Annotated in this window: 194 protein-coding genes, 2 tRNA genes and 1 pseudogene; 118 read left to right on the top strand and 79 right to left on the bottom strand. The window is 66.7% G+C overall.

Features of this window, described 5'->3' with window-relative positions; genetic code table 11:
* Positions 1-2 precede the first annotated feature (2 nt).
* Positions 3-79 (bottom strand) — tRNA-Pro (locus tag IFS44_RS00985).
* Positions 80-353: 274 nt separating this feature from the next.
* On the opposite strand from IFS44_RS00985, the gene IFS44_RS00980 reads away from it, so the two are divergent.
* From IFS44_RS00980 to mazG, 7 genes are all read left to right on the top strand, one after another.
* Positions 354-1,340 (top strand): lytic murein transglycosylase, encoded by a 987-nt coding sequence (locus tag IFS44_RS00980; protein ID WP_244649794.1) that lies wholly within the window; start codon positions 354-356, stop codon positions 1,338-1,340.
* A gap of 166 nt (positions 1,341-1,506) precedes the next feature.
* Entirely contained in the window at positions 1,507-2,676 is a 1,170-nt protein-coding gene (locus IFS44_RS00975; protein ID WP_192097490.1) for a D-alanyl-D-alanine carboxypeptidase family protein, read from the top strand.
* 52 nt (positions 2,677-2,728) lie between these two features.
* Complete coding sequence (locus tag IFS44_RS00970; RefSeq protein ID WP_192097136.1) at positions 2,729-3,706, top strand: AAA family ATPase; 978 nt, start codon at positions 2,729-2,731, stop codon at positions 3,704-3,706.
* 54 nt (positions 3,707-3,760) lie between these two features.
* Positions 3,761-5,323, top strand: coding sequence for a methionine--tRNA ligase (gene metG / locus IFS44_RS00965; protein WP_192097135.1), 1,563 nt, complete (start codon positions 3,761-3,763; stop codon positions 5,321-5,323).
* Positions 5,323-6,129, top strand: coding sequence for a TatD family hydrolase (locus tag IFS44_RS00960; RefSeq protein ID WP_192097134.1), 807 nt, complete (start codon positions 5,323-5,325; stop codon positions 6,127-6,129). The genes metG and IFS44_RS00960 overlap by 1 nt, the downstream gene beginning before the upstream one ends.
* Positions 6,126-6,890, top strand: coding sequence for an MBL fold metallo-hydrolase (locus tag IFS44_RS00955; protein WP_192097133.1), 765 nt, complete (start codon positions 6,126-6,128; stop codon positions 6,888-6,890). Before IFS44_RS00960 ends, IFS44_RS00955 begins: the two co-directional genes overlap by 4 nt.
* Positions 6,891-7,019: 129 nt before the next feature.
* Positions 7,020-7,754, top strand: a complete 735-nt coding sequence (gene mazG, locus IFS44_RS00950; RefSeq protein ID WP_192097132.1) for a nucleoside triphosphate pyrophosphohydrolase — start codon at positions 7,020-7,022, stop codon at positions 7,752-7,754.
* Here mazG and hflX read toward each other — a convergent pair.
* The 7 genes from hflX to dusB all read right to left on the bottom strand — a co-directional run bounded on the left by hflX (position 7,735) and on the right by dusB (position 16,876).
* Positions 7,735-9,027, bottom strand: coding sequence for a GTPase HflX (hflX, locus tag IFS44_RS00945; protein WP_192097131.1), 1,293 nt, complete (start codon positions 9,025-9,027; stop codon positions 7,735-7,737). The genes mazG and hflX overlap by 20 nt on opposite strands.
* A gap of 24 nt (positions 9,028-9,051) precedes the next feature.
* Positions 9,052-9,627, bottom strand: a complete 576-nt coding sequence (gene hfq / locus IFS44_RS00940; RefSeq protein WP_261362599.1) for an RNA chaperone Hfq — start codon at positions 9,625-9,627, stop codon at positions 9,052-9,054.
* A 74-nt stretch (positions 9,628-9,701) separates the two neighbouring features.
* A complete protein-coding gene (gene ntrX / locus IFS44_RS00935) occupies positions 9,702-11,078 on the bottom strand; it encodes a nitrogen assimilation response regulator NtrX (RefSeq protein WP_031393368.1) in 1,377 nt (458 codons plus the stop codon).
* Positions 11,079-11,082: 4 nt separating this feature from the next.
* The gene (locus tag IFS44_RS00930; RefSeq protein WP_192097130.1) at positions 11,083-13,332 is read right to left on the bottom strand and encodes a sensor histidine kinase; all 2,250 of its coding nucleotides are present in this window, start codon (positions 13,330-13,332) and stop codon (positions 11,083-11,085) included.
* A 52-nt stretch (positions 13,333-13,384) separates the two neighbouring features.
* Entirely contained in the window at positions 13,385-14,830 is a 1,446-nt protein-coding gene (gene ntrC / locus IFS44_RS00925; RefSeq protein WP_192097129.1) for a nitrogen regulation protein NR(I), read from the bottom strand.
* Positions 14,827-15,891 carry a two-component system sensor histidine kinase NtrB gene (locus IFS44_RS00920; RefSeq protein WP_192071074.1) on the bottom strand — a complete coding sequence of 355 codons (1,065 nt, stop codon included), beginning with the start codon at positions 15,889-15,891 and terminating at the stop codon, positions 14,827-14,829. The genes ntrC and IFS44_RS00920 overlap by 4 nt, the downstream gene beginning before the upstream one ends.
* Positions 15,878-16,876, bottom strand: coding sequence for a tRNA dihydrouridine synthase DusB (dusB, locus tag IFS44_RS00915; protein ID WP_056676688.1), 999 nt, complete (start codon positions 16,874-16,876; stop codon positions 15,878-15,880). Before dusB ends, IFS44_RS00920 begins: the two co-directional genes overlap by 14 nt.
* 141 nt (positions 16,877-17,017) lie before the next feature.
* Between dusB and IFS44_RS00910 the strand changes: the two genes are divergently transcribed.
* Genes IFS44_RS00910 through IFS44_RS00900 form a run of 3 tightly spaced genes read left to right on the top strand, consistent with a single transcriptional unit; the run spans position 17,018 to position 19,247 of the window.
* Positions 17,018-18,205 (top strand): bifunctional 2-C-methyl-D-erythritol 4-phosphate cytidylyltransferase/2-C-methyl-D-erythritol 2,4-cyclodiphosphate synthase, encoded by a 1,188-nt coding sequence (locus IFS44_RS00910; protein ID WP_192097128.1) that lies wholly within the window; start codon positions 17,018-17,020, stop codon positions 18,203-18,205.
* On the top strand, positions 18,202-18,729 hold the full coding sequence (locus IFS44_RS00905) for a hypothetical protein (protein ID WP_192097127.1): 528 nt from the start codon (positions 18,202-18,204) through the stop codon (positions 18,727-18,729). The genes IFS44_RS00910 and IFS44_RS00905 overlap by 4 nt, the downstream gene beginning before the upstream one ends.
* Positions 18,729-19,247 (top strand): CinA family protein, encoded by a 519-nt coding sequence (locus IFS44_RS00900; protein WP_192097126.1) that lies wholly within the window; start codon positions 18,729-18,731, stop codon positions 19,245-19,247. Before IFS44_RS00905 ends, IFS44_RS00900 begins: the two co-directional genes overlap by 1 nt.
* Here the strand turns inward: IFS44_RS00900 and IFS44_RS00895 are convergent.
* The 5 genes from IFS44_RS00895 to aspS form a co-directional block, all read right to left on the bottom strand.
* Complete coding sequence (locus tag IFS44_RS00895) at positions 19,190-19,666, bottom strand: type II toxin-antitoxin system RatA family toxin (RefSeq protein ID WP_192097125.1); 477 nt, start codon at positions 19,664-19,666, stop codon at positions 19,190-19,192. The genes IFS44_RS00900 and IFS44_RS00895 overlap by 58 nt on opposite strands.
* Positions 19,666-20,589 (bottom strand): lipoyl synthase, encoded by a 924-nt coding sequence (lipA, locus tag IFS44_RS00890; protein WP_166747414.1) that lies wholly within the window; start codon positions 20,587-20,589, stop codon positions 19,666-19,668. Before lipA ends, IFS44_RS00895 begins: the two co-directional genes overlap by 1 nt.
* Before the next feature lie 152 nt (positions 20,590-20,741).
* A complete protein-coding gene (locus IFS44_RS00885) occupies positions 20,742-21,446 on the bottom strand; it encodes a PAS domain-containing protein (RefSeq protein ID WP_081874044.1) in 705 nt (234 codons plus the stop codon).
* A gap of 181 nt (positions 21,447-21,627) precedes the next feature.
* On the bottom strand, positions 21,628-22,401 hold the full coding sequence (locus IFS44_RS00880; protein ID WP_192097124.1) for a polyphosphate kinase 2 family protein: 774 nt from the start codon (positions 22,399-22,401) through the stop codon (positions 21,628-21,630).
* 74 nt (positions 22,402-22,475) lie between these two features.
* Complete coding sequence (gene aspS, locus IFS44_RS00875; protein ID WP_183936475.1) at positions 22,476-24,299, bottom strand: aspartate--tRNA ligase; 1,824 nt, start codon at positions 24,297-24,299, stop codon at positions 22,476-22,478.
* A 187-nt stretch (positions 24,300-24,486) separates the two neighbouring features.
* On the opposite strand from aspS, the gene rnd reads away from it, so the two are divergent.
* Together rnd and IFS44_RS00865 are read left to right on the top strand one after the other, a co-directional pair.
* On the top strand, positions 24,487-25,662 hold the full coding sequence (gene rnd, locus IFS44_RS00870) for a ribonuclease D (protein WP_031393380.1): 1,176 nt from the start codon (positions 24,487-24,489) through the stop codon (positions 25,660-25,662).
* Positions 25,659-25,964 (top strand): I78 family peptidase inhibitor, encoded by a 306-nt coding sequence (locus tag IFS44_RS00865; protein WP_244649792.1) that lies wholly within the window; start codon positions 25,659-25,661, stop codon positions 25,962-25,964. Before rnd ends, IFS44_RS00865 begins: the two co-directional genes overlap by 4 nt.
* 24 nt (positions 25,965-25,988) lie before the next feature.
* Here IFS44_RS00865 and IFS44_RS00860 read toward each other — a convergent pair whose 3' ends face one another.
* The 4 genes from IFS44_RS00860 to IFS44_RS00845 are packed head-to-tail and all read right to left on the bottom strand — an operon-like array spanning position 25,989 to position 31,578.
* Positions 25,989-27,500 carry a Ppx/GppA family phosphatase gene (locus IFS44_RS00860; RefSeq protein ID WP_192097123.1) on the bottom strand — a complete coding sequence of 504 codons (1,512 nt, stop codon included), beginning with the start codon at positions 27,498-27,500 and terminating at the stop codon, positions 25,989-25,991.
* Complete coding sequence (locus IFS44_RS00855; protein WP_192097122.1) at positions 27,497-29,662, bottom strand: RNA degradosome polyphosphate kinase; 2,166 nt, start codon at positions 29,660-29,662, stop codon at positions 27,497-27,499. The genes IFS44_RS00860 and IFS44_RS00855 overlap by 4 nt, the downstream gene beginning before the upstream one ends.
* Positions 29,663-29,677: 15 nt before the next feature.
* Complete coding sequence (locus IFS44_RS00850; RefSeq protein WP_031439007.1) at positions 29,678-30,322, bottom strand: DnaA ATPase domain-containing protein; 645 nt, start codon at positions 30,320-30,322, stop codon at positions 29,678-29,680.
* Between the two features lie 11 nt (positions 30,323-30,333).
* Positions 30,334-31,578: a heavy-metal-associated domain-containing protein gene (locus IFS44_RS00845; RefSeq protein WP_192097121.1), complete on the bottom strand. Its 1,245-nt coding sequence runs from the start codon at positions 31,576-31,578 to the stop codon at positions 30,334-30,336.
* Positions 31,579-31,642: 64 nt separating this feature from the next.
* Between IFS44_RS00845 and purM the strand changes: the two genes are divergently transcribed.
* From purM to IFS44_RS00830, 3 genes are read left to right on the top strand one after another with little or no spacing between them, the layout of a single operon-like run.
* Positions 31,643-32,746, top strand: coding sequence for a phosphoribosylformylglycinamidine cyclo-ligase (gene purM / locus IFS44_RS00840; RefSeq protein ID WP_192097120.1), 1,104 nt, complete (start codon positions 31,643-31,645; stop codon positions 32,744-32,746).
* The gene (purN, locus tag IFS44_RS00835; RefSeq protein WP_192097119.1) at positions 32,739-33,311 is read left to right on the top strand and encodes a phosphoribosylglycinamide formyltransferase; all 573 of its coding nucleotides are present in this window, start codon (positions 32,739-32,741) and stop codon (positions 33,309-33,311) included. The genes purM and purN overlap by 8 nt, the downstream gene beginning before the upstream one ends.
* Positions 33,312-33,336: 25 nt before the next feature.
* A complete protein-coding gene (locus IFS44_RS00830) occupies positions 33,337-33,939 on the top strand; it encodes a hypothetical protein (RefSeq protein ID WP_056676728.1) in 603 nt (200 codons plus the stop codon).
* Between the two features lie 24 nt (positions 33,940-33,963).
* Here IFS44_RS00830 and IFS44_RS00825 read toward each other — a convergent pair whose 3' ends face one another.
* The 4 genes from IFS44_RS00825 to IFS44_RS00810 form a co-directional block, all read right to left on the bottom strand.
* Positions 33,964-34,482: a GNAT family N-acetyltransferase gene (locus IFS44_RS00825; protein WP_192097118.1), complete on the bottom strand. Its 519-nt coding sequence runs from the start codon at positions 34,480-34,482 to the stop codon at positions 33,964-33,966.
* Positions 34,482-34,904, bottom strand: a complete 423-nt coding sequence (gene ndk / locus IFS44_RS00820; protein ID WP_031393391.1) for a nucleoside-diphosphate kinase — start codon at positions 34,902-34,904, stop codon at positions 34,482-34,484. The genes IFS44_RS00825 and ndk overlap by 1 nt, the downstream gene beginning before the upstream one ends.
* Positions 34,905-34,993: 89 nt before the next feature.
* Positions 34,994-35,431: a DNA polymerase III subunit chi gene (locus tag IFS44_RS00815; protein WP_192097117.1), complete on the bottom strand. Its 438-nt coding sequence runs from the start codon at positions 35,429-35,431 to the stop codon at positions 34,994-34,996.
* A gap of 83 nt (positions 35,432-35,514) precedes the next feature.
* The gene (locus IFS44_RS00810; RefSeq protein ID WP_192097116.1) at positions 35,515-36,993 is read right to left on the bottom strand and encodes a leucyl aminopeptidase; all 1,479 of its coding nucleotides are present in this window, start codon (positions 36,991-36,993) and stop codon (positions 35,515-35,517) included.
* Positions 36,994-37,214: 221 nt separating this feature from the next.
* Between IFS44_RS00810 and IFS44_RS00805 the strand changes: the two genes are divergently transcribed.
* The 4 genes from IFS44_RS00805 (at position 37,215) to rsmA (ending at position 42,806) form a co-directional block, all read left to right on the top strand.
* Positions 37,215-39,458 (top strand): LPS-assembly protein LptD, encoded by a 2,244-nt coding sequence (locus IFS44_RS00805; RefSeq protein WP_192097488.1) that lies wholly within the window; start codon positions 37,215-37,217, stop codon positions 39,456-39,458.
* Between the two features lie 138 nt (positions 39,459-39,596).
* Positions 39,597-40,940 (top strand): peptidylprolyl isomerase, encoded by a 1,344-nt coding sequence (locus IFS44_RS00800; protein ID WP_373929164.1) that lies wholly within the window; start codon positions 39,597-39,599, stop codon positions 40,938-40,940.
* Positions 40,941-40,947: 7 nt separating this feature from the next.
* Positions 40,948-41,958, top strand: a complete 1,011-nt coding sequence (pdxA, locus tag IFS44_RS00795; RefSeq protein ID WP_192097115.1) for a 4-hydroxythreonine-4-phosphate dehydrogenase PdxA — start codon at positions 40,948-40,950, stop codon at positions 41,956-41,958.
* A complete protein-coding gene (rsmA, locus tag IFS44_RS00790) occupies positions 41,955-42,806 on the top strand; it encodes a 16S rRNA (adenine(1518)-N(6)/adenine(1519)-N(6))-dimethyltransferase RsmA (RefSeq protein ID WP_056676736.1) in 852 nt (283 codons plus the stop codon). Before pdxA ends, rsmA begins: the two co-directional genes overlap by 4 nt.
* 11 nt (positions 42,807-42,817) lie before the next feature.
* Here rsmA and IFS44_RS00785 read toward each other — a convergent pair whose 3' ends face one another.
* The 3 genes from IFS44_RS00785 to guaB form a co-directional block, all read right to left on the bottom strand.
* Positions 42,818-43,318: a tetratricopeptide repeat protein gene (locus tag IFS44_RS00785; RefSeq protein ID WP_192097114.1), complete on the bottom strand. Its 501-nt coding sequence runs from the start codon at positions 43,316-43,318 to the stop codon at positions 42,818-42,820.
* A gap of 32 nt (positions 43,319-43,350) precedes the next feature.
* Positions 43,351-44,538, bottom strand: a complete 1,188-nt coding sequence (locus IFS44_RS00780; RefSeq protein WP_192097113.1) for an RsmB/NOP family class I SAM-dependent RNA methyltransferase — start codon at positions 44,536-44,538, stop codon at positions 43,351-43,353.
* A 173-nt stretch (positions 44,539-44,711) separates the two neighbouring features.
* On the bottom strand, positions 44,712-46,169 hold the full coding sequence (guaB, locus tag IFS44_RS00775; RefSeq protein WP_031393400.1) for an IMP dehydrogenase: 1,458 nt from the start codon (positions 46,167-46,169) through the stop codon (positions 44,712-44,714).
* Positions 46,170-46,289: 120 nt separating this feature from the next.
* Here guaB and IFS44_RS00770 point away from each other — a divergent pair, with 120 nt between their 5' ends.
* Positions 46,290-47,282, top strand: a complete 993-nt coding sequence (locus IFS44_RS00770) for an SPFH domain-containing protein (RefSeq protein ID WP_192097112.1) — start codon at positions 46,290-46,292, stop codon at positions 47,280-47,282.
* Positions 47,282-47,719, top strand: a complete 438-nt coding sequence (locus IFS44_RS00765) for an NfeD family protein (RefSeq protein WP_192097111.1) — start codon at positions 47,282-47,284, stop codon at positions 47,717-47,719. The genes IFS44_RS00770 and IFS44_RS00765 overlap by 1 nt, the downstream gene beginning before the upstream one ends.
* 112 nt (positions 47,720-47,831) lie before the next feature.
* Here the strand turns inward: IFS44_RS00765 and IFS44_RS00760 are convergent, their stop codons facing one another.
* The gene (locus IFS44_RS00760) at positions 47,832-49,442 is read right to left on the bottom strand and encodes a phosphoenolpyruvate carboxykinase (RefSeq protein WP_192097110.1); all 1,611 of its coding nucleotides are present in this window, start codon (positions 49,440-49,442) and stop codon (positions 47,832-47,834) included.
* Between the two features lie 202 nt (positions 49,443-49,644).
* On the opposite strand from IFS44_RS00760, the gene IFS44_RS00755 reads away from it, so the two are divergent.
* The 7 genes from IFS44_RS00755 to IFS44_RS00725 all read left to right on the top strand — a co-directional run bounded on the left by IFS44_RS00755 (position 49,645) and on the right by IFS44_RS00725 (position 54,889).
* Positions 49,645-50,352, top strand: coding sequence for a response regulator transcription factor (locus IFS44_RS00755; RefSeq protein WP_031393404.1), 708 nt, complete (start codon positions 49,645-49,647; stop codon positions 50,350-50,352).
* Position 50,353: 1 nt separating this feature from the next.
* Complete coding sequence (locus IFS44_RS00750) at positions 50,354-51,937, top strand: sensor histidine kinase (protein ID WP_244649790.1); 1,584 nt, start codon at positions 50,354-50,356, stop codon at positions 51,935-51,937.
* Positions 51,915-52,382 carry an HPr kinase/phosphorylase gene (locus tag IFS44_RS00745; protein WP_342366317.1) on the top strand — a complete coding sequence of 156 codons (468 nt, stop codon included), beginning with the start codon at positions 51,915-51,917 and terminating at the stop codon, positions 52,380-52,382. Before IFS44_RS00750 ends, IFS44_RS00745 begins: the two co-directional genes overlap by 23 nt.
* Positions 52,379-53,296, top strand: a complete 918-nt coding sequence (gene rapZ / locus IFS44_RS00740; protein ID WP_056676764.1) for an RNase adapter RapZ — start codon at positions 52,379-52,381, stop codon at positions 53,294-53,296. Before IFS44_RS00745 ends, rapZ begins: the two co-directional genes overlap by 4 nt.
* A 16-nt stretch (positions 53,297-53,312) precedes the next feature.
* Positions 53,313-53,720, top strand: coding sequence for a PTS sugar transporter subunit IIA (locus tag IFS44_RS00735; RefSeq protein ID WP_031393408.1), 408 nt, complete (start codon positions 53,313-53,315; stop codon positions 53,718-53,720).
* A complete protein-coding gene (locus tag IFS44_RS00730) occupies positions 53,717-53,992 on the top strand; it encodes an HPr family phosphocarrier protein (RefSeq protein ID WP_192097108.1) in 276 nt (91 codons plus the stop codon). The genes IFS44_RS00735 and IFS44_RS00730 overlap by 4 nt, the downstream gene beginning before the upstream one ends.
* A gap of 99 nt (positions 53,993-54,091) precedes the next feature.
* The gene (locus IFS44_RS00725) at positions 54,092-54,889 is read left to right on the top strand and encodes a TrmH family RNA methyltransferase (RefSeq protein ID WP_037528485.1); all 798 of its coding nucleotides are present in this window, start codon (positions 54,092-54,094) and stop codon (positions 54,887-54,889) included.
* A 9-nt stretch (positions 54,890-54,898) separates the two neighbouring features.
* Here the strand turns inward: IFS44_RS00725 and rmuC are convergent, their stop codons facing one another.
* From rmuC to recR, 3 genes are all read right to left on the bottom strand, one after another.
* Positions 54,899-56,362, bottom strand: coding sequence for a DNA recombination protein RmuC (gene rmuC, locus IFS44_RS00720; protein ID WP_192097107.1), 1,464 nt, complete (start codon positions 56,360-56,362; stop codon positions 54,899-54,901).
* Positions 56,363-56,829: 467 nt separating this feature from the next.
* The gene (gene def / locus IFS44_RS00715; protein ID WP_031438987.1) at positions 56,830-57,354 is read right to left on the bottom strand and encodes a peptide deformylase; all 525 of its coding nucleotides are present in this window, start codon (positions 57,352-57,354) and stop codon (positions 56,830-56,832) included.
* Between the two features lie 58 nt (positions 57,355-57,412).
* On the bottom strand, positions 57,413-58,009 hold the full coding sequence (gene recR, locus IFS44_RS00710) for a recombination mediator RecR (protein ID WP_031393413.1): 597 nt from the start codon (positions 58,007-58,009) through the stop codon (positions 57,413-57,415).
* A 52-nt stretch (positions 58,010-58,061) separates the two neighbouring features.
* Between recR and fmt the strand changes: the two genes are divergently transcribed.
* Together fmt and truA are read left to right on the top strand one after the other, a co-directional pair.
* Positions 58,062-58,988, top strand: coding sequence for a methionyl-tRNA formyltransferase (fmt, locus tag IFS44_RS00705; RefSeq protein ID WP_192097106.1), 927 nt, complete (start codon positions 58,062-58,064; stop codon positions 58,986-58,988).
* Positions 58,985-59,725, top strand: a complete 741-nt coding sequence (gene truA, locus IFS44_RS00700) for a tRNA pseudouridine(38-40) synthase TruA (protein ID WP_192097105.1) — start codon at positions 58,985-58,987, stop codon at positions 59,723-59,725. Before fmt ends, truA begins: the two co-directional genes overlap by 4 nt.
* 12 nt (positions 59,726-59,737) lie before the next feature.
* Here truA and IFS44_RS00695 read toward each other — a convergent pair whose 3' ends face one another.
* The 11 genes and pseudogenes from IFS44_RS00695 to dapA all read right to left on the bottom strand — a co-directional run bounded on the left by IFS44_RS00695 (position 59,738) and on the right by dapA (position 74,082).
* Entirely contained in the window at positions 59,738-60,934 is a 1,197-nt protein-coding gene (locus tag IFS44_RS00695) for a class I SAM-dependent RNA methyltransferase (RefSeq protein ID WP_192097104.1), read from the bottom strand.
* A complete protein-coding gene (locus IFS44_RS00690; protein ID WP_192097103.1) occupies positions 60,931-62,421 on the bottom strand; it encodes an NAD(P)H-hydrate dehydratase in 1,491 nt (496 codons plus the stop codon). The genes IFS44_RS00695 and IFS44_RS00690 overlap by 4 nt, the downstream gene beginning before the upstream one ends.
* Positions 62,418-62,693, bottom strand: a complete 276-nt coding sequence (locus tag IFS44_RS00685) for a hypothetical protein (RefSeq protein WP_244649787.1) — start codon at positions 62,691-62,693, stop codon at positions 62,418-62,420. The genes IFS44_RS00690 and IFS44_RS00685 overlap by 4 nt, the downstream gene beginning before the upstream one ends.
* A 106-nt stretch (positions 62,694-62,799) precedes the next feature.
* Complete coding sequence (gene ilvD / locus IFS44_RS00680) at positions 62,800-64,521, bottom strand: dihydroxy-acid dehydratase (protein ID WP_031440068.1); 1,722 nt, start codon at positions 64,519-64,521, stop codon at positions 62,800-62,802.
* A 116-nt stretch (positions 64,522-64,637) separates the two neighbouring features.
* Positions 64,638-64,988: a response regulator gene (locus IFS44_RS00675; RefSeq protein WP_031396103.1), complete on the bottom strand. Its 351-nt coding sequence runs from the start codon at positions 64,986-64,988 to the stop codon at positions 64,638-64,640.
* A gap of 48 nt (positions 64,989-65,036) precedes the next feature.
* Complete coding sequence (locus tag IFS44_RS00670) at positions 65,037-67,421, bottom strand: hybrid sensor histidine kinase/response regulator (RefSeq protein ID WP_056676793.1); 2,385 nt, start codon at positions 67,419-67,421, stop codon at positions 65,037-65,039.
* 80 nt (positions 67,422-67,501) lie between these two features.
* Positions 67,502-69,553: pseudogene (locus tag IFS44_RS00665) on the bottom strand (M13 family metallopeptidase).
* Positions 69,554-69,840: 287 nt separating this feature from the next.
* Positions 69,841-71,928, bottom strand: a complete 2,088-nt coding sequence (locus IFS44_RS00660; protein ID WP_192097101.1) for a M13 family metallopeptidase — start codon at positions 71,926-71,928, stop codon at positions 69,841-69,843.
* A gap of 92 nt (positions 71,929-72,020) precedes the next feature.
* On the bottom strand, positions 72,021-72,506 hold the full coding sequence (locus IFS44_RS00655) for a DUF2062 domain-containing protein (RefSeq protein WP_051916534.1): 486 nt from the start codon (positions 72,504-72,506) through the stop codon (positions 72,021-72,023).
* Between the two features lie 78 nt (positions 72,507-72,584).
* Complete coding sequence (smpB, locus tag IFS44_RS00650) at positions 72,585-73,067, bottom strand: SsrA-binding protein SmpB (RefSeq protein WP_031395420.1); 483 nt, start codon at positions 73,065-73,067, stop codon at positions 72,585-72,587.
* Positions 73,068-73,182: 115 nt separating this feature from the next.
* Complete coding sequence (gene dapA / locus IFS44_RS00645) at positions 73,183-74,082, bottom strand: 4-hydroxy-tetrahydrodipicolinate synthase (RefSeq protein WP_056676803.1); 900 nt, start codon at positions 74,080-74,082, stop codon at positions 73,183-73,185.
* A 79-nt stretch (positions 74,083-74,161) separates the two neighbouring features.
* Here dapA and IFS44_RS00640 point away from each other — a divergent pair, with 79 nt between their 5' ends.
* The 4 genes from IFS44_RS00640 to IFS44_RS00625 all read left to right on the top strand — a co-directional run bounded on the left by IFS44_RS00640 (position 74,162) and on the right by IFS44_RS00625 (position 77,872).
* Positions 74,162-76,165 (top strand): lytic transglycosylase domain-containing protein, encoded by a 2,004-nt coding sequence (locus tag IFS44_RS00640; protein ID WP_192097486.1) that lies wholly within the window; start codon positions 74,162-74,164, stop codon positions 76,163-76,165.
* Positions 76,166-76,184: 19 nt separating this feature from the next.
* Positions 76,185-76,661 (top strand): transcription elongation factor GreB, encoded by a 477-nt coding sequence (gene greB / locus IFS44_RS00635; RefSeq protein WP_192097100.1) that lies wholly within the window; start codon positions 76,185-76,187, stop codon positions 76,659-76,661.
* 97 nt (positions 76,662-76,758) lie between these two features.
* Positions 76,759-77,139, top strand: coding sequence for a DoxX family protein (locus IFS44_RS00630; protein WP_159510569.1), 381 nt, complete (start codon positions 76,759-76,761; stop codon positions 77,137-77,139).
* Between the two features lie 10 nt (positions 77,140-77,149).
* The gene (locus IFS44_RS00625) at positions 77,150-77,872 is read left to right on the top strand and encodes an NYN domain-containing protein (RefSeq protein ID WP_192097099.1); all 723 of its coding nucleotides are present in this window, start codon (positions 77,150-77,152) and stop codon (positions 77,870-77,872) included.
* 65 nt (positions 77,873-77,937) lie between these two features.
* On the opposite strand, the gene IFS44_RS00620 is transcribed toward IFS44_RS00625, so the two are convergent.
* From IFS44_RS00620 to ettA, 3 genes are all read right to left on the bottom strand, one after another.
* The gene (locus IFS44_RS00620; protein ID WP_192097098.1) at positions 77,938-78,699 is read right to left on the bottom strand and encodes a DUF3108 domain-containing protein; all 762 of its coding nucleotides are present in this window, start codon (positions 78,697-78,699) and stop codon (positions 77,938-77,940) included.
* A gap of 18 nt (positions 78,700-78,717) precedes the next feature.
* Positions 78,718-79,911, bottom strand: a complete 1,194-nt coding sequence (locus tag IFS44_RS00615) for a sensor histidine kinase (RefSeq protein ID WP_235188280.1) — start codon at positions 79,909-79,911, stop codon at positions 78,718-78,720.
* 289 nt (positions 79,912-80,200) lie between these two features.
* The gene (gene ettA / locus IFS44_RS00610; protein ID WP_031439507.1) at positions 80,201-81,880 is read right to left on the bottom strand and encodes an energy-dependent translational throttle protein EttA; all 1,680 of its coding nucleotides are present in this window, start codon (positions 81,878-81,880) and stop codon (positions 80,201-80,203) included.
* Between the two features lie 104 nt (positions 81,881-81,984).
* Here ettA and IFS44_RS00605 point away from each other — a divergent pair, with 104 nt between their 5' ends.
* The 6 genes from IFS44_RS00605 (at position 81,985) to IFS44_RS00580 (ending at position 88,038) form a co-directional block, all read left to right on the top strand.
* Entirely contained in the window at positions 81,985-83,385 is a 1,401-nt protein-coding gene (locus tag IFS44_RS00605) for a M20/M25/M40 family metallo-hydrolase (protein ID WP_192097097.1), read from the top strand.
* A 154-nt stretch (positions 83,386-83,539) separates the two neighbouring features.
* The gene (locus IFS44_RS00600) at positions 83,540-83,806 is read left to right on the top strand and encodes a hypothetical protein (RefSeq protein WP_031393308.1); all 267 of its coding nucleotides are present in this window, start codon (positions 83,540-83,542) and stop codon (positions 83,804-83,806) included.
* Between the two features lie 123 nt (positions 83,807-83,929).
* Positions 83,930-84,005, top strand: a tRNA-Ile gene (locus IFS44_RS00595).
* A gap of 859 nt (positions 84,006-84,864) precedes the next feature.
* Positions 84,865-85,416 carry an FxDxF family PEP-CTERM protein gene (locus IFS44_RS00590; RefSeq protein WP_192097096.1) on the top strand — a complete coding sequence of 184 codons (552 nt, stop codon included), beginning with the start codon at positions 84,865-84,867 and terminating at the stop codon, positions 85,414-85,416.
* A gap of 1,064 nt (positions 85,417-86,480) precedes the next feature.
* On the top strand, positions 86,481-86,849 hold the full coding sequence (locus IFS44_RS00585; RefSeq protein WP_192097095.1) for an HIRAN domain-containing protein: 369 nt from the start codon (positions 86,481-86,483) through the stop codon (positions 86,847-86,849).
* A gap of 928 nt (positions 86,850-87,777) precedes the next feature.
* Positions 87,778-88,038 carry a hypothetical protein gene (locus IFS44_RS00580; RefSeq protein ID WP_192097094.1) on the top strand — a complete coding sequence of 87 codons (261 nt, stop codon included), beginning with the start codon at positions 87,778-87,780 and terminating at the stop codon, positions 88,036-88,038.
* 132 nt (positions 88,039-88,170) lie between these two features.
* Here IFS44_RS00580 and IFS44_RS00575 read toward each other — a convergent pair whose 3' ends face one another.
* Together IFS44_RS00575 and IFS44_RS21865 are read right to left on the bottom strand one after the other, a co-directional pair.
* Positions 88,171-88,467 (bottom strand): hypothetical protein, encoded by a 297-nt coding sequence (locus tag IFS44_RS00575; RefSeq protein ID WP_192097093.1) that lies wholly within the window; start codon positions 88,465-88,467, stop codon positions 88,171-88,173.
* Between the two features lie 93 nt (positions 88,468-88,560).
* Positions 88,561-88,704, bottom strand: a complete 144-nt coding sequence (locus IFS44_RS21865) for a hypothetical protein (RefSeq protein WP_206757800.1) — start codon at positions 88,702-88,704, stop codon at positions 88,561-88,563.
* A 1,419-nt stretch (positions 88,705-90,123) separates the two neighbouring features.
* Here IFS44_RS21865 and IFS44_RS22045 point away from each other — a divergent pair.
* Complete coding sequence (locus tag IFS44_RS22045) at positions 90,124-90,783, top strand: PEPxxWA-CTERM sorting domain-containing protein (protein ID WP_244649785.1); 660 nt, start codon at positions 90,124-90,126, stop codon at positions 90,781-90,783.
* A 128-nt stretch (positions 90,784-90,911) separates the two neighbouring features.
* Here IFS44_RS22045 and IFS44_RS00565 read toward each other — a convergent pair whose 3' ends face one another.
* The 9 genes from IFS44_RS00565 to mdcA form a co-directional block, all read right to left on the bottom strand.
* The gene (locus IFS44_RS00565; RefSeq protein ID WP_192097092.1) at positions 90,912-91,238 is read right to left on the bottom strand and encodes a hypothetical protein; all 327 of its coding nucleotides are present in this window, start codon (positions 91,236-91,238) and stop codon (positions 90,912-90,914) included.
* Positions 91,239-91,302: 64 nt separating this feature from the next.
* A complete protein-coding gene (locus IFS44_RS00560) occupies positions 91,303-91,878 on the bottom strand; it encodes a GAF domain-containing protein (protein ID WP_192097091.1) in 576 nt (191 codons plus the stop codon).
* A 152-nt stretch (positions 91,879-92,030) separates the two neighbouring features.
* Positions 92,031-92,942, bottom strand: a complete 912-nt coding sequence (locus IFS44_RS00555) for an acyltransferase domain-containing protein (RefSeq protein ID WP_192097090.1) — start codon at positions 92,940-92,942, stop codon at positions 92,031-92,033.
* A complete protein-coding gene (gene mdcB, locus IFS44_RS00550; RefSeq protein WP_192097089.1) occupies positions 92,939-93,775 on the bottom strand; it encodes a triphosphoribosyl-dephospho-CoA synthase MdcB in 837 nt (278 codons plus the stop codon). The genes IFS44_RS00555 and mdcB overlap by 4 nt, the downstream gene beginning before the upstream one ends.
* The gene (mdcG, locus tag IFS44_RS00545; RefSeq protein ID WP_192097088.1) at positions 93,772-94,401 is read right to left on the bottom strand and encodes a malonate decarboxylase holo-[acyl-carrier-protein] synthase; all 630 of its coding nucleotides are present in this window, start codon (positions 94,399-94,401) and stop codon (positions 93,772-93,774) included. The genes mdcB and mdcG overlap by 4 nt, the downstream gene beginning before the upstream one ends.
* A complete protein-coding gene (locus IFS44_RS00540; protein WP_192097087.1) occupies positions 94,401-95,117 on the bottom strand; it encodes a biotin-independent malonate decarboxylase subunit gamma in 717 nt (238 codons plus the stop codon). The genes mdcG and IFS44_RS00540 overlap by 1 nt, the downstream gene beginning before the upstream one ends.
* Positions 95,104-96,063, bottom strand: coding sequence for a biotin-independent malonate decarboxylase subunit beta (locus IFS44_RS00535; protein WP_192097086.1), 960 nt, complete (start codon positions 96,061-96,063; stop codon positions 95,104-95,106). The genes IFS44_RS00540 and IFS44_RS00535 overlap by 14 nt, the downstream gene beginning before the upstream one ends.
* Positions 96,060-96,377 carry a malonate decarboxylase acyl carrier protein gene (gene mdcC, locus IFS44_RS00530; protein ID WP_159510555.1) on the bottom strand — a complete coding sequence of 106 codons (318 nt, stop codon included), beginning with the start codon at positions 96,375-96,377 and terminating at the stop codon, positions 96,060-96,062. The genes IFS44_RS00535 and mdcC overlap by 4 nt, the downstream gene beginning before the upstream one ends.
* 11 nt (positions 96,378-96,388) lie before the next feature.
* Entirely contained in the window at positions 96,389-98,035 is a 1,647-nt protein-coding gene (gene mdcA, locus IFS44_RS00525; RefSeq protein ID WP_192097085.1) for a malonate decarboxylase subunit alpha, read from the bottom strand.
* A gap of 165 nt (positions 98,036-98,200) precedes the next feature.
* On the opposite strand from mdcA, the gene madL reads away from it, so the two are divergent.
* From madL to IFS44_RS00455, 14 genes are all read left to right on the top strand, one after another.
* The gene (gene madL, locus IFS44_RS00520; RefSeq protein ID WP_159510553.1) at positions 98,201-98,644 is read left to right on the top strand and encodes a malonate transporter subunit MadL; all 444 of its coding nucleotides are present in this window, start codon (positions 98,201-98,203) and stop codon (positions 98,642-98,644) included.
* A gap of 11 nt (positions 98,645-98,655) precedes the next feature.
* Complete coding sequence (gene madM / locus IFS44_RS00515) at positions 98,656-99,420, top strand: malonate transporter subunit MadM (RefSeq protein WP_056022622.1); 765 nt, start codon at positions 98,656-98,658, stop codon at positions 99,418-99,420.
* 4 nt (positions 99,421-99,424) lie between these two features.
* Positions 99,425-100,114 carry an FCD domain-containing protein gene (locus tag IFS44_RS00510; protein WP_192097084.1) on the top strand — a complete coding sequence of 230 codons (690 nt, stop codon included), beginning with the start codon at positions 99,425-99,427 and terminating at the stop codon, positions 100,112-100,114.
* A 155-nt stretch (positions 100,115-100,269) separates the two neighbouring features.
* Positions 100,270-100,464: a hypothetical protein gene (locus tag IFS44_RS00505; RefSeq protein ID WP_192097083.1), complete on the top strand. Its 195-nt coding sequence runs from the start codon at positions 100,270-100,272 to the stop codon at positions 100,462-100,464.
* 94 nt (positions 100,465-100,558) lie between these two features.
* The gene (locus IFS44_RS00500) at positions 100,559-100,888 is read left to right on the top strand and encodes a hypothetical protein (RefSeq protein WP_031440051.1); all 330 of its coding nucleotides are present in this window, start codon (positions 100,559-100,561) and stop codon (positions 100,886-100,888) included.
* A 40-nt stretch (positions 100,889-100,928) separates the two neighbouring features.
* Complete coding sequence (locus IFS44_RS00495) at positions 100,929-101,294, top strand: CsbD family protein (RefSeq protein ID WP_192097082.1); 366 nt, start codon at positions 100,929-100,931, stop codon at positions 101,292-101,294.
* Between the two features lie 4 nt (positions 101,295-101,298).
* A complete protein-coding gene (locus IFS44_RS00490; RefSeq protein ID WP_192097081.1) occupies positions 101,299-102,831 on the top strand; it encodes a PAS domain S-box protein in 1,533 nt (510 codons plus the stop codon).
* Positions 102,828-103,040 carry a CsbD family protein gene (locus tag IFS44_RS00485; protein ID WP_192071007.1) on the top strand — a complete coding sequence of 71 codons (213 nt, stop codon included), beginning with the start codon at positions 102,828-102,830 and terminating at the stop codon, positions 103,038-103,040. Before IFS44_RS00490 ends, IFS44_RS00485 begins: the two co-directional genes overlap by 4 nt.
* Before the next feature lie 35 nt (positions 103,041-103,075).
* A complete protein-coding gene (locus IFS44_RS00480) occupies positions 103,076-103,954 on the top strand; it encodes a hypothetical protein (RefSeq protein WP_192097080.1) in 879 nt (292 codons plus the stop codon).
* Between the two features lie 242 nt (positions 103,955-104,196).
* Positions 104,197-111,696, top strand: a complete 7,500-nt coding sequence (locus tag IFS44_RS00475) for a BapA/Bap/LapF family large adhesin (RefSeq protein WP_192097079.1) — start codon at positions 104,197-104,199, stop codon at positions 111,694-111,696.
* Between the two features lie 114 nt (positions 111,697-111,810).
* The gene (locus IFS44_RS00470; protein WP_244649783.1) at positions 111,811-113,139 is read left to right on the top strand and encodes a TolC family protein; all 1,329 of its coding nucleotides are present in this window, start codon (positions 111,811-111,813) and stop codon (positions 113,137-113,139) included.
* Positions 113,136-115,298: a type I secretion system permease/ATPase gene (locus IFS44_RS00465; RefSeq protein WP_192097078.1), complete on the top strand. Its 2,163-nt coding sequence runs from the start codon at positions 113,136-113,138 to the stop codon at positions 115,296-115,298. The genes IFS44_RS00470 and IFS44_RS00465 overlap by 4 nt, the downstream gene beginning before the upstream one ends.
* A complete protein-coding gene (locus IFS44_RS00460; protein WP_192097077.1) occupies positions 115,295-116,482 on the top strand; it encodes an HlyD family type I secretion periplasmic adaptor subunit in 1,188 nt (395 codons plus the stop codon). The genes IFS44_RS00465 and IFS44_RS00460 overlap by 4 nt, the downstream gene beginning before the upstream one ends.
* Positions 116,479-116,937, top strand: a complete 459-nt coding sequence (locus IFS44_RS00455; RefSeq protein WP_056676870.1) for a MarR family transcriptional regulator — start codon at positions 116,479-116,481, stop codon at positions 116,935-116,937. The genes IFS44_RS00460 and IFS44_RS00455 overlap by 4 nt, the downstream gene beginning before the upstream one ends.
* An 11-nt stretch (positions 116,938-116,948) precedes the next feature.
* On the opposite strand, the gene IFS44_RS00450 is transcribed toward IFS44_RS00455, so the two are convergent.
* Positions 116,949-118,349, bottom strand: a complete 1,401-nt coding sequence (locus IFS44_RS00450; RefSeq protein ID WP_192097076.1) for a sensor histidine kinase — start codon at positions 118,347-118,349, stop codon at positions 116,949-116,951.
* Entirely contained in the window at positions 118,339-119,004 is a 666-nt protein-coding gene (locus IFS44_RS00445) for a response regulator transcription factor (RefSeq protein ID WP_192097075.1), read from the bottom strand. Before IFS44_RS00445 ends, IFS44_RS00450 begins: the two co-directional genes overlap by 11 nt.
* Before the next feature lie 113 nt (positions 119,005-119,117).
* Between IFS44_RS00445 and IFS44_RS00440 the strand changes: the two genes are divergently transcribed.
* The 5 genes from IFS44_RS00440 (at position 119,118) to IFS44_RS00420 (ending at position 124,295) form a co-directional block, all read left to right on the top strand.
* Positions 119,118-120,206 carry an ABC transporter substrate-binding protein gene (locus tag IFS44_RS00440; RefSeq protein WP_192097074.1) on the top strand — a complete coding sequence of 363 codons (1,089 nt, stop codon included), beginning with the start codon at positions 119,118-119,120 and terminating at the stop codon, positions 120,204-120,206.
* Complete coding sequence (locus tag IFS44_RS00435; protein ID WP_192097073.1) at positions 120,203-121,708, top strand: OprO/OprP family phosphate-selective porin; 1,506 nt, start codon at positions 120,203-120,205, stop codon at positions 121,706-121,708. Before IFS44_RS00440 ends, IFS44_RS00435 begins: the two co-directional genes overlap by 4 nt.
* Positions 121,709-121,771: 63 nt before the next feature.
* Complete coding sequence (locus IFS44_RS00430) at positions 121,772-123,073, top strand: CitMHS family transporter (RefSeq protein WP_056408458.1); 1,302 nt, start codon at positions 121,772-121,774, stop codon at positions 123,071-123,073.
* Positions 123,074-123,139: 66 nt separating this feature from the next.
* Positions 123,140-123,793, top strand: a complete 654-nt coding sequence (locus tag IFS44_RS00425) for an alpha/beta fold hydrolase (protein WP_031440721.1) — start codon at positions 123,140-123,142, stop codon at positions 123,791-123,793.
* 121 nt (positions 123,794-123,914) lie between these two features.
* Positions 123,915-124,295 carry a hypothetical protein gene (locus tag IFS44_RS00420; RefSeq protein ID WP_031394795.1) on the top strand — a complete coding sequence of 127 codons (381 nt, stop codon included), beginning with the start codon at positions 123,915-123,917 and terminating at the stop codon, positions 124,293-124,295.
* Positions 124,296-124,390: 95 nt separating this feature from the next.
* On the opposite strand, the gene IFS44_RS00415 is transcribed toward IFS44_RS00420, so the two are convergent.
* Positions 124,391-126,058 carry a glycoside hydrolase family 43 protein gene (locus IFS44_RS00415; RefSeq protein ID WP_192097072.1) on the bottom strand — a complete coding sequence of 556 codons (1,668 nt, stop codon included), beginning with the start codon at positions 126,056-126,058 and terminating at the stop codon, positions 124,391-124,393.
* Positions 126,059-126,168: 110 nt separating this feature from the next.
* Positions 126,169-129,315, bottom strand: a complete 3,147-nt coding sequence (locus IFS44_RS00410; protein ID WP_197977709.1) for a TonB-dependent receptor — start codon at positions 129,313-129,315, stop codon at positions 126,169-126,171.
* A gap of 563 nt (positions 129,316-129,878) precedes the next feature.
* On the opposite strand from IFS44_RS00410, the gene IFS44_RS00405 reads away from it, so the two are divergent.
* Both IFS44_RS00405 and IFS44_RS00400 read left to right on the top strand, forming a co-directional pair.
* Complete coding sequence (locus tag IFS44_RS00405) at positions 129,879-131,162, top strand: DEAD/DEAH box helicase (protein ID WP_031396629.1); 1,284 nt, start codon at positions 129,879-129,881, stop codon at positions 131,160-131,162.
* An 81-nt stretch (positions 131,163-131,243) separates the two neighbouring features.
* Positions 131,244-133,427: a penicillin acylase family protein gene (locus IFS44_RS00400; RefSeq protein WP_446740833.1), complete on the top strand. Its 2,184-nt coding sequence runs from the start codon at positions 131,244-131,246 to the stop codon at positions 133,425-133,427.
* Here IFS44_RS00400 and IFS44_RS00390 read toward each other — a convergent pair.
* Positions 133,424-136,066 (bottom strand): M1 family metallopeptidase, encoded by a 2,643-nt coding sequence (locus IFS44_RS00390; protein WP_244649857.1) that lies wholly within the window; start codon positions 136,064-136,066, stop codon positions 133,424-133,426. The genes IFS44_RS00400 and IFS44_RS00390 overlap by 4 nt on opposite strands.
* Before the next feature lie 11 nt (positions 136,067-136,077).
* Positions 136,078-137,889 carry a DUF885 domain-containing protein gene (locus IFS44_RS00385; protein WP_192097070.1) on the bottom strand — a complete coding sequence of 604 codons (1,812 nt, stop codon included), beginning with the start codon at positions 137,887-137,889 and terminating at the stop codon, positions 136,078-136,080.
* Between the two features lie 120 nt (positions 137,890-138,009).
* On the opposite strand from IFS44_RS00385, the gene IFS44_RS00380 reads away from it, so the two are divergent.
* The 8 genes from IFS44_RS00380 to IFS44_RS00345 all read left to right on the top strand — a co-directional run bounded on the left by IFS44_RS00380 (position 138,010) and on the right by IFS44_RS00345 (position 151,042).
* Positions 138,010-138,879, top strand: a complete 870-nt coding sequence (locus tag IFS44_RS00380; RefSeq protein ID WP_192097482.1) for an oxygenase MpaB family protein — start codon at positions 138,010-138,012, stop codon at positions 138,877-138,879.
* A 371-nt stretch (positions 138,880-139,250) separates the two neighbouring features.
* Positions 139,251-140,519 (top strand): efflux RND transporter periplasmic adaptor subunit, encoded by a 1,269-nt coding sequence (locus tag IFS44_RS00375; protein WP_192097069.1) that lies wholly within the window; start codon positions 139,251-139,253, stop codon positions 140,517-140,519.
* A 137-nt stretch (positions 140,520-140,656) separates the two neighbouring features.
* Complete coding sequence (locus IFS44_RS00370) at positions 140,657-143,836, top strand: efflux RND transporter permease subunit (protein ID WP_192097068.1); 3,180 nt, start codon at positions 140,657-140,659, stop codon at positions 143,834-143,836.
* A 10-nt stretch (positions 143,837-143,846) separates the two neighbouring features.
* Positions 143,847-145,259: an efflux transporter outer membrane subunit gene (locus IFS44_RS00365; RefSeq protein ID WP_192097067.1), complete on the top strand. Its 1,413-nt coding sequence runs from the start codon at positions 143,847-143,849 to the stop codon at positions 145,257-145,259.
* Positions 145,260-145,343: 84 nt separating this feature from the next.
* Positions 145,344-145,850 carry an RNA polymerase sigma factor gene (locus tag IFS44_RS00360; protein ID WP_192097066.1) on the top strand — a complete coding sequence of 169 codons (507 nt, stop codon included), beginning with the start codon at positions 145,344-145,346 and terminating at the stop codon, positions 145,848-145,850.
* A gap of 34 nt (positions 145,851-145,884) precedes the next feature.
* Complete coding sequence (locus tag IFS44_RS00355; RefSeq protein WP_192097481.1) at positions 145,885-146,784, top strand: FecR family protein; 900 nt, start codon at positions 145,885-145,887, stop codon at positions 146,782-146,784.
* Between the two features lie 89 nt (positions 146,785-146,873).
* The gene (locus tag IFS44_RS00350) at positions 146,874-149,774 is read left to right on the top strand and encodes a TonB-dependent receptor (protein ID WP_342366295.1); all 2,901 of its coding nucleotides are present in this window, start codon (positions 146,874-146,876) and stop codon (positions 149,772-149,774) included.
* Positions 149,774-151,042: a histidine-type phosphatase gene (locus IFS44_RS00345; RefSeq protein ID WP_192097064.1), complete on the top strand. Its 1,269-nt coding sequence runs from the start codon at positions 149,774-149,776 to the stop codon at positions 151,040-151,042. Before IFS44_RS00350 ends, IFS44_RS00345 begins: the two co-directional genes overlap by 1 nt.
* Before the next feature lie 13 nt (positions 151,043-151,055).
* Here the strand turns inward: IFS44_RS00345 and IFS44_RS00340 are convergent, their stop codons facing one another.
* A complete protein-coding gene (locus IFS44_RS00340; RefSeq protein ID WP_192097063.1) occupies positions 151,056-151,376 on the bottom strand; it encodes a hypothetical protein in 321 nt (106 codons plus the stop codon).
* 144 nt (positions 151,377-151,520) lie between these two features.
* On the opposite strand from IFS44_RS00340, the gene IFS44_RS00335 reads away from it, so the two are divergent.
* Entirely contained in the window at positions 151,521-152,333 is an 813-nt protein-coding gene (locus tag IFS44_RS00335; RefSeq protein ID WP_192097062.1) for an IclR family transcriptional regulator, read from the top strand.
* A 34-nt stretch (positions 152,334-152,367) separates the two neighbouring features.
* On the top strand, positions 152,368-152,721 hold the full coding sequence (locus tag IFS44_RS00330) for an L-rhamnose mutarotase (protein WP_416374986.1): 354 nt from the start codon (positions 152,368-152,370) through the stop codon (positions 152,719-152,721).
* 4 nt (positions 152,722-152,725) lie between these two features.
* Here IFS44_RS00330 and IFS44_RS00325 read toward each other — a convergent pair whose 3' ends face one another.
* Together IFS44_RS00325 and IFS44_RS00320 are read right to left on the bottom strand one after the other, a co-directional pair.
* Positions 152,726-153,502, bottom strand: coding sequence for an SDR family oxidoreductase (locus tag IFS44_RS00325; protein WP_192097061.1), 777 nt, complete (start codon positions 153,500-153,502; stop codon positions 152,726-152,728).
* Entirely contained in the window at positions 153,499-154,353 is an 855-nt protein-coding gene (locus IFS44_RS00320) for an amidohydrolase family protein (protein WP_192097060.1), read from the bottom strand. The genes IFS44_RS00325 and IFS44_RS00320 overlap by 4 nt, the downstream gene beginning before the upstream one ends.
* Before the next feature lie 148 nt (positions 154,354-154,501).
* Between IFS44_RS00320 and fucP the strand changes: the two genes are divergently transcribed.
* Genes fucP through lldD form a run of 5 tightly spaced genes read left to right on the top strand, consistent with a single transcriptional unit; the run spans position 154,502 to position 159,861 of the window.
* Positions 154,502-155,806 (top strand): L-fucose:H+ symporter permease, encoded by a 1,305-nt coding sequence (fucP, locus tag IFS44_RS00315; protein WP_192097480.1) that lies wholly within the window; start codon positions 154,502-154,504, stop codon positions 155,804-155,806.
* Positions 155,803-156,543, top strand: a complete 741-nt coding sequence (locus tag IFS44_RS00310; RefSeq protein WP_192097059.1) for an SDR family oxidoreductase — start codon at positions 155,803-155,805, stop codon at positions 156,541-156,543. Before fucP ends, IFS44_RS00310 begins: the two co-directional genes overlap by 4 nt.
* Before the next feature lie 42 nt (positions 156,544-156,585).
* Entirely contained in the window at positions 156,586-157,434 is an 849-nt protein-coding gene (locus IFS44_RS00305) for a fumarylacetoacetate hydrolase family protein (RefSeq protein WP_192097058.1), read from the top strand.
* The gene (locus IFS44_RS00300) at positions 157,431-158,720 is read left to right on the top strand and encodes an L-fuconate dehydratase (RefSeq protein WP_192097057.1); all 1,290 of its coding nucleotides are present in this window, start codon (positions 157,431-157,433) and stop codon (positions 158,718-158,720) included. The genes IFS44_RS00305 and IFS44_RS00300 overlap by 4 nt, the downstream gene beginning before the upstream one ends.
* Positions 158,721-158,727: 7 nt before the next feature.
* Positions 158,728-159,861 (top strand): FMN-dependent L-lactate dehydrogenase LldD, encoded by a 1,134-nt coding sequence (gene lldD, locus IFS44_RS00295; RefSeq protein ID WP_192097056.1) that lies wholly within the window; start codon positions 158,728-158,730, stop codon positions 159,859-159,861.
* A gap of 33 nt (positions 159,862-159,894) precedes the next feature.
* On the opposite strand, the gene IFS44_RS00290 is transcribed toward lldD, so the two are convergent.
* Both IFS44_RS00290 and IFS44_RS00285 read right to left on the bottom strand, forming a co-directional pair.
* Positions 159,895-160,530: a 2-dehydro-3-deoxy-6-phosphogalactonate aldolase gene (locus tag IFS44_RS00290; protein ID WP_192097055.1), complete on the bottom strand. Its 636-nt coding sequence runs from the start codon at positions 160,528-160,530 to the stop codon at positions 159,895-159,897.
* A complete protein-coding gene (locus IFS44_RS00285) occupies positions 160,527-161,426 on the bottom strand; it encodes a 2-dehydro-3-deoxygalactonokinase (RefSeq protein ID WP_192097054.1) in 900 nt (299 codons plus the stop codon). Before IFS44_RS00285 ends, IFS44_RS00290 begins: the two co-directional genes overlap by 4 nt.
* 258 nt (positions 161,427-161,684) lie before the next feature.
* Between IFS44_RS00285 and IFS44_RS00280 the strand changes: the two genes are divergently transcribed.
* A complete protein-coding gene (locus IFS44_RS00280) occupies positions 161,685-162,830 on the top strand; it encodes a cellulase family glycosylhydrolase (protein WP_192097053.1) in 1,146 nt (381 codons plus the stop codon).
* Between the two features lie 13 nt (positions 162,831-162,843).
* Here the strand turns inward: IFS44_RS00280 and IFS44_RS00275 are convergent, their stop codons facing one another.
* The 6 genes from IFS44_RS00275 to IFS44_RS00250 are packed head-to-tail and all read right to left on the bottom strand — an operon-like array spanning position 162,844 to position 171,095.
* Complete coding sequence (locus IFS44_RS00275) at positions 162,844-165,081, bottom strand: GH92 family glycosyl hydrolase (RefSeq protein ID WP_192097052.1); 2,238 nt, start codon at positions 165,079-165,081, stop codon at positions 162,844-162,846.
* Entirely contained in the window at positions 165,078-166,235 is a 1,158-nt protein-coding gene (locus IFS44_RS00270; protein WP_192097051.1) for a Gfo/Idh/MocA family protein, read from the bottom strand. Before IFS44_RS00270 ends, IFS44_RS00275 begins: the two co-directional genes overlap by 4 nt.
* A gap of 14 nt (positions 166,236-166,249) precedes the next feature.
* Positions 166,250-167,521: a Gfo/Idh/MocA family protein gene (locus IFS44_RS00265; RefSeq protein ID WP_192097050.1), complete on the bottom strand. Its 1,272-nt coding sequence runs from the start codon at positions 167,519-167,521 to the stop codon at positions 166,250-166,252.
* A complete protein-coding gene (locus IFS44_RS00260) occupies positions 167,518-168,372 on the bottom strand; it encodes an FAD:protein FMN transferase (protein WP_342366294.1) in 855 nt (284 codons plus the stop codon). The genes IFS44_RS00265 and IFS44_RS00260 overlap by 4 nt, the downstream gene beginning before the upstream one ends.
* A 1-nt stretch (position 168,373) precedes the next feature.
* The gene (locus IFS44_RS00255) at positions 168,374-169,684 is read right to left on the bottom strand and encodes a Gfo/Idh/MocA family protein (protein WP_192097049.1); all 1,311 of its coding nucleotides are present in this window, start codon (positions 169,682-169,684) and stop codon (positions 168,374-168,376) included.
* Positions 169,685-169,697: 13 nt separating this feature from the next.
* A complete protein-coding gene (locus IFS44_RS00250) occupies positions 169,698-171,095 on the bottom strand; it encodes a 3-keto-disaccharide hydrolase (RefSeq protein ID WP_192097048.1) in 1,398 nt (465 codons plus the stop codon).
* Positions 171,096-171,371: 276 nt separating this feature from the next.
* Between IFS44_RS00250 and IFS44_RS00245 the strand changes: the two genes are divergently transcribed.
* The 7 genes from IFS44_RS00245 (at position 171,372) to IFS44_RS00215 (ending at position 181,445) form a co-directional block, all read left to right on the top strand.
* Positions 171,372-172,118, top strand: a complete 747-nt coding sequence (locus IFS44_RS00245; RefSeq protein WP_031439703.1) for a FadR/GntR family transcriptional regulator — start codon at positions 171,372-171,374, stop codon at positions 172,116-172,118.
* Positions 172,119-172,330: 212 nt separating this feature from the next.
* On the top strand, positions 172,331-175,363 hold the full coding sequence (locus tag IFS44_RS00240; protein WP_244649781.1) for a TonB-dependent receptor: 3,033 nt from the start codon (positions 172,331-172,333) through the stop codon (positions 175,361-175,363).
* Between the two features lie 187 nt (positions 175,364-175,550).
* Complete coding sequence (locus tag IFS44_RS00235) at positions 175,551-175,994, top strand: VOC family protein (RefSeq protein WP_192097047.1); 444 nt, start codon at positions 175,551-175,553, stop codon at positions 175,992-175,994.
* Positions 175,995-176,181: 187 nt separating this feature from the next.
* Positions 176,182-176,712 (top strand): 2Fe-2S iron-sulfur cluster-binding protein, encoded by a 531-nt coding sequence (locus IFS44_RS00230; RefSeq protein ID WP_192097046.1) that lies wholly within the window; start codon positions 176,182-176,184, stop codon positions 176,710-176,712.
* Entirely contained in the window at positions 176,709-177,698 is a 990-nt protein-coding gene (locus IFS44_RS00225; RefSeq protein ID WP_192097045.1) for an FAD binding domain-containing protein, read from the top strand. The genes IFS44_RS00230 and IFS44_RS00225 overlap by 4 nt, the downstream gene beginning before the upstream one ends.
* Complete coding sequence (locus tag IFS44_RS00220; protein ID WP_192097044.1) at positions 177,695-180,037, top strand: xanthine dehydrogenase family protein molybdopterin-binding subunit; 2,343 nt, start codon at positions 177,695-177,697, stop codon at positions 180,035-180,037. Before IFS44_RS00225 ends, IFS44_RS00220 begins: the two co-directional genes overlap by 4 nt.
* 295 nt (positions 180,038-180,332) lie before the next feature.
* Positions 180,333-181,445 (top strand): alkene reductase, encoded by a 1,113-nt coding sequence (locus IFS44_RS00215; protein ID WP_192097043.1) that lies wholly within the window; start codon positions 180,333-180,335, stop codon positions 181,443-181,445.
* A 69-nt stretch (positions 181,446-181,514) separates the two neighbouring features.
* On the opposite strand, the gene IFS44_RS00210 is transcribed toward IFS44_RS00215, so the two are convergent.
* Together IFS44_RS00210 and IFS44_RS00205 are read right to left on the bottom strand one after the other, a co-directional pair.
* Entirely contained in the window at positions 181,515-182,174 is a 660-nt protein-coding gene (locus tag IFS44_RS00210) for a UPF0149 family protein (RefSeq protein ID WP_192097042.1), read from the bottom strand.
* Positions 182,171-182,368: a hypothetical protein gene (locus IFS44_RS00205; protein WP_043157026.1), complete on the bottom strand. Its 198-nt coding sequence runs from the start codon at positions 182,366-182,368 to the stop codon at positions 182,171-182,173. The genes IFS44_RS00210 and IFS44_RS00205 overlap by 4 nt, the downstream gene beginning before the upstream one ends.
* Positions 182,369-182,668: 300 nt before the next feature.
* On the opposite strand from IFS44_RS00205, the gene IFS44_RS00200 reads away from it, so the two are divergent.
* The 9 genes from IFS44_RS00200 (at position 182,669) to IFS44_RS00160 (ending at position 192,629) form a co-directional block, all read left to right on the top strand.
* Entirely contained in the window at positions 182,669-184,837 is a 2,169-nt protein-coding gene (locus IFS44_RS00200) for a methyl-accepting chemotaxis protein (protein WP_244649779.1), read from the top strand.
* A 202-nt stretch (positions 184,838-185,039) separates the two neighbouring features.
* On the top strand, positions 185,040-185,351 hold the full coding sequence (locus tag IFS44_RS00195; protein ID WP_081877578.1) for an STAS domain-containing protein: 312 nt from the start codon (positions 185,040-185,042) through the stop codon (positions 185,349-185,351).
* Positions 185,348-185,716: a response regulator gene (locus IFS44_RS00190; protein WP_031439694.1), complete on the top strand. Its 369-nt coding sequence runs from the start codon at positions 185,348-185,350 to the stop codon at positions 185,714-185,716. The genes IFS44_RS00195 and IFS44_RS00190 overlap by 4 nt, the downstream gene beginning before the upstream one ends.
* Complete coding sequence (locus IFS44_RS00185) at positions 185,713-187,725, top strand: chemotaxis protein CheW (RefSeq protein WP_192097041.1); 2,013 nt, start codon at positions 185,713-185,715, stop codon at positions 187,723-187,725. Before IFS44_RS00190 ends, IFS44_RS00185 begins: the two co-directional genes overlap by 4 nt.
* 2 nt (positions 187,726-187,727) lie before the next feature.
* Entirely contained in the window at positions 187,728-188,243 is a 516-nt protein-coding gene (locus IFS44_RS00180; protein WP_156363420.1) for a chemotaxis protein CheW, read from the top strand.
* A gap of 126 nt (positions 188,244-188,369) precedes the next feature.
* Entirely contained in the window at positions 188,370-188,846 is a 477-nt protein-coding gene (locus tag IFS44_RS00175) for a chemotaxis protein CheW (protein ID WP_031439691.1), read from the top strand.
* 91 nt (positions 188,847-188,937) lie between these two features.
* Positions 188,938-189,792: a CheR family methyltransferase gene (locus tag IFS44_RS00170; protein WP_446740835.1), complete on the top strand. Its 855-nt coding sequence runs from the start codon at positions 188,938-188,940 to the stop codon at positions 189,790-189,792.
* 3 nt (positions 189,793-189,795) lie between these two features.
* Positions 189,796-190,881, top strand: coding sequence for a protein-glutamate methylesterase/protein-glutamine glutaminase (locus IFS44_RS00165; RefSeq protein ID WP_192097039.1), 1,086 nt, complete (start codon positions 189,796-189,798; stop codon positions 190,879-190,881).
* Positions 190,882-190,892: 11 nt separating this feature from the next.
* The gene (locus tag IFS44_RS00160; RefSeq protein WP_192097038.1) at positions 190,893-192,629 is read left to right on the top strand and encodes a hypothetical protein; all 1,737 of its coding nucleotides are present in this window, start codon (positions 190,893-190,895) and stop codon (positions 192,627-192,629) included.
* A 28-nt stretch (positions 192,630-192,657) separates the two neighbouring features.
* On the opposite strand, the gene IFS44_RS22725 is transcribed toward IFS44_RS00160, so the two are convergent.
* The gene (locus IFS44_RS22725; protein WP_192097037.1) at positions 192,658-195,126 is read right to left on the bottom strand and encodes an alpha/beta fold hydrolase; all 2,469 of its coding nucleotides are present in this window, start codon (positions 195,124-195,126) and stop codon (positions 192,658-192,660) included.
* 64 nt (positions 195,127-195,190) lie between these two features.
* Between IFS44_RS22725 and IFS44_RS00150 the strand changes: the two genes are divergently transcribed.
* From IFS44_RS00150 to pelF, 13 genes are all read left to right on the top strand, one after another.
* Positions 195,191-195,826 carry a TetR/AcrR family transcriptional regulator gene (locus IFS44_RS00150; protein WP_192097036.1) on the top strand — a complete coding sequence of 212 codons (636 nt, stop codon included), beginning with the start codon at positions 195,191-195,193 and terminating at the stop codon, positions 195,824-195,826.
* Positions 195,827-196,014: 188 nt separating this feature from the next.
* Positions 196,015-196,296 carry a hypothetical protein gene (locus IFS44_RS00145; RefSeq protein WP_192097035.1) on the top strand — a complete coding sequence of 94 codons (282 nt, stop codon included), beginning with the start codon at positions 196,015-196,017 and terminating at the stop codon, positions 196,294-196,296.
* A gap of 111 nt (positions 196,297-196,407) precedes the next feature.
* Entirely contained in the window at positions 196,408-197,277 is an 870-nt protein-coding gene (locus tag IFS44_RS00140) for an alpha/beta hydrolase family esterase (RefSeq protein ID WP_192097034.1), read from the top strand.
* 222 nt (positions 197,278-197,499) lie between these two features.
* Positions 197,500-197,919 carry a hypothetical protein gene (locus IFS44_RS00135; protein ID WP_192097033.1) on the top strand — a complete coding sequence of 140 codons (420 nt, stop codon included), beginning with the start codon at positions 197,500-197,502 and terminating at the stop codon, positions 197,917-197,919.
* Between the two features lie 342 nt (positions 197,920-198,261).
* Positions 198,262-198,888 (top strand): energy transducer TonB, encoded by a 627-nt coding sequence (locus tag IFS44_RS00130; protein ID WP_056408565.1) that lies wholly within the window; start codon positions 198,262-198,264, stop codon positions 198,886-198,888.
* Between the two features lie 260 nt (positions 198,889-199,148).
* The gene (locus IFS44_RS00125) at positions 199,149-202,544 is read left to right on the top strand and encodes a M10 family metallopeptidase C-terminal domain-containing protein (protein WP_192097032.1); all 3,396 of its coding nucleotides are present in this window, start codon (positions 199,149-199,151) and stop codon (positions 202,542-202,544) included.
* A gap of 24 nt (positions 202,545-202,568) precedes the next feature.
* The gene (pelG, locus tag IFS44_RS00120; protein ID WP_192097031.1) at positions 202,569-203,966 is read left to right on the top strand and encodes an exopolysaccharide Pel transporter PelG; all 1,398 of its coding nucleotides are present in this window, start codon (positions 202,569-202,571) and stop codon (positions 203,964-203,966) included.
* Complete coding sequence (locus IFS44_RS00115; RefSeq protein WP_342366292.1) at positions 203,963-204,859, top strand: endo alpha-1,4 polygalactosaminidase; 897 nt, start codon at positions 203,963-203,965, stop codon at positions 204,857-204,859. Before pelG ends, IFS44_RS00115 begins: the two co-directional genes overlap by 4 nt.
* On the top strand, positions 204,856-206,577 hold the full coding sequence (locus IFS44_RS00110) for a tetratricopeptide repeat protein (protein WP_192097030.1): 1,722 nt from the start codon (positions 204,856-204,858) through the stop codon (positions 206,575-206,577). The genes IFS44_RS00115 and IFS44_RS00110 overlap by 4 nt, the downstream gene beginning before the upstream one ends.
* Positions 206,574-208,046 carry a hypothetical protein gene (locus IFS44_RS00105; protein WP_192097029.1) on the top strand — a complete coding sequence of 491 codons (1,473 nt, stop codon included), beginning with the start codon at positions 206,574-206,576 and terminating at the stop codon, positions 208,044-208,046. The genes IFS44_RS00110 and IFS44_RS00105 overlap by 4 nt, the downstream gene beginning before the upstream one ends.
* 47 nt (positions 208,047-208,093) lie before the next feature.
* The gene (locus IFS44_RS00100; protein ID WP_192097028.1) at positions 208,094-209,011 is read left to right on the top strand and encodes a hypothetical protein; all 918 of its coding nucleotides are present in this window, start codon (positions 208,094-208,096) and stop codon (positions 209,009-209,011) included.
* Complete coding sequence (locus IFS44_RS00095) at positions 209,008-209,922, top strand: hypothetical protein (RefSeq protein WP_192097027.1); 915 nt, start codon at positions 209,008-209,010, stop codon at positions 209,920-209,922. Before IFS44_RS00100 ends, IFS44_RS00095 begins: the two co-directional genes overlap by 4 nt.
* Entirely contained in the window at positions 209,898-211,430 is a 1,533-nt protein-coding gene (pelF, locus tag IFS44_RS00090; RefSeq protein WP_342366291.1) for a GT4 family glycosyltransferase PelF, read from the top strand. Before IFS44_RS00095 ends, pelF begins: the two co-directional genes overlap by 25 nt.
* A 24-nt stretch (positions 211,431-211,454) precedes the next feature.
* On the opposite strand, the gene IFS44_RS00085 is transcribed toward pelF, so the two are convergent.
* Genes IFS44_RS00085 through IFS44_RS00075 form a run of 3 tightly spaced genes read right to left on the bottom strand, consistent with a single transcriptional unit; the run spans position 211,455 to position 216,173 of the window.
* The gene (locus IFS44_RS00085; RefSeq protein WP_192097025.1) at positions 211,455-213,056 is read right to left on the bottom strand and encodes a TolC family outer membrane protein; all 1,602 of its coding nucleotides are present in this window, start codon (positions 213,054-213,056) and stop codon (positions 211,455-211,457) included.
* Positions 213,046-214,419 carry an HlyD family type I secretion periplasmic adaptor subunit gene (locus IFS44_RS00080; RefSeq protein ID WP_192097024.1) on the bottom strand — a complete coding sequence of 458 codons (1,374 nt, stop codon included), beginning with the start codon at positions 214,417-214,419 and terminating at the stop codon, positions 213,046-213,048. The genes IFS44_RS00085 and IFS44_RS00080 overlap by 11 nt, the downstream gene beginning before the upstream one ends.
* Positions 214,416-216,173, bottom strand: a complete 1,758-nt coding sequence (locus tag IFS44_RS00075) for a type I secretion system permease/ATPase (protein ID WP_192097023.1) — start codon at positions 216,171-216,173, stop codon at positions 214,416-214,418. Before IFS44_RS00075 ends, IFS44_RS00080 begins: the two co-directional genes overlap by 4 nt.
* 343 nt (positions 216,174-216,516) lie before the next feature.
* On the opposite strand from IFS44_RS00075, the gene IFS44_RS00070 reads away from it, so the two are divergent.
* The 6 genes from IFS44_RS00070 (at position 216,517) to IFS44_RS00045 (ending at position 223,750) form a co-directional block, all read left to right on the top strand.
* Positions 216,517-216,858, top strand: a complete 342-nt coding sequence (locus tag IFS44_RS00070; RefSeq protein WP_192097022.1) for a hypothetical protein — start codon at positions 216,517-216,519, stop codon at positions 216,856-216,858.
* Positions 216,859-217,046: 188 nt separating this feature from the next.
* Complete coding sequence (locus IFS44_RS00065; protein WP_235188309.1) at positions 217,047-217,568, top strand: RNA polymerase sigma factor; 522 nt, start codon at positions 217,047-217,049, stop codon at positions 217,566-217,568.
* Positions 217,565-218,545, top strand: a complete 981-nt coding sequence (locus IFS44_RS22040) for a FecR domain-containing protein (RefSeq protein WP_192097021.1) — start codon at positions 217,565-217,567, stop codon at positions 218,543-218,545. Before IFS44_RS00065 ends, IFS44_RS22040 begins: the two co-directional genes overlap by 4 nt.
* Positions 218,546-218,644: 99 nt before the next feature.
* Positions 218,645-221,341: a TonB-dependent receptor gene (locus IFS44_RS00055; RefSeq protein WP_244649777.1), complete on the top strand. Its 2,697-nt coding sequence runs from the start codon at positions 218,645-218,647 to the stop codon at positions 221,339-221,341.
* A 54-nt stretch (positions 221,342-221,395) separates the two neighbouring features.
* Positions 221,396-223,024: an alpha,alpha-trehalase TreF gene (treF, locus tag IFS44_RS00050; protein WP_244649775.1), complete on the top strand. Its 1,629-nt coding sequence runs from the start codon at positions 221,396-221,398 to the stop codon at positions 223,022-223,024.
* Positions 223,025-223,090: 66 nt separating this feature from the next.
* A complete protein-coding gene (locus IFS44_RS00045; protein ID WP_192097020.1) occupies positions 223,091-223,750 on the top strand; it encodes a nicotinamidase in 660 nt (219 codons plus the stop codon).
* Positions 223,751-223,823: 73 nt separating this feature from the next.
* On the opposite strand, the gene IFS44_RS00040 is transcribed toward IFS44_RS00045, so the two are convergent.
* Both IFS44_RS00040 and IFS44_RS00035 read right to left on the bottom strand, forming a co-directional pair.
* Complete coding sequence (locus IFS44_RS00040; RefSeq protein WP_192097019.1) at positions 223,824-224,837, bottom strand: SDR family oxidoreductase; 1,014 nt, start codon at positions 224,835-224,837, stop codon at positions 223,824-223,826.
* Between the two features lie 5 nt (positions 224,838-224,842).
* Positions 224,843-225,508 carry an HAD family hydrolase gene (locus IFS44_RS00035; RefSeq protein WP_192097018.1) on the bottom strand — a complete coding sequence of 222 codons (666 nt, stop codon included), beginning with the start codon at positions 225,506-225,508 and terminating at the stop codon, positions 224,843-224,845.
* A 516-nt stretch (positions 225,509-226,024) separates the two neighbouring features.
* On the opposite strand from IFS44_RS00035, the gene IFS44_RS00030 reads away from it, so the two are divergent.
* From IFS44_RS00030 to IFS44_RS00010, 5 genes are all read left to right on the top strand, one after another.
* Positions 226,025-227,197 (top strand): zinc-dependent alcohol dehydrogenase, encoded by a 1,173-nt coding sequence (locus IFS44_RS00030; RefSeq protein WP_031395504.1) that lies wholly within the window; start codon positions 226,025-226,027, stop codon positions 227,195-227,197.
* A 77-nt stretch (positions 227,198-227,274) separates the two neighbouring features.
* Complete coding sequence (locus tag IFS44_RS00025) at positions 227,275-227,739, top strand: hypothetical protein (protein ID WP_107933969.1); 465 nt, start codon at positions 227,275-227,277, stop codon at positions 227,737-227,739.
* An 83-nt stretch (positions 227,740-227,822) separates the two neighbouring features.
* The gene (locus IFS44_RS00020) at positions 227,823-228,326 is read left to right on the top strand and encodes a ferritin-like domain-containing protein (RefSeq protein WP_056677099.1); all 504 of its coding nucleotides are present in this window, start codon (positions 227,823-227,825) and stop codon (positions 228,324-228,326) included.
* 66 nt (positions 228,327-228,392) lie between these two features.
* Positions 228,393-228,671, top strand: coding sequence for a hypothetical protein (locus tag IFS44_RS00015; protein WP_056677111.1), 279 nt, complete (start codon positions 228,393-228,395; stop codon positions 228,669-228,671).
* A gap of 136 nt (positions 228,672-228,807) precedes the next feature.
* The gene (locus IFS44_RS00010) at positions 228,808-229,980 is read left to right on the top strand and encodes a winged helix-turn-helix domain-containing protein (RefSeq protein ID WP_107933972.1); all 1,173 of its coding nucleotides are present in this window, start codon (positions 228,808-228,810) and stop codon (positions 229,978-229,980) included.
* A 51-nt stretch (positions 229,981-230,031) separates the two neighbouring features.
* Here the strand turns inward: IFS44_RS00010 and IFS44_RS00005 are convergent.
* Positions 230,032-230,686 (bottom strand): Csu type fimbrial protein (locus tag IFS44_RS00005; protein WP_192097017.1); only part of this gene is annotated, 655 nt, incomplete at its 5' end.

Raw genomic sequence — 230,686 nt, 5'->3', positions numbered from 1 at the left:
CATGGTCGGGGAGACAGGATTCGAACCTGCGACCCCCTGGTCCCAAACCAGGTGCGCTACCAGCCTGCGCCACTCCCCGACGCCGCAGCCCTTAGCGGGTGCGGTTGACGAAAGGCAAGCAGCTTCGTGTCGGCGGGCAGGGAAAGTCGTCACTGAAGGACGGGGCCAGCACTCGAACGATAGCCTTGGCGGGGGAGGGAAGCATCGCGGCGGGCGGTCCACGCGTCGGTGCGAGCCGTGCTTGCGTCAGGGCGAGGTTCCGATGCGGACGCCCCTATGGCAGAGCGGTCGGCATGTGGGCAAAATCTATCCTATCGAGTGCGTTGCGACGTGGCGCTTTGACCATCGCGGCGATGACCGCGGTCACCACCCCCGCATGTGCGCAGGACGAGGCGGGGTTTCAGGCCTATCGCGCCCAGCTTCGCACGCAGGCGCTTGAGGCCGGAGTCACGGCGCGTACGGTGGACTCCGTCTTTCCCACGTTGACGCTGAACGAGCGTGTCATCGCGCTCGATCGTGCACAGCCGGGCGGCGGCACGAGCAGCGCCATTCCGGCCTTCGCGCCGTACAAGGCCCAGCATGTCGACGCGGCGCGGATCGGACGCGGTCGGGAAACCTATCGGGCGCAGCGGGGCAGGCTGCAGCGTATCGAGCGCGAAACAGGTGTGCCCGAATCGATCATGGTCGCGATCTGGGGGCATGAGACCAATTATGGCAGCTATACCGGAAACTTCGACATTCTGCGGTCGCTCGCGAGCCTCGCCTATGAGGGGCGTCGGCGATCGCTGTTCGCGGGTGAGTTCATTGCCGGGCTGAAGATCGTCGACCGGGGCATCTCGCGAGAACAGCTCAAGGGCAGTTGGGCAGGCGCGATGGGCAATCCACAGTTTCTGCCGTCCATCTATCTACGACTGGCCCGTGACGGGGATGGTGACGGCCGCGCGGATATCTGGAACAGTCCGGCCGATACGCTGGCGTCGATCGGCAATTATTTCACCAATGCCGGCTGGCGCAGTGGCCAACCCTGGGGCGTCGCGGTCTCCGTGCCACAGGGATTCGATCGGTCGCAGGTACGCAATCGGCTTGTATCGCCGCGGTGCCCGCGCGTGTTCGAACGGCACAGCGGGTGGCGAACGATCGCGGAGTGGCGGGGTCTGGGGGTGATGACGCAAGGCGCCTCGTGGCCGGCAGACCATGTCATGGCGACGCTGCTCGAACCCGACGGTCCAGGCGCCACGGCGTATCTGCTTACGAGCAATTACCGGGTGATCCTCGACTATAATTGCTCGAATTTTTATGCGCTGTCAGTGGGACTGCTGGCGGATGCAGTCGAGCGCTAACCGGCGTGCCCGATAGACTCAAAGCCAGGCGTGACGCGGTTGCCAAGCGCGGCTATGACTTCGATAAGGTCCCGGCGGCGCCGCGAGCCTGCCTCCCATCGTGTTCCTCTTTGACGTAACGGATATCATGACGAAGCTGCCCATGAACACGCTGCCCTTTACTCAAATGGTCCGGCGCCGCATCGCCGTCGCCCCGCTGGCAATGATCGCGCTGGCGACGCCGTCTATCGCCGCTGCGCCACAGTTCCAGACCAGCGCACCGATCGCCTATATGGAAGATCTGTCGTCGGGCGCGGTCCTGTTCGCACGCGATGCCGATCGCCGTATGCCGCCGGCGTCGATGGCAAAGATGATGACGGTCTATGTTGCGTTCGACATGCTCAAAAAGGGCGAACTGAAGCTCGATCACATGGTCACCGTTCGGCCGGAGACCTGGGCAAAATGGCACGGTCCGTCAGCGGGTTCGACGATGTTCCTGTCGGCGAACGAGAGCGTCAGCGTGGCCAATCTGCTGTATGGCATCGTGACATTGTCGGGCAATGACGCCTGCGTCGTTCTTGCGGAATCGATCTCGGGTTCGGAGCCCGCCTTTACCGAGCGCATGAACCGCGTCGCGGCACAGCTCGGCCTCAAGGACAGTCATTTCGGCACCTCGAACGGGTGGCCCGATAACGGCGTGACCTATGTCACGGCGCATGATCTGGCCAAGCTGGCATCGGCGACGATCACCAACCATCCCCAGCTCTACAAGCAATTCTATGCAAAGCGCGATTTCACCTGGGGCAAGACCATGGGCGGCAGCGCGATTACGCAGGCCAATCGCGATCCGCTGCTCGGCCGCGTCGCGGGCGCCGATGGCTTGAAGACCGGACATACCGAGGAAGCCGGATACGGATTCACCGGGTCGGCCGAGCAGAATGGTCGCCGTCTGGTATTGGTCGTCGCCGGCCTGAAGAGCTCGACAGAGCGCGCGAACGAGTCGGTACGGTTCATGGACTGGGGCTTCCGCGCGTGGCAGTCCAAGCCGATCGTCGCGAAGGGTCGAAAGGTCGAGGAGGCCAGCGTGCAGATGGGCGGCTCATCGAGCGTCGGCCTCATCGCGCCCAAGGCGCTGACCGTCACCGTACCGGCGGGGACATCGCCGAACCTGAACGCCAAGGTCGTCTATCAGGGGCCGGTCAAGGCGCCGATCAAGGCGGGCCAGCATATCGCGGATCTCGTCGTGTCGATGCCTGACGGGGTCGAGCAGCGCATGCCGCTGGTCGCGGAAAAGGACGTTGCCGAAGCCGGGTTCTTCGGGCGCGCTTGGTCTGGGCTGACCGGGCTGTTCGGTTGAGGCTTGGCGTGCCGGCGCGCGTGCGCACTGTTCGGGTGAGTCCGTCGCCGGCATGACCGAGATAATCGGCAATGCCGCGGCGCAGTCCGCTTTCGCCGCGGCGATGCACAGCGGCGCGCTTCACCATGCGTGGCTGTTCACCGGCCCGCAGGGCGTTGGCAAGGCAAGCTTCGCACGGCTGGCGGCGATGCGCATGCTAGCCGATGCGCGCGGCGGGTCGACCGAGCCGCGCGGGTTTGCCGTGCCGGCCGGCGACCCCACGCGCGCGCTGATCGAAGCGGGTTCGCACCCCGATTTCCGCCTGCTGACGCGTCTGCCCAAGGATCCTGACAAGCCCGACCAGGATCTGGCGCGCAGTATCACAATCGCGCAGGTCCGTACGCTCCAGCCGCTCTTTGCGACGACGCCATCGATGAGCCCGCGCCGGGTCGTCATGATCGACGCGATCGACGATCTGGAGCGCGGCGGCAGCAACGCGTTGCTCAAGAACCTTGAGGAACCACCCGCCGGCACGATATTCCTCTTGGTCAGCCACGCGCCGGGACGGTTGTTGCCGACGATCCGTTCGCGGTGCCGGGTCTTGCGGTTCGAGGCGCTGACGCCAGACGAGGTTGCAGAGACGCTGCGACAGGCGCAACCGGACCTCAACCACGACGAGATGACCGCGCTGGTGCGTGCGAGTGAGGGAGCGCCGGGCAGGGCGCTGCGTTATGCGGGTCTCGATATTGCAAGTCTCGACGAAGCGATTGCGCGGATCGCCGACGAAGGCGATCGCGATAACGGGCATCGGCTCCGGCTGGCGAAGTCCCTGGCTGGCAAGGCGTCGCAACCCCGGTACGAGGCATTTCTCGATCGCGTGCCGGTGTTCATCGCGCGTGCGGCGCGGGACCGGTCGGGCGTCCGGCTGAAGACCGCCCTCGACGCGCATGCCGCGGCCCGTGACCTGTCGGCCGCCGCCATCGGCCTGTCGCTCGATGCGCAGGCGACCGTCTTCGAGCTGGCGGGAATCCTCGCGACGCTGCGCACCTGACGAGCGGCCGACATGGGCTTCACCTCCTCGGGGGGATGCTCTAGGAGCGCCGACATGGCCGACCCTTACTACATCACCACCGCAATCCATTATCCCAATGGCCGACCGCATATCGGTCATGCCTATGAAATGGTTGCAGCCGACGCGATCGCCCGCTTTCAGCGCCAGGCGGGACGCGACGTGCTGTTCCAGACCGGTACCGACGAACACGGCCTGAAGATGGTTCAGGCCGCCCGCGACCGCGGCGTCCCCGTTCGCGAGTTCGCGGATGAAATGTCATCTTATTTCAGCGGGATGGCCGATCGTCTTGAGATCTCCTACGATCGATTTATCCGCACTGTCGATACCGATCATTACGCGGCGAGCCAAGCGATCTGGCAGGCGATGGCGGATGCCGGGGACCTTTATCTCGATCGCTATGAGGGCTGGTATTCGGTCCGCGATGAAGCCTTTTACGACGAGTCCGAACTGACGGGGGAGGGCGCCGATCGCCGGTCTCCGCAAGGCACGCCGGTCGAATGGACCGCCGAGGAGACCTGGTTTTTCCGGCTGTCGAAATACCAGCAGCCGCTGCTCGACCTCTACGCCGCGAACCCCGACTTCATCCGTCCCGAGAGCCGCCGCAACGAGGTGATGCGCTTCGTCGAGGGTGGCCTGTCCGACCTCTCGGTGTCGCGGACGAGCTTCGACTGGGGCGTGCCCGTGCCGGGAAGTCCGGGTCATGTCATGTATGTCTGGGTCGACGCGCTCACAAATTACCTTACGGGGACGGGCTATCCGAACACCGGGTCGGATGACGCAAATCTGGCGCGTTTCTGGCCGGCGGACCTTCACCTGATCGGCAAGGACATCGTTCGCTTCCATGCCGTGTTCTGGCCCGCTTTCCTGATGTCCGCGAACATCCCGCTGCCCAAGAGCGTCTTTGGCCACGGCTTTCTCCTGACCCGCGGCGAGAAGATGTCGAAGTCTGTTGGTAATGTCGTCGATCCGATGGTGCTGGCGGATGCGTTCGGCGTCGACGCCCTGCGCTATTTCTTCCTTCGGGACGTCAGCTTCGGTCAGGATGGGAGCTATTCGGCCGAGGCGATCGTGACGCGGGTCAACGCCGAGCTCGCGAACAGCTTCGGCAATCTGGCCCAGCGGACATTGTCGTTCATTGCCAAGAACCTGGACGGTGCATTGCCCATGGCGACTGCGATCGAACCGGCCGACGCGGCGCTGCTCGAAGACGTCACCGCGGCCTGCGCCGCGTTCAGGTCCGGCTTTGCGGAGCTCGCACTGTCGCACGCCATCGAGGCGTGGATGCGGGGCGTCTTTGCCTGCAACCAGTATATCGACGTGCAGGCGCCCTGGGCGTTGCGCAAGACCGACCCGGCACGGATGAACACGGTGCTGGCGACATTGGTGCGCGCAATCCGGATGCTCGCCATCACGATTCTTCCGGTCGTGCCGAGCGCAGCGGGCAAGGTCCTCGACCAGATCGGTGCAGAGGGCCGCGACCATGCCGCGCTTGACGATGACGGCTGGTATGACCGGCAGTCCGCGAGCGACTTCCGGATCGTCGCGCCGACCGGCGCGTTTCCACGGCTTGAGATGCCTGCGGAGACTGACGCCTGATGCTTGCAGACAGTCATTGCCACCTGAATTACCCCGGCTTGATCGAGGATCAGCAAGCGGTCCTCGATCGCGCGCGGGCGCGCGGTGTGACGGCGATGCTCAACATCTCGACGCGGGAGAGCGAATGGGATGCGGTGATCGCGACCGCGGACCGTGAGCTCGATGTCTGGGCTACGGTCGGCATTCATCCCAATGAAGCGGATGCCCATCCTGCGATCGACGCGACGCGTCTGGTCGAGCGCGCACGTCACCCGCGGGTCGTGGGCCTGGGCGAGACCGGGCTCGATTATTACCGCGAGACCTCCGACCGCGCGCGCCAGGCGCTGAGCTTCCGCGCGCATATCGCCGCGGCGCGTGAAACCGGCCTGCCGATTGTCGTGCATACCCGCGATGCCGAAGAGGATACCGCGGCGATCCTGTCGGACGAGATGGGGAAGGGGGCCTATGGCGGCGTCATCCACTGTTTCACAGCAAGCGCAGCATTTGCCGACAAGGCACTGGAACTTGGCTTCTATATATCTCTGTCGGGGATCGTCACGTTCAAGAACGCACGCGACCTTCAGGCGATCGCTGCGCGCTTGCCGATCGAACGGCTGCTGATCGAAACCGACGCGCCCTTTCTTGCGCCCGTGCCCAATCGGGGCAAGACGGGGGAGCCGGGCTTTGTCGCCGACACCGCGCAGTTCGTGGCCGACCTGCGCGGCGTCTCCGTCGGCGAGTTGTCTCAGCGGACCGCCGAAAACTTCCATACTTTGTTCGCCAAGACGCGGCCCGGCGATACGCCGGTTGTGGCGCATCGCGCGTGAAGATCACGATCCTCGGTTCGGGGACGTCGTCGGGCGTGCCCCGGATCGGCAATGACTGGGGTGCATGCGATCCCGCCGAGCCGCGCAACCGCCGCACCCGCGTCTCCGCGCTCGTCGAGCATGCCGACACCCGCATCCTGATCGATACAGGGCCAGACATGCGTGAGCAGTTGCTCGCGGCGAACGTCTCCGAGGTGGATGCGGTCATCTGGACGCATGATCACGCCGATCACTGCCACGGCATTGATGACCTCCGGCAGCTCTATCATGCGATGGGCAAGCCCGTGATCGGCTTTGCGCGGCCGGCCACGCTCGCCGCGCTTGAGGATCGCTTCACCTATGCGTTCCGGGGCCGCAGCGGTTATCCGTCGACGATCGCCGGGGCGGTCTTGCCGGACCGACTGACGATCGGCGCGATCGACATTCGTGTTACCGATCAGCCGCACGGATCGATCCACGCCGCTGGGCTGCGCTTCGAGGCCGATGGCAAGGCAATCGGTTATGCGACCGATTTCAACATCATGACTGACGATATGGCCGCGATGTATACGGGGCTGGACGTCTGGGTCGTCGATGCACTGCGCCGTCGTCCGCACCCGACGCATCCGCAACTCTCAGCCGTTTTGGGCTGGGTCGATGCGTTCAAGCCGCGGCGGACCGCGCTTGTCCATATGGACAACAGCATGGACTATGCAGCGTTAAGAGCCGAACTGCCTGACACAGTGGAGCCGGGCTTTGATGGGCAGATCCTCGAAGCCTGACACGTAAATATCTTAGTGCGTTTTACATAATGTATATTATCGGATCGGAGGTGGTTCGTTATTAAGCTTTTGATTTTGTCATAACATCGGCGATGTCCACGTCATTCTCACTTTATGCGGAGCGCCGCCATGATTGACCGCCTCACGACCATCATGGCGCGACTGCGCGATCCGGATACGGGATGCGAATGGGACCGTGTTCAAACATCGAAGACGATTGCCCGCTACACGATCGAAGAGGCCTATGAGGTCGTTGACGCGATCGAACGCGGCGATCTTGCCGATCTGAAGGACGAACTCGGCGACCTGCTGTTGCAGGTAGTGTTCCATGCCCGCATCGCAGAAGAAGCCGGCGCGTTCACCCTGCCCGACGTCATCGACGCGATCAGCGACAAGATGGAGCGCCGACACCCGCATGTCTTCGGTCCGGCGGAGACATCGCCCGGTTGGGAAACGATCAAGGCGACCGAACGCGCGAGCAAGCCTGACCAGAGTGCCCTCGCCGGCGTCGCCACCGCGCTGCCTTCGCTGGCGCGTGCCGACAAGCTGCAAAAACGTGCTGCGCGGGTTGGGTTCGACTGGCCCGATCCAACCGGTTCCCTGGCCAAGGTACACGAAGAACTCGACGAGATTGCGACAGCGACCGCCGACACACTGGCCGAAGAGGTCGGCGACCTTCTGTTCTCGGTGACCAATTATGCCCGCCACCTCGGTGTCGATCCCGAGGTGGCGTTACGCGCGGGCAATGCAAAGTTCGAAGCCCGGTTTCGCGCGATGGAACACATGGCCGGTCCCGGCTTCGAAGCCTTGTCGCTTGAGGAGAAGGAAGCGCTTTGGCAGGCCGTCAAACGTCGCGGCGGCTGAACCGGTCGTAATCGGTGTCGGACAGCCGTACGTCATAGGTGGTGGCCAGCCCGTCCGCGAGACTGCTGAGCACCTCGCCATGCGCGTGCAACCATGCCGCGCCTGCGCCGTCCGTCGCATCGAGCGTAATGTGATAGCGGCGATGCGCATCCGTCAGTTTGGCAGCGACCTGCTCGACGAGATGGTCCACCCCCTCCCCACTCAGCGCCGAGATCGCCACGACATCCTCGCGATGCGCAGCCTCCCCGGCAATCTCGTCATGGTCGGCAGGATCGAGCAGATCCAGCTTGTTCCAGACTTCGAACCGCGGGGTCATATCGTCGACGCCGATGTCCGCCAGCACCGCCTCGACATCGGCACGTTGCGCCTCAGTATCGGGATGCGCGATGTCACGCACATGGATCAGCAGATCGGCAGACACCACTTCCTCGAGCGTCGCCTTGAACGCCGCGACGAGCTGGGTCGGCAGGTCCGAGACAAACCCCACCGTGTCGGAGAGGATCGCCTTGTCGATACCGGGCAACCGGATTTGCCGAAGCGTCGGATCCAACGTCGCGAACAGCAGGTCTTCGGCCATGACGTCGGCACCGGTCAACCGATTGAACAGCGTCGACTTTCCGGCATTGGTATAGCCGACGAGCGCGATGACGGGCCAAGGGGCTCGTTGGCGTCGCTCCCGGTGCAGGCCGCGGGTACGGCTGACCTGTTCGAGTTCGCGCCGAAGCCGCGCCATCCGGTCACGGATGAGCCGGCGATCCGCCTCGATCTGGGTTTCACCGGGCCCTCCGAGAAAGCCGAACCCGCCGCGCTGACGCTCGAGATGGGTCCAGCTTCGGACTAGGCGGCCAGCCTGGTAGTCGAGATGCGCGAGCTCAACCTGCAGCCGCCCTTCGGCCGTCGCCGCGCGCTCTCCGAAAATTTCGAGGATAAGCCCGGTGCGATCGATGACCTTCGTCTCCAGCGCCTTTTCGAGATTGCGCTGCTGGATCGGGCTCAGGCTCGCATCGAACACGACGAGCCCCGCCTCCTCCATTCGCACCTGTGTCGCGAGGAGCTCGACCTGCCCGCTGCCGATCAACGTTGCAGGCTTAGCCTGGCGGACGCGATAGGCGATCCGCTCGACCACCTCCACGCCAATGGCGGCGGCAAGGCCCGCCGTCTCTTCGAGCCGTGCATCGACATCGCGGGTCGCATCGCCTTGGTCGGGCAAGACGACGATCGCTTTCGTGCCGCGGGCGAACTCGTCGCGGTCACGGTCAAAACCACTACTCATGCGCATTGCCCCAGGCCGTCATGATCATGCGTCGTCCACTGCATCCGTCTCGTCGCTGTCGTCGGGATCCTCGGCAAGGTTCAGGGGCCGCGCAGGCTGGATCGTCGACACCGCGTGCTTGTAGACGAGCTGCGCCATGCCTTCGCGCTGGAGCAGCATGCAGAACAGGTCGAAGCCGGCAATCTGGCCCTGGAGCATGACGCCGTTGATCAGGAACATGGTCACGCTGTCTTCCGACTTGCGGACCGCGTTCAGGAAAATTTCCTGCAAAAGCGGCTGCTTCTTCTGCGTTTCTGCGACGGCGTTCACGATCGCGGCGACGTCCATCGGTCCCGCGGGCATGATCGTCGAAATCGCGTGCTTGTAGATGAGCTGGGACTGACCGTCGCGACGTAGCAGCACCGAGAAGTTATCGAACCAGGTGACGATACCCTGGAGCTTGACGCCCTTGACGAGGAACATCGTGACGGGGGTCTTGGTGCGGCGCAGTGCGTTGAGGAACAGGTCCTGGAGCGAGCCAATTTTTTCGGCCAATGGGATAACCCTTGTTTTTGGCGGGACTTTGCCCGCGTGGCGCCGTTTCCCGGCGTCGGAGATCACCCGATTGCCGGGCGAGCGTCTAATCTATGTTCCCGGTACCGCTTCGTCCATAGGGGCGGGTGACAGATATGCGATCAATCGTCGCGCGTCTCGGTGATCCCAAGCAGCTTCAGCTTCCGGTGCAGCGCCGATCGCTCCATCCCGATAAAGCTCGCGGTGCGCGAGATGTTGCCGGAGAACCGACGGATCTGCACGCGCAGATACTCCCGTTCGAAGGTTTCACGCGCCTCGCGTAGCGGCGAGCCCATGATCGCGGTGCCCCCGGCGCTCCCCATGTCGCCCTGATCGCCCAGGACTTCGGCCGGCAGCAGGTCGAGATCGATCCGCCCCAGTCGGTCGCCCGGCGCGAGGATGATCGTCCGTTCAACCACGTTGCGAAGCTGACGAACATTTCCCGGCCAGTCGTAGGATTGCAGCGCAACCATCGCATCGGGCGCGATTTCCGGTGTCCGGACCCGGCGTTCTGCCGCATAATGCGCGATGAAATGCTGGACCAGCGCGGGAATGTCCTCGCGGCGATCCGCGAGCGGCGGGATAGCCACCGGCACGACGTTCAACCGGTAATAGAGGTCCTCGCGAAACCGACCCTCGGCGATCTCGTGGACGAGGTCGCGCGCCGTCGCGGACACCACACGCACATCGACCTTCACGACCCTGGTACCGCCGATCCGCGTAAAGCTCTGGTCGGTCAGGACCCGCAAGATCCGCGCTTGCGTCGTGATCGGCATGTCGGCGATCTCGTCGAGGAACAGCGTTCCGCCATGTGCCTGCTCGAGCAGCCCGGGACGGATCTTGTCCCCGCCCTCCTCCGCGCCGAACAACTCTTCGTCGACACGTTCAGGGGTCATCATCGCGGCGCTGACGATTACGAACGGCGCATCGGTGCGCAGGCTCCAGCCGTGCAGAAGGCGTGCAGCGACCTCCTTGCCGACCCCTGCCCCACCCATGATCAGCACGCGGCTGCCGGTCGCGGCGACGCGCTTGAGCGTTGCCCGGACGCCGTTGATCGCCCCCGAATTGCCGGTGAGATCGGTCTCGCGGCCGACCGTGGCCCGCAGCGAGGCGACCTCGCGGCGCAGCCGTTCGGTTTCGGTCGCGCGCGCCACCATGAGCAGCAGTCGCTCGGCTTCGAACGGTTTCTCGATGAAGTCCGATGCGCCACGCCGGATCGCCGCGACCGCGGTGTCGAGATTGCCGTGACCCGATATGACGAGCACCGGGATCGATGGATCCCGCCGTTTTATCTCGTCGAGCAGTTCGAGCCCGTCGAGGCGCGACCCCTGCAGCCAGACGTCGAGCAGCACGAGCGACGGACGCCGCGCCGCGATCGCTTCGAGCGCAGCGTCGCTGTCGCCCGCATCGCGGGTCTGATAGCCCTCGTCCTCCAGGACGCCGGCCACCAGTTCGCGAATGTCACGTTCGTCGTCCACGACGAGAATATCGAGCGCCATCAATTCATGTCCGATTGCGAGTCATTGCGACGAGCTGGCCATCCCCTGCCGGCTCGGGTGCGGATGCCCCCTGATCAAGCGCGACCAGCGCTCTGGCGTCGAAGTTCATGGTGACAATGGTGCCCCCACCGGGACGATCCGAAAACGCGATCGTCCCGCAATGTTCCTCGATGATCTTCTTGACGATGGCAAGCCCGAGCCCGGTCCCGCGGGCCCGAGTCGTCATATAGGGTTCGATGATCCGGTCGCGTTCGACCGGTAGACCGATCCCGGTGTCGGCGACTTCGATCGCGACGCAGTGCTCCGTTCCATCGTGGCGCGTCTCGGTCAGGGTCATGGTAACCGCCCCGCCCTCGTCGTCGCCGCGCGTCTCGATCGCCTCGACCGCGTTCTTGACGATGTTCGTCAGAGCCTGCCCAATTTGCCGGCGATCGCACACGAGCATCGGACCGGGGTCGTCATGAACCAGCAGAAAACGGATCCCCGGATGCGCCACCTCGTGGAGGAACATCGCCTGGCGTGCGGCGTCGAGCAGTGATTCCTCGCGGAAGACGGGCTTGGGCATCCGTGCGAATGACGAGAATTCATCGACCATCCGGCGCAGGTCCGCGACCTGGCGGATGATCGTGTCGGTGAGCCGCGCAAATGTCCCGTCCTCCGCGGGGATCTTGCCCCCATAGCGTCGCTGCAGTCGCTCCGCGGCGAGCTGGATCGGCGTCAGCGGATTCTTGATCTCGTGCGCGATCCGGCGGGCGACGTCGGACCAGGCGGCGCGGCGCTGGTCGAGCAGTTGCTGCGTGATATCGTCGAAGGTGAGGATCGGGCCGGTCGGCGCATGCGCGATCCGGACAGCGAGTGTCCGCGCATCGCCAGCCTGGCCGACCTGAACGATTGCTTCGCGCCCTCCCTCCTGCACGAGCGCGTCGAGTTCGGGAGCAACCTCGTGCAACGGCTTACCAACCAGACCGTCCGCGCCGAGCAGCTGGATCGCAGAGCGATTAGCAATCCGGATCACGCGGTCCTTCGCGGTCGCGACGACGCCCGCCGAGACATCCGCCATCACCGCCTCGATCAGCGCACGGCGCGTCTCGAGCTGGTCGTTCGCGGTCATCAGATCGCTATTCTGCTCCTGCAAGCGACCGGTCATCTGGTTGAACGCACGCGCAAGCGTCCCGACCTCGTCGCGGCTGCGCGGATCGGGCACGCGCGCGGTCAAATCCCCCTCGGCCACCCGACGTGCCGCATCGACCAGCTCGCCGACGGGGCGGACCAGACGATCCGCGACGGCCAGCGCGATCCAGACGGCAACGCCGACGATGAGCAGGGAAATGCCCAGCAAGGCCGCGTTGAACAGGAGCTGGAGGCTGCGCGACCGGGCAAGCAGCTGGCGATAGCTTGCCAGCACGGCGTTGGCGCGCGTCGTCTGCTCCGAGAGGAGCTTGGTATCCTCGACGCGGCCGGCATAGAGAAAGAGTTCGTCGGCGCCGGGCAGCATCGTGATCGTACGGATACGATCCCCCGTCACCGATACCGCGGCGGGCTTGCCGCTCCGGAGTTCGCGGATTGCCTCGGGCGTCACCTGTCGTGTAAAGTCGATTTCATAGGGGTTCACGACTGCGAAGGTCTGGATCTCGTTCTGTGGCGTGACCTTGAACAGCGCGGCTTCGGACAGGCTGCGATAATAGACCTGTTGATAGAAATACCCTGAGAAATCCGGGCTCTGCAGCGATCGCTCACGCAGGTAATTGGACATGTCCGCAGCCATAGTGACGCTCGCCTCTTCCCAGCGGCTGAGCTGGCGCGCGTAGGAGGACTGGGCGAGTTCGGTCGCGTTTTCGAGCATGCCGCGCGCCTGATCGGAATACCAGAATTGCACGCCATATTGGAACAGCAGCGACGCGAAGATCGTCACCAGCAGCATCGGCACCGCGGCGACGATCGAGAACAGGGCAACGAGCCGGACGTGCAGGCGGCCGCCACCGCCAACCGGGGACCGCGCAGCGCGCCGCATCGCGACCCGCCGGCCGAGCAGCATCAGCAAGGCGATGCCCGGGACGAGATTGGCGATCAGCAGCAGCGCGATCAGCGGTGGCGGCATCAAACGCTGGGGTGAATTGGCGCCGCTGATGAGCACATAGCTCGCGACCGCGACGGTAATCGCCAGCGCGACCACCAGCGCCTCAAGCGCAGGCGTCACTGCGAACCGGTGCGGTGGCACGTCGTCTTCGATGGCAAGCGTCGCGGGGGCGATCATCGTTGCCGTGATACAACGACAATTGTTGCCGGGAAACCACATAATGGCCGGGTCAGCGTAACCCTGCCGCGTCCATCTCGGTCATGTCACCGCTGATATCGATCCCGAGCGTGTCGAGACGCTTGCGCAGCGTGTTGCGATTAATCCCCATCGCACGCGCGGCGCGCAGCTGGTTCTGCCCATGCCGGGCAAGCATCAATTCGATCAACGGACGCTCGACCTCACCGATGACGCGGTCGTACAGACTGCCATCGTCGAGCGCTGCCGGGTTTTCGCGCTCGATCCGCCCGATCAGCGCCTTCACCGCGCCGGCGATGTCGAGGTCGGTTGTAGTGCTGGTCGGCGTTCGCGCACCCAGCATCGCGTGAATCGCGTCCGCGCCAATGATTTCGTCGCGCGCGAGCACCGCGAGTCTGCGCATCAGGTTTTCGAGTTCGCGAACATTGCCCGGCCAGTCATACGCGCCGAGCGCGGTGATCGCATCGCCCGCCAGTTGACGTCGCGGCAGTCCTTGGATCGCCGCATGATCGAGAAAATGTCGTGCGAGTAACGCGACGTCCTGCCGTCGCTCGCGAAGCGGCGGCAAGGTGACCGGCACGACGTTGAGACGGTAGAACAGGTCTTCCCGGAAATGCCCGGCGGCCACCTGCGCTGCCAGATCGCGGTTCGTTGCGGCAAGGATGCGGACATCGACCCGGATCGTGCGCGCCCCACCAACGCTCGTGAACTCGCCCGACTGCAGCACGCGAAGAAGCCGGGTCTGCGCCTCCATCGGCATATCGCCGATTTCGTCGAGGAACAGCGTGCCGCCCGTCGCCTGCTCGAACCGGCCGGCATTTCGCGTTGCGGCACCGGTAAAGGCGCCGCGCTCATGGCCAAACAACTCGGCCTCGATCAGTTCACGTGGGATGGCGGCCATGTTGATCGCGATGAACGGCGCGGCGCTGCGTCGGCCGAGGTCGTGGATAGCCCGGGCGACCAGTTCCTTGCCGGTGCCCGATTCGCCGGATATCAGCACGGTCAGATCGTTCGAGATGACGCGTGCGATGACCCGGTAGACGTCCTGCATCGCCGCGGACCGGCCGATCAGCGGCAGTGCACGATCCTCGTCGCCGATCCGGTCATCGGACAGCACCCCGCCCCGCGCCAGCGCCCCCGTCACCGCGCGCGACAAGACGTCGAGATCGAAGGGCTTGGGTAGATATTCATACGCACCGACCTCCGCCGCGCGTACGGCGGTGGTCAGCGTGTTCTGCGCCGACAGGACGATGATCGGTAGCGTGGGGTGGCGCTCGGCGACATTGCGGACATGGTCGATGCCGTCACCGTCGGGCAGCACCACGTCGGTGATCAGCACGTCGGGTATCGCCACAGCCAAGGCACGTTCAAGCTGGCCGAGGCTGTCGGCGACGGTTACGTCGTGGCCGCTGCGCCGCAACGCCTGCGCGACGACGGTGCGAATCGCGGCGTCGTCGTCGACGACCAGCACAGTGCTCATGATGTGGCTCTTGGCAGCAGCAGGCGGAGAACGGTCATTTCAGGAATCCCCTCACGCGCATATTGCACGATCCCGCCCATATCGCGCGTCAGCTTGTCGACGAGGGCGAGGCCCAGCCCCTGCCCTTCACGGCGCCCCGACACGAACGGGTCGAACAGGTGGTCGGCGATATCGGGCGGCGCGCCGGGGCCATTGTCGAACACACAGATCTCAATCGGCAATGGCAGACGCGGCTTGCCCGGCGCGCTGCTGACGGTGATCCCGTGGCGATAGGCCGTGGTCATGATGATCAGGGGGTTCGGTTGATCTGCAACGGCTTCGCGTGCGTTCTTCAGAAGGTTGATGACGATCTGAAGGACCGCGTCGCGATTGATATGTGCGGGCGGCAGCGACGGATCGAACCGCTCCTCGATCGCGATCCCGCGTGCGAAACCGGCGAGCGCAAGGCGACGCGCGTGGGTCAGCAGCGGGTAGATATTCTCGCTGGCGAGCGGAAGCGGCCGCGTATCGCTGAAGTCCTGCATGCGATCGATCAGCGCCGCGATCCGGTCCACTTCGGTCGTGATCAGCGTGGTCAGTTCGCCGGCATCGAGCAGTTGCGCCGCGCCGCGGATGCCGGACAAGGGATTCTTGATCTCATGCGCGAGCATCGCCGCCGCCCCGACTGCCGCGCGCGCGCCTGCGGTACGGTCCGCCGAATAGCCGAGCCGTCGCGAGACGGCGGGAACGTGCAGCGTGATCGCGCGCCAGCCTGGATGATCGGGCATGATCGTCTCGGCAAAGTCGACGCGGATCTTCACACCGCGGGCGGTCGCGATCTCAGTATCGAAGACGGCAAGGCCGCGATTGTCGTGCTTACGTGACTCGTCGGGGGGCGGGAGTATCGCCGCGATCGGCTGCCCGATCATGAGGCGTTCCGACAGGTTGAGCAATTGCTCCGCCAGCGCATTGGCATGGGCGATCCGGTCGTCGGGATCGACCACGACCACCGCCACCGGCAGTGCCGCAAAGACGTCGTTAAACCCCGGACGGTCGCGCCGATCTGGCTCAGGCGGCTTCAAGGTGACGCCAGGGCGCGTAGAACTCCGCCAGCATCGCCTTGACCTGGTTCGGGTCCGCCACCTGGTTCACCCGGTTCCGAAACTCGGCCGAACCATGCAGGCCCTTGGTGTACCAGCCGATATGCTTGCGGGCCATGTTGACACCCGTCTCGATCCCATAATGCTCGAGCATCGCTTCGTAATGCCCGGCAATCGCTTCATATTGTTCGTTAATCGACGGATCGGCGACGCGGCGGCCGGTCGCAAACCAGGTCATGACCTGATTGAGCAGCCAAGGCCGCCCATAGGCGCCGCGTCCGATCATCACGCCGTCCGCACCTGACTGGTCGAGCGCCGCCTCGGCATCCTCGATCGAGCAAATGTCGCCATTGACGATCACGGGGATCGACACCGCGTCCTTCACCCGGCGCACGAAGCCCCAATCGGCGCTTCCCTTGTACATCTGGTTCCGCGTCCGGCCATGCACGGTGATCAGCTTCACCCCGAGATCTTCTGCGATCCTGGACAATTCGGGTGCGTTGAGACTGTCGTGGCACCAGCCCATACGCATCTTCAACGTGACCGGGACATCGACCGCCTTTACCGTCGCGGATATAATCGCCGTCGCCAGCTTGACGTCACGCATCAGCGCGGACCCGGCATCGCCATTGACGATCTTGCGGACCGGACACCCCATGTTGATGTCGACGATCGCGGCACCGCGATCCTGACTCAGCCGCGCGGCCTCGCCCATTTCATAGGGCGTGCACCCGACCAGTTGCATCGACACCGGCTCTTCGAGCCGATCCCACGCAGCCTTCTGGATCGACTGGCGGGTCTCGCGGATCGCAGCCTGGCTCGCGACCATCTCGGTAACGTTGAGCCCTGATCCATATCGCCGCACAAGCGTACGGAACGGCATATCCGTCACGCCCGTCATGGGTGCGAGGACGACCGGACTTTCAATCCGCACGGTACCGATCTGGATAGGTGAGAGATTACGCATAAGCTGCCCAAAAAAGAGGCAGAACATAGGCTGCGATGCCGGAACTGGCAAGGCTGGTCCAGCTGTTCCCGTCGTGCGCGACGTCATGGGGAACGACTGCCTGCACTGGCGATGCCGTGCTCAAGACGCTAATCGGCGCCCATGACAAAGCGCCGCACCGTCGCCCTGATCGTCGCAGCCGGGTCCGGCACCCGCGCTGGCGGCACCCTCCCCAAGCAATTCGCGACCGTCGCGGGAAGGCCGATGCTCATGCACGCGGTTACCGCAATGTCCGCGCACCCGGCGATCGACGCCGTGACGGTCGTCGTTGCCGAAGGTCAGCTGGACCATGCAAAGGCAGTATTGGCAGCAGGAGGAGTCACCGACGCGACGGTCATCGTCGGGGGCAGTACCCGCCGGGATTCGGTACTGAGGGGAATCGCTGCCCTGTCCGATTTGGATCATGTTCTCGTTCACGATGCCGCCCGGCCGTTTCTTCCTGCCGAAGTCATCAGCGCGGTAGTGGCAGCGCTGGCGAACAACGACGCCGCGGTGCCGGTGCTGCCGGTAGCGGATACGCTGGCGCGTGGCGCGACGACGCTGACCGGTCGCATGCTCGGCGAAGTCGTTCCGCGCGAGGCCGTGTACCGGGTCCAGACGCCGCAGGGCTTCCGGATCGCTACGCTGCGCGCCGCGCACGCTGCCTGGCCGGCCGATGAAGATGCCAGCGACGATGCCCAGATGGTGCGACGGGTTGGCGGCAGCGTCGCGTTGGTGCAGGGCGATCCGATGCTCGACAAAGTGACCCACCCCGACGATTTTGCCGCCGCTGAAGCGCGCGCGCCCTATGAAAGCCGAACCGCGATGGGCTTCGACGTCCATCGGCTGGAAACGGGCGAGGAATTATGGCTCGGCGGCATCCGGATCCCGCACGACAAGGGGCTTTCCGGCCATAGCGATGCCGATGTCGCGCTGCATGCGCTGACCGATGCGCTGCTCGGCACGATCGCCGCGGGGGATATCGGCACGCATTTCCCCCCGAGCGATCCTCAGTGGAAAGGTGCCGACTCCGCGCAGTTCCTGCAGCATGCCGCGCAACTGATCGCCGCCAAGGGCGGTCGGATCGATTTCGTCGACCTGACCATCCTGTGCGAGATGCCCAAGATCGGACCGCACCGCGCGGCGATGACGACCCGGATCGCCGATCTGCTCGACCTCACCACGGACCGGGTCAGCGTCAAGGCGACGACGACCGAGCGGCTTGGCTTCACGGGGCGGGGCGAAGGCATTGCCGCGCAGGCAGTCGCGACGATCAGCCTCCCCTCGAATCGCGGCCGTGTCGGCGCATGAAGTTCGGTGCCGCACTGACGCTCGCCGCACTCGTCGCAACGCCGGTATCGGCACAGTCCCCGTGCATCACCGGCCCCGAGGCGGAGGCGATGACGCTCGTCGCGCTGCCCGACATTATCCGTGAAACGGGCCGGGTCTGCGCGGCAAGGCTGCCCGCGACCAGCCTCGTGCGCAACCAGTCGAGTACGCTCATCTCGCGCTATCAGATCGAAGCGGACCGCGCCTGGCCGTCCGCCCGGGCCGCGATCGTCAAGCTTAGCGACCCCGCGGTCGATGCGCTTCTCCAGTCGGACTATGCCCGGCCGTTGCTGACGAGCCTGCTCGTCCCGCAGATCGTTGGGCGCATCGTCGCGCGCGACTGTGGGACGATCGATCGGCTCGTGACGCTGCTCCAGCCGCTGCCGCCGCGGAACACCGCTGGCATCGTCGTCGAGACGCTGCGCTATTTGAAGGCTGACAAGGCACGCCGCGGGGATCGATCGACGCCCGACCTTCCGCTCTGCACGGCAACGGAGAGCCGCTGATGGATACCCTTCTCCCTCCCCAGCTGATCGACGCGGCACGTAAGGTCATCGAGGCAAATCGCGCGCTTGGACGACGCGTCGCGGTTGCTGAAAGCTGCACCGGTGGCCTTGTTGCTGCGGCGCTGACGGAAATTCCCGGCAGTTCCGACGTGTTCGAAATCGGGTTCGTGACCTATTCGAACGAGGCCAAGCTGAAATTGCTCAAGATCAGCTCAGACGTGCTTGAGACCTTCGGTGCGGTGTCGATCGCCGTCGCGTGGAGCATGGCGCAGGGCGCACTCGAGCAATCGGGCGCGGATGTTGCCGTCGCCATCACCGGTATTGCCGGGCCCGGCGGTGGATCAGCGAAGAAGCCGGTCGGGACGGTGGTCTTCGCCCGTGCCGAGACGGGCGCCGATCGCAGCGATGTCGACGCAGATCGCAAGGATTTCGGCGATCTCGGCCGCGGCGGTATCCGCCTTCAGGCTGCGCTGTGCGCGCTCGAACTCTTGCTGCCGGTCGAGGATGTCGCACCGTAAAGCTCGGCCGCGCGCGTCTCGAACGCGCCGATCATCTTGCGTAAGGCGGCACCGAAGACCTGACCGGCGATCAGCTCGAACATCCGGTTCTTGAAGGCAAAGTCGACGGTGAAGTCGACCGCGCACCCCTGCTCCTCGGGGCGGAAACGCCATTCGTTGCGAAGATATTTGAGCGGACCATCGACATAGTCGACAAGGATCTCGGTCGGTCGAGTCTTCTGCACACGTGACGTGAACGTTTCGCGCAAGCCCTTGAAGCCGACGATCATGTCCGCGAGAGTCTCCGTCTCACTGCTCGAACGGACGCGCATCGCACTGACCCATGGCAGAAACTCGGCGTAGCGGCCGACATCGGCGACCAGATCGAACATCTGCTCGGGCGTGTAGGGAAGATGGCGTGTTTCGGAATGCTTGGGCATCAGATCCGTGCGACCCCGAGCTTTGCATCACGCGCCGCCCGAAGCTGCGCGAAGTCGTCCCCCGCATGGTAGCTCGACCGCGTCAGTGGCGACGATGCAACAAGCATGAATCCCTTGGCCCGGGCGATCGACGCATAGGCATCGAACGCCTTGGGCGTGACGAACTCGGCCACCTTGGCATGGCGTGGCGTGGGCTGAAGATACTGGCCCATCGTCAAGAAATCGATGTCCGCGCAGCGCATGTCGTCCATGACCTGGTGAATCTCGAGGCGCTCTTCGCCCAAGCCGAGCATAACGCCCGACTTGGTGAAAATCGACGGGTCGTGGCGTTTCACGCTCTCGAGCAGGCGCAACGAGGCATAATAGCGCGCGCCAGGCCGGATCGTCGGGTACAGGCGGGGGACTGTCTCGAGGTTGTGGTTGTAGACGTCGGGGCGCGCCTCGACGATCGACTCGATCGCGGCCTGCGCCTTGTTGCGGAAATCGGGCGTCAGAATCTCGATCGTCGTAGTAGGGTTCGACGCGCGGATCGCGTGGATGACCTTCACGAATTGCGAAGCGCCGCCGTCGGGAAGGTCGTCGCGATCAACCGAGGTGATGACGATGTGGTTCAGCCCCATCTGCGCGGCGGCATCGGCAACATTCTGTGGCTCCATCCGGTCGACCGCACGGGGCATACCGGTCTTCACGTTGCAGAAGGCGCAGGCACGGGTGCAGGTATCGCCGAGGATCATGACCGTTGCATGCTTCTTGGACCAGCATTCGCCGATATTCGGGCATGCGGCCTCTTCACAGACCGTCGTCAGGCTTTTCGAGCGCATCAGTTCGCGGGTCTTGGCGAAGCCGGCGGATGTCGGGGCCTTGACGCGGATCCAGTCGGGCTTTCGAGCGCGCGGCGCGGCGAGCGGGGTCATCTCGTTCATGGCAGGCAGATAGCGATCCCCGCTATGCGAAACAACACACATGCGGCTCTTCGCTCGATATCACGGGTATCCTGCGAAGCGGGCAAGAACGCCCCCGCGCCGGCGCATATGCGGAGCGGGCGCACTTGCTACGTCGAACCGCACCGACCGGCTCAGCGGAACCGTTCCAGATCCGTCGCAGCCGACACCGCGACGGCATATCGATCGGACAAATACCGTTCAAATCGTTGATGCGCATCGCACGTGAGCTGAAACGCCGCACCCCCCGCTCGCCCGTCGCCGGCAGCCTCGAACTCGATCAGCCCCTGAACCTCGAGTGCGCGAATCCAGCGGGTCAGTGTGGCGTGTCCGACCCCGAGCATCGGTTCGAGGTCGGTTGGCGTCAGGAGGACGCCTTCGGCCTCGCTGACATAGGCCGCAAGCAGGATGTCCCAGGCGCTATCGGCAAATAACGACGGGCAGAATATTGCCCCGCGCGCGCGCCGTGCGTCCAGCGTCAGCTGGGCCGTCTTCAACAAGGCTTCGGGTTTGACCTCGCCGGACCCAGGCATGGTTTCCTCGAAGATCATCGTCACGCAGACCTCGGTCCCTGGCGGCGCGATCGATAAATGGCCCTGCACCCAGAGATGCGACGAGTCGGTCCTGACCAGCCTTTTGGTCGTACTGATCGGGGATCCGGTATGAACCACGCGACGCATCAGACGCCGGCAACGCTCGCGGTCGGCAGGCGCGGTAAAATCGAGCATGTTGCTGCCAAGCAAAATGGCGGCTGTCGCGTTGAGCGTGTGGCAGAACGTCGCGTCCACCTCGACAATCGCCCCTGAGGTGTCGACACCTATTCGACCGCGTTCCGTCATGACCTACGCCCACTGAATGGCCGTCCGCTACTCGGACACGCCCATTATCTTAGGGCAAGCCTAACCATCATCGGAAGCTGTTCACGCTAACATAAGTTGTTCGGAAGGCGTTAGAATTTCGACCAAAATGGATATAGCTGCAGAGGACTGCGACCAAAAGCGGGGTTGTGCCTTGCGACGATTAGAGCTCGAGGGCCTTTTTCGCGACCTTGAGGACGGCGGGATCAAGCGGCGGGGGCACCATCGCGACTCCGCCCTCCAGGCGGTCTGCGACGACGGTCAGCGCAGCGATCCGTGCCGCCTTCTTGTCGTTTCCGTCGATGACGATCCACGGTGCTGCCGCGGTGTCGGTGCGTGCGAACATCTCATACATCGCGGCGAGATAGTCCTCGCGTCGCGACCGGTTGTGATAGTCGTCGAGACCGGTCTTCCAATGCTTCCAAGGGTCGCGCAGCCGCGCCTCTAGCCGCCGGTCCTGTTCCGCTTGGGTGATATGGACGAAGATCTTGATCAGCGTGGTGTCGTTCTCGATCAGCCCCGCTTCGAAAGCATTGATCGCGTCATAGCCGCGCTCCCATTCGCGGCGCGTGGCGAATTCCTCGACCCGCTCGACCAGTACCCTGCCGTACCAGCTCCGATCGAAGACGGCGATGTTCCCGTCCGCCGGCAACCGTTTCCAGAAGCGCCAGAGAAAGTGATGTGCCTTCTCGTCGGCGCTCGGGGCGGCGATCGGCCAGACGCGGTAGGTACGGGGATCCCACTCGGCCGACAACCGCTGGATGATACCGCCCTTCCCCGCCGCATCCCACCCTTCGAACATCACCACAGCGGGGCGCTTGTTGACGATATGCGCGACCTGGATGTGCTCAAGCCTCTTCTGAAGCTTAGCCAAGTCGCGCTTGTATTTGCCGTCATAGGCGTCGCCGGCTTCAAAATGGGCAAGATCGATGGGCATAAGCAAACTCCAGAAGATCAGGCGGCCACCAGGGGCGGGACGGAAATAACCAGGACGGCAGTGCCGCCCCCGCGTCAGCCCGCGGCGGGCGTCACCGTCTTGGCCGGGTCCTTCGGCCCATCGACGGTGAGCTTGATGTTGAGCTCCTTCAGCTGGCGCGGGCTGACCGGGCTCGGGGCGCCCATCATCAGGTCCTCGGCCTTCTGGTTCATCGGGAACAGCACGACCTCGCGGATGTTGGGCTCGCCCGCGAGCAGCATGACCATCCGGTCGATCCCGGGTGCCGAGCCGCCATGCGGCGGTGCGCCGACCTTGAACGCGTTGATCATGCCGGCAAAGTTCGTGTCGACATCGGCCTGCGTGTAGCCGGCGATCTCGAACGCCTTGTACATGATCTCCGGACGATGGTTCCGGATCGCACCCGACGATAGTTCGACGCCGTTGCAGACGATGTCGTACTGATACGCCAGGATATCGAGCGGATCCTTGTTCTCCAACGCGTCCATCTCGCCCTGCGGCATCGAGAACGGGTTGTGGCTGAAGTCGACCTTCTTGGCGTCCTCGTCATATTCGAACATCGGGAAGTCGACGATCCAGCAGAACTCAAACCGGTTCTCGTCGATCAGGCCGAGATCCGCACCTATGCGCGCGCGGGCTGCGCCGGCGAGCTTGGCGGCGGGGAGTTCCTTGCCGGCGGCGAAGAAGATGCCGTCGTTCGGCCCGAGGCCCATCTCCGCGATCAGCTTGCGCGTCGCTTCCTCGCCGTGATTCTTGGCGATCGGGCCGCCAAGTTCGCCGTTCTTCTGCGTGATGTAGCCGAGGCCGGCATGACCCTCGGCGCGCGCCCAGTCGTTCATATCCGTGAAGAACTTGCGGCTCTTCTCGGCGGTGTTTGGTGCGGGGATCGCGCGCACCACGTCACCGCCGGCGACGATGCCCGCGAACAGGCCGAAGCCCGAGTCGACGAAGTGGTGGCCGACGTCGTGAATCAGGATCGGGTTGCGCAGATCAGGCTTGTCGCTGCCGTATTTCAGCATCGATTCGCGGTAGGGAATGCGCTTGAACGGCAGGGCGGAGACCTGGCGTCCCTTGCCCTGCCAATCGGCGAACTCTTCGAACACGCCGTGGAGGACAGGCTCGATCGCGTTGAACACGTCGTCCTGCGTGACGAAGCTCATCTCGAAATCGAGCTGGTAGAATTCGCCCGGCGAACGATCGGCGCGGGCGTCCTCGTCGCGGAAGCAGGGGGCGATCTGGAAATAGCGGTCGAAGCCCGCAACCATCAGCAGCTGCTTGAACATCTGCGGTGCCTGCGGCAGCGCGTAGAACTTGCCCGGATGCACGCGGCTCGGCACCAGATAGTCGCGCGCGCCCTCTGGCGACGACGCGGTCAGGATCGGCGTCTGGAATTCGGTGAAGCCCTGATCGTTCATGCGGTTGCGCAGCGAGGTGATGACCTTCGAACGCAGCATGATGTTCGCGTGAAGCCGCTCGCGACGCAGGTCGAGGTAGCGATAGCGCAGGCGGATATCCTCGGGATATTCGGCCTCGCCCGCGACAGGCATCGGCAGCTCGCCGGCCATCGACTGGACGGTCGCGGCGGTCGCGCGGACTTCGATCCCGCCGGTCGGCAGGTTCGGGTTCACCGCTTCAGGTGCTCGTGCGGTGACCTTGCCGGTGATCGTGACGACGCTCTCGCTCTTCAGGCCCTCGATGACCTTGAAGACGGGGCCGGACACGTCGGTGACGATCTGCGTGATGCCGTAATGATCGCGCAGATCGATGAAGACCAGGTCACCATGATCGCGCTTTTTGTGGACCCAGCCCGAGACGCGGACCTCCTCGCCGACCTGTTCGGGGCGGAGGGCGGCGCAGTTATGGGTGCGATAGGCGTGCATGTGTCTCGTCTCTCATACGTCGTCCCTGCGTTTGCGGGGATCTCGTGCAGCAAGGGTGCGCCCTGCGACGGGAGATCCCAGCGTTTGCTGGGATGACGGGAATTGGATGGCCCGCGCTTCCCTTCCCTACCGGCCTTTGTCAAGGCGCCCCTTTGTCAACATGGGGGAGCCTCGCTATGGACGAGCGATGCATATCCACCCGCTTATCTCCGACAGTGCCACGCTCGCCAATCTGTGCGCGCGCATGGCCGACGCCGACTATGTGTGCGTCGACACCGAATTCATGCGCGAGAGCACCTATTACCCGGAGCTTTGCCTGATCCAGATCGCCGACGACAAGGAAGCCGCGGCGATCGACCCGATGGCGCCGGGGATCGACCTGAAGCCGCTACTCGATCTGCTCGTCGAGAATCACGACGTGCTGAAGGTCGTCCATGCCGGCGGGCAGGATATCGAGATCGTCTATAACCTCACGGGCAAGACCCCCTTCCCGCTGTTCGACACGCAGGTCGCGGCGATGGCGCTCGGCCAGGGCGAACAGATCGGCTATTCAAACTTGGTCGACAGCTGGCTCGGCATCGCGGTCGACAAGGGCGCGCGGTTCACCGACTGGGCGCGGCGCCCGCTGGATGCGCGCCAGATCGAATATGCGATCGGCGACGTCACGCATCTGTCGAAGATCTTCCCCAAGATGCTCGAGCGGCTGCGCAAGACCGGGCGCGGCGTGTGGCTTGACCAGGAGATGGAGCGGCTCGGCGATATCGCCAATTACGCGAATGATCCCGACCTGGCCTGGAAGCGCGTTCGGATCTCTGGGCGCAAGCCCGACGTGCTCGGCCGGTTGAAGGCCTTGGCGCGGTGGCGTGAACTCGAGGCGCAGGCGAAGGATCTGCCGCGCGGGCGGATCGTCAAGGACGAGACGCTTGGTGACATGGCAGGGCACCCGCCGCGGAAACAGTCCGACCTTGCCCGCGTCCGGGGGCTTTCGGCCACCTGGGCTGGCAACGATATCGGGGCGCGACTGATGCTCGCGATCGAGCAGGCACAGCCGCTCGGCGACGATGAGCTGCCGCCCCGCGACGATCGCAAGCCGGGTCTTGGCAAGGAGGGCTCGCTGGTCGCGGATCTGCTCAAACTCCTTCTCAAAATCCGCTCGCGAGATATTGATGTAGCGTCGAAACTTCTTGCGAGGACCGACGAGCTCGAGGCGCTGGCCGCGGGCGTGCGGACGGGCTTGCCGATGCTGGAGGGGTGGCGGTTCGACCAGTTCGGCCGCGACGCGCTGGACCTGGTCGAGGGCCGGCTGGCCTTTGCGGTGATCAACGGAAAGTTGAAAATGACCCGTACGGAGGACGCGGCATGAAGCGGGCGCTGCTTGCAGTCGTGCTTGCTTCGGCCGGGTGCATGCCGGTCGAGATGCGCGATCGCGCACCCGATGTCGCGACGCCAGCCCCGCCCGGTGCAGCGTGCAATATTGAAGCTCTGGGCGATCTGGTCGGGAAGCGGGCAAGCGATGCGCGCGCGGATGTGATGCTGGCCCGATCGGGCGCGCGTACGCTGCGGTGGATCGCGCCGAACGACGCGGTGACAATGGACTTCCGGACCGATCGCCTGAATGTCTATGTCGACGGCGCGAGCAGGATCGAGCGTTTCACCTGCGCCTGACCCTGATTGCGCGTTCCTCTCCGGTCAGGCGATCGCGAGCACCGGCTTCCGGCCGATGGCCGCGGCTAGTGCCGCGTGCCGCCGCTCGACGGCTTCCCCGTAGAGTCCCCGATCTGCGGGTAGTAGCGTAAGCGTCAGCGATACGCCGTCATCGGCGATGCGCGTGCGTTTAAGCGGTCCTGCAAGCCCCCCGCTCATCCGCTGCCCGAGACGCATCGCAAGCCCCCAGGCCGTCGCGCTCTGGATCTCTGCGGGTGTCGCCAGGCGCTCCACGGGATCCGCGGCGGCCAGGTCACCGCCAAGGCTCGTATACAGGGCTTGGGCGAGCATACCGCGACCCGGTGCGTCGATCGCGACCCAATTGCCGTGCAACGCGACTTCGACCCCGCGCTCGGCGCGAAATTCCGGATTGGCGCGCCAACCCACATCGGCGAGGAGGCAGGCGGTGTGGCGCAAGCGCGCCACCGCAGGGGGTTCGGTAACGAACAACGGCGCGATCCAGCGATCGAGCAGATCGCCATGTTCGGGAAAGCGGCCGAGCAGTCGCCCCTCCTCGCGTGCGGCTTCGATCAGGGGGTCGAGTGCCCGCGCCGCCGGCTTAAGGTCGCCGTAGAGCAGCCCTTCGCGAAGGCCATAGGCGGAGACGATCGTCGTCTTGCTGCCGAGCTGGCGCATGAGAATGCCGAGCAACGCGGTGGCATCGCCGAGCGTCGCGATCCGCCCGGACGACAGTCCCGGAATGGCTTTCAGGCGCGGCTTGGACAATTGCGGGATGGTGCGGCTGAGGCGCGTGACGGTCGCTGCGGTCATAGGATATTGATGGATGATCGGCAGCGGATAGTCCGACAGCTCCATGTCGAGCCGCGCCAGCGCCCGCCATGACCCGCCGACAAGATACAACGGCAGGCCCTGCCCGCGTGCGGCCCAGCCGGCATCGCGCACGAGCCGCGCCACATAACGCTCGAGCACCTTGCCCCGCTTCGCCCGCATCGGTCCGATGCGCAGGACGCCAAGGGGGAACGAGACGCTGTCCTCGATCTTGCCACGGCGGACGCGTACGAGCTCGAGGCTGCCGCCGCCGAGATCGCCGACGATGCCATCCGCCTCAGGAATCGCAGACAGCACGCCATAGCCCGCAGCGCTCGCCTCCTGTCCGCCCGACAACGTCTCGACCTTGAGCCCCAACTCCTCTGCCGCGGCGATGAGGTCACCCCCGTTCCGGGCATCGCGAACTGCTGCCGTGGCAACCGTCCGCAGCGTCGAACACTCCATCTCACCCGCAACCGCGGCAAACCGCGCAAGCGCCACCTTAGCGGTCTTGAGTGCTGACTTTTCGATCGTGCCCGTCGCCGCCAATCCGCGGCCGAGGCCCGCCAGCACCTTCTCGTTGAACCGGATCGCCGGCAGTCTGGGCGGTCCCTGATAGACGACGAGCCGGATCGAGTTCGATCCGATGTCGATGATCCCGGTGCGCGGATGGTCGTCGACCTCAACCTTTGGCGTCGCGGTGCCGAACAGGAGGTTGGTAACGCTCATCGCTGTCGACGGAGCGAAAGCGTCGGCACGGTTGCGCTCGTGGCAAGCGATGCACCACGGCCGGAAAGAGACGGATTAGTCATGAAATACCGATGCAGGTTGAACGGACGATCGCCGGGATCGACACGCGAATAATCGCCGTCAGGTCCTAGCTCCCAGCTTTGTTCGTTGTCGATGAGATTGGCGACCATCACCTGGTCGAGGATCTGGTCGTGCACCGTCGGGTTGAGGATTGGCAGCATATATTCGACGCGCCGATCGAAATTACGCGGCATCCAGTCGGCGGACGAGATGAACAGCTTCGCACCGTCGTTCGGCAAAGCCTTCCCGTTTCCGAAAGCCCAGATACGGCTGTGTTCGAGGAACCGGCCGATCACCGATTTGACGCGGATCGTTTCGGACAGGCCGGGCACACCCGGTCGGAGACAGCAGATGCCGCGGATGATGAGGTCGATTTCGACCCCAGCCCCGCTTGCCTCGTACAGCTTCTCGATCACCGCAGGGTCGACCAGCGAGTTCATCTTCGCCCAGACCCCTGCCGGTCGCCCCGCGCGGGCATTGACGATCTCGACGTCGATCAGGGTCATCAGATTCTTCCGGAGGTCCCGCGGGCTCAGGCTGACACGGGCCATGTCCGTCGGTTCGACATAGCCGGTGATGTAGTTGAACATCTGCGCGGCATCGCGCCCGACCGCCGCGTCGGCGGTGAAGAAGCTGAGGTCAGTGTAGATCTTGGCCGTGACGGGGTGATAATTGCCGGTACCGAAATGGCAGTAGGTCCGGAACGCCTGCCCCTCTCGGCGGACGACCAGGGAGACCTTTGCATGGGTCTTCCAGTCGATGAACCCGTAGACGACCTGCACCCCTGCGCGTTCCAGCGCGGAGGCCCAGACCATGTTCTGCTCCTCGTCGAACCGTGCTTTGAGTTCGACCACCGCGGTGACAGACTTTCCGGCCTCGGCGGCCGTGATCAGCGCGTTGATGACGGCCGGCTGCTTGCCTGCGCGGTAGAGCGTCTGCTTGATGGCCACCACGTCGGGATCGTTCGCCGCCTGCTTCAGGAAAGCGAGCACCACCTCGAATGTCTCATAGGGGTGGTGAACGACGATGTCCTTGGCCTTGATCGCCGCGAAACAGTCGCCACCAAATTCACGGATACGTTCTGGAAAGCGTGGCGTGAACGGCGGGAACTTGAGATCTGGGCGATCCTCCTCGACCAGGCCGTCGAGATCGACGATGCCCAGCAGATTGCCGCTTTCGGTGATGATCGCCTCGGCCCCGCCGAGTTCATCCTTGAGTACCGCTGCCAGCACGTCCGGTATCCCGGTCTCCAGCTCGAGCCGGATCACCCGGCCCCGGCGCCGACGCTTGATCGCGTTGGCGAAGTAGCGGACAAGGTCCTCCGCCTCTTCCTCGATCTCCATGTCGCTGTCGCGCAGGACGCGGAAGCTCGCGGCGGCAAGAACGTCATAGCCCGGGAACAGCACGGGCGCGAACCGCTTGAGGAGTGTCTCGATCGCGACATAGCGCGCCGGCTCGCCGGGCAACCGCACGAAACGCGTCATGGTGTGCGGCAACATGACCAGTTCGCGGACCGGCTCGTTGTCCGACCGGCGGACGAGGTCGAAGATTACCGACAGGCCGCGGTTCGGAATGAACGGGAACGGATGGGCGGGGTCGAGCGCCTGCGGGGTCAGAATCGGAAAGATCTGCTCACGAAAATGCGTTTCGAGCCAGTCATCGGCTTCGCCCTCGACGGCATCGCGGCGCAGGACAAACAGCCCCGCTTCGTCGAGCAGCACACGAAGATCACCCCAGACCGCCTGCTGGCTCTCCATCAGCGCGTCCGCTTCGCGGATGATCGCGGTCAGCTGCTGCCCGGCGGTCAAGCCGTCGGCCGAGCGACGATCGACGTCCTGCGTCTGCTGACCCTTCAGTCCGGCGACACGGACCATGAAGAACTCGTCGAGATTGGATCCCGAAATCGAGAGAAACCTAAGCCGTTCGAGCAACGGATGCGCCGGATTGCACGCCTCTTCGATCACGCGCCGATTGAACGCGAGCCAGGAAAGCTCACGGTTGAAAAATCGGTCGTTCGGCTGAGCGCCGATGGGATCGTCGTCGTCTTCCGCTTGGCGGACGATATGCGCTGGACGGTTCATCGGTCCTCTAGGGGCTTAAGGTGACGTGAAAAGCGGCAGATCAAGGGCAAGTTGCGGCCGTAGGATCAGGCCAGCCTCGGTCAGGGTGGTTCGTGCAAGATTAATGGACAAGCGCTTGCGGCGTTCCATCGTTTCCTGATCCAGCGCATCGACGGTTCGCGTGACGGTAATATGACTACGCTCGATTCGCGACGCGAGCCAGTCGATGAGATCGGGCCGTGCATCGACGTTGCGGCGCTCGAACAGATGCGCAAGCAACAGGCGCATGAGCTCGTCGTCGGGTGCACCGATCGCCGCGATCGGGCTCGCAGCAAGGCGCGATCGCAGGTCAGGAAGCTTGACCTTCCATTCGGGCGGTGCCGCGTCAGCGACAATGAGCAACGGTTTTTGCTCTTCCTGGGCCTGGTTCCAGGCGTGGAATAGCTGTGCCTCGGGTACGCGTTCTGCGTCGTCGATGATCGTCCCGCCACTCTTGGCCGCGAAGATCCGTGCGAGCAGGCTGCGGCCAGACTTTCGCGGACCGGTCAGGATGGCGGTCATCACCGGCCAGGTCGCCCAATGCTCCAGCGTCTGCGCCGCACGGACATTTGAAGGAGTTACGAGGAAGGCGTCGTCACGGGGATCCGCCGGCCAACCGAGCGGCAGCGCAATTTGAGTCATTCGATCCGCGCTCACCCTGTCGTCGCATTGTCCGCAGGCAAGTCCGGCGGAAGAAGTTGTGCGGTGCGGCGGATCCGAATGGTCTGGCCCGAACCGAACACCTGATAGCCGCGCGCTTCGAGCGCCGCCTTGAGCGCTGCCGGATCGCCATCATAGGCAACACGCATCAGCGACACGCCGCCGAGTGCGAGGCTGGTCGTCGCGGCCGACCGGACGCCGGGAATCGCCCGCAGCGCCGCCTCCGTCGAGGTAACGGCCGCCGCTGCGGGCGTATCGAACTGAACGGTGATCGAGAGGCCGGTGCCCCCCGTCAGGACGGCCGTATTGGCGTCGGCCGTTTCATCGCCCGGGACGGTCTCAGTCGCAATGGGATCGGGCGCAGGCGGCGGCGAAAGGCTGTAGTCGACCCGCAGCGTGCCGTTCCGCCGCGCCTGCTGGTACAGGTCATCGATCCGCTTGACGCCGGTGTCCATGAGCTGCGGCAGCCCGTCCGGGGTCCCGACCCGCAGCGTGAAACGGCCGATCAGCGCGTTGTCGGGGCCATGACGTGCTTCGAACACCCCGATCACCGGGCCACCTGGCCATTGGCGATATAGCGTGACGACCGGAACGAGAATGTCGCTGGCGCCATATTGATCGATGATCGTCCGCCACCAGCCGCGGCCGGGCCGCTGCGTCTGGCCGACGTTCAACAGTAGCGGGTCGGGGCCCGACCCCGACGGGCGGACATAGTCGATGCTGCTGTTACCCGTCCGATAGCGTGCCCAGGCCTGCTGCCATTCCGTCCGCTGCTCGAAGACCTGCCCGACACCGCCCGACCATTGGACCGGTATGACGAGCATCGGTTGCGACCGATCCGAATAGGTCGAGATGCCCAGGAGCGATCCCGCCCGGCTACGATCGAACAGCACACCGAGCTTGGCGACGTAACGCTGCGGCCCGATCTGTTCGTTCTCGACGACGATACCCGAGACCAGCGAATCGAGCGTGCCGTCGGACACCAGCGCTCCGCCGCCGCCTAGCCGATTCGACAATTGCACCCAGGCCTTGCGCTGCGCCAGTCGCCAGCCGCCATAGCGGGCAGCGTCGGCGGACGGGCCCGCGACGTCGACGATGACGCCGCTGACCTCGTACGCACTTCCGCTATCGACGGGCGCTGCGCCGCGGCTGCCGCCCTCGATCTGTGCGAGCACGGCCCCGCCGCCAAGCAGCAGCGCGGCGCCGGCAAGCGCGGTGGGAAGGGCACGGATACGCATCACGCGGGCCTTTTGGCGAAGCAGACGTGGAAATCCAAGCGCGATGTGGCTAGCAGCACCGATCATGACCGATACGCCAGACTCCGCCACGCCCTATACCTACGCTCAAGCGGGGGTCTCGATCGCCGCCGGCAACGCGCTGGTGCGCGCGATTGCACCGCTTGCCCGCTCGACGCGACGCCCCGGCGCCGATGCCGATCTCGGCGGCTTTGGTGGCCTGTTCGACCTGAAGGCGGCGGGCTTCGTCGACCCTTTGCTGGTCGCGGCGAACGATGGCGTGGGCACCAAGTTGAAGCTGGCGATCGAATGGAACCGACATGATGGCGTCGGCATCGATCTCGTCGCGATGTGCGTCAACGACCTGATCGTCCAGGGCGCCGAGCCGCTGTTTTTCCTCGATTATTATGCCAGCGGCAAACTCGACGCTGAAGTTGCAGAGCGCGTCGTCGCGTCGATCGCCGAGGGTTGCAAGACGGCCGGCTGTGCGCTGATCGGCGGCGAAACCGCGGAGATGCCGGGCATGTACGCGGACGGCGACTATGATCTCGCCGGCTTTTGCGTCGGCGCGGTCGAGCGGACCAACATGCTGACCGGCCGCGATATCGCGGCAGGCGACGTCATGCTCGGGCTGGCGTCGTCGGGAGTGCATTCGAACGGCTTCTCGCTCGTCCGCCGGCTCGCGAGCGACCGCGGGTGGAAACTCGACCGGCCGGCGCTGTTCGATCAGGACAAGCTGCTGATCGACCATCTGATGGCGCCGACTCGGATATACGTCGCCGGCCTGCTGCCGCTTCTGCGTGAGCGCCGCATCAAGGGCCTCGCGCATATCACGGGCGGTGGATTGCTCGAAAACATTCCACGGGTTCTGCCGCAAGGTGTTCACGCAATCGTCGATGCGGATGCCTGGAATCAGTCCCGGCTCATGGCGTTCCTTCAGGCGCAGGGTGCTATCGAACCGGAGGAGATGGCACGGACCTTCAATTGCGGCGTCGGCATGGTTGCGATCGTCGACGCTAACGATGTGACGATGATCACCGCTGCGCTGGAAGCCGCGGGCGAGACGGTATTCCCGATCGGGCGGATCGAGGCGGGGACACATGGCTGCACCGTGCGCGGTTTGGCGGGCACGTGGAGCGCGCGCGCCGACTGGACCGCGACTCATGGCTGACAGAATGCGCGTCGGTGTGCTCGTATCGGGGCGCGGATCGAACATGATCGCGCTAATTGAGGCGTCGCGCGCTGCGAACTGCCCTTATGAGGTGGTGCTCGTCGCGTCCGACAAGCCGGAGGCGGCCGGCATCGCATGGGCAAAGGCCGAGGGGATAGCGACGTTTGCGCTGTCTCCCCGCGGGCTGGGCAAACCGGCTTATGAGGCGGCGATCGATCGGGCGCTCCGGGACGCCGCGGTCGAGGTCATCGCGCTGGCCGGCTATATGCGGCTGCTCTCCGACGGATTCGTCGCCGCATGGCGCGATCGGATCGTCAATATCCATCCCTCGTTGCTCCCCAAATACAAGGGGCTCGATACGCATGCGAGAGCGATCGCGGCGGGCGATGCCACGGGAGGATGCTCGGTCCATCTGGTTACCGAGGAACTCGATGGCGGCGTCGTGCTGGGTCAGGCCGAAGTCCCGATTCTGCCAGGCGACGACGCCGGTGCGCTGGCAGATCGCGTGCTGGCCGCGGAACATGCGCTATACCCCAAGACGCTTGCCGAGTTCGTGAAACGATGAACGCCCTGCCGAAAACAGACATCTGATGAGCCGCGAAACACCGACCGAACGGCGTGAAGCCGCCGAAACGCGCCGCCGCTGGGTAACGCTGGCAGAGGTCCTCGCGGTCGCCGGTGTGCTCATCGCGGCACTCACGCTCTGGAGCAACTGGTCCGAACGCAACGCGGACAAGGCCGAGAAGGCGAGCGCGCGTGCCAGCGAACAGCGCGAAAGCCGACGCTTCGAAATTCGTGCCGTCGCGGCGGAGGATGGCGATTCGCTGATGTTGCTGCGCGACGACAAGCACGACATCCAGACGGCGACGATCGCGTTCCCCTCGGCGCTGAGCGTCGAGCGCAAGGATGCCCTGACGGATCAGATCCAGCGTGACTGGTTCAAAAAGGCCTTGCTGAAAGCCACCGATGGGGGCGAGGACGATCAGACCGGGCGGCTGCCGGTCCTCATTGCGGTCACCTATACCGATGGCGACGTCTCGGGCTCGGCAAGCGGGATCTACGACGTGATCTGGCGTACGGAAGCCGGCATGTTCTCGTTTGGCCGGTCACTGAAACTGGAAGGCCTGAAGCTCAGGCAACGTGGTGGCGATCAGGCAAAGCTGGACGCGTTATGGACACGCCAACAACGCTAGCGAGCCACGCTGCCCCTGAGACCGTCAAATTTCGCGGGCGTAGACCGGATCGGTGTACGGTGTCGTCCCGATCCTGAAGGGCCGAGTGCCGATCACGGAGAAATGCTGGCGTTCGTAAAATGCGCGGGCGCGGGCGTTCAAGCCCCACACACCCAATAACACACGGGCGTAATCGCGCTCGGCCGCGTCAGCGAGCGCCCGGTCCATCAACGCGGCGCCGAGACCAGATCCCTGCGCCTGTTTCATGAGGTAGATGCGCCGCAGTTCGATGTCACGAGGGCCGGTTTCGATCGGAAATGCCGGCGTCGTGAGCACGGAATAGCCGATCGGCGCATGACCCGGCTCATATTCCGCAAGCGTCACGATCGTTGCCGGATCGTCGAGCCATGCCTCGAAGACCGCGACGCTGTTGTTCCGCGTACAGTGATCGACGATGTCGACCCCCGCAAAGGCTGTTGCGTAGGCGTCAAGAAACGAGGCGGCTCCGACGAGCGAGAGGGCGGGCGCATCGCCCACCGTCGCGCGTCGTAGCCGCCAGAGCATCAGCCGACGATTTCTTCGGGCTTGAAGAAATAGGCGATCTCGATCTCGGCATTCTCGTCCGAATCCGAACCGTGAACGCTATTGGCTTCGATCGACTCGGCGAGTTCCTTGCGGATCGTGCCGGGCTCGGCGTTCGCCGGGTTGGTCGCACCCATGATGTCGCGGTTGCGCTGCATCGCGTTCTCGCCTTCGAGAACCTGGACGACGACGGGGCCCGAGATCATGAACGAGACGAGTTCACCAAAGAAGGGGCGCTCCTTGTGCACCGCGTAGAAGCCTTCGGCCTGCTCGCGGGTCATCTGGATGCGCTTCGACGCGACGACGCGCAGGCCGGCTTCCTCGAGCATCTTGGTGACCGCACCGGTCAGGTTGCGGCGGGTGGCATCGGGCTTGATGATCGAAAAGGTACGGTTCGCGGCCATGATGGTCACGGGCTCCTGTGTTGACGGAAATAGGATGCGCGGCGCTTAGGCGCGGATCGGCCCCAAAGCAACGCCTATGCCGTCCAATTTCAGGCAGCCTGCTCCCAGCGGCCGGCATCGTTCTGTCTCCAGTACCGACGCTCGACACCATCTCGATCGCCCAGCGTCTTCCATGCCAGCCGCGCCTCGCGAATCGCCTCTTCATCGAACACATGGAATACCCGCTCGAAATCGAGCGCCGCGTCCCGCCAGCGACCATCGACGATCGCAATGTTGCGCGCGGCGTTGGCCGTCGTCACGTCGCTGGCAATCAGAACGGGCTGTGCCGCGTCGTTACCTGCGCCGATATGTGCATGCGGCAGGAAGCTCTGCGGCGCATAGGACCAGAGGAGCCGATCGAGCGCGACACGCTGCGCCTCGGGTTCGGCGACTATCAACAGGCGACCGCCGGTCTGCACGACGCGCTCGGCGATCCGCGGCAGGACACGGTCGAGCGGGCTGGTCAGGTGGTAGAAATCGACCTGCATTTTGTTGCTCCCCCAAACCCAGACTGCCGCCCCAGGCCGCCCCGTCATCCTGACCTCTGCCAGGATGACGGTATGTCGACCATTCAGCCTTCGAAATTGTCGGCAACGAAACGGTCGAGCAGGCGCACGCCATAACCGGTCGCGCCCTTGTCGTGGTGGGTTCCCGGCTTGTCCGACCAGACCATGCCCGCGATGTCGAGGTGCGCCCATTTCACGCCTTCGTCGACGAAGCGTTTGATGAACTGCGCCGCAGTGATCGACCCTGCGCCGCGCGGGCCGACATTCTTCATGTCCGCGATCGGCGAGTCTATCAGCTTGTCGTAGGCCGGCGACAGCGGGAAGCGCCACAGTGTGTCGCCACTGGCCGTCCCAGCCGCAAGCAACTGGTCCGCCAGCGCGTCGTCATTGGCGAAGATGCCGCCATTCTCGGTGCCAAGCGCGACAATCATCGCACCCGTCAGCGTCGCGAGATCGACGATCGTCGCAGGCTGATGCGTCTTCTGCACCCAGGTCACGCAGTCGCAAAGCACCAGCCGTCCTTCGGCATCGGTGTTCAGGACTTCGATCGTCTGGCCCGACATCGACGTGATGACGTCACTAGGCCGCAGCGCCGCGCCATCGGGCATGTTCTCGACCAGCCCCATCACGCCGACCACATTGGCCTTGGCCTTGCGCGCCGCCAGCGCCTTCATCGCGCCAGCGACCGCTCCTGCCCCGCCCATGTCCCACTTCATGTCTTCCATGCCAGCGCCAGGCTTGATGGAGATACCACCCGAGTCGAACGTCACGCCCTTGCCGACAAGGGCAAGCGTCGGGACGTCGGAAGCGGCTCCGTTCCACTTCAGCGCCAGCAGGCGGGCCTCGCGGCGCGAGCCCTGGCTGACGCTCAGCAGCGAACCCATGCCAAGTTCCGCCATCTGCGCTTCGTCGAGGACGGTGATTTCGAGCCCCAGCCCTTCGACGTCCTTCGTCACCTTCTCGACGAAGCTCTCGGGGTAGACAACGTTCGGCGGCGACGTGACGAGCCACCGCGTCAGATCCATGCCGCCACTTACCGCGGACTGGTCGGTCCATGCCGCGTCGGTGCCTTCGGGTGCACCGGCGATCGTGAATGTCGTCAAGCTCGGCTTCGACGTCTCGGCAAGCTTCGTGCGATACGCATCGTAACGCCATGCCCGCTGCAGGCCCGCTGCGGCGAACCGGGCGGCGGCCGCAGCACTCGGGGGCGTCCCGGCGGCACCCAGGTCGATCGTCACCGAGGTGGCGCCCGACGTCAGCAGGCGCGCGGTGACCGCACCGCCCGCTTTCCCCCAATCCGCATCGCTGCCCGCACCGACGCCAACGAACAGGAGCTGGCGTACCGTGTCCGCGACCGGAACGAAGACCTCGATGATCGCCCCCGCTTCGCCGGTGAAGCGGGCAGCGGCCGCGGCCTGCGTCGCTACCGCCTCGACGCCATTCCCGATCGCGGTCCATCGCGTCGTGGACAATGCGTCCTTGGCAACAGGCACGGCGAGAATGGCCGCATCGGGCTTGGCGACGGGAGTGAAATCGATCTGCATGGGGACCTCGAAAAACATTGAATAGACTGGGCTAGATGCCCCTAAGCTGATGCTGCGTAAGCGGCAAAGCAAGGTCGCGGCTGATCAAGCCTGTGGATAGCGGTGATCCGACGCACGGCGATTGCAGCAACGCGCGGACGATGCGATAGGCGGCGCGGTATGGCGGCGACCGGCCGCAGTTCCAAAAGGGGTTGGTTCGGATCGTGTTGCGTATCGACCTTATGGCGGGTTGCGCCCTGTCGCTCGCCTTGCTCGCATCGGGACTGCTTCCGGCGTCCGCGCGTGCGCAGGATCTCCAGGCGCGTCCGGCAGCGCCGCCCCTTCCGGAAACGCCGACATCGTCGACCCCAACGGATCCGGATCAGGTGCAATTCAGCGCCAGTGGTCTCGAATATGACACCGACGCCGACATCGTCACGGCAACTGGCGAAGTCCGCATGTTCCGCCAGGGCGATCGGCTGCGCGCCGACAAGGTGGTGTGGAACCGCAAGACGGGCAAGGTTCTTGCGACGGGCAATATCGCGGTCACCAACCCCCAGGGCGACATTGCCTATGGCGACTCGATCGAATTGACCGACTCGCTGAAAGACGGCGTGGTCGACAACATGCTGGTCGTGCTCGAACAGGGCGGCAGGCTGGCCGCCAAGCAGGGGACGCGCGAGGCTGATGGCACGGTCGAACTGCGCAGTGCCGCATATACGCCCTGCGCCGTCGTGAACACGGCCGGGTGCCCCAAGGAGCCGACCTGGAAGATCACCGCAGTCAGCGTCACCTATCGGCCCGACCGCAAGCGGATCTATTATGCCGGCGCGCGCCTGCACCTGTTCGGACTTCCCAGCCTGCCGCTACCCAAATTCTCGAATCCCGTCGGCGGGGGCAGCGACAGCGGGCTGCTATCGCCCAATGGCGGCTATAGCCGGGTCAACGGTTTCGAAGTCAGCATTCCCTATTATGTGAAGCTCGCGCCCAACCAGGGCCTAGTTGTCACGCCGCACCTCTACACCAGCGTCCTGCCGATGCTCCAGGCTGACTATTCCGCGCTGAGCACCAGGGGCGCGTTCAGCCTGCGCGCCTATGCGACTGAAAGCCGCCGAAGCGACGATCTGACCACGGCAAATCCGGCGGACACCAGCATGGCGTTCCGCGGCTATCTCGACGGCATGGCGCGCTATCAGCTGACGCCCAACTGGAGTATCAGCGGCTCGCTCCGCCTGACGACCGACCGGACGTTCCTGCGGCGCTACGACATTTCGCGCGACGACCGGTTGCGCAGCACGGCCAGCCTCGAGCGGATCGACGACAGCAGCTATTTCGCGCTGACCGGCTGGTACGTCCAGACGCTGCGCGTCAATGACAGCCAGGGTCAGCAGCCGATCGCGCTTCCCGAGATCGACTATCGCAAGCGCTTCGACGATGGACTGGTCGGGGGCCGCGTCCAGCTCCAGCTCAACACGCTCGCGCTGACACGCACCGACGGACAGGACACGCAGCGCGCGTTCGCCAGCGCGCAATGGGATCTTCGGCGCCTGACGAACTGGGGTCAGGAAGTTACCTTCACGGCATTCGCCCGCGCCGACGCCTATAACACGAACAACACCGACGCGACCTCGATCGTCAGTTATCGCGGACTCGAAGGATTTCACAAGCGGGCGATCGGCGCAGCGGCCGTCGACGTGAAATGGCCTTTCATCGGCACGTTCCTCGGCGGCACGCAGCGGTTCACGCCGCGTGTCCAGCTCGTAGCCGCACCGAGCATTGCCAACACGCGCATCCCCAACGAGGATTCGCGGGCCGTCGACCTCGACGATACCAACCTGTTCGCACTGAACCGCTTTGCTGGGTATGACCGGTTCGAGGATTCCTCGCGCGCCACCTATGGCGGCGAGTGGGCACTCGACCTTCCGGGGATCGCCTTCACGACGAATATCGGACAGAGCTATCGCCTGGGTACGCGGCCGACGATCCTGCCCGACGGTACGGGGCTCAGCGACCGGTTCTCCGATATTGTCGGTCGCAGTGAGTTACGGTTCCGCGACTTTGTTTCGGTGGTGCACCGCTACCGGCTCGACAAAGACAGCCTGGCAATCCGCCGCAACGAGATCGACGCCACGATCGGATCGCGCGCGACTTACGTGCTCGTCGGCTATCTGAAGCTCAACCGCAATATCGACGCCGCGATCGAGGATTTGCGCGACCGCGAGGAGATCCGCGTCGCCGGCCGTGTCCAGTTTGCCCGGTTCTGGTCGGCCTTCGGATCGGGGGTCGTCGATTTGACGAACAAGTCGGAAGATCCGCTGTCGGTCAGCGACGGTTTCAGCCCGATCCGCCACCGTGTCGGCGTGCAGTATGAAGACGATTGCCTGCGGCTTGGCGCGACGTGGCGGCGGACGTACAACGATACCGGTGATGCGCGGAAGGGGAACAGTTTCCTGCTGACGCTGGCCTTCACCAATCTTGGCCGCTAAGCCCGCATTCAGCTAAGCCAGGGTAGGCCGCGCGGCACGTGCGATGATACGCGATGATGGGATACCGACACCTTGAAGCATGATGTTCGACTGACGGCGCGTGGTGGCCGCGTAATCGGCGCTGTGGTCCTTGCCGCACTGACCGCAAGCGCCATTGCCCAGACCGCGCCAACGCCTGCGCCCGCGCCCGCTGGAGGATCCGGCCAGACCGTGTCCGATCAGAGCGTGCCCGACAATACCGGGCTTAACCTGCCGACGAACCTTCAGATCTTCGGCAAGGTCGATCCGAACGTCCGCAAGCCGACGGCGATCGTCAACGATTCCGTGATCACCGGCACCGACGTCGATCAGCGCGTCGCCTTGATCGCGATGGCCAATGAGGGCGCCAAGCTCTCCCCCGAAGACCGCGATCGGTTGAAGCTCCAGGTCCTGCGGCAGCTGATCGACGAGACGCTGCAGATCCAGGAGGCAAAGACCGCCGACATCACGATCACGCCCGCCGAACTGACGCAGAGCTATGACGCGGTATCGAAGCGGTTCAACCGGACCCCTGCCACCATGGCGGCCTATCTGCGGCAGACCGGCTCGTCGGATCGCTCGCTCAAGCGTCAGATCGAAGGCGAACTGGCCTGGCAGCGCTATCTGCGGCGCCGTGTCGAGCCCTTCGTCAACGTCGGCGACGAGGAGGTCAAAGGCATCATCGACCGTCTCGAGGCGGCCAAGGGTACGGACGAGTTTAACCTGAAGGAAATCTACCTCGCCGGGAATGCGACGAACGGGCAACAGGTCTATGCCAATGCCCGCCAGCTGATCCAGGAGATCCAGAAGGGCACGCAGCCGTTCGAGTCGTATGCGCGGCAATTCTCCGAGGCGTCGACCCGCGCGGTCGGCGGCGACCTTGGCTGGGTTCGCGCATCGACGCTGCCGCCGGAGCTCGCCCAGGCGACGCAGTCGATGCAGGTCGGCCAGGTGGCCGGTCCGATCGAGGTGTCGGGCGGCTATTCCATCCTGTACCTGACCGACAAGCGCCAGGTGCTGACCGCCGACCCACGCGACGCGCGGCTCAGCCTGAAGCAGCTGACGTTGCGCTTCCCGCCCAATACCTCGCAGGCGCAGGCAGCAGCCCGTGCCGAGGCGTTCGCGAGGGCGACGAAAGATCTGCGCGGGTGTGGCACCGTCGAAAAGGTCGCCGCGGGCATCGGCGCGGATGTTGTCGACAATGATACGGTCCGGATCCGCGATCTTCCGCCGCAGCTTCAGGAAGTGATGCTCAAGCTACAGGTCGGCGAATCGAGCCCGCCATTCGGGTCCGCTGAACAGGGCGTACGTGCCCTCGTCCTGTGCGGACGCGACGATCCGCAGTCAGGCAATCTGCCAAGTTCGGAACAGATCCAGGGACAGCTCGAGCAGCAGCGCGTCAATCTGCGCGCCCAGCAGAAGCTGCGCGATCTGCGTCGTGACGCCGTCGTCGAATATCGCTGATCCTGACATGCCGCAGTCGCGCCCCCTCGCCGTCTCGATGGGCGACCCTGCGGGAATCGGACCTGAAATCATCGCCAAGGCTTGGGCCGCGCGTGTTGCGCACGACCTGCCTCCTTTCGTTGCGATCGGCGACATCCGGGCGATCGAGCGGGTCTGGTCCGGGCCTGTGGTCCGGATCTCGGATCCTGCCGAAGCGGCCACGGTATTCGGCGGTGCGTTGCCAGTCCTGAGCGTCGAAGACGCGGGCGAGATCGTGCCCGGGAATCCGGACGTCGAGGGCGCCCGTTGCGCCTTGCACGCGCTCGAGCTCGCCGTGGGCCTGGTCAAGACCGGAGCAGCGCGCGCGCTGGTCACGGGCCCGGTATCGAAGGCAAAGCTCTATGCGATTGGCTTCAGCCATCCCGGGCAGACGGAGTTCGTCGCTGAACGGTTCGGCGTCGCGGGCGAGAATGCCGTGATGATGCTTGCCGGCCCGTCGCTCCGTGTCGTGCCGATCACGACGCATGTGCCGCTCGGCGACGTCGCGTCCCTGCTGTCGGTCGATCTGATCGTCGCAAAGGGGCGGGCGACGGCGCGCGGGTTGACGCGGAATTTCGGGATCGCGGCCCCGAGGCTCGCCTTTGCCGGGTTCAATCCGCACGCGGGTGAACAGGGCGCGCTCGGTCGTGAGGAGATTGATATCATCGCCCCGGCAATCGATCTGCTTCGCGCGGAGGGCATCGACGCGACCGGGCCTTTTGCGGCAGATACTTTGTTCCACCCGCGCGCGCGGGCGACCTATGACGCGGCACTCTGCTGCTATCACGACCAGGCGCTCGTGCCGCTCAAGACCATCCACTTCGACGAAGGCGTCAACATCACGCTCGGGCTGCCTATCGTGCGCACCTCACCTGACCACGGCACGGCATTCTCGATCGCCGGTAAGGACCTTGCCGAACCGGGTGCCATGATCGCGGCGATCGCGATGGCCGGTCAGGCATCCGATCGGCGTGCTGCGCAAAGCGCCGAAAGTCGATGATCGCCCCGGCAACGGTCCTCCCCCCGCTGCGCGAGGTGATCGCGCGGCACGGCCTTAACGCCAGCAAGGCGCTGGGGCAGAATTTCCTGTTCGACGGGCAACTGCTGTCGCGCATCGCCGCTGTGCCGGGTGACCTGCACGACGCTGAAGTCCTCGAGGTCGGCCCAGGTCCCGGTGGACTGACCCGCGCCCTGCTTGCGGCGGGTGCGCGCGTGACGGCGATCGAGCGGGATCACCGCTGTATCCCGGCGCTGGCCGAACTGGGCGAGGCGTTCCCGGGGCAGTTGACGGTCATCGAGGGCGATGCGCTGGTGATCGACGCACCGGCGTTGTTCAAGACAAAGCCACACATCGTCTCCAACCTGCCCTATAATGTCGGTACCGCCTTGCTGGTCGGCTGGCTGTCGGCGGACTGGGTGCCATGGTGGCAGTCGCTGACGCTGATGTTTCAGAAGGAGGTCGCTGAACGGATTGTCGCGACCACCAATAGCGACCATTACGGACGTCTGGCGGTGCTGGCACAATGGCGAAGCGCGTCGCGGATCGCGATGCCGGTCCACAGGTCGGCCTTCACGCCGCCACCCAAGGTCATGTCCGCGGTCGTCCACATCACGCCACAGGCTGCGCCCGAGGGTGTCGACTTCGCCCTGCTCGAACGGCTGACCGGCGCCGCTTTTGGACAACGCCGCAAGATGCTCCGCCAGAGCCTGAAGTCGGTGCCTGGCGCTCTCGATGCGCTGGAGCGGATCGGGATCGATGGGACGCGACGCGCGGAGACCTTGTCGGTGCTGGATTTTGTGGCACTGGCGCGCGCCGCGAAGACACGGCCGCTCACCGTCAGCGGCTGAGGTCGTCCCGCTCAGTCCTTGGCGGGGGTCGTGGGCTTTACGACCTGCGCGGTCGTGATCGGCGGCCCCTTGGCGATGATCGCGGCAAGCTGCACGGCTTCAGGGCACTGACCCTTGCAGATGGTGCGGATCTTGGCAAGGTTGTCGCGGGCCCGGACGACCGCGCCCTTCATCACCAATGCACTACCCTGCCCCTGCAACGCGGTGACGTCGTTGGGTTCGAGCAACAGAGCCTCGCGGTAAAGGCGGATCGCCTTGCCCGGCAGTTCGCGTGCCTCTGCGACTTTGCCCAGTTCGACGAACGCCGCGCGATTGCGCGGATCGACCGCAACCGCGGTTTCGAGCATGTCGGTCGCACCGTCGAGATTGCCGGCCGCCTTGAGGCTTCGCCCCTGCGCTAGCAACTGCAACGACCGCGCATCAATCTGCGTATCGGGCCGTTGGCCGCTCAGTGACGTCGATACGGACACGACCGTCAGCGCGGCGGCAACGGCAACGGTCGAAAAACGCATGATGGTCTCCAGGCGGGGCACAGCGGGTTTGGCTAGCATGGGCTGATAAGGCGCGCGACAAAAAATCCGTCGGTGCCGTCGCGGCCGGGCTCGAGGCGAACCCCGTGGCCGTGGACAGCGCCTGCGGGCAACGACAGCGGCGCGGTCGTCCAGCCGGGATGCGCGCCCAGGAACCACGTAACCTGGTCCGTGCCTTCCGCATCGAGCAACGAACAGACGATATACACCAACGTACCGCCCGGCCTGACCAGCGTTGCCGCGACCGACAGCACCTGCTGTTGAGTCGACTGCAATCTGGACACGCGGTCGGGCGTCAGGCGCCAGCGCGCCTCGGGATTGCGTCGCCACGTGCCTGTTCCCGAACAAGGCGCATCGACGAGCACGCCGTCCGCGCGGCCTGCCCATTCGCTCAACGCCTCGATCTCACGGGTCGGGTTGAGCAACTGCGTCTCGATGATCGCGGCGCCCGCGCGGGTCGCGCGCGGCGCCAGCCGTGACAGCCGGTTACGATCGGTGTCGCAGGCAAGGAGGGTACCCGTGTTCGCCATCATTGCGGCGAGCGCGAGCGTCTTGCCGCCCGCGCCTGCGCAGAGGTCGACGATCCTTTGGCCGGGCTTGGCCTGCATCGCGAGCCCGACGATCTGGCTGCCCTCGTCCTGGACTTCCAGCGCACCCTCGTTGAACAGCGGCAATGCCTCGACATTGGTGCCGGTTGGTAGCCGGATTCCGTCGGGAGCGTGCGGTGTCGCCTCAGCCTCGGGCAATGCGGCGAGCACGGCGGGACGATCCGCGACGAGCGTGTTGACGCGCAGGTCGAGCGTCGCACGCCCGGCAAGATCGGTGAGCGCCGCGCCATCGAGCCCCGATGCCCGCAACGCCTTGGTCAGCCATTGCGGCGCGACGCCCGCACGGGCACGCGGCTCGTCCTTGCCGATCGGTGCTGGTGCATGGGTCGAGCCGTCGAAGGTCGCGGCCAGCGCGGGATCAGCATCGGCCACCAGCAGCATCGCGGCACGACCGTTCTCGGGTCGATCCCCTGCCTTGCGGATCGCCGCATAGACGAGCTCACGCACGGCGCGACGGTCCTTCGACCCAGCGTAACGACGCGTGGCGAAGTAGCGGGCGATGAGCGTGTCCGCTGCCGCGCCACTCTCGCGGGCAGCGGCGATGATCTGGTCGAGCAGCTCGATCGCGGCCTGCGTCCGCGCCGACGGGGTCAAGGCCGACCTCCCGGGATTGCGCAATATCGGGCAGTGATTTGGTAGGGGATCATCATCATCCCCTGCCCCTACCCCCTCCCGGACGCAGAAGGGAATGATTTCAGGTATCCACTCGCCACATTCCCGGCCAGCGGGCCCTCCCGATCCCGTTGCGGCATCAGGAGACGTCGATGCTAGCGCGTCGGGTAGTTCGGGGCTTCGCGCGTGATCGTGACGTCATGGACATGGCTCTCCATCAGGCCGGCACCGGTGATCTGCACGAATTCCGCACGTGCCTGCAGATCCGGGATGGTTGCCGACCCTGTATAGCCCATAGCCGCCTTGATCCCGCCGACGAGCTGGTGGACGACGTCGCGTGCCGGGCCCTTATACGCAACCTGCCCCTCGATGCCCTCGGGAACCAACTTCAGCTGGTCCTTGATATCGCCCTGGAAGTAGCGATCCGCAGACCCGCGGCCCATCGCACCGACCGAACCCATGCCACGATAGGATTTATACGCACGTCCCTGGTAGAGGAAGGTTTCGCCCGGCGCCTCGTCCGTCCCGGCGAGCAGTGACCCGATCATCACGGTCGATGCGCCTGCAGCCAGCGCCTTGGCCATGTCGCCCGACGTGCGGATACCGCCATCCGCGATCACCGGTACGCCGGCCTTGTGACCGGCCTCAGCGCAATCCATCACGGCCGTCAACTGCGGCACACCGACGCCGGCGACCACCCGCGTGGTGCAGATCGACCCCGGACCGATGCCAACCTTGATGCCGTCCGCGCCCGCGTCGATCAGCGCGCGGGTGGCGTCGCCCGTCGCGACGTTGCCGGCAACGACCTGGACCGAGTTGGACAGTTTCTTGACCCGCTCCACCGCACGCCCCACGTCGCGGTTATGCCCATGTGCCGTATCGATGACGATCAGGTCGCATCCGGCGTCGACCAGTTGTTCCGTGCGATCGAAGCCCTTGTCGCCGACGGTCGTCGCCGCTGCGACACGTAGGCGGCCCGCTTCGTCCTTGGTCGCATCGGGGAACATGACGGCCTTTTCGATATCCTTGACCGTGATGAGACCGACGCAACGATACTCGGCATCGACGACCAGCAGCTTTTCGATGCGGCGCTGGTGCAGCAGCCGGCGCGCTTCCTCCTTGCCGACCTCGGTCGATACAGTCGCAAGATTCTCGTGCGTCATAAGCTCGCTGACCGGCTGCTGCGGGTTACCGGCGAAGCGAACGTCGCGATTGGTCAGGATTCCGACCAGCTTGCCATCCGACTCGACGACCGGAATGCCGCTGATCCGGTGGCCAGCCATCAACGCCTGTGCCTCGCCCAGAGTGGCAGTCGGCTTGATCGTGATCGGGTTGACCACCATCCCCGATTCGAACCGCTTGACCTGACGGACCGCGACAACCTGTTCTTCGATCGTCAGGTTACGGTGCAGCACGCCGATACCGCCGAGTTGGGCCATGACGATCGCCATGTCCGCTTCGGTCACGGTGTCCATCGCGGAGGACAGGATAGGAATATTGAGGGCTATCCCCCGCGTAACCTGGGTCCGCGTGTCCGCCTGGCTTGGCAGCACGTCCGATTCCCCCGGATACAGAAGGACGTCGTCGAAAGTGAGGCCGAGACGGATATCCATGAAAGCTGCCGATCCTGGGTGTGGGGTGGCGCGCCATGTAACCAAAGCGGGCGCGTACGGCTAGGCCCCTCTGCGCACACCGTGCTATAGCCGGGCAGTACACGCATGGGGGATATTCCGATGGGGTTGATTGTCGCCGGGCTCGCAGTGGCGCTGGTACTGTTCTATTTGATGACCAGTATCAAGATCGTACGTCAGGGCTATCAGTACACCATCGAACACTTCGGCAGGTTCACGACAGTCGCGCGGCCCGGCTTCAATTTCTATCCGGCGTTTTTCTACCGCGTAGGGCGGAAGGTGAACATGATGGAGCAGGTGATCGATATTCCTGGGCAGGAGATCATCACCAAGGACAATGCGATGATATCGACCGACGGGGTCGTGTTCTTCCAGGTGCTGGATTCGGCCAAGGCCGCCTATGAGGTGTCGGACCTGTATCAGGCGCTGCTGCAGCTCACGACGACAAATCTTCGCACAGTGATGGGCTCGATGGATCTCGACGAGACGTTGAGCAAGCGCGACGAGATCAATGCGCGATTGTTGAGCGTCGTCGACCACGCAACGACGCCGTGGGGCGTCAAGATCACCCGGGTGGAGATCAAGGACATTCGTCCGCCCGCCGACATCGTCAACGCCATGGGCCGCCAGATGAAGGCCGAGCGCGAGAAGCGCGCAAACATTCTGGACGCGGAAGGCTCACGCGCCTCGGAAATCCTCCGGGCAGAGGGCCAGAAGCAGGCACGGATTCTCGAGTCGGAGGGCCGCAAGGAATCGGCCTTTCGTGATGCCGAGGCCCGCGAGCGCGCGGCCGTTGCCGAAGCGTCGGCCACCCGGGCCGTGTCACAGGCGATCGAAGAGGGCGGTGCCCAGGCGATTAACTATTTCATTGCGCAGAAATATGTCGAAGCAATCGGTAAATTCGCCACCTCGCCCAATGCGAAGACGATCCTGTTTCCGGTCGAGGCAACTCAGTTGATGGGAACACTGGGTGGCATTGGCGAGATTGCGAAGGATGCCCTGCGCGACACAGTGCAGTCGACCACCCCGCCAGCGAAGCCCGCACACACGGGACCATTTGAACTGTCGAACGGCAACGAGGTGCCAAAAAGCTGATGTTTGGGATCGGACCGGCCGTTGCATGGCTGATCACTGCGCTGATGTTGGGAATCGCGGAACTGGCTGTTCCGGGAATCTTCCTGGTCTTCTTGGCGATCGCCGCGGCTTTCACCGGGGTGATGGCGTTCGCGCTGCCGGACCTGCCGATCTCCGTACAGCTCGGCGCCTTTGCGGTCTGGAGCGTGGTCACGGTCACGATCGGCAAACGATGGTATCGTGACTATCCGGTCGAAGGCGGGGATCCGCTGCTGAACGACCGCGCGGCGCGATTGATCGGCCAGATCGTGATCGTCGAGACCGCCGTCGTCGACGGCCATGGCCGCGTTCTCGTCGGTGACGGCAGCTGGCCCGCACGCGGGCCCGACGCCGCGGTCGGCACGCGGGTCAGGATCGTCGCGGTGATGGACGGCGCGGTGGCTGTGGAACCTCAATAGACGATTGTCGCAACGTCTCGGATGGTCCGTTCAATTTCGATGGCCGGACCGGGAATGGCTAAACGCGGAATCCCGGTCCGGCACGCGCAGTTCTATCAGGCTGTGCGCGTGGTCACGAGGGTTCGGTAACCTTCGGCGCCGCCTGCATCACGCTGGCATCGACATGCTCCGAGAACTGCGCGAAATTCTCGACAAACAGATCGACCAGCTTCGCCGCTGTCGCGTCATAGGCATCGGTATCTGCCCATGTCGTCCGCGGATCAAGGATGGCGTTGTCGACGCCCTGCACGCTCACCGGAACCTGAAACCCGAAGTTCGGGTCCGTACGGAATTCGGCAGTCTTCAGACTTCCGTCCAGCGCAGCGTTGAGCAGCGCACGCGTCGCCTTGATCGGCATGCGGCTGCCGACACCATATTTGCCCCCGGTCCAACCCGTATTCACCAGCCAGCAGTCGACCCCGCCGCGGGCGATCCGCGCTTTCAGGAGATTACCATAAACTGAGGGATGCCGCGGCATGAACGGAGCGCCGAAACAGGTCGAGAACGTCGCATCGGGCTCGGTCACGCCGATTTCAGTGCCGGCGACGCGGGCCGTATAGCCTGACAGAAAGTGGTACATCGCCTGATCCGGCGTCAGTTTGGCAATCGGCGGGAACACACTATAGGCATCGGCGGTCAACATCACGATGTTCCGCGGAACCGGACCCATATTGTCCGCCGAGCTGTTGGGAATGAAGTCGATCGGATAGGCGCCCCGGCTATTTTCCGCGAGCGTGTGATCGTCAAGATCAAGCAGGCGCGTGGTGGGATCCATCACGACATTCTCGAGAACCGTTCCGAACCGCTTCGTCGTCGCGAAGATCTCGGGCTCGGCATCGGCCGACAAACGGATCATCTTGGCGTAGCAGCCACCTTCGAAGTTGAAGACGGCGGTATCGGACCAGCCATGCTCATCGTCGCCGATCAGCGTTCGGCTGGCATCGGCACTCAAGGTCGTCTTGCCGGTGCCAGAAAGCCCGAAGAACACCGCGGTATCGCCGTTTGCGCCCATGTTTGCCGAACAATGCATCGGCATCACCCCGGCCGGCGGCAGGAGGTAGTTGAGCAGGCCGAAGACCGATTTTTTCATCTCCCCGGCATATTTCGTACCCCCGATAAGGATGAGCCGATCGGTGAAATTGACCGCGATGACGGTTTCGCTGCGGCAACCATGCCGCGCGGGATCGGCCTGGAAGCTGGGCAGATCGATGATCGTATAGTCGGCTTGAAAGCCTTTCAGCGCTGACGCTTCCGGACGGACAAGCATCGTCCGGATGAAGAGATTGTGCCAGGCGAGTTCCGTGACGACGCGAACATTCACCCGGTGATCGGGTTGCGATCCGCCATATAGGTCCTGAACGAACAGCGTATTCTTCTGCGCCAGCGCGGCGTAGAAATCTGCCTTCAGTGCGGCAAAGTGCGCCGGAGCCATCGGCTTGTTGCTCTTGCCCCACCAGACGGTCGCGTCGGTTTCCGCGTCGCGGACGATGAACTTGTCCTGAGCCGAACGTCCGGTATGGGCGCCCGTTTCGACGACCAGGGGCCCGTCGGCGGACAGACGCCCCTCACCCCGGTCGAGCGCGGCTTCGACCAGCTGCGCGGTCACCAGATTCCAGTGCACCTCCGCATGTGTTTCAATTCCCTGCGCATCGAGCCCTGAGGCAGGGGTTCGCAAATCAGACACGGCATCTCTCCATAAGACACTTGCGCATACGTATGTATGTCGTTGAGGCTCGATCTAGGCGGGCCTGTGATCCGGGTCAATTCGACCGGAGGGCGTGCAACTCACGCCGCTGTCTGGTGTACCCCGGTTGAGTACGCTAGCACTTTGCCCTACGCAGCCCGAGATTTATTCCGGCGGGCGCCAAGAAGATGACAGCCAGACCATGACGGCAACGATCGCGCTCGTCGATGACGACCGAAACATCCTGACGTCGGTGTCGATCGCCCTTCAGACCGAGGGGTTTGTCACGCGGGTCTATTCGGATGGCGAGACCGCGCTGAAGGCCTTGACGGACAATCCCCCCGATCTGGCGATCTTCGACATCAAGATGCCCCGTATGGATGGTCTGGAACTGTTGCGGCGGCTGCGCGAAAAGAGCCAGATACCTGTCATCTTCCTGACCAGCAAGGATGACGAACTCGACGAGGCGCTTGGCCTTGCGATGGGGGCGGACGATTATATCGCGAAGCCGTTCTCGCAGCGATTGCTGATTGCGCGGGTCCGGGCGATCCTGCGCCGCGCGGAGTTGACCCGGTCGCCTGGCACGGAGACGGAGGCCGAGGCGGCCGGGCCGCTTGACCGGGGGCGGCTCAGCATGGACCCGGCGCGCCACCGGACCCTGTGGGCTGGCGAACCCGTGACACTGACGGTGACGGAATTCATGATTCTCGAAACGCTCGCGCAGCGGCCGGGTATCGTCAAGACGCGCAACCAGTTGATGGACGCCGCCTATCAGGACGACATCTATGTCGACGACCGGACGATCGACAGCCACATAAAGCGGCTGCGTCGCAAGTTCCGACAGGTCGATCCAGATTTCGACGCGATCGAAACACTGTATGGGGCAGGCTATCGGTTCTCCGAGGATTAACATGGGACGGAGCGATCCGCGCGACGACGTGGGCGATCGAACCGAGGATGACGGTCGCGATCTGACATTACGCTGGTCGGGTCAGATCTCGCTCACGCGGCGCATCCTCGCCGTCAATATCTTTGCGCTCCTGCTGCTCGCAGGCGGCTTTTTCTACCTCGATTCCTATCGCAGCCGGATCGTCGACAGCCGCGTCGCGCAGGCCGCACGCGAGGCGCGGCTGATCGGTGAGGCAATCGCCGCAGTCGATCCGGCGCTGCGTGAGCCGCTCATCGTTCGGCTGGCGCAGGATACGGGCTCGCAGATCCGGGTCTTCGACCGCGACGGGCAGATCATCAAGGACAGTCGCGCACTGGGGCTGCGCAGTTTCGTGCTGCACGACCCGGACAAGGAAGACTGGGGGCAGGATGCCGCGCGCTTTCTCGACGCGGTCATCGACGTGGTCGTGATGGCGCCCCGCGCACCGCTTTACCGCGAACGCGGCCCGCGGCAACGCTGGCCCGACGTCGAGGACGTACGGTTGCGGCATGGCATCTCCACGACGGTCTGGCGCGCGCCCGACCGCACCCCGGTGATAACGGCTGCGGCCCGCGTGCCGGGCGGCGGCGTGGTGATGACGACGGTGAACGCGCGCGACATCACGCGCACCGTGCGTATCGAACGCTTCCGCCTGAGCATGGTGCTGTTGCTGGTCTCGATCGTCTCCGTGCTGCTCTCGCTATTTCTTGCACGAACGATCGTCCGCCCCCTCCGCCGTCTGGCACGAGCGGCGGTACGGGTACGGCTCGGACGCGCGCGCGAGGTCGTTGTTCCTCGGCTGCCGTCGCGCCGGGATGAATTGGGGATGCTCGCCCGCGCGCTGTCGGACATGAGCCTGGCGCTCAGGGCTCGCATCGACGCGACCGAAGCCTTCGCTGCCGATGTTACGCATGAAATGAAGAACCCGCTGGCGTCGCTACGGTCTGCGGTGGAAGGGCTGTCACGCGTGCAGGATCCCGCCCTCCAGGAGCAGCTGATGGCGATCGTGCGAGATGATGTCCATCGACTAGATCGGCTGATCTCCGACATCTCCGACGCGTCGCGACTCGACGCACAGCTCAGCCGGGCAAAGTTCGAACCGATCGACATGGTCAGCCTGATCGACGGCTTGCTGTCGCAGCGCCTCGCTCGCGACGTCGAACGTGAAATCCGCTTTCGCTTCGACCGCAGCGACGATGGCCCGTTCGTTGTGCTCGGCGAAGGCGCCCGGCTCGAGCGTGTGATCGAGAACCTGATTGATAACGCGGTATCCTTCTCGCCCGACCGTGGCCTGATCACGCTGTCCGCCATGCGCGGCGCACACGAGGTCGTCCTTCGCGTCGAGGATGAGGGCCCGGGCGTCCCTTCAGACGCACGCGATGCGATCTTTCGACGCTTCCACTCAGTCAGGCCTGAGGGCGAAGCCTTCGGGCGTCACTCCGGACTAGGGCTGGCCATTGCGCGCACCATCGTCGAGGGGCATCAGGGCACGATCACCGTCGAATCGCGTGAGGATCGGCTGGGCGGTGCCCGGTTCGTAATCCATCTGCCGCTGTACGCACGATGAGGGAGCTCTAGTTCTGTCCGTCCTCTCGTCCGATCGCCTGCATGCGACGACCGTCTCGATCGGCGGCCAGGGCGTCCTGCTGGAAGGACCTTCCGGCATCGGCAAGTCCGACCTCGCCCTCCGCCTGATCGACCGCGGCGCGATGCTGGTCAGCGACGACCAGACCATCGTCGTGCGGTCGGGGACCCGGCTGCTGGCGCACGCGCCCGCTTCCATCGCTGGCCAGATCGAGGTTCGGGGTCTGGGCATTATCGCCATGCACTATGTTGTCGACATACCCATCGCCCTGCTCGTACGGCTAGGAGAACAGGTTCCGCGGATGCCCGAACTTGAGGCGCGGCGGATCGCTGGTGTCGATATCCCGGTCCTCCTGCTCGAACCACGCCAGGCGTCCGCTCCACTGAAGGTTGAACTGGCTCTGACACACGGAATTCTCGCCGCATGACGCGCCAATCAAAGCCGATCCTGCTGATCACCGGCATGTCGGGCGCGGGCAAATCGACCGTTCTCAAGACGCTTGAGGATCTGGGCTGGGAGATCGTCGACAACCTGCCGCTCCTGCTGCTCGATCGGCTGCTGGATACGCCGCGCGCACAGGGACAAATGGATGATTCCACCCCCCTGGCGATTGGTATTGGCTCGCAAACGCGCGATTTTGATGCCGATCGCATCATCGGGCGTATCCGCGATCTGCGCGATCGGCACGGTCTGGAAATCGGGACGCTGTTCCTCGACTGCTCGGGGGTAGAACTCGAGCGACGCTATTCCGAGACGCGGCGGCGGCATCCGCTAGCCCCCGATCGCCCCGCGGGCGACGGGATCGCGCGCGAGCGTGAAATGCTGCGGCCGCTGCGCGACTGGGCGAACCGGTTGATTGACACGACCACATTGGCGGCCAACGAACTGGCGCAACAGATCCGCCACAGCTTCGCGCAGGACGATCAGGGTGCTCCGACGCTGTCGATCCAGTCGTTCGGCTTCGCGCGCGGGCTACCGCGCAACGCTGACCTCGTCTTCGACATGCGGTTTTTGCGAAATCCGCATTGGGATCCGCAGCTGCGTCCTGGGACCGGACTGGATGCGGAGGTTGCGCAATATGTCATGGCCGATCCGGCCTATGAAGCCGCTGTCAGCCGCATCGAGGATCTGCTGCTCCTGTTGCTGCCGCGCTACAAGGCGGAGGGCAAGTCCTATGTCAGCGTTGCGATCGGGTGTACCGGAGGGAGACACCGATCGGTTCATGTTGCCGAACGGATCGCCGGACGGTTGCGCGCAGAGGGTTTTTCGCCCACGGTAAACCATCGCGACCTGGGGGCCGCGCCGCAGGACTCGCTTGAGGGACCACCGGTCGGCTTATGAGTATGAAGCGTCTGATATGATCGGCCTAGTTTTGGTGACCCACGGGCGGCTCGCCGACGAGTTCGTGACCGCAATGGTCCATGTCGTCGGCCCGCAGGAACGTGTCGCGGCAATCGCGATTGGCCCGGATGACGATATGGAGGAACGCCGCGCGGATATCGCGACGGCGATCGCCGAGGTCGATGCGGGACGCGGCGTGATCGTGCTGACAGACCTGTTCGGCGGTACCCCGTCCAACCTTGCCATCTCCCTGATGGAGCGGGGCCGGGTGGAGGTGATCGCGGGAATGAACCTACCGATGCTGATCCGTCTGGGGTCGGCGCGCAAGGCGATGACGGTCGTGGCGGCGGTCGCTGCCGCGCGTGAAGCCGGCCGGAAATATATATCCGTCGCATCCGAGGTTCTCGGCGAGGCGGCAGCGTGACTGCGGTTGCGCGCACTGTCCTGATCACCAACCGCCGGGGATTGCATGCCCGGGCGAGCGCGAAGTTCGTTACGCTCGCGTCCTCACAGCCCTGCGACGTGGTGGTCGAGAAGGACGGCGCGGGGAGCGTGACGGGAACGTCGATCATGGGGCTGATGATGCTCGGGGCCGCGATGGGCGATTCGATCGTCATATCGGCGACTGGCGACGGCGCGGACGAAACCGTTGCCCGGCTGGTCGAACTTGTCGAAGCCAAGTTCGGCGAGGATTGAGCCCCCTTCCCCGCAGCGCTTGCCGCGCCGGGTTGCGGCGGGCATGAGCGGCGCGTGTTTACCAACCTCCCCTGTTTCCGCGCGCCGAAGGGCCGATAAATGCCTCGCGAAATTACCGCCTTCTCGAACCCGTTGATCAAATATGTCCGCGATCTTCGCGACAAGCGACATCGCAAGGCTGCACGGCAGTTCCTTGCCGAGGGGTTGCGGATCCTGACAGAGGCGCGGGAAACGGGCCGGCTGCCCCGCACGCTTTTCTACGCCGCGGCGAGCGCCAACCACCCGCTGGTCCATGCGCTGTCGATGGATGTCGAGGAGGCGGGCGGCGAATCGATCCAGACGACGCCGGACATCCTGTCGAAGCTGTCGGGCAAGGACAATCCGCAGGCGGTGGTCGGCGTGTTCGATGAGTTCGACGCGGCACTCGAGGATCTGGACCGGACCAGCGCGGGGATCTGGCTGGTGGCCGAGCGACTGCGGGATCCGGGGAATCTCGGCACGATCCTGCGGACCGGCGATGCCGTCGGGGCGGGCGGGCTGATCCTGATCGGCGAGTCGGTCGATCCGTTCTCGGTCGAGGCGGTGCGGGCGAGCATGGGGGCGCTGTTCACCATTCCGGTCGTCAAAACCGAGTGGGCGCCGTTCGAGGCGTGGCTCCGCAGCGGCCCGGGGCAGTTGGTCGGGCTGAGCCTCGACACCGAGACCGATTACCGGGCGGCGACGTACAGCGCCCCGACCTTCCTGCTGACCGGCAACGAGGCGCAGGGTATGCCGGCGGAGATGGCCGAGGGCTGCGACACGCTGGTGAAGATCCCGATGCTGGGCAAGGCCGACAGCCTCAACGCCGCGGTCGCAACCGCGGTGATGGCCTATGAGGTTCTTGCCCAACAGCGTTAAAAATGCGGGTTAAACGTCTGCGGTCTCCGGTTTCTCGATCAATGCCGGCCCCTCGCCCAGCGCCAGCGCGTCGATCGACGACACGTCCTCGAGATCACGCGCGCCGGTCTCGATATTGAGGTCGCGAAACTTGCGGCCGGTGACCATCAGGCGGCCGTTGAACGAGTTGGTGAAGCCGTTGAAGTTCTTCACCGCGCTGTTGAGACCGACCCCGACCTTGCGGAGATCGTCCGCGACCTTGGCGAGCCGATCGTGCATCTCCTTGCCGAGCTCGCCGATCTTGCGCGCCTCGTTGGCGAGCTTCTCCTGCCGCCAGACCGCGGCGACGGTCCGGGCGATTGCGATCAGATTGGTAGGAGTGGCGAGCAACACCCTCTTTTCAAAAGCGAAATCCCAGAGCGTCGGATCATGTTCGAGCGCGGCGGAGAGGAAATGTTCGCCGGGGACGAACATGATCACATAATCGGGCGTGTCGGCGAACTGGCTCCAATAGGCCTTGTTGCCGAGCCCGTTGACGTGTGCACGCATCGACGCGGCGTGTGCCGCCAGACCGACCAGCCGCTCGGCCTCGTCGACCGCGCCGAACGCATCCTGATAGGCGTTGAGCGAGACCTTGGCATCGATGACGAGCGCGCGGCCGCCCGGGACCCGGATGATCGCATCGGGGCGAAGCCGGGCGCCGGCGCGCTCATCGGCATCGCCGACCGCGACGCTGACCTCGGTCTGGAAATCGGTATGTTCGCTGAGGCCGCAGGTCTCGAGCACGTTCTTCAACTGCTGCTCGCCCCAGCGGCCGCGCGACTTAGGCGCGTTGCGCAGCGAGTTGACGAGCTTGGCGGCTTCGGTCGAGACCTTTTCCTGGCCGAGCCGCATCTGTTCGATCTGCCCCTTGAGATCGCCGAACGCGTCGCGGCGCTCCGCCTCGACCTTGGCGACGCCCTCTTCATAGCGCTGCAGCCGGTCGCTGACGGGCTGGAGCATCGACTTGAGGTTCTGCCCGGCGGATTCCTCGGACTGGCGGAAGCGGGCGTCGGCGCGGTCGAGGAAGGTCTTCTGCGCGTCGCTCAGCAGCTTGTTGGCGACGTCGCCGAACTGCGCGGCCATCACGTCCTTGGCGTCGCGCAGCTCGACCAGCCGCGCCTCGAACGCCTCGCTGCGGGCATGCTCGGTGGCGAGTTCGGTGCGCGCGGCGTCGCGGTCGGCGCGGATCGTCGCGAGATCGGTGCGCAGGCGGTCCGCCTCCCCGGCCCGCTCGGCATTCTGCGCACGCAGCGTGGCGAGATCCTGAAGCGCGGCATTGCGCTCCTGCTCGACCGCGTCGCGCGTGGTACGGACCAGATCATAGTCGGCGGCACGGGTCCTGGCGACCGCGAGATCGCTGGCGAGTGCGCCGGCACGACGCGAGGCCAGCAACCAGCCGAGCAGCAGTCCGGCGGCGGCCGCGAGCAGCGCGACGATCACGAGTTCGGTCATGCTAGCGTCCCAATGTTGTGAATGTTGAGACGATAAGCGGGTTTTGCGCCGAGATTCGTACAATTTCCGGCTGCGGGACCGGCCATGCAGGGTTTGGGCGCGGGCGGCTGGGGGGGCACGGTCTGGAAGGTCATCGGTGGAACATAGCACGAACGACTTGGGTAGGACAGAGGGATTTTCCTACCTTCGGGCGTTGTCCTTGGTCGCTACTGTAGCAGAGTTGGGCTTTGCGGGCGGTAGTGCGTCATCGCCGGGGACGTGCCAGCTGGGCCCCGGCCTTCGCCGGGGTGGTGCTTTTGGGAGTGCGCCGCCCCTCGTTGCGGAGCTATCGCAGGTGGGCTCCGGTGTTTGCTGGGCAGTGTTCTTGGCGTGTGCCGCCCGCGAGTGCGGGGGGCTTCGCTGCCTGGGCCCCGGCCTTCGCCGGGGAACTGGTCTGGTTGGCCGGTCGAGTTCACGACCGGCGCGGATCAGCCGAGCTTGCGGGCCTTGGCGAGCTTCTTGAGGACCATGTCTCGCTTGAGGCGGCTGATGTGGTCGATGAACAATACGCCGTCGAGATGGTCGATCTCGTGCTGCATGCAGGTCGAGAGCAGGCCGTCGAGCTCTTCCTCATGCGCGGCGCCGGTCTCGTCGAGCCACTTCACGCGGCAGCGGGCGGGGCGGACGACCTCGGCATATTGCTCGGGGATCGAGAGGCAGCCCTCGTTATAGGTCGACATCTCTTCGCTGACCGAAAGGATCTCGGCGTTGATATACGCCTTGGGATTCCTGATCGGCTTGTCCTCTTCGTCCTTCTCTTCCTGAAGGTCGATGACGAGGACGCGCTGCTGCACGCCGACCTGGGTCGCGGCGAGGCCGATGCCGTTGAAGTCGTACATCGTCTCGATCATGTCGGCGACGAGCGTACGGGTGGAATCGTCCACCGACGCCACCGGCTCCGCGACGAGGCGCAGGCGGGGATCGGGGACTTCGAGAACGGTCATGACGGTCATGCTGCGCAGCTAGGTTCCGCGGGTTGAGCCGTCAAGCATTTGGGTTAGGCCGCGACGATCAGGCCATCGGGCGACGCGCGCGCAGCGCCTGGGCGAGCGTGCCCTCGTCGAGATAGTCGAGCTCGCCGCCCACCGGCAGGCCGTGCGCGAGCTGCGTGACGCGGACGGGGAATCGTTCGATCCGTTCGGCGATGTAATGCGCGGTGGTCTGGCCTTCGAGCGTCGCGTTCATCGCGAGCACGACCTCGTCGATCCCCCCCGCCTCGATCCGGCGGACGAGATTGTCGATGCTGAGATCCTCGGGACGGATGCCTTCGAGTGCGGACAGGCGACCGCCAAGCACGTGGAAGCGACCGGGAAACAGCCGCGAGCGATCGAGCGCCCAGAGATCGGCGACCTCCTCGACGACGCAGAGCGAGCGCTGGTCGCGGCGGGGGTCGGCGCAGATCGCGCATGGGTTGGTCGTGTCGACATTGCCGCAGACGCTGCAATTCTCCAGCCGCTCGTCGACCGCGGTCAGCGCCTCGCGCAGCGGACCCAGCGCGGCGTCGCGCTTCTTGAGCAGATGCAGCACGGCGCGGCGTGCGGACCGGGGGCCGAGGCCGGGGAGCCGGGCCAGCGCCTGCGTCAGCGCCTCGATCTCGGGGGATGCCATCACGACCAGATAGGGGGTTGCGTCGCTCCCCGCCAGCGTGTTCGAGAGGGGCATGCGGATCATCTTCATGGGAACGCCGGACTTCGCGGTGCCGGTGCTGGAGGCCCTCGTCGCGGCGGGGCATGACTTGGTGGCGGCCTATTGCCAGCCGGCACGACCGGGCGGGCGACGCGGGCGCGAGCTGGTGCCGTCGCCGGTCCAGGTCCGGGCGGAGGCGCTGGGCATAGAGGTTCGGACGCCGGTGTCGTTCAAGGCGTCGCTGCCCGAGGGGCTCGCCGCGCGGGAAGCGTTTGCGGCGCTCGACGCTGATGTCGCGGTGGTGGCCGCCTATGGCCTGATCCTGCCGCGCGCGGTGCTCGAGGCGCCGCGGCTCGGGTGCCTCAACGTCCATGGCTCGCTGTTGCCGCGGTGGCGCGGGGCGGCACCGGTGCAGCGCGCGATCCTCGCGGGCGATGCGGAGACGGGCGTCGGGATCATGCAGATGGAGGCCGGGCTCGATACCGGGCCGGTCAGGCTCGAAGGGCGGACGCCGGTCGCGGGCAAGACCGCGGGCGACCTGACCGCCGAGCTGTCGGTGATGGGGGCGCGGCTGATGGTCGAGGTGCTGGGCGATCTCGACGCCTACCCTGCCCGGCCGCAGCCCGAAGACGGCGTCACCTATGCGGCCAAGATCGACAAGGCGGAGGCGCGGATCGATTTCGAGCGGCCGGCGGTCGAGGTCGAGCGGCTGGTGCGCGCGATGAACCCGGCGCCGGGCGCGTGGTTCGAGGTTGCCGGCGAGCGGGTCAAGGTGCTGGCGGCGGACGTGTTGCCGTTCAGCTTCCTGGGGTGCGAGGGGCTGACGGTAAATGCCGAGCTGACGATCGGGTGCGGCGACGGTGCGATCCGGCCCACGTTGGTGCAACGGGCCGGGCGCGGCGTCACCTCGGCCGAGGAGTTGCTGCGCGGGTTTGCGATTCCCTCGGGGACCCAGCTTTGACGCGGTTCGCGCTCACGGTGGAGTTTGACGGCCGGCCGTTCATGGGCTGGCAGCGGCAGAAGCATGGGCCGAGCGTGCAGGCCGCGCTCGAGGCGGCGGTGCTGAAGATGACCGGCGAGGCCGTGTCGGTGCAGGCGGCGGGGCGGACCGATGCGGGGGTGCACGGGATCGCGATGCGCGCGCATGTCGATATCGAGAAGCCGCTCGCGGCGTTTCGGTTGATGGAGGGGCTGAACGCGCTGGTCAAACCGGCGCCGGTGTCGGTTCTGGCGTGCGAGGTGGTGCCCGACGACTGGCATGCGCGGTTTTCCTGTATCGGCCGGTCGTATGAATACCGGATCGTCAACCGGCGCGCGCCGCTGAGCTTCGAGGCGGGGCTGGCGTGGCAGGTGCCGCAGCCGCTCGATGCGGACGCGATGGCCGAAGCGGCGCGCGCGCTGGTCGGGCGGCATGACTTCACGACGTTTCGGTCGGCGCATTGCCAGGCGGACAGTCCGGTGCGGACGCTCGACCGGCTCGACGTGGTGCGCGCGGGCGAGCGGCTGTTCGTCTACGGGGCGGCGCGGTCGTTCCTGCATCACCAGGTGCGGTCGATGGTCGGGTGCCTGGCGCTGGTCGGCATGGGGCGCTGGGCGGTCGGCGATGTCGCGGAGGCGCTGGCGGCGAAGGATCGGGCGATGCTGGGGCTCAATGCACCGCCCGATGGGTTGTTCTTCGAAACCGCGGTTTATCCCTAACGAGACAAGAGGTTAGCGGACGAACTTCGCAGCGAGTTCGACATGGGTGGACCAGCGGAACTGGCCGACCGGCTGGATCCAGTCGATCCGCCAGCCGGCATCGCACAGCTCCTTGGCATCGCGCGCGAAGCTCGCCGGGTTGCACGAGACGTAGACGATGACCGGGGTTCTGGACGCGGCGAGCGCACCGGCCTGTTCGCGTGCGCCCGAGCGGGGCGGATCGATCACCACCGCGTCGAACCGGTCGAGCTCGGCCACCGTCAGCGGGCGGCGGTAGAGGTCGCGGTGCTCGGGGAAGACCGGGCGTTGCAGGCGGTGCGCGGCGGCCTTGAGCGCGGTCAGCGCGTCGCGCGCGCCCTCCGCGGCATAGACCTTTGCCGGGATCGCGAGCGTGAAGGTGCCAAGCCCGGCGAACAGGTCGGCGACGGTGGCGGGCGTGCCGATCGCCTCGAGCACCGCGGCGGTGAGCGCGGCCTCGCCATCGGGCGTCGCCTGGAGGAACGAGGCGGGCGGCAGCGGCACGGGGACGCCGCCCAGCGTGATCGTCACCGCATCGGGCTCCCAGCGGGTCTCCGGCCCCAGACCGTCGTCGAACGCGACGCGGGCGATGCCGTGCTCCTCGCAGAACCGGGTGAGCGCCTCGGCGGCGGGGAGGCCTTCGGGCGCGAAGCCGGTGATCAGGATGTCGGCGCCCTGGTCCGCGAGCGTCAGGTGGATGTCCGCGCGGCGGCGGAAATTGAGGCGCTTGAGCAGGGTGCGCAAGGGAGCGACGAGCGCGAACAGCCGCGGATCGAGGATCCAGCATTCCTTGATGTCGACGATCAGATGCGCCTTCTCGGCGGTGAAGCCGAGCGTGATCCTGCCGCCCTTGGCCTCGGCATGCAGCGTCGCGCGGCGGCGGCTGCGGACCGGCGAGATATGCGGGGTGCGGATCGGCGCGGACAGGCCCTGCCCGTCGAGTGCGGAGGCGATCCGGTCGGTGACGAAGGCGCTGTAGCTCTCGTCGTCGAGATGCTGGAGCTGGCAGCCGCCACAGGTCGGGAAATGGACGCAGGGCGGCGTCTGGTGGTGCGGGCCGTGGGTCACGCTGCCGTCGGCCGCGAGTGTGTCGCCGGGCGCGGTGAAGGCGGCGTGGCGGCCATCGGCGGTGATGCCGTCGCCGCGTGCGGCGACGCGGACGATGGTGTCGGTCGTTGGGTCACTGGTCATAAGGACGCTCTGGCCGACCGGAGCGCATCCGCCAAGTCATCGGCGATAAATGCCGGCCCCGAACGACGCGCGGCCTCGCCGTGAAGCCACACGCCCGCGGCGGCGGCGGCGAACGGATCGAGCCCTGCGGCCAACATCGCGCCGATCGTGCCGGCGAGGACGTCGCCGGTGCCCGCGGTGGAGAGCCAGTCGCTCGCGACGGGGGCGAGCCGGACGCGGCCGTCGGGGGCGGCGATGACGGTGTCCGCGCCCTTGAAGACGACGACCGCCCCGGTGCGGGCGGCGGCGTCGCGGGCGCGGGTGATCTTGTCGTCGGCCGATCGCCCGAACAGCGCGTCGAATTCGCCGGCGTGCGGGGTGAGGATGACCGGGACGGTGAGCGCGCGGATCCGGTCGGGATCGAGCAGGCGGAGCGCGTCACCGTCGAGGACGAGCGGGTGGCCGGCAGCCAGCGCGGCGTCGAGTCGGACGCGGGCGGTGGCGTCGCGGCCGAGGCCTGGACCGATGACGAGCGCGCCGATCCGGTCGTTGGCGAGTGCGTGGTCGGAGAATGCCGCGCGGACGAGTGCGTGCGGCGGGCCCGCGCTGTCGCCGAGCAACGTCACATAGCCCGCGCCCGCGCGCATCGCGGCGAGCGCGGCAAGGTCGGCCGCGCCCGCCATCGTGCCGGCGATGACCGCGACCATCCCGCGGGTGTATTTGTGCGCATCGGGTCCGGGGGGTGCGAGGTGGGGGCTTTTGAGCACTTCGATCTGACTGGTGACGGGGACGCCGATGTCGAGGAGGCGGATCTCGCCGCAATAGCGGGCGGCGGGCTGGAGGAGGTGCACGGGTTTGAGTGCGCCGAGGGCTAGCGTGAGGTGGAAGACGGGGGGTGTCGTGAGCGCGCGGCCGGAGTCGGTGGCGAGGCCGCTGGGGAGGTCGATGGCTATGGTGAGGGTGGCGGCGGTGGTTAGGGTGTGGAGGCTTTCCACTACAGATACCTCCCCGGCGGAGGCCGGGGTCCAGTTGGGTGAACCGTGCACGTCGTCGATAGCGGTGCCCAACTGGGCCCCGGCCTTCGCCGGGGGGGTGTTTGGGGTTTGGGGAGAAGTACCATTCAAGGGTCGGGTGAGGCCGGTGCCGAAGAGGGCGTCGACGAGGACGGGGGCGGGCTTCGCGTCGGCGAGAGCTTCGACGGGGCCGGGCCACCCTGCCCTTGCCGCCCTGGCCGCGTCGGTGCGGGGTTCGGACAGTGCGGCGACGCGGACGGTTGCGCCCAGCTCGGCGAGCACGCGCGCGGCGACATAGCCGTCGCCGCCATTGTTGCCGGGGCCGCAGAGGATCAGGATGGCGTTCGATCCCGCCAGACGGTGGACCGCGTGCGCGATCGCGGTGCCCGCGCGGTCCATCAGCGTATCGACCGTGACGCCGGTTGCGATCACCGCATCCTCGGCCGCGCGCATCTCGGCGGCGGTCAGCACGGGCTGGCCCTCGATCCGGATCATGAGCCGTTCGCGTCCGGCTGGACCGTCGCCGGGAGACGGTAGCGGTCGGTGCCCAGCGCGACGTCGATGCTGCCGGGCGTGGATGCCGTGACCTGCGCCCGCTCCGCTCCGTCGGCGGCGACCACGCCGCGGCCGTCAGGCGAGACGCGCAGCCGGCGAAAGCCGCCATCGGCGTGGCGGAGGGTCAGGATCACGCCATCGGGACCGCGCGCCTGCTCGATCGTGCAGTCGGGGGCCAGGGCCGCGGCCCCCCTGGCGCAGGGGACAGGCATGACGGAAGCGTCCTCGCGGCGCGACGCCGTGTCACCGGCGTCGGGCTTGCCGCTCCCGCAGGCTGCCAGCAGGAGTGAGACAAGCCAGACAAGATACTGCGATCGTTTAGATATCCGCGTAGACATGCGTTTCGGCTGCGGCTCCCGGGTGCGTGACCGCGCCCTTGTACGCCGGACCGACGGTCTTCGCATAGCGCCACAGCGCGCCCGAGCCGTAATCGGTCTTGCGCGGGACCCAGACCGCGCGGCGTGCCGCCATCACGTCCTCGGGAACATCGAGATCGATCGTCCCCGCCTCGGCATCGATATGGATGATGTCGCCATCCTCGACGAGCGCGATCGGGCCGCCATCGGCGGCTTCGGGGCCGACATGGCCGATGCAGAAGCCGCGCGTGCCGCCCGAGAACCGGCCGTCGGTGATCAGCGCGACGCTCTCGCCCATCCCCAGCCCGTAAAGCGCGGCGGTGGTCGAGAGCATCTCGCGCATGCCCGGGCCGCCCTTGGGACCTTCGTAGCGGATGACGATGACCTCGCCCTCGTTGATCGCGCGCGCCTCGACCGCGGCGAAGGTGTCCTCCTCGCAGTCGAACACGCGCGCCGGGCCGCTGAACTGGAGCCGGTGCATGCCCGCGACCTTCACGATCGCGCCATCGGGGGCGAGACTGCCGCGCAGGCCGACCACGCCACCCGTCGGGGTCAGCGGGGTGCTGATGTCGTAGATGACCTTCTGGTCGGGGTTCCACGTCACCTGGTCGATATTCTCGGCCAGCGTCTTGCCGGTGACGGTCATGCAGCTGCCGTCGAGGAACCCGCCGCTGAGCATCGTCTTCATCAGCATGTAGACGCCGCCCGCCTCGTACATGTCCTTGGCGACATACTTCCCACCGGGTTTGAGGTCGGCGATGTACGGCGTTGTCTTGAAGATCTCCGCGACGTCGAACAGGTCGAACTCGATTCCTGCTTCCGACGCCATCGCGGGCAGATGCAGCGCGGCGTTGGTCGAGCCGCCGGTCGCGGCGACGACTCGCGCCGCATTGATGAAGGCCTCACGCGTGCAGATGTCGCGCGGGCGGATATTGTCGGCCAGACACTCCATGACCTGCGCTCCCGCAGCCACCGCGATTTGTTCACGCGTCGTGTAAGGCGCGGGCACCATGTTGCTGTTCGGAATGGACAATCCGATCGCTTCCGCGACGCAGGCCATGGTGTTGGCGGTATATTGCCCACCGCAGGCGCCGTGACCCGGGCAGGCGACCTTCTCGAGCGCATGCACCTCCGACAGCGGGCAGGCGCCGGCGGCATATTTGCCGACGATCTCGAACACGTCGACGACGGTGACGTCGCGTTCCTGATAGCGGCCGGGCAGGATCGAGCCGCCATAGACGAACACCGACGGGATGTTGAGGCGGAGCATCGCCATCATCATGCCGGGCAGCGACTTGTCGCAGCCGGCAAAGCCGACCAGCGCGTCGTAGCAATGCCCGCGGACCGAGAGTTCGACCGAGTCGGCGATAACTTCGCGGCTGACGAGGCTCGCCTTCATCCCCTGATGCCCCATCGCGATGCCGTCGGTGACGGTGATCGTGTTGAAGCGGCGCGGCATCCCGCCGCCCTGGATGACGCCAGCCTGCGCGGCATCGGCCTGCGCGTCGAGCGTGGTGTTGCAGGGGGCCGAGTTGTTGCCGGCGGACGCGAGCGCGACGAACGGACGCGCGATATCCTCTTCGGGGATACCCATCGCGTAGTAATAGCTGCGGTGCGGCGCACGCTCTGGACCGACGGAGACATGCCGGCTCGGCAGGCGCGATTTATCGAATATACGGGTCATGGCGACCGCCTATGTCGCGAGACGGGGCCTTTGCGCAAGACAGTTGCGTATGGATTTGCAGTTTTATCCGCCGCGGCCGCGGTTAGACGAGGACCGCAGAGCCCGCGCGGCGGGCGTCAGAGGCTTTCGAGCGCCTTGGCGACGCCGTCCATCGTGAACGGCTTCTGCAGGCGGGGCCGGTCGCGGAAGCGGGGATCGAGGCCGTCATCGCCACCGCCAGTCGCGAACACGAAGGGAATTCCGCCCTCCGCAAGCCGTTCGGCGATCGGAGTACTCTTCTCACCGCCACGCAGGTTGACGTCGAGGATCGCGGCGTCGACACCCCCGGCCGAGATGCGGTGCAGGGCATCGGCGACGGTGTCGACGGACCCTGCGACGCCCTTGTCCAGCACCTCGAGGAAATCCTCGAGCATCATGGCGATCAACGGTTCATCCTCTACGATGAGGATCTGCTGTGGCACGTTCATATTTTGTACCTTAGGCGGCAATTTCGCCGAGCGCCAACATCTTGTTGCTTAACGTGCCGCAAGAACGTCGCGCGCGGCTTCGGCGAGCTGCTGGACCGAGAAAGGCTTGGGAAGAAACTCGACATTGTCGAGGTCGATCGACTTGCGCAGCTGTTCCTCGGCATAGCCCGACATGAAGACGATCGGCAGGTCGGGATATTTCTCGCGTGCGTGCCGGACCATCGTCGGGCCGTCCATCGTCGGCATCACCACGTCGGTGATCAGCAGGTCGGGGCGGCCGTTCTTCGCCATGATCTCGAGCGCGACCTCGCCATTCTCCGCGGTCAGCACGCTATAGCCCTGGCGGGTGAGCGCGCGTTCGGCGACTGCGCGGACCATGTCCTCGTCCTCGACCAGCAGGATCGTGCCCGTGCCCCACAGGTCGGCGGGCTTCGCCGCGGGCTTGGGCGCGGTGAGCCGCGGCGCGGCGGGGGCGGCATGGACGGGGAGGAAGATGGTGAAGGTTGCCCCCTGCCCCGGCTGCGATTCGGCGAAGATATAGCCGCCCGACTGCTTGACGATGCCGTAGACGGTCGAGAGGCCGAGCCCGGTGCCCTTGCCGAATTCCTTGGTCGTGAAGAACGGCTCGAAGATCTTCGGCAGGACCTCGGGCGGGATCCCGGTGCCGGTGTCCTGGACGATCAGCGCGGTATAGTCCGCGACGGGCAGGATGTCGGAGGCCATCTGCCGCACCTCGGTCGCCGAGACCGAGCGCGTGGTGATGGTCAGCGTGCCGCCGCCGCGCGGGTTGGCGGACAGGATCGCGTCGCGGGCGTTGACCGCGAGATTGACGACGACCTGTTCGAGCTGCCCCGGATCGGCGCGGACCGGCCCGAGGTTGCGGCCGTGCATCATGTCGAGCCGGACGGTCTCGCCCATCAGTCGCTTGAGCAGGTTCGAGACCTCGGACACGACGTCGGGCAGCTGCAGGATCTGCGGGCGCAGCGTCTGCTGGCGACTGAAGGCGAGCAGCTGGCGGGTCAGTCCGGCGGCGCGGTTCGAGTTGGTGCGGATCTGCTGGATGTCGTCATAATCGCTGTCGCCGGGCGAATGGCGCATCAGCATCAGGTCGCAGTGCCCGATGATCGCGGTCAGGATGTTGTTGAAATCATGCGCGACGCCGCCGGCGAGCTGGCCGACCGCCTGCATCTTGGTCGCCTGCGCCACCTCGCGCTTCAGTCGCGATTCCTCGCTATTGTCTTTCAGGCTGAGCAGGACGGCGGCGTCGCCGAGCCCGCGCGCGCCGGCGATGGTCAGCGCGACCGGCTCGTCGGGATGATCCTTCAGCCGGACCGCCATGTCGGTCGAATGCGTCTGCCCGCCCGCGAACCGGCGGATCGCGTCGGCGACCGCGGTCTTGTCCTCGCGCACGACGAGGTCGCCGGGGTAGAGCGGCGGCGCGGCGCCGACGACCCCGGCGGCGCGCAGGAACGAATCGTTCATCTGGATGAAGCGGCCCTCGCGATCGACCAGCGCCATGCTGAACGGCATCAGGCTGACGAGGCTGCGGACATGCGCGGAGGCGGATGCGCCGATCGCGGGCGCGTCCTCCTCGTCGTCGAGCAGAATGACGAGGACGGGGGCGTCGTCGCCCTCGACAAACGGCACCTGCACCACGCGCAGCGGCGTCCCCGCGCCACCCTCGCGCGCGAAGCGGACGAGGCCGCGATTGTCGGTGATCAGGAAGCGCGCGAAGTCGCGGCCCTCGATCGCCTCATGCTCGTCGCCGATCGCGCGGACGCGGAGCACGCGGTTGGTCGCGCGGACGCGGCCGTCGGCGCTGAGCAACGCCGCCATGATCCCGCTGCCGCCGAGCCGGTCGCCGGTCGGCCCGTCGATCAGCCGTTCGGCGGTCTGCGCGAGGTCATAGTCGGGCGCGGTGACGAACCGCCAGACGAGCATGTCCGCCTCGTCGCCGGCGCGGGTGATCGATGCCGAGATGCGCAGCCCGTTGGCGACCAGCCGTTCCGCCTGCGCGTGACCGTCACGCCAGGCGGTGCGTCCGGCCTCGGCCAGCAATACGACCCCACTCGCGTCGAGCGGCAGCCCCGGCGGAGTCGGAAAGCCGCTGAACACCGCGTCATAGGCATCGTTCGCGCAGACCAGCCGGCCCGCGCGATCGGTCACCGCGATCGCATCGCCGCTCGCCTGCGCGACGGCCCGCGTGAAGTCCCAGTCGATCGTGCGCAGTTCGGCGCTGCCGGCGCGTGCGAGCACGCGCCAGACGATCACCGCGCCGATGACGATGATCGCCGCGGCGAGAAAGGCCGCCGCGACGACGATGTCGCCGATCATGCCGAGCACCAGCCCCGACGCGGCGATCCCCGTCACCGCCGCGACGAGGGCGGCGCGACGGTTCGGCCCGAGGCCGGTCTGGGGCGGAAGCGAAACCATGCGATGCCTCTTCCGCTGTTCGGGGGTTTGGGGTCAAGCATCATGTCCCCGCCCGGTTTCCCGGGCAGGGACGCAGCCGGTCACCAGATGCGCACGCGCTGTTCGGGGGCGAGATACAGGCGCTGCGTCGGCTTGGGCTGATAGGCGGCGTACCAGGGGTCGAGATTACGGACGACCGAGGCGCGCTGCTGCGATGGCGAATGCGGATCGGTCAGCAGCCGCTGACGCAGGTTCGCCTCGCGGTAGTTGCGGCGCCAGACCTGCGCCCAGCCGAGATAGAAGCGCTGGTCGCCGGTGAAGCCGTCAAGCACGGGCGCCGCCTTGCCGCCGACCGCGGTGTGATAGGCGTCATAGGCGACCGTCAGCCCGGCGAGATCGGCGATGTTCTAGCCCATCGTCAGCTGGCCCTTCACATGCATGCCCGGCAATGGCTCATAGGCGTCATACTGCGCGCCGAGCTTGCCGGTGAGCGCGTTGAAGCCGGCGATGTCCTTGGGCGTCCACCAGTCGGTGAGCTGGCCCTTGGCATCATATTTCGAACCCTGGTCGTCGAAATGATGGCTCAGTTCGTGGCCGATCACCGCGCCGATGCCGCCATAGTTGACCGCGTCGTCGGCCTTGGGATCGAAGAAGGGCGGCTGGAGGATGGCTGCGGGGAAGACGATCTCGACCATGCCGAAATTGGCATAGGCGTTGACCGTCATCGGCGTCATGCCCCATTCCCAGCGCTGCAAGGGCTTGCCGAGCTTGGCGATATTGTCCTGATGCTGCCATTCGTTGGCGCGCCATTCATTGCCGAACGCGTCGCCGGACGTGATCGTCAGCGCGGACAGGTCCTTCCACTGGCTGGGATAGCCGATCTTGGGGGTGAAGGCGGCGAGCTTGGCATGCGCCTTCTGCTTGGTTTCGGGCGCCATCCAGTCGAGCTTGTCGATCCGGCGGCCCATCGCGGCGAGCACGTTCTTCACCAGCACATCGGCTGCGGCCTTGGTCTCGGGCGGGAAATACTGCGCGACGTAGAGCTTGCTGACCTCGTCGCCGAGCGCACCGCTGGTGAACTGGACGCCGCGCTTCCAGCGGGCCTCCTGCTCGGGGGTGCCGCCGAGCACGGTGCCGTAAAAGGCGAACTGTTCGGCGTCGAACGCCTTTGGCAGCACGTCCGCATAGCCGTCGAGCGAACGCAGGACCAGCTGGTCCTTGAGCACGCCGATCGGCGCGGTCGCGACGAGTTTTGCAATGCCGGTGATCGCCGAGGGCTGCGCGACGATGACGGTCGGTACGGGCGTGCCGGTCGCCTTGAAATAGCCCGCGAAGTCGAAGCCGGGCGCGCGCTTGGCGAGCTCTGCGACGGACATCTTGTTATAGGTCTTGGTCGCGTCGCGGCTGTCGACTCGGGTCCAGCTGACCCGGGCGATCTCGGTCTCGAACGCGAGCAACGCGGCGGCGCGCGCCTCGGCATCGGGTTCGCCGGCGAGCGTCAGCATCTTGGCGATGTGCGCGCGGTAGGCGGTGCGCGCCTCGACCAGCTTGGCGTCGGTGCTGAGATAATAGTCGCGGTCGGGCAGACCGAGCCCCGACTGGCCGAGCGAGAGCGCGTATTGCTCGGGGATCTTGTCGTCCTGGCCGACGCCGCTGCCGAACGGGCCGCCGATCCCGGCGCGATCCGCCTCGGCGAGCAAGGCGGGATAACCCGACCGGTCCTTGAGCGCGGCGATCTTCGCGAGCCATGGGCGGATCGGCGCCAGCCCCTTGGCCTCGATCGTGCCGGTGTCGAGGAAGGTCGCATAGGCGCGACCGATCTTCGAGTTCGAGTCCTTGGCCGCGGTGTCGAGGATGCCGCGGGTGCGCGTCTCGGACAGGTCGGACAGGAAGTTGAACGCGCCGTAGTTCGACTTGTCCGCGGGGATCGGGGTGGTCTTCGCCCAATTGCCATTGGCGAAGGCGTAGAAATCGTCACCGGGCTGGACGCTCTTGTCCATGCCCTTCTCGTCGAAGCCGAAGCTGCCATATTGCGCGCCGGTCGCGGCGGGCGCGGCGGGCGCGGCGGTTGGTTCGGCGGTCTGCGAGATGGCGGCGGTGACGCCGGTGATCGCGGTGGCGGCGAGCAGGCCGGCGGCGATGTAGGTCTTCATGGGGGTCTCCTGGAATTTCGTTGGCGGTACACCTCCCCGGCGAAGGCCGGGGCCCAGTTGGGAAGGTCTTGGTAACGAGGGACAGTCGGCCATTACGTCTGTCCCCCCAACTGGGCCCCGGCCTTCGCCGGGGTGGCGGATAATCCAAGCGGCCGACTGAGACAGGTTGCGAGATACGGATGGGAAGGTGTTGGTAACGTGGGGCACTCCACCGTTAGCTCTGTCCCCCAACTGGGCCCCGGCCTTCGCCGGGGTGGTGCAGATCTGGGGCGCTCGGCGGGAGCGGATTACCAGATGCGGACGCGGGTTGCGGGGGCGAGGTAGCTGGCCTCGCCGGGCTTCACACCGAACGCGGCGTACCAGGGGTCGAGGTTGCGGACGGTGAGGACGCGCTGGTGACCCGGCGAGTGCGGATCGGACAGCAGCGTCTGGCGCAGTGCGGGTTCGCGGAACTTGCTGCGCCAGACGCCGGCCCAGCCATAATAGAAGCGCTGGTCGCCGGTGGTGCCGTCGATCACCGGCGCGGGCTTGCCGCCGAGCGAGCGGTGATAGGCGTCATAGGCGACGGTCAGGCCGGCGAGATCGGCGATGTTCTCGCCGAGCGTCAGGCCGCCCTGGACGTGCAGCCCGGGCAAGGGCTCATAGGCGTCGTACTGCTTGACCAGCGCATCGGTGAAGACCTTGAAGCGCGCGACATCCTGCGGCGTCCACCAGTCGGTGAGCTTGCCGCTGGCGTCGTATTTGCGGCCCTGATCGTCGAAATGATGGCTGATCTCGTGACCGATCACCGCGCCGATGCCGCCATAGTTGATCGCCGGGTCCGCCTTCGGATCGAAGAAGGGCGGCTGGAGGATCGCGGCGGGGAAGACGACCTCGTTCATCGTCGGATTGGCATAGGCGTTGATCGTCATCGGCGTCATGAACCACTCGCCGCGATCGATCGGCTGGCCGAGCTTCTTGAGGTCGCGATCATAGTCGAACGCGTTGGCGCGCGCGACGTTACCGACGAGATCGCCGCGCTGGACCTGAAGCGCGGAATAGTCGCGCCATTTGTCCGGATAGCCGATCTTGGGGGTGAAGGCGGCAAGCTTGGCGAGCGCCTTGGTCTTGGTCTCGGGCGCCATCCAGGCGAGGTTGCGCAACCGGTCGCCCATCGCCGCGATGACGTTCTTGACGAGCTGGTCGGCGGCGGCCTTCGATTCCGGCGGGAAATATCTGGCGACATACTGCTCGCCGATCGCCTCGCCCATCGCGCCCGACACGGTCGAGACGCCGCGCTTCCAGCGGACCTGCTGCTCGGGCGTGCCCGACAGGGTGGTGCCGTAGAAGCCGAAATTGGCCTTGTCGAAATCGTTCGAGAGATAGGGTGCATAGGCGCGCAGCACCTTGAGCATCGCATAGTCCTGAAGGACGTTCACCGGGGTATCGGCAAAGACCTTCGCCTCGCCGGTCAGCGCGCTCGGCTGCGCGACGAGGTAGAAGGGACGACCGGTGACGCCCATCGCGGTCATGTACTGCGCCCAGGGGAAGCCGGGTGCCTTGGCGGCGAAGTCGGCGGCGGTCCATTTATTGTAGGTCTTGTCAGCGTCGCGGCTCTCGATTCGCGTCCAGTGCGCGGTGGCGAGCCCCTTCTCCATCGCGAAGACCGCCGCGGCGCGCGCGGCCGCGTTGGGCTCGCCCGCGAGCGTCAGCATCTGCGCGAGATACGCCTGATAGGCGGTGCGGACCGCGGCGAGCTTGGCATCGTCCTTCAGATAATAGTCGCGATCGGGCAGCCCGAGGCCGCTCTGGCCGAAGCCGACGACATAGGTGGTCGGGTCCTTGTCGTCCTGCTGGACGCCGACGCCGACGAGCCCGCCGACCCCCTGGCGCTGCAGCTTCGCAATCTGGGTGACGAGCGCGGTCTTGTCGGTGGTCGTCTTGAGCGGGGCGAGCATCGGCTTCACCGGGCCCGCCCCCTTCGCGTTGACCGCAGCCTCGTCCATGAAGCTCGCGTAGAAGTCACCGACCTTGTCGCCGGGCTTCGCAGTCGCCGCGTCGAGGATCGTCCGGGTGCGCTCGAGCGACAGGTCCTGGAGGACGTGGAACATGCCGTAGGACGAGCGATCGGCGGGGATCGGCGTCGCCTTCTCCCAGCCGCCATTGGCATAGTCGAAAAAGTCGGTGCCGGGCTTCACCATGGTATCGCGCCCGGCCATGTCGAAGCCGAAATCGCCGATCTGCGGCTTGTTCGCATCCTTCGGCGCGACGGGACCGCTGGCCGCACCGGCGAGCGCGGGCGACGGCGCGGGCGGTCGGGCCGGGGTCTGACTGGTCTGGGCCGAGACCGTTGCGGCGGAGGCGAGCAGAATGGCGGTGACAATCGACGTACGCATCAAGGACCCTCGGGGAAGAACTTCAGGATGCGGTGTGTTCTACGCCGATAAGACGCTCCGTCAATTCGTCGGGCGACAGATAGTGACGATTGTTACGATCCGCGATTATCGTGCCGGTGCCGCCACTTGCGGGCAATCCACAGCCGCCAGCCGAGCGCGCTGAGCGCATAGCCGCCGATCGAGGCGACGATGGTGATGGCAAGGAGGCCCAGCGCGGTGGCGGGCCCCGCCTGCATCAGCCAGGGGATCCAGTCGGCCTGCGCGGCGGCTTCGGCGACCGGCTGGCCGGGGACATGCGCGTCGATCCGCAGCATCCACGACCCGATCCAATAGGCGGCGATCCAGAGCGGCGGGGTCGTCAGCGGATTGGTGATGAAGGTCGTCAGCGCGGCGGTCGGCACATTGGCGCGGAACGGCAGCGCGAACAACGCGGCGACGGGGGTCTGCGCGACCGGCACGAGGATCCCCGCGACCATGCCGAGCGCGACGCCGCGCGGCACCGAGCGCCGGGTAAACCGCCACAGTTCGGGCGCGAGCACGCGGTGCGCGACGGGGCGCAACAGGCGGTTGCGCTCCATCGAATCGCGGGTCGGCAGATTGCGATGCGACCACGCCGCGAGGCGCCCGAAGAGACCGACCGGCGCCCTGGTCACGGCTTATCCACGATCCCGCATGATCCGGCCCTGCTCGCGCTTCCAGTCCTGTTCCTTCACCGAATCGCGCTTGTCGTGGTTCTGCTTGCCCTTGGCGAGCGCGAGCTCGACCTTCGCGCGGCCCTTGGAATTGAAATAGATCATCAAGGGCACGAGCGTCATGCCCTGACGCGCGACCGCGCCGAACATCTTGTTGATCTCGCGCTCGTGCAGCAGCAGCTTGCGCGGCCGCTTGGGCTCATGGTTGAAACGGTTGCCGTGGCTGAATTCTGGGATGTTCGAATTGACGAGCTGGACCGTGCTGCCCTTCACCTCGGCATAGGCCTCCGCGATCGAGCCTTCGCCGCCGCGCAGTGCCTTCACCTCGGTGCCGGTCAGCGCGATCCCCGCCTCGAACACCTGCTCGATATAATAGTCGTACCGCGCGCGCCGGTTCTCGGCGACGATCTTGGTCTTTTCGAAGGTCGGGGGTTTGGGGCGTGCCATGGGATGCGCGATGTAGGAGGTCGGAGGGCGAAGGGGAAGCGGGCGTCGTATCGCGTTGGACGTTAATTGTCGGTCCTCCCGTCATCCTGACGTGCGTCAGGATGACGGACGGGGATCAGACCAGGCCGGCGTGCGCCAGCGCCGCGTCGACCGCGGCGCGCGAGGCGTCGCCCGCGGGGGTCATCGGCAGGCGCAGCGTCTCGGGGAAGCCGGCCCGTACCCGCGCCATGGCGTATTTGACCGGGCCCGGCGACGCGTCGGTGAACAGCGCGTCGTGCAGGGGATAGAGCCGGTCCTGATAGGCGAGCGCGGTGACGAAATCGCCCGCCTGGCAGGCCGCCTGGAACTCCGCGCACAGCTTCGGCGCGACGTTCGCGGTGACCGAGATGCAGCCGGTGCCGCCCATCACGTTGAACGCGAGCGCGAGGTCGTCATTGCCCGACAGCTGGCAGAAGTCGGGTCCGCAGGCTTCGCGGTGCTGCGAGACGCGCGCGAGCACGCCGCTGGCGTCCTTCACGCCGACGAACACCTGCGGAAAGGCGGTGACGACCCGCGCCAGCGTCGCGGGCTGGATGTCGGTGACGGTACGGCCGGGGACGTTGTAGAGGATGATCGGCAGCGGCGCATCGGCGGCGAGCGCCTCGAAATGCCGGAAGATCCCCTCTTGGCTCGGGCGGTTGTAATAGGGCGGGACCATCAACGCGGCATCGGCGCCAGCCTCGTGCGCCGCACGCAGATTGGCCGAGGCGACGCGCGTGTCGTTCGACCCTGCCCCCGCGATCACGGGGACGCGGCCCTTCGCCTGATCGACGCAGACGCGGACGACGTGGAAATGCTCGTCATAGGACAGGGTCGCTGCCTCGCCCGTGGTGCCGCAGGCGACCAGCGCGGACGAACCCTCGGCGATCTGCCACTCGACGAAATCGCGATAGGCCTGCTCGTCGAAACTGCCGTCCGCGGCGAACGGCGTGACGAGCGCCGGGATCGACCCGGCAAAGGAAAAACCTGCAAACATCGGTATATTGCGCTCCTGCCGCGCTGAATTCGGGCGTTTCGTTCAGGACAGATACGGGTTGAACTGCTATCCTGTCCACATGGTAGCATTGGCGTTCAAATCGAGCATCGTCCTGGCGGCTTTGGCCGGCACGGCGGTATCTTCAGGGGTCGGACAGGAAACGCTCGACCGGTACCGAACGCAGCTTTCGAATATCGGCCCGCAGGCGCAGCCGATGGCGAGCGACGGCGCGATCGCCTCGACGATCGCGCAGTGGCGCGCGCTGCAACAGACCGATGCGCTGCCGTTCGACAGCTATGCCGGGTTCCTGATGGCGCATCCCGGCTGGCCGAACGAGACCGCCAATCGCCGCGCGGCGGAGCGGCAGGCGGCGATCGGCAGCGGTGCGGCGGGCAGCGTCGTCGCGTTCTTCACGCGCTATCCGCCGCAGTCCGCGGCGGGCAATCTTGCCTATGCGCGCGCATTGCAGGCGACCGGGCAGCGCGACCGCGCCTATGCCGCGGTGCGCACCGCATGGCGATCGGGCGGGCTGACGCCGATCGATCAGGTCGCGGTGACGACGGGCTTCCCTGGCGCGCTGTCGAGCGACGATCAGGACGCGCGGATGGACGCGCTGCTCTGGTCGGGACAGACGAGCGCAGCGCAGCGCCAGCTTCCGCTGGTCAGCCCTGCCAAGCGCGCGCTGTTCGAGGCGCGGCTCGCCTTCCGGACCAATGCACCGAACGCGTCCGACCTGTCCGCGGCGACGATGGAGACGTATCGCGGCGACGCGGGCTATGTCGCCGACCGCGCGGTGTGGTTGCGCAACAGCGGCGCGAGCCCGAGCGCGCGCGCCTGGCTCGCGCGGCCGCGGGCGCTGACCACGCGGCCGGGCAATGCGGGCGAATGGTACGAGATCCTGGTGACCAACGCGCGCGGCGCGGCGAATGACGGCCAGTGGCAGGTCGCCTATGACATCGCGCGGCAGATCGACGATGCCTATCCGGCGGGGGCGAACATCTCGGCCAAATCCTATGCCGAGCGCGACGAATATACCAATCTCGCCTGGCTCGGCGGGCAGGCGGCGATGAAGAAGCTCGGCCGCCCCGCGGATGCGATGACGCTGTTCGACCGCTATGCGCGCGGGTCGAATTCGCCGGTGGTGCGCGCGCGGGGTTATTACTGGGCCGGACGCGCGGCCGAGGCGGCGGGCCGGCAGGCCGATGCGACCGCCTTCTACACCCAGGCGGCCGGCTACCGCGATCAATATTACGGGCAGCTCGCGACCGAGCGGATGGGCCGCGCGCTGACCCCGCCACCGCCGATGGCCAGCCTTGCGATAGCACCCGCGGTGCGCGCGGCGTTCGAGCAGCGCGAGACGGTGCGCGCGGTCAAGTTCCTCGGCCAGATCGCGGACTGGCAGGACCAGACCGCGTTCGTCCGCCAGATCGCCGCGGACGCGACGACCGACACCGATCACGCGCTCGCCGCCGAACTGTCGACGCGCATCAACCGCCCCGATCTGGGCGTGATGGTCGGGCGCAGCGCGCTGGCGAACGGGCTCAGCGACTATTCCGCAGCGGGCTTCCCGACCGTCAGCGTGCCGGCGGGCTATGAAGACAACTGGACGATCATCCACGCGATCTCGCGGCAGGAGAGCCAGTTCGATCGCGCCGCGGTCAGCCATGCCGGTGCGCGCGGGCTGATGCAGCTGATGCCTGCGACCGCGCGCGAGCAGTCGGGCAAGATCGGGCTCGCCTATAACCAGGCGTCGCTGACGACGGATCCCAATCTGTCGATCATGCTGGGGTCGAGCTACTTCCAGCGGATCTATGCGAACTATGGCAGTTATCCGCTTGCAATTGCGGCCTATAATGCGGGCGGTGGCAATGTGAACAAGTGGCTGCGCGCGAATGGCGACCCGCGCACCGGCGCGGTCGACATCATCGACTGGATCGAGGCGATCCCGTATCAGGAGACGCGCAACTATGTGCAGCGCGTGATCGAGAATGCGGTCGTCTACGACCTGATGAACCCCGCCCGCGCCAAGAGCCGCAGCGTCGCGCGCACGTCCTGGTATCTCGGCAAGACCCGGCCCGGCTGAACCGGACGAGACGGCACGCATGGATCGGCCCAACTACATCACCCCGGCAGGCTATACGGTGCTGCGCGATGAATATGATCTGTTGCTCGGCAGCGAGCGGCCGAAGCTGGTCGAGGTGATTTCCTGGGCGGCGGGCAATGGCGACCGGTCCGAGAATGGCGACTATATCTATGGGCGCAAGCGGCTGCGCGAGATCGACCGGCGGCTCGGCTGGCTGTCGCGGCGGATGAAGGCGGCCAAGGTTGTCGATCCCGCCGTGCAGGAGGACCGCAGCCGTGTCTGGTTCGGCGCGTGCGTGACGGTGGCGGACGAGGAGGATGTCGAACGCGTGCTCACGCTGGTCGGCGATGACGAGACCGATGCGGGCAATGGGCGGATCGGCTGGAATTCGCCGTTCGCCCGCGCACTGAGGGGTGCCGCGATCGGTGATGTCCGCCGCGTCGACCTGCCCGCGGGCGAGCGCGAATATGAGGTGATCGCGATCGCCTATCCCTGATCTCCCATCGCTGAACGATCCGTTTCCATCCGGCGCGTTGACGCAGGCACGCGTGCATAGGACGTAGCGGGACCGCAACGACGTTCAGGATGATCCCATGCCGATACCCGCCACCTGGTCCCCCCGCCTGCTCAGCGTGATGCGCATCGTCGTGGCGCTGGTCTTCTTCAGCCACGGTATTTCCAAGTTCTTCGGGCTGCCGCCCTTCCCGATGGCGATGACCCCGTTGCTGTACGTCGCGGGCATAATCGAGGTCGTGGGCGGCGCGTTGCTGATCGTCGGGCTGTTCACGCGGCCGGTGGCGTTCCTGCTGTCGGGCATGTCGGCGGCGGCCTATTTCCTCGCGCACGCGCCCCAAGGCCCCTTCCCGATCGCCAATGGCGGCGAGGCGGCGGTGCTCTATTGTTTCGTGTTCCTCTACCTTGCCGCAGCGGGGGGCGGCGCGTGGAGCGTGGACGCGGCGCGCGGGCGCGGCTAATCCCGGCGGTATGGCCGATACCACAACCCGCAACGTCGCCCTTCTCATCGACGCCGACAACGCCTCCTCGGCGACGCTCGACCCGGTGCTGACCGTCCTTGCCGAGCTCGGGACGGTCAACGTCCGGCGCGTCTATGGCAACTGGTCCAAGCCCGCGCTCAAGGGGTGGCGCGACATGTCGATCAAGCACGGCATCGAGCCGCAGCAGCAGTTCGACCTGACCAAGGGCAAGAACGCGACCGACATGAAGATGACGATCGACGCGATGGACCTGCTGTTCCGCGGCCGGATCGACGGGTTCGGGATCATGTCGTCGGACAGCGACTTCATGCCGCTGGCGATGCGGATCCGCCAGGACGGCGTGCCGGTCTATGGCTTTGGCACCAGCCGCACGCCTGAGGGGTTCCGCCAGGCGTGCACGCGCTTCATCGACGTCAGCGCACTCGACGACGAATCCGAGCCAATGCCGCTGTCGCTGCCGCCTGCGATCGGTGGCGAGAAGGCCCCTGCCCCCGCCGCGCCGGCCGCACGCCGGTCGCGCGGCGGCGAGCCGATCGGGTCGGACCTGATCAAGCTGCTGATCGACGCGTATAACGCGGGCAAGCGCGACGAGAAGGGCTATCAGAGCCTGACAGAACTGGGCCAACGCGCGGGCAACCGGTCGAGCTTCGATGCGCGCAATTACGGCTTCAACCATCTGTCCGAGCTGATCGAGGCGGTGCCCAATTTCTAGACCGAACGCCGTGACGGCGGTCGGATCTACGTCAAGCGGGTGCGCTGAACGGGGGCACCGGTCGCTCAGTCGAGCCCGGTGCAGTCGCCGCCGAGCTTCGTCCCGCCCCGCGCGGCGAAGCTGCCCAGTTCGCGCGCGTCGCGTTTCGCGATCAGCGTGGTGGCGGTGGGCTTGCCGTCCTTGAGAACCGCGACGGTCCAGGCATCGACGGGCCCGGTCGGGGTCGCGACGCTCTGGCTGCCAGTGACGGTCAGCGTGAAGCGGCCGATCCCGCCGTCATACTGGTAGAAGGGCAGCGAGAAGCTCTTGCCCATCGCGAGCGGCAACGCGCCGAACGTCACGCCCCAGAGATTGCCCTCCCAGATGGGGTCAGCCACCGCGACGTCGATCGGCGTGACGACGGCCTTGTCGGTCTTCGTTCCGACGATGCGACCGGGGGTGTAGCGCAGCACGACATGCTCGACCCCGCTCCGGCTGTTGTCGAAGGTGATCGGCGTCAGATCGTCGCGGTTCAGGACGAAGTGATCGCGCATCGCGAAATTCGCCATCGGTACGCGCTGATGGACGACGATGTCCCAGGCCGGCCGACCGCCGACGCGGATGGCGCGGATGACCTGGCGGGTTGCGCCGATGACGGTCTGTTCGGATGGTGCTCCGGCGGCCTGCGTGCCTGCGGGGGAGCCCGGGCGGTAGATCGCGAAACACTGATCGACCGGCTTGACCCTGTCGCCCTGCGGCGCGGTCACCGCAGCCGCCGCGGCCGCTAGCATCATCAGCATGTCCATCATCCCCACCCCGTCGTCGTGGGAGAGGTGTGCTACGGACATCATACACGCGTCAAGCGATCAGTCCGGAAGCACGATCCTCGGATCGGGGATGTCGAGGACCGCACAGGTGCCGCGCGCGGCATTCTCGATCGCGATCGTGCCGCGCAACTGCCGGGCGAGGCTGCCGATCATCCGCATGCCGAGGCTTTTGCGCGAGGCGGCCTTGAGGTCGAAATCGGCGGGCAGCCCGACGCCGTCGTCGGACACGGTCAGCAGGATCCGGCCGTCGGCGTTGCGAATCGTCACCGCGATGACGCCGCCACCCTCGCCGTAAGCATATTTGATCGCGTTGGTGACGAGCTCGGTGACGAGCAGGCCGAGCGGGATCGCAGTATCCGCGCTGATCCGGATCGCGTCGATGTCGCAGTCGATCCGGTGCAGCGGTGCCTGTTCGGCCAGCCCCGTCGCGATCCCGCAGACGAGATCGTCGAGCGCGACGATCCCGACCTGTTCGCCACGCCAGAGCTGGTCGTGTGTCTGTGCGATCGCGGTGATGCGCGCCTGCGCGTCGCCGAGCAGCCGGGTGATGCGCGGGTCGTCATCCTCCTGCATCTGGAGGTTGAGCATCGCCGAGACGAGAGCGAGGCTGTTCTTGACGCGGTGGCTCGCCTCGCGCGTGAGCAGCTCCTGATGCTCCATCGCGTCGCTCAAGCGCTGTTCGGCCTGCTGCCGCTCGATCGCGACGCCGATCAGATTAGCGAACCCCTGCATGAAGGCGAGGTCGGCGGGCTCGAACTTGCCCTCGTCGGGGCTGTCGACCTCGAGCACGCCGAAGCGCTTGCCCGACGTCTCAACCAGCACGTTAATCGCGCGGCGGATATGGTGCTCGGCCATGAAGGCGGGCGTACGGAACCGCTCCTCATTCTCGAGATGGTTGGAGATCACCGGCTGGCCGGTCTCGAGCGCGAAGCCCGCGGGCGAGGCGAGATCGGTGCGCATCTCGGCCGATCCGACCACGCCCGGCGCCCAGCCGATCCCCGCGCGCACGAACAGGCTGTCCTGCTCGGGGCGATATTCGAGGAACTTGCAGTATTTCGAGCGCATCCCCTCGCCGCACAATTCGGTAGCGCGCTGGAGCATCGGCTCGAGATCGCGCGCGCGCAGCGCCTCGATCCCGAAATCGGCCAGTATCGATTGCTGGCGAAGCCGGTATTGCAGCTCCCCCGCACCCGGGGGGGCATCTCCACCGGGGGAGTGTTCGATAACTGTCACGCCTGCTCCGTTCGTGGGGACCAAGATGTCTCCTACCGACCCCGGTTAGGGGATCAACATGGCGCTTGCGTGGCAGGCGCCGGCATGGGGCCGATGGGGGACGGTTGCGGCTCGCTATCCTGCCGATACTACCTTCGTCATCCTGACGAAAGTCAGGACCCAGAGTCATTAAGCGGGCCGCCTGTGACCCTGGGTCATGACTTTCGTAAGGATGAGGGGGTTGGGGGTCGGGTGACGGGATAGCGTCCGCCGCGGCTCGGTAGTCCGGGCCGCGGCGGGTCTCAGACGCTCAGCGCGTGAGCTTCTTGTACGCCAGACGCGTCGGGCGGTCGGCGGCGTCGCCGAGGCGGCGGCGCTTGTCTTCCTCGTAGGATGCGTAATTGCCCTCGAACCATTCGACATGGCTGTCGCCCTCGAACGCCAGGATGTGCGTCGCGAGGCGATCGAGGAAGAAGCGGTCATGGCTGATGACCACCGCGCAGCCGGCGAACGTCTCGAGCGCCTCCTCGAGCGCACGCAGCGTCTCGACGTCGAGATCGTTGGTCGGCTCGTCGAGCAGGAGGACGTTGCCACCCTCCTTGAGCATCTTGGCCATGTGGACGCGGTTGCGCTCGCCGCCAGACAGCTGGCCGACCTTCTTCTGCTGGTCCTGCCCGCGGAAGTTGAACGCGCCGACATAGGCCCGCGTGCCCATTTCCTGCTTGCCGAAGCGGAAGATCTCGAGCTCGTCGGAGATTTCCTGCCAGACATTCTTGTTCGGATCGAGATCGTCGCGGCTCTGGTCGACATAGCCGAGCTTGACGGTCGAGCCGACCTCGATCGTGCCCGTGTCCGGGGTTTCCTGGCCGGTGATGAGCTTGAACAGCGTCGACTTGCCCGCGCCGTTGGGGCCGATCACGCCGACGATGCCGCCCGGGGGCAGCGTGAAGTCGAGCCCGTCGAACAGCAGCTTGTCGCCATACGACTTGGTCAGGCCCTTCGCCTCGATCACCTTGCCGCCGAGACGCGACGGCAGCTGGATCAGGATCGCGGCCTTGCCGGCGACGCGGTTCTCCTGCTTCTCCATCAGCTCGTCGAACGCGCGGATACGCGCCTTCGACTTGGTCTGGCGCGCCTTGGGGGTCTGGCGCATCCACGCCAGCTCGTCGGCGATCGCCTTCTGCTTGCCGGCCTCTTCGCGCTCTTCCTGGCTGAGGCGCTGGGCCTTCTTCTCCAGATAGCCCGAATAGTTGGACTCGTAGGTGTAGTAGCGGCCGCGATCGAGCTCGAGTACCCAGTTGACGACATTGTCGAGGAAGTAGCGGTCATGCGTCACGAGGATGACGTTGCCGGTATATTCCTTGAGGTAGTTCTCGAGCCACGAGACGCTCTCGGCGTCGAGATGGTTGGTCGGCTCGTCGAGCAGCAGGATCTGCGGCTTCTCCAGCAGCAGCTTGCAGAGCGCGACGCGGCGCTTCTCGCCGCCCGAGAGATTCTCGACCGAGGCATCGCCCGGCGGGCAGCGCAGCGCTTCCATCGCCTGTTCGAGCTGGCTGTCGAGCGCCCAGCCGTCGACCGCGTCGATCTTGGCCTGGAGATCGCCCATCTCCTCCATCAGCGCGTCGAAATCGGTGTCGTCCTTCGGATCGCCCATCTCGGCGGAGATCGCGTTGAACCGGTCGACGAGGTCGGCGACGGGGCGGACGCCGTCCTTGACGTTGCCCATCACGTCCTTGGTCGGATCGAGCTGCGGCTCCTGCGCGAGATAGCCGACATTGACGCCCTCGGCCGCCCAGGCCTCGCCGGTGAAATCGGGGTCCATGCCCGCCATGATCTTCATCAGCGTCGACTTGCCCGACCCGTTGGGGCCGATGATCGCGATCTTGGCGGACGGAATGAACTGGAGGTGGATGTTGTTGAGGACGGGCTTTGCGGCACCGGGGAAGGTCTTGGTCAGACCCTTCATGACGTAGGTATACTGGACGGCCATGTGGGTGCCGAGCTCCATGCTTGAATGAGGCGGGATTTGACGTGCGCAGATAGCGATGCGGCGGGCCGTTGGCAAACGGGGAGCAGCGACATAGGCTGTCGCGGATGATGAAGCACACGCTCGCGGTATTGGCCGCCTCCACCCTGTCCGTTCCTCTCATGGCACAGCGGACCGCACCACCCGCCCCTGCCCCGGTCGATGCGAAGGTCGCAGCGCTCCGCGATGCCGCGCTCAAGGACGACGTCGCCTATGACATCGTCGAGGGGATGACGACCGAGATCGGACCCCGGCTGGCGGGGACCGAGGCGGAGGCGCGTGCACGCGCATGGTCGGTGACCAAGCTGAAGGCGCTGGGGTTCAAGAACGTGCGGATCGAGCCGTACCAGATGCCCGTCTGGGTGCGCGGCGTCGAGACCGGGTCGATCCTGTCGCCCTTCCCGCAGGCGCTGAAGCTCACCGCGCTCGGCAATTCGGGCGCGACGCCCGTAGGCGGCCTCACCGCGCAGGTGGTGGTGTTCAAGACCTATGGCGACCTGGCGGCGGCACCCGCGGGGAGCCTTGCGGGCAAGATCGCCTATGTCGGCAACGCGATGGAGCCGACGCAGGACGGGTCGAGCTATAGCGCGTTCGGCCCTGCACGGTTCGTGGGGCCGGCGATGGCGGCGAGCAAGGGCGCGGCCGCGATCGTGATCCGCTCGATCGGCACCGATCATCACCGCAACCCGCATACCGGCACGACCAACTTCCCCGAGGGCGTCACGCCGATCCCGTCGGCGGCGCTGTCGGTGCCCGATGCCGAGCTGATCGAACGGATCGCGATGCGCGGCAAGCCGATCACGATGACGCTCGTCCTGACCCCGCGGATGACCGGCACGCACGAATCGGGGAACGTGATCGCTGAAGTGCCGGGGACCGATCCCAAGGCGGGGATCGTGCTGGTCGGCGGGCATCTCGACAGCTGGGATCTCGGCACGGGCGCGATCGACGATGCGAGCGGCGTGGCGATCACCGCGGCGGCGGCCAAGCGGATCCTCGACGGCCCGCGCCCGCGGCGCACGATCCGCGTCGTCTGGTTCGGTGCCGAAGAGGTCGGCGGCTTTGGCGGCAAGGCCTATGCCGAGGCACACAAGACCGAGCGCCACGCGACCGCGGGCGAATCCGATTTCGGCGCGGACCGCGTCTGGCGGTTCGAGACCAACCTGCCCGACAGCGCGAAGCCGGTCGCCGATCGCCTCGCCTCCGCCCTCGCCCCGCTCGGCATCGCGCGCGGCGCAGGGGTCGGCGGTGACGGCACCGATGTCGGCCCGACCATAGCGCTGGGCGTCGCGGCGATCGACCTCAACCAGTCGGGTACGCGCTATTTCGACACGCATCACACGCCCGACGATACGCTCGACCGGGTCGATCCCGAGCAGCTTCGCCAGAACGTCGCGGCCTGGACGACGATGCTCGCGATCGTGGCCAATGCGCCCGAGGAAATCGGCTCGGTCGTGCCAAGAAAGTGACCAGTTGCGGCAACCCGCCCGTCATCGGACTGTCGCAAAGCTTGCTGGGCGATGAATTTAGCGGATTGACCGCCGGTCGGGGGCCGCTATTTGACGGGGCTTCGCGACGGCAATCGGGTCGGCCGCGAGTGAAACTATGCTTGGGAGCATTCGAATGAAGAAGATCGTTCTGATCGCTGCTGCCGCCGGCCTGATGTCCGTCGCAGCCTGCAGCAAGTCGCCAGAAGCCGCCGCAGTTGAGAACAACGCGGACATGCTGGCTGACAACATGGAAATGCAGGCTGACAACATGGACGCCATGGCGGACAACACCTCGAACGCTGTCGCAACCGACGTGCTCGAGAACGCAGCCGACAACATGAACGCAGCAGCAGACAACGTCCGCGACGCTGCCGACGAGAAGACCGACAACATGAACTAAGACCTTGTCGGGCGCTTGCGCTCGACAGCGTTTTGGAGTCGGAAAGGGCGTTCCTTCGGGAGCGCCCTTTTTCTTTGGCACCCTTTTTCTTTGGAAACGCTTGCGCTAACGCAGGCGGCGGTGGGGCCTGTAGCTCAACGGTTAGAGCTGGCCGCTCATAACGGCTAGGTTGCGGGTTCGATTCCTGCCGGGCCCACCAATATCTAAAATAGTGACTACCTTACCTCGTCAGGAATGCGCAGAATTGCGTCGTTTGTGGGGGTTTTCCTTCTCACACGTTCCATACGGCGAACTGGGAGTGCGGGATATTTGGGGGTATTTTTCAAATGGTATTTTCTGCCCCCCAGATGTCATGATTCGGCCCGGATTTCTGCGGCTTGCGGAGCCGCTCCGGCTTCGGCGGAAGCACCTGGTTTGAGGGTGTCGATGATCATGCTGGGCGGCATTGCGACGATGATCTCGGCAATGCCCGCCGCAGCGCACGCCGCGGTGCAAGTCGCGGCGAACCACGAGTGACGAACCGCTTTAGATAGGCGGCGTTACGCCCTATCATCGTAGAGAGGCTAGCGAGGCTCCTGCCTTGCTCTTTGCCGAGCTCGGCAGTCGAACTCGCGGCGTTTGCATACTCATTGGGCGCATCCAAACAACGAATCAGGGTAGCGCCCGAGCTCTACTGCTCCTTTTTTGTTCTCAACCTGCCTGCCATCGCCGGGCGGAACGAGGCACGGGATGGTTCGGAAAACCTCGTAACTCGGGGGGGGGGTTTGAATGTCGCTGGAAGAACAGTGTGCCCGTTAACAACTATTGAAGATTTAGGTCATTCTTCTTGTCTTGTTAACCAAGTTTGAGCAGGGCCTATTGCACGCTTCTACCGTGGAAAATGCCCCCGGATGCAAACGATCCGGCCGCGCGAATTCATGACGCTCATCGCACTCCGCTCACGATGCAAGATTGTCCCGAAACCACACAGTGGTTGGGTGGTGGCCGTTTTCAGGCAATTGCATAACTCTATGGCCCCCTTTACTTTTTTTCCAAGGAACACGTAAAAAGGGACCATCATGAAGCGCTTACTTCTTTCGACAATGGCATTCGTATCTGCATTCGCGATGGCCCCAGCGGCTCACGCAGTTAACTTCACTCCGAACGACCCGGAGTTCACCGTCAGCGGCGATATAAAGAATGGTACCGTTTCGGCAGATTTCGGCCGTGCGGGCATCAAGCGTGGTGCATTCACGGATACTTTCAATTTCATCATCGACCAGGCCGGTCTCGCTAGCGGTACGCTCAGCACGACCACGACGCGGTTCTTCAGCCCTACCGATCTCGATATCCTGTCGGTGTTCATCAATGGCTTCGCAGCATCGAAGACTGTTGTCGGCAAGGCCGAGTTTTTCGAGATCAACAACGTGGCGATCGCAAAAGGTGCGACGAACCAGATCGTCGTGAACGGCCTCTCGCGTGGTAACGGCTCCTATGCCGGCACCGCGACCTTTGAGCCGACGGCAGCAGTTCCCGAGGCCGGTACCTGGGCAATCATGTTGTTCGGTATCGGCGGTATCGGCTCATCGATGCGCGTTCGTCGTCGCCAGGCGAAGATCGCATTCGCTTAAGTAGATTTCACAGCCGGTCCCAGTGTCCGGCCGTGTGAAAACAGCCGCCAACCTTTCGAGGTTGGCGGCTGTTTTCATTTGAATCGAGCGCGATTGCGGCTGCGGAGGGATTGATGTGGCGCGACGACCGCCGTTGACCGACACCGAAGCGTACGGTCAGGCGCGAACTGGTCGAAGTCGACTTCCTTATGCCGTCCACAGCCACAGATCAGATCTATGGTCCGGATACCCAGGGACCGCATGGGTCGGGTTTAAGTGGTCAAACGTCGACGGAGTGACAATGCAGAAAATCCAATAAGAGCCGCGCTCAGCGAGACCGTCAACGGTCGCGTAGACACGCCAGCGGTCCGGCTAACCCTGCGCTGTCTCTGACATCACTGCCCCGAGCGCCGGCCCCTCGTGTTCTTTTGGAAAGCCGCGCAGCAGGATAGCGAAATTGGTCGGTGCCAGAGTGTGACGGCCTCATTCAACGGCACTGTGCGGCGGCTGCGTTGATCCGGCGCATATACCGTAGTCGGCAATGCGCGGGCAGCATTGGCATCAAGAATTTTCAGTTAATCCACTTTAACCGCGTGGAGTTGCAATTACTAAACAGATTCAATGCATAAATCCCCTTGTCGAAAGACAAGCACTTTCAAATCTGGGGGTTCACATGCGCTACTGGCCAATCGGCAAGCCCATTCGGGGTTAACTTTGCCATCAGCTGGGGGATCACTATTGGCGTCATTGACGCATCCTGCAGGGCGCAAAGCAATGCGTTACTAGGCAAATGGTGACCCTTACAACGGCTGAAGCCTAAAATGCCCGGCTTTCCGAGCCGGGCATTTTTTGTGTTCACGACCGCGTCATATCCTTTGCCGGAATCTCATCGGTGCATGTGCGAAAAAGCAGGGCCAAGGGGTTTCACTGCTTTTTGCATAGCGGTGTGCGCAGTATTAAACCGTCCGCTTACCAGATAGCCAATTAAAGGCGTTCGTTACGCCGAACTACTGCGACGGCCCTTCGTTGATCGCATCAACTTTCCGAACGAGGACACGAGCAAGAGCAACCGCCGCAGGGAGTGCATGCTGTGCGCGCCTGGCGTAGCGGTCGAGCTGCGCTTCGAGCCAAACAACCCATACGACGAGAACGCCGTTGCCATATTTAGCGAGCGCGGCACCCAACTGGGCTATGTCAGCGCAGAGCGCGCGCCGCTGATCGGCAAGCGGATAAAGGAAGGCGAGGCGATCGCCGTCTTTCAGACGATGCACGGAAGCGGGGTGCCTACCCTGCCCGACCCGGTCCCCGATGCTTTAAAGCGCCCACCTCCCCGCCAGGCTCGGCCGGCGCAGCGACCGGTTTACGATCCCCACGCTTTTTACCCGACAAGGAAGGCCCAGAATTCGGCGCTTAACATCGGGCTTGCGGCCCGGTTTGACCAATATGAAGCTTAGCAGGTTCGTCCCGTACTATGCTGGGGCTGACGAACGCGGCACGATCGCTAAGGCCCGCGAAGATAGATTTGGGAAACGGAACGCCCTCAAAGCAATGCGTGCCGCACTGCTCGAGATGGTGCCTGAATCGCACTCTGGTTACCGAACTTCCGATCCAGCTGAACTGTCCGCAGACACTGCAAACACGTTCAACCCTGGCAAGATAGCGCCAGTGGCCGCGCAAGAGCGGTAGGCGTCATTCTCGGCATGGTGAAGTGCATCGGCTAAGAAAGAGGCTACAAGCGGATAGTTAGTTACGTCGGCGACGTGAAGCGCACAAGCGATCGCGGAACGCAAGATTTCTGCGTCGTGTCCAAAGGGCGTGTTCATGGGGCGGTTTGTTACAAAGCGAATGCTTGGGAGCCAAGCTCGCGTTCGGCATACAAGGTTAAGATCAACCTAGGTTACTTTCCGTCAGGGCCCAAGCCAGCCTGACTGAACCCGCTGCCAGCTATACTGGTGAGCAAGGATCTGAATGGGGCACCTGACCGATCGCGTCACGCTGTTGCCTGCGTGCCGAGGTGCACCCGGCGAGCAACTGATCGGATAGGACTGATGCCGCTTCGATGTCGAGCGTGACAGCAACGCCCGGCCCATCAATCAGCACCCTCCCCTCGTTCGCTGAGACGTTCAGACTTTCCGGACGCAAGGTACGCAGCATGCCAATTCTCCCGTAGAATAATCAGCGACCAGTGGCGGCACATCGTTCCGGATATTGATCCACGGCAGGACGATACTCAGTGACCGAGATCGCTCGCCTCCTGTTGAGGGAGGCGGCGAGTTTGGAGCGGAGCAGCGCGCTAGCTAGGTCAGAAAACGTCAGTCCCAGTGACGCTATTGCATACGAAGGTCGATCGTATACTTTCGGTCGAATTGCAGGAGTCGAACGATGAAATATCGCGTTGCAGTTGCGCTGATCCTCACGCCCATTGGCGTAGAGGCGCAAACGTCAGAAGCCCCTGCCACGGCCGTAGCGGCGCCAGCCAAAGAGAAGAAGATCTGCCGGTCAATGACGCCGACGGGCTCCTTCATGGCCACGCGCGTCTGCAATTCAGCTGCAGCGTGGCGCAAATTTGATGGGATTACTGCCGAAGGCGCGCAGCAGACCCGGGATGTCTATCGAATGACCACGACCGGCGTGCCGCACTGAGGTGGATGAGGAAGGGCCGGAGTTCGGGGCATCGCGTCCAAAGGGGGCTCCTGGTTCTGGCGCGTAGACTCGTTCAGTGTCAGAACGCCCTCTCCGACCATCTGGTCGAGGCGGGTCCAGCGCTCCGGCCGTTCACGACGCGCCGTGGAATCGGCTGAGGTGGTCGTTGTAGTGGTCCCGCAGCGCGTTCACGTCCTTGACGCGGTTTTCGCGTTCTTCGCCGAGCGCGGCGTGCACCGCTTTCGAATAGGTTTCTTCCGCCCGAAGGTCGGCCTCAAGGGCAGCCAGCCGCTCCTCGAGGTTCGTAACTTTGTCCTTGAGCGGGGAGATGGCGTCTTCTGATACGTCTTCTGCGATCGCCATCGTTGCATCGTGCGCGGTCTGCCGTTCCTTACATCCGATCAGCGCCAGCGGCATCGCGACAAGCATTAAAACCCGCATAGCATTTCCCCGCCCCCCAAGATCCGAGGCTATGTATACGAGCTGCAGCACTCCTGCATTTAGGATTGAGGGTGTCGATGATCATGCGCCGCTCGCATGCGCCGCGAGGGCCGCAGCGGCGATTTCCTGCAATGCTCGCCGCCTGACAGTGGAATAGGATGCCGCAATCTGATTGAGCGCCGAGAGAAGCTGCTCATTGCGCGCGCACAACGCCGCTTTTGTCATGCTGGCACGAAGCGTGCGGCTTCCCGACACTTCGGCCGCGCACAACCGTCGCAGATTAGGCGTTCCGGGGGCGGCTCAAGGGGTATTTCGAATTACCCTCGCCCAATATTCCCGCAAGGCCATCCGAACATGCAGCTGGCGATTTCCAAACCTTCCGGCCGCAGCCGCACCTGATGCGCGGCAACGCCTTGTCTCGCGCGAGCTGACAGGATCCGGAGGCTCTCCCGGTGACCAACGATCGCGCGCGCCCAGTGCCCGCTCGTCGGCGTTGAGGACGATCGCGCGGTGGCGGCGTTCCTCCGCTGGCAGGCGTCGCGGCGAACCGCGCGTGACGGACTGGTTCAGCTAGGCGGCGTTTCGCCCTATCATCGTAGGGAGGCTAGCGAGGCTCCTGCCTGCTCTTTCGCGTGCTCGGGCAGTCGATCTTGTGGGGATTACATTCTTATTGAACGCATCCGGGCAGCGAATCAGGATCGCACCTGAACTCCATCGTGCCGTTTTTGTTCTCAATCAGTTTGCAACTACTCGCCAGCTGCGAGCGCAGGGAGATTAGGACAATCAAGCAGCTCGGGGGCCTCGACGTTACCCGGTGGCCGGCGTAGCCCGTCGTCAAATAAATGACTGTTGGGTCACTCTTCATGTCTTGTTAACCATACAAAAACAGGACTTATTGCGCGCTATGACGGTGCGAAACGCGCCGCGGAGCAGAGGATGTTTCAATGGTAATGATCCTGGTGGGCTGGGCCGGCTCTTCCGTCGCAGCTTTTCTCGTTCTCGGGTACGCCGCTCACAAGCTCAAACACGTATGAAGCGGGGACCGGGCTAGGGTCGACACGCGTTCTATCCAATCGAGGACGGGCTCGACCGGGGAGCCGCTCGAGAGCGTCGAGCGACTGACGACGGGCCGACCTGCACCTACCGAGCAGTTGATCGGAAGAAGCGGACGCCGCCTCTATGTCGCGCGTGGCGGCAAGGCCGGGTCCGTCGATGAGCACCCTCCCTTCGTTCGCCGCGACGTTCAGAGCTTCAGATTGCACCTTCGGCGGCATGGCCAAACGCGATGCGATTTCTGGTCATCGATCACGATTATGCATGTCCGATGGCGCTTTTCATCCGTAAGATCATGAGGCGCGGCGGCCGCCGCCTGTTGCGACACCGCATCCGACACGATCGGGCCGGAGAACTTCCGTCGGGAAGTGGAGCACCTGCACCTTTCCCGATCGGTAGGGGAAGCTGGACCACTCCCGCCGCTTGCTCAGGGAAATTCGCATCAAATTCGACGAATCCAAGGATATGCGGAGGTCTCCTATAATCCAATTAGAGTAGTGCGTCTTAAGCCATTAGGATTATCGTCGAGAATTTCGGATTATGATAAGGAAAGAATGGCGACGCTGGTTGCCGACTTTCGAGGATAGTCCCATGATAAACAAGGCAATCATAGTCGGAATGCTTGGATTGACGGCAATTTGTGCAACACCCGCTGCAGCTGTATCAATCATGGATCCGACCGACGACTTCATTCCGTCATATACTGCGGGTCCACGTTTTGCAGATCTCGACGTCACAGGCTTCTCGGTCAATTACGACAGTATGTCGCAATTCTTCACGCTAGGCGCCACTTTCGCCGGGGATATCGATCCGCAGACGGCGGGTCTGTACATTTTCGGCGTCAACACCGGTACAGGCATCGCCAGGCCTTTTGCCTCGATCGGTCAACCCGATGTGATCTTCAATCAGGCCATCGTGATACAGAAGAACGGCACCGGATCGGTCGGTCCAAACGCCTTGGACCCAGCTGGTATTTCCATCGCGGGAAACATGCTGACAGCGCGGGTTCCGCTCGCCTTGCTGCCGAGCACGGGCTTTGGGCCGACGCAATATGGGTTTAATCTCTGGCCCCGAAACGGTGTGGGTAACGTCAACCAGATTACAGATTTTGCACCTGAAAATGCGACCGTTTCGATCGGCGCGGTTCCAGAGCCGGCAACGTGGCTCATGATGCTCGTCGGCTTCGGGGGAGTCGGCCTCGGGCTCCGCCGGCGCATCGGTAAAGTCGTCACAGGTACGGCTTACGCCTGATCTCGATGACAGTTCATCCCATATAGAGCCGCCGCCCTTCATTGGTCGGCGGCCTTTCAGTCCAGCGTCATCTTCGTCTGATATCTTACCCCAGAGTAAGGGCGTCGAGGATCAGGCAGCGTGCTGGACTACATGATCGCCGAAGGGGTGCCGAGTGCGACAATATGCTCGACGGCGTCCTCGGTAATTTCCTGGGCACCCTCCAGCCCGAATTCGCCAAGATAGGACCAGGCGACCCACCCGACATATCTCGGCAGGCCCGGAATGGCGAGGCCGACGGAACGGCCGATCGTCACGCCATAATCCGCTTTCACCCGAAAACCACGCGTGGAGACGCCCGTCACGGTCGCGGGTATCATTTCGCCCAGAGGGGTGATCAGAAGCGCCCCCAGGTTGACGAGATGCCGGGATGCGCAACGACGTTCGATCAGCGCCGGCGAGATATCGCTCGCCATTTTGCGATACATATTCATTTCGAGGCTCGTCCGGGCAGTCTGCGTTGTTGCGCACACGTGGCCATTACGGTCGCTGGCGTTGCATCGAAGACTGGACTTCCTTATCGCCTTCGCGATCGACGTCGGCCTGCCTGCTTATGGCGTGGACAATCGCCTCTGCTTCCTTCTTCAATGCGATGATCCGCGCCCTGTCGTCGTCCGTGACGAAGTCACTTGGTTTTTCATCGAAGACGCACAATGCGCCGAGTACGGTGCCGTCTTCGTCGCACAGAGGCGCACCGATATAGAATTGAATGCCCTCGATCGTGTCGACGAAGGGGTTGCCGGCGAAACGCTCGTCTGCGCCTGCGTCCGGAACGATCGTCAGTTCGTCGGGGGATAGAATGGCATGCGCACAGAAGGACGTTGACCTCTTATAGATGCCAGCCTCGAAACCCGCTGCCGACAATACATAGGTCGAGTCCTGATAGACGATGGTGATGGCTGCGGACTTCGCCTTCAGGGTATCGCGGACAGCATCCAAGATCGGCCGGAATCTGCCGACATGCGGACTGGCGATGAGATTGCTTGTCGCAATGGCCCTTTCGCGCTCGCGTTCATTTTCCGGCTTATCCGCCATGATGTAGAACGAGATCGACATATCATATCCTAGCCCTATGTGCCCAATCGAGCAGATAGGGAGCCTAAGCGTCCGTTTGCCCGGCCTGTGACGATATAAAGCAATAGCTAACAAAGGGTTGGCATCACCGCCCGCCCTATCGAACGGCACCCTCCCCTTGTCTCCCCCGACGTTCAGCGGGCGATCCAGGCGGTGATTCCGGCGAGGCTGCGGAAGTCATCGACCGCGCGGACGTCGAGCGTGGGATAGGCGGCGCGGACCATGTCGGCGAGCGCGGTGCCGGGGCCGAGTTCGAGCAGGCGGTCGACGCCGCGTTCGACCAGCGCCTCGAGCGTGGCGGCCCAGTCGATCGTCGTGTCGAGCTGTGCGGCGAGCCCTGCGATGCCGGCGGCGCCGCGGACGATCGTGGCGTCGGTCGCGCCGATCAGCGTGCGTCCCCGGATCGGCCGTGCGGGCTGGGCTTCGAGCAGCGCGGCGTGGAACGGCGCGACCGCGGCGGAGAGGCGGCGGGTGTGCGACGCGACGCGGACCGCGATCGGGCGGGCGGTCGCTGCGCCCTCCGACAGCGCCGCGTCGCAACAGGCGGCGACCTGCGCGCGTGTGCCGCCGATCACGAACAGCAGACCGGGATTGACGATCGCGATGCCGCAGTCGAACCGCGCGACCAGCGCCTCGACCGCCGCGCGCGGCAGGCCGCGGACGAAGCCGAGGCCATCCTCCGCACCGCCTGCCGCGTCCATCGCCGTCGCCCTCGCCGCGGTGAGCCGCAGCGTGGCGGCGGGCGACCACAGGCCGGCAATGCCCCAGGCGGTCATCTCGCCGACGCTATAGCCCGCGACCAGCGCCGGACCGATCGGTTCGAGACACGCCGCCGCCGCCAGTCCGCGCGCGACGCACAGGATCTGGCTCCTCGCATTGGCGTGGAGCCGGTCGTCAGCAGCGGTCCGGACGAGCTGATGGACATCCTGTCCGAGGATCGCGGCGGCCTCGGCGAGGATCGGTGCGGCGGCGGGCTGGTCGACGAACAGGTCGAACATCGCGCGGTCCTGCCGCCCCTGCCCCGAACAGAGCAGTGCGAGCGTCACGCGTCGTGCGCCGCGACGAAGAACGTCATCGCCAGCAGGTCCGCACAGCCCCCCGGACTGAGCCGCCGGGCGACGAAGCGGTGGTGGACCGCGATCGCGCGCGCGCGCCAGTCCCGCGCGGCGATGCCCCCGGCTGTGAGGAAGGCGCGGGCCTCGTCTTGCGCGAAGGCCAGGCCGGCGGGGCCGCCGCGATAGAGGAGATTGGTGTCCGCGACACCGACGATCAGCGCCATCAGGACCTGCACCGCCTGCGCGTCTTGGTCGTCGGGTCGCAGGGCCCGCGCGGTGGCGAGCGCGGGCAAGGCGGTGGCGTAGAGCGCGGGAAAGCCGGCGGCGGCTTCGGCCCGTGCACCGCCCGCGGCATGGCGGCGTGCGACCGTGGTGCCATGGCTGTGCAGCGCGACGGGGCCGCGCAGGATCTCCGCGCCCCAATGCTGCGCGACGATCGTCCCGAGCGGTGCGGCGATGCCATAGCGCGCGCGGAACCCCGCAGCGGCGCAGAGCAGGCCCATGCCGAAGATCGCGCCGCGGTGCGTGTTCACCCCGTCCGTCGCGACCATCATCGCCGCCTCCGCCGCGATCCCGATCGCGCGCAGCCGGTCCATCCCTGCCCCCGCGGCGCCCGCCTGGGCCAGCGCGGCGAGATAGGGGGCGAGCGCGTCGGCGCTGCGGTTCATCATCGCCGCATCCATGTCGTCATGCGCGCCCGGATCGACCGGGCTGACGAGGCCGGGCTTGGGATAGGTCGCGATCTCGCGCCTGAGGCACAGAGCGGCGGCGTGGCCGATCGTGTCGGTGTCGACCGCGGGCGTCGCAGCGACGAGCGCGGTCATGCGAACACCGCTGCGCGCGGGGTCACGCCGTTCGCGTGCGCCGCCTTGACGAGCAGATCGGGCGCGTCCGACGCCCATTCGCGCCATTGTACCGCATGGCCTTGCGGGGTGAGCAGTTCGCCGTCGATCCGCATCGGTGCGATCGCTCCGATCGTCAGAAGCGCGCGGGCACGTGCGGTCGCGGTGCGCTGATCCGCCACCGTCCAGAGCAGGTCGAGATCCGAACCCGGCGACAGATAGGCCAGCCCGGTCAGATGCGCCCAGGCGAGGCTGCCGAAACAGCGCGTGTCCGGGTCCAGCGTGACGAGCGCGGCGATGCTGTCCTGCCAGGCGGGGGGTGCCGCCGCCGCCGCATCGCGCAGCAGCGGCGGCGGGGCGTCGGCCCGGATCGCATCGGGGGGCACGGCGAAGGCGAGCCGCTGCTTGCCGATCGAGGGCGGCAGCGGCAACCCGAGCGGGACCAGGCACGGCAGTTCGCCGACGACCTGCCGCCGCGCGATTAGGGGGCGGTCGTCCTTGGCCCAATCGGCGAGCAGCGCCGGGGCGTTGGCGAGCCCGTGCGCGGCGAGGATGGCGGGCCAGCGCTGCGGGTCGATCCAGACCAGCCGGTGTCGGTCGAAGCGCATCAGCGCTGCGCCGCCGCGTCCACCTCGTCCGCGATCGCCGCGGCCTTGGGCCGGCCCTTGCGCTCGGCCCCGAGCGTCGCACGCACATCGTGATCGCGCGGCGTGGCGAGCAGCACCGCGAGCTGATCCGCCAGACTGCGCTGCGGATCCCAGACCTCGGCGACCCCGCCGACGCTGACCAGATTGTCGAGGCCGGGGGCGAAGACCGGGGTCGTCTTCGCCTTGTCCTCGAGCAGATCGATCGACAGCTTGGTGACGCGCGCCATCGAGGCGAGGTCCATCACCTCGGGATGCGCGCCGGGCAGCGCGACGAGCGTGTCGCAGGCGAGCGCGGTGGCGATGAACGCGCCGGCCGCGCTGCCGCCATAGAGCAGGCCGATCGTACGGTGGCCGCGCGCCTCGGCGAGCAGCAGCGACTTGGCGAGGTGCGCGAGATATTCGCTGAGGCCGAGCAGTTCGTCGCGCCGGCTCATCCGCTGGCTCGCGCTGTCGACGAGGAAGAGGATCGGCGCGTCGTCGTTGCTGCGTGCGATCGCGAGCACCGCGGCGGACAGGCGGATCGCCTGGTCGATGCCGATCGGCGCGCGCGCGGTGGCGCCGATGACATGCACGACCCGTCCGTCGGGCGATGTGCCGCGGCCGAACAGCAGGTCGCCCTCCGCGGTGACATCATGGCCGGACGGAAACATCGAATCGAGGATCTCAGCGGGCGTCATCGGCACTCTCCCGATACTGGGCGGCTAGGGTCGCGAAGGCGGCGGAAGGCATGTCGGGGATCGCCTGCGGGTCGTCGATGCCCAGCATGCGCCAGATGTCGGTGGCGTCGGCGGCGTCACCGAACCGGGCGATGCGGCGTTCGAGGCGGTCCTGTTCGGCCGCCAGCGTGTCGAGATCGAGACCGGGTCGCTCCCCTCTCCCAACCGGGAGGGGGGCGGCGTTCGGAACGGAACCTGCCTTGGCTGGTCGCCCGAGCGCCGCGAGCATCGCCGAACGGAATGCCGCCGCGTCGTCGTCGACGAACAGGTCCGCGCCGCCGATCAGCGTCCGGTGCTTGCCGCCCATCGTCCGCCAGACCAGGGCGCGGTCGCGGGAGTCGAACTCCTCGACGCCCTTGTTGGTCTCGATCACCTCGGGGCCGGTGACGCTGATCCGGCCCTGTTCGGATATGATCAGCGTCGAGCAGCAGCCAGCGATCAACCCACCGCCGCCATAGCAGCCCGCGCGGCCGCCAATCAGCCCGACGACGCGCACGCCCGCGATCCGTGCTTCGGTGATCGCGCGCATGATCTCGGCGATCGCGATCTCGCCGGCATTCGCCTCTTGCAGCCGCACGCCGCCGGTGTCGAACGCGATCACGACGTCGCGGTTAAGGGCTTTGGCAGCGCGGAGCAGCCCGGCCAGCTTGGCGCCGTGCACCTCGCCGAACGCGCCGCCCATGAAGCGGCCCTCCTGCGCGGCGATCAGGATCGGCGTGCCGTCGACCGTCGCAGCGCCGACGACGATGCCGTCGTCAAACTGCGCGGGCAGGTCGAAGATGCCGAGATGCGGGCTGGTTTCGCGGCGCTCGGGGCCGACATATTCGGTGAAGCTGCCGGTATCGACCAGCGCCGCGATCCGCTCGCGCGCGCCTGCCTCGTACCAGCTCTGATGAAGGTTGCTCATGCTTCGGGCTCCTCGATCATGCGGACGGCCTGGGCGAGGCGCAGCGACACCGTGTCGGGGCGCGCGCCGCCATCGTTGATCGCGATCCGCAGGCCGCCGGCGGCGCGCCGGCCAACGAAATCGGCGACGACCGCGTCCCAGAGGTCGCGAAAGCCGTGCGCCGCGGTGCTGATCTCGATCGCGCACCGATCGGCCGCGTCGCCGCGCTCGACCAGCACTTCCAGATTGCCCGACGCGACCACGCCGACCAGTGCCATTGCGCGCGTGCCGCCCGCCGGCACGGGCGCGGCGATATCGAAATGCAGGATTTCCATGCTTCTATCCCCTACCAGTTCCGGAACCGGCTCGGCGGCCGGTAGAGCCCGCCCGAGGCGAGCATCAGGTCCTTGATCGAACGCGCGGCCAGCATGTTGCGGTTCGCGTCGAGCGGGTCGATGCCGAGATCCTCGGGCCGCTGGATGATCTTCCGCTCGCGCAGCCGCTCGACCATCGCCCTGTCGCGGCCGCGGCCAATCTCGGTAAAGCCCGCCACGCCGCGGATCGCCTGTTCGCGCTCGTCCGCATTGCGGCAGAGCAGCAGGTTGGCGATGCCCTCTTCGGTGACGATGTGCGTGGTGTCGTCGGCATAGACCATGATCGGTGCGAGATCGAGATCAAGCTTTTCCGCGAGTTCGAGCGCGCCGAGCTTTTCGACGAACAGCGGCGCATTGCCCTCGCCGAACGTCTCGCCGATCTGCACGACGAGCTTCCGGCCGCGCCGCAGCGGTGCCGCGGTATCGGGATCCGCCTCCGCGCCGGCCTGCAACCAGGGATCGCTCGGATGGCGCCGGCCACGCGCGTCCGACCCCATGTTGGGCGCGCCGCCAAAGCCGGCGATGCGGTTCGCGGTGATCGTCGAGCTATGGCCGGCAAGGTCGATCTGCAGCGTCGAGCCGATGAACATGTCGCAGGCATACAGCCCCGCGGTCTGGCTGAACGCGCGGTTCGAGCGCAGCGAGCCGTCGGGCCCGGTGAAGAAGATGTCGGGCCGCGCGGCGAGATAATCCTCCATGCCGACTTCGGAGCCGAAGCAATGGACTTGCTCGACCCAGCCCGCCTCGATCGCGGGGATCAGCGTCGGATGCGGGTTGAGCGCCCAGTGTGTGCAGATCTTGCCCTTCAGCCCAAGCTTCTCGCCATAGGTCGGCAGCAGGAGCTCGATCGCCGCGGTGTTGAAGCCGATGCCGTGGTTCAACCGGCGCACGCCGTAGGGCTGATAAAGCCCCTTGATTGCCATCATCGCGGTCAGGATCTGAGTCTCGGTCATCGCCGCGGGATCGCGCGTGAACAGCGGCTCGACATAAAAGGGCTTGCCCGCATCGAGCACGAAATGGACCTGGTCGCCCGGGATGTCGACGCGCGGCAGCGTATCGACGATCTCGCCGACCTGCGCGATGACGAGGCCGCTGCCGAAGCTCGTCGCCTCGACCACGGTCGGCGTGTCCTCGGTATTGGGGCCGGTATACAGGTTGCCGTGACGATCCGCGCTGACCGCGGCGATCAGCGCGACCTGCGGCGTCAGATCGACGAAATAGCGCGCGAACAGTTCGAGATAGGTATGGATCGCGCCGAGCTCGATCTTGCCGCCGAACAGCATTTTCGCGATCCGTGCCGATTGCGGGCCGGAGTAAGAGAAATCGAGCCGCTTTGCGATCCCGCTGTCGAAGACGTCGAGATGCTCGGGCAGCACGACGCCTGATTGCACCATGTGCAGGTCATGAATCCGTTCGGGATCCATCGCCGCCAGCCCCTTGGCCAGCACGTCCGCCTGTTTCTGGTTGTCGCCCTCCAAGCAGACCCGGTCACCGGGCCTGAGCACCGCTTCGAGAAAGTCGACGAGCGTTTCGGGATCGACCAGCTTGCCGGTGGCAAAGCCCCGGCCCGCCGCGATCCGCTCCTCGCGCATCTGCTTGCGCGTATTCCATTGCCGCACCGCATCGCCTCCTGCCGCTTATTCTGGCCCTCTTGTATTCGCTATTGCCCCAAACGCAAGCCTGTGCATACTTGACGTCGTATAAGACGCCAGATCGAATACATTGAGAGGATATGCCATGAGCGAGTCCCTACCCCTTGCCGCCACATATGCGGGACGCGGCGCATGATCGCCGGAGTAGCACTACTCGCGATCTGTACGCTGATCGGGCAATTGCTCGGCGAAGGCCTCGGCGTGCTGCTCGGCGTGAAGGCCAATGTCGGCGGAGTCGGCATCGCGATGATCCTGCTGATTGCCGCGCGGATGTGGCTGAAGACGCGCGGTCGCTACAATGAAGGCGTGTCGCGCGGGATCGGCTTCTGGGGCGCGCTCTATATCCCGATCGTCGTCGCGATGGCGGCGCAGCAGGATGTCGTCGCCGCGGTCGAGGGCGGCCCGATCGTGCTGATCGCGGGCGTCGGCGCGCTGCTGCTGTGCTTCAGCGCGGTCGCGATCATCAGCCGGCTGTCGGGCACGCCCGAGACCATGGACGAGATCGAGGCGCGCGAGACGCGTGAAGCCGAGATGGCGATCGCCGCCGGATCCCCCGCCCCGATCACCCCGCGCTAAGAACCGAACGCATGGAAATGATCACCAAGGTCCTGACCGCCAATGCGCTGCTCACCGCGTTCGCGGTCGTCGGCATCGTCATGTGGCTGTCGAACATCCTGTCAGCCAAGCTGACCATGGGCCGGGTCCACGGCTCGGCGATCGCGATTCTGATCGGCCTCGCACTCGCCTTCTGGGGCGGGATCGCAACCGGCGGGCACAAGGGGCTCGCCGATCTGCCGATGCTCGCCGGAATCGGGCTGATGGGCGGCGCGATGCTGCGCGACTTCGCGATCGTCGCCACCGCGTGCGAGGTCGATGTCGAACAGGCGAAGAAGGCGGGGCTGATCGGCGTCGTCGCGCTGCTGCTCGGTACGATCCTGCCGTTCATCGTCGGCGCGCTGGTCGCGGCGTCGTTCGGCTATACCGATGCGGTGTCGATGACGACGATCGGCGCAGGCGCGGTCACCTATATCGTCGGGCCGGTCACGGGTGCGGCGATCGGCGCGAGTTCGCCCGTCATCGCGCTGTCGATCGCGACGGGCGTGTTCAAGGCGGTGATGGTGATGGTCGGCACGCCCTTGGTGGCCGGGCTGATCGGGCTCAACAACCCGCGCAGCGCGATGGTGTTCGGCGGGCTTATGGGGACGGTCAGCGGCGTGTCCGGCGGGCTTGCCGCGACCGATCGCCGGCTCGTGCCCTATGGCGCCTTGACCGCGACCTTCCATACCGGGCTAGGGTGCCTGGTGGCGCCGTCGATCCTCTATCTGATCGTCCGCGCGATCGTGGGGGGCTGACAGCGTGGCGGATATCGAGAGCGAAGACACGGGGCTGCTGTCCGACCGGATCCGCAACGCGCTGACCGACTCGATCTCGTCGGGCGAGCTCGCGCCGGGCACGATGCTCGACGAACAGCAACTTGCCGACCGCTACGGCGCCTCGCGCACGCCGGTCCGCGAGGCGCTGCGCCAGCTCGCGACCAGCGGGATGGTCGAGGTCCGCCCGCGCCGCGGCGTCATCGTCCGCCATGTCACCGCCGAGGAGGTGATGGACATGTTCGAGACGATGGCGGAGCTCGAGGCGGTGTGCGTCCGGCTCGCCACCTACCGGATCACCCCGCTCGAGCGCAGCCGGCTGCTGCGGGTGCATGAGGCGAGCGAGGCGGCGGTCGTGGCCGGCGATGTCGACGCCTATGACGCGCTCAACCGCGAGTTCCACGAGGCGATCTACCGCGCGGCGCACAACGACTTCCTCGCCGACCAGGCGATCGCGGTGCGGACGCGGCTCAACGCCTTCCGCCGGATGCAGCTGCGCCAGGACCGCCGCCTCGCCAGCTCGCGCGCCGAACATGACGCGGTGATGCGCGCGATCGCCGAGGGCGATGGCGACGAGGCGGCGCGGCGGATGCGCGCGCACATGCTCAACGCCGCGAGCGCGCTCGACAGCTATATCGCGCACCAGGACGCTGCGCACGCCAAGCCGGCGGGATGATCGCCCGGCGTGGTGGGTTCCGCCACGTATGAGTCCCCCCGGAGGCATGCTGCGCCGACTGGGATATCTACCCAGTGCACTGGTCCTTTCCGATCACGCGGCGGCGATGCTGACGGCCTAAGGTCGCGGCGACGACCATAGAGAAAAGCAGGACGATGACGGATCAGGACGACGACCGGCCGCCGCAGACCGGGGGGGCCGGCGAGGCCGCCTATTTTCACGCGCGCGCCGATTGGCACGAGCGGCGCGCCAACGTGGCGACCGATGCCAGCACGATGACGCTGCATCGCCGGTTCGCGCGATTGTACCGGGCGCGGGCGGCCGATCCTCTAGTATATGAGTACCCATGATTAGCGCATAAATACCAGGAACTTACGTCCTGTTTCACGCTTTATGCGTCCGATCCGGGAGCAGTTGCGCTCCTGGAATGTCGGGAGCCCGATCATGAAAAGCCTGTCTGCGACGATCGCCTCGCTGGTGCTGATGACGGGAGTCGTCGGCTGTGCGGCACCGGCGACACGCATATCCTCGGGGTTGCAACGCTACGGGCTCGACGCGCCGCGTGCGGATTGCGTCGGCGAGCGGCTCCAGTCGCGCCTGTCGCTCGGGCAGCTCCAGCGGCTCGGCAAGGCGGCCGCGGCGTATCGGCAGAACGACACGACGCCGGGGGCGCTGACGCCGTCCGACCTGATCCGTGTCGCCTCCGAACTGCGCGATCCGGCGATCGCGCTCGAGGTCGGCAAGGCCGCGGCAGCCTGCCGTGTCCTGCCCTGAGCCGAATTGACGTTTCCCCACTTTCGAGAAGGACAAGACGATGAACAAGGACGAATTCCAGGGCGGCGCACGCTATGTCGGCGGCAAGGTCGAGAAGACGATCGGCGATACCGTCAGCAGCAGTGACTGGCAGGTCGACGGCGTCGTCGATCAGGTCGCGGGCGGCGCACAGAATCTCTACGGCCGCGCGAAGTCCGCGGTCGCCGATGCCGTTGATGGCGCCCCGGAGCTCGCCGACAAGCTCGGCAGCGACGCCTGCGAGGCCGCCGACCGCGCCGGCCAGCTGGCGCGCCAGGGCGCGCGGACCGTGCAGGAATCCGCCGAGGACGCACCGTTGCTCTGGGCACTCGGCGCCGCCGCGATCGGCTATGGCCTGGCCTGGCTCGTCCACGGCCAGCGCGACTGATCGGATGACCGCCGCCCCCGCCCTCAAGTCGCTGCGCGACTCCGCCGATTTGCGCCATCTGCGCCAGATCATCGCGGGGCTCGACGAGGGCGTGATCCTGATCGATCCGGACCAGTCGATCCTGTGGGCGAACGCCGCGGCGCTCGCGATGCACGGGGTCGACGCGGTTGAGGATCTGGGTGCGACGGTCGACGCCTATCGCGCGAAGTTCCAGCTGCGCTATCGCAACAACCACCGGCTGGGCGACGATGACTATCCGATCGAGCGCGTCGTGTCGGGCGAGGCGTTTTCGCAGGTGGTGGTCGAGGTGGCGGTCGCGGGCGAGGACAGCCCGCGCTGGGTCCATCAGGTCCGCAGCCTCGTGCTGACCGACGACCAGGACGAGCCCGAATGCCTCGTCCTGGTCATTCAGGACGTCTCCGCGCAGTTCGAGGCGGAAGATCGGTTCGAGCAGTCGTTCAACGCGAACCCCGTGCCCGCGGTGATCTGCCGGCTGTGCGATCTGAAGTTCGTGAAGGTCAACCAGGGCTTTCTCGACATGACCGGGCATGAGCGCGACGGGGTGCTCGCCCGCACGCTCTACGATCTCGACATCCTCGCGCATGCCGACAAGCGCGACGTGGCGAAGCAACGGCTGTGCGAGGGGCGGACGATCCCGCAGATGGAGGCCGAACTCGACCTGCCCGAAGGCGGCACCAAGCTGGTGATCGTCGCGGGCCAGCCGATCGATCTGGCCGAGCAGGCGTGCATGCTGTTCACCTTCGCGGACCTCGAGCCGCGTCGCAAGGCGGAGACAGCGCTGCGCCACAGCGAGGACCGGTTCACGCGTACCTTCTCGCTCGCGCCGGTCGCGCTGGCGATCGGCACGCGCGACGGCCACCGGCTGTGCGACGTCAACGAGGCGTTCACCGAGCTGACCGGCTATACGGCGGCGGACATCGTCGACCAGCCGCTTGGGGTCGTCGATCTGTGGGAGACCGGTGCGATCCAGCACGAGATCGAGGGCGAGATCGCCGCCGACCGGCCGATCCGTGACCGCGAACTGCGGCTCCGGCTCAAATCGGGTCAGGTAATCGACGGGATCGTCTCGAGCGAGCCGATCCAGCTCGGCGGCGAACCGTGCATGTTGTGGGCGATGCGCGACATCAGCACGCGCAAGGCATCCGAGCGCGAGCTGGTCCATGCGATCGAAGCGGTGATGCAGGATACGAGTTGGCTCAGCCGGTCGATCATGGAGAAGCTCGCGCGGATCCGGACGCCGCAGGCCGATCCGGTCGGCGTCGGGCTCGACGAGCTGACCCCGCGCGAGCGCGAGGTGCTGGCGCTGATCTGTCGCGGGCTCGACGACAAGTCGATTGCGCGGACGCTCGACGTCTCGGGCAACACTGTGCGCAATCACGTCGCGCGGATCTATTCGAAGATCGGGGTCAACCGCCGCAACGCCGCCGCAGCCTGGGCGCGCGCGCGCGGCTTCGACGGAGACTCGCTGCCCGCGCGTCATCCGGCCGATGCGGCAAACAAGGAGGTCGCAGCATGACCGACGACACGACACCAGGCGGCAAGGCCGGCAGCAAGACCGGACGCGCGCGCCAGGCCAAGGGCTCTGTCCAGGAGGCGATCGGCAAGATCATCGGCGACCCCGGTGTCGAACGCAGCGGCCGCCGCGAAAGCAAGGCCGGCGCGAAGCAGGCTCAGGCCGAGCCGCATGAAGCGGATCATTCCATCGACCGCGACGGAACCGACTGACGCCGTCGCGGGCACATTATTCAACAGGAGCATCTATGACGATCACCACGACACCCGGCGTTCTGCCGGCCGACGACCTGCGTCTTGCGAAGACGCCCAGCCGCATATCCTGGGGGGCGATCTTTGCGGGCGTCGTCCTCGCGATCGCGGTCCAGCTCGTGCTGGGCATTCTCGGCACGGGCATCGGCCTGACGCTGGTCGACCCGGTCGAGGGGACCACGCCGGGCGCGGCTGGCTTCGGCATCGGTGCCGGACTGTACTGGCTCGTCACGACGATCATCGCGCTTGGCGCGGGCGGCTATGCCGCGGCACGCGTCGCCGGGGTCCATGACCGGTTCGACGGGCTCGTCCACGGCCTCGTGGTCTGGGGCGTGACGCTAATCCTGACGCTGTACCTGCTGACCTCGGCGGTCGGCGGGATCATCGGCGGCGCCTTCCGTACTGTCGGCTCGGTCGCGACCGCAGCGGGGACCGGGATCGGTGCCGCCGCGCCCAAGGTCGCCGACGTCGCCGGCGTCGATACGGGCGACGTCCGCGAAGAGGCGGCCGCCTATCTGTCGGACGCACCGTCGGATCCTGCTCAGATGACGTCGGAACAGGCGCAGAAGGAAGTGGCCAAGCAGCTTCCCGCACTCGCCCGCGGCGGGCCGGACGGCGCGCGTGCCGAGAGCCGCATCGTCGACATCGTCGCCGCGCAGCGCAAGATCGCGCGTCCCGAAGCCCAGGCTCAGGTGACGCGCGCCAAGGCACAGTTCGTCAAGACCAAGGACGAGACGATCGCGACCGCCAAGTCGGCGACCGACACCGCCGCCGGCGCCGCTGCGGGCACGTCGTTCATGGTCGTGATCGCGCTGCTGATCGGTGCCGCCGCCGCAGGGGCCGGCGCGACCGCCGCGACGCGCCGCCGCATCTGATCGCGATCCGCCGAGCCTGACTGGGGCGCTGCCGGATCCTCCGGCGGCGCCTTTTTTTTTGCCAGCGCCTCACCGTGCCATGACCCTGGCCGCGGAATTGATTCCGATAGCGGAATAGTTGCAGCCCCCCGACCGCGCCGGGCTTTGTCCCTCTCGAGAAGCCAGCAGTTTCGAAGGTCGTCGACGTGCCCGCTGGGGCCGTCGGCACCGCCGCGCTGCTGACCCGCACAGGAGGATGAAGCATGGACGTACACGTCATCTCGAAGGCAACCGGGGCCGTCACGCGCGTATCGGGAGACGCCGTCAGCCTTGATGCGCCAAGCGTCATCCGGCTCGATCTTGCCCGCTCCGAGGTCGCGGGGTTCGAGCGTGAGGGCAATGCGCTCATCGTCCGGTTGACCAATGGCGACCATGTCGAGGTCGCCAATTTCCATCCTGAAGATGCCGGGGTCGCACCGCATGATCTCGTCCTGAACGAACCCGGCGGCACCATGTGGCAGGCGCGCGTCGCGCCGGGCACGCCGCGCTTCGTCCCGCTTGAGGATCCCGAGGATCTGGTCGCGGCGGCGGGCGGCGGCGGTGGCGCCTCGCTCGCGCTGCCCGCTGCCCTGCTGGGCGGGGTGGTCGCGGCAGGCGGCGCGGCGGCGGCACTGGGCGGCGGCGGCGGCTCGGATACTCCCGCGACCCAGCCCGATCCGGCCACCCCGCCCGTCACGCCCCCCCCTGTGACGACCCCGCCCGTCATCACCCCGCCCGACACGACCCCCCCCGCCGCTCCGAGCGTCACGATCGCAGGTGACGGCACGGCCGTCACCGGGCTCGGCGAGGCCGGCGCGACCGTCATCGTGCGTGATCCCGCGGGCATTGTGATCAGCAGTGTCGTCGTCGCGGCGGACGGCGGCTTCACGGCACCGCTGTCGCCGGCGCAGGCCAATGGTGGCAATCTCGCTGTCACGCAGACCGACGCTGCCGGTAACATATCCCCCGCCGTGCAGATCACAGCGCCCGATACCACAGCTCCCGGCGCGCCCGAGGCAGCGATAGACGCTGGTGGCGCGACTGTCACCGGGCGCGGCGAAGCGGGCGCGACCGTCACGGTCCGCGACGCTGCGGGCAATGTGATCGCCAGCGTCGTCGTGGCAGCGGACGGCAGCTTCGCTACGCCGCTGTCGCCCGCGCAGGCGAATGGCGGCAGCCTTGCCGTCACGCAGACCGACGCAGCGGGCAATGTCTCCCTCGCCGTGCAAGTCGCTGCGTCCGATACCACTGCACCCGGCGCGCCCGAGGCGGCGATCGACGCTGGTGGTGCGACCGTCACCGGGCGCGGCGAAGCGGGCGCGACCGTCACGGTGCGTGATGCTGCGGGCACGGTGATCGCCAGCGTCGTCGTGACGTCGGACGGCAGCTTCACGACGCCGCTGTCACCCGCCCAGTCCAATGGCGGCAGCCTCGCCATCACGCAGACCGATGCAGCGGGCAATGTCTCCCCCGCCGTGCAGGTCGTTGCGCCCGATACCACCGCACCCGGCGCGCCCGAGGCGGTGATCGACGCCGGTGGTGCGACCGTCACCGGGCGCGGCGAAGCGGGTGCGACCGTCACGGTGCGTGATGATGCGGGCATCGTGATCGCCAGCGTCGTCGTGGCGGCGGACGGCAGCTTCACGACGCCGCTGTCACCCGCTCAGGCGAGTGGCGGCAGCCTCGCCGTCACGCAGACCGACGCTGCGGGTAATGTCTCCGCTGCGGTGCAGATCGCGTCGCCCGACCTCACCGCGCCGGTGACCCCCGCCGTTGCGGTGAACGGCGACGGGACGCTGCTCAGCGGGACCGGAGAGCCGGGCGCGACCGTGACGGTGACCGACGCCAATGGCGTGGTGATCGGCACCGCGACCGCCGGGACGGACGGCGGCTTTGCGGTGCCGCTGTCGCCGGCGCAGACCAATGGCGAGACGCTGGGCGTCAGCCAGGCGGATGCGGCGGGCAATGCCTCGCCCGTGGTCGGGGTCGTTGCGCCCGACCTCACCGCGCCGGCAGCACCGACGATCGCGCTCGACGGCACCGGCACGATCGCGACCGGAACGGGCGAGCCGGGTGCGACCGTCACCATCACCGGCGAGGACGGCGTTGTGCTCGGAAGCGGAAGCGTCGACGCCGGCGGACGCTATGAAATCACGTTGCGATCGGCGCAGACCGATGGCGAACGGGTCGAGGCGGTCCAGAGCGACGCCGCGGGCAACGTGTCGGGCACGGCGAGCACGATCGCGCCCGACTTCACCGCGCCGGCGCAGCCGGTCGCCGTGATCAACGGGGACGGGACGCTGGTGACGGGGACGGGCGAACCTGGCGCGCAGATCGTGGTTCGCGACCTTGCCGGCACGACGATCGGCATCGCGCAGGTCGGGGTCGACGGGCAATATAGTGTGCTGCTCGACCCGGCACAGGCGAATGGCGAACGGCTCAACGTGATCCAGACGGACGCCGCAGGCAATGCTGCATCCCCGCTGTCGCTGATCGCCCCCGACGTGACTGCGCCGGCGGCCCCGGCCGCCGCGCTCGATGCGACAGGGACGATCGTGAGCGGCACCGGCGAGCCCGGCGCCCGGATCTCGGTCCGCGACGCAAACGATACCGAAATCGGCGTGGCGATCGTCGATGCGCGCGGCGATTACGATGTCGTGCTCGTCCCGCCGCAGATCGACAGCCAGCTTATCGCGGTAGTGCAGGCGGATGCCGCCGGCAATGTCTCGCCCGCCACCGCGCTGATCGCACCCGACCAGACTGCGCCGGCCGCGCCGACTGCGACCGTCGCCGCCGATGGTGCGAGCCTGACTGGAACTGGAGAAGCGGGTGCGACGCTGACGGTACGCAGCCCGGTCGGCGCGGTGATCGGCACGATCATCGTCGCGGGCGATGGCAGCTATACGGTAACGCTGACGCCGTCACAGATCGACGGGGAGACGCTCAGCGTGCGGCAGGTCGATGCCGCGGGCAATGTCTCGCCCGAGGCGACCGCTGTCGCGCCCGATCTGGTCGCCGATCTCGGCCCCGATGCACCGACCGCGACGATCGCCATCGACGGCAGCGCCGTGACGGGGAGCGCGGTAGCGGGCGCGACGGTCACGCTGTTCGATGCCGATGGGGTGGTGATCGCGACGGGACTCGCCGCGGGCGACGGGCAGTATGCCATCGCGCTCGTCCCTGCGCTGCGTGACGGTGAGACGATCCGCGTGACGCAGACCGACGGCGACGGCAATGTCTCACCCCCCGCGACCGCGATCGCGCCCGACCTGACCGCGCCCGACGCCCCCAGCGCGGCGCTCGACCAGACGGGCACGGCCCTGACCGGGACGGGCGACGCCGGCGCGGCGATCACGGTGCGCGATGCCGACGGCACCGTGATCGGCACCGCGACAGCGAACGCCGCCGGCGCCTTTGCGGTGATCCTTGATCCGGCGCAGCGCGATGGCGGGACGCTTGCGGTGACGCAGGCGGACGCCGCGGGCAATGTCTCGGCGCCTGCGCTGGTCGCGGTGCCCGATATCACCGTCCCTGCAACGCCCACGGCGACCGTCGAGGGCGATGGCAGCCTGCTCGTCGGCACGGGCGAGGCCGGTACGAGCGTCACGGTGCGCGATGCTATCGGCACCGTGATCGGCACGGCGATCGTCGCCGCCGATGGCGGTTTCCGTATCGTGCTCGACCCCGTCCAGGCGGATGGCGAGACGTTGAGCGTAACGCTGACCGATGCGGCGGGCAATGTGTCCGCACCCGCGATCGCAATTGCCCCCGACATCACCGCGCCGGGCGTGCCGACCGCGACGATCAGCGGGGACGGTTCGGTCGTCACCGGATCAGGCCAGGTCGGCGCCACCGTGACGGTCTCCGCGCCTGGTGGCGCGACGCTCGGGACCGCCATCGTCGCCGCGGACGGTGCCTATGCCGTTGCCCTCGTCCCCCCGCAGTTCGACGGCGAGGCGCTGTCGGTCGTCCAGGCCGACCGCGCGGGCAATGTCTCGGCCCCGGTGGGGCTGCTGGCCCCCGACACCACCGCACCGGACGCCCCCACCGCGACGATCAGCGGCGACGGCAGTCTCGCGACAGGTACCGGCGCGCCTGGTGCGACGATCAGCGTCACCAACGCGGCGGGCATCGTGATCGGTACCGCGATCGTCGCAGGCGATCGGAGCTATGCCGCAGCGCTGAGCCCGGCGCAGGCCAATGGCGAACGGCTCGGCGTGACGCAGGCCGACGCGGCGGGCAATGTCTCCGCGTCGACCGGCGTGACGGCCCCGGACATCACCGCGCCGCCTGCGCCCGTCGCGATGCTCGACGCGAGCGGTTCGGTCGTCATGGGCACCGGCGAGCCCGGCGCGACGCTGACGGTCCGCGATGCCGCCGGTACGGTGCTGGGAACCGCGATCGTCACTGCGCAGGGCGACTATAGCGTCACGCTCGCGACCCCGCAGATCGACCGCGAGACACTCAGCGTGTCGCAGGCCGATGCCGCGGGCAATCCGTCGCCCGCGACCACGCTGACCGCGCCCGACCTGACCGCGCCGGCCGCGCCGCTGGCCACCGTCGCGCCCGATGGACTCACGCTCACCGGTACGGGCGAGGCGGGGGCGACGGTCACCGTCCGCGATCCGCTGGGCCGCGTGGTGGGTCAGGCCGTCGTCCAGGGCGACGGCACCTATACGGTGCCGCTCGATCCGGCGCAAACCAACGGCGAAGTGCTGGGGGTCGACCAGCGGGACGTTGCCGGAAACGGCTCGCCCATCGTGAACGCGATCGCACCGGACCTCGTCGCGGACACCACGCCTGATGCGCCGAGCGCCGCGGTCGACCCGGATGGCGCTGCGGTGGCGGGGACGGCGAATGCCAGTGCCGCGATCATCGTCTATGACGCGGTCGGGACGATCATCGGCACCGGCGTCGCCGGTCCGGACGGAAGCTACCGTGTCGCGCTCGTCCCCGCCCGGATCGACGGCGAGACGGTCCGCGTCACGCAGACCGACGCGGACGGCGACGTCTCGCCGCCCGCCACCGCGGTCGCGCCCGACCTGACCGCCCCCGCCGCCCCCACGGCAATGCTCGATCTGACGGGAAGCGTCGTCACGGGCACGGGCGAGCCGGGCGCGACGATCACGATCCGCGCGGCCGACACGACCAGTCTGGGCACCGCGATCGTCGGCGCGAACGGCGCCTATGCGGTGACGCTGACGCCCGCGCAGACCGATGGCCAGACGCTGGCCGCGACACAGGCTGACGCTGTGGGCAATGTCTCGGCGCCGATCGCGCTGGTTGCGCCCGATTACACCGCCCCCGCCCTGCCCGTCGTAACGATCGCACCGGACGGCAGCACGGCGACCGGGATCGGCGAGCCCGGGGCGACCGTGACGATCCGTCTCGGTGCCGTCATCCTGGGCACCGCGCAGGTGGCCGCGGATGGCAGCTACACCGCGCAGCTGAGCCCTGCGCCGGTCAATGGTGAGACGCTGTCGGCGAGCCAGGCCGATCCCACGGGCAATGTCTCGGCCGTCGCGACCGTCGCGGCGCCCGACATCACCGCCCCGCCGCCGCCGATCATTTCGGCGATCACCAACGACGGCACGACGCTGACCGGGACGGGCGAGGTCGGCGCACGGGTCGAGGTTCGCGGTCCCGATGCCACGCTGATCGGTGTCGCGACCGTCGATGCCGAGGGCCGCTATACGGTCACGCTGGCGCCGGCACAGGCGGCGGGCGGGACGCTGAGCGTCACCCAGGCCGATACCACGGGGAATGTCTCGGTCCCGGCCAGCATCGCCGCCCCGTTCGACATCGCCGCGTTCGGCAATGTCGACGCCGCCGGACTCGATCTCCTGCCGACCACGACCCCGGTCGATCTGGGCAGCGCCCGCTATCTTGCCCTTGTCTCGCTGGGCCTCGTCAACCTCGACGCCGAGGTGCTTGCGGTTCGCAACGTTCGCTTCTCGGTGGCGGAGGGCCACAGCCTGGATGCAAGGTTCACCTATGACGCGGCGGTGTCGATCGGCGTCGCCAGCGACTATGCGGTCGTCGTGCAGCGGCTGGTGGGGACGCAGTGGGTCGCGGTCACCGGCAGCGGGCCTGCCTCGCTGCTCGAGATCGGCCTGCTCAACGGCAATCTCAGCGCGACCGAGACGCTGGGACCGGGCGTGTACCGGGCGTTCCTGACCTTCCAGGGGACGGCGGGTGTCGGGCTGCTCGGCGATCTGTCAGTCGCCGGGATCGATTCGGACTTTACCGACATTGCCGGTGCAACGCCGATCGCGGCGACCGGCAACGTCATCACCGACGCGGGCCCGGGTGGCGAGATCGACGTCACGGGCCCCGGAACCCGCGTCGCCAGCGTCACGGTCAACGGCGTGACGACCGACGTCGGACCGGACGGGAGCAGCGTCACCGGCGCCTGGGGCAGCCTGAGGATCAACCCCGACGGCAGCTACAGCTACACCCCCGTTGCGAATGCCGGCGCGATCGGGCGGACCGAGACCTTTACCTACACGCTGGTCGACCCGACCGATGGCGAGCGTGAAACCGCGACGCTGACGATCGCGATCGGCAGCCCGGACATCACCGGCGCACCGCTTGCGGTCGCCGACCAGGCGTTTGCCGACGTGACGTTCCAGAATGTCGTCACCACGCTGCCGCCCGCACAGGCGTTCGACTTCACGTCGACCGGGGCGATCCTGACGGGGCAAGCCACCGGCACGGGCACTGGCAGTTTCACCGTCGCCCCCGCCGCGGTGTCGGATATCACGATCGTCGCCGCACGAACGGGCGGGCTGCTCTCCGTACTGCCGGCCTATACCGTCAGCGTGCGCAACGCCGAGGGAGTCGTCGTTCGCACCGGCACCATTAATACGGCGTTGAACCTGGGGCTCGGCGGCGTCGCGACCTTCACCTTCGACGACCTGCCCAGTGGCAGCTATTCCTACCAGGTCAGCAGCAACGCGGCGCTAAGCGTCGGGAATTTCGGCACCACGGTCTCGCTGGGCTCGAGCACCCTGTTCCTCAACGACTACACGCTGGCGACGCGCGAGACCGCGACGGGCAATCTGCTCGACAATGACACGACCAATACCAGCTTCGCGGCGATCCGCGTCGATCGCGGCAGCGGATTTGCCGAGATCGGCGAAACCCCGGTCACGCTGACCGGCCGATATGGCACACTGCAAATCGATGAGACCGGGGGCTATGCCTATCAGCCCAGCGCGACGCTCGGCTTCTCCGCGGTCGATCTCACCGACAGCTTCACCTATCAGCTCGTCCAGCCCAATGGCGTGCTGTCCACCGCGACGCTGACCGTGACGATCGACGTGCCCGGCGACGGACCTGCCGCTGCGGCGGGCTTCGCATCGGTAGCATCGGACGCGAGCGGTTTCGCGGAGCTGACCGCCCTGGTGGAGGCCGGGGACCTCGACGTCATCCCGCTCGACGCGCTGACGGTACAGAGCATCGAATCGGGCGCGTTCGCGGCGGCCGGACCGGTGATCGGGCTCGCCACCTATGATCTGTTCGAGGGTCAGGGCGAGTTGGAGGACGTGCTGTCACAGTATCTTGCAGCAGAACCGCAAGCATCGATCGGAGAAGAGCCCGATACGGTTTCGTTCGATCCGATCGTCGTCACGGAAATCGCCACCGTCGTCGATCCGTTCGACTACCTCGCCACTATCCCGGATCAGGACCAGAACGGAATAGTCACCAGTCATGTTGTATAAGAATTCGAAACTGGTCTTTTCTAGAACCATTTCAGCAACTTAAAGACCGTTTACTCTATACGTTTCGTTAAGCACCCCTGTCCTTTGCTGGTGCCAGCAGAGGACAGGGACGCGATGATCACTTCCACTATGAGCGCGATGCGATCGCTGGCCGCGGGCGTCCTATTGGCGGCTGTACCGTGCAACGCCGGGCAAGCGGTCGACACCCCTGGCCCCGCGACGCCGGGTCCGGTGACGCTCGAAACCGCGGCACGCGAAGCGGTTGCCTGGCATCCGTCGTTGACCGAGGCAGCGGGTGCGCTTGCGGCGCGCGGCGAGGAGGTGAAAGCGGCACGCGCGGGCTATCTCCCCACCGTCAGCGCCGGGATCGGCAGCGGGTTTGACAGTCGCGTATCGGGCACCCTGCGGCCGCAACCCCAGTTGGGCGCGTCGCAGATGCTGTTCGATTTCGGCAAGGTGTCGAGCGAGATCGCGGGCGCGCGCGCCGGGACGCGGCTCGGGCGTGCCGAGATGCTGCTCGCGGTCGACACGCTGATCCGCGACACCGCCTATGCCGTGATCGAATATCAGCGCGCATCTGCACAGCGGATCATCGCGGCCGAACAGGCGGACCGGATCCGCGAGATCAGCGAGCTTGTCGGCAAGCGCACCGCCTTTGGTGCCGCGACGCGATCGGACGCGCTGCAGGCGCAGGCGCGGGTCGAGGCGGCGATGGCAAGCCTCGCGACGGTCGAGGCGGCGGAGCGCCGCTGGGCGAGCAATCTCGCTTTCCTGCTCGGTCGCGACGCCCCGCCCGCCGCGGTGTCCGCCGACGTTCCGGACTGGCTGATGCGGAGCTGTTCGGGTCCGGTGCCCGCCTGGGAGACGGTGCCGCTGGTCATGGCCGCCGAGGCGCAGGCGGACCGCGCCGCCGCCGCGCTGCGCCGCAGCCGCGCGGACCGCTATCCGACGCTGTCGATCGGGGGCGAAGCCTCGACCGACGTGACCGCGCCGCTCGGCAATCGCAGCATCTACAATGTCGGCCTGCGCGTCTCGAGTAACATCTTCGCGGGCGGGGTTACGCGTGCACGTGCGCGGGGCGCGGCGTTCGAGCTGGAGGCGGCGCAGGCGGCCACGCGCCGGGTCCGCAACGAGAGCAGCCAGCGGCTGGCCGAGGCCCGCCAGCAGATCGAAAGCCTGTCGCAGGTCGTCGCCACGCTGCAGTCGCGCCAGACCAACATGCGCGAGACCGGAAGGCTGTACCGAATCCAGTATCTGGAAATGGGCACGCGCACGCTCGTCGACCTGCTCAACGCCGAACAGGAATTCCAGCAGGTGCGGTTCGAGGCGGTGAACGTCGCGCAGACCCTGCGCAGCCTCCAGGTGGATTGCCTGTATCTGTCGGGGCGGATGCGCGACGCGTTCGCGCTGTCCGGTGCGACGGTGCGCGGGGTGACGCTGTGACCGCCGACCGGGTGCCGATCGCGGCGGCGGCGGGCGGACCGGGCGCCGGTATCGACGCCTGGCTCGACCTGCTTGGCCGCGTTGCCCGCCACTATCGCCTGCCGCTGTCCGAACAGCGCGCGCGGCTCGCGGCCCATTGGGAGCTGGGGGACGACGAAGAGGCGCGCATCCGCACGCTCGCGCGCGCGACCGGGCTCGGCATGCAGTTCGTCCCCGCCGCGGGGATGCGGCTGACGAGCTGGCGGCTGCCGCTGATCGTCCGGCTGCGCGACGGCGAGATCGCGCTGATCGAGGGGATCGACGCGGAGGGCCAGGCCCGGCTGGTCGTGCCGGGCGACCGGGGTGGAGCGACGCATCTGCCGTTCGACCAGCTGACCGCCGGCGCGACCGGCTATGTCATTCCCCGACCGTCGCGCTCGGCGCCCGACACGCGTATCGACGCCTATATCCGACCGTTCCAGGATCACTGGCTGCGCGACATCCTGATGGCCGACGCGCCCTCCTACGGCCATGTCATGGTCGCGTCGGTCGTGACCAACTGCCTGGGGCTCGCGGGCGTCCTGTTCTCGATGCAGGTCTATGACCGCGTCGTGCCGGCGGGCTCGATCCCGACGCTGACGATCCTGTTTATCGGGGTGCTGATCGCGATCGGCTTCGATTTCGTGCTGCGACGGCTCCGCACGAACATCGTCGACGTACTCGGCAAGCGCGCGGACCTGCGGATCTCCGACCGGGTCTTCGGTCACGCGCTGCGGGTCCGCAACCGCGCGCGCCCGACCTCGACCGGGACCTTCATCTCGCAGCTGCGCGACCTCGACCAGGTGCGCGACATGCTGACCTCGACGACCGTCGCGACGGTCGCGGACATGCCCTTCTTCCTGCTGTTCCTCGGCGTGCTCTGGTATGTCGGCGGCGCGCTGGCGCTGGTGCCGCTCGCGGCGCTGGTCCTGCTGCTGCTGCCGGGGCTGCTCGCGCAACGCCGGCTGCGGATGTACGCGACCGAATCGATGCGCGAATCCTCGCTGCGCAACGCGATGCTGGTCGAATCGGTGCAGGGCATCGAGGACATCAAGGCGCTGCAGGCGGAGGACCGGTTCCACCACCAGTGGAACCACTATACCGCGGTCGCGGGCGAGGCGCAGCTCAGGCTGCGCGGGCTGACCAACGGCCTGTCGGTGTGGACCCAGAGCGTCCAGAACGGCGTCTATGCCGCGATCATCTTCGTCGGCGCGCCGCTCGTGATCGCGGGCGACATCACCACCGGCGTGCTGGTCGCGACCTCGATCCTCGGCTCGCGGATGATGGCGCCGATGGCCCAGGTCACGCAGCTGCTCAGCCGGTTCCAGCACGCCAAGGTGGCGATGGGCAGCCTCAACCAGATCATGGCGCTGCCCGTCGACACCGCCGACGCGGATCACCGCATCCCGCTGCCCGTCGTCCAGGGCGACTTCGCGCTGCGGTCCGCGGTCTTCACCTATGCCGACCCCAACGCCCCCCCTGCCCTGACGGTCCAGACGCTCGACATCGCGGCGGGCGAGCGGATCGCGTTGCTGGGGCGCAACGGCGCGGGCAAGTCGACGCTGCTTCAGGGCCTGTCGGGGATGCTGCAGCCGGTGTCGGGCGAGGTGCTGCTCGACGGCCTCGCGCTGCATCAGGTCGATCCCGCCGATGTCCGCCGCGACATCGGCCTGCTGACCCAGACCTCGCGGCTGTTTCACGGGACGCTGCGCGAGAATTTGACGCTCGGCGCGCCGATGGCGTCGGACCGGGAGATTAGCGAGATGCTCGCGATGGTCGGCGCAGACACTATGGTCCGCCGGCTGCGCGACGGGCTCGGCCATGTCGTGCAGGAGGGGGGCAGAGGCCTGTCGGGTGGGCAGATCCAGGGGCTGCTGCTTGCGCGGCTGCTGCTCCGCCAGCCGAGCGTCGCGCTGCTCGACGAGCCGACCGCGGCAATGGACGAGGGTACCGAGCGACACTTCATCGCGCGGCTCGGGGCGTGGAGCCGTACGCGTACGCTGATCGTCGCGACCCACCGCATGCGGATGCTCGAGATCGTCGACCGGATCATCGTGATCGACAACGGCACCATCGTCCTCGACGGCCCCAAGGACCAGATCCTCGCGCAGATGCGCGGGACGCGGAGTGCGGCGGCATGAGCGCGCGGGCGATCGACGACGACCACCTCTTCGGCGGCGAAGGCAGCGTCCGGCTCGCGACCGCGACGCGGCTCGTCTGGATTCTTGCCGCGCTGTTCGTGGCGGCGCTCGGCTGGGCGTGGTTCGCGGCCCTCGACGAGGTCGCGACCGGTGAAGCGCGCGTCGTGCCGACCAGCCGCGAACAGGTGATCCAGTCGCTCGAGGGCGGGATCCTGACCAAGCTTCCGGTGCGTCAGGACGATATCGTCACCCCGGGGCAGCTGCTCGCACAGCTCGATCCGACGCAGGCGGGGTCGACCGTCGACGAGACCGCCGCCAAATATCGCGCCGCGCTGGCCAGCGTCGCGCGGCTTCAGGCGGAGGCGAACGGCACGCCGCTGACGTTCGCGTCCGAACTCGACCGCTATCCCGAGTTGAAGGCCGCCGAGACGCGGCTCCACGACACCCGGCGACGCAGCCTGCAATCGTCGATCCAGCTGATCGACCAGAGCCTGGCGCTGATCGGACGCGAGGTGCGGATCGGGGAATCGCTGATCGCGGTCGGCGCGGCGAGCAATGTCGAGGTGTTGCGGCTGCAACGCCAGCGGGCCGAGCTCGAGCTCAAAAAGGCCGATCTGCGATCGCAATATATGGTCGAGGCGCGGCAGGATCTGGCTAAGGTCACCGAACAGGTCGATTCGCTCGCACCGGTGGTTCGGGGGCGGTCCGACACGCTCTCGCGCCTCACACTGCGCTCGCCGGTGCGCGGGGTCGTCAAGAATATCGAGGTGTCGACGATCGGCGGCGTCGTGCCGCCCAACGGCAAGCTGATGGAGATCGTCCCGCTCGACGACCGGCTGCTGATCGAGGCGCGGATCCAGCCGCGCGACATCGCCTTCATCCGCCCCGGCCAGTCCGCGAGCGTCAAGGTGACCGCCTATGACTATTCGATCTATGGCGGCCTGACGGGCAGCGTGGTCAGCATCTCGCCCGACACGATCCGCGACGAGGTGAAGCCCGACATCCTCTATTACCGCGTGTTCGTGCGGACCAAGGCGGATTCGCTGACGAACAAGGCCGGCGCGCGGTTCGCGATCACCCCCGGCATGGTCGCGACGGTCGATATCCATACCGGCAGCAAGACCGTGCTCCAGTATCTCGTCAAACCCCTCAACCGGGCGCGGGAGGCGCTGCGCGAACGATGACCGATGTCGCACGCCGCAACCTGCGCGCACCCGGCGCCGGCGCCCCGAGACCGATCGCCCCCGCCTTGCTCGCCCGCGCGCGCCAGGCCCGCCAGCTGCGCGCGACGATGAGCGCGTTCCTGCCGCAGGACCTGCTGGTCGATCCGGCCTGGGACATGATGATCGACCTGTTCATTGCGGCCGCCACCGGCGAGACGCTCTGCGTGAAGGATCTGACGCTGATGTCGGGGGGCAGTGCAGCGGGGACGATGCGGCGGATCGATCGGCTGCAACAGGCCGAGCTGCTGCGACGCCATGTCGATCCCGCGGATCACCGGCGGGTGCATGTCAGCCTGACCGATACCGGCTACAAGGCGATGGCGGCGATGCTCGACCATCTGTTCGATCGCGGCGCCGGGGATGCGGCCCCGGCGGTGGCGCCGAAATCCTTCGCACCGGGCAAGCTGCGCGGCTGACGGGCGCGGCGTCAGCCGGCCGCGGCGGTGCCGGGGAAGCGGACGACGATCGTCGTGCCGCGGTCCGCTGCGCCGAAGCCGACGGTCGCGTTCAACCGCGCGACGGCGGAGCGGACGATCGCGAGCCCTAGGCCACTGCCTTCCGGGCTGCCCGGTGCGCCGAGACGGACGAAGCGATCGAACGCCACCTCGCGCTGGCTGTCGGCGATGCCCGGGCCGTCGTCGATCACCGCGATCGCGGTCTCCCCGCGCGACGTCTGGAGGCTGACCGTGACCGTGCCGCCGCGCCGGTTATAGCGGATGCCGTTGTCGACGAGGTTCGACAGGATTTCGAAGATCAGCGTCCGGTGGCCGGGTACCTGGTAGGTTTCGACCGGGTCGGTTTCGAGCGTGAGGTCGATCCCCGCCTCGATCGCCTGGTTGATCTGGCGGGTGATGACCGCAGCGGCCACCTCGCGCAGGTCGACGGTTTCGAGCGGGGCGGACACCCCCGCCTCCTCCGCCCGTGCCAGCGCCAGCAACTGGGTGACGAGCCGTTCGAGCCGCGTCACGGCATCGCCGATCTCGTCGAGCGCCTCGTGCCGTTCGGCGCCCGAACCGCGCCGCGCGAGCGCCACCTGAACCTTGAGGACCGAGAGCGGCGTGCGCATCTGGTGAGACGCGTCGGCGGTGAAGCGGCGCACGCCGACCGTCGCGGTATCGAGCTGCGCGAGCAGTCGGTCGAACGCGCCGGCAAGCGGGCGGAGCTCGCGCGGCAGCGGCCCCGTGTCGAGCGGCGAGAAGTCGGGCCGCGCCCGCTTGTCGCGCGCCTCGATCGCGCCGCGCAGCCGGGCCAGCGGGCGCAGGCTCCACCCCAGCGCCGGGCGGAGCAGCAGCGCGGCACCACCGACCAGGACGCACTCGCCGATGAGCAGCGCGATCATCAGACGGCGGGTCAGGGCTGACCGATTGTCGATCGTCTCGGCGATCTGCACGATCACCGGCCGGTTGATCCGCGGCAGGTCGCGACGGACCTCGGCGATGCGGATCCGCTGACCGCGATAACGCGCAAAGCGGTAGGCGGGCACATCGACCGCGAGCCCGGCGGGATCGGGTGCGGGCAGGTCGGCATAACCGGTGAGCAGGTCCCCGCCGACCGCGATGCGGTAATAGACATTGTCGCGTTCGGCGTTCTCGAGCATCCCGAACGCGGCGGCGGGCAGGTCGAGCGTGACCTCGCCGCGCTCGACCTGCACGGTCTCCGCGATCGCCCCGAGCGCGCCCCCGAGCACGCGGTCGCTGGTGCGCCGGACGACGTCGGTGATCAGCGTCGCGCCCACCACGCCGATCAGGATCGCCGCGGCGAGCAGCGGACCGAGCACCGCGACCAGCAGGCGCGTCCGCAGCGCGGGGGCACGCGCCTCAGCCCGCATCGAGCATATAACCGACGCCGCGGACGGTGCGGATACCTGGACCGTCGGGGGCGAGTTTGGTCCGCAACCGCGTGACATGGACCTCGATCGCGTTGCCGCCGACGGGTTCGTCGAACCCGAACACCTCGCCGATCAGCAGCTCGCGCGGCACGACGCGGCCCGCGCGCATCGCCAGCGCCTCGAGCACCGCGCGTTCGCGACGGCGCAGCTCGAGCACCCGGCCGGCGATATCCGCATCGCCCGTCGAGCGGTTCATCGTCAAGCTCCCCACGCTCAGCACCGGGAGCGGATCGCCGCCGCGTCGCCGTCCCAGCGCGCGGACCCGCGCCTCGAGCTCCTCGGGATCGAACGGCTTGCGCAGATAGTCGTCGGCGCCGAGATCGAGCCCGCGCACGCGGTCGTCCAGCGCATCGCGTGCGGTCAGCATCAGCACGGGCACACGCTCGCCGCGTCGCCGCAGCGTCTCGAGCACCGCGAAACCGTCGATCCCGGGCAGCCCGACATCGAGGATGACCAGCGCATAGGGCTCGCCCGCGACGATGCCGAGCGCCTCCTCGCCGCTCGCAACATGATCGACCGCATTGCCGCCCGCCCGCAGCAATGCCGCGATGCTGCGCGCGAGGGCGGCGTCGTCCTCGATCAGCAGAATGCGCAAATCGGCTTACCTCGTTGATTCAAAAGGGCGTGAAAGGTTGGTGACAGCTTCGATTCGTATTCCACCGCTACTGCCTATCCGAACACAGAGACGGAAGGCGAGGAGAGGTGACGATGGCACGAATGGTTTTCACGATCGGATTGCTGGCCACGCTGACCGGGTTCGCGGCGACCGCGGTGTCGGCGCAGCGTCCGGCGGGCTATCCCCGCTCCTATGACACGCTGATCGAAAGCGCACGCGCCGAGCGGCAGGTCCGGATCTATGGCAATGCCGATCGCGCCGAGCTGCTGCCGGTAGTCGCCGCCTTTCGCAAACGCTATCCCGGCATCACCGTCCTCTATGCCGATCTCGGGTCGACCGAGATGTATCGCCGATTCGTCGCCGAGACGCGCGCGCGGCGCCTGTCCGCCGATCTGGTCTGGTCGTCGGCGATGGATCTGCAGGTCAAGCTGATCAACGACGGCTTCGCGCAAAGCTATGCCAGCCCCGAAAAACCCGCGCTGCCCGCCGTCTCGGTCTGGAAAAACATGGGCTTCGGCGTCACCGCCGAGCCGATCGGGATCGTCTACAACAAGCGGCTGCTGCCGCCGGCGCGCGTGCCGCGGACGCATGCCGCGCTGGAGGCGCTGCTGCGGACGCAGCGCACCGCGCTGACCGGGCGCGTGACGACCTTCGATCCGTCACGCTCGAATGTCGGCTATCTCTATCTGTCGGAGGACATGGCGATCACGCGCGACACGCGGTCGTTGCTGGAGGCGATCGCGGCGACCAAGCCGGTCCTGTCGCGGACCAGCGAGCCGATGCTGCGCGGCGTCGCCGAGGGCCGGCAGGCGATCGCCTACAACGTCATCGGCTCCTATGCGCTCGAGCGCGCGAGCACCGATCCGCGGATCGGCGTGGCGTTCCTCAAGGACTATACGATCGTCACGTCGCGGATCGCGTTCATCGCCCGCGAGGCCGCGCATCCCGCCGCGGCCAAGCTGTTCCTCGACTTCCTGCTGTCGCGCGAAGGCCAGTCGCTGCTCGCAAAGCGCAGCCTCTGGCCGGTCCGCACCGACGTCCCCGCGCGCCGCCTTCCCGCCGCGCAGGCCCGGCCGATCCGGGTCGGACCGCAGCTTCTCGTCACGCTCGATCATCTCAAGCGCCAGCGCTTCCTGCGCGACTGGACCGCCCTTCTTGCCAACGGAGCCTCTTCCCGATGACCCCATTTCGTACCGGCTGCGCTCTCGTCGCGCTGATCATCGCGACACCCGCGCTCGCCCAGACCGGGGCACCGGCGCCCAGCGACGCCGACCTCGCCGCACTGGTCCGCGCGCAGGCGGCCGAGATCGCCACGCTCAAGTTCCGGCTCGACCGGCTCGAGACCAATGCGGTCGTCGCACAGGCGGCTGCGCCCGCGGCCCCCGTCCAGCCGACCGCCGCCGCGCCGCAGCCGCAGCTCGCGCAGACGGGCGAGCCCCGGCGGACCGTGCCGTTCGCACCGCAGCTCGCGCCCCCCGGCCCCGCCGACCGTAGCGTCGCACAGGCCGTGGCGGCACGCGACAATCCATCGGGCCTGACGACCGAATGGGGCGCGGGCCTGCCGGTCTTCCACTCCGCGGACGGCGTCTATACCTTCAAGCCGCGCGGCCGGATCCTGACGGATGTGAGTTCGAGCTTCGGGTCGAAATATGACGGCCGCAACATCACGACGACGGGGATGCGCGCGCTGCGCCTCGGTCTCGAAGGCGGCGTCGGCACGCATTTCTTCTATCAGTTCGAAAGCGACTTTTCCGAAAACGAGGTCGACGTCGTCACCGCGTTCGTCGGCTGGCGCAACCGGATCACGCCGGGTCTCGATTACGACGTGCGCGCAGGCCATCTGTTCAACGACCGCAGCTTCGAGGGATCGACCGGGTCGGACTCCACCCCGTTCCTCGAGCGCACGACGGTCGCCACCGCGATCATCCCGCAGCGTGGCTTCTACGGCATCGGCGTCATGCCGCGGATCTTCTGGAAGACTGGCCACGCGTCGGTCACCGTCACCGGCGACCGGATCGACGGCACGCAGACGGTCGGCGACAGCCGCACCGTGCTCGGCCGCGCGCACTGGAATCCGATCAAGTCCGACACTGGCGTGCTCCATCTCGGGCTCTGGGGTTTCGACGAATCGCTGTCGTCCGTCGCGGGCACGCTGACCCGCAACACGGTGATCGGCGGACGCTTCAACGGCGCGTTGCGCGTGTCGAGCGGACCGCTGACGGGCGGGACCGGGACGACGGGTTACGGCGTCGAGCTCGGCGGCTATCGCGGGCCACTGTGGGTGATGGGCGAAGCCGGCCAGCGCAATGCGCGGCTCGACGGTGGACGGCCCGATTTCGTCAGCAAGGCGTGGAGCGTGTCGGGTGGTCTCTTCCTCACCGGCGACCTGCCGCCCTATAACCCGCGGCTCGGCAGCTTCGGCCAGCCCAAGGTGCTCAAACCCACCTTCGATGGCGGCGTCGGCGCGATCGAACTGACCGCGCGGTACGAGAGCCTCGATTACAGCGACCTGCTGACCGGCGGCGACGGCTGGGCCGCGACGGTCGGGGTGAACTGGTATCTCAACAGCTTCACCCGGTTCCAGGTCAACGCGATCCAGTGGAACACCGACAATCGTGCGGGCGATTATGTCGGCAACGACAGCGGCCAGACGGTCAGCGCGCGCGTCGGTGTGACGTTCTGATGCGGCGCGCCGTNGGGTTTTGCCCCCACCCCCCTTTTTCACGCCCTTTTCTAGGACGATGCGATGAACCTTGCCCTGCTTGGCTTCCTGATGGTCGCCACGTTCATGACGTTGATCATGACCAAGAAGATGACGCCGCTGGTCGCGCTGATCGTGATCCCCTCGATCTTCGGCGTCTTTGCCGGCGAGGCCGCGGGTCTCGGCCCGATGATGATCGACGGGATCAAGAACCTCGCGCCGACCGGCGTGATGCTGCTGTTCGCGATCCTGTTCTTCTCGACGATGACCGATACCGGCCTGTTCGATCCGCTGGTCGGACGGCTGATCCGGATGGTGCACGGCGACCCGATGCGGATCCTGATCGGCACGGTCGTGCTGTGCGCGCTCGTCAGCCTTGATGGTGACGGCTCGACCACCTACATCATCACGATCGCCGCGCTGCTGCCGCTGTACAAGCGCTATGACATGAACCGCCTGTATCTCGTCTGCCTGCTGATGACGACGAGCGGGATCATGAACCTGACGCCGTGGGGCGGGCCGACCGCACGCGCGGCAAGCGCGCTGAAGCTCGATCCTGCGACGCTGTTCCTGCCGCTCATTCCCGGCATGATTGCAGGGCTCGCCTTCCTCGTCGGGCTGGCGGTGTATTTTGGCCGCAAGGAGCGCGCGCGCATGGGCGAAGCGGGCATCACCGCGACCGACACGTTCACCGGCATGGCGGTGTCGCAATATCCCGAAGCGCGCCGGCCCAAGCTGATCTGGTTCAACGCAGCCCTCGTCGTCACGCTGCTGACGCTGCTGGTCTGGGGCATCCTGCCGCTGTCGGTGCTGATGATGCTCGCCTTCGCGATCGCGATGATCGTCAACTATCCCGGCGTCGCCGACCAGAAGGAACGCATCTCCGCGCATGCCGGCAACGTGCTGGCAGTCGTGTCGCTGATCTTCGCGGCGGGCATCTTCACCGGGATCCTCGGCGGCACCGGGATGGTCGAGGCGATGAGCAAGGCGGTGGTCGGCGTGATCCCGCCGGCGATGGGCCCCTATATGGCGCCGATCACCGCCGCGCTCAGCCTGCCCTTCACCTTCTTCATCTCGAACGACGCCTTCTATTTCGGGATGCTGCCGATCCTCGCCGAGGCGGGCGCGCATTACGGCGTCGCACCCGAGGCGATCGCGCGCGCGTCGCTGATGGGCCAGCCGGTCCATCTGCTCAGCCCGCTGGTGCCGTCGACCTATCTGCTCGTCAGCCTGGTCGGGATCGATCTGGCGGATCATCAGCGGTTCACGCTGGTGCCGGCGATCCTGGTCTGCGCGGTGATGACGGTGGTGGGCATGATCGCGCTCGCCTTCCCGTTCGTCGCCTGATCGGTCCGGCCGCCCGATGATGCCCCCCGCCATCCGCCCCTTGCTTCCCGCCACCGGAGACACCGCATGACCCGTTCGCCGATCCCGCTCGTGCTGCTGCCTGCCATGGGGTGTGACGGGCGACTCTGGGCACGGCAGATCATGGATCTTGCCGCGCTCGCCGAGCCCGAGTTTCATGACCTGTCGCAGGACGACACGCTGTCGGCGATGGCCGCGCGCGTGCTCGCCAAGGCGCCGCCGCGCTTCGCGGTGTCAGGGGTCAGCCTGGGGGGCTATGTCGCGATGGAGATGGTGCGGCAGGCGCCCGACCGGGTCCTGCGTGTCGCGCTGTTCGGCACGCGCGCGTCGATGACGATGCGTCCGCGGACGGTCGACGGCCAGGGGCTGCTCGCGACCGCGCCGCATGCCGATCCGCGGCTGACCGCGATCGTGGCGGGCCCAGTGCAGGCGATGGCGGACCGGGTCGGCAAGGCGGTCTTCGAACGCCAGCAACGTGCGCTGCTCGAACGGCCCGACATCAGCGATGCGATCGCCGCGATCCACGTGCCGACGCTCGTCGCGGTGGGCGATCGCGACCGGATCTGCACGCCCGACGATGCGCGTGCGCTGGCCACGCTGATCGAGGGCGCGCGGTTTCACGAATTGCGGGGCTGCGGCCATCTCGCCCCGCTCGAACGGCCGGGCGAGGTCACCGCCCTGCTGCGCAACTGGTTGCGCTGACGCGCGCGGCGGGTCCGCGAACAAAATGCGATCATGTTGATGCAGGTTGATAGGAATGGCGGGACATTCGCGCCGCCCGACCGCGTTGATGCTCGCCGATACCGGCTAGGAGAGAGCAGACATGGCCGTCAAATTTGCAGGAACGATGAACGCGATCAATCGCGGTCTCGACGCGACGAAGCCCGCCAAGGGCGCCGACATGGTCGAGGATTGGGAAGCCGCACTCGCCGATATCGAGACACCCGGCGCCAAGGGCATTCTTCGCGACCTGGCATCGCTGCGCAAGCAGCTCGAGAAGGACGCGCCGGACGCCGACCGCGTCCATGCGCTGCTGCACCGGCTTGGTGCCGCGACGACCAAGATCGCGGAAAAGGCTGACACGTCGCAGGACAAGCTGCGCGCGCTCGGCGAGGCGCTGACCGAGGCGGGCGAGGACAGCCCGGACGAGGAAGAGGACGTCGCAGCAGCCGCAAGCCCGAAGCGCGCGCGCAAGAAGGCCTGAGGTTCAGGCGCGGGCCGACACGTCCGCCGGCCCGCGCCTTTTTCTTAATTCGGCATCGCGCCCGCAGCGATGACACGCAGCGGTGCCACGCGAGATCAGCGCGTCCAGGCATGGGGGCCGACGAGCGTCCCGACGAAGCCGCCCGCCATCCGGGTGCTCAGGAACCGGACGTCGACATCTGATGCGAGCGTGCGCGGCGTTGCGCCGGTCGTGTAGCTAAAGCGCATCGTACCCCCGGATGCGTCGATCGTCAGCGTGACCGGGCCTGCCGGATCGACCGGCGCGCTGGCCACGAGCTGCTCTTTGCCATCCTGCGTCGTATAGAGAGCCACGACGGGCTTCTCCGCTATCCGCGTCAGCCCGAAGAAGAGATGCGCCTTGTCGCTCTGCATCGCGACGAGGCCGGCACGATCGCCGGTCTTTGGCGAGAATCGCAGCGTGGTCGAGATCGTCGCGTCGTGATGCTGCTGGCGCCGGCCGACAAAGGCGGGAACGCCCGCGAGATCGCCCATGGGTGCTCCCCGGCCGAGCACGAGCTCTCCACCGGTCAGGCGATAAAAGGGTGCCTTGGGGGTGCGGACACCGACCCATTGCATCGCTAGACGATCGCCGTCGAACTCGTCGACATAGGAAAAGGCGCCGGCCGTCGGCACTGGCCCCGGGCGTTGCGCAGGCAGTCTGGGCGACGCCGCGACTTCGGGGACGCGCTGCCCCTTGGGCAGGATGATCGGCCAGCCGTCCTTCCAGGTCACGGGGAGCAGGAACGTCTCGCGACCGATATTGTAATAGTCGCCTGAATAGGGCCGGACCGCGAGGAAGGTCGCCCACCACTCGCCCGTCTGAGTCTGGACCAGTTCGGCATGCCCCGCCGATGTGATCGGCCGCGACCTCGCGGGGTCGAGATCACGCTGCGTCAGTATGGGGTTGCCGGCATAGGGCTCATAGCGGCCGCGCAAAGTCCGCGACCGGAGCACGACCTGAGAATGATTGACGCTCGTGCCGCCCTCCGCGGCGGTCAGATAATACCAGCCATCCTTGCGGAAGATGTGCGGCCCTTCGATCCAGACCGGCTTTTTCGACAGGTCGACGCCGCCATTGACGAGCTGCGTGCTCTCGCCGACCATCTGCCCCTTGCGCCAGTCATATTCCTGGATCCAGATCGCGCGGTGCCCGTCATAGCGCGGCGGTTCGGCGGGGGCGCGGTTGTTGACGATATAGGCCTTGTCGCCTTCCCAGAAGATCGAGGGGTCGATGCCCTCGAACGGCAGCCAGATCGGCGCGGACCAGGGGCCGGCCGGATTGCGCGCGGTGATGACGAAATTGCCTTTGCACTCGACGCAGGTGTTGACGATGTAGAAGACGCCGTCGTGATGGGAGATGTCGGGCGCAAAGACCGCCTGCGACGTCCGCATGCCGGTGAAGTCGAGCTGATCGGGGCGGTCGATCGCGTTGCCGATCTGAGTCCAGTTCACCAGGTCGCGCGAATGGAAGACCGGCAGTCCGGGAAAATGCGCGAACGACGAATTGACGAGATAATAGTCCTCGCCGACCCGCGTGACCGACGGGTCGGGATAATAGCCCGACAGGATCGGGTTGCGATACTGGTTGCGCTGCAACGGTGCCGCACCGGGCGACCGCCCCTCATAACTGAACCGGCTGAACCGGGGCGATGCGTCGGACGGCGCGGCGGCGGTCTGCGCCGGACCGCCCTGCGCGACGCTGGTGCCGGCGAGCGCAATGAGAGCGAGGGTGAGGATGCGCATGAGGGGGAATCCTTTGTCCGGGGCGGGCGGCGGTACCAAAACTGCGTCGTTCGTGTCCTTCGGCGGCTGCCGGGACGATCGCGCAGTGGCGACCGTCCCGACCGTCGGTCCTAGAAGGTGCCGCGCAGGCCGATCAGGAACTGACGACCCGGCTTATACTGCGTGAAGGTCGCATTCTCGAACTGGAAATAGGACCGCAGCGTCGCGTCGGTGAAGTTCGACACGTTGACCGTCAGCTGCGGTGCGCCCGCCAGGCCGAAGATCTTGTCGAGATCGAACGACGACGAGAAGTCGTAGGTCGTATAGTCCGTCCCGAACAGCGCCGCCGCCGGGATACCGTTCTGCGCCGCGCCGCTATTCTGTGCGCCCTGACGCGAGGTCGTCGCCACCCGGAGCATCACGCCGTTCTTCTCGTAGAAGCCGGTGATGTTGTAGGTGAAGGGCGACACGCCGAACGCCGTTGCCGGGCCATCGCTGCGCTGATCGACGATCGTCGCATTGGCATTGAAGCCGAAGCCCGTGACGCCGATCATCCGGGTCAGGAAGTCGAGCGGCTGGACCCACTGGAATTCGAGGCCGTTGATCGTCAGCTTGTTGGGCACGTTGACCTGCGACGTGACCTGAACCTGCGCGACGCCGGGGCCGCCGCGCGACTGGATCGCGAACTGCTGGTTGGCGTTGAGCGTGTCGAAGGTGATGCCGTATTGCGCCAGCGCCGCGAACGGCACGGTGTTGATCGCGGTGTTGGTGAACCCCTCGATCGACTTGCGGAACGCGTTGAAGCTGACGACGCCTTCACGGCCGGTATAATATTCGAAACCGAGGTCGAGGTTGGTCGACATATAGGGCTTGAGCGCCGGGTTGCCGATGTTCGCCTGATCCGCCGACGGCGCACCGAAGTTGACCCCGGGAAGCTGCGCCGAGGGATCCGGACGCGTCATCGTACGCGAGCCGGCGACACGCACCACCGCCTGGTCGCCAAGGTCATAGGCGAAGGTCGCGGCGGGCAGCCATTTCGAATAGACGTTTCGCGTCGACACCTCGCTGACGATATTCACGTAGCGGCTGCCGTCGGGCAAGCTCGCGCCCGTGCTGGTCGTGTTGCGCGGATCCGGCAGCGAGACGCGGCCCGTGATCGTCTGGATCGTGTTGACGTAGCGTACACCGACATTGAACCGCAGCGTGTTGTCGCCGATCTGCTGCGCGCCGTTGAGCGTGGCGAAGGCGGATTTTACGACCTCGCGGATCGCACCGCCGCTGGCGCCGGTGTTGGCCGCACCCGTCTCGGGCGCCGCGTCGTGGAAGCTGTCATAGTTGGTGGCGGCGGCAAAGGCCGGCCAGTCGACGGTGACGAACCCTGCCGGACCAGGCTTCAGATAGCCGGGCACCGCCGCATTGGGGACCAGCGAGCCGCCATAGCTGACCGGCCCCGCCAGGCCGGTGGTCGCGCCCGTGCCATAGCCCGGATAGCTGGGATAGCCCGCCGGCGCGGCGCCGGGGGCGTCGAGGCCTGCGCAGGGCGGCTGGGTGTTGGGCGATGCGACGAACACGTTGGGATTGTTCCCGCAGACCGCATTCTGCCACGCCTGGCTGTTGTCGAACCCGCGGATCCGCCGCGACACGTCGTCGAATGCGCCGCCGATCTTCAGGTTGAGCGCCTTGCCGCCCCAGGTCAGATCGCCACGCGCGCCCTTGCTCTTGTTGAGACGCCGCTCGTCCTGGATGCCGACCCGGCTGCCCGCGTTCCAGCCGAAATTCGCGGGATCGTTCAGGTCGAGCCCGCTCTGGATCGTCGGGATTCCGCCGGTGTTGCTGTAGGTGACCGTATTGCCGACGCCGAGCGGGGTGGTGAGGCCCACGGTCGGGCTCTCGCGGTGGAAGGTCGACCGCGCATAATTGCCCTGCAGCGAGGCCTTGAGCGTCGGCGAGATCTCCCATTCGCCGCCCGGGTTGATACTGACCAGCTTGGTCGTCTCGGTATAGGGGCGGAATTCGTTGAAGAACTGCGCGTTCGCAAACGTCCCGCCGGTCACGACGCATCCGATCGTGCAATCGGGATTGTCGAAGGTCAGGTTGGTCGGGATGATCGCGCCGTTGCGGACGATCCAGGCCATGTTCTCGCGGGTGAGTTCGTTCTTCTTGTAGCCGTACAAACCGTCGATGTAGAAATGCAGCGCGTCGGTCGGCTGCCATTCGGTGCTGACGATCGCGTTGATCCGGTCGCGCGGGCCGCGGATGCTGGTCGTGCGACCGAGCCGCGGGAGCAGCGCATTGTCGATCTGCTGGATCGTCGCGCCGGGGTTGTTCGCAAGCAGAAACGCCCGGTCGATCGGCGTCCCCGCGACCAGCCCGGCGCCGGCGCCGGCGGGCACCACCGCCGGGATCGTCCAGTTGCCGCCGCCGGTCGTGTTGCAGCCCGACGTGGCGCTGCACTGCGCCGCGGTCAGCGCCGGATTGGTATAGCCAATCGTCTCGAACCCGCGCGTATCGGTGAACAGCCTTTGTGCCGACACGCCGGCCAGGATTCCGAACGTGTCGGTCCGCCAGCTGCCGATCAGCGCGCCGCGCGCGCCGATCCGGTCCTCGGGCGACTGGCGCGTACCCTGGACGTTATAGTTCAGGAATCCGGTCGCGCGGTCGAGCGGACGTGCCGAGCGCAGATCGATATTGCCCGCCGCGCCGCCCTCGAGCAGGTCGGCCGTATAGCTCTTGTTGACGGTCAGCTTGGTGAACAATTCGGTCGGGAAGAAGCTCAGGTCGACCGAGCGATCCGTGCCCTGCGCGTCGGTCGCACCCGACGACGCGACCGCGATCGTCGCGCCGTTGAGCGTCACGTTGGTGAAGTTCGATCCGAGCCCGCGGATCGCGACGTTGGTCCCCTCGCCCGTCACGTCGCGCGTGATCGTGATGCCGGGAATGCGGTTGAAGGATTCGGCGATGTTGGTGTCGGGAAACTTGCCGATATCCTCGGCAAAGATCGAATCGGTGAAGCCGGTCGACGCGCGCTTGGCGTCGGTCGACTTGGCGAGGCTCGACCGGTAGCCGGTGACGACGATGTCCTCGCTGGGCGTGCCCTGCGTGTCCTCGGTCTGCGGCGCGGGCGGCGTTGCCGGGGCGGGATCCTGGCCATTGTCCGGCACCTGCTCCTGCGGCGGCGGCACCGTCTGCGCCAGCGCGATCGACGGCGCCAACACGGCCAGGGTGGTAGCGCACAACAAGGCTGCACGCGTCAGACGCGGCTGTTGAAATGCCTTCATGATCAGGGTCCTCTCTGTGGGGTCGTCGCCGTTCGTTGCGGCATACGAAGTCGGTACTGGGGCGCGGAAAGCGGGTCCCGGTTTGGCTAAAAATGTGATGCTATGTGCGTATTCGGTAGGCCGGTCAGGCTATCAGGGCTCGCCGAGCTGATTCAGGGGGAAGCGCGCCGGCGCGACATCCGGCGCGGGCATCCGCCGGCCGATCTGGCGGCCGCGACATTGGCCGGACACTTTCATGGTCACTCATCCTATCCCTCATGAAACCGTCTGACGCAGTCTGATGTTACCGGTATCTCGCCATGATTGGTTAGCGAGTCAAGCCGGTTTTGGTTTGGCCAATCCCTTAGGCCCTTTCTGCGGGCCGTGAGGACGTCCGATCGGGGCGGTCCGTGGCGCATTTTGGTCTCAAGGGTTGCCCGCTGCCGCCGGTAAGCGAATGCCCTTGGCACGTTGCCGCTATTCCAGATTGACGCAGTGCAGCATAAAACCTACCAGCGCGCGCTCCCGAAATGCTAAGCCCGACCAGGCGCGGCCTTGCCCAGCGCCGGAGGCGCCGCTTTACCATGACCACGACCTTCGCCGACCTCGCTTTGGCGCCCTTCCTGCTCGAGGCGCTCGCCGAACAGGGCTATGCCCACCCGACCCCGATCCAGGCGCAATCGATCCCGCAGCTGCTGCAGGGCCGCGACATGCTCGGCATGGCGCAGACCGGCACGGGCAAGACCGCCGCGTTCGCGCTCCCGCTGCTCCACCGGCTCGCCGCCGATCCCCGCCCTGCCCCCAAGGGCGGCGCGCGCATCCTCGTCCTCGCGCCGACGCGCGAGCTCGTGTCGCAGATCGCTGCCGGGTTCGAGAGCTTCGGCCGTCATCTGAAGCCGAGCGTGATGACGATCTTCGGCGGCGTCAGCCAGTTCCACCAGGTCAAGGCGCTCGAGGCCGGCGTCGACATCATCGTCGCGGCGCCGGGTCGCCTGCTCGATTTGGTCGAGCAGGGGCTTTGCGACCTGTCGGCGCTCGAGGCGCTGGTGCTCGACGAGGCGGACCAGATGCTCGACATGGGTTTTGCCAAGCCGATCGAGCGGATCGTCGCGACCCTGCCCGCGGACCGGCACACGCTGCTGTTCTCGGCAACCATGCCAAAGTCGATCGCGACGCTGGCCGACAGCCTGTTGCGCGATCCGGCGAAGGTCGAGATCGCCCCGCCCTCGACCACGGTCGACCGGATCGAGCAATCGGTGATGTTCCTCGACGCCGCGAACAAGAAGGATGCGCTGCTCGCGCTGCTGCGCACGCCCGACATCGGCCAGGCGGTCGTGTTCACGCTGCAGAAGAACATCGCCAACGACGTTTGCGCGTTCATCGGCGAAGCGGGGATCACCGCCGAAGCGCTGCACGGCAACAAATCGCAGGGCCAGCGCGAGCGTGCGCTCGACGCGTTCCGTGCCGGCACCGTCCAGGTGCTGGTCGCGACCGACATCGCGGCACGCGGGATCGACGTCGACACGGTGACCCACGTCTTCAACCACGACCTGCCGAGCCTGCCCGAAAGCTATGTCCACCGGATCGGCCGGACCGGGCGTGCAGGCCGCAGCGGCTTCGCGGTCACGCTGTGCGACGCCGAGCAGCGCGCATGGCTCCACGACGTCGAGCGCGAGATCGGGCGCACGCTGACCGTGCACGACGATCACGAATGGCATTGCGAAGTCGCGCGTCACTCGACCAAGCGCGCGCCGGTGCTGGGCGGCGGCCCGGTCAAGCAGGTCAAGGCGCCCAAGCCGCCACGCGAGCGCAAGGTGTGGACCGAGGAAGAGAAGCTCGCCGCGCGGATGGCCGCCCAGGCCGCCTGACCGCGGGGTACCGTGTCGACCCCGTCGTGACGGCGGGGGCGACGCATGGTCATTCCCCGGTTTGCGGCTTAGGCTGCCGCGATGGCCATGATCCTTCGACACGCCCGCACGCCGATGATCCTGTTGGCGATGCTGACGACGGCGCCCAGTGCGCCACCGACCGAGTGGGCCCGGTGGGAGGCGCAGGCGGGACGCGTGACGATCACCCGCGACGACTGGGGGATCCCGCATGTCCGCGGTCGGTCCGACGCGGACGCGGTGTTCGGGCTGATCTACGCACAGGCCGAGGACGACTTTGCGCGGATCGAGGCGAATTACCTGACCGCGCTCGGCAGGAGCGCGGAGGCGGACGGCGAGGACGCGGTCTGGGCCGATTTGCGACAGCGGCTGTTCGTCGACCCGGCCGAACTCCAGCGCGACTATGCGGCGAGCCCCGGCTGGCTGCGGACGCTCATGCAGGCCTGGGCCGACGGGCTGAACTATTATCTGGCAACCCATCCGCAGGTGAAGCCACGGGTCCTCACCCGGTTCGAGCCGTGGATGGCGCTAAGCTTTACCGAGGGCAGCATCGGCGGCGATATCGAGCGGATATCGCTGAGCGACCTCAAGACCTTCTACGGTACGCCGACGCCGCCCAGCCCCGAAGAGCTGGGCATGGTGCCGCGCGAACCGTCGGGGTCGAACGGGATCGCGATCGCACCGCGCCTGACCGCGAACGGTCATGCGCTGCTGCTGATCAACCCGCACACCAGCTTCTATTTCCGCTCCGAGGCGCAGATGACGAGCGACCAGGGGCTCAACGCCTATGGCGCAAGTACCTGGGGCCAATTCTTCGTCTATCAGGGGTTCAACCCGTCTGCGGGCTGGATGCACACCTCGTCGACGGTCGACAATGTCGATGACTTTGCCGAACGGGTCGTCCGCGGCGACACGGGCTACCGCTATCGCTACGGCAAGGCGCTGCGGCCGGTCACCACGAAGGTCGTCACCTTGCGCGTCCGCAACGCCGACGGGACGTCGGGCACGCGCCGCTTCACGACCTATCGCACGCATCACGGCCCGATCGTCGCGAGCAAGGCGGGGCGCTGGATCGCGACCGCGCTGATGTGGAAGCCCGTGCCTGCGCTCGAGCAAAGCTATCTGCGGACCAAGGCGACCGACCTGGCAGGCTATATGGCGGTTGCACAGCGCAAGGCGAATTCGTCAAACGACACGCTGTTCGCCGACGCCAAGGGCGAGATCGCGTTCCTGATGCCGCAGTTCATGCCGATCAGAAGTGACCGGTTCGACTATACCCGGCCCGTCGACGGCAGTGACCCGGCGAGCGACTGGCGCGGGCTGCACGGGCTCGCCACGCTGCCGAGCGTTGCGAACCCGCGCACCGGCTGGGTGCACAACACCAATGACTGGCCCTGGAGCGCGGCCGGACCCGATAGTCCGCGGGCGGCGGACTATCCGCGCTACATGGATCAGGTCGGCGGCAATGCGCGCGGCGTCCATGCCGATCTGTTGCTGACCGGGAAACGCGGCTGGACCGCGGAGACGCTGCGTGCCGCCGCCTATGATTCCTACCTCCCCGCCTTCGCACGGCTTCTCCCCGGTCTGGTCGACGCCTGGCGAGCGCTGCCGGCCAGCGATCCGCGGCGGGCAAAGCTCGCGGCGCCGATCGCGCTGCTCGATCGCTGGGATCACCGCTGGGGCTATAACTCGGTCGCGACCAGCCTTGCGGTGTTCTGGGGCGATCAGCTGTGGCGCGAGGTTGGCGGGTTCGCACAGGCCGAGCGGATGAACGTGCCCGACTACATCGCGACGCGCGTCACGCCGGAGGCCAAGCTCGCCGCGCTGTCGGCCGCGGTCGATCAGCTGACCCGCGACTTTGGCGACTGGCGAACGCCGTGGCAGGCGATCAACCGCTTCCAGCGGCTCGACGACGCGATCCAGCCGCATTTCGACGATGCGCGCGCGTCGACGCCGATCCCCTTCACGTCCGCGCAATGGGGCAGCCTCGCATCGTTCGGCGCCAAGCGCTGGCCGGGGACGAAGCGCTATTACGGGACCAGCGGCAACAGCTTCGTCGCGGTCGTCGAATTCGGACCGCGGGTGAAGGCGACGGCGGTGATGGTCGGCGGCCAGAGCGGCGATATCACATCCCCGCACTTCGCCGACCAGACCGCGCGCTACGCCGGCGGCACGCTGCGCCCGGTCTATTTCCATCCCGACGAGCTCAAGGGGCATGTCGCGCGAGAATACCACCCCGGCGGCTAGGTCTTCCGAATGGCGACGATGCGCGCCAGTTCGTCGCGCGCCAGCAGGATCTTGCGGCGCACGTCGACCGGCAACGACCGCTGCTCGCCAAGAAAATCGTCGACGATCCGCAGCGCCTCCTGGCTCACCTGCCCGCCGATGAACGCGTCGATCCAGGCGGGCAGGAAGAAGATGCGGCGATTCTGCCGGATCCACAGCAGGCGATCGAGCGCCGGTCGCAGGAAGCCGATCGTCAGCGCCGCCTGCCCGTCCGCATTGAACGCGCTGAGGCTTTCGCTCGCCCATGCCTCGTTGAGCGCGGCATCGTCGAAATAGCGCTTGAAATAGGCGGTCTTCACCGCGGCCCGCGGGGATGCCGCCTCTGCGACGAAGGCATCCTTGGCGGCTTCGGTCGAGGTATCGCGCGTGCGCTCGGCGGTGAAGTGCGTGCCCGCGTCGGGTGCGTCGATCGTGATCAGCCGCCGGACGATCGCCCAGCGTGTCGGCTGGCGGATCGGCTCGCCGGCTAGTCGCGCGCTGCCGTCGAGCAGGGCGCGGAGGCGGTCGAGCGCGAGCGGCGTCCGTGCGGTCGCGATCAAACGATCGAGCGCGTCCTTGCGCAGTCCATAGCCGATCGCCGCATCGTCGATCCGCGCGAGCAGCGCGGTCTCCCAGCCCGCCCGGAGCCCCGCGCCGCGTGTCTCGGTGAGATAGACGTCGAGCGCCGCTGCGCCGCGCGACAGGATCGCGCGCGATATCTGTTCGTCGCGCTCGGCGGGAAGCTCGCGCAACAGCACCGCAAGATAGCGTTCGGGCGGCAGCCGGCGGTCGCGGACCACATCCCAGAGCGCGCTCCACAGCATCGCGCGCAACAGGCTGTCGGTCACGCTACCGATCCGCGCGGCGATCCACGCGACGGTCCGGTCGTCGGGCATGAACAGGCCGTAACCCTGGTCGTCGTCATTCGCCCAGACATAGTCGGGCGCGGGCAGGCCAGCGGCCTTGTCAACGGTCGCGACCGCCCCCTCGAAGCGTGCGTCGAGCACGACGTCGTCGCGGTCGTGATAGCCGAGGCGGACGCGCACCTTCATCGGCCAGGCGCCGCCCGGATCACCCGGCAGCCTGCTCTCCGGTCGCTGTTTCAGCACGAGCGCGTCGATACGCCCCTGCAAGAGCGTCAGCGCGGTCTCGATCCGCGGCAGCCCTGCGCGCAGGACATAGTTGCGACCGAACGCGCCCAGATCGATGCCCGACGCCTCACCCACCGCACCGAGCAGGTCCTGCCAGGTCGCATTGGCATAGCCATGCCGGGTGAGGAACAGGTGCAGGCCGCGCCGGAACCCGTCCTCGCCGACGAAGAACGCCAACTGCTTGATGACCGCCGGCGCCTTGTTGTAGACGATCGGCCCGTAATTGCTCTTGGCCGCGTCGAGATTGTCGAGCGATTGCCAGAGCGGTGCCGTGCCGCTGGTCGCGTCGGCGCGATAGGCGGGCGTCTTGATCGACAGCAGGAACGTCGTCCAGGCGTTGCTGTCCGGCTGCAGGTCCGCCTGGATCCGCGCGGCCATGAAGGTCGAGAACCCTTCCTTCAGCCACAGATCGTCGAACCAGCGCATCGTGACGAGGTCGCCGAACCACTGGTGGCTGATCTCGTGATAGATGGTCTGATCGCGCGCCAGCCGCTGCGGCAGCGTCGGCGGTTCGCGAAAGACGAAGCGGTCCTCATTGTAGAAGACCGCGCCGACATGCTCCATGCCGCCGAAGGGAAAGGCCGGCGCGAGTACGAGGTCGAGCTTGGCGAAGGGAAAGGCGATGCCGAACCAGTCGGCGAGCCAGCGTACCGCCGCGCGATTGGTCGCGAGCTGTGTCTCGGCATCGACCTCGGCGGCGCGCGAATGGCGGGCGTAGAGCGTGATCGGCTGCCCCCCGGCGGGGGCCGATGTCGTGCCGACCCAGGGCCCAGCGGCAAAGGCGGCGAGATAGGTGGAGATCGGCACAGTCTCCGCGAACCGCCAGCGGGTCGCAGCGCCTGTCGGAATCTTCGCGGCGACCGGTCCGTTGGCGATCACCGTCCAGCCCGCGGGCGCGACCACGTCCCAGCGGATGCGGGCCTTCAGGTCGGGCTGATCGAAGCACGGAAACAGCAGATTGGCGTCCGACGGCACCAGCAATGTGTAGAGATAGGTCCGCCCGTCGGCCGAGTCCTTGAAACGGATGATCGCGGCGCCTGCGCTGGCGATCGGGGTCTCGAAGCGCGCCGACACGCTGTTGGCACCGGTCTTGAGCACGGACGCGGGCAGCACGAGATGACCATCGCGTCGCGCGGTGGCCGGGACCGCCACACCGTTCGCCTCCAGCCCGGTGAGCATCGTTCCGCGGAAATCGAGGACGAGGTCGCCGCTGTCCCTGACCCGGTCGAACCGGATCACGACCGACCCGACCGCACGGTCGGCGGCGGTGACGTCGAGCGAGATGGCGTAGCGGACCCGCGCGATCTGCGCCGCCCGCCGCTGCGCCAGTGCGAGCGATATGCCCGGCCCGGTCAGCGGATCGGCGGCGACGGCCGCCTGCGCCATGCCCGGCCAGCCGATCGCCGGGAGTGCGAGCGCGCCCTTCAACAGGGCGCGGCGGTCCGCTTCGCGCGGCGTGTCCGGATGCATCGTCACGCCCCTTATTGCCGGTGCGCGGCGATGTAGCGACCGACCTGTTCGTCGAGCACGTCGAGCGGCAGCGCGCCCTGGTCGAGCACGGCTTCGTGGAAATCGCGAATGTCGAACCGCGACCCCAGTTCGCGTTCGGCGCGCGCGCGCAGTTCGGCGATCTTGAGTTGACCGACCATGTAGCTGGTCGCCTGCCCCGGCCAGTTGAAATACCGGTCCACCTCGCGCGCGATGTCCTTGTCGGAGACCGAGCTGTTCGCCTTGAAATAGGCGATCGCCTGGTCGCGGTTCCAGCGCTTGGCATGGATGCCCGTGTCGAGTACCAGCCGGATCGCGCGCCACACCTGGAGCGACAGCATGCCGAACCGCGCATAGGGGTCCTTATAGACCCCCATCTCGTTCGCGAGCCGCTCCGAATACAGCCCCCAGCCCTCGATATAGGCGCCATAGCCGCCGAACTTGCGGAATTTGGGGATGCCGGTCAGCTCCTGCTGGCGCGCGATCTGGAAATGATGCCCCGGCGCGCCCTCGTGCGCAGCGATGCCGGCGACCTGGACCTTCTGCGTCTGGTTCATGTCGACCAGGTTGACGTAATAGATGCCGGGCCGCGATCCGTCCGCCGACGGTGGATTGTAGAAGGCGGTGGACGCCGTGCCCTCCCGCCATTTCTCGACCGCGCGCACCTCGAGCGGCGCCTTGGGCAGGGTCCGGAAATAGCGGGGGGCTGCCGCCATCACCGATGCGATCACGGCGCGCGCGTCGCCGAGATATTGTTCGCGCCCCGCGCTGGTGTTGGGATATTTGAACTGGGGATCGGTGCGGATCTTGTCGAAGAACTGTTCGAGCGTGCCGGTGAAGCCGACCTCGCGCTTGATCGCCTCCATCTCCTGCCGGATCGCGGCTACCTGTTTCAGGCCCAGATCGTGGATCTGGTCGGCGGTCAGCGCGGTCGTGGTCGAGGTCTTCAGCCGGTCGGCATAATAGGCCGCGCCATCGGGCAGATTCCAGGCGCCGAAATTGCCCTTCGATTGCGGCTCGATGGCGTCCAGCGTCGCGAACAGCTGGTCATAGCCGGCACGGAACGGCCCCGTGAGCGCCGCGCGCGCCTGCTCTAGCAACGCCGTCTTGGTCGCCGCGGGCACTGCCAGCGCGGTCACCTTCTTGCGGAAATCGGCCATGACCGTCGAATCCGCGCCAGCGTCGAACGGGGCACCGACCAGCACGGCGCGTGCATCGGCGCGGGCGGGTACGAAGTTCACCGCATTGGGGATGATCCCGGCCGCCGCCTGCTCGCGCATCGTCGTCGTGACCTCGCGCATGACCCGCTCGGTATCGCGCAGCCGTGCGATATAGGCCTGCGCGTCGGCGAGCGTATCGACCTTGTGGTTGTTGATCAGCAACACCGGGATGTCGCCCGCGGGGCTGCCGTTGGTCGTGACGGGGAAGCGCAGCTTGCGGAAGCGCAGCGACTGCCGCCCGCGGTCGACCTCATATTCGAACAGCCGGTAACTGACCCGCGCACTCTCGCCCAGATCGTCGGGACGGAACCGCGACCGCATGGCCTTCAGCTGCCGCTCCGACAGGGCCTGCGCGCGGACCGCGGCGGCGTCGGTATAGTCGTCGAGCCGGTCATAATGCGTCTTCAGCCCGAGCTGCGTCAGCGATTCCGGGCTGAGATCAAGCTGTTCGTCATAGGCCTTGTCAAGGAATGCGAGCAGTGCCGCATCCTGCGCCGCGACGCGCTGGGTCTCCACCGGCGCCGGGGCGGCGGCGAGGACGATCGGCACGGTGGGCAGCAGCAATAGGGCAAAGGCAAGACGCATTACATTCTCCTGTCGAATGCGTGCTTGTCGCGCGCGGATCCCGTCAGCGCAATCACGGACCGCCAATTGCATGGCCTTCGTCGTCAGGCGCGAAATTGCCGATCGCGCGTTCATGCCATGATGAAAGACCTTCCTACTCTGCTGCGCGAGCGGGCCAGATCCGGCGCCAAGGCCCGGATCGTCGGGCAGGTGCGTGCGCTGTTCAACGACCAGGCGCGCGGCGAGGCGCCGGTCGAGCGCAGCGCTGCGGCGATGTTCGCGCCCGATGCGGTGATCGGCACAGTGCATGGCGACGTGGTCAGCATGATGGTCGGCGGCGTCGCAGCACTGCTGCTGCAGATGCTGCACCCGGCGGTTCTGGCGGGCGTCTGGGATCATTCGAACTTCCGCACAGACATGCTCGGCAGGCTCCGGCGCACCGCGCGGTTCATCGCGGTCACGACCTATGGCGAGCGCACCGATGCGGAGGCGGTGATCGCGCGTGTCCGCGCGGTGCACGCGCACATCGCCGGTACGCTCCCTAACGGCACGCCCTACCGCGCGGACGATCCCGCACTGCTCGCCTGGGTCCATGTCTCGGAGGCCTGGTGCTTCCTCGCCGCGTGGCAGCGTTTCGGCGACCACCGGCTCGGCATGGCCGAGCAGGACGCCTATTATGCAGCGTTCGCCGAGGTCGGCGAACTGCTTGGTGCCGCATCGCTGCCACGGGATTGGGCGGGAACGGACCGTTATCTGCAGACCATGCGCCCGCAGCTCGTCGCGGATGCCCGGACGCGCGAGGTTGAACGGTTCGTACTGGAGCAGACGCCCGCGAACCCGCTCGCCCTGCCCGTCCAGCGTATCGTGATGCAGGCCGCGGTCGATCTGCTGCCCGCATGGGCGCGGCGAATGCATGGGCTGGCGGGGTCGCCGGCCTTGATGCGGCCCGTCGTCACGTCGGGCACACGCAATCTGGCGAGAACATTACGCTGGGCGTTTGTCGACCAATAGCCGATCCCCGGCCGTCGCGATTAAACTACCAGCCGGTATGTTAATCTGGTTGACAGGTTTCCGCGGCGCTTTATATACCAGCCGGTAGACAAACAGTCCCGGCCGATGGTCGGTCAAATTGTCGTCCGTCAATCGTCTTATGGCCAGCGAAGTTGCCGACACTGTCCTAGTCGAACGCCAAGAATTCCGCAGTTTTCAGACCGGTTACGGCGTAATGCCGGCGACCGGATATCGTCCACGCTTGTCATCTGGACTGTCGATGCCGCGCGCACCGACGATCGGTGACGCATGTCCATTACAACGGGGGGCAATCCCATGGCATATCCCAGATTCACATGCACGTCAGCCGATCGATCACGGAGCGATGCGGCATGACCGTGTTCACCCCGATCAAGGCGGCCGACGCCACGCCGGTGGAGGCCCCTGCCCCCCGACGCAGACCCGTGTGGCAGCGCGGCGCGATGCTGCTCGTGCCCGTGGCGCTGGTGGGCGCGATCGGCGTCCGGCTGCTCGATCAGCCCGATGCGGCGATGGCGGCGCCCCCGCCCGCCTCGGTCACGGTGGCGTCGCCGCTGGTGCGACAGGTCAGCGAATGGGACGATTATGTCGGCCGGTTCGCGCCGAGCCGCAGCGTCGAGATAAGGCCGCGCGTCGCGGGCGAAGTCACCGGCGTCCACTTCCATGACGGCGATATCGTCCGCAAGGGACAGCTGCTCTTCACGATCGACTCGCGCCCGTTCGCCGCCGCGCTGGCCGAGGCGCACGCCAACGTCGCGAGCGCCAAGAGCGCCTTGTCGCTTGCGCGGACCGACCTCGGCCGTGCGCAGCGGCTGGTCGCGGACGAAGCCGTCTCGGCGGGTGAGGTCGACGCGCTGCGTGGCAAGCTCGAAGCCGCCAGCGCCGCACTCGCCGCCGCGCAGGCGCGCGAACGTGCCCGCGCACTCGACGTCGGGTTCACGCAGGTGCGCGCGCCGATCGGCGGTCGCATCTCCGATCGCCGCGTCGATGCGGGCAACCAGGTCGCGGGCGGCGAAGGCACCGGCGGCACCGTGCTGACGACGATCAACGCGCTCGACCCGATCTACTTCACCTTCGACGGGTCGGAGGCGCTCTACCTCAAGACGCAACGCGCGCGGCAGCCCGGTGCGGCGCCGGCGGCGGTCGAGATCCAGTTGCAGGACGAGACCGAGCATCGCTGGAAGGGCAAGCTCGACTTCACCGACAACGGGCTCGACCAGCGCTCGGGCACGATCCACGGCCGCGCGGTGATCGCCAACCCCGGCTATTTCCTGACGCCGGGGATGTTCGGCAACATGCGCCTCGCGAGTGCGGGGACGCGGCAGGCTCTGCTGGTGCCCGACGACGCGGTGCAGACCGATCAGGCGCGGAAAGTGCTGCTGACGATCGATGCGAAGAACGTCGTGAGCCAGAAACCGGTCGAATTGGGGCCGGTGGTCGATGGCCTCCGGATCGTCCGCTCGGGGATCAGGGCGAACGACCGGGTGATCATCCAGGGGACGCAGATGGCGATGCCGGGTGCCACGGTTGCGCCGAAGGCGGGCCGGATCGCGGTCGCGACCGGTGCGCCTGCTCCGGCGTCGGTCCAGCCGATTTCGGGTGAGGCCACGCTCGCGAAATAACTATCCACCCCGGCGAAGGCCGGGGCCCAGGTGGGATAGCGTTTCGACCTAATCACTGCGGTTCGCCCAACTGGGCCCCGGCCTTCGCCGGGGTGGTGTTGGGGCGTGCGCGTCGCTCTTCTTCGAGGACACAAACCATGCGCTTCTCGCGCTTCTTCATCACCCGGCCGATCTTTGCGGGCGTGATCGCGGTGATCATCACGATCGTCGGCGCGATCGCCTATATGTCGCTGCCGGTGTCGCAATATCCCGACATCGTCCCCCCCACCGTCACCGTCAGCGCGACCTATCCGGGCGCATCGGCCGAGACGGTCGCCGAAACCGTCGCCGCGCCGATCGAGCAGGAGATCAACGGCGTCGACAACATGCTCTACCAGTCGTCGCAATCGACCGGCGACGGCAAGGTGACGATCACCGTCACCTTCAAGATCGGCACCGACCTCGATGCCGCACAGGTGCTCGTCCAGAACCGCGTCGCGGTCGCGGTGCCGCGCCTGCCCGAGGACGTCCAACGGCTTGGCGTCGTGACGCGGAAAACCTCGCCCGACTTCCTGATGGTCGTGAACCTCGTCTCGCCCGACAACTCGCTTGATCGCGGCTACATCTCCAACTACGCGCTGACGCAGGTCCGCGATCGCCTCAGCCGCATCGACGGCGTCGGCGACGTGCAGCTGTTCGGCGCGCGCGACTATTCGATGCGCGTCTGGATCGACCCCGGCCGCGCGGCCGCGCTTGACCTCACCGCGGGCGAGATCGTCGCAGCGCTCCGCGCACAGAACGTCCAGGTCGCCGCCGGCACGCTCGGCCAGCCGCCTTATGACAAGGGCAACAGCGCGTTCCAGCTCAACGTCGAGACGCAGGGGCGCCTGACCGATCCCAAGCAGTTCGCCGACGTCGTCATCCGCACCGATGCGCAGGGCCGCCAGGTCCGCGTCTCGGACGTGGCGCGCGTCGAGCTCGGCGCGCAGGATTACGGCGCCAACACCTATCTCAGCGGCAAGCCCACCGTCATCGCCGCGGTCTTCCAGCGTCCCGGCTCGAACGCGCTCGGCGCGGCGCAGGCCGTCACCGCCGAAATGGAAAGCATGTCGAAGCGCTTTCCCAAGGGCCTCGAATACAAGGTCATCTACAACCCGACCGAGTTCATCGCGCAGTCGATCGACGCGGTGAAGCATACGTTGTTCGAGGCGATGATCCTCGTCGTTCTGGTGATCCTCGTCTTCCTGCAGAAATGGCGCGCGGCGATCATCCCGATCGTGGCGATCCCGGTCTCGCTGATCGGCACCTTCGCGGTGCTCGCCGCATTCGGCTACAGCCTCAACAACCTGTCGCTGTTCGGCCTCGTCCTCGCGATCGGGATCGTCGTCGACGACGCGATCGTCGTGGTCGAGAATGTCGAGCGCAACCTCGAACACGGACTCTCGCCGCTGGAGGCCGCACGCACGTCGATGGACGAGGTGTCGGGTGCGCTCGTCGCGATCGTGCTCGTGCTGTGCGCGGTGTTCATCCCGACGGTGTTCCTAACCGGGCTGTCGGGCGCATTCTATCGCCAGTTCGCAGTGACGATCTCGACCGCGACGATCATCTCGCTGCTCATCTCGCTGACGCTGTCGCCGGCGCTCGCCGCGATGCTGCTCAAGCCGACTGCGCCGGCGGGCTCGGGCAACCGCGTGACGCGCACGCTGCGCCGCGCCGGCGATGCGTTCAACCGCGGGTTCGAGCGGATGAGCGAAAGCTATGGCCGCCTCACCGCGCGCCTCGTCGCCGCGCCGAAGCGGATGATGGTCGCCTATGCCGCGCTGATCGCGGTCACGGTCGGCGTCTTCATGGTCACCCCGTCGGGGTTCGTCCCTGCGCAGGACCAGGGCTATTTCCTGACCGTCATTCAGCTTCCGCCCGGCTCGTCGGTCGAGCGTACCGATGCGGTGATGCAGAAGGTCGCCAAACGCATCCTGCCGCTCGCCGGCGTCAAGGGCGCGGTCATGCTCGCAGGGTTTGACGGCCCGTCGCAGACCCTCGCCCCGAACTCGGCCGCCGCCTATATCCCGCTCAAGAGCTTTGCCGAGCGCAAGAAGCTCGGCGTCACGCTCGCCAGCATCATGGCGGAATCGCAGAAGGCGACCGGCGACATCACCGAAGCGCGGCTGCTGATCGTCCCGCCGCCGCTGATCCAGGGCATCGGCTCGGCCGGCGGCTATCGCCTGATGGTTCAGGACCAGGGCGGTCACGGCTATGGCGACCTCGGCAAGACGAGCTACGACCTGATCGGCAAGGCGAACCAGACCAAGGGCCTGGCGCAAGTCTACACCTTCTTCGACACCGCCACGCCGCGCATCTTCGCCGATGTCGACCGCGCCAAGGCCAACCTCCTCGGCGTCCCCCCGGAGCGCGTGTTCGAGGCGTTGCAGGTCTATCTCGGCTCGGCGTTCGTCAACGACTTCAACCTGCTGGGGCGCACCTACCGCGTCACCGCCCAGGCCGACGCACCGTTCCGCAACACCACCGCGGACATCGCCAACCTCAAGACGCGCTCCAATTCGGGCCAGATGGTCCCGGTCGGCTCGGTCTCGACGTTCCGCGACAAGACCGGCCCGTACCGCGTGGTGCGCTACAACCTCTTCCCCGCGGTCGAGGTCGATGGCGACACCGCCAAGGGCTATTCCTCGGGCCAGTCGCTGGTGGCGATGGAGAAGCTCGCCGATGCGTCGCTGCCCGCGGGCTATGCGCATGAATGGACCGGCATCGCCTACCAGCAAAAGGCGGCCGGCAGTACCGCCGCCTTGGTCTTCGGGATGGCCGTGCTGTTCGTCTTCCTCGTGCTCGCCGCGCAATATGAGAGCCTGACGCTACCGCTCGCGATCATCCTGATCGTGCCGATGTGCCTGCTCGCGGCGATGACCGGGGTAAATTTGCGGGGGATGGACAACAATGTCCTCACGCAGATTGGGCTGGTCGTGCTGATCGCGCTCGCCGCCAAGAACGCGATCCTCATGGTCGAGTTCGCCAAGCAGGCCGAGGAGCAGGATGGCCTGTCCCCGGTCGAGGCGGCGGTGCGCGCGGCGAAGGACCGATTGCGGCCGATCCTGATGACGAGCTTCGCCTTCATCCTCGGCGCGGTGCCGCTGGTGATCGCCGAAGGGGCTGGCGCCGAACTGCGCCAGGCGCTCGGCACCGCGGTGTTCTTCGGGATGATCGGCGTGACCGGCTTCGGGCTGCTCTTCACCCCTACCTTCTATGTCGTCGCACGGGCGCTGGCGATGCGGTTCGAACGCCGCAAGCCAGCCGCTGCCCAGCCCACGCTTCAGCCAGCCGAATAGGACCAGCCTCATGAAGTCCCTGCTTCTCGCGAGCCTCTCGGCGCTGACGCTCGCCGCGTGCGCCGCCGGTCCCGACTATGTCGTGCCGATCGCCCCGCCCAAGGCCGCCGCATCGTTCGCTACCGCGAACGCCGCGACGATCACGACCGCGCCCGATAACGACTGGTGGCGGATGTACCGCGACCCGGTCCTCGACGGGCTGGTCGCGGACGCGCTGGCGGCGAACACCGACCTGCGCGTTGCGGTAGCGCGGCTCGACAGCGCCCGCGCGTCGTTGCGCGGCGCCAAGACCGATCGCGAGCCGCAGGTGAACGCCAGCGGCAGCGGCAATTACGCCCGCACCTCGCAGCTTCAGAACCTGCCCGGCTTCGACCGCGAGCGCGCCACCTACGATGTCGGGCTCGACGTCAGCTACGAGGTCGATCTGGCCGGCCGCGTCCGCCGCAACGTCGAGGCCGCGCGCGGCGACGTCGGCGCGGCGCAGGCCGATGCCGACGCGGTCCGGGTCTCGATCGTCGCCGCCACCACCCGCGCCTATGTCGACGCCGCCTCGTCCGCCGAACGCCTCGCGGTCGCCCGGCGGATCGTCGACCTGCTCGAGAAATCGAACACGCTGACCGGCAAGCGGGTCGATGCGGGTCGCGCCGCGCGTCTCGATCAGGTCCGGATCGCTGCCCTGCGCGACCAGCGCGCCGCGAACATCCCGCAGATCGAGGCCGAGCGCCAGGCCGCGCTCTTCCGGCTCGCCACGCTCACCGGCCGCACGCCGCAGGAGCTGCCCGCCAGCGCCGGCGCGCGCACGACCACGCCGCGGCTCGACCGGCCGATCCCGATCGGCGACGGCGCGAGTCTGCTCGCGCGCCGCCCCGACGTCCACGCCGCCGAACGCCGGCTTGCCGCCGCGACCGCACGGATCGGGGTGCAGACGTCGCAGCTCTATCCGCAGATTGCGCTCGGCGGGTCGATCGGTTCGACCGCGCTCAGCGTCGGCGACGTGTTCACCGGCGGCCCGATCCGCTGGTTGCTCGGCCCGCTGCTCAACTGGTCGGTCAATCAATCGGCGGCGCGCGCGCGCATCGCCGGTGCCGAGGCCGACACGCGCGGTGCGCTCGCCAGCTTCGACGGCAGCGTGCTGACCGCGCTGGAGGAAACCGAGACCGCGCTGTCCAACTATGCGCGCGAGCTCGATCGCCGCACGCAATTGCAATCCGCGCATGACAACGCCGCCACCGCCGCGCGCATCACCCGCGCGCGCCAGCGTGAGGGCCAGATCGACTTTCTCGACGTCCTCGATGCCGAGCGGACGCTGGCGGATACCGATACCGAGCTTGCCGCAGCGGACGCCCGCATCGCGGGGGCACAGGTCGACCTGTTCCGTGCACTTGGCGGGGGATGGCAGCCGCCGCGCCGCCCTGCTGGCTGACACCGGCGCGGGATCGTTGCGTGTCACTGATCCGTCGCCGGCACGTCATCAAACTGTACCGGCAGGCGCATACCGCCTGGGCCGATGGGGACGTCCGAACTCAGCGTGGTCGATACCGGGGCGGGTCGCCTCTGGGCGGGCTGGTCGCGTCTGCGCGCGCAGGTCGAACGGCTGACGCGGCGGGCGGATGGCGAGGATCTGCTGCATGACGCCTATGTCAGCCTGGCGACGCTGCCCGCGGCGCCGCGCAACGGCGAGGCGTTCCTCGTCCATGCGGCGGTCAATCGCGGGCGCGATGCGTTCCGGCGCGAGGCGGTTCGCGGTGCGAGCGAAGACGCGGGGACGATCGAATGGCTGCGCGACTGTTCGCCGATCCAGGACGAGGTGCTGATCGCGAAGGCGCGGCTCGACCGGGTGCGCGAGGGCCTCGATCGTCTCAGCCCGCGGACCCGCGAGATCTTCCTGATGCAGCGGCTCGACGGGTATAAATATCGCGAGATTGCTGCGCGTCTGGGAATCAGCCAGAGTGCAGTCGAAAAGCACATGGCCAAGGCGATGACCTTCCTGGTCGATTGGACGGAGGATTGGTGAGCACGCAATGCATGGCCGCAAATCCCTAGACCGGATGTTTTCGGACAAGGCGGCGCCCGAACGCACCGCAGCGGAATGGATCGCGCGGCTCAACGCGGACGACGTCAGCGCACGGGACGCGGCGGTCTTTCGACAGTGGCTGACCGCGAACCCCGAGCAGGCCGAACGGTTCGAGCGCGCGACCGACCTGTGGGACATGGTCCCGGGAACCGCACCGTCGCGCGCGCCGGTGGTGACGCGCCGCCGCGCGCTGGGCGGGGTCGCGGCACTCGCGGTCACCGCGGTCGCCGGGACCGGCGTGTTCCAGGCAGCCTATGCCGCGACGCCGTATCGGACGGGAATCGGCGAGCAGCGACGGATCGTGCTGCCCGACGGCTCGGCCCTGCTGCTCGACGCGGTCACCCGGCTGCACGTGGTCGCGACCGAGCGGCGGCGGCGGCTCTGGCTGACGCAAGGCCGCATCGACCTGACGGTGGCGCCATTCGCGACCCCGTTCACGATCACCGCGGCCGACCGGGCGATGACCGCCGGCGCGGGCCGCTTCGACCTGCGCTGCGACGCGCGCGACGGGGTGGCCTTTACTGCGATCGAAGGGCGGGCGACGATCGCCGCCACGACGTCGACTGGCGCTGCGCAACTCCTGACCAACGGGTCGCGGCTGCGGAACGGGGTGATCGATCGTCCCGACCTCGCGGCGACACGGGCCTGGACCAGTGGTCGTGCCGCGTTCCACGACGATACGCTCGCGACGGTTGCCGAGGAAGCGAACCGGTACAGCGCGACGCGGTTGGTGATCGCCGACCCGGCGGTCGCTGGGCTGCAGGTCAGCGGCATGTACCGGATGGGCGACAATGTCGCGCTGGGGCGTGCGCTCGCGACGCTGCTGAGTTTGCGGTTGCGAACGATGGACGGTGCCGTCCTGCTCGGCCGATAAAAACTCGCGTCAGCGGGGTGGGGTAGATCGCGGCTCGCCCGTCGAGGAGGTGCGGCAGTATCGCCGCCTTCCTTGGGGGGATGAACACCGTGACGACCAATCGCCGGCGCCTGCGCCGTTCGTTCGTGATGGGCGCAGCCTGCGCCGCGCTGTCGACCGCCTTTGCACCCGCCGCGGCGATTGCGCAGACCAATGTCGTCCGCGTGCATCTCGGCGTCCAGCCGCTCGGCCGATCGCTCGAGGCGCTCGCCCGCCAGAGCGGCATCGACATCCTGTTCACGCCCGCTGCGGTTGCCGGTCGGACCGCACCCGCGATCGACGGCACGATGGCAGCGCACGCCGCGGTCGAGCGGCTGATCGCCGGCACCGGGCTGATGGTCCGCCAGCAGCCCAATGGTGCGCTGATCGTCGCCGCAACGGTCGAGACCGCAGCGCCGCAGACCGCAGCAACCAAGCCGGACGACGAGACCCGCGAGATCGTCGTGACGGGCTATGCGAGCAGCCTGACCGGCGCGCTGGCGCAGAAGCGCAAGGCGACCAACGTCATCGACGTCGTCAAGGCCGAGGATATCGGCAAGTTTCCCGCGCAGAACATCGCCGAGGCGCTCCAGCGCGTGCCCGGCGTCTCGATCGTCCGCGATCGCGGCGAGGGCGTGTTCGTCCGCATCCGCGGGCTTGGCGCCAATTTCCAGGTGGTCATGCTCAACGATCGCTCGGTCGCGGTGAACGAGAATGTTCGCGACAGCGGCCAGAGCGGGCGCCAGTTCCGGTTCGACACGCTGCCGTCCGAGCTCATGTCCGCGGTCGAGGTGATCAAGAGCCCGCGCGCGAGCCTCGACGAAGGCGGCATCGGCGGCACGATCAACCTGCGCACCTTCCGGCCGCTCGACCTGAAGAAGCCGGTGCTCTCGCTATCCGCCACGGCCAGTTCGCCGCGCCTCGCCGACGCGGTCGATCCGCGACTGTCGGGTATGGCGAGCTGGGCGAGCCCGGACGGCAAGTTCGGCGCGCTGATCGCGGGCGTCTATGACGAGCGCACCACGCGGCAGGACCGGATCACCGGCGTCGGCTGGGCGGACGGCAAGATCGACACCGACGGCAACGGCTCGCTCGACAGTGCCACGATCCTGATCCCGACCGCGATCCGCCCGACACTCGAGCGCGAGAACCGCGACCGGATCGGCATCAACGGCGCGGTGCAGTGGAAGCCCGACGACCGGTTCGAGCTGAACGTCGACGGGCTGTGGAGCCGGCTGAACGTCGCCTATGACGAGTTGACCTATTCCGCGGCGGATGGCTCCAACCTGCCGCGCGGGATCGTGCCGGGCAGCGCGGTGATCGAGAACGGCGTGCTGACCGGTGCGACCACGACCGCCTCGACCACGCAGATCGGTCGCGAGACGTCGGTGCTCCAGTACAAGAACTGGCTGGTCGGCACCAACGCGCGCTGGCAGGCGGGCGGCTGGACGATCGCCGCGGACGGCAGCATCGGCCAGGCCTATTCGAACACGCCCGAGCCGATCTACCGCACGCGCCTGCTCGGCACGGTGGGCGCGACGACGTTCGATTTCGGCAAGGCGGGCGATCGGCTGCCCAACGTGACGCTGTTAAGCGCCGACCTGTCGAACCCGGCGCTGCTGCCCGGACGGCGGATCGAATACCGCGTCAACGATTCGAAGGACCGCGAACGCGCCGCGAAGCTCGACGTCACGCGCGACCTGACCGGCGTGGTGAGCGCGCTGCGTGCGGGGGTGAAGTATCAGAAAAGAACACGCGCCTATGATCGCCGCGACATCAATTTCACCAGCGGCATCGCGGGCAAATATTTCGACGCGAGCTATTTCGTCCCGTTCCCGGTCGATGATTTCCTGAAGAGCGCGAACGGCACCCTGCCGACCAGCTGGGCGATGCCCGATCCCGCCAGGTTCCTCGCCGCCGCCACCGGCAAGGAGGCGCTGCTCGCCGCGCCGCTTGCGCGCGGCGATCTGCGCAACAGCTATGCGATCGGCGAGGAGATCCTCGCAGGCTACGGCATGGCCGATTTCGCGTTCCCGCTTGGCGGCCTCGCAGTGCGCGGCGATATCGGCGTGCGCTATGCCCGGACGCGCCAGACCTCGTCGGGCTATGCCGATGACGGCAAGGTCGCGCTGCCCGTCAGCTACGACAAGACCTATGACAACATCCTGCCCTCGCTCAATCTGGTCGCCGAGGTCTCGCCCGATCTGCAGATGCGCTTCGCCGCGTCGAAGGTCATCACCCGGCCGTCGCTCGCCGACCTGGCGCCGCGCCTCACGATCAATTCGAGCCCGACCGTCCTCACCGCGGTCGGCGGCAATCCCGAGCTGAAACCCTTCGAGGCGTGGCAATATGACGGCACGGTCGAATGGTATTTCGCGCCGGGCAGCGCGCTGGTGGGCGGTGTGTTCTACAAGGACATCACGACCTTCGTGTTCCAGCAGACGCGCGACTTCGTCCTCGACGGCCAGACCTATCGCCTGACCGCGCCAAAGAACGGCGGCGACGCCTATGTCGCCGGCGTCGAGATCGCGTATCAGCAGCTGTTCAAGATGCTCCCCGCGCCGTTCGACGGCCTCGGCGCGCAGGCCAACTACACGCACACCAAGACCGGCGGCACCTATGCACTGGCGACCGGCGGCATTTTCCGCGATGCGCTGGTCGACGTCGCCAAGGACAGCTTCAACCTGACCGCCTTCTACGAGAAGGAGCGGGTCGGTGCGCGGGTGAGCTACAGCTGGCGCGGCAACGTGCTGCGCGACGTCGGTGGCGCGGGGCTCGCCGCGAACAATGACAGCGCGTTCGGAAGCCTCGATTTCGACATGTCGTACAAGATGACGCCGAACGTGACCTTAGTCGTGCAGGGGATCAACATGGCCGGCGGCGTCCAGTGGCAATATGTCCGCGACAACCAGTTCGCGGGCTACACCGATTACGGGCGGACGTTCATGGCCGGCGTCAGGGCGAAGTTCTGATGCGGATCGCCTCGCTGGCGGCCGGCCTCGCGCTGGTCGCCTCGTCCCTCGCGCCGGCACAAACGTGCCCGCCGCGAGAGGACAAACTCGAACGCGTCGTCATCGTCATGCGCCACGGCGTCCGCAGCGCGATGTCGAGCCCGGAGGAGCTCGGGCGCTACAGCCGCCGCGCCTGGCCGGGCTTCGCGGTGCCGGCGGGGCACCTGACCGCGAATGGCGCGACGCTCGTGACGATGCTCGGCGGCTGGTACGCGGCGCAGTACCGGCAGCTGGGCCTGCTCGGCGCGAGCGACTGCGCGGTCTATTATTGGGCGAACCACACGCAGCGCACCGAGGCGACCGCGACCGCGCTCGCCGCCGGCCTGACCCCAGGGTGCGCGGCGCCGATTCACCAGTCGGCGGCCGCGCCCGATCCGCTGTTCGAGGCGCCGCAGACCCCGCTCGCGCCGCTCGACGCCCCGCGGATGCTCGCGGCGATCTCCGCGCGGGTCGACGGCGATCTGGCGGCGTGGGACGTGCGCCAGACTCCCGGCCGCGATCGGTTCGAGGCGCTGATGCTGCAATGCCGCCGCATCCCCTGCTCGTCCGCCGAGCGCGCAAAGGTCCAGCGCCGGCTGGGCGATACCCCGATCGCGATGCGGATCGACGCGACGGGCAAGCCCGATCTCACCTCGCCCAGTCTGCAGGTCGCCGGGATCGCCGAGAGCCTCGTCATGGCCTATGCGGACGGGCTCGCCTTCCCCGGCTGGAGCGGGATCGACGCAGCGACGATCGGCAAGGCGCTCGCCGTCCATGGGGCCGGCATCGACCTGCGCACGCGCACCCCGGAAGTCGGCCGCCAGACCAGCAGCTATCTCGCGATGCGGCTGCTCGCGACGCTCCAGCGCGGTGCAGGCGCGACCGCGCTGGCCGACCCGATCGGCGACGCGGAGAAGATCGTCGTCGTCAGCGGCCATGACGGCACGGTGACGATGCTCGCCGGGCTGCTTGGTCTCGACTGGACGCTGCGCGATTATGGCGCTGGCGAAGCCGCCCCTGGCGGCGGGCTGGTGTTCGAGCTGTGGCGTCGTGGCGCGACCGGCAAGAGCGTCGTACAGGTCCGCTATGTCGCGCAGGGGCTCGACCAGATGCGCTACCGCATCCCGCTGTCGGCGCAGACTCCGCCCGAAACCGTCGCGATCCCGGTCCCCGGCTGCGGCGACCCCTGCCCGCTCCCCCGCTTCACGCGCTACGTCCTCGATCAGGTGTCGCCCCCACCGAAGGAGTAGCGCGGAGGCGCGCTTAATTGCCCTCGGCGTCGACGACGAATACGACGGGCTTGCCGCGCGACATCGGCTCCCAGCCTGCGCCCAACGCCGCCCGGATACCGCGCGAAATGGTCGGATCGTCGATCTGGAGCCGCCCGCGCGGCAACCCCTTCAGCAGGCGCTTGGGGGCGGGAAATTCGAGCATCGCTTCGCGCTGGCAGTCCTTTTCGAGCAGCGAAAGGACCATCCCCTTCCACCCGTCGTCGTCCGACCATTGCGGCTCGCTCTGGAGGCGCCAGTCATAGGTGGTGCCATCGACGTCGATGGTACCGGAAGTGCTGAGATTTTTCGACATGCCGCCGCCTTAGCAGGTCTGTCACGGCATGCCATGCGTCCGATCGCACGCCATAGCGGGGCCTGAATTACCAGCCTGCGACGGAGCCGCTATGTTCTTGGCGTGGGTGATCGTAGAAGCCGCCAAAAGCGTACCGGGGGAGCCATGACGACGAAATCGCGCTATCAGGCGCCCGCGCTCAAAAAGGGGCTCGAGATCCTCGAGCTGCTGGCCGCCGCCACCGCGCCCCTCAACATGTCGGATATCTCGACCGCGCTCGGCCGGTCGGTCAGCGAGATCTTCCGCATGCTGCAGGTGCTCGAGGAACACCGCTATATCGCGCGGGGCGATGACGGCTATCGGCTGACCAACCGGCTGTTCGCGCTCGGCATGAGCCAGCCACCGGTCCGCAACCTCGTCGGCATCGCGCTCCCGGTGATGAGCGAGGTCGCGCGGCGGACCGGGCAGAGCTGTCACATGGCGGTGGCGTCGGGTGCCGAGATGGTCGTGATCGTCGGCGTCGAGGCCCCTAGCCTGTCGGGCTTTGCCATCCGCGTGGGCTATCGCCGACCACTGCATCGCTCGGCGTCGGGACGGGTCCTGCTGGCGTTCCAGTCGGCGGATGTGCGCCAGGCCATGCTCGACGACGTGCGTGTGGCGGGCGCTGCGTTCGATGCGGCGGCGCTGGCGGCGGAGCTGGACGCGATCGCGGCGAAGGGTCTGCACACCACCCCAAGTCCGGTCCTGAATGCGATCACCGACATGTCGGTGCCCATTCTGGTGATGGGGTCCGCGCGGGCGGCGTTGACCGTGCCGTTCGTCGATGGCCCGGGCGCGCGCGTGACGCTGGACGCGTCGCAGGCTGTGCTGCGCCACGCCGCCGCGACGATCGCCGAGCAACTGTCCCCCGAAGTGCGCGACGGGCTGTATCAGCGGGTCGTCGACCATGGCGTGTCGGACGCTGGATCCGACGGCTGAACGCTGCAAGCGCGTCGCCTACTCCCTACTTACGATGGAACACCATATCATGTGGCATTGCCTTCTGCTCGACCTTCACGACGATGCCGCGCTGATCGCGGCGTATCGCGATCGCCACCGCGCGGTGCCGCCGGCCGTGCTCGCCTCGATCCGAGCGGCGGGGATCGAGGCGATGGACATCTATCAGCGCGATGACCGGCTGGTGATGATGATGCGGACCGGCCCCGATTTCGACCCCGAGGCAAAGGCCGCGGCCGACGCGTCCGATCCCGCCGTGGTCGCGTGGGAAGCGGCGATGTCGCGCCTCCAGCGTCCGTTGCCGAGCGCGCAGCCAGGCGAGAAATGGCTGCCCGCCGAACGGATCTTCGCGCTCGACGAGCAGGGCTGACCGGTCAGGTCAGCGTACGGTCGAGATGCGTGTAGCCGCCGTCGGGGATGATCCACTGTCCGGTCGTGTGCGATGACCGCGCCGACAGCAGGAACACCACGGTATCGGCGATCTCGCGATCGGTCGTCAGCCGGCGCCCGAGCGGGATGTTGCCCGCGATCTCGTCGAGCTTGGCCTGCGGATCGTCGAACGTGTCGATCCACGCGCGGTAGAGCGGCGTCATCACCTCGGCAGGGAGCACCGCGTTGACGCGGACGCCGTCGCCGACCAGCGCCGCCGCCCATTCGCGCGTCAGGCCGAGCTGGGCGGCCTTGGCGGCGACATAGCCGCTGGTCTGACCCTGCCCGGTCAGCGCGGTCTTCGACGAGATGTTGACGATGGCGCCGCGGCTGGCCTTCAGGTGCGGCAGGCAATGGTGCGCCATGCCGTAATAATGGCCGACATTGGCGACCAGCGAGGCAATGAACGCCGCTGTTCCCGCTTCCAGCCCGATCCCGTCATTGGCGCCCGCATTGTTGACCAGGCCGTGGATGCCGTGCCCCGCCGCGACGATCCGTGCGACCGCGGACGCGCAGGCGGCGTCGTCGGTCATCTCGGTACGGATGAACATCGTCGCGGGCTGAAGCGCACGGATATTCGCCTCGAACGCAGGGTCGAGCGCGCTGCGCCCGAGGATCGCGGGGATCGCGCCCTCCTCCGCGAGCAGCGTCGAGATCGCGCCGCCGATCCCGGCGCCACCGCCGGTGACGATCACCAGTTTACCGTCGAGTCCGAGCTTCATGATAGTCCATCCTCGATAGCTGATAAGCGGTAGACGCGCGCCGCCGTGCCGCCAAAGATCGCATCGCGGTGCGCCGGGCAGGCGCGCGCGACGAAGGTTTCGATCAGGTCGACCACCGCCGCATGCTCGGCGGCAAGCAGGCACACCGGCCAGTCGGATCCGAAGATCAGCCGGTCCGGTCCGAAGCAGGCGAGCAGATGGTCGAGATACCGCGCGATATCGGTCGGCGACCAGGCGGCGTGATCGGCCTCGGTCACCAGCCCCGACAGTTTGCAGGTGACGTCTGGAAAGGCGGCGATGGCTGCGATCGTCCGGGCCCATGCGCCCCATTCGCCACCCGCGATGTCGGGCTTGCCGCCATGATCGAGTATGAGCGACCCCGCCCCGGCCGCTTCGAGCAGGTCGGGAACACATGCGAGCTGTGCCGGCCCGCGGACGAGTATGTCATAGGCGAGACCACGCCCCAGGATCGTCCGCACGCCGCGCAGGACATCCTCGCGCAGCAGGTAGCGCGGATCGGGTTCGTCCTGCGCGATGTGCCGTATACCCACAAGCGACCGCGATGCGTGACGGTCGAGCCGGGCTGCGACGTCGGGCGCGGTCAGGTCGACCCAGCCAACGACACCCATGATCCAGGGAGTCGCGTCCGCGAGCGCGAGCAGCCAGTCGGTCTCCGCCGCGCTGTGGCAGGCCTGCACCGCGATGCAGCCGTCGAACGCGGCGGCCTCCAGCGCGGGCCGGACGTCGACCGGCAGCCGGTCGCGCGCAAGCGCACTGCCGGGCTGGATCCAGTCATACTCCGCCGTGCGATAGCGCCAGAAATGCTGGTGCGCATCGATCCTCTTCACCATCGGGCTTTTGCATCCCTTCACTTGCTGCTCACCTGTGACATGATTTTTTATATATGCAAACCTCTCTCAAGGCCTATGATGGCGGCAATCGCACCAGAGGCGACGAAGAGAGGATGTCATGGCACACGCTGCGAAGGGCTCGAGCCACATGGCCGACATAGCTGACACCGCGACGAGCACCGGGCGTTTCATCCGGCCGGGATTTCGGACGGGCTTCATCCTCGTCACCAGCCTGTTCTTCCTTTGGGCGCTTGCCAACAACTTCAACGACATCCTGATTCGCCAGTTCCAGAAGGCGCTCGACCTCAACCGCGCGCAGGCCGGCCTGATCCAGTTCGTCTTCTATGTCGGCTATTTCGTGATGGCGCTGCCCGCGGGGCTGGTCATGCGCCGCTTCGGATACCGCGCAGGCATATTGACCGGGCTGGCGCTGTACGCGATCGGCGCTTTGCTGTTCTGGCCCGCCGCCGAAGTCCGCGAATATGCGGCCTTTCTCGGCGCGCTGTTCGTGCTGGCGTCGGGTGCTGCTTTCCTGGAAACCGCCGCCAACCCCTATATCGTCGCGTTCGGCGATCCGGCGCGCGCCTCGCAGCGTCTGAACCTCGCCCAGGCGTTCAACGGCTTCGGCGCGGTGCTCGCCCCGACGATCGGCGGTCTGTTCATCTTCTCAGGCGTCGAGCATGACGCGGCGACGCTGACGACCATGCCGCAGGCGCAGCTGGTTGCCTATCGCGTCGCCGAGGCGCGCATGGTGCAGGTGCCGTATCTGCTGCTGGCGATCATCGTTGTGCTGGTCGGCGTCGCCATCGCACTGGTCCGCCTTCCCGCGCTCGACACCAAGACCGACAACAGCGCGCATGACGGGCTGTTTACGGTCCTGCGCGCGCCGGGGCTGTGGCGCGCGGTGGTCGCACAGTTCTTCTATGTCGGCGCACAGGTCGGCATCTGGAGCTTCTTCGTTGATTTCGTGAAGGACAGCCTGCCCGCCACGCCCGAGCGGTCGGCCGCCTATCTCCTGTCGCTCAGCCTCGTGCTGTTCATGGCGGGGCGGTTCATCGGCGCCGCGCTGATGCACAGGCTGCCGGCGACCCGGTTGCTGTTCGCGTGCGCGGTCGCCAACATCGCGCTCTGCGCGGTGGCGATGCTGTCGGGCGGCTGGATCGCGGTCGGTGCGCTAGGCCTGACCAGCTTCTTCATGTCGATCATGTTCCCGACGATCTTCGCGCTCGGCGTCCGCGATCTCGGGCCGCGCGCGACGATCGGCTCCTCGCTGATCATCATGGCGATCATCGGTGGTGCGCTCGTGCCGCCGGTGATGGGCCTGATCGCGGGCGCAGCGGGTGGCCTGCACGTCGCGATGGCATTGCCGCTGATCTGTTTCGCGGTCGTCGCACTGTTCGCGCGCGGCGCGACCGACGCCCCCCTTTCCCCTACCATGAGGACGATCCATTGAGACTGAACGGTAAACGCGCGCTGGTGACCGCTGCGGCACAGGGCATCGGCCGATCGATCGCGGAGGCGTTCGTCGCACAGGGCGCGACGGTCTACGCCGCCGACGTGAATAGCGAACTGCTCGCGACCGTCCCGGGCGTCACGCCCATCATGCTCGACGTCACCGATGCGGCGGCGGTCGCGGCGCTGCCGGCGCAGATCGGCGACATCGACATCCTCGTCAACGGCGCAGGCTATGTCCATGCAGGCGATATCCTGGCCTGCGACGAGGACGCCTTCGCCTTTTCGATGACCCTGAACGTCACGTCGATGTACCGGCTGTGCCGTGCCTTTCTGCCGGGCATGCTCGCGCAGGGCAGCGGATCGATCGTCAACCTCGCCTCGATCGCATCGAGCGTGAAGGGCATTCCCAACCGCTTCGCCTATGGCACGACCAAGGCCGCGGTGATCGGCCTGACCAAGGCGATCGCGGCGGATTATGTCCTGCGCGGCGTCCGCTGCAACGCGATCTGCCCGGGCACGATCGATTCCCCGTCGCTGCGCCAGCGCGTCGCCGAGCAGGCGAGCGCGGCCGGTATTCCGCTCGAGGAGGCGACCGCCGCCTTCGTCGCGCGCCAGCCCGTCGGCCGCCTCGGCCGCCCCGAGGAGATCGCAGCCCTCGCGTTGTACCTCGCGTCCGACGAGAGTGCATTCACCACCGGCACGACCCATGTCATCGACGGCGGCTGGGTCAACTAACCACCCCCTTCCCACGACCTAGAACCAGAGGACGTTCGCTCCATGAAACTGTTACGCTACGGCCCGATCGGCCATGAAAAGCCCGGCATGCTCGATGCCGATGGTGCGATCCGCGATCTGTCGGGGGTCGTGGGCGACATTGCCGGCGACACGCTGACGCCCGAGGGGATCGCGACGCTGGCCGCGATCGACCCGACGACGCTGCCACTCGTCGACAGCACGCCGCGCTACGGCGCCTGCGTCGGCGCGGTCGGCAAGTTCATCTGCATCGGCCTCAACTACAGCGATCACGCCGCCGAAAGCGGGATGGACGTGCCCAAGGAGCCGGTCATCTTCAACAAATGGACGAGCGCGATCTGCGGCCCCGACGACGCGGTCGAAATGCCCCGCGGCTCGACCAAGCTCGACTGGGAAGTCGAACTTGGCGTCGTGATCGGCAAGCCCGGGCGCTATATCGACGAAGCCGATGCGATGGCGCACGTCGCGGGCTATTGCGTCATCAACGACGTCAGCGAACGCGAATACCAGCTCGAGCGTGGCGGCACCTGGGACAAGGGAAAGGGTTGCGACACGTTCGGCCCGATCGGCCCGTGGCTGGTCACGGCCGACGAGGTGCCCGATCCGCAGGCGCTGCGGCTGTGGTTAGAGGTCGATGGTCACAAGTATCAGGACGGCACGACCGCGACGATGGTGTTCGGGGTGGCCGAGATCGTGTCCTATCTCAGCCGCTTCATGAGCTTCCAGTCGGGCGACGTGATCTCGACCGGCACGCCCCCCGGCGTCGGCCTCGGCCAGAAGCCGCCCAAATATCTGGCGGTGGGCAATGTCATGCGGCTCGGGATCGATGGCCTTGGCGAGCAGACCCAGCGCGTCGTGGAATCGCGCGCATGACGACGATCACCGGGCTGCGCATTCGCGACGTCCGCTTCCCGACCAGCCTTTCGCTCGACGGCTCGGACGCGATGAACCCCGACCCCGATTACTCGGCCGCCTATGTCGTGCTGGAAACCGACACGGCCGGGCTCGAAGGGCACGGCCTGACCTTCACGATCGGGCGCGGCAACGAGATTTGCGTCGCCGCGATCGGCGCACTGCGCGAGCGGGTGATCGGGCTCGACCTCGACTGGATCGCGGCGGATGCCGGGCGGTTCTGGCGCCACGTCACCAATGACAGCCAACTGCGCTGGATCGGCCCCGACAAGGGCGCGATCCACCTAGCGACCGGCGCCGTCGTCAACGCGGTGTGGGATTTGTGGGCGAAAAGCGTCGGCAAGCCGGTCTGGCAGCTGGTCGCGGACATGACGCCCGAGGAACTCGTCCGCACGATCGACTTCCGCTACATCACCGACTGCATCACGCCCGACGAGGCGCTCGCACTGCTGACCAAGCGCGCCGAGGGCAAGGCGGAGCGCATGGCCACGCTGAAGGCCGAGGGATTTCCCTGCTACACGACGTCAGCGGGCTGGCTCGGCTATTCGGACGAGAAGCTCTACCGGCTGGCGCGCGAGGCGGTCGATGCCGGGTTCGATCATATCAAGCTGAAGGTCGGGCGCGATCTCGACGACGATATCCGCCGCTTGCGGATCGCGCGCGAGGCGATCGGTCCCGATGCCAAGCTGATGATCGATGCCAACCAGATCTGGGAGGTCGATCAGGCGATCGCGTGGGTCAACGCGCTCGCCTTCGCGAACCCGTGGTTCATCGAGGAGCCGACCAGCCCCGACGACGTGCTGGGCCATGCCAAGATCCGCCGCGGGATCGGATCGGTCAAGGTCGCGACCGGTGAGATGTGCCAGAACCGCATCCTGTTCAAACAGTTCATGGACGCGGGCGCGATCGACGTCGTGCAGATCGACGCGTGCCGTCTCGGCGGCGTCAACGAAGTGCTCGCGGTCCTGCTGATGGCGGCCAAGCACGACCTGCCGGTCTGTCCGCATGCCGGTGGCGTGGGGCTGTGCGAATATGTCCAGCACCTGTCGATGATCGACTATCTGTGCTTTTCGGGCACGCGCGAGGGTCGGGTGATCGAATATGTCGATCATCTGCATGAGCATTTCGTCGATCCCTGCGTCATCCGCGACGCTGCCTATATGCCGCCGACGCGGCCGGGCTATTCGATCGAGATGAAGCCCGCATCGCTCGAACGTTATGCGGTATCGGCGGAAGTGCGATACTGATCGCGTCATGATCATCGCCTCGACGCACGACTTCCGCGAAGCCGCCCGACGGCGGCTGCCGCGCTTCCTGTTCGATTATGCGGATGGCGGCGCCTATGCGGAGCAGACGCTGCGGCGCAATGTCGACGACCTTGCCGACATTGCGCTGCGCCAGCGCGTGCTGCGCGATGTCGCCGACATCGATCTGACGACGTCGCTGTTCGGGCGGACGATGGCGCTGCCCGTCGCGCTGGGTCCTGTCGGGATCAGTGGCATGTATCATCGGCGCGGCGAGACGCAGGCCGCCCGCGCTGCGACCACCGCGAGCGTGCCCTTCTGCCTGTCGACGGTCTCGATCTGTCCCTTGTCGGAGGTCAAGCAGGCGAGCGGCACGGGCGCGCTGTGGTTCCAGCTCTACGTGATCCGCGACCGGGCGTTCATGCGCGACCTGATCGCCACGGCGAAACAGATCGGTGCGGAAGCACTCGTCTTCACCGTCGACATGCCGGTCCCGGGCGCGCGGTACCGCGACGCGCATTCCGGCATGTCCGGCGCGGGCGCCCCCTTGAAGCGCGTCCTGCAGGCGATGGGCCGGCCCGGCTGGGCGTGGGACGTCGGGCTGCGCGGGCGGCCGCACAAGCTCGGCAATCTCGAACCCGTGCTCGGCAGCAATAGCGGGCTCAACGACTATATGGGCTGGCTCGGCGCGAACTTCGATCCGTCGATCGGCTGGGCCGATCTCGAATGGATCCGCTCGGCCTGGGATGGACCGCTGATTATCAAGGGAATCCTCGACGTCGAGGATGCGCGCGAGGCGGTGAAGATCGGCGCGGACGGCATTATCGTCTCGAACCATGGCGGCCGGCAGCTCGACGGCGTGCTGTCGACCGCACGCGCACTGCCGGCGATCGCGGATGCGGTCCGCGGCCAGGTCACGGTGCTGGCGGACTCCGGCGTGAGGTCAGGCCTCGACGTGGTGCGGATGCTGGCACTGGGCGCGGAGGGCGTGCTGCTCGGCCGCGCCTGGGTTTATGCACTGGCCGCTCGGGGCGAGGCCGGGGTCGACCTGCTCTTGACGCTGATCGAACGCGAGATGCGCGTCGCGATGGCGCTGACGGGCGTCCGCCGGATCGCCGATATCGATCGGACCATCCTGGCCTAGGAGCGCGGACGACCGCGTTACCCAAGCCACGCGTTACGCGGACCGCGCCGCCTGCCAGGCTGCGACGAGTGCGCGGGCGCGCGTGCCGACGGTGGCGGCGGTGTCGCCAGGCTTGTAGAGCGCGCCACCGACGCCGATCCCCTCGGCCCCAGCCGCCAGCCAATCGGCCAGATTGTCCGCCCCGGTGCCGCCGACTGCCCAGACACGGACGGTCTTCGGCAGGATCTCGCGCACAGCCTTGAGATAAGCGGGCCCGAACGCGACCGCGGGGAACAGCTTCAGGCGTCGTGCACCCGCGGCGATCGCCTGGAACGCCTCGGTCGGCGTGGCGAACCCGGGCATGGGCTCGAGCCCGAGTTCGACGCCGCGGGCGATGACGGCGGGGTTCGTGTTGGGCGTCACCATGATCGTACCGCCGGTCGCAGCCAGCGCCTCGACCGAAGCGATGTCGAGCACCGTCCCCCCACCGATCGCGGCCCGATCGCCGAACGCCTGCTGCAGTATGCGGATGCTCGTCGCCGGGTCTGGCGAGTTGAACGGTACCTCGATCAGGCGGATACCGGCCTCGACCAGCGCCTCGCCGATCGCCAGCACCTCGTCGGGTGCGACGCCGCGCAGGATGGCGACGATGGGCGCAGTGCCCGATGCGAGCAGATCATCGACGGTCATGGTGTCTCCAGCAAGGCAAGGCCGGCAAGCGCACAGGCTTCGCCGGTATGAACGGTAGCGCCAAGGCCGCGTGCCGCGAGCGCCCGGTTGTAGCGGTCGGCGAGCGCCGGATCACCGATCAGCGTGATGGTGCCGGTGGCCGCGGGCAGGATCTCGGCGATCTCGGCACCAATGACCAGCCCGGACAGGAACCCCAGCGCCCAGCGGCCGCTGGCGCCCGTGCGCAGTTGCGCTGCCCGCGTCTCGAACAGCGCGCCGAGCAGATGCCCGCCCTCCGAGATGCGATCGAGGCCCGCGTCGAAACCGACGGCGTCATCCTCGGGCGCGCCATCATCCGCCGCCGCACGCGTCAACGTCGAATGCCGCCGCAGCAGCGCGAACAGCTCGCCCGTCACGAACGTCTGGAACCCGGTCACCCGGCCGTCCTCGACACTCGCCCATTTGCTGTGCGTACCGGGTAGCGCGATCAGATGACGCCCGGATGCAAGCTCGGGCACAAGCGCCATCGCACCGAAGATCTGCGTTTCCTCGCCGCGCATCACATCGGGTGCGCCCGACCCGCGCGTGCAGGCAAGCCCCGCGCCGATCGTGACGGGGATCCGGTCGACCATCGCGCGCGCCGATCCTGCCGTCCAGATTGCCGGATCGGCAGGACAGTCGACATAGGGAATCTCGACCCAGCCGTTGCGCGATCCGACCATGCCGCAGAGCTGGATCACGCGCGGCTCCGATGTTTCGCGCCAGCCTGCGAGCGCGCCGCGCAACACCTGTTCGGGTGTCTGGTCGCCAAGGTCCCCGATACCGGGCCCCGCCGCGCGATCGACGACCGCACCGTCCTCGATCCGGTAGAGCCGCAGGTTGCTCGTGCCCCAGTCGCCAGCGACGGTATAGCTCATCGACCGCGCCTGAGGTGGCTGAGGGCGAATGGCGAACCCGTTGCGATCACCCGATCGGGCGAAATCAAACGCTTTTCCAGAACCGGGCTCCCGTTCGCAGCCGACGCTGATCCGCGCGACGCCTATTACTAATCCTATAATTATGTGCGACGAAGAAGCAATTGCCTCGCTGTTCTCGCAATGGACCGGCCTGGCCCACGTTCAATTCGGCCTGACGTACCTGATCTGCAACGAGAATGACCGACAGGGGAGGAAGACATGGGCAAGCTATTGCTGGCCGCGCTCGCGGCGACGACGAGTGTGCTAGGCGTCGGCACCGCCGATGCCCGCCCGCGCTGGACCGAGGCGCAGGCCAGGGCCTGGTACGCGAGGCAGCCCTGGCTGGTGGGCGCGAACTACACCCCCGCCTCCGCGATCAACCAGCTCGAAATGTGGCAGGCGACGACCTGGGATCCCAAGCGGATCGATCACGAGCTGGGCCTCGCCCAAGGGATCGGGATGAACACGATGCGCGTGTTCCTCCACGACCAGCTCTGGGTCCAGGATCCCGAAGGCTTCAAGCGCCGCATCGACGCGTTCCTGACGATCGCGCACGCGCACGGCATCCGCCCGCTGTTCGTGCTGTTCGACAGCTGCTGGGATCCCGATCCGAAGCTCGGGCCCCAGCATCCGCCGATCCCCGGCGTCCACAATTCGGGCTGGGTGCAGGGTCCGGGCCTGCCGGGATTGCGCGACCGGAGCCGCTACCCCGCGTACAAGGCTTATGTGCAGGGGATCGTCGGGGCGTTCGCCAAAGACGATCGCATCCTTGGCTGGGACGTCTGGAACGAACCCGACAATGGCGCCGACCAGTATAGGGACCAGGACGGCAAGGAGCCGCTCGTCCGCGCGCTTCTCGCGCAGGCGTTCGACTGGGCGCGTAACGCCGACCCGTCACAGCCGCTGACGTCGGGCGTGTGGCAGCATGACGACTGGACCCCGACCGGTGGCAAGCTGTCGCCGATGGAGACGCTCCAGCTGGGCCAGTCCGACGTCATCAGCTTCCACGATTACAGCTGGCCCGAGACGTTCGAGGCGCGCGTGCGCCAGTTGCTGCCGTACAACCGGCCGATCCTGTGCACCGAATATATGGCGCGCGGCAACGGATCGACGTTCGACGGCTCGCTGCCGATCGCCAAACGCTACAATGTCGCGATGATGAACTGGGGGTTCGTCGATGGAAAGACGCAGACGCGACTGCCCTGGGACAGCTGGAAGAAGCCCTATGTGATGGAGGAGCCGACGATCTGGTTCCACGAGGTCTTCCGCACCGACGGCACACCGTATCGCAAGGCGGAGACCGACCTGATCCGCCGGCTGAGCGCGGCACCAAAGACCGTGGTTCCCGGCGCATACCGGCGCTGACGCCGATCGGGTCTCAGGGCAGTAACGACGCCGCGCGACCCCAGTCGTTCGGCGTACGACCCAGATCGAGCTCGAGCGTCCCGCCCTGCTGGATCGCGGCCTGCGACACGAACGGCGTGTCGAGCGGTTGCCCGTTGAGCCGCGCCGCGCGGATGTAGCGCGTCCCCGCTCCCTGCCCGCGCGCGACGATCGTGAAGGTTCGCCCGCTCGCGAGCGTGATCCGGCTCCGCGGCTGGTGCGGCGCGTGGAGATAATAGAGGTCGCTGCCGAGCTTCGGGAACAGACCGAGGCGGTTGAACACATAATGCGAACTCATCGCGCCGCTGTCCTCGTCGCCGGGATAGGCGTTCGCGGTAAACCGACGGAAGACGATATCGGCATATTTGCTCGCCAGATCGGGCCGGCCGACCTCGCTGAACAGCCAGGGCGTCGAGAAGGACGGCTCGTTGGTGAAGTCGATCAGCCCCGCATCGAACGCATGCTGCAACCGGCGCGTGAACGCCGCGCGCCCACCCATGATCGCGACCATGCCCGGAACGTCGTGGACCGCAGCATAGGAGTAGATCCAGCCGGTCCCCTCGTAAAAGCCGAAATTGGCGTGCGTCTTGCCGTCCCAGCCGCGCTTGGGGTCGTTCGGCTGGAACCGCCCGTCGGCAAAGCGTGGCCCCACGAACCCGGTATAGCCGTCGCTCGCCGCGCGCGGATCCCAGACGTTGCGCCAGTTGCCCGCACGCGTCCTGAGCAGCGCTGCCTCGGCCGCATGCCCCGTGCCTGCCGCGACCTTCGCCGCGTAATAATCGTTGAGCGCCATACCCAACGTCGCCGACCCCGAGCGCGATCGCTGCGGCGTCCCCTCGGGGCTGCGATCGTCGACCGCGAAATAGCCGTCGACCAGATAGCGCGGCCGGCGCCGTTCGAACGCGTTGAACAGGACGACGTTCGCCGCCTTCTGCCAGTCGACGCCGGGGACACCGCGCAGGAACCCCTCGCCGATCACATTGTCGACCTCGTCGCCCGCCTGGCCGACATGGAAGTTGCGCCCGGCGATGAACGCGGTATCCGCCGCGCCATAGCGTTCCCACGTCCGCACGAACGATCCGATCACCCCGGCATAGGCCTTGGGCCGGATCAGCGACATCAGCGGATAGAGCGTGTGATACGTGTCCCAGAGCGTATAATGATCGTCATAGAGCGGCGACGCGCGCTCGCTGTCGGCCTGATCCTGCGTCCGGTCGCGTGGCTGGATGACGCTGTGGTAAAGCGCGGTGTAGAAGCGCCGCCGGTCCGCCGCGCCGACCCCGTCGATCGTGATCCGTCCCAGCGCGTCGTTCCACGCCTTTCCCGCCGCGCTGCGGACGGCGGCCATATCCCAGCCGGGCAGATCCTGTGCGAGCAGCGCTTCGGCGCGCGCCGCGCTGGCGAAGGAGACCGCGATCTTCATCGTGACGGGCCCGCGACCCGCGCTGCCGAACGTCCACCAGGCGCGCAGCGGCTGGTCGGCGGGGGCGCTTGCGCGGGTCGCGCCGGGTGCGCGGACGTTCGCACGTTCGATTCCCCATGCGGTCGGCTTTGCATCGACCCTGGCGACGAACCAGATGTCGACTTCCGCGGGCGACCAGTAATGCCGGGTGCGGACGCGACCGACGATCTTGCCCTGCTCGGGAAACAGCGTCACCTCGGATCCCGCAGTGCCGAGCTCGCCCATGATCTTGCGCGTCACGTCGAACAGCAGATGCGCGTCGCCGCTGTTCGGAAAGGTGAAGCGGTACAGCGCGGCGTGATGCGCGGCCGCGATCTCGACATCGGTGCCATAGCGCGCGAGCGTCACGCGGTAGCTGTCCGCCCGCGCGCGCTCGTCGCGCTTGGGCGAGAGATGCTCCGCCTCGCGCGTCGCGAGCGGCCCCGTCTGCGGCGAGACGAGGAACGTGCCATAACTCGGCACCCCGCCCGACCCCTGCGTATGCAGTTGCGCGAACCCGCTCAGCGGCGCGGCGCGGTCATAGCCCGCATTGCTGGTCGCCGCGGTGATCGTGTTCGGGCTGGGGTGGATCGAGCCTGCGGGCAGCGTCGGCCCCGGGATCGTGTCGCCCTGATCATCGTCCCCGGTACCGATCAGGGGATCGACATAGTCGCTGAGCGGCAGCGGATCGCGACCCGGCCCCGCTTCCGCTGGTGCGGCCGCCGCGAGCGCCAGGCCGACCCCGATGACATGCAGCACCGTGCAGGCCGCCGCGCCGCGCCCCGCCGTCATCGCTTCGCCGGAGTCGCACGCGCCTCCGCGGTCAGCACGAGTTCGGCCGCGAGCAGCGCGCCCTCCTGATCCTGCGCCACCGACGTGCGTTCGACCAGGTCGGTCACGAACTGCGGCCCGAACGGCAGCGGCACCTTCGAACAATCGAGATAGCGCGTCCCCTTCTTGTCCGCGATCAGCAGGTGGTTGCCGCCCGGGCGTCCCGCGATGTCCACATATTTGCGCAGCTCGATATAGCCCTCGGTGCCGAGGATGAAGAGGCGGCCGTCGCCCCAGGTCGACAGGCCGTCGGGCGTAAACCAGTCGACGCGGACATAGCCCGCCCCGCCATCACCGCTCAGCATCATGTCGCCGAAATCCTCGAACTTGGGATGCGCGGGATTGCCGAAATTGCCCGTCTGCGACGCGAGCACCTGCGCGCGCTTGGTGCCCGTCAGATAGACGAACTGGTCCGCCTGGTGGCTGCCGACATCGGTCAGGATGCCGCCGTTGCGCGCCGGGTCCCAGAACCAGTCGGGGCGGCTCGGCGCGGACAGGCGGTGCGGCGCGAGGTTGATCGTCTGGATCACGCGCCCGATCGCACCGTCATGGACGAGCTGCCCCGCCATCACCGCGGCGGGCACCTCGAGCCGCTCGGAATACATGATCGCGAACTTGCGTCCCGTCTCACGGATCGCGCGGCGGACATCGGCGAGTTGCTTCAGCGTCACGACCGCGGCCTTGTCGCTCAGATAATCCTTGCCCGCGCGCATCACGCGGATGCCCAGCGGCGCGCGCAGTACGGGGATCGCCGCGCTGCACACCAGCTTTATCGCGCGGTCGTCGAGGATCTCCTGCTCGGACCGCGCCAGCTTGATGTCGCCATAGCGCTTGCGGAACATTACGATCTGCTTGGGATCGGTTGCGTAGAAGGCGGTCAGGACGCCGCCGCCGCGGATCACCGCGTCGGTGATGCCATAGATATGGTTGTGGTCCATCCCGATGACCGCGAACGGCACGCGGTATTTGGCTTCGGGCGCGGGCCTGGCCACCGCCCCCTCGGTCGGCGCATCGCCGCGCGTGGCGGATTGCGCGAACGCGTCGGCGGCGAAGCCCGCGGCCAGTCCTGCGGTCAGTCCGAGCCCGAGAAGTCCCCGGCGGTTGGTGTCGCTCACAGCTCTATCCCCTTTCAGATCGCGACCAGGTTCGTCGGCCAGGTCATTGCTTGGTTGCGGTCCATCGCCTGCTCGCCGAGCAGCGACGCGACGCTCGCATGATAGGCCTGCCGCAACAGGCCGGGCAGCGGCTTGCCCGCGCGCACCGCCTCGCCAAAGCCCTCGAACTGCAGCATCGTCTCGTCATATTCGCCCCAGCCGAGCGACTCGCCGGGTGTCGTCACGGGCAGTTCGGGGAACCAGGTCGCGCCGCCGATCGGCACGGTGCGCTTGTGCCCGCGCGCGACGTCCTTGTGCATCCGTTGCAACGCCAGCACCTTGGCGGGCACTTCCTGATAGATGCGTCCCAGCTCCGGCTCGATCGTCCCCTTGCTGCCCTGGATCTGCTCCTCGCAGCCATAGCGCGCATTGTTGAGCAGCGAGGTGTAGATCAGCTTCCGCCCGCCGCTATATTCGTAGATCAGCGCGACATGGTCATAGACCTCGCGGCCGTCCTTCCAGAAACAGATGCTGCCCGACCCGATCACCCGCGTCGGCACCGCGTCGAGAAACCAGTTACCGACCTGAAGCTGATGCGTCGCGAGCTCGGTCATCAGCCCTGCCGACCGGTCGCGGTACACCCGCCAGTTGATCTGCCGGTCGTTCGCATCGGCAGGCACCGCGCGGCGCCAGGCATTGTTGCGGTGCCAGCTCGCGCGGATCTGTGTCAGCGTGCCGATCTCGCCCGCGCGCGCGCGCTTCAGTGCGTTGAGGTAGGTCGGGTGGAACATCCGCTGATGCCCGATCTGAAGGATCTTGCCCGCCGCCTTGGCGTGCGTGATCATCGCGCCGCAATCGGCGATCGTCCGCGCCATCGCCTTTTCGCACCAGACGTGCAGCCCGGCGTCGAACGCGTCGAAGCAGAGCTTCGCATGCGTGTCGAGCGGCGTCGCGATGACCACCGCGTCGATCCCGCGCGCATCGAGCATCGCGCGGTGATCGGCAAAGCGCCGCGCGGTCGGCGCCCATTGCTGCGCCTTGACGAGGTTCGGCGCATAGCTGTCGCAGATCGCGACGACCGTGCAGTTGCGCGACTTGGCGATGTTCTGGATCAGCGCGCGGCCGCGGTCGCCCGTGCCGATCACGCCAAGCCGCACCGGGTTCGACTTGACCGGCTCGGCGCCCGCCGCCGCGGAGGCCGCGGACACCGCCCAGGGTGCGGCCGTCGCCATCCCCGCGCCCGCCGTCGCCGTCAGCACGCGATCGATGAACGATCGTCGTGAAAGGTTGAAATCCTTGTCGGTCATGCCGCTTGCATCCTTGCTGTGTCGTCGGTCCGCGCCGCGGCCTTGGAAAGATCGTACAGGAACCGCCGCGCCGGCGCCGCGTCGAGCAGGCGTCGCGCGCGCGCCGCATCGGCGACGAGCAGCGCGGTGCTCATCGCCTCCGCAGCGCCGCCGTGGCGATCGATCGCCACGGTACAGCGCGCCGCGGTCACGATCCCGCCATCGGTGGGGCGGATCATAGCCGCGCGCTCGGGGGCCTGCGTGCCCGCGCCAACCGTCGTCGAGATCGACAGCGCCTCGTCGACCAGCTCGACCTCGACCAGTACCGCGTCGGTGCACGACGGATTGGGAATCGCGAACGGCCACCCGCCGCCCAGCGGATGCTCCCCGATCACCGCGATCGAGCTTTCACCCGCGGACAGGCACGCGCAGACGACCCCCGCATCGCGCAGCGCGGCGCTCGCGCGGTCGAGTGCGAAGCCCTTGCCGAAGCCGCCGAAATCGAGCGCGAGCGGCCGGGTCGCGGCGATCCTTGCGGTGCTGCGGTCGAACACGAGATCGCCCCAGACCGCCCCGGCGAACCGCCGATCGGCGGCCGGATCGAACAGGCCCAGGGTCAGCACATGCGCCTCGTCGATCGCGACCAGCGCGTCGATCAATACCGGATCGTCGATCACGACGCCGTGCCCGGCGAGCAGTTCGTCGTTGAGCACGGTCGTCGGCGACGGCCGGTGGATCGTCAGCGCGTCGTCGACGCTTTCGATCGCACGACGTGCCGCGACCATCGCAGCCTCAGACCCTGCACCGAAGACGTGAAGCTCGATCCGCGTCCCCATCGCGACGAAGCGCTCGACCCGCGCGGCGATACCCACGTCAGGCCTTGACCTCCCAGCCGGGTTCGTACGCGACCGACCACAGCTTCATCGCCTCGGCACTGCTCGGCCTGCCGGTCGCGGGATCGACGGTCAGCACGCTGTTGGTGCGATAGGCCATGTTGCCGAGATGGCAGAGCGTCGTGCTGATATGCCCCTCGGTGATCGGCGAGTTGAGCGTGGTGGCCTTGCCGCGGATCACATCGACGAAATTGTTCGCGTGATAGACGTCGAGCACACCCTCGCCGACCGTGCCGGTCGTTTCCGAGGTTGCCTTGGCCATTACCTGCCGGATCGACTTGCCCGCCAGATCATAGAGTTCGAACCCGTTGCGATCGACCACGGCCGACCCCTTGGTGCCGAGCAGCAGCACGCCGCGGCCGCGGCCATAGGTCTGCATCGCGTTGCAGCTCTGCCCGTTCCAACGGATCACCCGGTCCTTGTCGTAGTTGAGGTCGAGCGACAGCGAGTCGTACATCTCCCAGTCGTCGCCTGCGTGGAAGCGCTTGGCCCCCTTCGCCTCGACCTGCGTCGGATAGGTCACCCCCATCAGCCAGCGTGCGATGTCGAGTTCGTGCATCGCGTTGTTGCACAGCTCGCCCGTCCCATATTGCCAGAACCAGTGCCAGTTATACGGCACCAGGTTCGACCGGTACGCCGCGCGCGGGCGCGGGCCCTGCCACATGTCCCAGTCGAGCGTCGCGGGTGGTGCGACCTGCTGCCCCTTGCCGATCGATCCGCGATTATTGGCGTACCAGGTCTGCGCCTCGTACACGTCGCCCAGCTCGCCCGCCTGAACCAGTGCGAGCAGCTGCCGCGTCTCGGGGCTCGAGCGCTGCTGGTTGCCGACCTGGAGCTGGCGCCCGGTGCTCTTCTGCGCGGCGATCATCGCCTCGCCCTCGGCCGGCGCGATGCCGATCGGCTTCTCGCAATAGACGTGATGGCCCGACTTCATCCCGTCGACCGCCAGCTTGGCGTGCCAGTGATCGGGCGTTGCGACGGTGATGATGTCGATCGCCTTGTTGTCGAGCAGCTTTCGATAATCGCCTTCGGTCCGCGGCGCGGCATGGCCCTTCGCGGCAAAGGCCGCCGCGCGCTTCGCCAGTACCGCCGAGTCGACGTCGCAGAAATGCGTGACCTCGACGTTCGGGACCTTGGTGAACGCGCTCATATGCGCCTGGCCGCGGCTGTTCACGCCGACGATCGCGACGCTGAGCCGGTCGTTCGCGCCCTTGATGCGTGCATAGCTGCGCGCGGTCATCGCCATGCCGAGCGTCGCGCCCGCGCCCTTTATCATCGTCCGACGGTCCATCGCTTGATCCCCCTTAGAGTGTACGCAGCTTGATCGACTGGAACTCGACCCGGTCGCCATGATCCTGCAGCAGGATCGGCCCCTGCACGGCGTCGCCGAACCCGGCGATCCCGGCATATTTGCTTTGTGCCACCAGCGCGCGGAACGCCGGCGACCCGCGGTCATATTCGACCATCTTGAAGCCGTTCAGCCAGTGCTCGACACGCGCGCCGCGCACCACGATCACCGCCCGGTTCCATTCGCCCGGCGGATTGATCCGCTTGCCCGGGCTTGCCGGGTCGGACAGGTTCTTCGCCGCGATCAGGTCGTAGAGCGAGCCGAGCGTCCGGTTGCCGTCGCGGCCCATCTTCGCATCGGGATGCCGCGCATCGTCGAGCAGCTGATATTCCAGCCCCAGCGCGTCGCCCTTGCGCTTCAGCAGGCCGGCATCGACGAAATACTTGATCCCGCTGTTCGCGCCGGGTGCCAGCTTGAAATCGACCGACAGCTCGAAATCGCGATATTCGCGCGTCGTGACGATGTCGCCGCCGCCGCCGTCCACGCGCAGCACGCCCCCGGCCATCGTCCAGCCCGTCGTCGGAAACGCCGTGCCCTTCGCGCTGCGCCAGCCGGCACCGGTCTTGCCGTCCCACAACAGCTTCCAGCCTTCGCGCTGCTCCTCTGCGGACAGCCGATTGCTCAGCCAGCCCTGTTGCGGCAGCGCGGTCGCGGGCATCGCGTAGCGCGCCGGCGTATCGGTGATGACGCGGACGTTGCGGAACCGCACTTCGGGATGCCGCGCAGCGTCCGCGTCGGGGATCGCATGCACCTGGAACGCGATGAACCCGCGCGCATCGACATCGTCGACGGTATCGGTCGCGGGCACGCCGTTGATCCAGCTGCGCAGTCGCGTGCCGATCGCCTCGACACGGTAGTGGTTCCAGTCGCCCGAGCGGAAGGTCTGCCGCGCGGGCGCGTTGCGGCCGAGCGTGTACAGCCATTGCCGGCGCTGTTCGTCGTACATGCCCGCGCTCCAGGCGCGCGCCGACGGATCGATCTCGACCTGATAGCCGTGCACGACGCCATTGCGATAATCGGGCCGGCTCTGTCCGCGGATCATCATCCCCGAATTGAGCGCAGGATCGGTCTTCGCGTCGAATTCGACGATGAAGTCGCCATACTGCGCCTTGGACACGAGCCAGCTATTCGTCTTGCCGGGCTCCGCGCGCCCGATCAGCTCGCCATTCTCGAACGCATAGGTCGCGTTGCCCCCGGTCGCGCGCCAGCCGGCCAGCCCCGCGCGCGGGGTCACGTCGCGCCACGGCGCTTTTGCCTGATCTGTGGAGGATTGAGACGCAGGGGCCGCGTCGACCGACGCCTGCAGCAGCAACGGTGCGGCCGCCAAGGTCAGAATTGCGAGTGCTCGAACCATTCGCCTGCCCTTTTCTCTTTTCTGCGAACACGGGCTGGGCAGCCCTATCCGGACAGGTCCGGTCGTCTCGCATCGTTCCACCGCCGACATGTCGCTGCCGTACGTCTCTCCAAAACCAACCCTAATTTGTGGTCGGGCCACATGCAAACAGATTGTAAGGCATTTTATCGATGTTTCCGCTGGTTCGGGGCTTACCGGACTTGACGATCCCGGTGTCCGCGCGATGTAGGGGACGGCGCCGACGTTCAGGCTGCCGTCTATCGAACGAGGAATGCAATGCAGGACGCTGAAGGCGGCGGTAAACTCTACCGCAAGATCGTGCAGGCGATCATGACGGACATCGCGGACGGGGTATTCCAGGTCGGCGGTCGCCTGCCCGCCGAACGCGATCTGACGGAGCGGTTTCAGGTCAGTCGCCCGACGATCCGCGAGGCGATGATCGCACTCGAGATGAAGGGCATGGTCGAGGCCCGCAAGGGCTCGGGCGTGTTCGTGCTGGCATCGTCATCGAACGACTCGGAGCAGGAACTCGATATCGGCGCGTTCGAGATCACCGAGGCGCGTCGCCTGCTCGAAGGCGAAGTCGCTGCGGTCGCCGCGACCGAGATCACCGAGGAGCAGCTCGTCGAGCTACGCGGTCTGCTGGCGCAGATGGATCAGGACGACACGATCGCGGCAGAGGACGCGGATCGCCGGTTCCACATCGCGATCGCCGAGGCGACCGGCAATGCGGTGATCATCTCCGCGGTGGCTGATTTCTGGGACATGCGCTTCCGCTCGCCGCTCGCGCGCGAGGTTCTCGCGAAGGCGGGAAGCCTCGGCACGGAGAACCGGATGGCCGAGCACGGCCGGATTCTGACCGCGCTGGAGGCCCGCTCGCCGGTCGACGCGCGCAACGCGATGCGCGATCACCTCGCGCGTGTGATCGACCACCTGCTCGACGTCACCGAGACCGAAGCGGTCGAACGCGCGCGGGCCGCGACCGTCCAGCGCCGCCGCGCCCTGGCGCGCCGCTCGGTCTGACCCGCCCCCGCGTCTAAAGGTGCACGCTGTCAAATCGCGGCTACGGATGCGCCTCAAAATATTGGTCAAACTAATTGTCTGACCAAATGATTCCATATTGTCATATTTCTGTGGCCCTGATACCTGACGACCTACGTCGACCCTAGAAAACTGGGGCGGCAAAATGTCGAGCCGCGCCGACTCAGCGCGACCGGCCTATCGGGAGAGGGTCCTTGAGCCACAAGAGCTTCGATAAGCGCATGCTGCTTATCTCGACGAGCGTCATTGGTCTGTTGATCGCCGCGCCGGCCATGGCCCAGCGAACCGCGGGCAGCCAGGTGCCGCAACCAGCCGACAGCCAGACGAGTTCACCCGATCCTGTCGACCCAACCCAGACGTCCGAGCCGGAAAACGCCGATATCGTCGTGACCGGGTTCCGCGCCTCGCTGAACAACGCACTGAACCAGAAGCGTAACGAGACCGCCGCGATCGACAGCATCGTCGCAGAGGATATCGGCAAGTTCCCCGACTCCAACCTCGCCGAGTCTATGCAGCGCATCCCCGGCGTCGCGCTCTCGCGCGGTGACGGCGGCGAGGGCCGCAATATCTCGGTCCGCGGCCTCGGCGCGCAGTTCACGCGCGTGCGCATCAACGGAATGGAAGGCGTGTCGCAGGTCAGCGGCACCGACATTCGCGGCGGCGTCGCGACCGGCCGTTCGTTCGACTTCGTGACCTTCCCGACCGAAATCTTCTCGGCACTGTCGGTCCGCAAGACGCTGTCGGCCGATGTCGAGGAAGGTTCGCTGGGTGCGACGGTCGACCTGCGCGCGCCCAAGCCGTTCGACCAGAAGAAGAGCTTCGTGCTCACCGGGACTGCGCGCGGCATCTACAACGACATCAGCAAGAAGGCCGATCCGCGCCTATCCGCGCTGGTCTCCAAGCAGTTCGGCGACACGTTCGGCATCCTTGGAAGCATCGCCTATTCGAAGCGACATATCGCCGAATATGCCTATTCGGCCGCCGATGTCGTGCCGACCACGGTCTATGGCCAGGCGCAGCCTGCGGGCACCGCGAACGCCGGCGTGATCTTCCCCTTCTGCACACCGGTCGGCTACAGCTTTCGCGGGGCCGCGACGAACAGTCCGACCGCCGGCTACGCCCAGCCGAACGGCACGCCGATCGGCGCGGACGCCAATAATTGCAGCACCGGAAATCCGCGCACGAGCACGGCGGCGGCCTATGATTATGTCATGAGCCGGACCGGGGTGAATGGTCGTCCGGGCGGCGGCGTCTATCTCCCCCGTCTGCCGCGACCCGCGAAAAGCGACCAGGAACAGCAGCGTCTCGCGGGCACGCTGACGCTGCAATGGAAGCCTGGCGACAATACCGACATCTCGCTCGACGGCCTGTATTCGCGGTTCAAGGTGGATCGGCTCGACACCTATTTCGATGCACGCTCGTTCGGGCGCGCGATCTCGAACAACGGCCAGCCGCTGACGTCGGTCCGCGAGATCGAAGTCGATGACAATGGGTCGCTGATCCACGGGCTGTTCGACGGCGTCGATCTGCGGTCGGAGATGCAGCAGGAGAAGTTCACCTCGACCTATCGCCAGGTCAATCTGAACCTCGACCACCGCTTCTCCGACACCGTCCGGGTCTATGGTCTGGCCGGCATCAACCAGTCGCGGCTCGACGTCGACCGCCTGCAGGTCGCGATCGATGCCAATGACACGCGCGACTTCTCGATCGACTTCCGCGACAATCCCGACATTCCGAAGATCGGCTACGGTATCGACACGACTAATCCCGCGCTCTTCCAATATGGTCCGCCGCTCGCCAATGGCGACCAGCGCGGCCAGCTGTCGAATTTTATCCGTCGCAACACGATCACGAGCAAGACCTTCGAACTCAACGGCGAATGGGAGGCCGCACCCGACTTCACGCTGCAGATCGGCGGCCAGTATCGCACCAACAAATATACCGCGCGTGAGCGGCAGCTCGCCACCAACACGCCGCTTGCCTTGCCGTCGGGCGTGACGCTCGCCAGCCTCACCACCGTGACGACTGGCATCGGCAGCAACCTGGACGGGCTGTTGCAGGATTTCGTCTCGATCGATCCCGAGAAGTTCCGCGACGCGGTCGGGCTCGACAACTATGTCTATTGCAGCCTCGAATGCGCCAAGGGCACGTATGGCGGCGTCGATGAGAAATATGCCTCGGGCTATGCGATGGTGAAGTTCAACACCGCCAATTCGCTGCCCTTCGCACTGCGGGGCGATGCGGGCGTACGGTACGTCCATACCAAGCTCGACACCTATGGCCCGATCACCTCGGCCGCGCCTGCCGGGTCGCTCTATCCCTCGCGGTTCGTGATATCGGAGGTCGGCCGCAGTTATGACGACTGGCTGCCGTCAGCGAACCTCGCGCTCGACATCACGCCCGAGCTGATCGCGCGCGCCGCTGTCGCGCGCGTGATGTCACGGCCAGCCTATGGCCAGCTGATCCCCGCAGGCTCTGCAAACCTCGTGATCCAGACCGCAACCTTCAGCAATCCCTTCCTCGAACCGATCCGTGCCAACACGTTCGACGCGGCGCTCGAATGGTATTTCGCCAAGGGCTCGCTGATCTCGGTTGCGTATTTCTACAAGAATATCGAAAGCTATATCCAGACGACCAGCCAGGCGGTCGCGTTCCAGGATATCGGCCTGCCGCTGACGCTGCTGAACGGAACGCAGTTGCGCCCGACCGACGTGTTCACCGTCCAGCGGAGCAACAACACGGAGGGCGGGCCGCTGCGCGGGTTCGAGGTCAACGTCCAGCTGCCCTTCACCTTCCTGCCCGGCGTGCTGCGCAATTTCGGCGCGCTTGGCAACTTCACGCGGGTCCGGTCGAACATCAACTACGTCATCTCGCCGACATTGTCCCGGACCGCGCCGCTGGTCGGGCTGTCGCCCGAAACGGCAAGCGGGACGCTCTATTACGAAGACGACAAGTTCAGCATCCGCTCGACGGTCAACTATCGCGCGGCCTTCCTGACCGCCGTCCCCAGCGGCTCGGTCGACGCGGATTCGACCGCCAATGCGAGTTCGATCTTCGTCGACGCCTCGGCCTCGTACAACCTCAACGAGCATATCAAGTTGATCGCCGAAGTATCGAACATCACTGACGAAACCAATCGCCTGACCGTCGACACAGTGCGTCAGGACCCGCTCTACACGTCCTATTTCGGTCGCACCTACGCGCTCGCGGTCAATTTCCAGTTCTGAGGACTTCATGGTTCTGGTCGATATCGGCGCGCGCCCCTGCCGATGTCGACCCGATCTCCGGGTGCGCCGCACGTGACGTGCAGCGCACCCGGTTCTTTCTTTGACGACGGTGCCGACGGCGCGCCGCATGGGTCCGGGCCTTCATCGTCACACTCGCGCTGACCACATATTTCAGAGACCGGGCCTCATGATCGTGCCATCCATTCTACTCGCGCTTGCAGCATTGCAAACGACCGCGGCGCCCGCGGCGACCGCCGAGCATGTCGCGATCCAGGCCGCGGACATCGATCGCAGCGCGGCTTTCTACCACGAGGCCTTCGGCTTGCGGATCATCCCGACGCCGCTCAAAAACCGCCGCTGGCTCGATCTGGGCAACGGCCTTGCGCTCCACATCCTCGACGGCCGTACGACGCCGAAACCCTCGAACCGGAACGAGCATCTGGCGCTGCACGTCGACGATCTGGCCACCGTCATTGCCTGGCTCGACCAGCACGGACGCGTCTGGACCGATCTTGCGGGCACACCGCACACGATGCAGCTCCGGTTCGACGGCGTCCGCCAGATCTATGCGCAGGATCCCGACGGCTATTGGCTGGAGATCGGGGACGCACGCGGCACGGCGCCACGATGACGTAGCAGCCGATCTCGACCAAGGTTATCGAGCGGCAACTCTCTTGGCCGCCACCGCACCCGAGGGACGAGCACGCTGTTTGATCTTTTTAGATTTGCGCTGCACCCCGGCCCCTGAAAGACATCTGCACGACACATAAACTGGTGTACGCTGCCCCTCGGCGCGGTGCGCCACAGGAGAGATCGCCATGTCGTTCGTTGTCAACGGAAACGCCGTCCCGGAACCGGCGGATCCCCGTGTTTCGCTGCTTGATCACCTCCGGGAGACGCTTCACCTGACGGGCACCAAAAAGGGTTGCAATCAGGGTGCGTGCGGGGCCTGCACGGTGCTGGTCGATGGCGAGCGGATCCTGTCCTGCCTCGCGCTGGCGGTCCAGTATGACGGACGTGAGATCACGACGGTCGAGGGCCTGGCCGAGACCGCGGCGCTTCACCCGTTGCAGGCGGCGTTCATCGAGCATGACGGGTTCCAATGCGGCTATTGCACACCCGGGCAGATCTGTTCCGCGATCGGCATGGCCTCGGAGGCCCGCCGCGGCGTGCCGAGCCATGTCAGCGCCGACCTCGCCGCCGACGTGGTCCTGACCCGCGACGAGATCCAGGAACGGATGAGCGGCAATCTGTGCCGCTGCGGCGCGCATAACGGCATCATCGATGCGATCCAGGCGACGATGGCGCCACAGGCGACAGCCGCGACGAGCGCGGAGATGGCGGCATGACCCCCTTCACCTACCTGCGCGCCGATACCGTGAATGACGCCGTGCGACTGGGTGCGGGCGAGACCGCGGCCTTTCTCGGCGGCGGCACCAATATCGTCGACCTGATGCGCGAGACCGTCGCCCGCCACGAGACATTGGTCGACGTGACCCGCCTGTCCGCCGCGGTTACCGAGACGGCAGAGGGCGGACTGCTGATCGGCGCGGCCGCCACCAACACCGCGGTCGCCGAGCATCACGGCGTGCGGACGCGTTATCCGATGCTGTCGCGCGCGATCCTGGCGGGGGCGTCTGCGCAGATCCGCAACATGGCGACGGTCGGCGGCAACCTGCTGCAGCGTACGCGCTGTACCTATTTCTATGACACCGACGGATCGCACTGCAACAAGCGCGCGCCCGGTACGGGGTGCGATGCCCGCGACGGGTTCAACCGAATCCACGCGATTCTCGGCACATCCGATGCCTGCGTCGCGACGCATCCCTCCGACATGTGCGTTCCACTGACCGCGCTCGACGCTGTCGTGCATATCGAAGGACGCGACGGCGCGCGGACGCTGCCCTTTGGCGAGCTCCACCGCCTGCCGGGCGATCGACCCGACCTCGACACCGTGCTGGCGGCGGGCGAGCTGATCACGGCGATCGAACTGCCGCCGCTCGGCTTTGCGGCCCGATCGACCTATCGCAAGGTGCGCGACCGGGCGAGCTATGCCTTCGCGCTGATCTCGGTCGCCGCGGCGATCGAGATGGACGGCGACCGGATCGCCGACGTCCGAATCGCGTTCGGCGGCGTCGCGCACAAGCCATGGCGCGCGACCAAGGCAGAGGCCGCGCTGCACGGCGAACTGGCCAGCGAGGCCGCCTTCCGGGCGGCTGCAGCCGCGGAGTTCGCCGATGCGCGGCCGCTTCGCGACAATGCGTTCAAACCCGAACTGGCGACGCGAACGCTGGCCGCGGTGCTGGCCGAGCTGGCGAAGGGAGACGTCGCATGAGCATCATCGATACCGCAAAGCAGGCGGCGCAGGGTCTGACGCAGGGCGCGATGGAGAAGCTCGTTCCGCTGGCACCCGACAGCTGGATCCCCGGCGGCCGGCCCGATCCGCTGATCGCGCACAAGCACGGGCTGATCGGCACGCCGGTATCGCGGCTTGACGGCGCGCTGAAGGTCAAGGGCGAGGCAGGCTTCGCAGCGGAGTTCCGCTTCGACGACATGGCCTATGCGGCACTCGCCTATGCGACGATCCCGCGCGGCCGGATCACCGCGATTGACAGCGCGGCCGCGGAAGCCGCGCCGGGTGTCGTCCTGGTGATGACCCACCTCAACGCGCCACGGATGAACACGCCGGGGGTGTTCGGATCGTCCCCGACCGCGGTGGGCCCCGCCGACCTGCCGATCCTGCAGGACGACCGTATCCACTGGAACGGGCAGCCGATTGCCTGCGTCCTAGCGGAGACTCAGGAACAGGCCGACCATGCCGCCTCGCTGCTCGGCTTCACCTATGCCGCGGAGCCATCGACGACCAGCCTCGAGGACGCGAAAGCGAACGGTCGCGAACCGGGCCTGTTCATGGGCCAGCCGCTGCACAACCGGATCGGCGATGCCGACGCCGCGCTCGCCACCGCGCCGCATGTCGTCGATCAGATCTATCGCACCCCGCGCCACAACCACAACCCGATCGAACCGCATGCCGCGACGATCGCATGGATCGACGGCGCGCTGGTGATTCACGACGCGAGCCAGATGGTCACCGCACAGGCGCAGACGATCGGCGAGGTCTTCGATCTCAAGCCCGACAAGGTCCGGTTGACCTCGCCCTATGTCGGCGGGGGTTTTGGCTGCAAAGGCTTGTGGGATCACCAGATCATCGGTGCCGCCGCGGCGAAGCTGGCAGGCCGCCCGGTGCGGATCACGCTGTCGCGCGAGGGCGTGTACCGGGTCGTCGGCGGGCGATCCCTCACCGAGCAGCGGGTGGCGATCGGCGCGACCGCGGAGGGCCGCTTCGATGCGCTGGTCCACACCGGTCTGTCGATCATGACGCCGCACAACAACATGCCCGAGCCGTTCATCCTCGGCACGCGTGCCGCCTATGCCTGCCCCAATATCAGCCTGCAGGTCGATATCGCGCGGATGAACATGCTGGCCAATACCTTCATGCGCGCACCGGGCGAGGCGGTCGGTACCTTCGCGCTGGAATGCGCGGTCGACGAGCTGGCGGTCGACCTGGGCATGGACCCGGTCGAGCTGCGAATCCGCAACGAGCCGGACAAGGACCCGACGTCGGGGCTTGCCTTCTCATCGCGCCATATCGTCGAGGCGTGGCGTAACGGTGCGGATCATTTCGGCTGGGCGGATCGCAATGCTGAACCGGCCACGCGCCGCGATGGCGAATGGCAGATCGGCATGGGCTGCGCGACCGGGACCTATCCCTATTACCGGATGCCCGGCGCACAGGCGCGTATCACCCTCACGCGGGACGGCGATGCCGTGCGCGCGTTGATCGAGGTCGCGGCGGCGGAAATGGGCATGGGGACCTCGACCACCACCGCGATCGTCGGCGCGGAGCGTCTCGGTCTGTCGCTCGAACACGTCGCGGTCGGCTACGGCGACTCCTCGATCCCGGGCGCGATCATGGCGGGGGGATCGCAGCAGACCGCGGCGATCGGTGCGGCCGTCATCGCGGCGCATAACGCGCTGGTCGCCGAGCTGCTCAAGCTCGCCGGCAACGACTCGCCGCTAGCGGGGCTGTCGGCGGATACGGTCGGCAGCGAGGATGCCGGGCTGGCAAAGATCGACGACCCGTCGCAGCGGGAAAGCTACGCCTCGATCCTGACGCGTGCGCAGCGCGACAGCGTCACCGTCACCGCCGCGGCGTCGCAGCCGCTCGAACTGATGCACTGGTCGATGCACTCGCACAGCGCGATCTTCTGCGAGGTACGGGTCAATGTGGTCACTGGGGAGACGCGCGTCAGCCGCATCCTCGGATCGTTCGATTGCGGCCGCATCCTCAACCCCAAGACGGCGAAGAGTCAGTTCCGCGGCGGGATCATCATGGGGCTCGGCATGGCGCTGATGGAGGAAACGCAGTTCGACGAACGCAATGGCCGGATCATGAACCCGAGCCTTGCCGAATATCACATCCCCGTGCACCTCGACGTTCCGGAAATCGACGTCATCTGGACCGATATCGCCGATCCCCACACGCCGATGGGTGCGCATGGAATCGGCGAGATCGGCATCACCGGCGTCGCGGCGGCGGTCGCCAATGCGGTCTACAACGCCACTGGCAAGCGCGTCCGCGATCTGCCGATCACGCTCGACAAGCTGCTATAGGGTGGCCCTTTAGGGGAAGCGCGACACGCGCCGGTCGGGCAATCGCCGACCGGCGCTGTGCGGTCCCGCCGCCGCGTTTCGAACCGTTTGCGGCGCCGAACGCCCCCGTGCGAACAACGGCGCACCGGCGACGGGTGCATGGATCGCCCGCGCCCGTGTCTCGCTACCGGATTCGGAACGTCGTCATATTCTGTCGCGATGACACCTCCCCTTACCGCCGTGCCGGGATCTAGCGGCTGCTCGCGCGTTACAGCTTGCTGCCCCCCTTCTCCCCACGCCAACGGAAGACCATATCATGTCCGACCAGACCGACAGCCCCGTCCTTCAGCCCGTCACGATCGGCGAACTGCGACTGCAGAACCGTATCGTCATGGCGCCGCTGACGCGCAGCCGCTCGAGCGACGAGGGTGTACCGCCCGACTTTGCCGCCGACTATTATGCGCAGCGTGCCGATGCCGGCCTCATCATCAGCGAAGCGACCAACATCTCGTCGCAGGCGCGCGGCTATGCGATGACGCCCGGCATCTGGTCGGACGCGCAGGTCGCCGCATGGACGCCGATCGTCGAGGCCGTCCACCGGCGTGGCGGGGCAATCTTCCTCCAGCTGTGGCACACCGGCCGCATCTCGCATCCCGATCTCCACGACGGTGCCCTCCCCGTCGCGCCGTCCGCGATCAAGGCGGAGGGCCAGGCCTTCACGAACGACGGGATGAAGGATTTCGTCACCCCGCGCGCGCTGGAGACGGACGAGATCCCCGCGATCGTCGAGGATTACCGCCGCGCTGCCGAACAGGCGAAGGCCGCCGGCTTTGACGGCGTCGAGGTCCATGCCGCGAACAACTATCTGCTCGAACAGTTCATCCGCGACAGCACCAACCAGCGCAACGACGTCTATGGCGGTTCGATCGAGAACCGGCTGCGCTTCCCGCTCGAGGTCGTTCGCGCCGTGGTCGATGTCTGGGGCGCAAACCGCGTCGGGATCCGCATCTCGCCCGCAACGACCGAGCCGGGCAAGACCCCGCTCGACAGCCAGGTCGGGCGGACCTTCGACACGTTCGTCGATGCCCTGTCGGAGATCGGGCTGCTGTACATCCATGATATCGAAGGCGTGACCCAGCAGACGCGCGACGTGCCGGACGGCGTCGACTTTCAGGCGCTGCGCAAGCGGTTCTCGGGCGCGTATATCGCCAACAACCAGTATACGCTGGAGCTCGCCGAGAAGACACTAGCGGAAGGCAATGCCGACCTGTTCAGCTTTGGTCGCCCCTTCCTCGCCAATCCCGATCTCGTCGACCGGCTGCGCACCGGCGCGCCGCTGGCCGACGCGCCGAAGCAATATTGGTATGGCGGCGGCGCCGTCGGCTATTCGGACTGGCCCGGCATGAACGGGAAGATCGAGCTCTCGTAATACGGCAGAGCGTCTGAGGTAGCCGAGGGGACGTGGGGCAGGCACACACCGTGCCGCCCTCGTCCCCGATCAGCCACAGCAGCGCTTGTGCTTTTTCCCCGACCCGCAAGGGCACGGATCGTTGCGGCCGACTTTCGATGCCGTCGTCACCTGCGCATCAGGCGACTTCGCGCCGGTAACACCCACCTGCGCGGCGTACAGGCGCTGGACGGCGTCACTCAGTTCGGCCGGCGCCCGGTCCTGAAGCGCGTTGATCTCAACGCTGTCGAGGTCGCTCTCATTGCCCGCGACCGCGATCAGCGTTGCCAGCTGCGACCACGGGGCCGCCCTTGCGGGGTCGTCGGCCAGCGCATCCCAGGCCTCGGGGCGCAGCGCGACCGCATCGGTCAGGCCGTCGATCCAATATTCCCACAGAACTTCACCGTCGCGCTCATCGACGTCGAAGATCGGTTGAAGCTTGCCGCGGGCAAGGTCGCGCGCGATCTCATCACGCCGTGCCGCCACCGCATCGGCGAACCATTGCACGTCGAGCGGATCCTCAAAGGGCGGCGTGCCGTCGGACTCGCTTCCCCAGATCACCGTCATCCACTCGCTCGGCGCGATCGCCTCCGGGGAGATCAGCAGCCCGGTGAGGAAGCCGTCGAGCTCGGTGAGCAACATGGGTTCCTCGACGGCGAGATCGGCGAGCGCGCCATCGAGGCGCCGGAAGCGTGAAGGGAATCGCTTCACAGGCTGAGCGCGCGGCGGCGCATCTCGGCCTGCGCCATCTCGCGCAGCGGGGTCGCCTCGCCCGCAGCGAAGATGTCCGCGAGGTCGAGCAGATCCTCGTCGCCAAGAGCATTCACCGAGGCCTCGACGGCCACGAGGCGATCGAGCGCGCGCGCCGTTACCATCCCCTGGCGCTTGGTTCGTATTTTGAGCATCGCCGTCCACTAGCAGAACCGGTCAGGATTTACAGGCGCAGACCACGCCCATGATCAGGCACGCGTCGACATGCGGGTGGCAGACACCCGGCGCACCGGATCGCAATCTCGAAAATTGTCGTGCGCTTCAAACCGTCCCTGCCCTGACCACTCTATAATCAAGCTGACGTTGATGGGCGGTCCCCCGATTCCGCGGCTGGCGCCCGGATCGGCGTGACATGTGAGATTCAGACGACGGCAAATGGCCGCCATCTTGTTTGAGCTATTGATTTATATGATGCAGCACAAAGGAATCCGTTGATGTTGGCAAAGATCCTCGGCGGCGTCTCGTCAGACGTCCTCACGTCCGAATTGGCGCGCCTCGAGAGCATGTTTGCCGATGGTGACTTTTCACAGCGGGCGAATACGTCGCTCGCCAACGGCCAGACCCAGACGGTGCTTTGCGCGATCAACCAGATGCTCGATCGCGCGCTGCGCCCGGTTGGCCAGTTGAGCGCCCGGATCGACGACTGGAGCGCCGCGCATGACAAGGGCGATATCGACGCCGTCCTGCCGGTCGACGAGTTTCACGGGACGTTCGCGGTCATGGCCAAGCGGCTCAACCTTCTGGTCGGCAGCCACATCGCGGTCAAAAGAACCGCGATGGCCTGCGTCAGGGAATTCAGCGAGGGCAATTTCGCCGCCCCGCTAGAGCGTTTCCCCGGCAAGAAGGCGTTCATCAACGAGACGATCGAGACGCTGCGCGCAAATCTGCAGGGCCTGATCAGCGAACTGAACCACATGTCCTCCGAGCACGACAAGGGCGACATCGACGTCATCGTCGCGGCCGACCGGTTCAAGGGCGACTTCGGCACCATGGCACGCGGCGTCAACACCATGGTCGCCAACCACATCGCCGTGAAAAAGAAGGCGATGGCCTGCATCAAGGCGTTTGGCGAAGGCAATTTCGACGCACCGCTCGAAGCCTTTCCCGGCAAGAAGGCGTTCATCAACGACACCGTCGAGACGCTGCGGCGCAACCTGCGCGACATCATCGGCGAGGTGGAACGGCTGATCAAGGCATCGACGGCGGGCGAGCTCGGCCAGCGCGGTGACGAGACGCGCTTCGTCGGGGATTTCGCCGGACTGGTCTGCGGGATCAATGCGATGCTCGACGCGACGCTGCTGCCGATCGAGGAGGGCAATCGCGTCCTGAACCTCGCCAGCGTCGGCGACCTGCGCGAGATGGTCGAGATCCCCTGCCAGGGCGACCACCGCCGCATGAAGGATTCGATCAACGCGCTGGTCGACAATCTGCGGGTAAGCGCCAGTCTCGCCGACAAGATCGCCGACGGTGATCTGAGCTTTGCACATCAGCCATTGTCCGACCAGGATACGCTTGGACAGGCGATCGTGCGGATGGTCGACAATCTGCGGGTGAGCGCCGATCTGGCCGACAAGATTGCCGATGGCGATCTGGCCGTGTCGCACCAGCCCATGTCCGACAAGGATGTCCTTGGCCAGGCGCTGGTGCGGATGATCGAGCAATTGCGCAACGTCGTCGGCAAGGCCAGCGGCGCCGCCGACAACGTCTCGGCCGGAAGCCAGGAGCTGTCGGCAAGTTCCGAGCAGGTCTCGCAAGGCGCGACCGAGCAGGCGGCGGCTGCCGAAGAAGCGTCTTCGGCGATGGAAGAGATTGCCGCCAACATCAAGCAGAGCGCGGACAATGCCGCGCAGACCGAAAAGATCGCCCGCCAGTCCGCGAAGGACGCGGAACTCAGCGGGATCGCGGTCCAGCGCGCGGTCAACGCTATGCGCACGATCGCCGAGAAGATCGGCATCGTCCAGGAGATTGCCCGGCAGACCGATCTGCTAGCGCTGAACGCCGCGGTCGAGGCTGCGCGTGCGGGCGAACATGGCCGTGGCTTCGCCGTCGTCGCCTCGGAGGTCCGCAAGCTCGCGGAACGCAGCCAGGTCGCGGCGGCAGAGATCGGATCGGTGTCCTCGCAGACCGTCGCCGCGGCGACCGAAGCCGGCGACATGCTGACCAAGCTGGTGCCCGATATCAGCCGCACCGCCGAACTCGTCGCCGAGATCAGCGCGGCATGCCGTGAACAGGATATCGGCGCGGCACAGATCAACGAGGCGATCCAGCAGCTCGACCTGATCAGCCAGCAGAATGCCGGTGCGTCCGAACAGATCACCGCGACGTCGGAAGAGCTCGCCTCGCAGGCCGAGGAACTCCAGGCCAGCATCGCCTATTTTCGGACCGGCGGCGGGCCGGACCTCGGCCATCGGCGGCCGGCCCCGACCGTGCAGCGCAAGGTGAGCGCGCGCAGCCCGATCGCCGCCCGGCCGAGCGCCAAGGCCAAGCGACCGAAGCCCAACTCGATCGCCGACCAGCAGGCCCGCGTTAACGGCTTTGCGCTCGATCTGATCAAAGGTGGCACCGACGCCGACGACGATGCTTTCGGCGCGCAGGCGGCCTGAGCGCGGATCGCGGAGGCGGTCTGCTGACCCGCTGACGCTGTGGTGAGGCGATCGTGCCGTCGGGCGCGATCGCCTTGCGGCGTTAATGACGACCTGATCGAAAATAAGCGATGGGTCCGGAACGGACCTCTTTACCGCCGTCTATAATGAACCAGCGGACCCGGCCGCGCGACGCTGCCGGCTGGAGAGAATGGGGGAACGCATGGCGCAAATCATCCTTGTACCGGCCACCGTCACGACCAGCTCGGTGGTGCCCTTCGCCGCGGACCTCGCCTCACAGCTCGAGCAGCATGACGCGATCGAACTCGATCTCTCCGCCGTTGCCGAAGCCGATGTCAGCCTGTTGCAGCTCATCTGCGCGGCGCGCCGTCAGGCCGAACGCGACGGCAAGTCCCTGCGCCTTGCAATGCCGGTGCATGACGCGCTGGCGGCGCTGCTCGAGCGTGCGGGCTTCCTCACCGATATCCCATCAGCCGATCAGAATTTCTGGTTTCACGGAGATTTGCCGCGATGAGCGCATCCATCCTTATCGTCGATGATTCCACCAGCATACGCGTCGCCATCCGTATGGCGCTGACCGGGGCTGGCTACACCGTCAGCGAGGCCGCCGACGGCGCGCAGGGCCTGAGCAAGGCCAGTGGCAGCCGCTTCGACATGATCATCACCGATCTCAACATGCCCAACATGGACGGGCTGTCGATGATCCGCGCGCTGCGCAAGAACCCCGCGCAATGCGGTACCCCGATCCTGTTCCTCACCACCGAATCCGAGGATGCGATGAAGCAGCAGGCCAAGGCCGCCGGCGCGACGGGCTGGCTGGTCAAGCCGTTCGTTCCCGAACAGCTGATCCGGGTCGTGCGCAAGGTCCTCGGACGGTGAGCCAGAACGACCCCGTCGCCGCATTCCGCGTCGAGGCGGGTGAAGTCCTCGAACAGGTCGAGCAGGGCTTGCTCGATCTGGGTCACCGGCTGGACGATCACGAGCTGATCGACGCGGTGTTCCGCGGACTGCACACGCTCAAGGGCTCGGGCGCGATGTTCGGCTTCGACGCGCTGGCCAGCTTCACGCATCACTGCGAAACCGCCTTCGACCGCGTCCGCAAGAACCTGACCCCCGCCACGCCGCAGCTGATCGCGGTCATCCTGTCCGCGCAGGACCACATGCGCGCGCTGATCGAGGGCGACGCGACCGACCGCAAGGCGGAAGGCGACGCGATCCTGGCGAAGCTGCAGGCGGCGCTCGACGGCGCGCCCGCGCCGACGCCGGAGGCACCGCCCGTCGTGCAGGGGTGGCGGCTGTCGCTCCGCCTGCCCCCCGAAGCGATGCAGAATGGCATCAACCCGCTCGCGCTGCTCGATGAATTGCGCACGCTCGGCGACTGCCGGATCGTCGCGCGGACCGACCAGGTGCCGCCGCTTGCCGAGCTGGTGCCGACCGAATGCCATATCGGCTGGGATATCGAAGTGCGCGGCGCGGTGTCGCGGGATGACCTCGAGGACGTCTTCATATTCGTACTCGACGACCTGGATCTTCAGATCGAGGCGATCGGCGACACGTCGTGCGACGACGTGGAGGATACCGCGCCGCCGCCTGGCGCGGGGACGACGCCGTCTGCGCTCCCGCCCGCACGGGTCGACACGATACCACCGGTGCAGGATCGCGACCCGGCCACCACCCCGAACGGCCGCGGCGCGCCGAAGACCGGCGAAAGCGTCCGGGTACCCGCCGAACGCCTCGACCTGCTGATGGACCGGGTGGGCGAACTCGTCATCGTCCAGAGCCGGCTGTCGCAGCTCGCGCATAGCAGCGGCAGCAATGCGACGGACGTTGCGCTTCGCTCCATATCCGAAGAGATCGAGCGGCTGGCGAGCGAATTGCGCGACACGGTGATGGTGCTCCGCATGGTGCCCGTCGCCACGCTGTTCGGCCGCTTCCGCCGCCTCGTCCACGACATCGCGCGCGATACCGGCAAGACGATCGAGCTGTCGACCGACGGTGAGACGACCGAAGTCGACAAGACGGTGATCGAACGGCTCGCCGATCCGTTGATCCACCTGATCCGCAACGCCTGCGATCACGGGATCGAACCGCCCGAGCGCCGCCTTGCCGCAGGAAAGCCCGAAGTCGGGCAGGTCCGGCTGTCCGCGCGTCAGGAAGGCGGCGAGGTCGTCATCACGATCCGCGACGACGGCCACGGGATCGACCGCGATCGCGTGCGCGCCAAGGCCGAGGCACACGGGCTGCTCCAGCCGGGACAGGTCGTGAGCGACCAGGAGTTGCTCCAGATGATCTTCCATCCCGGCTTCTCGACCGCGCCGCAGATCACCAGCCTGTCGGGCCGCGGCGTCGGGATGGACGTGGTCAAGCGCACGATCGAGAGCCTGCGCGGCTCGATCGAGGTCGCGAGCGTATCGGGCCAGGGATCGGCGATGTCGCTGCGGATCCCGCTGACGCTCGCGATCATCGACGGGCTGCTGATCCGGGTCGGCGACGGTCGCTACGTCATCCCCCTCGCCGTGGTCGAGGAATGCATCGAACTCAGCCTCGAGGAAGACCTGCGTTCGCGGGGGCGCAGCTTCATCACGTTGCGCGACCGGCTCGTTCCGTTCGTCCGGCTGCGTGAGATGTTCGCGACGGGGACGAAGCCCAGCGTCCACCAGAAGATCGTCATCATCGCGACCGGCACCGAGCGGGTCGGGCTGGTGGTCGACCAGATCATCGGCAGCCACCAGACCGTGATCAAGCCGATGTCGGCGGTGCATTGCAACGTCCCGACCTTCGCGGGCGCGACGATCCTCGGCGATGGCGGCGTCGCGCTGATCCTCGACGTCGTCCAGCTCGTCGCACTGGGCCAGCATCAGGAGGAGCGGCTTCGCGCCGTTGCATGACCATGGAAGACACGACGGAAACCCAGTGGGACGAAGACGGCCGGCTCGAGGTGCTGACGTTCGATTTGCAAGCCGAGAAGTTCGCGGTCGAGGCAGTCCTAGTCCGGGAGATCCTCGACCTGCTGCCCGAAACGGTCGTGCCGGGTGCGGACCGGCTGGTCGCGAGCGTCGCGAACTTCCGCGGCAAGATCATCCCGATCGCCGACCTGCGCCTGGCGTTCGGCCTGCCCTCGGCGGAATCGACCATGGACAGCCGGATCGTGGTGGTCGAGCTCGACGTCGACGGTGTCCCGACCCAGATCGGAATCCGCACCGACAAGGTGCACGAGGTGGCGACCCTGCACCGCGACGCCAGCGAGACCCCGCCCACGGTCGGCCTGCGCTGGCGTCGCGATTTCATCCGCGAGCTGGTGCGTACGCCGCAGGGCGTCATCGTCCTCGCCAATATCGCGCGGATCTTCGACCCGCTGCTCGGTGGCCGCGCCACCCCCGCCGTGCTCGCGCCGGCACTCCTCTGACGCTGGAAGGACCGACATGTACGGGTCAATCGAACGATGCTCGGCGACGGCCACTGATCGGTCCCGCAGGTCCCGGCCAGGTGGTGCGGCACGCCCCCACTCCGCAGCCTGTGCTGGGTGCGCAGCATGAGCGTCGCCGGAGAGCTGCAGGCCGTGACCTTCGGGCTGGGTGCCGAAACCTTTGCGGTGCCCGTCACGCTGGTCCGCGAGATTCTCGACTGGAGCGAGACCTTCCACATTCCGAACGGCCCCGATTATCTGCTGGGGCTGACCGATCTGCGCGGCGAGGGCGTGACGACGATCGACCTGCGACGCCGCCTCGGCCTGCCGCCGGTCGCGCCGACGCCGAGCACGCGGATCCTCGTGATCGATGTCCCCGTCGACGGGCGCAACCTGGTCCTAGGGCTCGTCGTCGACCGGGTGCTGGAGGTCAGCACCTTCGATCGCGGCCAGATCGGCGCGGCGCCCGATATCGGCGTCCGCTGGCCGTCGCGCTATATTGCGGGGGTGGTCAAGCGAACCGAGGGGTTCGTCGTGCTGGTCGATGTCGCGCAGATCTTCTCCAGCGCCGAGGTCAACGCGCTGCACGCCAGCGCCGCATGACGGGGTCGCGTCGCGATCCCTGACACCCAATCCTCATGGTGCCGCCTCGAACGGTCCCTCGTCATTTCTGGAGCTGGCTCCCGTGTCCTTCATCTCCCCGATCGTCAAATCTACGCCGAGCGCCTCGGACCAGATCGGCCCGCGCGAGTTCGCGCAGCTCGCCGACTATATCTTCGACTATGCCGGGATCCGGATGCCGGCGAGCAAGCGGACGATGCTCGAAGGGCGGTTGCGGCGTCGGCAACGCGCGCTGGGATTCGATACGCTCGAGGCCTATTGTCGCCATGTCCTGACGGACAATAATCTCGATCAGGAAGGCATCCACCTGATCAATGCGGTGACGACCAACAAGACGGACTTCTTCCGCGAACCGGTCCATTTCGACTTTCTGCGCGACGTCGCCCTCCCCGGCCTGGAAGCGACCTATCTGCGGACGATCCGTGCCTGGAGCGTCGCCTGCTCGACGGGGCCCGAGCCCTACACCATCGCGATGCTGCTCGACCAGTTTGCCGCCACGCGCCGCGGGATCGCCTACAGCATATTGGCGACCGATCTGGACACCGAGGTGCTCGAGATCGCCCGGCGCGGCATCTATCCCGCCGATCTCGTCGAGCCCGTTCCGGCCGCGCTGCGGCGCAGATATCTGATGGAATCGCGTGATCCGGCGCGTCGCGAAGTCCGCGTGAAACCCGAGTTGCGCCGGGCGATCGCGTTCGCCCGGCTGAACCTGATGGACGAGGTCTATCCGGTCGGCGAGCCGATGCACCTGATCTTCTGCCGCAACGTCCTCATCTATTTCGACAAGCAGACCCAGCATGAGGTCGTCACGAAGCTCGTCAGCAGGCTCGCGCCGGGTGGCTACCTGTTTCTGGGGCATTCGGAATCAATCACGGGGCACGACCTGCCGCTCGTGCCCGTCGCACACACCGTTTTCCAGCGGAGCTGATCCATGGCCATCTCCGGAAAAATCCGTGTGCTCATCGTCGACGATTCCGCGGTCGCGCGCCATGCCCTTGCGGCGATCCTCGAGGAGGATCCAGAGATCACCGTCATGGGCACCGCCGCCGACCCGTTCAGCGCGGCCCGCCGCATCCAGGACGAAGTGCCCGACGTGATGATGCTCGACGTCGAGATGCCGCGCATGGACGGCATCACGTTCCTGAAGAAGCTGATGGCACAATGCCCGCTTCCCGTGGTGATGTGCTCGTCGGTCACGGAAAAGGGCTCCGACGCGATGCTGCAGGCATTGGAAGCGGGCGCGGTCGACGTCATCGTGAAGCCCCGTGCTGGTCTCGCCGAGCATCTCGCCGATCACAATCTCCAGATTCGCGACGTGATCAAGGCGGCGGCGCGCGTGCGGGTCTCGCTGCGGTCGTCCAATGGCAGCCGGCCGGGTCGGCTCGAGCAGAAGCTCACCGCGGACGCCGTCCTGCCGCCCCCGAGCGGTCGCGTGATGAACCGCGCGACCGAGCGCGTGGTGTGCCTCGGCGCATCGACCGGGGGAACCGAAGCCTTGCGCGAAGTCCTCATGGCGCTGCCCGCAACGACGCCCGGTGTCGTCGTGGTCCAGCACATGCCGGAAAACTTCACGCGCGCTTTTGCCAACCGGCTGAACACGCTGTGCGTCGTTACCGTCAAGGAAGCCGAAGACGGCGATCCCGTCCTGCCCGGCACGGTCCTGATCGCACCCGGCGGCAAACACATGATGATCGAGCGACGCGGGACGCGCTATTTCGTCGCGGTCCGCGACGGGCCGCTGGTCTCGCGCCACCGGCCATCGGTCCATGTCCTGTTCCGCTCGGCGGCGACCGCTGCGGGGACGAACGCGATCGGCGTCATCATGACCGGCATGGGCGACGATGGCGCCCGCGGGATGCTCGAGATGAAACAGGCGGGCGGCCGCACCTTCGCGCAGGACGAGGCGACGTCGATCGTCTTCGGCATGCCCAAGGAAGCGATCGCGCTGGGCGGCGTCGATCGGGTCGTCCCGTTGCATCACATCGCCCGCGACGTCTTGCACGCAACGGCACAATAGGGGCTAGGACGATGACACGGGTCGAACACAAGGCTGTCGAGTCCGATCGGGACGGCGACGAAATGCCGGCCTGGAGCGTGCTGGCAACCGAGCTCGAGAGCGTGGCGAGCGGGCTCGACCAGCGCTTCGTCGATGCCGGGCGCTCGCTGGAACGCGCCTATGACACGGTCGGAAACCTGATCGGCAGCCTCGAAAGCGTCACCAATGCGCTCGATCGGGACGCCGCCGACCGCGCGGTTGCGACGATGCAGGCCAATGCCGACCAGCTCGCCAGCCTGCCCGCGCGACAGAAGACGCGGCAGCATTCGCTCGACATTCTTCAGCAGGCGAGCGGAACGGTACAGACGGAGATCGGGCGGGTCGACCGCACACTCGATCTGCTGAAGATCTGCGGGCAGTATCTGAAAGTCGCGGCCGCCGGCGCGCACGGTTTCGCCGAGTTCGCCGACGCGATGGTCGCCGAACTGGACGTCAGCGAACGCGAGATCCACGAGATCAGCAAGGAGGTCGGGCAGCTCGCATCGACGGTTCCCTGTGTCGTCGAGGTAAACCGCGTGCTGGCGTCCGAATGCGCGCGCCTGTGCCCGCATGTTCCCGACAAGCTCGCCGCAGACGCGATCGGACTCCAGCAGAACCAGATCGAGGCTGCGCGGCGTGCCGAGACGATCGCGACGATTGCCCGGGACATTCGCAGCAAGCTGTCTGCGGCGCACGGCGCGTTGCAGATCGGCGACATCACCCGGCAGCGGCTCGAACATGTCGCTCAGGCCTGCAGCCTGCTCGGTACGGCAGTCGACGAGCTCAATCGCGCGGGCGATCCGGCTGCCGCCAGCGCGCTCGAAGGCCAGGTGATGGCGATGCTCGCGGCCCAGGTCGCTGACGCGGCTGCGGATCTCCAGAAGGAATCGCGTCTGTTGGGCGGCAATTTCCGCGCGATCGCAACGCAGGTCGCGACGATGGTGGCACCGCATGAATCGAGCGGCGTCGAGCGGACGAGCGATGGCGCGTTCCTGCAGCTGCTTGAGCAGAGCGTCGCCGATGTCGATGCGGTCACCGCGCAGTTGCGCGACGCCGACATGCGGTCGACGCAATTGGGATCGGAAGCCTCCTCCACCGTCAGACGCCTGGGCGAACGGCTGACGACGATCCACCGGGTCACGAGCGGCGTGCGGATCATGGCGTGGAATTCCGATCTGCGCTCGTTCCGCATGGGCCGCGAGGGCGACGGGCTGGCCCGTATCGCGACCGAGATCCGCTGTGCCGTCAACACCCTGGAGGCTGTCTCGGCGTCGATCGCCAGCGCCTTCGAACAGTTGAGCGACGCCGCCGACGCGATCGGGTCGCCCCCCGATGGCGACGAAGCGACGGCAGGGTCGCTGCCCGAGGCGCTCGCGGTCATTCGCGCGGGGGCGTTGCTCACGCGTCAGGGCATGTCCGGCCTCGACCGTGATGCGGGTGCGATCCACGACATCGTCGCGGCGATGACCAGCACGCTGGACTGTGAAACCGCGTTTGCCGAGCCGCTGGCGCGCATCAACGCGAAACTCGATGCACTGGCAATGCCGCTGGTCGAAGCGAGCCAGAGCATCTCGGCCACCGGCGAGCAGCTTTTTCACGCGATCAACGCACTCTACACGATGGCACGCGAACGCCAGGTGCACGCCCGCTTTTCGCCATCCCAGGACCAGCCCGAAGCCGAGGTCGCTGCGATGTCAGAGGAAGACGACGACTGCGACGGTCTGTTCTGAGGTCGCGGCGAGTCCTCGACTGGTTCGATCAGCCGAGACGATCGGCCTGAGTCCTGATCCACGCCGCGGTCTCGTCGGGCCGCGTCACCGGAATCATGTGGCCGCCATCGATCAGCGTCAGCGCGGCGTGCGGCACCATGTCGGCGAAGCGGGCGCCGTGTACCTCGGGATCGAGAATCTGGTCGTCGCGGCCGTAGAGGATCGCGATCGGGAGCCAGAGGCCGTGATAGCGCGCGACCATATCGGGCAGGTCGTCATTGGCAGCGACGAGATCGGCAGAGGCTGCCTCGAAATTTGCCGGCCGCGACACCAGCGCCCCGCCGCCGCGCGTCGCGAAATCGGCGGGTACGGGCTCGGGCGCGAACGCCGCCACCGCGCCCTTCTCGCCCGCCAGGATCGCGGCGGGGGTTGCGATCGTCCAGGCCACCGCCTTGCGCGCGGCGGGGGAGACGATCGCGAGAGCCGCGAACGCGCTCGGCGCGCTGTCCTGCGGCTGGGTGAGCGGCGCAATCAGCGCCAAGCCACCGACCGCTTCCGGGTGATCGATCGCCAGCGCGAGCGCCACCGCGCCGCCAAGCGAATGGCCGACAACCAGTGGCTTCTCGAGTTCCAGCGCCGCGATGAAGCGCGCGATCTGGGCGGCTTGCGCGCGGATATTCGCGGTCTCGCCGGGCGCCGAATAGCCGGAGCCGGGCCGGTCGATCAGGATCACGCGGTAGTCGGTCGCGAGGCGGTCGAGCAGCGCATAGCTGAAGTTGCGCATCTGCCCGGCAAGGCCATGGATCATCACGATCGTCGGTCCGGTGCCGCGGTCGAGATAGTGCATCCGGCGGCCATCGACGTCGATGAAGGCGCCGTCGGCGGGTATCATCCGCTCGGTCCGCCGCTGGCTCAGCTTCGCGAACAGCGCAAGACCGCCGACTGCTGCGATCGCCGCCGCGGCCGTCACCGCGCCGATCGAAACGGCAGAGCGCGGTGATTCGACCGGCGCCGGAGTGGTGGCACCGCGCGCCTTGTCGAACCGCATCGTTCCGTCCTCCAGTTTGCCGAATTTCAGCGCGGCGAGATCCAGCGCATAGTTCTGATGCACCTTCCACGGCGCCTTGGACCCCTGATGTGGCAGGATGGCGTTGGCGCGCTGGACATATCCCGAGGTGAAGCCGAGCATCGGCTCGGGTGTCACCGACGGATCGTCGTGCGTGGGCGTGCACATATCATAGCCGTTCGCGTCCATGTGCCGCAGCAGGCGACAGGCGTAGCGGGCCGACAGATCGCATTTCAGCGTCCAAGATGCATTGGTATAGCCGAAGGCGAGCGCCAGGTTGGGCACGTCGCTCACCATCATGCCCTTGTAGATCAGCCGGTCGGCGGGGTTCACGACCTGCCCGTCGACGAGGAGCTCGACACCGCCCAGCAGGCGCAGGACGAGGCCCGTGGCGGTGACGACGATGTCGGCGCGCAGTTCGCGGCCGGATCGCAGCGCGATGCCGGTCGGTGTGAAGCGGGCGACGTGATCGGTCACGATCTCCGCCTTGCCGCCGCGCATCGCCTCGAACAGGTCGGCATCGGGGACGAGGCAGATGCGCTGGTCCCACGGATCGTAGCGCGGTTCGAAATCGCGCTCGACCTCGTAATTCTCGGGCAACTGCGCACGGACGCCCTTCAGGATCAGCGCCTTCATGTGATCGGGACGTTTGCGCGCATAGGCGTAGGTGGCGATGCCGAGTCCGACGCTCTTCCATTTGGTCGCGCTGTCGGCGAGCGTCCTGGGCAGCACGCGGTGCGTCCACCGCGCAAAGCCGTCCTGAGACGGGCGAGAGACGATATAGGTCGGCGAGCGCTGCAGCATCGTGACGTGCGCGGCCTTTTCGGCGAGCGACGGCACCAGCGTCACCGCGGTCGCACCGCTGCCGATCACCACCACGCGCTTGCCGGTCCAGTCGAGGTCGGCGGGCCAGTGCTGCGGATGGACGAGCTGCCCTGCGAAGTCCTCGACCCCCTCGAAAGGGGGCGTGAAGCCGGCGGCATAATCATAATAGCCGCTGCCCATGTACAGGAACCGGCAGATGATCCGCTCCGACGCGGTACCGCCCCGCTCGATCTCGACCGTCCAGCGCGCATCGGCGGACGACCAAGCGGCGCGAACGACGCGGCGGCCGAAGCGGATATGCGCATCGATCCCAAATTCGCGCGCGGTGTCGGCGATATAGTCGCGGATCGCGTCGCCGCCGGCGATCGCCTGGTCGCTCGGCCAGGGGCGGAAGGGGAAGCCCAGCGTGTACATGTCCGAATCCGAACGGATGCCGGGGTAGCGGAACAGGTCCCAGGTGCCGCCGATCGCATCGCGCGCCTCGAGGATCGCGTAGCTTTTGCCCGGGCATTCGGTCTGAAAGCGATAGCCCGCGTCGATCCCCGACAGACCCGCACCGACGATCACGATGTCGAGCTCTTCCGCGGTGCCCGAGCCGGAGGGGATGGACGCAGTCTCAATTGCCATGCCGGAGTGCTCCGATAGAAGGATGCGACAGCAATCGCCGTTATCTGGAAACAGGAGTTATCACTTGAAATCAGGGGCGGCAAGCCAGGACGGACGGCGCTATGGCGGTGCATCGGCGAGCGAGCGCCGCGTCGAGCGGCGCAGCCGGCTGATCCGCGCCGCGATCGCGCTCTATGGTGAGCAGGGCTATCGTCACACGACGGTGACCGCGGTCTGCCGCGCGGCCGGGCTGACCCCGCGCTATTTCTACGAAGCCTTCGCCAATAGCGAAGCGCTGCTTCTCGCGACGTTCGGGGAGGTCACGCAGTTCGTGACGCAGCGGGTCGCCGCGGCCGCCGATGCGGCGGGAGGGACGCCGGAGGATCGGCTGATCGCGCTCCTGACCGCCTATTACGACCTGCTGCGCGACGAGCCGGCCAGCGCGCGCGTCTTCCTGTCGGAATTGTCCGGCATCGACCCGCACGTCGACGAGCTGTTCGAACGCTCGATGGCCAGCTTCGCCGACCTGATCGCCGGCACGCTGGTGCCGGCCCATGTCCCCGGCTCGATCGAGCCGCTGTGCCGTGCCGGCGCCATGCACGGGCTGCTCGCGGTGGCGCGCGACTGGGTAGCGCGGGGGTGCGACGAACCCGTGGCGCTGGTCGTGCGCACGGTCGAGCCACTCTGCCGGATGCTGGTCAACCGCGCGGGTGATGATTAGCGGCGCGATGTCACGTGAACGCCCGATCTGAGGAGGCCCCCCTGCCCTTTGCCACCGCCCACATCAGCCACCTGATCATCCGCGGCGGTCGTGACGACGACGTCATCGCTGCAACACGCTCGATAAGCGCGGTTTCCGAACGCTTAGCGCTTCGCTACACACCGCGGCACGGCGGACGGAGATACCCAGTGGACGATGAATTTGCCGAAGCCGTGGCCGGCGCGCTGGCTGCACAGGGCTTCGTGCTGGAAAACCTGTATGCCTTGCTGTTCGCCAGCGACGCTGATCCGGTCAGGGCCTGTCAGGCTACGGCGCATCGCATGCTGGAGGATTTCGGCAGCCTGCAGGCAACCGGGGTACAGGTCATGACCGACGACGAGGTCAACCGGATCAAGCGACACGCGCTCGATCGGCTCGAGCGGTTCTGGAGCGGCGTGGAACGCCGCCTCGCCAATTTGCCGCAATCCTAGCGCTGGGGTCTCGCTCCACCGACGACGCAGGAGGTGATGCGCGTTGGACACGCGTCCCTTGCTATTACAGGGACTTTTCGGCGCGGATGGCTGATGTCGGAGATTGGACACATGGTGGTTTTTCGTCTGCTTATTACCTTTGCCCTCTGCTTCATTGCGGGTGTCGCGCGCGCCGAGTGCCGTCCTGGCAGCATCGACGCCCTGCCTGAACGCGCGATGCTTCACCTTCCTGCCGCGGGCATGACCGGGCCCGTACCGCTCGTGATCCTGCTCCACGGCAGCACCGGCACGGGGGCGGAGATGCTGCGCGACAGCCACCTCGCCGAGACGGCGGATCGCCACGGCTTCGTCGTCGCGGCGCCCGATGGCGGTATCGCCGCGGATCGTGGCTTTGTCTGGAACATCCCCGGCGTCCCGACCGTCACGGGCAGCATGCCGGCACGCGATGCACGCGACGATGTCCATTATCTGACGGGTCTGATCGACCGGCTCGTCGCAACAGGCTGCGTCGACGGCACGCGGGTATACGCGACCGGCTTGTCGGGTGGTGGACGGATGACGTCCTGGCTCGGCTGCGTCGCCGCACGACGTTTCGCCGCGATCGCGCCGGTGGTCGGACTGCGTGCCGGACGCCCCCTCGCATCCGATGTGTCACGCGCCGATCCCGCGACGTGTCGCTCGACAGCGCCGCTGCCCCTCCTCGCCTTCGCCGGCGATGCCGACACCACCAACCCAATCACCGGCGGCGGCGCGCCCTATTGGCAATATTCACAGGCCACCGCGCTGCAACGCTGGGCCGTGCGGAACGGCTGCTCGGATCCCTATGCCAGCAACCTCGGCGCGACGGTTTACGAACAGGGCTATGCCCGCTGTCAGCACGGCACGAGCGTCGCGGCGCGTGTGACACGCGGCGGGCAGCATAGCTGGTCGGTCGTCGACAATGAGGCAATGTGGGCGTTCTTCTCCCGCCACCGGCGCTAATCCAAAGGTCGGCAGCTACCAGGTCGTCTCGGCAATTCCCGGTTTGGTTGCCAGTTCAAATACTTCGCCGCTCCAACCCTATCCAATGGTTGATTGGCAGTTTAGTTTGCCAGTTGTTTTGTATTTAATTACCTACCGCTTATTACTACCAAGCTGACGCGATGCATTGTCCTCGGTATGAAATCAGGATATGTTGGCGCCATAAGATAATGGGGGGATGAAATGCGGGGGCTTTTGCTTGGCATGATCGCATCAATTCTCGCATCGGCAACCGGAGCCCAGGGGCAACAATTTCCTTCGGCGCAGGGAGTCGGGGCGAACGACAGCGGTACGGGGGAATTCAACCGTCAGCAAAATTTCCGGGATTTCGCAGTCAGCGTTACCGACACCAATCGATTGACGATGCGGCCGGTCCCGGCCGGACCCAAGGACATCATGCAGGGGCTGGAAGTTCATGACGCAAAGGGACTCGTCGTCGGCAAGATCGAGACCGTCGGTAAAGGCTTTGCGGTCGTGTCGAGCGCAATCGGCAGCGTCGAGGTGGACTTTCCGTCCTTTGCAAAAAACAAGAACGGGCTCTTGATCAATATGCCCAAGAGCAAGCTCGACGTCATGATGGCGCACGGTCATCCGGCCCCATGACGTGCCGTTGGGCCTAAACGCCAATAGCGGGGCGTCTGTAGCCGCCGGTCTCGGGTCGCACAGAGCCATGTCTTCCGCCGCTACGGGACGCCGCACCATGCCGCCCGCGCCTGACGGGCCCCCCTTTGAATGCGATCGGTTCGTCCGGCGGAGCCACGGGGTCGCGGCAGGGTCAGATGATCATGCTTCAGTTGCCGGAACCCTGATCGCCGTTGGGTGCGATGCCGGGAAGAATATCACCTGCGGGCATCGGGTCGGGTGGGCGACCCTACCAGCGAGGCAAGCGTCAACAGCCCGGGGTTCCAGCTACAAAGAAGCACTATCCGCAACGGGGAGAGGCGAATGTTCTGGCTGGTGATGCTCGTGCTGGGGGGACAGGGCACGCTGACGCCCGTGATCGTCCGCAACGCGAGTGAGATGCTCACGTCCGACGATTACGTCTCGCGCGCAGTCGGTACGGGCAAGAGCGGCTACACGGTGGTCGAGATCCTGATCGATCCGACTGGAAAACCTCAGACGTGCGGCCTTGTCTCGACCAGCGGATCCAAGGATCTGGACCTGAAGGCGTGTGCAGCCGGGGTGCTGCGGGGTAAATATGCGCCCGCTACGGACGAGACCGGGTCGCCCATGTACGGTGTCTACCGGATGCGGGTTCGGTGGCACATGGAGCTCTTCTTCGATGCTTCTACCCCTACACCCAAGGTGCCGGCAGACATCGTGCTGGAAGTCGCGAAGCTGCCGGCGGGGCAGAGGTCCGTTGCTGTCACCCTGGCCTATCTGGTCGGGGAAGACGGCGCGATCCGACGCTGTTCGGTTATAACGTCGAGCGGCTCTGCGCCATTCGATACCGGCGCCTGTTCTTCGATGATAAAGCATTATCGATACGCACCGGCCAAGGACAAGGCCGACAAGGCGTGGCCAGTCATTCGCATGCAGCGGATTGAGTTCACCTCGACTAAACTGGGTTAACCTGACCCGATAGGCGCACGTGATCAATGTTCGTTACCATTGACACCGCTTTGCCATTCTTCCGGTTTCGCCCGCATGACACCGCCGCCCCGACGCTCCGGTATACCACCAGTAATCGCGTACCATCGTGATACAAGTTCGACGTTAACCATTCATCTAAGTTGTTCGAAAGACCGACGGTCTTCGCTAGTTGACGCTCGAGCTTGATGACGAGCGGCCTGGCCCTCGCATGAAGCCCGTGACCGAAGCGGGGACAAAGAATGGCGAACGCAACTCCGGTGACCGTTGATGGCACTCTGAACGACTGGACCGCCGGCGACCGGATCGACCGTGGCCTCGGTGCGGGCTACGCGATCTATGCCCGCAGCGACGGCGCGGATTTTGCCTTTGCGATGACCGCGCCGACCGCGATCGGCGCAAACACCACCGCGTGGCTCAACACCGATCGCAACGCCGCCACCGGCTATCAGGTGTTCGGGTTCGCAGGCGGTGCCGAATTCAACGTCAATTTCGCCGCCGACGGCACGGTCTCGCTGTACAGCGGCGCGGCGGGGCAGACGCTGATCGCCAGCGGCCTGCAGGCGGCGTGGTCGGCGGATCGCACCACCGTCGAATTCAAGGTCCCAAAGGCGGCGATCGGCAATCCGAACGCGATCGACACGATATACGACGTCAACGACACCGCATTCCTGCCCGGCAGCTATTCGAACCCCGCGTTCACCGTGTTCAACGACACCGACGTGGTTGCCGATCCCTCGCACCGCATCGCGATCGTCTGGTCCGATACGACCGCCAACGCCTATTTCAGCAAGACCGCTTATTCGCAGCTGTTCATGGCGGCGCAGAGCCAGGCGATGCAGGCGGGCGTGCCGTTCGACATCCTGACCGAAGGCGATCTTACCAACCTGGCGACGCTCGCGAAATACGACACGATCGTCTTCCCGTCGTTCCGCAACGTCGAGGCGGGCAAGGCCGACCAGATCGCGCAGACGCTGGAACAGGCGACCACGCAATTCGGCATCGGCCTGGTCGCGGCGGGCGAGTTCATGACCAACGGCGCGGACAATGCCGCGCTGGCCGGTGACTCCTATTCGCGGATGAAGCTGTTGTTCGACGCGACGCGCGTGACCGGCGGCTTTCCGGCCGACGTGACGGTCAAGGCGAGCGATACGTCACAGCTGGTGCTCGACGGCTATGCCGACGGGCAGGTCATCCGCCAATATACCGGCATCGGCTGGAATGCGTTCACCAGCGTCAGCGGAACCGGCACGACGATCGCGACCGAGACGGTCAACGGCCAGACCTATGCGGCGGCGATCGCGACGCAGACCGGCGGGCGCAACGTGCTGTTCTCGAGCGAAGCGGTGATGGCCGACGACAATCTGCTCCAGAAGGCGATCGATTATTCGGTCCATGGCAACGGCCTGTCGGTCGGGTTGCAGATGACGCGGCAGAGCGGCCTGTTCGCGTCGCGCGTCGATATGGATCAGAGCCAGGAGCGCGAAGAGGTCAATCCGGCGGGTACCGCGCCCGGCATCTACGACAAGCTGCTGCCGATCCTCACCGAATGGAAGACCGACTATAATTTCGTCGGCAGCTATTACGTCAATGTCGGCAACGATGCCGCGAACGGTCAGTCGACCGACTGGGCGGTCTCGCTACCCGTTTACAAGGCACTGCTCGATGCCGGCAACGAGGTCGGCTCGCACAGCTACACGCATCCCGAGAACACCAATCTGCTGACCGATGCGCAGATCGCGTTCGAGTTCGGCCAGTCGCGTGCCGAGCTGGAAAAGCAGCTGAGCGCGTATCTTGGCAAGACCGTGACGGTCGGCGGTGCCGCGGTACCGGGCGCGCCTGAGCAGATCGCGACGAGCCAGGAAATCCTGAAATACGTGACCTATCTCAGCGGCGGTTATTCGGGCGTCGGTGCGGGTTATCCCAACGCGGTCGGGTACATGACCCCGCAGAACGCCGCGGACGACAAGGTGTATATTGCACCGAACACGTCGTTCGACTTCTCGCTGATCGAGTTCCAGAAGAAGACCGTTGCCGAAGCCAGCGCCATCTGGGCCAAGGAGTTCGCCGCGCTGACCGCCGGTGGCGATGCGCCGGTCGTGGTGTGGCCGTGGCATGATTACGGCCCGACCATGTGGGCGAGCGACGGCGCGACCAGCCCGTACACCAAGCAGATGTTCACCACGTTCATCGCGCAGGCCGCCGCGGCGGGGGTGGAGTTCGTGACGCTTGCCGATCTGGCAGGCCGGGTCAGCGCGTTCCAGAATGCGACGATCACCTCGACCGTCGTCGGCAACACGATCACCGCGACGGTCGGCGCGACGACGGGCAGCTTCTCGCTCGACGTCGACGGCCAGAGCAGCGGCCAAGTGATCAAGGGTGTCGCGGGCTGGTACGCCTATGACGCGGACACCGTGTTCCTGCCCAAGGCGGGCGGGACCTATGCGATCACGATGGGCGCGGTGGCGGACGACGTGACTCACATCACCGCGCTGCCGATGCGCGCGACGCTGACGACACTGAGCGGCGACGGACGCGACCTGGCGTTCACGGTCGAGGGCGAGGGCAAAGTCACCGTCGATCTGAAGGCGCCCGGCACCGACTGGACGACGGTGAGCGGCGGGACGATCGCCAGCCAGATCGGCGAGATCCTGACCATCGACCTCGGCGCGATCGGCGTTCACGATGTGAAGATCGGTCATCAGGCCAATGTCGATCCGGTGCTGACGTCGTTCGCGGGCGGCACGACGGGATCGCTGTCGATCGCTGAGAACGGCACGGCACTGACGACGATCACCGCGACCGACGCCAACATCGTCTGGGGCGATTCGATCAAATATTCGATCGGTGCGGGCGGCGACGGCGCGAATTTCTCGATCGACGCGACGACGGGTGTGCTCAAGTTCGTCACCGCGCCCGATTTCGAGGCGCCCACCGATGCCAACCGCGACAATATATACGGCGTGACGGTGGTCGCGACCGACGCACGCGGCGCGATCGACACGCAGACGCTGACGATCGGCGTGACGGACGTGGTCGGCATCACGAAGACCGGGACGATATTTTCTGAGACGATCAACGGCACCAGCGAGCAGGATGTGCTCGACGGCAGCTGGGGTAATGACGTGCTCAACGGGCTCGGCGGCAACGACCGGCTCATTGGTGGGCTCGGCAACGACACGCTCAACGGCGGCGCGGGCAACGACACGCTGATCGGCGGCAATGGCAGGGATATCCTGAGCGGCGGCGACGGCAACGACATCCTGATCGGTGGCGACGACTTGGACATGATGACCGGCGGTGCCGGCGCGGACATCTTCCGGTTCGAGGCCAGGGGCGACAGCCTCGCATCGGCGTCGCGCGACGTGATTACCGACTTCACGGTCGGGCAGGACAAGATCGACCTGTCAATGATCGACGCCAACACGTCGCTGTTTGCACGCGGCGATCAGGCGTTCAGCTTCATCGGCACGAGCGCGCGTTTCACCGCGCCGGGGCAGCTGCGCTACAGCTACCAGATGATCGGCGGGAAGGAATTCACCGTCGTCGAGGGCAATATCGACAGCGGTGCGGGCGCCGATTTCTCGATCGCGTTGGCCGGTCAACACGTGCTGACCGCGAACGATTTCTTCATGTAAGCTGCGCCATAGGCCGGCGAAGTTATGGCGGGCATAGGCTTCCAGTTAGCGAAAACCGCGCGCGAGGGCGGTGTCGGCGGGATCGTCGGCGCCGCCGCATTCGGTGCGGTGATCAGCGCGGGACCGTGGTTGATCACCGCGGTCGCGATGGCGTTGCTCACCCATTGGTTGGGCACGCATCTCGGCGCACGCGGCGCGCGGACCGTCCAGACGATCCTCGTCTATGCGTTCAGCCTGTCCGCGCTCGCTGCGGCGCCGGTCGGCATTCTCGCGACACGGATGGCCGCAGATCGGATCTTCGCGCGGGACGCAGGCGGCGTATCGGGCATCATGCTGGTCGCGCTCGCGGCCGGCGGCGGGATCGCGCTGGCGATCGGGGCGATCGTGTTCGGAACCCTTGCCGGACTTCCAATTGGCGAGGCCGCGCTTGCGACGCTGATCCTTGCCTGGCTGACGCAGGTCTGGATCGCCGCGCCCCTGCTTACCGCGCTGCGCCGGTACCGAGCGATACCCCTCGCCTATCTGCTCGGCATCGGCGTCGCGATGCTGCTCTTGGCGCTCCTGCCAAGGCCCGACGTCTCCACCGTTCTCGCGGTCATTGCCGGGGGCGTCGGCTTGACGCTCGCCGCGATCATGGCGGTGATCCGCCGACATTTCTCCGCATCGCCCGTCCTGCCGACGCGGGACGCGATGGCGCCACGCCTCGCACTTATCGTTGCCGCGGCGGGCATTGCCGGAGTCGCGGCGATCTGGGTCGACAAATGGCTCCTGTGGACGGGGCCGCAGAGCATTCGCGCGATCGGACTGCTCCGCCTGAACCCGATCAACGATCAGGGCAGTTTTCTGGGGCTGCTGACGATGGTGCCGGGCCTGACGCTGTTGCTGATCGTCGCCGAGACGCGGTTCGATCGCGCATTCGGCGACATGATCGTCCGGTGTACCGGCACCTCGACGCTGCAGCGTATCGAGGAGGCGCGCAGCGACCTCGCGCGGACAATGTTCGACGGGCTGCGGATCATGCTGCTGGTACAGGCGCTCGTCGCGGCGCTCGCCTGGGTGTTCGCGGTGCCGCTGTTCGAGCTGATCGGCGCGGACGCACGCGCGGTCTTCGCGTTTCGCCAGACCGCGCTCGGCACCGTCTTTCACCTCGTGGTGATCGCGGCCACGGTCGTGCTGGCCTATTATGACCTGTTCGGGCGGATCCTCGTGACCTGGACCGCTTTCGCGATTGGCAGCGGACTTGCGACACTTCTCCAATGGGACACGGGGTTCGCCGCGTTCGGCTGGGGCTATATGGCCGGCGCCGTCGTCGGGGCGTCAGTCGGCCTCGCGCTGGTCGCTGAAGCCACGGTCAACCTCACCTATCTGCTGTTCGTCGGCAACAATCCCTCCGTCGTGGGGCATGGAGGACGTCTGTTGTGACGGGATTTACGGATATGCGCCGCCGCGGGGTAGTCCAGAGGCTGCTCGCGCTCGGCGCGGCCGGCTGGGCATTGGGCGGCCGCCACCAGTCGGACGCTGCGCCCGGACCGTCCGCGAACGCTGCGGTGCGCTGGGGCGTCGATTACGGTGCCGCGACTGATCCCGTGCTGGCACGCGGCTGCGCGCTGCTGGTCCTCGAGCCGCATCATGCGCGGCCGATCGCGCCGCTTCGCGGTCCGGGCAGCACGCTGCTCGGCTATGTCAGCTTCGGGGAAGTCGAACGCAACCGACCCTATTTCGCCGGGCTGGACAAGGCCGGCGCGCTCAAGGCCGCCAACCCCAACTGGCCCGACGCGCGGCTCGCCGACCTGCGTCATCCGGCGTGGCGGGCAGCGGTGGTCGACCGGCTCGTCCCCGCGATCCTCGCGCTCGGCTATGACGGAATCTTCATCGATACGATGGATAATGCCGAGGCGATGGAACAGCAGGATCCGGTGGCCAACAAGGGCATGGTAGCGGCAGGCGTATCGCTGATCGCCGCCGTGCGCGCCCGCTTCCCCAAGATCCGCATCATGCTCAACCGCGGCTATGCGCTGCTGCCCGATGTCGCGCCGAAGATCGACTATCTGCTCGGCGAGGCGATGGCGTCGCGGTGGAATTTTGCGGCCAAAGACTATGAGTTGCTGAGCGATTCGGACTGGGCCTGGCAAGCGGGTCGCCTGCGCACCGCACAGGCGCGGAACCCGGCGCTGGCGCTGATGACGCTGGATTACTGGGATCCGGCGGATACGAAACAGGTCGCGGCGCTGTATGCGCGAGAGCGTGCGGCGGGGTTCAGCCCCTATGTCGCGACCCTGGCGCTCGACCAGCTCATGCCGGAGCCGGCGGGGTGAGGATCGACCGCGACCGCGCACGGCTTGCGCTCCTGCTGCCCGCGCTGACCGGGATCGGTCTGCTCGCGGGCGGGTTGATGCTGTTGCCGAAGGAGCGTGAAATCCTCCCCGCCGTTCGTCGGGCGCAGCCGGTGCCGTTTTCGACTGCGCGCAGTTCGATGCCCGCGCCAGCATCACCGGTGCTGCCGCCTGCGCATCCGTCGATCACGGCGCAGATCGCGACCGCGGACGCAGCGACGCTCGCCGCGCTCACGACGCGGCTGATCGCAGAGGGCCAGCCGGTGTCCACGCTGCAGGTCGCCTATGATCTGGTCGCTGCGAAGCGACCGGCGGTTGCGCTCGATTATCTGGCGGCCCGGCCCGATGGTGCGACCGCAGCAACGTGGCGCCTCCGCATCGATCTTCTTCACCGGACCGGACGCGCCGCGAACGCTGCCGCGCTGGTCGCGCGGGCGGTGGAGAAGCGAGGCGCCCTGCCCGCTGCGGATATCGTCGCGGCGGCCTATGCGATCGATCGGCCCGACTTGGTGATCGTGGCGGCGGCGAACCACGTCATCCCGCCGCCCGATACCGCGCTGGCGCTGGATCTCGCGCGGCGTGCCGACACGGCCGGGCGGCGCGATCTGATCGCGTTGCTCGACACCACGACGACCGCGAACTGGCGCGCCGCAGACCCTTGGCTCGCCATCCGGGTGGCGGCGCGTTCAAGGGATACCGCGGCAGGCTTGCGGGCGGCCGGCTACCTCGCCGTCGAGCAACGCCAGGCGGCGCGCGAGGCCATCCTGACCGAAGCGGGCGACCGTGCCGGTCTGCGGACCGAGTTGCTCGCACATGCGGCCGCGCCCGGTGTGCCGCTCGAGCAGATTGCGGAGCGGCTGGTAGCGGCCGGGTATCGCGGGGATGCGACGGCGGTGCTGCGGCGTGCCGCGGCCGGGCTGGCACCGCCAGCGCCGGCCGCACAGCGCCTGCTCTATCTGATGGGTCCGCGTCCCGGATCCGACGATCTCGCCTGGCTGAAACAGCAGAGCCTGCAAGGCAGCGCGACCCGGCAGCGCAGCTGGCTAGCCTGCTATGCCGAACGCGATCAACCGGGCGCTGCGCTGGTGTTCCTGTCCCGGCATCCGCTCGCGGACGAGACCGATGTGATGCTGATGCGGCTGTCGCTGGCGCGCACGACTGGCAATGACGCCGCCGGTCGAACGGTGCTGACCGCGTTGCTCGACGGCCGCGCGCTATCCCCCGATCAGGTCCGCGCCGTGTCCGCTGCGGCGCCCGCGCGGATTGATCCGGCACAGGCGGCGACGATCACGAAACGCCGTGTCGCGGCCGGGATTGCTGCGCCGCGCGATCAGCTCGATCTCGCCTGGGCAGCGTGGAACGCGGGCGATGCGAAGGCTGCGGGACAATGGCTCGACGCGCATCTTGCGACCACCCCGACCGATCTGCCCGCGCTGCGCTTGATGGCCGACGTGCAGGCGCGGATCAATGGCGTGCGGGGGTCACGCCCCTGGCTCGAACGCGCGCTCGCCCAGACGCCTGCCGACAGCAGGGCGCGCGCGGAAGTGCTCGAGAAGCTCGGTCGGCGGGACGAGGCGATAAGATTGGTCGAGACGCTGCGATCCGAAACGCCGCAGGACCGATCGCTTGCCGCGCTGCATGCCCGGCTGCTGATCACTGAAGGCAAGCCGGGCCTTGCGCGGGCGGTGTTGGTGCAATGATCAGCCTGTTTCTCTGCCTCGCGGATGCGCCGGTGCTGGTCGTCCCCCGGACCGTCTTTGCGGATGGCCGGATCGTCACGCCCGAGTCCCGGCTCGCCTGGCCCGACGACGCCCTCGTCCGGATCGAGGATCATGACGGAGAACTGGTCGCGCGGTTCGATCGACCGATCGCGCCCGCACGGCTCGCCGCGTTCCGTGAGGCGGCGGGCGACGCGATCGGCGATCTGCGCTGGAACGACGACAGCCTGGTCCTTCGTCCTGCGGCGGGCTGGACGATGCGCTGGCGGCAGACGGGCCCGGTCGTCGCGCTCGCCTTCTCACCGCCCGCGGACGGCGCGCTGCTCGAAGCCGCCGACGACAGCGCGTCCGACGCCGCACTGGCCGCAATCGAGGCGGACGTGGCCGCCGGCTATCCGGGATCGGCCCTGCGCGCGGCGACCAGGCTCGCACATCGCTATCCGACCGACCGACGCGCCGCCCGCCTGCTCGCCGACACGCGTCTCGCCCAAGGCGACGTCCGCGGCGCCGCCCGCGAGTACCGCGCGCTCGCGGCGGACGACCTGACCGCACGGCGTACGATCGTTGCCGCGGCGGGGACCGCCAGCATCGGCGTCACCGCGCGCGACGGCAGCGACCTCGCACAGACCGAATTCGCTGCGCGGATCGACGCAGCGGTCGGCGACACGCTCGATGTGGGGAGCGGCGTTCGACAGCTCGTCAGCAGCGTCGCCACCGCCGCGCCAACCCTGCGATCCGGTGACACCGTCGTCGACGCCTCGCTGGCCGCGGCGTTCGACGGCGCGGTCCGCATCCAGCTCTTTGCCTCCGCCGCGCTCGACGACGCGGTGACGGGTGGCGGTGCCAGAATCACGGCAGGGGCCGCCGACGCGCAGTTCCGCGCGACCTTGAGCCGCCACATGCCGGATTATTCGACCCCGGCGCAGGTGCTTGCGGGAGGATATCTCTCGCGCGCGCTGATCGGCGTCACCTACCGCCTGACGCCGGGCGTGGTCGCGCAAGGAGATATCGGCGCCTACCGGTACGGCCTCGCAACCGGTAGCGGTGCAAGCGACACCATCGTCGCGAGCGCCGGCGTGGATTATCTCATTCGCCGCCAGTTCCCGGCGCTCGGGCTGACCTACCGCTTCGACGCGGAATATGTTCAGCGCATGCAGATCGGCGCAGACCGCCTTGCCGTCATCCCGCTGGCAACCCGCGAGAACCACACCATCCAGGGCCTTGCCAGCGGCGCGGTCGGCGCGGTGCAGATGACCGCGCTCGCGGGCTGGACCGTCGATCGGTTCGGCGGCGATGGCCCCACCGCCAGCCTGGGTCTCGCCGCCCCGATCGCGGTCGCGTGGCGGGTCGAGGGCAGCGGCGGCATCACGTCGATCGCGCGACAGGGGTTTGCGGGCCGCCAGTTTTATGCGCGCGCGCTGCTGACACGCAGCCTCGGGGATACGCAGTGACGCACGACGACTCTGCGCCAAAATGGCAAACCCGGTGGCGACGCCCCGTGCGCATCGCGCTGGAGATCACCCTCACCTTCGCCGTGCTGGCTGCGTTCGACTGGTGGCTGACGGGCGAAACTGGCTTTACGCGCGTCCAGCCCAACCCCTATTGGCTGCCGGTGCTGGTGATGGCGCTCGCCTATGGCACCGGCCCCGGCGTCCTCGCCGCGGCCATCGCGTCGGGGCTATGGCTCGCGCATGTCCACGACGACACGGGCGCGCGCGACTATCTCGACCATCTGTTCCATCTGTCGCTCCAGCCATTAATGTGGTTCGTCGCTGCCGGAGTCATCGGCGAAGTGACGATCATGCGGACCGCGCGGCACGATCGGCTGGAAAAGCGCGGCGGGGTCGCGGCGCGGAATCTGGCACGGCTGACCGAGGCGTTTGCGGCGCTGTCGCGGACCAACCGGCTGTTGCAGGTGCAGATCGCGACCGAGGCGCATACCGTCGGCCATGCGATCGAGACGGCCGCGCGACTCTGTTCGCAGGACCTGGCCGAACGACGTGGCGCGATCGGCGAATTGATCGCACTTGCCGCGCGGACCCCCGACTTCACCTGTTACCGCATGACCGGTGACAAGGCGCGCGCATGGATCCGCGGACCGGTTACCGCGGGACGGCGCGACACCCTGCCAGCGACGTTGATGGAGCGGATGGCACGGTCGCAGGGGATGCTGCACGTCGCGAGGCGCACCGATAGGATCGTGCTCGATGGTATCGGCGTCGCCGCGATCGCCCTGCCCGATCCGAAGACCGGCAAGCTTGTCGGGTGCCTGGTCCTCCACGCGCTGCCGTTCGAGACGCTGAACGCCAGCCGTACCGCCGAACTGACCGAGATCGCCGCCTGGCTGACGCCGCTGCTCGCCGATACGCTGCACGCGACCCAGCGGCCGGTCAGGGCCGCCGGGCTGGTCGCGTGATCCGCCGCCTCACTGCGCTCGCGCTGCTGGAGATGGTCGTCCTGACGGCGTGCTGGCTTTCCGAACTTGCGGCCGGCTGGGCGCTCGCAGTCCATGCCGTGGCTAGCGGAATTGGGCTCACTTTGTGGCTCCGCAGCGGTGCGGTGGCTGGTTTTGCGGCGGCGATGCTCAGTGTGATGGGCCCGCTTGGCCTGCTTGTTGCCCTGCCCCTTGCTCGCTTCGTCAGACCCGCCGCCTACCGGAGCGACGACGAGATGTTCGGCCCTGTTGCCGGGCGTTCCGCACAGCGTGGCGCGCGTCTCGCGGTGGCCCGCATGCTCGACGGGCGGGTTCATCATGCCACCCCCGATACGCTGAGCTCGCTCGTCACGATCATGCGTCACGGCGCGGTCGCCGAGCGGCGCCGGGCACTGGAGACCGTGGTGCGGTCCTTCGAGCCCGCGCTGTCGCCGCTCATCGCGCTGGCGCTGACCGACAGCGACCAGACGATCCGCGCGCTTGCGGCGGCCGCGTCGGCGCGCGTCGCGGAAAATCTGGTGCTCGCCCGTGCGCGGCTCTCGGCTCGTCTTGCGGACGACGCCGATCCCGATGCCGCGACGAACCTGGCACGGCTGCTCGGGGATCACGCGCGTTCGGACGTGCTGCTGTCCGATTCACAGCGCCTCCACCTGCGCGAGGACGCGGTTGCGACAATGGCCGCTGCGGTATCTGACGGGGCGGACGACCGGCATGCGGACACGCGCGATGCGTTGATGATCGAGGCGTTCTGGGCTGCTGGCGATTATGACGCAATCGACCGGATGGCGACCGCGATCCAGCCGTCGGTGGACCGGACCGATGCTCCGATCGGCGTGAACGACCGCGGCGCATCGACGCTGGCAAACTGGTGGCTGACGGGCGCGGTGGCATGATCCCGCTGTCCGCCCTGACCGAAACGTCCCGGCACGCGCCGCTCGACGTGCCGGACGCCGACATCTGCCTGATCGTCGAGGGCGCCTATCCCTATGTGATCGGCGGCGTATCCGGCTGGCTGCAGGATCTGATCACGCATCTGCCCGACGTCCGGTTCGTGATCGCCGCGATCAAGCCGGGTGCGGGGCTGCTCGCGTTCCAGCTCGCCCCGCCGCCCAACGTCGTCGCGGTGGTCGAAATCGGCCTGGCGCCCGCGCCGGCGATGCCGCGCGCGATCCCGGATCGGATCGCGGTGCCGATCGCCGACGCGCTGGTCGCGTTCGTCGCGACCGGTGGCGCGGAGCGGCTGGCGACGCTGATCGACGTGATCGGCGGGATCGCGCGACCGCTTGCCCCCGGTGACATCCTGTCGCACCCGGCCGTCTTCGCACGGCTCAGGCGCCATTATCAGGCGATGCTGCCCAAGGCCTCGTTCCACCATTATTTCTGGGCGATGCGCGTGCTGCTCGGCGGGTTGCTCGCGGTGCTGACCGCGCCCCTGCCGCGCGCCAAGGCCTATCACACGATCTCGACCGGCTTCGCAGGCCTGCTCGCCGCCCGCGCCGCGCGCGAGACCGGGCGCCCGGCGTTCATCACCGAACACGGCATCTATCTGCTCGAACGCCAGATCGAGGTGATGATGGCGGACTGGATCGGCGATCAGGTCGACACCGGGCTCGAGCTCGAACGCAGCGTGCGCGATCTGCGCGACCTCTGGGTCCGTGCCTTCACCAGCTATGCGACCGCCTGCTATGACAGCTGCGATCCGATCGTTGCGCTGTACGGCGAGAATACGGCGGTCCAGCGCCGGCTGGGTGCCGCTGCCGACCGGGTCCGCGTCATTCCCAACGGGATCGATTCGAAGCGGTTCGCAGCGCTCCCGGACCAGCGCGATCCGGCACACCCGCTGGTCGCGCTGCTCGGCCGCGTGGTCCCGATCAAGGACGTGAAGACGTTCATCCGCGCCGCCGCGATCGCGCACGCCGAACGCTCCGACATCCGCTTCGTCGTGCTCGGCCCCGAGGATGAGGACCCGGAATATGCTGCCGAATGCTCGCGGCTGGTCGAGGATCTGGATCTGTCGCCGGTCTTCCGCTTCGCCGGGCGCGTGCGGATCGAGGACTGGATGGCGAAGATCGATCTGCTCGTGCTCACCAGCCTGTCCGAAGCGCAGCCGCTGGTGATCCTGGAAGGCGGCGCCTGCGGGATCCCGGTCGTCGCGCCCGACGTCGGCAGCTGCCGCGAGATGATCGAAGGACGCGGCGGGGCGGACTCAGGCCATGGCGGTATCATCACCCCGCTGGTCAATCCGGCAGCGACCGCGGCGGGGATCCTCGCGATCGCGGGCGATCCGGCGATGCGATCGGCAATGGGCGAAACCATGCGCGAACGCGTCCGCCGCGACTATGATCACGACACGATCATCGGGGCCTATGCGGAACTCTACGCAACCCTGATCCAGCGATAGCCTACGCGCGAACGCCGGATCGGATCATCTCCCGCCGGTGACTACCGCATCGTTCAGATCGGCCGCGACCGGGCCCGCAAGCACCGGAACCGGCGCGATCGGCAGCACATTGCCGATCGGCCCTGGCAAGGTCTTGACGGCGGCCGGCCTGATCCGCGCGTCGGTGGCAGGCGCCATTACGGGTGCAGCCGGGGCGGTGCCAGCGGGCTTCTGCGCACGGTCGATCGGCGCGAGCACCGGATCGAACGGCCCGAATGTCTTGGCCCGCACCACCCGCGTGTTCTGCGCCGGATCATAGGTCGGCACCGCCTGATCGATCGCCGCCGCCTGCAGTCGCCCGAGCGTGGCCAAAAGCCGCGCCTCTGCGGCATAGGCGCCATAGGTCGCGTTGACGAAGACGAGTTGCGCGGTCAGCAGGCGCTGTTCCGAATCCAGCACCTCGAAATTCGAGCGAAATCCTTCCGCGAAGCCGCGCTGAACCCCGGTGAGCGCCGACTCCGCTGCCTCGGTCGCGCGCTGCCCCGCCGCCATCTGTTCGCTACCCGCCACCGCCTGGTTCCAGGCGTTCTGGGCATTGGCGAGTGCGGCACGCCGCGCGGTCTCGACCTCGAACCCGAGTTGCTGGCGTTCGGCGACCGCGGCGCGGACGCGCGAGCCGATCACGCCGCCGGTCAACAGCGGCATCGTCACCGTGACCCCGCCGGTCGCCTGCGCACCAGCATCGCGCAGGCGGTAGGAATAGGGGCTTCCATAGCCATAGCTTCCCGACAGCGCGACGATCGGTGCACGTTCGGCGCGCTGCGCCGCGATCCGCGCGTCCCCCGCCTTGGTGGCGAGGATCGCCTGCCACAGGCTCGGGCTCTCCTTCTCCACCACGGCGAACGCGGCATCGAGCGAGCGCGGCAGGCCGGGCAGCGTCGGCGGCACGAGCAACGTCCCCGGATTACGCCCGACGACCGCCGCGAACCGCCCGCGGCTTGCCTGGAGATTGACCGTCGCCTGCGCCAGCTGCGCGCGGATGATCTCGCGCTGCGCCTCGGCCTGTGCGATGTCGGTGCGGGTCAGGTCGCCACCCCGTTCGCGTGCGATCGCCTGGGTCACCTGCCGCCCATAGGAGTCGAGCGAGCGCTGCTGGATCGCCACCAGCGCCTGGTCGCGCCGCACCGAGACGAACGCATCGACGACTTCGAGCAGTATCGCATTTTCCGCCTCGCGCAGGCGCTCTCGCCCGGCAAGCACGGTCGCCTCGGCCGCCGACACCTGCGCCGCGGTTCGCCCGCCGTTAAGCAGAATCTGCGATGCGGTCAGCGACGCCCCCAGGGTCCGCCCCCGCGCCGTATCGAAATCGCCGAGCAGCCCGCGCTGATCCTGCGACTGATATTGCAGCGTCATGTTGATGCCCGCGGTCAGCCGATACGCGGCCCCCGCCTGAACGATCTGCTCGTCGAGCGCGCGAAGCTGGGCGCGCTGTCCCTCGAGCGACGGATTGCTGCGATAGGCGTCGGCGATCGCCTGTCCCAGCGTTTCGGGCGCTGCGGTTGCTGCCTCCTGTGCCGTCTGCGCGAGCGCGGGCATGGCCGGCACCAGCAGCATGGCGACGGCGAGGCAGATCCTCTCAGCGTTCATGAAGCGACCGTGAAAAGGCCTCGGTCAACGGGTCGAGAAGATAGTCGAGCGCAGTCCGCGACCGCAGCTTGACGAGGACGGTAACCGGTACGCCCGCGCGGATCCCCGTATCGCGACCGCGCACCGCCTCGATCTTGGCGATCTGAGCGCGCGGCACGGTAATTTCCGCACTGAAATAGCTGCGACCGGTCTGCTCGTCGCGGAGCGAATCCGCGGAAACGGTGCGGACCGTGCCGAGCAGGATCGGCAGGTCGCGTTCGTGCAGCGACAGGAATTTCACCTCCGCCTCGCGCCCGGCAAACACCCCGTCGATGTCGCCCGGCGAGAAATTTGCGCGCACCACAAGCGGCGCGGCGTCGGGGACGATGTCGAGGATCGCCTGGCCCGGCTGGATCACGCCCCCCACGGAGAAGACGCGCAAGCCGACCACGCGGCCCGCCACCGGCGCACGGATGATCGTGCGAGCCAGCTGTTCGCGGGCCGCGGCCAGCTTGGGCAAGACCTCGTTCAACTGGAACTGCGTGTCGCGCAGCAAAGTCGCGCTTTCCTCGACATATTTGCGGCGGGTCTGAACGCCTTCCGCGCGGGTCTGGCCGATCTGCTCACGCGCGGCCGCCGAGCGTGAGACATAGTCGGCATCGGTCCCTTCGAGCTGCTGGATCGAGCGTTCGATCGCACGGACCGTGTTGCGCGACACATAGCCCTGGTCGGCAAGCGCCCGCGTGCTGTCGAGCTGCTGCCGGAGCGAGGCGCGCTGGCGGGCGGTCGCCTGCGCCTGCGCGTTGAAGCCGGTCGTCTGCTGCGCGACGGTCGCCTCCTGCTGGCGGAGGACCGCGCCATTGGCGGCGAGCGCGGCCGAGCGTGCCGACCGCTGCGCAAGCTGGAGCGACTTCGCCCGCTCGACGAGACGGAGGTCGTCGCCCTGCGCGGACGCGAAATCCGCGGGCCAGACGATCGCGCCGCCGCGAACGTCCGCTTCGAGCCGGGCCCGTTGCGCCTGGAGGTCGATGACGCTGGCGGCCAGCGCACGCTCGCTCGCGGTGACTTCGGCGCCTTCGAGCCGGAACAGGACGTCGCCTGCACGGACGTGCTGGCCGTCGCGCACCGCCATCGCCGCGACGATCCCGCCCTCGCGGTGCTGGACGGTCTGGCGATTGCCCGCGACGACCACCTGCCCCTCGCCTGCCGCCGCGGCATCGAGCCGCGCGAACGCCGCCCAACCGAGCCCCACGACGAAGAACAGGATCGCGACCAGCCCGCCGATCAGGATCGCATGCCGCGGGGAATCGTCGAGACGGAGGCGATCCGCGAGGCTTGGGCCGCCGGCGGCGGGGACCGGGCTGGCCAGTTCGGCGGGGATCATCGGGTGCCTCCGGTCGCGGCGACGGGCCCCGCGCTGGCCGGGCGCAACACCTTGGCGCGGTCGTCGAACAGCTGGATCGTGCCGTTACGCAGCACCATGATCTTGTCGACCGCCTGCAAAAGCCCGGTCCGATGCGTCGACACGATCACTGTCGCGCCACGCGCACGGAGGGTCGAGAGCGTCGTCACCAGCCGCGCTTCTCCATCGCTGTCGAGATGCGCGTTGGGCTCGTCGAGGAACAGGATCGTCGGCGTACCGAACAGCGCGCGCGCCAGCGCGACCGACTGGTTCTGCCCCGCCGACAGCCCCGACCCGTCCGCCATGCTCAGCATCGTCGCATAGCCATTGGGCAGGCCGAGGATCACCTCATGCGCACCCGCCGCCTGTGCCGCCTCGACCACCGCGGCGTCGAGCTGCTCGCTCTCACCCGCCAGCACCGACTGGAACCGTGAGATATTAGTGTGCACCGTGGTCGGGAACAGCGACGGGGATTGCGGCATGTAGCCGACGTACCGGCCGAGCTGTTCGCGGTTCCAGTCCGCGAGACTCGCATCGTCGATCCGCACCTCGCCCGCGTCCGGCGACAGCGCACCCGACAATACGCGCAGCAACGTCGACTTGCCCGCACCGCTCGGGCCGACCAGCGCGACGATCTCGCCGGGCGCGACGGCGAAACTTATGTCCGACAGCAAGGCGCGGTCGCTGCCTTCCGCGCGCACCGTGATACCGCGGACGTCGATCCGGCCGGTCGGCACGGGCAGCGTCGTCGCGTCGATCGCGGGCCCCGGCATCCGGCAGAACGCATCGAGATCGCGAAAGGCGTTGCGCGCGGCAGCGAGCGGCTTCATCGCCCCGAGGATCTGCTCGACCGGCTGAAGTGCCCGCCCCAGCAGCAGCGACGCCGCGAAGATGGCGCCGCCCGAAATATCCTGCCGGATCGCCAGCAGCGCGCCGAGCGCGAGCGCGAGGGACTGGAGCAGCAGGCGGAGGAACTTGGTGATCGCGAGAAACTGCCCCGACGTGCCGGCGAGCGCGGCCTGGCGGCGGACGAGCTCGGCGCGCTCCAGCAAGTGCCGGGTGATCAGCGCGTTGCGCATCCCCATCACCCGCGCGACCTCCGATCCGTGGATCGACACATCCTGTTCGCGCGTCGCGAGAACCGCCCGGGCCTGCGTGTCGCGCGCGGCCCCCGCGGTCACGCGGTCGCTGAGGATCGCGATCCCGCCGAGCAGCAGCGCACTCACCAGCGCAAGCACGCCGATCCAGACGTGAAGCAGGAACGCGATGCCGATATAGATCGGCGCCCAGGGCGCATCGAACAGCGCGATGATCGTCGGCCCGGTCAGGGTCCCGCGCACCGTGTCGAAATCGCGCATCGCCTGGCTGCGCTGGCCGGTCGTCGCGCCATCGGTGCCAAGGATCCGGAGCAGGATGCCAGGCGCCGCCTGACGCTCCAGCCGCATGCTGGCGCGCAACAGCAACCGCATGCGCACGGCGTCGAGGATCGCGAACACGACCAGCGCGAGCACCAGGATCAGCGTCAGCAGCAGCAACGTCATCCCGCCCCGCGTGGGCACGACGCGATCATACACCTGCAGCATGAAGATTGACGGCACGAGGTACAGGATGTTCACCAGCCCGGAGAACAGACCGGCGAAGACCAGATGCCGTCGACACCCCCGGACGGCACGCGCCAGTGCATTATGCCCATGGTCGGATGGTGCCGTTACGGGCGCTGGGGAGGACGTCGGCATCGCGTCGTCTTAGCCAGGAAGTTTAAACGAACGGTTTCTCAGGCTTCCCAAGGTCGATCTGCCGCTCGACGAACTCAACGATATCTGAAAGCGCGTGCGGTTTCGCTCCGTGCGACGCGAAGCGTCTGGCCCGAGACCGTCGCGACCGCGATGCTCGCGGCCAGCGCGACAGCATGAACCGGTCGTCGAACCCGGCGAGCCATTCTCCGCCGCCGTGGCATTCAAGACCGACCAGACCCAGTCCCGGCATCCGTTACTGTGGTCATCCTGCGTGTCGCAGGTGTAGTAGTGCCGGGCGCGCCGCTATGGCGTGCAGACACCCACTGAGAGATTACGCAGCGACATGGCCCGCAAGCATTCGAAACACGCCCCTTATGAGGAGCCCGATCGCGAAGACGAGGAAGGCCCGGCACCGGTCGCGCCGTGCTGGCTCTGCGGACGCGTACTCGGCAAGACCATCGTCTGGCATCATCCCGTGCCAAAGAGCCGGGGCGGTCGCGATGTCGTGCCGATGCATCCGATCTGCCAGCAGAGCTTGATGGCGAATTTCACCAATTCCGAACTGCAACGCCACGGCATGAATGTCGACGCGCTGCTCGCCGATCCCACGGTCCGGAAATTCGTGGATTGGGTCGCCAAAAAGGATCCTGATTTCACCGCGACGACGACAAAGAAGCAACGCTAACGAGCTACGCCTCGTGGACCGACCCAGAAAACGGTGTTCACGGCTTTTAAAACACGGCGCGCGTTCGCCTGCATCAATATAGACTTCGAATGCCGCAAGATTGACCGCGTTAAATACCGACCAGCGAGACTCATTGACGTAACAGACCCGGCTATTAAAAACCGGTCATGGCTATGGAGGGGGAGCAAGTGTCCGGCCTTGGCGAAAGGACAACGATCCTTCGCACGCTGGTCGAGACCTATACCCGGCCGCTCAGCCGGTACTTCACGCGGCGCGTCTCCGCGCCACACGACGTCCCCGACCTGGTCCAGGAGGTTTTCCTGCGGCTAAGTCGGCTGGAAGACCCGAACGGCATTCGCCAGCACGACAGCTTCATCTTCGTCACCGCGGCCAATGTCCTGAAGGATCAGGCGCGGCGCAATCAGGCGCGGGGCGCGGGATTGTCGGATCCGATCGACGATCTTTCGCTTGAAGGTTCGGATTTCGCGCCCGACCGCGTCTTGGCGAGTAAGTACATCGCGGACGCGTTGCGTCGTGCGCTTGCCGAACTGCCCGAACGGACACGTGACGTGTTCGTGCTCAGGATGCTGGAGGGATTGAAGATGGCCGATGTCGCGCATGCCATGGCGATCTCGACGCGCGCCGCCGAGAAGCACCAGGCGCGCGCGCTCGCGCATGTCGCGGAACGCCTGAAGGACTGGCATCGGTGAGCGATCCCGTGATGATCGAAGCCGCGGAATGGGCCGAACGGCTGGACCGCGACCCGAGTACCGCAATGCGTGCGCGGTTTAAAGACTGGCATGCGCGACCGGACCACGCTGCAGCCTGGGCGGTGATAGCCCAAGCACGGGCTGCGAGCGCGTCGCTGGCGGACCATCCCGACCTGCTGGCGTTGCGGCACGCGGCCGTGGCGCGCGCTGCGCTGCGCCGCGAGCCGCGACGGGTCGCGCCGTGGATACTGGCCGCTGCCGCCTGTGCCACGGTGGTCGCGCCGCTGGCGCTGTGGCGCTTCGCCGATGACGCGCCCGCCGTGAGGGTAGCCGAAACCCCCGTGTACCGCACGGCGACGGGCCAGCGCCTCATGGTCACGCTGTCCGACGGGTCGCGGCTGACTCTCGATACCGACACGCGGGTCCGGATGGCCTATACGCGCACCGAGGGTCGATTGGTGCTGGAACGCGGACAGGCCTTGTTCGAGGTCGCCAAGCACCAGACCCGGCCGTTCGTCGTCACTGCCGGCGCGCAGGCGGTGACCGCGCACGGCACCGCGTTCGACGTGCGGCTCGAGACCAGCACGGTGCGCGTAGCGCTGCTCGAAGGGCTGGTCAGCGTCGCCGGCAAGGGCGCGCACGGCAAGCCTGTCGCGATGGTGCCGGACGACGTCCTGACCGCATCGGCCAGCGGCGTGTCGGTTCGCCACATGCCCGGCAGCGCGCAGCGGCTGGCAAGCTGGAGCGAAGGGCGGCTCGTGTTCGAGGACGAGGCATTAAGTCAGGCCGTCGCCGAGATAAATCGCTACAGCGTGCAGCAGATCGCGATCGCCGACGCCGCTGCGGGCCGGGTCCGGATCAGCGGCGCGTTTCGGACGGGCGATGTCCAGCCGTTCCTCGACGCGCTCGAACTAGGCTTTCCCGTCAGCGTCGATCGCCACCCTAACGGCAGCATCACGATCGCGTCGAAAAAATAATCGACCCTAGGGCAAAACCCGGTTCGGGTTTTCCAACGTGCCGCGTCTTTAGTGTCAGATCGACCCCGGCAGAGGGATCGCACGAACAGGGAGGGTTGCATGACATCCACAGGCAGGGCCGTGCTGATACGCGGCGTGATGTTGACCGCATTGGCGCTCGGCGCAGGTGGGATCCCGATCGGCGTCACCGCGCAGGCCGCTATCGGCATCCGCATCGCGCGGCAGGACATGAGCACCGCGTTGCTCACCTTCTCGCGCCAGAGTGGCAGGCAGATCCTGTTCTCCCCCACACTCGTCCGCGGCAAGACCGCGCGCGCGGTGGCCGGCCGGATGGACGTCGGCGCGGCGCTGACGACGATCCTGAAAGGCTCCGGTCTCGGCCACCGGCTGACGCCGGGCGGGGCCTATCTGATCATCGACACGCATGCTCAGGCGGCCGAAGCCACGCCAGCGGCGGTTCAGGTCGCCCCGGCGCAGGCGGCAGCCGATCCGGCTGCGACGCAGGTGCCCGAGGAAACCGCCCCCGATATCGTCGTGATCGGCACGGCGGGCGCAGGCACCCGGCGCCAGGATGCGGCGTTCGCGGTCACCACGATCGACAGCAGCATGGCGCAGCGGCTCGGCACTGCCAGCACTGCCGAAGTCCTCCGCGCGGTGCCGGGGGTCAGCACCGAAAGCTCGGGCGGCAAGACCGGCGCCAACATTTTCGTGCGCGGCTATCCATCGGGTGGCGACGCGGAATATGTCACCTTCCAGACGCAGGGCGTGCCCTTCTTCCCGCCGCCGACGCTGTCGTTCCTCGAAAACACACAGCTGATCCGCATCGACGAGACGATCCAGCGCGTCGAAGCGGTGCGCGGCGGCACCGGCGCGCTGTTCTCGAACGGCCAGCCCGGGCTGACCGTCAACCTCGTCCAGCGCGAGGGCAAGCAAACGCCCGCCGGATTGCTGAAACTCAGCGGCACCGATTTCGGCGAGTTCCGCGTCGACAGCTATGTCTCGGGGCCGATCGACGGTAGCACCACCTATATGCTCGGCGGCTATTACTCGACCTCGCGCGGGATCCGCGACGCGCAGTTCGAGGCGGAACGCGGTGGTCAGATCACCGGCAATATCCGCCATGACTTCGACAAGGGCTCGATCTTGGTCTTCGGCCGCTATCTCGACGATCGCGGCCAGTGGCTGCTGCCCATCCCGGTCGTCCAGGACGGCGACAAGATCCGCGAATATCCCGGCTTCGATGCAGGCACCGGAACGCTCGTCGGGCGCGACACGCGGATCGGCGTGCGCAACGACGGCAGCCGGGTCGATCTGGCGGATGGCCGCAGCGCGAAGATCTACAATCTGGGCGGCAATTTCGATTACGAACTCGGCAGCGGCATCACGGTGCGCGATCGCGGCAGCTGGATGGAGGGCGATGCCGACACGATCGGTCTCGTCCCCGGCGGCGCTGCGCCGGTCACCGCCGCAGCCTATGCCGCCGGCCGGGGCGGAACGATCGGATCGCTCACCTTCGCGACCGGCGGTGCGGCAGCCTCGCCCAACCAGGCGGTCGTCGAGGCCGGGCTGTGGAGCGTCGAGAAGCACATCCAGGCCTTCGTCAACGATTTCGCGCTGGAATGGAAAACGGGCAGCAACACGTTGACCGGTGGCGTCTATTACACGCGGTACAAGTCGCGCGACCGGTGGAATCTCGGCAACAGCATGCTGCTCACCGCCGAACCCAATGCGCGGCGGCTGAACCTTACATTCGCGGATGGCCGGATCGTCACGCGCGACGGCTTCTCGGGCGGGTCGACGTTCAAGGTCAACGCGCGCTACACCGGCGAAGACGTCGCGGGCTATGCCGTGGACGAATTGCAGATCACCGACCAGCTGCGGATCGACGGCGGCATCCGGTGGCAGCATCACTCGGTCGACGGCACGCTCGAAAACCTCGCGGCGACGGTCCCGGCGGCGGGTACGGACGGCAATCCGCTGACGCTCTACGACAATGGCGATGCGCAGCTGAACGGCACCTTCCGCACGATCCGCTATCGCGGCGATGCCTGGTCGTGGACCGGCGGCGTCAATTACGACCTGACCCGGCAGATCGGTGCGTTCGTCCGCTACAGCCGCGGCAACAGCTTTCCGTTCTTCGACAATCTGCGCGACGGGATCGACGTCGCACCGCAGGTCGACAGCTATGAAGGCGGCGTGAAGGTCTCGACCGGTATCGCCAACCTGTACGCGACGCTGTTCCACAACACGTTCGACGGCCTTGCGACGACGGTCATCACCAGCGGCGCCCCGATCGCGTCGGTCGGTGGCGCCAAGGCGACCGGCGTCGAGTTCGAGGGGCAGTTGCGGCCGTTCGGCGGCTTCACGCTCAGCGGCTCGGCGACCTATCTCGACGCCAGCTACCGCGACTTCTTCACCGATGGCGGCCGGACCGATCTCACCGGCAATCGGGTTCAGCGCCAGCCGAAATGGCAGTGGCGCGTGACCCCCGCCTATGATCTCGAGCTCGGCGGCGATGCGAAGGCGGGAGTCTATGCGACGATCGGCTATATCGGCGACCGCTTCTCCGACGTCCAGAACGCGCAGGTGCTGCCGAGCTTTTACAAGCTCGACGCAGGCATCACTCTCGATCTGAACCGGCAGGTGCAGTTCCAGGTCATCGGTGACAATCTGACCGACGAAATCGGGCTGACCGAGGGCAATCCGCGCACGCTCGGATCGCAGGGCAGCGGCACGATTCTCGCACGGCCGATCGTCGGTCGCTCGATCCGCTTCGCCGCCGCGTTCAAGTTCTGACACAGGCCAGGGTGATCGATCCCGCCACGTGGGGGGATCGATCACCCTGGCAAAATGGTTGCGATCTTCATGAAAACCCTTTGCCGTTTTGCCGCCCTGGCCTCGGTCGCCGCGATGGCGCCTGCCCAGACCGCTCCGTCCCGACCGGCCGCCTCTCCCGCACCCTCTGCCGCGAAGGCTCAGTCGCCCGCCGATATCTATGGCCCGCTGTTCCAGGCCGTGCAGCAGGGTCACGTCTTCGCGGACGGCAAGACGTTCGTCGATGCCGTCCCCAAGCGCGCGGCCGCGGCGATCATGGCGGACTATGCGCGGACCAGACCCGCCGGCCCGGCGCTGAAGGCGTTCGTGCTCGCCAATTTCGTGGTGCCCGGCGAGAACGACCGGGGCTCGGGCGATCTCAGGTCGCATGTCCGGGCCTTGTGGCCACAACTCGTCCGTCAGCCGGTCGCCCCCGTCGCAGGCAGCTCCGCCCTGCCGCTGCCGGCGCCCTATGTCGTGCCGGGCGGGCGCTTCCGCGAAATCTATTACTGGGACAGCTATTTCACGATGCTCGGGCTGAAGGTCGACGGCCAGCAGCCGCTCGTCGAATCGATGCTCGACGATTTCACCAGCCTGATCGAGCGCTACGGGCATATCCCGAACGGGACGCGGACTTATTATCTCAGCCGGTCGCAGCCGCCTTATTACGCGCCGATGCTCGATCTCTCGACCAACACCGATCCCGCTGTCGCAAAGCGTCGTCTGGCGGCACTGCGCGCCGAGCACGCCTTCTGGATGAAGGGCGGGACCTGCCTCGACGACAAGCCGGCCTGTCTCCGCGTCGTGCGGATGCCCGACGGCAGCGTGCTCAACCGCTATTATGACGACCGCGATACGCCGCGTGACGAATCCTACGCCGAGGACGTCGAGACCGCGGCCAGGGCAGCACCCCGCGCCGCCGCCGATACGCAGCGCAACCTGCGCGCGGGCGCCGAGAGCGGTTGGGACTTCAGCTCGCGCTGGCTCCGCGATCCGCGGTCGCTCGCCACAATCCACACCACCGACATCGTGCCCGTCGATCTCAACAGCCTGATCTGGGCGATGGAACGCCGCATCGCCGCGCGCTGCCAGACCGCCGGCGACACCCCCTGCGTGACCGAATTCACGACCCTGGCGACCAAGCGCAAGACCGCGATCGACCGCTATCTCTGGCAGGTGGCGACCGCGCGCTATGCCGACTGGGACCTGTCGACGCGCATGCCAACGACCAGCATCAATGCGGCGATGCTGCACCCGCTGTTCGTCGGGCTTGCGTCGCCGGCGCAGGCGAAGGCCGTCGCCGCGACGGTGCGCAAATCGCTGGTGGCCGAGGGCGGCCTGCGCACGACGACGCTCAATACCGGGCAGCAATGGGACGAACCCAATGGCTGGGCACCGCTACAATGGGTCGCGATCGCAGGGCTCGAGCGAAACGGCGAACCGGCGTTGGCCAAAGACATCGCCAGACGCTGGCTCGGAACGGTCGGCGCGGCCTATGCCGATACCGGCAAGATGCTCGAAAAGTATAATATCGAACAGCGCATACCGGGCGGAGGCGGCGAATATCCGGTGCAGGACGGGTTCGGCTGGACCAACGGCGTGACTAGCGCGATCCTCGATCGCTTCCCGGACCTGGCCCAGCCGTCGACCAGTGTTCGCAAATAGGATCTCGGCAATAGGATCATTCTTGTCATCGGCCGCCTTTGACGCGACCTGTCGGCTTTGCAGGAGATGACATTGGGTATCGAGCAGTTCACCGGCGACGCAGCGATCACGGAGTCGGACGCCTTGATCGTCGTCGACCCGCAGATCGACTTCTGCCCCGGCGGCCGGCTGGCGGTTGCGGGCGGGAACGAGATCATGGCCGGGATCGAACGGCTCGCTCCGCGATTCCGGCATGTCGTTTTAACGCAGGACTGGCATCCGGCCGGGCACCTGTCCTTCTCGAGCAGCCACCCTGGTCGGCAGCCGTTCGATACCGTGCCGATGCCATATGGCGAGCAGGTTCTTTGGCCCGATCACTGCGTCCAGGGAACCGCCAGTGCCGAGTTCCATCCCGACGTGCAGGGCACCATCCGCCGCGCTCACGTCATCGTTCGTAAGGGGTATAATCCGGACATTGATTCCTATTCGGCCTTTTTCGAGAACGACAAGACGACGAGAACCGGGCTGGCCGGGTATTTGCGGGACAAGCAGGTTCGGCGGTGCGTGTTCGTTGGGTTGGCCTATGATTTCTGCGTCGCCTGGTCGGCACTCGATGCGCGGCGCGAGGGCTTCGACGCGTCTATCCTGACGGACTACACCCGAGCGATCGCAATGCCGGTCGGCGACGGAACGACGGTAGACGTGGCGGAAGCGCAGTTCCGCGCAGCCGGCGTCCGGTTGATATAGACTGCCAAGATGGCGCGGAAGGACGCGCACTTGTCGACGCCGCGAACGCACCCTGCCCTTTCCGTGCCTGATATTATCGGCGGGCACCCTTTGGTCGGCCGAGCGCGACGACGATACCAGCGCCGACAACACCGAGCATCACAACCGCGGGGTGAAGCTTTTGCACCTGCAGCACGCTACTCGACGTGCGCGCGCGGACATGCTGGGTCCCGCGCAGCGCATCGGTCCGCGGATCATAGAGATTGTCGCGGCGTGCCGGATCACCGGGATCCCCGGGCTTCTGCTGCGCGAACGTGCCGACCAGTTCCATGATCCGGTCGCTCAACCGCGGCGCGGTGCGCGAGAGAAGCGAGGCGAGCAGCCCCCCGCCCCCCGCATACAGCGTCCGCCGCGGCGTCTCGCACGCGAACAGCACCGCGTCGGCGACGACCGAGGGGGTGTAGAGCGGCGGTGGCAGGCGCGGTGGCTGATCCATGAAATTGCGCGCATGTTCGGGGAATGGCGTGTCGATCGCGCCGGGCTTGATCAGCGTGACCGAGATGCCGGCCCCCTCCTGCTCGAGCTCCATCCGCAACGTGTCCGTCAGCGCCTGCACCGCATGCTTGGTCGCGCCATAGGGCCCCTGCTCGACGATCGCGCGGTCGCTAAGGATCGAGCCGATATTTACGATCGCGCCGCCTCGCCCGCGCAGATGGCGGGCCGCGACCAGCGATCCGTGCAGCATGCCGAAATAGTTGACGTCGAACACGCGCCGGTGATCGGCGATCGGCACCTGATCGAGTGTGCCGTACGTGCCTGTCGCGGCATTGTTGACCCAGCTGTCGAAGCCGCCGAACGCCGCGACTGCAACGGCGGTGACACGCTCGACCGCAGCCATGTCGCTGACGTCGGCAGCGCACACCGCGATGCGTCCGCCATCGGCCGACAGACGGGCGCGGAGGGCCTCGAGCGCGGTTTCGTTCCGCGCGGTCGCTACGACGGCGGCCCCGCGGCGCACGGCAGCCTCGACGGTCGCGAGCCCGTTGCCGCTGGTAGCGCCAGTGACAACGATGACCTGGTCGCGAAGGGGTTTCAGCGTGATGGCCATGGCGATCAGCGCCCCAGCGGCGACTGGGCGTAACCGGCGAGCAGGGCCGCGACATCGTCATAGATCGCGACCGCGCCCGCGGCATTCAGCCGCTCGTCACTGAACTTGCCCGATCGGACACCAACCGCGGCGATCCCGCATTTGGCCGCTGCCTCGATGTCATAGGGCGTATCGCCGACGACGATCACCTCTGCAGGATCGATCCCCGGCAGCGCCTTCAGCGCGGTGGCGAAAATGTCCGGGGCGGGTTTGGTCCGCTCGACGTCGTCGCTGCTCGTCGTCGCGCCGATCAGATCGCGCGCCTCGAGCAGCGCGATGTAATGATCGAGCTCCGATCCCGACGCCGACGAGGCGAGCACGACCTGCTGCCCAAGACCATGCGCGTGCGCCAGCAGATCATGCGCGCGCGCGAACGGCTTGGCAGTCTCGAGATATTTTGCCTTGAAGATCTCGCCGTGCGTATCGCCGAGTTTCTCCTGCTCCTCCGCGTCGGCACCGGGCAACAGGGTGGGCACGAGCATGTCGGTCCCCTTGCCGATCTGATCGTGGATTACCTGCCGGTCGAAGGACGCCCCGACGCCTGCAAAGGCCTCCTCCCAGGCTAGCACATGCATGTCATTGGTATCGACCAGCGTGCCGTCGATGTCGAAGAGGATGGCCTTGATCTGCATATCTAACTCCCGAATCGAAGTCGCGTTTGCCAGCCGGCATGCCAGCGTCGCGCCGGTGCGCCGGTGAGCGTCGGCGAAGGTTGCTGACATTCCAACGGTCCGCTGTCCGAATTGGCCCCGGCGACGGCAAGCATGGCGGGGCGCGCATCCTCTGCGAAACGGTTGAAGGTGTGATTTTTCGCCGGCGAGAAGCCCAACCTGACGGCCATTTTCGGCAGTTTGCCAATGATCCCCGGCGTTTAGCCACACTGATGAGGATCAATACGAAATATTCCCGACGAATATTCAAGATCGTCAGGAACGATGAGGACATCCAGATCGCTATGTCTCCATCAATATCCGGGGCCTGACGCGTGGCTTGACGGTAGGACACATGAGGCGATGACGCCGCCCGGCGATCTCGTTGTTGTTTCTGCTTAATATGCTTCGTCAAGATGGCCTGATGACTGATGATTTCTTAAGGCGAATTGTAATTTCGAAAGTACAGCACGCCACTTACAAGACGGAGACTTTCTGATGCGCGCACTGGTTTGGCATGGAAAAGGTGATGTTCGGGTCGATACTGTCGCGGACCCAGAGATCAAGCATCCGCGCGACGCGATCATCAAGGTATCGTCGTGCGCGATCTGCGGTTCCGATCTTCATCTGCTCGATGGCTATCAGCCGACGATGCAGGCCGGGGACATTCTTGGCCATGAGAATATGGGCGTCGTCGTCGCACTCGGCTCCGAGGTCACCAACCTGAAGATCGGCGACCGCGTCGTCGTGCCGTTCACGATCAGCTGCGGGGACTGCTTCTTCTGCCGCAAGGGCCTGTTCTCGGCGTGCGAGCGTACCAACCCGAATGCCGAAATGGCGATCAAGGCGATGGGCCATTCGCCTGCCGGCCTATTTGGCTTCAGCCATATGCTCGGCGGCTATTGCGGTGGCCAGGCAGAGTATCTGCGCGTGCCGATGGCCGATATCGGCCCGATCAAGGTGCCCGACAACGTCACCGACGATCAGGCGCTGTTCCTCTCCGATATCTTCCCGACGGGCTATATGGCCGCCGAGAATGCGAACATCGAAGAAGGCGACACCGTGGCGATCTGGGGCTGCGGTCCGGTCGGCCAGTTCGCGATCCGATCGGCGCTGATGCTCGGCGCAGGCCGCGTGATCGCGATCGACGAGGTGCCCGAGCGTCTGGCGATGGCCGAGGCCGGCGGTGCGGAGACGATCAACTTCGCCGAGGTCGACAGCGTCTATGACGAACTCCAGTTCCGCACCAAGGGCCGCGGCCCGGACAGCTGCATCGACGCCGTCGGTGCAGAGGCTTCGGGTCATGGCGCGATGGATGCCGTGATCGACAAGGTGAAGGCGGCGACGTTCCTCGCTACCGACCGCGTGCATGTCCTGCGCGAGGCGATCATGAGCTGCCGGATGGGTGGCACGGTCTCGATCCCCGGCGTCTATGTCGGGATGGGGGACAAGATCCCGATCGGCGCGATGATGAACAAGGGGCTGACGATCAAGACCGGCCAGACGCATGTCCAGGCTTACACGAAGCCGCTGCTGGCGCGCATCGAAGCCGGCGACATCGACCCGAGCTTTGTCGTGACGCACCCGGCGAGCCTCGAGGATGCGCCCGAAATGTATCAGAAGTTCCGCGACAAGCAGGACGGCGTCATCAAGGTCGTGCTGCGGCCGTAACCCTGCCCCACCCCGGTCCGCTCGGCATGCCGATCGGGGTGGCCGCTTCCTATCCACGACCGTCACGAGGAGTTTCCATGAGCGACAAGGTTCATACCCCCGTCCCGGGCAATCCCGCGAGCAAGGGCGCGCCGGATGGCGTCTCGGAGTCGCCTCGCAGCGATACCGACGGCCGCGTTCACGGTCGCAGCGACGGCGGTGAGAGCGCGGGCGGCGCCTATCCCAACCCGCACGAAGGCAAGATCGACGCCGATACCAGCCCCGCGTCGCAGGGCGGCCAGACGGACATCGCCTATCATGGCGGCGGTCAGGCGGGTGAAGACGGGGGCAGCGCCGGCAACGCCGTCGCCGGCTCCAGCGGCGGCGGCGGCACGACGATCGCGGCCGACCCCGATGCCGATCGGACCCCGCACTCGATCGCGGCCGAGCATGGCACGATCAAGGTCGTCGAGACGTCCGGTATCGCCGAGGCCGAGGCGACGGGCAAGGTCGGCACCGATGCACGCTATGAGCACGAACAGGCAAAGCCCGGCGCCGGCTGACGCCAGGACGGCACGCTACCCCCTTATTCAACGTCAACCACGCCACCGGACATTTCGTCTGGTGGTCCAGCAAGGACCATCCCATGTCTGCACCTGAAGATCTGAAAGACATCTACACCGACGAGCTGAAGGACCTGTGGTCGGCGAACGACCAGATGAAGAAGGTCCTGAAGAAGATCACGTCGAAGGCCAGCGATGCCGCGCTGAAGGACATGCTGACCAAGTCGCAGGCGGATATCGAGAAGCATACCGATCTCCTCAAGGAGCTGATCGCGTCGAACGACGAGAAGGTCTCAAAGGAGCATTGCAAGGGCATGGAAGGGCTGGTTGCCGAAGCCACCAAGCATGTCGTCGAAGAGGGTCCGTCAAAGGGTCCGCTGCTCGATGTCATGATCATCGCCCAATATCAGCGGATGACGCATTACGGGATCGCCGGTTTCGGCACGGCCGCAGCCTATGCCAAGGCGCTGGGTCTCAAGAATGATCACAAGGCGCTGAACGCGGCCACCAAGGACATTTACGGTGGCGACGAATATATGACGAAGCTCGCCGAGACGAGCGTCAACATCGACGCGGAAGACGCCTGAAACGATCGCCCGCCGGCTCACCCCGGCGGGCGATGTCCTGCCCCGTAGACGACGGACGCGACAGTCATGACCACCTACCCCTTGAGCGAGCCGGCCCGGATCTTCGCTGACGCATCGTCCGCCGGCGCGACACCGACGGAAGTCGGACGCGGAACGCTCGAGGCGTGCGTCGATATCGTCGCTGGCCTGTCGGAGGCGCGGCAGCGTTCCGTCGCCATCCATATGGACGCTCTCGACCTCCGCTTCGATGCGCGGGAGATCGGCGAACTCCTCCACTATCTCCGCACGGAAAAACCAGGTCTTTCAAACGCGGAAATCACCGAGATCAAGGTCGCCGACCAGTAGCGACAAAGGCGCTCGCGGCGTTCCGCGATTGCCTGTACGCCCCGCGTCTTCCGGATCACACGGACTACGCCGTAGCCCGGCGGGGGCAACCGCGGTGACATTGACCGTCGCTATCATTTGCGACCATCATCACCACATGATCATCTCGCAGGCCGATGCGCGCCGCATTGCCCTTGCAGCCCAGGGGTTCGACCGTCCACTGCCGTCTCGGGTCACGGCGGCGCATGTCCGCAAGGTCGCCGATCGGACGGGCCTTTTCCAGATCGACAGCGTCAACGTGCTGGCCCGTGCGCATTACCTGCCACTGTTTTCCCGGCTTGGCGGCTACGACCGGGCGCTGCTCGAGCGCGCCGCCTGGGGCCCGAAGCCGCATCGCCGGTTCTTCGAATATTGGGCGCATGAGGCGTCGCTGCTGCCGCTCGAGCTTCATCCGCTGCTGCGATGGCGGATGGCCCGCGCTGAACGAGGCGAGATCGGCTACGCCGCGCTTCGCCGCTTTGCGACAGAGCATCGCAGCGAAGCCGACGCCGTGCTGGCGCGCATCGCAGCCGAGGGCCCCCTGACCGCCGCCGATTTCGAAAACGGGACGAGCCGCAGCGGCTGGTGGGAATGGAGCGACGTCAAACACGCGCTAGAATGGCTGTTCTGGTCGGGCCGGATCACGACGGCGACGCGGCGCGGCAGTTTCGCGCGGGTCTATGACCTGCCCGAGCGGGTGCTGCCCCCTGCCGTGCTCGCCATGCCCACGCCGAGCGTTGCCGAGGCGCAGCGGGCGCTGATCGAGCGGAGCGCCCGCGCGCTCGGCATCGCGACCGCTGCCGAGTTGCGTGATTATTTCCGGCTGAAGCCCGTCGAGGCGGATCATGCCATTGCCGATCTGGTCGAGGATCAGGTGTTGGTGCCCGTCCGCGTGGACGGCTGCAGCCAGAAGGTCTGGCTCCACCGCGACGCCGCGGTGCCCCGCCGGGTGCGCGGGGCGGCCTTGCTGGCACCCTTCGATCCGCTGATCTGGGAACGCGGCCGCACCGAACGCCTGTTCGGCTTCCGGTACCGTATCGAGATCTATGTGCCGCAGGCGCAACGCACCCACGGCTATTATGTGCTGCCCTTCCTGATGGACGAGGCGTTGGTCGCGCGGGTCGATCTCAAGGCGGACCGGCAAGCGGGCGCGCTGCTGGCGAAGCGCATAACGTTCGAACCGGGGGCGCCCGACGACACGCTGCCGCGCCTGCAGGTCGAGTTGGAGCGGATGGCGCAATGGCTCGGCCTGTCTGACGTTCGTGTCGGCGACATCATCCGCCCCGCGTGATGCGCGATGCCGCGATCGCAGGATTGCCGCCAAAGGTCAGTGGCCGATCGATCAGAATGTCACGACCACACTGACGGTATCCTGGTAGCTTCCCGCCGTTGGCGTGACCTGCGCCTGATTGATCCTGGCGACATAGGGATAGGTTCTGACCGGGGTCAGGCTGCCCGTTCCGGGGCTTGCGCCGGTAAGCGGGTTGGCTTCGTTCCAGACGGTGACGCCATCCGCATGATAGATCTGATACTGCAACGTCGCGCCCGCGCCGCTGGTCATCTGCCGCCACGCCGCGCCCGTGCCGGCGCCGCCGGGTGTGAAACCGATCCGGTAGACGGCGTCGCGGGTGCAATCGATCTGGACGGCCGAGGTCACCGGCCCGAACTGCGTAACGAGCGCCGCACTGCCGAAGGACAGGTCGGGCGCGGTGATCTTGCAGTCGTTGCCGACCACCAGCGTCACCTGAAGCGTTACGACGACCTTCCCGCTATCATAGCCCGTACAGACGACACCGAGCACATTCACCCCGTTGCAGACGCTATAGTCCCATTGCACCGTCAGTGTGTCGCTATACGTCCCGGCGGCCACATTGGGAGCCGCCGTCAAACGCGCGAACAACGGCGTCGTGAAACTGCTTCCACCGCCCTGCACCGCCAACAGGCTGCCGCTCATATAGTTGACGGTCGACCCTTGCGTGAACGGCGTGGTGCCGCTG

The sequence above is a fragment of the Sphingomonas sp. CFBP 13706 genome, assembly GCF_014842355.1.
Classification (GTDB): Bacteria; Pseudomonadota; Alphaproteobacteria; order Sphingomonadales; family Sphingomonadaceae; genus Sphingomonas; species Sphingomonas aerolata.
Note: the sequence above shows the minus strand (reverse complement) of the source record. Positions and strands in the feature narration are given on the sequence as shown.

Excerpts from the sequence above, each read along its gene's own strand:
- IFS44_RS00980 (WP_244649794.1), top strand. The coding sequence starts at position 354 with ATGACCGCGGTCACCACCCCCGCATGTGCGCAGGACGAGGCGGGGTTT.
- IFS44_RS00975 (WP_192097490.1), top strand. The coding sequence starts at position 1,507 with ATGGTCCGGCGCCGCATCGCCGTCGCCCCGCTGGCAATGATCGCGCTG.
- IFS44_RS00970 (WP_192097136.1), top strand. The coding sequence starts at position 2,729 with ATGACCGAGATAATCGGCAATGCCGCGGCGCAGTCCGCTTTCGCCGCG.
- metG (WP_192097135.1), top strand. The coding sequence starts at position 3,761 with ATGGCCGACCCTTACTACATCACCACCGCAATCCATTATCCCAATGGC.
- IFS44_RS00960 (WP_192097134.1), top strand. The coding sequence starts at position 5,323 with ATGCTTGCAGACAGTCATTGCCACCTGAATTACCCCGGCTTGATCGAG.
- mazG (WP_192097132.1), top strand. The coding sequence starts at position 7,020 with ATGATTGACCGCCTCACGACCATCATGGCGCGACTGCGCGATCCGGAT.
- hflX (WP_192097131.1), bottom strand. The coding sequence starts at position 9,027 with ATGAGTAGTGGTTTTGACCGTGACCGCGACGAGTTCGCCCGCGGCACG.
- ntrX (WP_031393368.1), bottom strand. The coding sequence starts at position 11,078 with ATGGCGCTCGATATTCTCGTCGTGGACGACGAACGTGACATTCGCGAA.
- IFS44_RS00930 (WP_192097130.1), bottom strand. The coding sequence starts at position 13,332 with ATGATCGCCCCCGCGACGCTTGCCATCGAAGACGACGTGCCACCGCAC.
- ntrC (WP_192097129.1), bottom strand. The coding sequence starts at position 14,830 with ATGAGCACTGTGCTGGTCGTCGACGACGACGCCGCGATTCGCACCGTC.
- dusB (WP_056676688.1), bottom strand. The coding sequence starts at position 16,876 with ATGCGTAATCTCTCACCTATCCAGATCGGTACCGTGCGGATTGAAAGT.
- IFS44_RS00910 (WP_192097128.1), top strand. The coding sequence starts at position 17,018 with ATGACAAAGCGCCGCACCGTCGCCCTGATCGTCGCAGCCGGGTCCGGC.
- IFS44_RS00905 (WP_192097127.1), top strand. The coding sequence starts at position 18,202 with ATGAAGTTCGGTGCCGCACTGACGCTCGCCGCACTCGTCGCAACGCCG.
- IFS44_RS00900 (WP_192097126.1), top strand. The coding sequence starts at position 18,729 with ATGGATACCCTTCTCCCTCCCCAGCTGATCGACGCGGCACGTAAGGTC.
- IFS44_RS00895 (WP_192097125.1), bottom strand. The coding sequence starts at position 19,666 with ATGCCCAAGCATTCCGAAACACGCCATCTTCCCTACACGCCCGAGCAG.
- lipA (WP_166747414.1), bottom strand. The coding sequence starts at position 20,589 with ATGAACGAGATGACCCCGCTCGCCGCGCCGCGCGCTCGAAAGCCCGAC.
- IFS44_RS00885 (WP_081874044.1), bottom strand. The coding sequence starts at position 21,446 with ATGACGGAACGCGGTCGAATAGGTGTCGACACCTCAGGGGCGATTGTC.
- IFS44_RS00880 (WP_192097124.1), bottom strand. The coding sequence starts at position 22,401 with ATGCCCATCGATCTTGCCCATTTTGAAGCCGGCGACGCCTATGACGGC.
- aspS (WP_183936475.1), bottom strand. The coding sequence starts at position 24,299 with ATGCACGCCTATCGCACCCATAACTGCGCCGCCCTCCGCCCCGAACAG.
- rnd (WP_031393380.1), top strand. The coding sequence starts at position 24,487 with ATGCATATCCACCCGCTTATCTCCGACAGTGCCACGCTCGCCAATCTG.
- IFS44_RS00865 (WP_244649792.1), top strand. The coding sequence starts at position 25,659 with ATGAAGCGGGCGCTGCTTGCAGTCGTGCTTGCTTCGGCCGGGTGCATG.
- IFS44_RS00860 (WP_192097123.1), bottom strand. The coding sequence starts at position 27,500 with ATGAGCGTTACCAACCTCCTGTTCGGCACCGCGACGCCAAAGGTTGAG.
- IFS44_RS00855 (WP_192097122.1), bottom strand. The coding sequence starts at position 29,662 with ATGAACCGTCCAGCGCATATCGTCCGCCAAGCGGAAGACGACGACGAT.
- IFS44_RS00850 (WP_031439007.1), bottom strand. The coding sequence starts at position 30,322 with ATGACTCAAATTGCGCTGCCGCTCGGTTGGCCGGCGGATCCCCGTGAC.
- IFS44_RS00845 (WP_192097121.1), bottom strand. The coding sequence starts at position 31,578 with ATGCGTATCCGTGCCCTTCCCACCGCGCTTGCCGGCGCCGCGCTGCTG.
- purM (WP_192097120.1), top strand. The coding sequence starts at position 31,643 with ATGACCGATACGCCAGACTCCGCCACGCCCTATACCTACGCTCAAGCG.
- purN (WP_192097119.1), top strand. The coding sequence starts at position 32,739 with ATGGCTGACAGAATGCGCGTCGGTGTGCTCGTATCGGGGCGCGGATCG.
- IFS44_RS00830 (WP_056676728.1), top strand. The coding sequence starts at position 33,337 with ATGAGCCGCGAAACACCGACCGAACGGCGTGAAGCCGCCGAAACGCGC.
- IFS44_RS00825 (WP_192097118.1), bottom strand. The coding sequence starts at position 34,482 with ATGCTCTGGCGGCTACGACGCGCGACGGTGGGCGATGCGCCCGCCCTC.
- ndk (WP_031393391.1), bottom strand. The coding sequence starts at position 34,904 with ATGGCCGCGAACCGTACCTTTTCGATCATCAAGCCCGATGCCACCCGC.
- IFS44_RS00815 (WP_192097117.1), bottom strand. The coding sequence starts at position 35,431 with ATGCAGGTCGATTTCTACCACCTGACCAGCCCGCTCGACCGTGTCCTG.
- IFS44_RS00810 (WP_192097116.1), bottom strand. The coding sequence starts at position 36,993 with ATGCAGATCGATTTCACTCCCGTCGCCAAGCCCGATGCGGCCATTCTC.
- IFS44_RS00805 (WP_192097488.1), top strand. The coding sequence starts at position 37,215 with ATGGCGGGTTGCGCCCTGTCGCTCGCCTTGCTCGCATCGGGACTGCTT.
- pdxA (WP_192097115.1), top strand. The coding sequence starts at position 40,948 with ATGCCGCAGTCGCGCCCCCTCGCCGTCTCGATGGGCGACCCTGCGGGA.
- rsmA (WP_056676736.1), top strand. The coding sequence starts at position 41,955 with ATGATCGCCCCGGCAACGGTCCTCCCCCCGCTGCGCGAGGTGATCGCG.
- IFS44_RS00785 (WP_192097114.1), bottom strand. The coding sequence starts at position 43,318 with ATGCGTTTTTCGACCGTTGCCGTTGCCGCCGCGCTGACGGTCGTGTCC.
- guaB (WP_031393400.1), bottom strand. The coding sequence starts at position 46,169 with ATGGATATCCGTCTCGGCCTCACTTTCGACGACGTCCTTCTGTATCCG.
- IFS44_RS00770 (WP_192097112.1), top strand. The coding sequence starts at position 46,290 with ATGGGGTTGATTGTCGCCGGGCTCGCAGTGGCGCTGGTACTGTTCTAT.
- IFS44_RS00765 (WP_192097111.1), top strand. The coding sequence starts at position 47,282 with ATGTTTGGGATCGGACCGGCCGTTGCATGGCTGATCACTGCGCTGATG.
- IFS44_RS00755 (WP_031393404.1), top strand. The coding sequence starts at position 49,645 with ATGACGGCAACGATCGCGCTCGTCGATGACGACCGAAACATCCTGACG.
- IFS44_RS00750 (WP_244649790.1), top strand. The coding sequence starts at position 50,354 with ATGGGACGGAGCGATCCGCGCGACGACGTGGGCGATCGAACCGAGGAT.
- rapZ (WP_056676764.1), top strand. The coding sequence starts at position 52,379 with ATGACGCGCCAATCAAAGCCGATCCTGCTGATCACCGGCATGTCGGGC.
- IFS44_RS00735 (WP_031393408.1), top strand. The coding sequence starts at position 53,313 with ATGATCGGCCTAGTTTTGGTGACCCACGGGCGGCTCGCCGACGAGTTC.
- IFS44_RS00725 (WP_037528485.1), top strand. The coding sequence starts at position 54,092 with ATGCCTCGCGAAATTACCGCCTTCTCGAACCCGTTGATCAAATATGTC.
- rmuC (WP_192097107.1), bottom strand. The coding sequence starts at position 56,362 with ATGACCGAACTCGTGATCGTCGCGCTGCTCGCGGCCGCCGCCGGACTG.
- def (WP_031438987.1), bottom strand. The coding sequence starts at position 57,354 with ATGACCGTCATGACCGTTCTCGAAGTCCCCGATCCCCGCCTGCGCCTC.
- recR (WP_031393413.1), bottom strand. The coding sequence starts at position 58,009 with ATGGCATCCCCCGAGATCGAGGCGCTGACGCAGGCGCTGGCCCGGCTC.
- fmt (WP_192097106.1), top strand. The coding sequence starts at position 58,062 with ATGCGGATCATCTTCATGGGAACGCCGGACTTCGCGGTGCCGGTGCTG.
- IFS44_RS00695 (WP_192097104.1), bottom strand. The coding sequence starts at position 60,934 with ATGACCAGTGACCCAACGACCGACACCATCGTCCGCGTCGCCGCACGC.
- IFS44_RS00690 (WP_192097103.1), bottom strand. The coding sequence starts at position 62,421 with ATGATCCGGATCGAGGGCCAGCCCGTGCTGACCGCCGCCGAGATGCGC.
- IFS44_RS00685 (WP_244649787.1), bottom strand. The coding sequence starts at position 62,693 with ATGCCTGTCCCCTGCGCCAGGGGGGCCGCGGCCCTGGCCCCCGACTGC.
- ilvD (WP_031440068.1), bottom strand. The coding sequence starts at position 64,521 with ATGACCCGTATATTCGATAAATCGCGCCTGCCGAGCCGGCATGTCTCC.
- IFS44_RS00675 (WP_031396103.1), bottom strand. The coding sequence starts at position 64,988 with ATGAACGTGCCACAGCAGATCCTCATCGTAGAGGATGAACCGTTGATC.
- IFS44_RS00670 (WP_056676793.1), bottom strand. The coding sequence starts at position 67,421 with ATGGTTTCGCTTCCGCCCCAGACCGGCCTCGGGCCGAACCGTCGCGCC.
- IFS44_RS00660 (WP_192097101.1), bottom strand. The coding sequence starts at position 71,928 with ATGCGTACGTCGATTGTCACCGCCATTCTGCTCGCCTCCGCCGCAACG.
- IFS44_RS00655 (WP_051916534.1), bottom strand. The coding sequence starts at position 72,506 with ATGGAGCGCAACCGCCTGTTGCGCCCCGTCGCGCACCGCGTGCTCGCG.
- smpB (WP_031395420.1), bottom strand. The coding sequence starts at position 73,067 with ATGGCACGCCCCAAACCCCCGACCTTCGAAAAGACCAAGATCGTCGCC.
- dapA (WP_056676803.1), bottom strand. The coding sequence starts at position 74,082 with ATGTTTGCAGGTTTTTCCTTTGCCGGGTCGATCCCGGCGCTCGTCACG.
- IFS44_RS00640 (WP_192097486.1), top strand. The coding sequence starts at position 74,162 with ATGGTAGCATTGGCGTTCAAATCGAGCATCGTCCTGGCGGCTTTGGCC.
- greB (WP_192097100.1), top strand. The coding sequence starts at position 76,185 with ATGGATCGGCCCAACTACATCACCCCGGCAGGCTATACGGTGCTGCGC.
- IFS44_RS00630 (WP_159510569.1), top strand. The coding sequence starts at position 76,759 with ATGCCGATACCCGCCACCTGGTCCCCCCGCCTGCTCAGCGTGATGCGC.
- IFS44_RS00625 (WP_192097099.1), top strand. The coding sequence starts at position 77,150 with ATGGCCGATACCACAACCCGCAACGTCGCCCTTCTCATCGACGCCGAC.
- IFS44_RS00620 (WP_192097098.1), bottom strand. The coding sequence starts at position 78,699 with ATGTCCGTAGCACACCTCTCCCACGACGACGGGGTGGGGATGATGGAC.
- ettA (WP_031439507.1), bottom strand. The coding sequence starts at position 81,880 with ATGGCCGTCCAGTATACCTACGTCATGAAGGGTCTGACCAAGACCTTC.
- IFS44_RS00605 (WP_192097097.1), top strand. The coding sequence starts at position 81,985 with ATGATGAAGCACACGCTCGCGGTATTGGCCGCCTCCACCCTGTCCGTT.
- IFS44_RS00600 (WP_031393308.1), top strand. The coding sequence starts at position 83,540 with ATGAAGAAGATCGTTCTGATCGCTGCTGCCGCCGGCCTGATGTCCGTC.
- IFS44_RS00590 (WP_192097096.1), top strand. The coding sequence starts at position 84,865 with ATGAAGCGCTTACTTCTTTCGACAATGGCATTCGTATCTGCATTCGCG.
- IFS44_RS00585 (WP_192097095.1), top strand. The coding sequence starts at position 86,481 with ATGCTGTGCGCGCCTGGCGTAGCGGTCGAGCTGCGCTTCGAGCCAAAC.
- IFS44_RS00580 (WP_192097094.1), top strand. The coding sequence starts at position 87,778 with ATGAAATATCGCGTTGCAGTTGCGCTGATCCTCACGCCCATTGGCGTA.
- IFS44_RS00575 (WP_192097093.1), bottom strand. The coding sequence starts at position 88,467 with ATGCTTGTCGCGATGCCGCTGGCGCTGATCGGATGTAAGGAACGGCAG.
- IFS44_RS21865 (WP_206757800.1), bottom strand. The coding sequence starts at position 88,704 with ATGACAAAAGCGGCGTTGTGCGCGCGCAATGAGCAGCTTCTCTCGGCG.
- IFS44_RS22045 (WP_244649785.1), top strand. The coding sequence starts at position 90,124 with ATGATAAACAAGGCAATCATAGTCGGAATGCTTGGATTGACGGCAATT.
- IFS44_RS00565 (WP_192097092.1), bottom strand. The coding sequence starts at position 91,238 with ATGGCGAGCGATATCTCGCCGGCGCTGATCGAACGTCGTTGCGCATCC.
- IFS44_RS00560 (WP_192097091.1), bottom strand. The coding sequence starts at position 91,878 with ATGTCGATCTCGTTCTACATCATGGCGGATAAGCCGGAAAATGAACGC.
- mdcB (WP_192097089.1), bottom strand. The coding sequence starts at position 93,775 with ATGACCGCGCTCGTCGCTGCGACGCCCGCGGTCGACACCGACACGATC.
- mdcG (WP_192097088.1), bottom strand. The coding sequence starts at position 94,401 with ATGCGCTTCGACCGACACCGGCTGGTCTGGATCGACCCGCAGCGCTGG.
- IFS44_RS00540 (WP_192097087.1), bottom strand. The coding sequence starts at position 95,117 with ATGACGCCCGCTGAGATCCTCGATTCGATGTTTCCGTCCGGCCATGAT.
- IFS44_RS00535 (WP_192097086.1), bottom strand. The coding sequence starts at position 96,063 with ATGAGCAACCTTCATCAGAGCTGGTACGAGGCAGGCGCGCGCGAGCGG.
- mdcC (WP_159510555.1), bottom strand. The coding sequence starts at position 96,377 with ATGGAAATCCTGCATTTCGATATCGCCGCGCCCGTGCCGGCGGGCGGC.
- madL (WP_159510553.1), top strand. The coding sequence starts at position 98,201 with ATGATCGCCGGAGTAGCACTACTCGCGATCTGTACGCTGATCGGGCAA.
- madM (WP_056022622.1), top strand. The coding sequence starts at position 98,656 with ATGGAAATGATCACCAAGGTCCTGACCGCCAATGCGCTGCTCACCGCG.
- IFS44_RS00505 (WP_192097083.1), top strand. The coding sequence starts at position 100,270 with ATGACGGATCAGGACGACGACCGGCCGCCGCAGACCGGGGGGGCCGGC.
- IFS44_RS00500 (WP_031440051.1), top strand. The coding sequence starts at position 100,559 with ATGAAAAGCCTGTCTGCGACGATCGCCTCGCTGGTGCTGATGACGGGA.
- IFS44_RS00495 (WP_192097082.1), top strand. The coding sequence starts at position 100,929 with ATGAACAAGGACGAATTCCAGGGCGGCGCACGCTATGTCGGCGGCAAG.
- IFS44_RS00490 (WP_192097081.1), top strand. The coding sequence starts at position 101,299 with ATGACCGCCGCCCCCGCCCTCAAGTCGCTGCGCGACTCCGCCGATTTG.
- IFS44_RS00485 (WP_192071007.1), top strand. The coding sequence starts at position 102,828 with ATGACCGACGACACGACACCAGGCGGCAAGGCCGGCAGCAAGACCGGA.
- IFS44_RS00480 (WP_192097080.1), top strand. The coding sequence starts at position 103,076 with ATGACGATCACCACGACACCCGGCGTTCTGCCGGCCGACGACCTGCGT.
- IFS44_RS00475 (WP_192097079.1), top strand. The coding sequence starts at position 104,197 with ATGGACGTACACGTCATCTCGAAGGCAACCGGGGCCGTCACGCGCGTA.
- IFS44_RS00470 (WP_244649783.1), top strand. The coding sequence starts at position 111,811 with ATGATCACTTCCACTATGAGCGCGATGCGATCGCTGGCCGCGGGCGTC.
- IFS44_RS00460 (WP_192097077.1), top strand. The coding sequence starts at position 115,295 with ATGAGCGCGCGGGCGATCGACGACGACCACCTCTTCGGCGGCGAAGGC.
- IFS44_RS00455 (WP_056676870.1), top strand. The coding sequence starts at position 116,479 with ATGACCGATGTCGCACGCCGCAACCTGCGCGCACCCGGCGCCGGCGCC.
- IFS44_RS00450 (WP_192097076.1), bottom strand. The coding sequence starts at position 118,349 with ATGCGGGCTGAGGCGCGTGCCCCCGCGCTGCGGACGCGCCTGCTGGTC.
- IFS44_RS00440 (WP_192097074.1), top strand. The coding sequence starts at position 119,118 with ATGGCACGAATGGTTTTCACGATCGGATTGCTGGCCACGCTGACCGGG.
- IFS44_RS00435 (WP_192097073.1), top strand. The coding sequence starts at position 120,203 with ATGACCCCATTTCGTACCGGCTGCGCTCTCGTCGCGCTGATCATCGCG.
- IFS44_RS00430 (WP_056408458.1), top strand. The coding sequence starts at position 121,772 with ATGAACCTTGCCCTGCTTGGCTTCCTGATGGTCGCCACGTTCATGACG.
- IFS44_RS00425 (WP_031440721.1), top strand. The coding sequence starts at position 123,140 with ATGACCCGTTCGCCGATCCCGCTCGTGCTGCTGCCTGCCATGGGGTGT.
- IFS44_RS00420 (WP_031394795.1), top strand. The coding sequence starts at position 123,915 with ATGGCCGTCAAATTTGCAGGAACGATGAACGCGATCAATCGCGGTCTC.
- IFS44_RS00415 (WP_192097072.1), bottom strand. The coding sequence starts at position 126,058 with ATGCGCATCCTCACCCTCGCTCTCATTGCGCTCGCCGGCACCAGCGTC.
- IFS44_RS00410 (WP_197977709.1), bottom strand. The coding sequence starts at position 129,315 with ATGAAGGCATTTCAACAGCCGCGTCTGACGCGTGCAGCCTTGTTGTGC.
- IFS44_RS00405 (WP_031396629.1), top strand. The coding sequence starts at position 129,879 with ATGACCACGACCTTCGCCGACCTCGCTTTGGCGCCCTTCCTGCTCGAG.
- IFS44_RS00400 (WP_446740833.1), top strand. The coding sequence starts at position 131,244 with ATGGCCATGATCCTTCGACACGCCCGCACGCCGATGATCCTGTTGGCG.
- IFS44_RS00390 (WP_244649857.1), bottom strand. The coding sequence starts at position 136,066 with ATGCATCCGGACACGCCGCGCGAAGCGGACCGCCGCGCCCTGTTGAAG.
- IFS44_RS00385 (WP_192097070.1), bottom strand. The coding sequence starts at position 137,889 with ATGCGTCTTGCCTTTGCCCTATTGCTGCTGCCCACCGTGCCGATCGTC.
- IFS44_RS00380 (WP_192097482.1), top strand. The coding sequence starts at position 138,010 with ATGAAAGACCTTCCTACTCTGCTGCGCGAGCGGGCCAGATCCGGCGCC.
- IFS44_RS00375 (WP_192097069.1), top strand. The coding sequence starts at position 139,251 with ATGACCGTGTTCACCCCGATCAAGGCGGCCGACGCCACGCCGGTGGAG.
- IFS44_RS00370 (WP_192097068.1), top strand. The coding sequence starts at position 140,657 with ATGCGCTTCTCGCGCTTCTTCATCACCCGGCCGATCTTTGCGGGCGTG.
- IFS44_RS00365 (WP_192097067.1), top strand. The coding sequence starts at position 143,847 with ATGAAGTCCCTGCTTCTCGCGAGCCTCTCGGCGCTGACGCTCGCCGCG.
- IFS44_RS00360 (WP_192097066.1), top strand. The coding sequence starts at position 145,344 with ATGGGGACGTCCGAACTCAGCGTGGTCGATACCGGGGCGGGTCGCCTC.
- IFS44_RS00355 (WP_192097481.1), top strand. The coding sequence starts at position 145,885 with ATGTTTTCGGACAAGGCGGCGCCCGAACGCACCGCAGCGGAATGGATC.
- IFS44_RS00345 (WP_192097064.1), top strand. The coding sequence starts at position 149,774 with ATGCGGATCGCCTCGCTGGCGGCCGGCCTCGCGCTGGTCGCCTCGTCC.
- IFS44_RS00340 (WP_192097063.1), bottom strand. The coding sequence starts at position 151,376 with ATGTCGAAAAATCTCAGCACTTCCGGTACCATCGACGTCGATGGCACC.
- IFS44_RS00335 (WP_192097062.1), top strand. The coding sequence starts at position 151,521 with ATGACGACGAAATCGCGCTATCAGGCGCCCGCGCTCAAAAAGGGGCTC.
- IFS44_RS00330 (WP_416374986.1), top strand. The coding sequence starts at position 152,368 with ATGGAACACCATATCATGTGGCATTGCCTTCTGCTCGACCTTCACGAC.
- IFS44_RS00325 (WP_192097061.1), bottom strand. The coding sequence starts at position 153,502 with ATGAAGCTCGGACTCGACGGTAAACTGGTGATCGTCACCGGCGGTGGC.
- IFS44_RS00320 (WP_192097060.1), bottom strand. The coding sequence starts at position 154,353 with ATGGTGAAGAGGATCGATGCGCACCAGCATTTCTGGCGCTATCGCACG.
- fucP (WP_192097480.1), top strand. The coding sequence starts at position 154,502 with ATGGCCGACATAGCTGACACCGCGACGAGCACCGGGCGTTTCATCCGG.
- IFS44_RS00305 (WP_192097058.1), top strand. The coding sequence starts at position 156,586 with ATGAAACTGTTACGCTACGGCCCGATCGGCCATGAAAAGCCCGGCATG.
- IFS44_RS00300 (WP_192097057.1), top strand. The coding sequence starts at position 157,431 with ATGACGACGATCACCGGGCTGCGCATTCGCGACGTCCGCTTCCCGACC.
- lldD (WP_192097056.1), top strand. The coding sequence starts at position 158,728 with ATGATCATCGCCTCGACGCACGACTTCCGCGAAGCCGCCCGACGGCGG.
- IFS44_RS00290 (WP_192097055.1), bottom strand. The coding sequence starts at position 160,530 with ATGACCGTCGATGATCTGCTCGCATCGGGCACTGCGCCCATCGTCGCC.
- IFS44_RS00285 (WP_192097054.1), bottom strand. The coding sequence starts at position 161,426 with ATGAGCTATACCGTCGCTGGCGACTGGGGCACGAGCAACCTGCGGCTC.
- IFS44_RS00280 (WP_192097053.1), top strand. The coding sequence starts at position 161,685 with ATGGGCAAGCTATTGCTGGCCGCGCTCGCGGCGACGACGAGTGTGCTA.
- IFS44_RS00275 (WP_192097052.1), bottom strand. The coding sequence starts at position 165,081 with ATGACGGCGGGGCGCGGCGCGGCGGCCTGCACGGTGCTGCATGTCATC.
- IFS44_RS00265 (WP_192097050.1), bottom strand. The coding sequence starts at position 167,521 with ATGACCGACAAGGATTTCAACCTTTCACGACGATCGTTCATCGATCGC.
- IFS44_RS00255 (WP_192097049.1), bottom strand. The coding sequence starts at position 169,684 with ATGGACCGTCGGACGATGATAAAGGGCGCGGGCGCGACGCTCGGCATG.
- IFS44_RS00250 (WP_192097048.1), bottom strand. The coding sequence starts at position 171,095 with ATGGTTCGAGCACTCGCAATTCTGACCTTGGCGGCCGCACCGTTGCTG.
- IFS44_RS00245 (WP_031439703.1), top strand. The coding sequence starts at position 171,372 with ATGCAGGACGCTGAAGGCGGCGGTAAACTCTACCGCAAGATCGTGCAG.
- IFS44_RS00235 (WP_192097047.1), top strand. The coding sequence starts at position 175,551 with ATGATCGTGCCATCCATTCTACTCGCGCTTGCAGCATTGCAAACGACC.
- IFS44_RS00230 (WP_192097046.1), top strand. The coding sequence starts at position 176,182 with ATGTCGTTCGTTGTCAACGGAAACGCCGTCCCGGAACCGGCGGATCCC.
- IFS44_RS00225 (WP_192097045.1), top strand. The coding sequence starts at position 176,709 with ATGACCCCCTTCACCTACCTGCGCGCCGATACCGTGAATGACGCCGTG.
- IFS44_RS00220 (WP_192097044.1), top strand. The coding sequence starts at position 177,695 with ATGAGCATCATCGATACCGCAAAGCAGGCGGCGCAGGGTCTGACGCAG.
- IFS44_RS00215 (WP_192097043.1), top strand. The coding sequence starts at position 180,333 with ATGTCCGACCAGACCGACAGCCCCGTCCTTCAGCCCGTCACGATCGGC.
- IFS44_RS00205 (WP_043157026.1), bottom strand. The coding sequence starts at position 182,368 with ATGCTCAAAATACGAACCAAGCGCCAGGGGATGGTAACGGCGCGCGCG.
- IFS44_RS00200 (WP_244649779.1), top strand. The coding sequence starts at position 182,669 with ATGTTGGCAAAGATCCTCGGCGGCGTCTCGTCAGACGTCCTCACGTCC.
- IFS44_RS00195 (WP_081877578.1), top strand. The coding sequence starts at position 185,040 with ATGGCGCAAATCATCCTTGTACCGGCCACCGTCACGACCAGCTCGGTG.
- IFS44_RS00190 (WP_031439694.1), top strand. The coding sequence starts at position 185,348 with ATGAGCGCATCCATCCTTATCGTCGATGATTCCACCAGCATACGCGTC.
- IFS44_RS00180 (WP_156363420.1), top strand. The coding sequence starts at position 187,728 with ATGGAAGACACGACGGAAACCCAGTGGGACGAAGACGGCCGGCTCGAG.
- IFS44_RS00175 (WP_031439691.1), top strand. The coding sequence starts at position 188,370 with ATGAGCGTCGCCGGAGAGCTGCAGGCCGTGACCTTCGGGCTGGGTGCC.
- IFS44_RS00165 (WP_192097039.1), top strand. The coding sequence starts at position 189,796 with ATGGCCATCTCCGGAAAAATCCGTGTGCTCATCGTCGACGATTCCGCG.
- IFS44_RS00160 (WP_192097038.1), top strand. The coding sequence starts at position 190,893 with ATGACACGGGTCGAACACAAGGCTGTCGAGTCCGATCGGGACGGCGAC.
- IFS44_RS22725 (WP_192097037.1), bottom strand. The coding sequence starts at position 195,126 with ATGGCAATTGAGACTGCGTCCATCCCCTCCGGCTCGGGCACCGCGGAA.
- IFS44_RS00140 (WP_192097034.1), top strand. The coding sequence starts at position 196,408 with ATGGTGGTTTTTCGTCTGCTTATTACCTTTGCCCTCTGCTTCATTGCG.
- IFS44_RS00135 (WP_192097033.1), top strand. The coding sequence starts at position 197,500 with ATGCGGGGGCTTTTGCTTGGCATGATCGCATCAATTCTCGCATCGGCA.
- IFS44_RS00130 (WP_056408565.1), top strand. The coding sequence starts at position 198,262 with ATGTTCTGGCTGGTGATGCTCGTGCTGGGGGGACAGGGCACGCTGACG.
- IFS44_RS00125 (WP_192097032.1), top strand. The coding sequence starts at position 199,149 with ATGGCGAACGCAACTCCGGTGACCGTTGATGGCACTCTGAACGACTGG.
- pelG (WP_192097031.1), top strand. The coding sequence starts at position 202,569 with ATGGCGGGCATAGGCTTCCAGTTAGCGAAAACCGCGCGCGAGGGCGGT.
- IFS44_RS00105 (WP_192097029.1), top strand. The coding sequence starts at position 206,574 with ATGATCAGCCTGTTTCTCTGCCTCGCGGATGCGCCGGTGCTGGTCGTC.
- IFS44_RS00085 (WP_192097025.1), bottom strand. The coding sequence starts at position 213,056 with ATGAACGCTGAGAGGATCTGCCTCGCCGTCGCCATGCTGCTGGTGCCG.
- IFS44_RS00080 (WP_192097024.1), bottom strand. The coding sequence starts at position 214,419 with ATGATCCCCGCCGAACTGGCCAGCCCGGTCCCCGCCGCCGGCGGCCCA.
- IFS44_RS00075 (WP_192097023.1), bottom strand. The coding sequence starts at position 216,173 with ATGCCGACGTCCTCCCCAGCGCCCGTAACGGCACCATCCGACCATGGG.
- IFS44_RS00070 (WP_192097022.1), top strand. The coding sequence starts at position 216,517 with ATGGCCCGCAAGCATTCGAAACACGCCCCTTATGAGGAGCCCGATCGC.
- IFS44_RS00055 (WP_244649777.1), top strand. The coding sequence starts at position 218,645 with ATGACATCCACAGGCAGGGCCGTGCTGATACGCGGCGTGATGTTGACC.
- treF (WP_244649775.1), top strand. The coding sequence starts at position 221,396 with ATGGTTGCGATCTTCATGAAAACCCTTTGCCGTTTTGCCGCCCTGGCC.
- IFS44_RS00045 (WP_192097020.1), top strand. The coding sequence starts at position 223,091 with ATGACATTGGGTATCGAGCAGTTCACCGGCGACGCAGCGATCACGGAG.
- IFS44_RS00040 (WP_192097019.1), bottom strand. The coding sequence starts at position 224,837 with ATGGCCATCACGCTGAAACCCCTTCGCGACCAGGTCATCGTTGTCACT.
- IFS44_RS00035 (WP_192097018.1), bottom strand. The coding sequence starts at position 225,508 with ATGCAGATCAAGGCCATCCTCTTCGACATCGACGGCACGCTGGTCGAT.
- IFS44_RS00030 (WP_031395504.1), top strand. The coding sequence starts at position 226,025 with ATGCGCGCACTGGTTTGGCATGGAAAAGGTGATGTTCGGGTCGATACT.
- IFS44_RS00025 (WP_107933969.1), top strand. The coding sequence starts at position 227,275 with ATGAGCGACAAGGTTCATACCCCCGTCCCGGGCAATCCCGCGAGCAAG.
- IFS44_RS00020 (WP_056677099.1), top strand. The coding sequence starts at position 227,823 with ATGTCTGCACCTGAAGATCTGAAAGACATCTACACCGACGAGCTGAAG.
- IFS44_RS00015 (WP_056677111.1), top strand. The coding sequence starts at position 228,393 with ATGACCACCTACCCCTTGAGCGAGCCGGCCCGGATCTTCGCTGACGCA.
- IFS44_RS00010 (WP_107933972.1), top strand. The coding sequence starts at position 228,808 with ATGATCATCTCGCAGGCCGATGCGCGCCGCATTGCCCTTGCAGCCCAG.